Origin of the sequence: Pedobacter ginsenosidimutans, assembly GCF_001442625.1 — a bacterium.
GTDB lineage: Bacteria > Bacteroidota > Bacteroidia > Sphingobacteriales > Sphingobacteriaceae > Pedobacter > Pedobacter ginsenosidimutans.
Map to the genome: position 1 here is coordinate 403,700 of NZ_LMZQ01000003.1, position 230,686 is coordinate 634,385.

General features: G+C 38.1%; 209 protein-coding genes, 4 tRNA genes, 1 pseudogene and 2 riboswitches (1 of these 216 only partly in view). Of the genes and pseudogenes, 99 read left to right on the top strand and 115 right to left on the bottom strand.

Features of this window, described 5'->3' with window-relative positions; genetic code table 11:
* The 16 genes from ASU31_RS05800 to ASU31_RS27155 form a co-directional block, all read right to left on the bottom strand.
* Positions 1 to 47 carry the start of an ORF6N domain-containing protein gene (locus ASU31_RS05800; protein WP_057931422.1) on the bottom strand. 493 nt of this gene lie to the left of the window's left edge, so 47 of the gene's 540 nt are visible here — the first part of the coding sequence; it begins with the start codon at positions 45 to 47; the stop codon falls past the left edge of the window.
* A 91-nt stretch (positions 48 to 138) separates the two neighbouring features.
* Positions 139 to 1,506 carry an NADH-quinone oxidoreductase subunit NuoF gene (nuoF, locus tag ASU31_RS05805; protein WP_057931423.1) on the bottom strand — a complete coding sequence of 456 codons (1,368 nt, stop codon included), beginning with the start codon at positions 1,504 to 1,506 and terminating at the stop codon, positions 139 to 141.
* Between the two features lie 76 nt (positions 1,507 to 1,582).
* Complete coding sequence (locus ASU31_RS05810) at positions 1,583 to 2,098, bottom strand: NADH-quinone oxidoreductase subunit NuoE family protein (protein ID WP_057931424.1); 516 nt, start codon at positions 2,096 to 2,098, stop codon at positions 1,583 to 1,585.
* Complete coding sequence (locus ASU31_RS05815) at positions 2,091 to 3,305, bottom strand: NADH-quinone oxidoreductase subunit D (RefSeq protein WP_057931425.1); 1,215 nt, start codon at positions 3,303 to 3,305, stop codon at positions 2,091 to 2,093. The genes ASU31_RS05810 and ASU31_RS05815 overlap by 8 nt, the downstream gene beginning before the upstream one ends.
* Before the next feature lie 3 nt (positions 3,306 to 3,308).
* Entirely contained in the window at positions 3,309 to 3,809 is a 501-nt protein-coding gene (locus ASU31_RS05820; RefSeq protein ID WP_057931426.1) for an NADH-quinone oxidoreductase subunit C, read from the bottom strand.
* Complete coding sequence (locus tag ASU31_RS05825) at positions 3,809 to 4,351, bottom strand: NADH-quinone oxidoreductase subunit B (protein ID WP_057931427.1); 543 nt, start codon at positions 4,349 to 4,351, stop codon at positions 3,809 to 3,811. The genes ASU31_RS05820 and ASU31_RS05825 overlap by 1 nt, the downstream gene beginning before the upstream one ends.
* Before the next feature lie 213 nt (positions 4,352 to 4,564).
* Positions 4,565 to 4,936 (bottom strand): NADH-quinone oxidoreductase subunit A, encoded by a 372-nt coding sequence (locus ASU31_RS05830; protein WP_057931428.1) that lies wholly within the window; start codon positions 4,934 to 4,936, stop codon positions 4,565 to 4,567.
* A gap of 82 nt (positions 4,937 to 5,018) precedes the next feature.
* The gene (locus tag ASU31_RS05835) at positions 5,019 to 6,740 is read right to left on the bottom strand and encodes a tetratricopeptide repeat protein (protein WP_057931429.1); all 1,722 of its coding nucleotides are present in this window, start codon (positions 6,738 to 6,740) and stop codon (positions 5,019 to 5,021) included.
* Between the two features lie 78 nt (positions 6,741 to 6,818).
* A complete protein-coding gene (locus tag ASU31_RS05840) occupies positions 6,819 to 7,724 on the bottom strand; it encodes a PstS family phosphate ABC transporter substrate-binding protein (protein ID WP_057931430.1) in 906 nt (301 codons plus the stop codon).
* An 8-nt stretch (positions 7,725 to 7,732) separates the two neighbouring features.
* Complete coding sequence (locus ASU31_RS05845; RefSeq protein WP_029274767.1) at positions 7,733 to 7,960, bottom strand: hypothetical protein; 228 nt, start codon at positions 7,958 to 7,960, stop codon at positions 7,733 to 7,735.
* A 6-nt stretch (positions 7,961 to 7,966) separates the two neighbouring features.
* The gene (locus tag ASU31_RS05850; protein ID WP_057931431.1) at positions 7,967 to 8,785 is read right to left on the bottom strand and encodes an energy transducer TonB; all 819 of its coding nucleotides are present in this window, start codon (positions 8,783 to 8,785) and stop codon (positions 7,967 to 7,969) included.
* An 18-nt stretch (positions 8,786 to 8,803) separates the two neighbouring features.
* Entirely contained in the window at positions 8,804 to 9,310 is a 507-nt protein-coding gene (locus ASU31_RS05855; protein ID WP_029274770.1) for an ExbD/TolR family protein, read from the bottom strand.
* A 3-nt stretch (positions 9,311 to 9,313) separates the two neighbouring features.
* Entirely contained in the window at positions 9,314 to 9,928 is a 615-nt protein-coding gene (locus ASU31_RS05860; protein WP_057931432.1) for a biopolymer transporter ExbD, read from the bottom strand.
* 79 nt (positions 9,929 to 10,007) lie between these two features.
* Positions 10,008 to 10,838: a MotA/TolQ/ExbB proton channel family protein gene (locus ASU31_RS05865; protein ID WP_057931433.1), complete on the bottom strand. Its 831-nt coding sequence runs from the start codon at positions 10,836 to 10,838 to the stop codon at positions 10,008 to 10,010.
* Between the two features lie 298 nt (positions 10,839 to 11,136).
* Positions 11,137 to 12,732 carry a phosphoenolpyruvate carboxykinase (ATP) gene (pckA, locus tag ASU31_RS05870; RefSeq protein WP_057931434.1) on the bottom strand — a complete coding sequence of 532 codons (1,596 nt, stop codon included), beginning with the start codon at positions 12,730 to 12,732 and terminating at the stop codon, positions 11,137 to 11,139.
* 212 nt (positions 12,733 to 12,944) lie between these two features.
* Entirely contained in the window at positions 12,945 to 13,109 is a 165-nt protein-coding gene (locus ASU31_RS27155) for a hypothetical protein (protein ID WP_083505278.1), read from the bottom strand.
* Positions 13,110 to 13,993: 884 nt separating this feature from the next.
* On the opposite strand from ASU31_RS27155, the gene thrA reads away from it, so the two are divergent.
* The 3 genes from thrA to thrC all read left to right on the top strand — a co-directional run bounded on the left by thrA (position 13,994) and on the right by thrC (position 18,795).
* Positions 13,994 to 16,447, top strand: a complete 2,454-nt coding sequence (thrA, locus tag ASU31_RS05880) for a bifunctional aspartate kinase/homoserine dehydrogenase I (RefSeq protein ID WP_057931436.1) — start codon at positions 13,994 to 13,996, stop codon at positions 16,445 to 16,447.
* A 15-nt stretch (positions 16,448 to 16,462) separates the two neighbouring features.
* Positions 16,463 to 17,395 carry a homoserine kinase gene (locus ASU31_RS05885; protein WP_057931437.1) on the top strand — a complete coding sequence of 311 codons (933 nt, stop codon included), beginning with the start codon at positions 16,463 to 16,465 and terminating at the stop codon, positions 17,393 to 17,395.
* 92 nt (positions 17,396 to 17,487) lie between these two features.
* Positions 17,488 to 18,795 carry a threonine synthase gene (gene thrC, locus ASU31_RS05890; protein ID WP_057931438.1) on the top strand — a complete coding sequence of 436 codons (1,308 nt, stop codon included), beginning with the start codon at positions 17,488 to 17,490 and terminating at the stop codon, positions 18,793 to 18,795.
* 326 nt (positions 18,796 to 19,121) lie between these two features.
* Here the strand turns inward: thrC and ASU31_RS05895 are convergent, their stop codons facing one another.
* The 9 genes from ASU31_RS05895 to murQ all read right to left on the bottom strand — a co-directional run bounded on the left by ASU31_RS05895 (position 19,122) and on the right by murQ (position 29,304).
* Complete coding sequence (locus ASU31_RS05895; RefSeq protein WP_057931439.1) at positions 19,122 to 19,481, bottom strand: hypothetical protein; 360 nt, start codon at positions 19,479 to 19,481, stop codon at positions 19,122 to 19,124.
* 142 nt (positions 19,482 to 19,623) lie between these two features.
* Entirely contained in the window at positions 19,624 to 20,037 is a 414-nt protein-coding gene (locus ASU31_RS05900) for a tail fiber domain-containing protein (protein ID WP_167346160.1), read from the bottom strand.
* Positions 20,038 to 20,115: 78 nt separating this feature from the next.
* Positions 20,116 to 20,418 (bottom strand): hypothetical protein, encoded by a 303-nt coding sequence (locus tag ASU31_RS05905; protein WP_057931441.1) that lies wholly within the window; start codon positions 20,416 to 20,418, stop codon positions 20,116 to 20,118.
* 45 nt (positions 20,419 to 20,463) lie between these two features.
* The gene (locus tag ASU31_RS05910) at positions 20,464 to 21,855 is read right to left on the bottom strand and encodes a pyridoxal phosphate-dependent decarboxylase family protein (protein WP_057931442.1); all 1,392 of its coding nucleotides are present in this window, start codon (positions 21,853 to 21,855) and stop codon (positions 20,464 to 20,466) included.
* Positions 21,856 to 21,969: 114 nt separating this feature from the next.
* Positions 21,970 to 22,923, bottom strand: coding sequence for a methylenetetrahydrofolate reductase [NAD(P)H] (metF, locus tag ASU31_RS05915; protein ID WP_057931443.1), 954 nt, complete (start codon positions 22,921 to 22,923; stop codon positions 21,970 to 21,972).
* Positions 22,924 to 22,995: 72 nt separating this feature from the next.
* Positions 22,996 to 26,697, bottom strand: coding sequence for a methionine synthase (metH, locus tag ASU31_RS05920; protein ID WP_057931444.1), 3,702 nt, complete (start codon positions 26,695 to 26,697; stop codon positions 22,996 to 22,998).
* A 137-nt stretch (positions 26,698 to 26,834) separates the two neighbouring features.
* Positions 26,835 to 26,939, bottom strand: a riboswitch (SAM riboswitch).
* A 113-nt stretch (positions 26,940 to 27,052) separates the two neighbouring features.
* Positions 27,053 to 27,808 carry a Bax inhibitor-1/YccA family protein gene (locus ASU31_RS05925; RefSeq protein ID WP_057931445.1) on the bottom strand — a complete coding sequence of 252 codons (756 nt, stop codon included), beginning with the start codon at positions 27,806 to 27,808 and terminating at the stop codon, positions 27,053 to 27,055.
* 38 nt (positions 27,809 to 27,846) lie between these two features.
* Positions 27,847 to 28,413, bottom strand: a complete 567-nt coding sequence (locus ASU31_RS05930) for a hypothetical protein (protein ID WP_057931446.1) — start codon at positions 28,411 to 28,413, stop codon at positions 27,847 to 27,849.
* Between the two features lie 87 nt (positions 28,414 to 28,500).
* Positions 28,501 to 29,304: an N-acetylmuramic acid 6-phosphate etherase gene (gene murQ, locus ASU31_RS05935; RefSeq protein WP_057931447.1), complete on the bottom strand. Its 804-nt coding sequence runs from the start codon at positions 29,302 to 29,304 to the stop codon at positions 28,501 to 28,503.
* A gap of 190 nt (positions 29,305 to 29,494) precedes the next feature.
* Here murQ and ASU31_RS05940 point away from each other — a divergent pair, with 190 nt between their 5' ends.
* From ASU31_RS05940 to ASU31_RS05955, 4 genes are all read left to right on the top strand, one after another.
* A complete protein-coding gene (locus ASU31_RS05940) occupies positions 29,495 to 31,102 on the top strand; it encodes a S41 family peptidase (protein WP_057931448.1) in 1,608 nt (535 codons plus the stop codon).
* Positions 31,103 to 31,253: 151 nt separating this feature from the next.
* Positions 31,254 to 32,387 carry a histidine decarboxylase gene (locus ASU31_RS05945; protein WP_057931449.1) on the top strand — a complete coding sequence of 378 codons (1,134 nt, stop codon included), beginning with the start codon at positions 31,254 to 31,256 and terminating at the stop codon, positions 32,385 to 32,387.
* 74 nt (positions 32,388 to 32,461) lie between these two features.
* Positions 32,462 to 33,058, top strand: coding sequence for a short chain dehydrogenase (locus ASU31_RS05950; protein ID WP_057931450.1), 597 nt, complete (start codon positions 32,462 to 32,464; stop codon positions 33,056 to 33,058).
* Positions 33,059 to 33,163: 105 nt separating this feature from the next.
* Positions 33,164 to 33,670: a GNAT family N-acetyltransferase gene (locus ASU31_RS05955; RefSeq protein WP_057931451.1), complete on the top strand. Its 507-nt coding sequence runs from the start codon at positions 33,164 to 33,166 to the stop codon at positions 33,668 to 33,670.
* A gap of 215 nt (positions 33,671 to 33,885) precedes the next feature.
* Here ASU31_RS05955 and ASU31_RS05960 read toward each other — a convergent pair whose 3' ends face one another.
* The 4 genes from ASU31_RS05960 to era all read right to left on the bottom strand — a co-directional run bounded on the left by ASU31_RS05960 (position 33,886) and on the right by era (position 37,558).
* Positions 33,886 to 34,395 carry a GNAT family N-acetyltransferase gene (locus ASU31_RS05960; protein WP_057931452.1) on the bottom strand — a complete coding sequence of 170 codons (510 nt, stop codon included), beginning with the start codon at positions 34,393 to 34,395 and terminating at the stop codon, positions 33,886 to 33,888.
* A 287-nt stretch (positions 34,396 to 34,682) separates the two neighbouring features.
* Positions 34,683 to 35,984 (bottom strand): ribosome biogenesis GTPase Der, encoded by a 1,302-nt coding sequence (gene der, locus ASU31_RS05965; protein ID WP_057931453.1) that lies wholly within the window; start codon positions 35,982 to 35,984, stop codon positions 34,683 to 34,685.
* 154 nt (positions 35,985 to 36,138) lie between these two features.
* The gene (locus ASU31_RS05970; protein ID WP_057931454.1) at positions 36,139 to 36,645 is read right to left on the bottom strand and encodes a TlpA family protein disulfide reductase; all 507 of its coding nucleotides are present in this window, start codon (positions 36,643 to 36,645) and stop codon (positions 36,139 to 36,141) included.
* Positions 36,646 to 36,661: 16 nt separating this feature from the next.
* The gene (gene era / locus ASU31_RS05975; RefSeq protein WP_057931455.1) at positions 36,662 to 37,558 is read right to left on the bottom strand and encodes a GTPase Era; all 897 of its coding nucleotides are present in this window, start codon (positions 37,556 to 37,558) and stop codon (positions 36,662 to 36,664) included.
* Between the two features lie 113 nt (positions 37,559 to 37,671).
* On the opposite strand from era, the gene ASU31_RS05980 reads away from it, so the two are divergent.
* From ASU31_RS05980 to ASU31_RS05990, 3 genes are all read left to right on the top strand, one after another.
* Positions 37,672 to 37,747: transfer RNA gene (locus tag ASU31_RS05980), tRNA-Met, on the top strand.
* A gap of 70 nt (positions 37,748 to 37,817) precedes the next feature.
* Positions 37,818 to 37,889: transfer RNA gene (locus ASU31_RS05985), tRNA-Glu, on the top strand.
* A 150-nt stretch (positions 37,890 to 38,039) separates the two neighbouring features.
* A complete protein-coding gene (locus ASU31_RS05990) occupies positions 38,040 to 38,924 on the top strand; it encodes an IPT/TIG domain-containing protein (RefSeq protein ID WP_057931456.1) in 885 nt (294 codons plus the stop codon).
* 99 nt (positions 38,925 to 39,023) lie between these two features.
* Here ASU31_RS05990 and ASU31_RS05995 read toward each other — a convergent pair whose 3' ends face one another.
* Positions 39,024 to 39,485 carry a hypothetical protein gene (locus ASU31_RS05995; RefSeq protein ID WP_057931457.1) on the bottom strand — a complete coding sequence of 154 codons (462 nt, stop codon included), beginning with the start codon at positions 39,483 to 39,485 and terminating at the stop codon, positions 39,024 to 39,026.
* Between the two features lie 405 nt (positions 39,486 to 39,890).
* Here ASU31_RS05995 and ASU31_RS06000 point away from each other — a divergent pair.
* Positions 39,891 to 39,966, top strand: a tRNA-Met gene (locus tag ASU31_RS06000).
* A gap of 29 nt (positions 39,967 to 39,995) precedes the next feature.
* A tRNA-Glu gene (locus ASU31_RS06005) sits at positions 39,996 to 40,067 on the top strand.
* A 65-nt stretch (positions 40,068 to 40,132) separates the two neighbouring features.
* Here the strand turns inward: ASU31_RS06005 and ASU31_RS06010 are convergent.
* From ASU31_RS06010 to ASU31_RS06035, 7 genes and pseudogenes are all read right to left on the bottom strand, one after another.
* The gene (locus tag ASU31_RS06010; RefSeq protein WP_057931458.1) at positions 40,133 to 41,272 is read right to left on the bottom strand and encodes a trypsin-like serine peptidase; all 1,140 of its coding nucleotides are present in this window, start codon (positions 41,270 to 41,272) and stop codon (positions 40,133 to 40,135) included.
* Between the two features lie 3 nt (positions 41,273 to 41,275).
* Entirely contained in the window at positions 41,276 to 44,179 is a 2,904-nt protein-coding gene (locus ASU31_RS06015) for a hypothetical protein (protein WP_057931459.1), read from the bottom strand.
* Between the two features lie 132 nt (positions 44,180 to 44,311).
* A pseudogene (locus ASU31_RS28100) lies at positions 44,312 to 44,380 on the bottom strand (hypothetical protein); the annotation flags it as partial.
* Positions 44,381 to 44,900: 520 nt separating this feature from the next.
* Positions 44,901 to 45,986, bottom strand: a complete 1,086-nt coding sequence (locus ASU31_RS06020) for a Gfo/Idh/MocA family protein (protein ID WP_057931460.1) — start codon at positions 45,984 to 45,986, stop codon at positions 44,901 to 44,903.
* 121 nt (positions 45,987 to 46,107) lie between these two features.
* Positions 46,108 to 47,562: a Gfo/Idh/MocA family protein gene (locus tag ASU31_RS06025; RefSeq protein WP_057931461.1), complete on the bottom strand. Its 1,455-nt coding sequence runs from the start codon at positions 47,560 to 47,562 to the stop codon at positions 46,108 to 46,110.
* 29 nt (positions 47,563 to 47,591) lie between these two features.
* Positions 47,592 to 51,065: a DUF1080 domain-containing protein gene (locus ASU31_RS06030; RefSeq protein ID WP_057931462.1), complete on the bottom strand. Its 3,474-nt coding sequence runs from the start codon at positions 51,063 to 51,065 to the stop codon at positions 47,592 to 47,594.
* A 24-nt stretch (positions 51,066 to 51,089) separates the two neighbouring features.
* The gene (locus tag ASU31_RS06035) at positions 51,090 to 52,376 is read right to left on the bottom strand and encodes a Gfo/Idh/MocA family oxidoreductase (protein ID WP_057931463.1); all 1,287 of its coding nucleotides are present in this window, start codon (positions 52,374 to 52,376) and stop codon (positions 51,090 to 51,092) included.
* A gap of 225 nt (positions 52,377 to 52,601) precedes the next feature.
* Between ASU31_RS06035 and ASU31_RS06040 the strand changes: the two genes are divergently transcribed.
* The 5 genes from ASU31_RS06040 (at position 52,602) to ASU31_RS06060 (ending at position 56,112) form a co-directional block, all read left to right on the top strand.
* Positions 52,602 to 53,855, top strand: a complete 1,254-nt coding sequence (locus tag ASU31_RS06040) for an ROK family protein (protein WP_057931464.1) — start codon at positions 52,602 to 52,604, stop codon at positions 53,853 to 53,855.
* A gap of 101 nt (positions 53,856 to 53,956) precedes the next feature.
* Positions 53,957 to 54,739 (top strand): alpha/beta fold hydrolase, encoded by a 783-nt coding sequence (locus tag ASU31_RS06045; protein WP_057931465.1) that lies wholly within the window; start codon positions 53,957 to 53,959, stop codon positions 54,737 to 54,739.
* A 39-nt stretch (positions 54,740 to 54,778) separates the two neighbouring features.
* Positions 54,779 to 55,030: a MafI family immunity protein gene (locus tag ASU31_RS06050; protein ID WP_057931466.1), complete on the top strand. Its 252-nt coding sequence runs from the start codon at positions 54,779 to 54,781 to the stop codon at positions 55,028 to 55,030.
* Positions 55,031 to 55,119: 89 nt separating this feature from the next.
* On the top strand, positions 55,120 to 55,803 hold the full coding sequence (locus ASU31_RS06055; protein WP_057931467.1) for a GNAT family N-acetyltransferase: 684 nt from the start codon (positions 55,120 to 55,122) through the stop codon (positions 55,801 to 55,803).
* 84 nt (positions 55,804 to 55,887) lie between these two features.
* Positions 55,888 to 56,112 carry a CDGSH iron-sulfur domain-containing protein gene (locus tag ASU31_RS06060; RefSeq protein ID WP_057931468.1) on the top strand — a complete coding sequence of 75 codons (225 nt, stop codon included), beginning with the start codon at positions 55,888 to 55,890 and terminating at the stop codon, positions 56,110 to 56,112.
* A 196-nt stretch (positions 56,113 to 56,308) separates the two neighbouring features.
* Here ASU31_RS06060 and ASU31_RS06065 read toward each other — a convergent pair whose 3' ends face one another.
* From ASU31_RS06065 to ASU31_RS06075, 3 genes are all read right to left on the bottom strand, one after another.
* Positions 56,309 to 57,112, bottom strand: coding sequence for a helix-turn-helix domain-containing protein (locus ASU31_RS06065; RefSeq protein WP_057931469.1), 804 nt, complete (start codon positions 57,110 to 57,112; stop codon positions 56,309 to 56,311).
* Positions 57,113 to 57,319: 207 nt separating this feature from the next.
* A complete protein-coding gene (locus ASU31_RS06070) occupies positions 57,320 to 58,198 on the bottom strand; it encodes an oxidoreductase (RefSeq protein ID WP_057931674.1) in 879 nt (292 codons plus the stop codon).
* A gap of 181 nt (positions 58,199 to 58,379) precedes the next feature.
* Positions 58,380 to 58,754, bottom strand: coding sequence for a DoxX family protein (locus ASU31_RS06075; RefSeq protein WP_057931470.1), 375 nt, complete (start codon positions 58,752 to 58,754; stop codon positions 58,380 to 58,382).
* Positions 58,755 to 58,854: 100 nt separating this feature from the next.
* Between ASU31_RS06075 and ASU31_RS06080 the strand changes: the two genes are divergently transcribed.
* From ASU31_RS06080 to ASU31_RS06105, 6 genes are all read left to right on the top strand, one after another.
* Entirely contained in the window at positions 58,855 to 59,253 is a 399-nt protein-coding gene (locus tag ASU31_RS06080) for a winged helix-turn-helix transcriptional regulator (RefSeq protein WP_057931471.1), read from the top strand.
* Between the two features lie 77 nt (positions 59,254 to 59,330).
* Positions 59,331 to 59,882, top strand: coding sequence for a hypothetical protein (locus ASU31_RS27830; RefSeq protein WP_209434960.1), 552 nt, complete (start codon positions 59,331 to 59,333; stop codon positions 59,880 to 59,882).
* Between the two features lie 476 nt (positions 59,883 to 60,358).
* Complete coding sequence (locus tag ASU31_RS06090; protein WP_029276735.1) at positions 60,359 to 60,661, top strand: ArsR/SmtB family transcription factor; 303 nt, start codon at positions 60,359 to 60,361, stop codon at positions 60,659 to 60,661.
* An 11-nt stretch (positions 60,662 to 60,672) separates the two neighbouring features.
* A complete protein-coding gene (locus tag ASU31_RS06095) occupies positions 60,673 to 61,773 on the top strand; it encodes an NADH:flavin oxidoreductase (protein ID WP_057931472.1) in 1,101 nt (366 codons plus the stop codon).
* A 674-nt stretch (positions 61,774 to 62,447) separates the two neighbouring features.
* Positions 62,448 to 63,338, top strand: a complete 891-nt coding sequence (locus ASU31_RS06100) for a pirin family protein (protein ID WP_057931473.1) — start codon at positions 62,448 to 62,450, stop codon at positions 63,336 to 63,338.
* A 6-nt stretch (positions 63,339 to 63,344) separates the two neighbouring features.
* Entirely contained in the window at positions 63,345 to 63,626 is a 282-nt protein-coding gene (locus tag ASU31_RS06105) for a GNAT family N-acetyltransferase (protein WP_057931474.1), read from the top strand.
* A gap of 18 nt (positions 63,627 to 63,644) precedes the next feature.
* Here ASU31_RS06105 and ASU31_RS06110 read toward each other — a convergent pair whose 3' ends face one another.
* A complete protein-coding gene (locus tag ASU31_RS06110) occupies positions 63,645 to 64,838 on the bottom strand; it encodes a porin family protein (protein WP_057931475.1) in 1,194 nt (397 codons plus the stop codon).
* On the bottom strand, positions 64,835 to 65,473 hold the full coding sequence (locus ASU31_RS06115) for an RNA polymerase sigma factor (RefSeq protein ID WP_245224491.1): 639 nt from the start codon (positions 65,471 to 65,473) through the stop codon (positions 64,835 to 64,837). Before ASU31_RS06115 ends, ASU31_RS06110 begins: the two co-directional genes overlap by 4 nt.
* 173 nt (positions 65,474 to 65,646) lie before the next feature.
* Here ASU31_RS06115 and ASU31_RS06120 point away from each other — a divergent pair, with 173 nt between their 5' ends.
* Entirely contained in the window at positions 65,647 to 66,513 is an 867-nt protein-coding gene (locus ASU31_RS06120) for a hypothetical protein (RefSeq protein ID WP_083505295.1), read from the top strand.
* 58 nt (positions 66,514 to 66,571) lie between these two features.
* Here the strand turns inward: ASU31_RS06120 and ASU31_RS06125 are convergent, their stop codons facing one another.
* Both ASU31_RS06125 and greA read right to left on the bottom strand, forming a co-directional pair.
* A complete protein-coding gene (locus tag ASU31_RS06125) occupies positions 66,572 to 66,970 on the bottom strand; it encodes an HIT family protein (protein ID WP_057931477.1) in 399 nt (132 codons plus the stop codon).
* An 89-nt stretch (positions 66,971 to 67,059) separates the two neighbouring features.
* Entirely contained in the window at positions 67,060 to 67,533 is a 474-nt protein-coding gene (gene greA, locus ASU31_RS06130) for a transcription elongation factor GreA (RefSeq protein ID WP_029276724.1), read from the bottom strand.
* Positions 67,534 to 67,852: 319 nt separating this feature from the next.
* Here greA and ASU31_RS06135 point away from each other — a divergent pair, with 319 nt between their 5' ends.
* A complete protein-coding gene (locus ASU31_RS06135; protein ID WP_057931478.1) occupies positions 67,853 to 69,733 on the top strand; it encodes a M1 family metallopeptidase in 1,881 nt (626 codons plus the stop codon).
* A gap of 59 nt (positions 69,734 to 69,792) precedes the next feature.
* On the opposite strand, the gene ASU31_RS06140 is transcribed toward ASU31_RS06135, so the two are convergent.
* From ASU31_RS06140 to ASU31_RS06150, 3 genes are all read right to left on the bottom strand, one after another.
* On the bottom strand, positions 69,793 to 70,260 hold the full coding sequence (locus ASU31_RS06140) for an OsmC family protein (protein ID WP_057931479.1): 468 nt from the start codon (positions 70,258 to 70,260) through the stop codon (positions 69,793 to 69,795).
* A gap of 139 nt (positions 70,261 to 70,399) precedes the next feature.
* Positions 70,400 to 70,858, bottom strand: a complete 459-nt coding sequence (locus ASU31_RS06145) for a hypothetical protein (protein WP_057931480.1) — start codon at positions 70,856 to 70,858, stop codon at positions 70,400 to 70,402.
* 180 nt (positions 70,859 to 71,038) lie between these two features.
* Positions 71,039 to 71,965, bottom strand: coding sequence for an NAD(P)-dependent oxidoreductase (locus ASU31_RS06150; RefSeq protein WP_057931481.1), 927 nt, complete (start codon positions 71,963 to 71,965; stop codon positions 71,039 to 71,041).
* Between the two features lie 217 nt (positions 71,966 to 72,182).
* Here ASU31_RS06150 and ASU31_RS06155 point away from each other — a divergent pair, with 217 nt between their 5' ends.
* The 3 genes from ASU31_RS06155 (at position 72,183) to ASU31_RS06165 (ending at position 76,320) form a co-directional block, all read left to right on the top strand.
* Complete coding sequence (locus tag ASU31_RS06155) at positions 72,183 to 74,672, top strand: TonB-dependent receptor (protein WP_057931482.1); 2,490 nt, start codon at positions 72,183 to 72,185, stop codon at positions 74,670 to 74,672.
* 105 nt (positions 74,673 to 74,777) lie between these two features.
* Positions 74,778 to 75,332, top strand: coding sequence for an NUDIX domain-containing protein (locus tag ASU31_RS06160; protein WP_057931483.1), 555 nt, complete (start codon positions 74,778 to 74,780; stop codon positions 75,330 to 75,332).
* Between the two features lie 229 nt (positions 75,333 to 75,561).
* Positions 75,562 to 76,320: a lysophospholipid acyltransferase family protein gene (locus ASU31_RS06165; RefSeq protein ID WP_057931484.1), complete on the top strand. Its 759-nt coding sequence runs from the start codon at positions 75,562 to 75,564 to the stop codon at positions 76,318 to 76,320.
* A gap of 323 nt (positions 76,321 to 76,643) precedes the next feature.
* On the opposite strand, the gene ASU31_RS06170 is transcribed toward ASU31_RS06165, so the two are convergent.
* Entirely contained in the window at positions 76,644 to 77,393 is a 750-nt protein-coding gene (locus ASU31_RS06170; RefSeq protein ID WP_057931485.1) for a LytR/AlgR family response regulator transcription factor, read from the bottom strand.
* Between the two features lie 55 nt (positions 77,394 to 77,448).
* Entirely contained in the window at positions 77,449 to 78,474 is a 1,026-nt protein-coding gene (locus ASU31_RS06175) for a sensor histidine kinase (protein ID WP_057931486.1), read from the bottom strand.
* Positions 78,475 to 78,736: 262 nt separating this feature from the next.
* Here ASU31_RS06175 and ASU31_RS06180 point away from each other — a divergent pair, with 262 nt between their 5' ends.
* The 4 genes from ASU31_RS06180 (at position 78,737) to ASU31_RS06195 (ending at position 82,395) form a co-directional block, all read left to right on the top strand.
* Positions 78,737 to 78,994: a hypothetical protein gene (locus ASU31_RS06180; RefSeq protein ID WP_057931487.1), complete on the top strand. Its 258-nt coding sequence runs from the start codon at positions 78,737 to 78,739 to the stop codon at positions 78,992 to 78,994.
* Between the two features lie 5 nt (positions 78,995 to 78,999).
* Positions 79,000 to 79,908, top strand: a complete 909-nt coding sequence (locus ASU31_RS06185; protein ID WP_057931488.1) for an ABC transporter ATP-binding protein — start codon at positions 79,000 to 79,002, stop codon at positions 79,906 to 79,908.
* 1 nt (position 79,909) lies between these two features.
* Positions 79,910 to 80,707, top strand: coding sequence for an ABC transporter permease (locus ASU31_RS06190; RefSeq protein ID WP_057931489.1), 798 nt, complete (start codon positions 79,910 to 79,912; stop codon positions 80,705 to 80,707).
* Positions 80,708 to 80,826: 119 nt separating this feature from the next.
* Positions 80,827 to 82,395, top strand: a complete 1,569-nt coding sequence (locus ASU31_RS06195) for a M28 family metallopeptidase (RefSeq protein WP_057931490.1) — start codon at positions 80,827 to 80,829, stop codon at positions 82,393 to 82,395.
* A gap of 99 nt (positions 82,396 to 82,494) precedes the next feature.
* On the opposite strand, the gene ASU31_RS06200 is transcribed toward ASU31_RS06195, so the two are convergent.
* On the bottom strand, positions 82,495 to 82,725 hold the full coding sequence (locus ASU31_RS06200) for a response regulator transcription factor (protein WP_057931491.1): 231 nt from the start codon (positions 82,723 to 82,725) through the stop codon (positions 82,495 to 82,497).
* 292 nt (positions 82,726 to 83,017) lie between these two features.
* On the opposite strand from ASU31_RS06200, the gene ASU31_RS06205 reads away from it, so the two are divergent.
* The 8 genes from ASU31_RS06205 to ASU31_RS06240 all read left to right on the top strand — a co-directional run bounded on the left by ASU31_RS06205 (position 83,018) and on the right by ASU31_RS06240 (position 89,088).
* Entirely contained in the window at positions 83,018 to 83,386 is a 369-nt protein-coding gene (locus ASU31_RS06205) for a hypothetical protein (protein ID WP_057931492.1), read from the top strand.
* A gap of 3 nt (positions 83,387 to 83,389) precedes the next feature.
* A complete protein-coding gene (locus ASU31_RS06210) occupies positions 83,390 to 84,037 on the top strand; it encodes a hypothetical protein (protein WP_057931493.1) in 648 nt (215 codons plus the stop codon).
* Positions 84,038 to 84,141: 104 nt separating this feature from the next.
* Positions 84,142 to 84,795: a sensor histidine kinase gene (locus tag ASU31_RS06215; protein ID WP_167346161.1), complete on the top strand. Its 654-nt coding sequence runs from the start codon at positions 84,142 to 84,144 to the stop codon at positions 84,793 to 84,795.
* 4 nt (positions 84,796 to 84,799) lie between these two features.
* The gene (locus ASU31_RS06220) at positions 84,800 to 85,441 is read left to right on the top strand and encodes a response regulator transcription factor (RefSeq protein ID WP_057931495.1); all 642 of its coding nucleotides are present in this window, start codon (positions 84,800 to 84,802) and stop codon (positions 85,439 to 85,441) included.
* Between the two features lie 220 nt (positions 85,442 to 85,661).
* Positions 85,662 to 86,039, top strand: a complete 378-nt coding sequence (locus ASU31_RS06225) for a BlaI/MecI/CopY family transcriptional regulator (RefSeq protein WP_029280636.1) — start codon at positions 85,662 to 85,664, stop codon at positions 86,037 to 86,039.
* Positions 86,036 to 88,024, top strand: coding sequence for a M56 family metallopeptidase (locus tag ASU31_RS06230; protein WP_057931496.1), 1,989 nt, complete (start codon positions 86,036 to 86,038; stop codon positions 88,022 to 88,024). Before ASU31_RS06225 ends, ASU31_RS06230 begins: the two co-directional genes overlap by 4 nt.
* A gap of 5 nt (positions 88,025 to 88,029) precedes the next feature.
* On the top strand, positions 88,030 to 88,662 hold the full coding sequence (locus tag ASU31_RS06235) for a TonB-dependent receptor plug domain-containing protein (protein WP_057931497.1): 633 nt from the start codon (positions 88,030 to 88,032) through the stop codon (positions 88,660 to 88,662).
* A gap of 27 nt (positions 88,663 to 88,689) precedes the next feature.
* Positions 88,690 to 89,088, top strand: a complete 399-nt coding sequence (locus ASU31_RS06240; protein ID WP_083505279.1) for an energy transducer TonB — start codon at positions 88,690 to 88,692, stop codon at positions 89,086 to 89,088.
* Positions 89,089 to 89,581: 493 nt separating this feature from the next.
* Here the strand turns inward: ASU31_RS06240 and ASU31_RS06245 are convergent, their stop codons facing one another.
* The 3 genes from ASU31_RS06245 to ASU31_RS06255 all read right to left on the bottom strand — a co-directional run bounded on the left by ASU31_RS06245 (position 89,582) and on the right by ASU31_RS06255 (position 93,124).
* A complete protein-coding gene (locus ASU31_RS06245; RefSeq protein ID WP_029278232.1) occupies positions 89,582 to 90,352 on the bottom strand; it encodes a succinate dehydrogenase/fumarate reductase iron-sulfur subunit in 771 nt (256 codons plus the stop codon).
* A gap of 94 nt (positions 90,353 to 90,446) precedes the next feature.
* Entirely contained in the window at positions 90,447 to 92,426 is a 1,980-nt protein-coding gene (locus tag ASU31_RS06250; protein WP_057931499.1) for a fumarate reductase/succinate dehydrogenase flavoprotein subunit, read from the bottom strand.
* A gap of 17 nt (positions 92,427 to 92,443) precedes the next feature.
* A complete protein-coding gene (locus ASU31_RS06255; protein WP_057931500.1) occupies positions 92,444 to 93,124 on the bottom strand; it encodes a succinate dehydrogenase cytochrome b subunit in 681 nt (226 codons plus the stop codon).
* A 491-nt stretch (positions 93,125 to 93,615) separates the two neighbouring features.
* Between ASU31_RS06255 and ASU31_RS06260 the strand changes: the two genes are divergently transcribed.
* Positions 93,616 to 94,578, top strand: a complete 963-nt coding sequence (locus tag ASU31_RS06260; RefSeq protein ID WP_167346162.1) for a TlpA family protein disulfide reductase — start codon at positions 93,616 to 93,618, stop codon at positions 94,576 to 94,578.
* Positions 94,579 to 94,652: 74 nt separating this feature from the next.
* On the opposite strand, the gene ASU31_RS06265 is transcribed toward ASU31_RS06260, so the two are convergent.
* Both ASU31_RS06265 and ASU31_RS06270 read right to left on the bottom strand, forming a co-directional pair.
* Complete coding sequence (locus ASU31_RS06265) at positions 94,653 to 94,844, bottom strand: cold-shock protein (RefSeq protein WP_010599638.1); 192 nt, start codon at positions 94,842 to 94,844, stop codon at positions 94,653 to 94,655.
* 279 nt (positions 94,845 to 95,123) lie between these two features.
* Positions 95,124 to 95,627, bottom strand: a complete 504-nt coding sequence (locus ASU31_RS06270) for a hypothetical protein (protein WP_057931502.1) — start codon at positions 95,625 to 95,627, stop codon at positions 95,124 to 95,126.
* A 291-nt stretch (positions 95,628 to 95,918) separates the two neighbouring features.
* Between ASU31_RS06270 and ASU31_RS27160 the strand changes: the two genes are divergently transcribed.
* Positions 95,919 to 96,263: a four-helix bundle copper-binding protein gene (locus ASU31_RS27160; protein ID WP_083505280.1), complete on the top strand. Its 345-nt coding sequence runs from the start codon at positions 95,919 to 95,921 to the stop codon at positions 96,261 to 96,263.
* Positions 96,264 to 96,319: 56 nt separating this feature from the next.
* On the opposite strand, the gene ASU31_RS06275 is transcribed toward ASU31_RS27160, so the two are convergent.
* The gene (locus tag ASU31_RS06275; protein WP_057931503.1) at positions 96,320 to 97,870 is read right to left on the bottom strand and encodes a trypsin-like peptidase domain-containing protein; all 1,551 of its coding nucleotides are present in this window, start codon (positions 97,868 to 97,870) and stop codon (positions 96,320 to 96,322) included.
* 317 nt (positions 97,871 to 98,187) lie between these two features.
* Here ASU31_RS06275 and dapF point away from each other — a divergent pair, with 317 nt between their 5' ends.
* The 8 genes from dapF to ASU31_RS06315 all read left to right on the top strand — a co-directional run bounded on the left by dapF (position 98,188) and on the right by ASU31_RS06315 (position 110,610).
* Positions 98,188 to 98,970 carry a diaminopimelate epimerase gene (dapF, locus tag ASU31_RS06280; protein ID WP_057931504.1) on the top strand — a complete coding sequence of 261 codons (783 nt, stop codon included), beginning with the start codon at positions 98,188 to 98,190 and terminating at the stop codon, positions 98,968 to 98,970.
* A 622-nt stretch (positions 98,971 to 99,592) separates the two neighbouring features.
* Positions 99,593 to 100,759, top strand: coding sequence for an efflux RND transporter periplasmic adaptor subunit (locus ASU31_RS06285; RefSeq protein WP_057931505.1), 1,167 nt, complete (start codon positions 99,593 to 99,595; stop codon positions 100,757 to 100,759).
* Positions 100,760 to 100,807: 48 nt separating this feature from the next.
* A complete protein-coding gene (locus ASU31_RS06290; RefSeq protein ID WP_057931506.1) occupies positions 100,808 to 103,984 on the top strand; it encodes an efflux RND transporter permease subunit in 3,177 nt (1,058 codons plus the stop codon).
* 10 nt (positions 103,985 to 103,994) lie between these two features.
* Positions 103,995 to 105,395, top strand: coding sequence for an efflux transporter outer membrane subunit (locus tag ASU31_RS06295; protein ID WP_057931507.1), 1,401 nt, complete (start codon positions 103,995 to 103,997; stop codon positions 105,393 to 105,395).
* Between the two features lie 220 nt (positions 105,396 to 105,615).
* Entirely contained in the window at positions 105,616 to 108,507 is a 2,892-nt protein-coding gene (locus ASU31_RS06300) for a DEAD/DEAH box helicase (RefSeq protein ID WP_057931508.1), read from the top strand.
* A 227-nt stretch (positions 108,508 to 108,734) separates the two neighbouring features.
* The gene (locus tag ASU31_RS06305; RefSeq protein WP_057931509.1) at positions 108,735 to 109,052 is read left to right on the top strand and encodes a YgaP family membrane protein; all 318 of its coding nucleotides are present in this window, start codon (positions 108,735 to 108,737) and stop codon (positions 109,050 to 109,052) included.
* 65 nt (positions 109,053 to 109,117) lie between these two features.
* Positions 109,118 to 109,900, top strand: a complete 783-nt coding sequence (locus tag ASU31_RS06310) for a 3-keto-disaccharide hydrolase (protein WP_057931510.1) — start codon at positions 109,118 to 109,120, stop codon at positions 109,898 to 109,900.
* A gap of 107 nt (positions 109,901 to 110,007) precedes the next feature.
* Entirely contained in the window at positions 110,008 to 110,610 is a 603-nt protein-coding gene (locus tag ASU31_RS06315; RefSeq protein ID WP_057931511.1) for a TMEM175 family protein, read from the top strand.
* Between the two features lie 2 nt (positions 110,611 to 110,612).
* Here ASU31_RS06315 and aat read toward each other — a convergent pair whose 3' ends face one another.
* Positions 110,613 to 111,245, bottom strand: coding sequence for a leucyl/phenylalanyl-tRNA--protein transferase (gene aat, locus ASU31_RS06320; protein WP_057931512.1), 633 nt, complete (start codon positions 111,243 to 111,245; stop codon positions 110,613 to 110,615).
* Between the two features lie 73 nt (positions 111,246 to 111,318).
* Here aat and ASU31_RS06325 point away from each other — a divergent pair, with 73 nt between their 5' ends.
* Together ASU31_RS06325 and ASU31_RS06330 are read left to right on the top strand one after the other, a co-directional pair.
* Positions 111,319 to 112,761, top strand: coding sequence for a DUF1800 domain-containing protein (locus ASU31_RS06325; protein ID WP_057931513.1), 1,443 nt, complete (start codon positions 111,319 to 111,321; stop codon positions 112,759 to 112,761).
* 96 nt (positions 112,762 to 112,857) lie between these two features.
* A complete protein-coding gene (locus ASU31_RS06330; RefSeq protein ID WP_057931514.1) occupies positions 112,858 to 114,057 on the top strand; it encodes a DUF1501 domain-containing protein in 1,200 nt (399 codons plus the stop codon).
* 60 nt (positions 114,058 to 114,117) lie between these two features.
* On the opposite strand, the gene ASU31_RS06335 is transcribed toward ASU31_RS06330, so the two are convergent.
* Entirely contained in the window at positions 114,118 to 114,471 is a 354-nt protein-coding gene (locus ASU31_RS06335) for a hypothetical protein (protein WP_057931515.1), read from the bottom strand.
* 106 nt (positions 114,472 to 114,577) lie between these two features.
* Between ASU31_RS06335 and ASU31_RS06340 the strand changes: the two genes are divergently transcribed.
* Positions 114,578 to 114,946: a YccF domain-containing protein gene (locus tag ASU31_RS06340; RefSeq protein ID WP_057931516.1), complete on the top strand. Its 369-nt coding sequence runs from the start codon at positions 114,578 to 114,580 to the stop codon at positions 114,944 to 114,946.
* Positions 114,947 to 115,277: 331 nt separating this feature from the next.
* On the opposite strand, the gene ASU31_RS06345 is transcribed toward ASU31_RS06340, so the two are convergent.
* Positions 115,278 to 116,252, bottom strand: a complete 975-nt coding sequence (locus ASU31_RS06345; RefSeq protein ID WP_057931517.1) for an App1 family protein phosphatidate phosphatase — start codon at positions 116,250 to 116,252, stop codon at positions 115,278 to 115,280.
* A 57-nt stretch (positions 116,253 to 116,309) separates the two neighbouring features.
* Here ASU31_RS06345 and ASU31_RS06350 point away from each other — a divergent pair, with 57 nt between their 5' ends.
* Positions 116,310 to 117,182: a diacylglycerol/lipid kinase family protein gene (locus ASU31_RS06350; protein WP_057931518.1), complete on the top strand. Its 873-nt coding sequence runs from the start codon at positions 116,310 to 116,312 to the stop codon at positions 117,180 to 117,182.
* On the opposite strand, the gene ASU31_RS06355 is transcribed toward ASU31_RS06350, so the two are convergent.
* The 10 genes from ASU31_RS06355 to ASU31_RS06400 form a co-directional block, all read right to left on the bottom strand.
* Entirely contained in the window at positions 117,171 to 117,560 is a 390-nt protein-coding gene (locus ASU31_RS06355; protein ID WP_057931519.1) for a hypothetical protein, read from the bottom strand. The genes ASU31_RS06350 and ASU31_RS06355 overlap by 12 nt on opposite strands.
* Positions 117,561 to 118,214 carry a TonB family protein gene (locus ASU31_RS06360; protein WP_057931520.1) on the bottom strand — a complete coding sequence of 218 codons (654 nt, stop codon included), beginning with the start codon at positions 118,212 to 118,214 and terminating at the stop codon, positions 117,561 to 117,563. It lies immediately after the preceding gene.
* A 203-nt stretch (positions 118,215 to 118,417) separates the two neighbouring features.
* Positions 118,418 to 119,104 (bottom strand): peptidoglycan DD-metalloendopeptidase family protein, encoded by a 687-nt coding sequence (locus ASU31_RS06365; RefSeq protein ID WP_057931521.1) that lies wholly within the window; start codon positions 119,102 to 119,104, stop codon positions 118,418 to 118,420.
* 7 nt (positions 119,105 to 119,111) lie between these two features.
* On the bottom strand, positions 119,112 to 119,741 hold the full coding sequence (gene trhA / locus ASU31_RS06370; RefSeq protein WP_167346163.1) for a PAQR family membrane homeostasis protein TrhA: 630 nt from the start codon (positions 119,739 to 119,741) through the stop codon (positions 119,112 to 119,114).
* A 5-nt stretch (positions 119,742 to 119,746) separates the two neighbouring features.
* Positions 119,747 to 120,124: a 30S ribosome-binding factor RbfA gene (gene rbfA / locus ASU31_RS06375; RefSeq protein ID WP_029274533.1), complete on the bottom strand. Its 378-nt coding sequence runs from the start codon at positions 120,122 to 120,124 to the stop codon at positions 119,747 to 119,749.
* 89 nt (positions 120,125 to 120,213) lie between these two features.
* Positions 120,214 to 121,404 (bottom strand): GTPase HflX, encoded by a 1,191-nt coding sequence (gene hflX, locus ASU31_RS06380; protein ID WP_057931523.1) that lies wholly within the window; start codon positions 121,402 to 121,404, stop codon positions 120,214 to 120,216.
* A gap of 89 nt (positions 121,405 to 121,493) precedes the next feature.
* Positions 121,494 to 122,276 carry an indole-3-glycerol phosphate synthase TrpC gene (gene trpC, locus ASU31_RS06385; RefSeq protein WP_057931675.1) on the bottom strand — a complete coding sequence of 261 codons (783 nt, stop codon included), beginning with the start codon at positions 122,274 to 122,276 and terminating at the stop codon, positions 121,494 to 121,496.
* A 102-nt stretch (positions 122,277 to 122,378) separates the two neighbouring features.
* Entirely contained in the window at positions 122,379 to 122,969 is a 591-nt protein-coding gene (locus tag ASU31_RS06390; RefSeq protein ID WP_057931524.1) for an anthranilate synthase component II, read from the bottom strand.
* Positions 122,970 to 123,020: 51 nt separating this feature from the next.
* On the bottom strand, positions 123,021 to 124,418 hold the full coding sequence (locus ASU31_RS06395; RefSeq protein WP_209434961.1) for an anthranilate synthase component I family protein: 1,398 nt from the start codon (positions 124,416 to 124,418) through the stop codon (positions 123,021 to 123,023).
* Between the two features lie 374 nt (positions 124,419 to 124,792).
* On the bottom strand, positions 124,793 to 125,236 hold the full coding sequence (locus tag ASU31_RS06400; protein WP_057931526.1) for a hypothetical protein: 444 nt from the start codon (positions 125,234 to 125,236) through the stop codon (positions 124,793 to 124,795).
* Between the two features lie 112 nt (positions 125,237 to 125,348).
* Between ASU31_RS06400 and ASU31_RS06405 the strand changes: the two genes are divergently transcribed.
* The 5 genes from ASU31_RS06405 to ASU31_RS06425 all read left to right on the top strand — a co-directional run bounded on the left by ASU31_RS06405 (position 125,349) and on the right by ASU31_RS06425 (position 135,206).
* Complete coding sequence (locus ASU31_RS06405; protein WP_057931527.1) at positions 125,349 to 128,369, top strand: amidohydrolase family protein; 3,021 nt, start codon at positions 125,349 to 125,351, stop codon at positions 128,367 to 128,369.
* Complete coding sequence (locus tag ASU31_RS06410) at positions 128,359 to 129,675, top strand: amidohydrolase family protein (protein ID WP_057931528.1); 1,317 nt, start codon at positions 128,359 to 128,361, stop codon at positions 129,673 to 129,675. The genes ASU31_RS06405 and ASU31_RS06410 overlap by 11 nt, the downstream gene beginning before the upstream one ends.
* Before the next feature lie 242 nt (positions 129,676 to 129,917).
* A complete protein-coding gene (locus tag ASU31_RS06415; RefSeq protein WP_245224493.1) occupies positions 129,918 to 133,118 on the top strand; it encodes a TonB-dependent receptor in 3,201 nt (1,066 codons plus the stop codon).
* A 102-nt stretch (positions 133,119 to 133,220) separates the two neighbouring features.
* Positions 133,221 to 134,972 carry an ABC transporter ATP-binding protein gene (locus tag ASU31_RS06420; protein ID WP_057931530.1) on the top strand — a complete coding sequence of 584 codons (1,752 nt, stop codon included), beginning with the start codon at positions 133,221 to 133,223 and terminating at the stop codon, positions 134,970 to 134,972.
* Between the two features lie 18 nt (positions 134,973 to 134,990).
* Positions 134,991 to 135,206, top strand: a complete 216-nt coding sequence (locus ASU31_RS06425; RefSeq protein WP_057931531.1) for a PLDc N-terminal domain-containing protein — start codon at positions 134,991 to 134,993, stop codon at positions 135,204 to 135,206.
* A gap of 196 nt (positions 135,207 to 135,402) precedes the next feature.
* On the opposite strand, the gene ASU31_RS27400 is transcribed toward ASU31_RS06425, so the two are convergent.
* The 9 genes from ASU31_RS27400 to ASU31_RS06465 all read right to left on the bottom strand — a co-directional run bounded on the left by ASU31_RS27400 (position 135,403) and on the right by ASU31_RS06465 (position 147,998).
* Positions 135,403 to 135,594: a hypothetical protein gene (locus ASU31_RS27400; protein ID WP_157257933.1), complete on the bottom strand. Its 192-nt coding sequence runs from the start codon at positions 135,592 to 135,594 to the stop codon at positions 135,403 to 135,405.
* A 277-nt stretch (positions 135,595 to 135,871) separates the two neighbouring features.
* A complete protein-coding gene (locus tag ASU31_RS06435; protein ID WP_057931533.1) occupies positions 135,872 to 137,158 on the bottom strand; it encodes an MFS transporter in 1,287 nt (428 codons plus the stop codon).
* A 177-nt stretch (positions 137,159 to 137,335) separates the two neighbouring features.
* Positions 137,336 to 139,225 carry a RagB/SusD family nutrient uptake outer membrane protein gene (locus ASU31_RS06440; RefSeq protein ID WP_057931534.1) on the bottom strand — a complete coding sequence of 630 codons (1,890 nt, stop codon included), beginning with the start codon at positions 139,223 to 139,225 and terminating at the stop codon, positions 137,336 to 137,338.
* 35 nt (positions 139,226 to 139,260) lie between these two features.
* Positions 139,261 to 142,536 (bottom strand): SusC/RagA family TonB-linked outer membrane protein, encoded by a 3,276-nt coding sequence (locus ASU31_RS06445; protein WP_209434962.1) that lies wholly within the window; start codon positions 142,534 to 142,536, stop codon positions 139,261 to 139,263.
* Between the two features lie 473 nt (positions 142,537 to 143,009).
* The gene (recG, locus tag ASU31_RS06450) at positions 143,010 to 145,115 is read right to left on the bottom strand and encodes an ATP-dependent DNA helicase RecG (RefSeq protein ID WP_057931535.1); all 2,106 of its coding nucleotides are present in this window, start codon (positions 145,113 to 145,115) and stop codon (positions 143,010 to 143,012) included.
* Positions 145,116 to 145,121: 6 nt separating this feature from the next.
* Positions 145,122 to 146,024, bottom strand: coding sequence for an EamA family transporter (locus ASU31_RS06455; protein ID WP_057931536.1), 903 nt, complete (start codon positions 146,022 to 146,024; stop codon positions 145,122 to 145,124).
* Positions 146,025 to 146,026: 2 nt separating this feature from the next.
* Positions 146,027 to 146,407 (bottom strand): RidA family protein, encoded by a 381-nt coding sequence (locus ASU31_RS06460; protein ID WP_029274517.1) that lies wholly within the window; start codon positions 146,405 to 146,407, stop codon positions 146,027 to 146,029.
* Positions 146,408 to 146,418: 11 nt separating this feature from the next.
* Positions 146,419 to 146,556, bottom strand: coding sequence for a DUF6728 family protein (locus ASU31_RS28045; RefSeq protein WP_317039670.1), 138 nt, complete (start codon positions 146,554 to 146,556; stop codon positions 146,419 to 146,421).
* A 98-nt stretch (positions 146,557 to 146,654) separates the two neighbouring features.
* Positions 146,655 to 147,998, bottom strand: a complete 1,344-nt coding sequence (locus tag ASU31_RS06465; RefSeq protein ID WP_057931537.1) for an OmpA family protein — start codon at positions 147,996 to 147,998, stop codon at positions 146,655 to 146,657.
* A 171-nt stretch (positions 147,999 to 148,169) separates the two neighbouring features.
* On the opposite strand from ASU31_RS06465, the gene ASU31_RS06470 reads away from it, so the two are divergent.
* A complete protein-coding gene (locus tag ASU31_RS06470; RefSeq protein ID WP_057931538.1) occupies positions 148,170 to 149,459 on the top strand; it encodes an aminopeptidase P family protein in 1,290 nt (429 codons plus the stop codon).
* A gap of 48 nt (positions 149,460 to 149,507) precedes the next feature.
* On the opposite strand, the gene meaB is transcribed toward ASU31_RS06470, so the two are convergent.
* A complete protein-coding gene (gene meaB / locus ASU31_RS06475) occupies positions 149,508 to 150,407 on the bottom strand; it encodes a methylmalonyl Co-A mutase-associated GTPase MeaB (RefSeq protein ID WP_057931539.1) in 900 nt (299 codons plus the stop codon).
* Between the two features lie 58 nt (positions 150,408 to 150,465).
* Between meaB and ASU31_RS06480 the strand changes: the two genes are divergently transcribed.
* From ASU31_RS06480 to ASU31_RS06500, 5 genes are all read left to right on the top strand, one after another.
* Complete coding sequence (locus ASU31_RS06480; protein WP_057931540.1) at positions 150,466 to 151,341, top strand: hypothetical protein; 876 nt, start codon at positions 150,466 to 150,468, stop codon at positions 151,339 to 151,341.
* 62 nt (positions 151,342 to 151,403) lie between these two features.
* Positions 151,404 to 152,462 (top strand): glycosyltransferase family 4 protein, encoded by a 1,059-nt coding sequence (locus tag ASU31_RS06485; RefSeq protein ID WP_057931541.1) that lies wholly within the window; start codon positions 151,404 to 151,406, stop codon positions 152,460 to 152,462.
* 302 nt (positions 152,463 to 152,764) lie between these two features.
* Positions 152,765 to 154,585, top strand: coding sequence for an ABC transporter ATP-binding protein (locus tag ASU31_RS06490; protein WP_057931542.1), 1,821 nt, complete (start codon positions 152,765 to 152,767; stop codon positions 154,583 to 154,585).
* 8 nt (positions 154,586 to 154,593) lie between these two features.
* The gene (locus ASU31_RS06495) at positions 154,594 to 155,757 is read left to right on the top strand and encodes a glycosyltransferase (RefSeq protein ID WP_083505283.1); all 1,164 of its coding nucleotides are present in this window, start codon (positions 154,594 to 154,596) and stop codon (positions 155,755 to 155,757) included.
* Positions 155,754 to 156,704, top strand: a complete 951-nt coding sequence (locus tag ASU31_RS06500) for a glycosyltransferase (protein WP_057931544.1) — start codon at positions 155,754 to 155,756, stop codon at positions 156,702 to 156,704. The genes ASU31_RS06495 and ASU31_RS06500 overlap by 4 nt, the downstream gene beginning before the upstream one ends.
* A gap of 42 nt (positions 156,705 to 156,746) precedes the next feature.
* Here ASU31_RS06500 and ASU31_RS06505 read toward each other — a convergent pair whose 3' ends face one another.
* Positions 156,747 to 157,856 carry a glycosyltransferase family 4 protein gene (locus ASU31_RS06505; protein WP_057931545.1) on the bottom strand — a complete coding sequence of 370 codons (1,110 nt, stop codon included), beginning with the start codon at positions 157,854 to 157,856 and terminating at the stop codon, positions 156,747 to 156,749.
* A 204-nt stretch (positions 157,857 to 158,060) separates the two neighbouring features.
* On the opposite strand from ASU31_RS06505, the gene ASU31_RS06510 reads away from it, so the two are divergent.
* Positions 158,061 to 158,915, top strand: a complete 855-nt coding sequence (locus tag ASU31_RS06510) for an alpha-1,2-fucosyltransferase (protein ID WP_057931546.1) — start codon at positions 158,061 to 158,063, stop codon at positions 158,913 to 158,915.
* On the top strand, positions 158,912 to 159,919 hold the full coding sequence (locus ASU31_RS06515) for a glycosyltransferase family 2 protein (protein ID WP_057931547.1): 1,008 nt from the start codon (positions 158,912 to 158,914) through the stop codon (positions 159,917 to 159,919). The genes ASU31_RS06510 and ASU31_RS06515 overlap by 4 nt, the downstream gene beginning before the upstream one ends.
* Here ASU31_RS06515 and ASU31_RS06520 read toward each other — a convergent pair.
* Positions 159,916 to 161,007 (bottom strand): acyltransferase family protein, encoded by a 1,092-nt coding sequence (locus ASU31_RS06520; protein WP_057931548.1) that lies wholly within the window; start codon positions 161,005 to 161,007, stop codon positions 159,916 to 159,918. The genes ASU31_RS06515 and ASU31_RS06520 overlap by 4 nt on opposite strands.
* A 225-nt stretch (positions 161,008 to 161,232) precedes the next feature.
* Between ASU31_RS06520 and ASU31_RS06525 the strand changes: the two genes are divergently transcribed.
* Complete coding sequence (locus ASU31_RS06525) at positions 161,233 to 161,979, top strand: DUF268 domain-containing protein (protein ID WP_057931549.1); 747 nt, start codon at positions 161,233 to 161,235, stop codon at positions 161,977 to 161,979.
* A 169-nt stretch (positions 161,980 to 162,148) separates the two neighbouring features.
* Here ASU31_RS06525 and ASU31_RS06535 read toward each other — a convergent pair whose 3' ends face one another.
* The 5 genes from ASU31_RS06535 to ASU31_RS06555 all read right to left on the bottom strand — a co-directional run bounded on the left by ASU31_RS06535 (position 162,149) and on the right by ASU31_RS06555 (position 168,994).
* Positions 162,149 to 163,381, bottom strand: a complete 1,233-nt coding sequence (locus ASU31_RS06535) for an ATP-binding protein (RefSeq protein ID WP_057931551.1) — start codon at positions 163,379 to 163,381, stop codon at positions 162,149 to 162,151.
* Positions 163,382 to 163,556: 175 nt separating this feature from the next.
* Positions 163,557 to 166,667 carry a translation initiation factor IF-2 gene (gene infB, locus ASU31_RS06540; protein ID WP_057931552.1) on the bottom strand — a complete coding sequence of 1,037 codons (3,111 nt, stop codon included), beginning with the start codon at positions 166,665 to 166,667 and terminating at the stop codon, positions 163,557 to 163,559.
* Positions 166,668 to 166,729: 62 nt separating this feature from the next.
* The gene (gene nusA / locus ASU31_RS06545) at positions 166,730 to 167,974 is read right to left on the bottom strand and encodes a transcription termination factor NusA (RefSeq protein WP_057931553.1); all 1,245 of its coding nucleotides are present in this window, start codon (positions 167,972 to 167,974) and stop codon (positions 166,730 to 166,732) included.
* 2 nt (positions 167,975 to 167,976) lie between these two features.
* Positions 167,977 to 168,441 (bottom strand): ribosome assembly cofactor RimP, encoded by a 465-nt coding sequence (rimP, locus tag ASU31_RS06550; RefSeq protein ID WP_057931554.1) that lies wholly within the window; start codon positions 168,439 to 168,441, stop codon positions 167,977 to 167,979.
* A 121-nt stretch (positions 168,442 to 168,562) separates the two neighbouring features.
* Entirely contained in the window at positions 168,563 to 168,994 is a 432-nt protein-coding gene (locus tag ASU31_RS06555; protein WP_057931555.1) for a hypothetical protein, read from the bottom strand.
* 18 nt (positions 168,995 to 169,012) lie between these two features.
* Between ASU31_RS06555 and ASU31_RS06560 the strand changes: the two genes are divergently transcribed.
* Positions 169,013 to 169,357 carry a phage holin family protein gene (locus ASU31_RS06560; protein ID WP_057931556.1) on the top strand — a complete coding sequence of 115 codons (345 nt, stop codon included), beginning with the start codon at positions 169,013 to 169,015 and terminating at the stop codon, positions 169,355 to 169,357.
* Between the two features lie 60 nt (positions 169,358 to 169,417).
* On the opposite strand, the gene ASU31_RS06565 is transcribed toward ASU31_RS06560, so the two are convergent.
* A complete protein-coding gene (locus tag ASU31_RS06565) occupies positions 169,418 to 170,557 on the bottom strand; it encodes an acyl-CoA dehydrogenase (RefSeq protein ID WP_057931557.1) in 1,140 nt (379 codons plus the stop codon).
* Between the two features lie 195 nt (positions 170,558 to 170,752).
* Between ASU31_RS06565 and ASU31_RS06570 the strand changes: the two genes are divergently transcribed.
* Together ASU31_RS06570 and ASU31_RS06575 are read left to right on the top strand one after the other, a co-directional pair.
* Positions 170,753 to 171,829 (top strand): helix-turn-helix domain-containing protein, encoded by a 1,077-nt coding sequence (locus ASU31_RS06570; protein WP_057931558.1) that lies wholly within the window; start codon positions 170,753 to 170,755, stop codon positions 171,827 to 171,829.
* A 108-nt stretch (positions 171,830 to 171,937) separates the two neighbouring features.
* A complete protein-coding gene (locus ASU31_RS06575; RefSeq protein ID WP_057931559.1) occupies positions 171,938 to 174,316 on the top strand; it encodes a TonB-dependent receptor in 2,379 nt (792 codons plus the stop codon).
* A gap of 10 nt (positions 174,317 to 174,326) precedes the next feature.
* Here the strand turns inward: ASU31_RS06575 and ASU31_RS06580 are convergent, their stop codons facing one another.
* From ASU31_RS06580 to panC, 3 genes are all read right to left on the bottom strand, one after another.
* Positions 174,327 to 175,307, bottom strand: coding sequence for a lysylphosphatidylglycerol synthase transmembrane domain-containing protein (locus ASU31_RS06580; RefSeq protein ID WP_057931560.1), 981 nt, complete (start codon positions 175,305 to 175,307; stop codon positions 174,327 to 174,329).
* Between the two features lie 4 nt (positions 175,308 to 175,311).
* Positions 175,312 to 175,662, bottom strand: a complete 351-nt coding sequence (gene panD, locus ASU31_RS06585) for an aspartate 1-decarboxylase (protein WP_055909206.1) — start codon at positions 175,660 to 175,662, stop codon at positions 175,312 to 175,314.
* A gap of 102 nt (positions 175,663 to 175,764) precedes the next feature.
* Positions 175,765 to 176,610, bottom strand: coding sequence for a pantoate--beta-alanine ligase (panC, locus tag ASU31_RS06590; RefSeq protein ID WP_057931561.1), 846 nt, complete (start codon positions 176,608 to 176,610; stop codon positions 175,765 to 175,767).
* Positions 176,611 to 176,759: 149 nt separating this feature from the next.
* Here panC and ASU31_RS06595 point away from each other — a divergent pair, with 149 nt between their 5' ends.
* Together ASU31_RS06595 and ASU31_RS06600 are read left to right on the top strand one after the other, a co-directional pair.
* A complete protein-coding gene (locus ASU31_RS06595) occupies positions 176,760 to 177,584 on the top strand; it encodes a glycogen/starch synthase (RefSeq protein ID WP_057931677.1) in 825 nt (274 codons plus the stop codon).
* Between the two features lie 22 nt (positions 177,585 to 177,606).
* Positions 177,607 to 179,037, top strand: a complete 1,431-nt coding sequence (locus ASU31_RS06600; RefSeq protein ID WP_057931562.1) for a DUF4270 domain-containing protein — start codon at positions 177,607 to 177,609, stop codon at positions 179,035 to 179,037.
* 141 nt (positions 179,038 to 179,178) lie between these two features.
* Here ASU31_RS06600 and ASU31_RS06605 read toward each other — a convergent pair whose 3' ends face one another.
* Complete coding sequence (locus tag ASU31_RS06605; protein WP_057931563.1) at positions 179,179 to 179,616, bottom strand: single-stranded DNA-binding protein; 438 nt, start codon at positions 179,614 to 179,616, stop codon at positions 179,179 to 179,181.
* A gap of 56 nt (positions 179,617 to 179,672) precedes the next feature.
* Entirely contained in the window at positions 179,673 to 180,734 is a 1,062-nt protein-coding gene (gene mutY, locus ASU31_RS06610) for an A/G-specific adenine glycosylase (RefSeq protein WP_057931564.1), read from the bottom strand.
* A gap of 170 nt (positions 180,735 to 180,904) precedes the next feature.
* On the opposite strand from mutY, the gene ASU31_RS06615 reads away from it, so the two are divergent.
* The 5 genes from ASU31_RS06615 to ASU31_RS06635 all read left to right on the top strand — a co-directional run bounded on the left by ASU31_RS06615 (position 180,905) and on the right by ASU31_RS06635 (position 186,489).
* Entirely contained in the window at positions 180,905 to 181,207 is a 303-nt protein-coding gene (locus ASU31_RS06615; protein WP_025143406.1) for an HU family DNA-binding protein, read from the top strand.
* Between the two features lie 9 nt (positions 181,208 to 181,216).
* Positions 181,217 to 182,095, top strand: coding sequence for a tetratricopeptide repeat protein (locus ASU31_RS06620; protein WP_057931565.1), 879 nt, complete (start codon positions 181,217 to 181,219; stop codon positions 182,093 to 182,095).
* A 279-nt stretch (positions 182,096 to 182,374) separates the two neighbouring features.
* On the top strand, positions 182,375 to 183,925 hold the full coding sequence (locus ASU31_RS06625; protein ID WP_029274483.1) for an Rne/Rng family ribonuclease: 1,551 nt from the start codon (positions 182,375 to 182,377) through the stop codon (positions 183,923 to 183,925).
* Between the two features lie 400 nt (positions 183,926 to 184,325).
* Positions 184,326 to 185,702, top strand: a complete 1,377-nt coding sequence (radA, locus tag ASU31_RS06630; RefSeq protein ID WP_057931566.1) for a DNA repair protein RadA — start codon at positions 184,326 to 184,328, stop codon at positions 185,700 to 185,702.
* 322 nt (positions 185,703 to 186,024) lie between these two features.
* Positions 186,025 to 186,489: a DUF4920 domain-containing protein gene (locus ASU31_RS06635; RefSeq protein ID WP_057931567.1), complete on the top strand. Its 465-nt coding sequence runs from the start codon at positions 186,025 to 186,027 to the stop codon at positions 186,487 to 186,489.
* 143 nt (positions 186,490 to 186,632) lie between these two features.
* On the opposite strand, the gene ASU31_RS06640 is transcribed toward ASU31_RS06635, so the two are convergent.
* Both ASU31_RS06640 and ASU31_RS06645 read right to left on the bottom strand, forming a co-directional pair.
* Positions 186,633 to 187,697: a branched-chain amino acid aminotransferase gene (locus tag ASU31_RS06640; protein WP_057931568.1), complete on the bottom strand. Its 1,065-nt coding sequence runs from the start codon at positions 187,695 to 187,697 to the stop codon at positions 186,633 to 186,635.
* Between the two features lie 145 nt (positions 187,698 to 187,842).
* The gene (locus ASU31_RS06645; protein ID WP_057931569.1) at positions 187,843 to 188,808 is read right to left on the bottom strand and encodes a tryptophan 2,3-dioxygenase family protein; all 966 of its coding nucleotides are present in this window, start codon (positions 188,806 to 188,808) and stop codon (positions 187,843 to 187,845) included.
* Positions 188,809 to 188,872: 64 nt separating this feature from the next.
* A riboswitch (Fluoride riboswitch) is annotated at positions 188,873 to 188,935 on the top strand.
* Between the two features lie 19 nt (positions 188,936 to 188,954).
* Between ASU31_RS06645 and ASU31_RS06650 the strand changes: the two genes are divergently transcribed.
* Complete coding sequence (locus ASU31_RS06650; protein WP_057931570.1) at positions 188,955 to 190,244, top strand: voltage-gated chloride channel family protein; 1,290 nt, start codon at positions 188,955 to 188,957, stop codon at positions 190,242 to 190,244.
* Between the two features lie 102 nt (positions 190,245 to 190,346).
* Here ASU31_RS06650 and ASU31_RS06655 read toward each other — a convergent pair whose 3' ends face one another.
* The 3 genes from ASU31_RS06655 to ASU31_RS06665 all read right to left on the bottom strand — a co-directional run bounded on the left by ASU31_RS06655 (position 190,347) and on the right by ASU31_RS06665 (position 193,483).
* Positions 190,347 to 190,937 (bottom strand): hypothetical protein, encoded by a 591-nt coding sequence (locus ASU31_RS06655; RefSeq protein ID WP_057931571.1) that lies wholly within the window; start codon positions 190,935 to 190,937, stop codon positions 190,347 to 190,349.
* Positions 190,938 to 191,219: 282 nt separating this feature from the next.
* The gene (locus ASU31_RS06660; RefSeq protein WP_057931572.1) at positions 191,220 to 192,521 is read right to left on the bottom strand and encodes an HAD-IB family phosphatase; all 1,302 of its coding nucleotides are present in this window, start codon (positions 192,519 to 192,521) and stop codon (positions 191,220 to 191,222) included.
* Positions 192,521 to 193,483, bottom strand: coding sequence for an NAD-dependent epimerase/dehydratase family protein (locus ASU31_RS06665; protein ID WP_057931573.1), 963 nt, complete (start codon positions 193,481 to 193,483; stop codon positions 192,521 to 192,523). Before ASU31_RS06665 ends, ASU31_RS06660 begins: the two co-directional genes overlap by 1 nt.
* 71 nt (positions 193,484 to 193,554) lie before the next feature.
* Here ASU31_RS06665 and ASU31_RS06670 point away from each other — a divergent pair, with 71 nt between their 5' ends.
* Together ASU31_RS06670 and ASU31_RS06675 are read left to right on the top strand one after the other, a co-directional pair.
* On the top strand, positions 193,555 to 194,736 hold the full coding sequence (locus ASU31_RS06670; RefSeq protein ID WP_057931574.1) for a formimidoylglutamase: 1,182 nt from the start codon (positions 193,555 to 193,557) through the stop codon (positions 194,734 to 194,736).
* Positions 194,737 to 194,913: 177 nt separating this feature from the next.
* On the top strand, positions 194,914 to 196,068 hold the full coding sequence (locus ASU31_RS06675) for a TlpA disulfide reductase family protein (protein WP_057931575.1): 1,155 nt from the start codon (positions 194,914 to 194,916) through the stop codon (positions 196,066 to 196,068).
* A 64-nt stretch (positions 196,069 to 196,132) separates the two neighbouring features.
* Here ASU31_RS06675 and ASU31_RS06680 read toward each other — a convergent pair whose 3' ends face one another.
* The 9 genes from ASU31_RS06680 to dcd all read right to left on the bottom strand — a co-directional run bounded on the left by ASU31_RS06680 (position 196,133) and on the right by dcd (position 205,846).
* A complete protein-coding gene (locus ASU31_RS06680; protein ID WP_057931576.1) occupies positions 196,133 to 196,639 on the bottom strand; it encodes an SMI1/KNR4 family protein in 507 nt (168 codons plus the stop codon).
* An 11-nt stretch (positions 196,640 to 196,650) separates the two neighbouring features.
* Positions 196,651 to 197,922 carry a phosphoribosylamine--glycine ligase gene (gene purD, locus ASU31_RS06685; RefSeq protein WP_057931577.1) on the bottom strand — a complete coding sequence of 424 codons (1,272 nt, stop codon included), beginning with the start codon at positions 197,920 to 197,922 and terminating at the stop codon, positions 196,651 to 196,653.
* A gap of 488 nt (positions 197,923 to 198,410) precedes the next feature.
* Positions 198,411 to 198,989, bottom strand: a complete 579-nt coding sequence (locus ASU31_RS06695; protein ID WP_209434963.1) for a class I SAM-dependent methyltransferase — start codon at positions 198,987 to 198,989, stop codon at positions 198,411 to 198,413.
* Between the two features lie 164 nt (positions 198,990 to 199,153).
* The gene (locus tag ASU31_RS06700; RefSeq protein WP_057931580.1) at positions 199,154 to 199,891 is read right to left on the bottom strand and encodes a DUF2071 domain-containing protein; all 738 of its coding nucleotides are present in this window, start codon (positions 199,889 to 199,891) and stop codon (positions 199,154 to 199,156) included.
* Complete coding sequence (locus ASU31_RS06705) at positions 199,876 to 200,301, bottom strand: DoxX-like family protein (protein WP_057931581.1); 426 nt, start codon at positions 200,299 to 200,301, stop codon at positions 199,876 to 199,878. The genes ASU31_RS06700 and ASU31_RS06705 overlap by 16 nt, the downstream gene beginning before the upstream one ends.
* 6 nt (positions 200,302 to 200,307) lie before the next feature.
* On the bottom strand, positions 200,308 to 201,183 hold the full coding sequence (locus ASU31_RS06710) for an SDR family oxidoreductase (RefSeq protein ID WP_057931582.1): 876 nt from the start codon (positions 201,181 to 201,183) through the stop codon (positions 200,308 to 200,310).
* 87 nt (positions 201,184 to 201,270) lie between these two features.
* The gene (locus ASU31_RS06715) at positions 201,271 to 202,032 is read right to left on the bottom strand and encodes an enoyl-CoA hydratase/isomerase family protein (RefSeq protein WP_057931583.1); all 762 of its coding nucleotides are present in this window, start codon (positions 202,030 to 202,032) and stop codon (positions 201,271 to 201,273) included.
* A 98-nt stretch (positions 202,033 to 202,130) separates the two neighbouring features.
* Entirely contained in the window at positions 202,131 to 204,821 is a 2,691-nt protein-coding gene (locus tag ASU31_RS06720; RefSeq protein ID WP_057931584.1) for a carboxypeptidase-like regulatory domain-containing protein, read from the bottom strand.
* A gap of 488 nt (positions 204,822 to 205,309) precedes the next feature.
* Complete coding sequence (dcd, locus tag ASU31_RS06730; protein ID WP_057931586.1) at positions 205,310 to 205,846, bottom strand: dCTP deaminase; 537 nt, start codon at positions 205,844 to 205,846, stop codon at positions 205,310 to 205,312.
* A gap of 71 nt (positions 205,847 to 205,917) precedes the next feature.
* Here dcd and ASU31_RS06735 point away from each other — a divergent pair, with 71 nt between their 5' ends.
* The 6 genes from ASU31_RS06735 (at position 205,918) to ASU31_RS06760 (ending at position 209,949) form a co-directional block, all read left to right on the top strand.
* Complete coding sequence (locus tag ASU31_RS06735; protein WP_057931587.1) at positions 205,918 to 206,565, top strand: 4'-phosphopantetheinyl transferase family protein; 648 nt, start codon at positions 205,918 to 205,920, stop codon at positions 206,563 to 206,565.
* Between the two features lie 11 nt (positions 206,566 to 206,576).
* A complete protein-coding gene (gene lipB, locus ASU31_RS06740) occupies positions 206,577 to 207,305 on the top strand; it encodes a lipoyl(octanoyl) transferase LipB (protein ID WP_057931588.1) in 729 nt (242 codons plus the stop codon).
* Positions 207,305 to 208,174 (top strand): serine hydrolase, encoded by an 870-nt coding sequence (locus ASU31_RS06745; protein WP_057931589.1) that lies wholly within the window; start codon positions 207,305 to 207,307, stop codon positions 208,172 to 208,174. Before lipB ends, ASU31_RS06745 begins: the two co-directional genes overlap by 1 nt.
* Before the next feature lie 119 nt (positions 208,175 to 208,293).
* Entirely contained in the window at positions 208,294 to 209,019 is a 726-nt protein-coding gene (locus ASU31_RS06750; RefSeq protein WP_083505285.1) for an SGNH/GDSL hydrolase family protein, read from the top strand.
* A gap of 86 nt (positions 209,020 to 209,105) precedes the next feature.
* Positions 209,106 to 209,615, top strand: coding sequence for a DUF5684 domain-containing protein (locus ASU31_RS06755; RefSeq protein WP_057931590.1), 510 nt, complete (start codon positions 209,106 to 209,108; stop codon positions 209,613 to 209,615).
* A gap of 7 nt (positions 209,616 to 209,622) precedes the next feature.
* Positions 209,623 to 209,949 carry a DUF2752 domain-containing protein gene (locus ASU31_RS06760; protein WP_057931591.1) on the top strand — a complete coding sequence of 109 codons (327 nt, stop codon included), beginning with the start codon at positions 209,623 to 209,625 and terminating at the stop codon, positions 209,947 to 209,949.
* Here ASU31_RS06760 and ASU31_RS06765 read toward each other — a convergent pair.
* Entirely contained in the window at positions 209,946 to 210,689 is a 744-nt protein-coding gene (locus tag ASU31_RS06765; RefSeq protein ID WP_057931592.1) for an RDD family protein, read from the bottom strand. The two genes, ASU31_RS06760 and ASU31_RS06765, sit on opposite strands and share 4 nt — an antisense overlap.
* A 198-nt stretch (positions 210,690 to 210,887) precedes the next feature.
* Here ASU31_RS06765 and ASU31_RS06770 point away from each other — a divergent pair, with 198 nt between their 5' ends.
* The 6 genes from ASU31_RS06770 to ASU31_RS06795 all read left to right on the top strand — a co-directional run bounded on the left by ASU31_RS06770 (position 210,888) and on the right by ASU31_RS06795 (position 217,031).
* Entirely contained in the window at positions 210,888 to 211,841 is a 954-nt protein-coding gene (locus ASU31_RS06770) for a stage II sporulation protein M (RefSeq protein ID WP_057931593.1), read from the top strand.
* A 1-nt stretch (position 211,842) separates the two neighbouring features.
* The gene (locus tag ASU31_RS06775) at positions 211,843 to 212,727 is read left to right on the top strand and encodes a hypothetical protein (protein ID WP_057931594.1); all 885 of its coding nucleotides are present in this window, start codon (positions 211,843 to 211,845) and stop codon (positions 212,725 to 212,727) included.
* 1 nt (position 212,728) lies between these two features.
* Positions 212,729 to 213,457, top strand: coding sequence for a DUF4129 domain-containing protein (locus ASU31_RS06780; protein ID WP_057931595.1), 729 nt, complete (start codon positions 212,729 to 212,731; stop codon positions 213,455 to 213,457).
* Positions 213,454 to 214,644, top strand: coding sequence for a DUF4350 domain-containing protein (locus tag ASU31_RS06785; protein ID WP_057931596.1), 1,191 nt, complete (start codon positions 213,454 to 213,456; stop codon positions 214,642 to 214,644). Before ASU31_RS06780 ends, ASU31_RS06785 begins: the two co-directional genes overlap by 4 nt.
* Positions 214,625 to 215,602 carry an AAA family ATPase gene (locus ASU31_RS06790; RefSeq protein ID WP_057931597.1) on the top strand — a complete coding sequence of 326 codons (978 nt, stop codon included), beginning with the start codon at positions 214,625 to 214,627 and terminating at the stop codon, positions 215,600 to 215,602. The genes ASU31_RS06785 and ASU31_RS06790 overlap by 20 nt, the downstream gene beginning before the upstream one ends.
* 82 nt (positions 215,603 to 215,684) lie before the next feature.
* Entirely contained in the window at positions 215,685 to 217,031 is a 1,347-nt protein-coding gene (locus ASU31_RS06795; protein ID WP_057931598.1) for a DUF58 domain-containing protein, read from the top strand.
* Between the two features lie 94 nt (positions 217,032 to 217,125).
* Here ASU31_RS06795 and ASU31_RS06800 read toward each other — a convergent pair whose 3' ends face one another.
* The 5 genes from ASU31_RS06800 to ASU31_RS06820 form a co-directional block, all read right to left on the bottom strand.
* Positions 217,126 to 217,686: an REP-associated tyrosine transposase gene (locus tag ASU31_RS06800; protein WP_209434964.1), complete on the bottom strand. Its 561-nt coding sequence runs from the start codon at positions 217,684 to 217,686 to the stop codon at positions 217,126 to 217,128.
* 145 nt (positions 217,687 to 217,831) lie between these two features.
* The gene (locus tag ASU31_RS06805; RefSeq protein WP_057931599.1) at positions 217,832 to 218,890 is read right to left on the bottom strand and encodes a nucleoid-associated protein; all 1,059 of its coding nucleotides are present in this window, start codon (positions 218,888 to 218,890) and stop codon (positions 217,832 to 217,834) included.
* 87 nt (positions 218,891 to 218,977) lie between these two features.
* Entirely contained in the window at positions 218,978 to 219,460 is a 483-nt protein-coding gene (locus ASU31_RS06810) for a MarR family winged helix-turn-helix transcriptional regulator (RefSeq protein WP_057931600.1), read from the bottom strand.
* Positions 219,460 to 219,963 carry a GNAT family N-acetyltransferase gene (locus ASU31_RS06815; RefSeq protein ID WP_057931601.1) on the bottom strand — a complete coding sequence of 168 codons (504 nt, stop codon included), beginning with the start codon at positions 219,961 to 219,963 and terminating at the stop codon, positions 219,460 to 219,462. Before ASU31_RS06815 ends, ASU31_RS06810 begins: the two co-directional genes overlap by 1 nt.
* Before the next feature lie 114 nt (positions 219,964 to 220,077).
* Positions 220,078 to 220,650 carry a TlpA family protein disulfide reductase gene (locus tag ASU31_RS06820; protein ID WP_057931602.1) on the bottom strand — a complete coding sequence of 191 codons (573 nt, stop codon included), beginning with the start codon at positions 220,648 to 220,650 and terminating at the stop codon, positions 220,078 to 220,080.
* Positions 220,651 to 221,283: 633 nt separating this feature from the next.
* On the opposite strand from ASU31_RS06820, the gene ASU31_RS06830 reads away from it, so the two are divergent.
* Positions 221,284 to 223,596: a TonB-dependent receptor gene (locus tag ASU31_RS06830; RefSeq protein ID WP_057931604.1), complete on the top strand. Its 2,313-nt coding sequence runs from the start codon at positions 221,284 to 221,286 to the stop codon at positions 223,594 to 223,596.
* Between the two features lie 278 nt (positions 223,597 to 223,874).
* Here the strand turns inward: ASU31_RS06830 and ASU31_RS06835 are convergent, their stop codons facing one another.
* The 3 genes from ASU31_RS06835 to ASU31_RS06845 all read right to left on the bottom strand — a co-directional run bounded on the left by ASU31_RS06835 (position 223,875) and on the right by ASU31_RS06845 (position 226,448).
* Positions 223,875 to 224,954: an NADH:flavin oxidoreductase/NADH oxidase gene (locus ASU31_RS06835; protein ID WP_057931605.1), complete on the bottom strand. Its 1,080-nt coding sequence runs from the start codon at positions 224,952 to 224,954 to the stop codon at positions 223,875 to 223,877.
* A gap of 106 nt (positions 224,955 to 225,060) precedes the next feature.
* Entirely contained in the window at positions 225,061 to 226,050 is a 990-nt protein-coding gene (locus tag ASU31_RS06840) for an aldo/keto reductase (protein WP_057931606.1), read from the bottom strand.
* 2 nt (positions 226,051 to 226,052) lie between these two features.
* Positions 226,053 to 226,448: a DoxX family protein gene (locus ASU31_RS06845; protein ID WP_057931607.1), complete on the bottom strand. Its 396-nt coding sequence runs from the start codon at positions 226,446 to 226,448 to the stop codon at positions 226,053 to 226,055.
* A 231-nt stretch (positions 226,449 to 226,679) separates the two neighbouring features.
* Here ASU31_RS06845 and ASU31_RS06850 point away from each other — a divergent pair, with 231 nt between their 5' ends.
* The 5 genes from ASU31_RS06850 to ASU31_RS06870 all read left to right on the top strand — a co-directional run bounded on the left by ASU31_RS06850 (position 226,680) and on the right by ASU31_RS06870 (position 230,674).
* Positions 226,680 to 227,507 carry an ABC transporter ATP-binding protein gene (locus ASU31_RS06850; protein WP_057931680.1) on the top strand — a complete coding sequence of 276 codons (828 nt, stop codon included), beginning with the start codon at positions 226,680 to 226,682 and terminating at the stop codon, positions 227,505 to 227,507.
* Between the two features lie 3 nt (positions 227,508 to 227,510).
* On the top strand, positions 227,511 to 228,308 hold the full coding sequence (locus tag ASU31_RS06855; RefSeq protein WP_057931608.1) for a hypothetical protein: 798 nt from the start codon (positions 227,511 to 227,513) through the stop codon (positions 228,306 to 228,308).
* A 1-nt stretch (position 228,309) separates the two neighbouring features.
* Positions 228,310 to 228,684 (top strand): GntR family transcriptional regulator, encoded by a 375-nt coding sequence (locus ASU31_RS06860; protein ID WP_057931609.1) that lies wholly within the window; start codon positions 228,310 to 228,312, stop codon positions 228,682 to 228,684.
* Between the two features lie 3 nt (positions 228,685 to 228,687).
* The gene (locus tag ASU31_RS06865) at positions 228,688 to 229,545 is read left to right on the top strand and encodes a DUF4097 family beta strand repeat-containing protein (protein ID WP_057931610.1); all 858 of its coding nucleotides are present in this window, start codon (positions 228,688 to 228,690) and stop codon (positions 229,543 to 229,545) included.
* Positions 229,546 to 229,687: 142 nt separating this feature from the next.
* Entirely contained in the window at positions 229,688 to 230,674 is a 987-nt protein-coding gene (locus ASU31_RS06870) for an alpha/beta fold hydrolase (RefSeq protein WP_083505286.1), read from the top strand.
* Positions 230,675 to 230,686: the final 12 nt, after the last annotated feature.

A 230,686-nucleotide genomic window follows, 5' to 3' on the forward strand; every position in this document is an offset into this window, starting at 1 on the left:
ACTATTACTTCGTTGGGGATGATTGCTGGTGATATCGGTTCTTTCATTTACATATACTCGTTGTGTTAAGTTATTTTTCTAAGGTCGCATTTTGCGGCCTTAGAATTTAGTATCACAATCTGTGATACCTTAAATATTTTATTTCTCTTCCGTTACCGGAGCTTTTTCAATCGGTGTTGCATAATTTGCGATACCGTAATTTTGGCTCTGGCTTTTAACCGGTTCTTTAATGTGCCATTCAAATTCATCTCTGAAGTGACGGATTGCACTGGCTACTGGCCAGGCTGCTGCATCACCCAACGGACAGATTGTATTTCCTTCAATTTTACGCTGAATATCCCACAATAAATCAACATCTTCCATTTTACCATGGCCGTGTTCGATTTTGTGCAACACTTTTTCCATCCATCCGGTACCCTCACGACAAGGTGAACATTGTCCACAGCTTTCGTGGTGATAAAAACGGGCAAAATTCCAGGTATTACGAACAATACACTGATCTTCATCAAAAGCGATAAAACCGCCTGACCCCATCATGGTTCCTGTAGCAAATCCACCCTCAGATAAAGATTCGTAACTCATTAAACGAGGTTCGCCGTTAGCATATTTTAAAGTTAAATTAGCAGGCAAAATAGGCACAGATGATCCACCTGCTACTGTCGCTTTTAAACGTTTACCATTCGCAATACCGCCACAATACTCGTCAGAATAAATAAATTCTTCTACTGGTAAACCCAATTCGATTTCGTAAACACCTGGTTTTACTAGATTACCTGATGCGGATATTAATTTTGTACCTGTACTTCTACCGATACCAATTTTTGCATATTCATCGCCACCATCGTTGATAATCGGCACCACTGCAGCAATCGATTCAACATTGTTAACCACTGTAGGGCAACCATACAAACCTGCAATTGCCGGAAATGGTGGTTTAATACGTGGATTACCTCTTTTACCTTCAAGCGATTCTAACAAAGCAGTTTCTTCACCACAAATGTAAGCGCCGCCGCCTGGCTGAACATATAATTCTAAATCGTAACCTGTTCCTAAAATGTTTTTACCCAACCATCCGGCTGCTTTAGCTTCAGCAATTGCTTTTTCTAAAATGCGGATCTGAGGCATCATCTCGCCACGTACATAGATGTAAGAAACCTTAGCGCCTAATGCGAAACTCGATACAATCATTCCCTCAATTAATGCATGGGGAATATAAGTCATCAAATAACGGTCTTTAAAAGTTCCTGGCTCTGATTCATCAGCATTACACACCAAATAACGTGCAACACCTTCTGGTTTAGCCAAAAAGCTCCATTTCATCCCGGTTGGGAAACCCGCACCTCCGCGACCGCGTAAGCCCGATTTCTTAACTTCTTCAACAATCTCTTCGGGTGTTAAAGTTTTAAGGGCTTTTTCCACAGCACGGTACCCGCCTTTTTGGCGATAGACTTCAAGTGTATTGATGCCCGGTACGTTTATATGCTCAAGTAACAGTTTTCGAGACATTTTAATTAGTCTATAGTCTGCAGTCCATAGTCCGTAGTCTTAAGTCACAACGACTCTCGACTTAAGACTCTAGACTTTAGGACTTATTTTTCAAATCTTCAATCAATTTATCTACACTTGCTTCGGTAAGGTTTTCGTAGAAAGTATATTCTGGGCTAATTTGTAACACCGGACCAAAACCACATGCGGCTAAACATTCAACTCCTCTAAAGCTGAATAAACCATCGGCAGTAACTTCACCTTCTTTAACACCTAACTTGTTTTCCAAGTGGCTTAATATTTTTTCGGCACCAACCAGGCAACAAGGACCGGTACGACAAACCTCCAAAGCATACTTGCCTTGTGGCTTTAAAAAGTACATGGTATAAAATGTTGCCACTTCATAAACTTCAATGGGCTGAATATTTAAATATTCGGCAACCTTATCCATCGCTGGTGTACTCACCCAAAGGTATTCGGCCTGTACCAAATGCAATAATGGCAACAAAGCTGATTTGTGCTTACCTTCAGGATAACGGCTTTTTACATCATCAAATTTGGCCAGCAATTCTGATGAAAACACTACAGGTGTTTGTTCTTCTACTTTAAGCATCTAATTCTCCTGCAATAATATTCATACTACTCATGTTGATAATGGCATCAGACAATAACATGCCCTCGCTCATTGGTGCAAACATCTGGTAGTTTATAAAACTTGGTCTGCGGAAGTGTAAACGGTACGGCGTACGGCCCCCATCATTAATCAGATAGAATCCTAATTCACCATTTCCGCCTTCCACAGCGTGATAAACTTCTGCTTTTGGCGCATCAATTTCACCCATCACAATTTTGAAGTGATAAATCAATGCTTCCATATTGTTGTAAACTTCTTGTTTTGGAGGAAGGTAAAATTCAGGAACATCGGCATGGAAAATACCTTTTGGCTCTGTTTTTAATTTCACAAGTGCCTGTTCGATGATGCGGACACTTTGCCACATCTCTTCATTACGCACTAAATACCTGTCGTAAATATCGCCGCTTGTACCTACCGGAACTTCAAAGTCGAAATCCTGATATGAAGAATATGGATCGCTTACACGCACATCGTAATCTACACCGGTAGCACGCAAAAGCGGCCCAGTCCAACTGTATTCTAAAGCAGTTTCTTTAGTAACCTCTGCAACACCTGCCGTTCTATCAATAAAAATACGGTTACGTGTTAACAGATTCTCGAACTCTTTTAACGCTTTAGGGAATTCTTTTAAAAACTTATCGATTTTAGCAAAGGCGATATCATTGAAATCTCTTTCAAACCCACCAATACGGCCAATATTTGTGGTTAAACGTGCACCGCAAACTTCTTCGAAGATTTCGTAAATATGCTCACGGAACTGAAATAGGTATAAGAAAGTGGTTGTTGCGCCGGTATCCTGACCAATAATCGTGTTACAGATGATGTGATCGGCAATACGCGAAAGCTCCATAATGATTACCCGAAGATAATCTACACGTTTCGGCATCTGAATATTTAACAACTTCTCAACCGTCATGTGCCAACCCATATTGTTAATAGGTGACGAGCAGTAGTTTAAACGGTCGGTAAGTGGTGTAATTTGATAAAATGGGCGATGCTCCGCAATCTTTTCGAAAGCACGGTGGATATACCCAATGGTAGAAACGCCGCTTACAATACGTTCGCCATCTAATTGCAAAACGTTTTGAAAAACGCCGTGTGTTGCAGGGTGTGTTGGACCTAAGTTTAGGGTTACCAGCTCACTTTGCGGGTCGTTATCTGTAAATACCGGATGGTTATGATTCATAGTTTACCTTCCAAAAAATTCGTCTTTTTTATCTACTCTGTTCGGATCTTCCAATGGATATTGTTTCAACATCGGGTGAACACCTAAATCGTCCATATTTAAAATACGGCGCAAATCAGGGTGACCTTCAAATTTAACCCCAAAAAAATCATAAGTTTCACGTTCCATCCAGTTGGCACCTTTCCAAACGGTTGTTGCTGTAGGAATAGTTGGATTTTGTTCTGAAATGAAAACCTTAATCCTAATCCTAACTTTCTCTACCATGTTGTGCAAATGGTAAACCACTGCAATACCATGATCTTTGCCAGGATAATGAACCGCTGTAATATCGGTTAAGAAATTAAAACTTAAATCGTTTTTAAGGAACGATAATACATTGATGATAACATCTTTGGTGGTTGCAAAAGTTAACAAACCATAAGGTTCAGAAACTCCTGTTACCTTTTCGCCAAACTTATCGCTAAGTTTTGCCAGAATATTATTATTTAGCGTCGTTTCTTCCATTATTTAATGCCGTATTGACCTAAAAGTTCTTTGTAATAATCAGAATTTCTTCTCCTACCCGATTCGCTTTTCACTAAATCCTGAATACGCTGAAAACCATCTAAAATGGCTTCAGGTCTTGGCGGACAACCCGGAACGTAAACATCAACCGGAATAACCTCATCAATACCTTGCAATACGGAATAAGTATCGAAAATACCACCACTACTTGCGCAGGCACCAACAGCCATTACCCAACGTGGCTCTGCCATTTGGATATAAACCTGTTTTAATACCGGAGCCATCTTTTTAGCGATAGTACCCATAACCATTAAAACATCAGCCTGACGGGGAGAAAAGCTTAAGCGTTCGGCACCGAAACGACCAAGATCGTAGTGAGAACCCATGGTTGCCATAAACTCGATTCCACAACAAGAAGTTGCAAAAGGTAAAGGCCATAATGAATTTGAGCGGGCCAAACCAATCACTTTATCAAGAGAAGTGGCAAAAAAGCCAGATCCTTCTATTCCTGGAGGCGCATCAACTATATTAATTTCACTCATGTTTATAAACAAAAAATGCTCATCCCTTTGCAGAATGAGCAACAAATTTACAATATTTTAAAGGCAAACAAACTAGCTTTACTCGATTTAGAACCTTTCTAAATAACCAAAACAGCTATGAGTTAGTGTAAGTGGTACACATTCAGTTTCAGTTGGCATTTTTCAGTTTACAGTTTATAAACCGAGAACTATTAACGGCCAATTGATAACTGCCTAATTCCAGTCTAAGACTTTTTTCTTGATTACGTAGATAAAGCCTAACAACAATGTACCCATGAAAATGAACATTTCGATCATTCCGTCCATCCGTAATGTACGGAAATTAACCGCCCAAGGATACATAAAGATAACCTCTACATCAAACAGTACAAATAAGATGGCTACTACAAAATATTTGATAGAGAAAGGCTGACGTGCATTACCTACTGATTTAATACCGGCCTCAAAAGTTTCTAACTTATCGCTTGTTTTACGTTTTGGACCTAAAAAGTGGGTAGCAACTAATGTGGTCACCACAAAACCTAAAGCAACAATTACTTGAAATATAATTGGTAAAAAATCTATAGAGGAACTTTGCGCTTGCATAATTTTTATTTTGTGATGCAAAAGTAAAAGAAAAAGGCAGAGTAACCAAACTCTGCCTTTTCTAAATTATTTAACTTTTTAATTATTTGCCTTTACCTTTTGTTTTTGGAGCAGCTGCAGGTGACTGCAATTCTTTAAGCTTGGCTGCTGCAAAAGGACCCTGCGGGTCTAACGCTATACTTTTATTCAAATAATCTATAGCTTTTGCTTTATCTTTATCAGCATAATAAGCACCTAGATAATCGTAAGATTCTACAAGGTTTGTTTTATTGGTTGCTTGTTCTTCAGGTTTAACTAGGCTAATGTATTTTTCAAAATATGGAATAGACGCATATTTTGGGTTCGCCTTATCTTCTAAAAGATTAGCAATCCTCGCCCTTGTAAAATAACCCAAAGCAAACTCTGGAGAAACTTTATTTAAGTGACTCAATGCTGAATCGGCCTCAATCAATGCTGCTGTATTTAAAGGTTTTTTATCTTTTTGAGCAAAGTACCCTTCCAAGAATCTTGTTTGTCCTACATAGTAATAGTTAGTTAATGAGCCTTTACCATTTGGATTGTACTTAATTGCTAATGTATAAATCTCTGCAGCCTTACCATATTTTTTGGCTTTATACAAAGCTAAACCAGCTTCAGCTAAAGCATCAGCGTTAGTAGAATCCATTTTAGCCGCCTCTATAATATTAAGAACACCTAAGCTATCTTGGCCAGCTTTCAATTGTGCTTTACCTAAATAAAGATAATCGTTACCTAAAATCTTTGTTTTGTCCTTTTCCTTTGCAAAAAAATCAGTTAAGCTCGTTAATGCCTGAGGATAGTTTCCATTTTCATAAGCTGCCCACCCTTTCATCCTTGAAACGATAGTACCTTTAGGATCGTTCGCAGGAACTTGTAAAGAAGTAGCCACTTGCTCTAATGTTTTATAATCTTTAGCATAAAATAAGAATTGAGCATAACGCAATTGAGACTCTAAAGATTTATCCGTTAAATCCATGTATTTTTTATAATTCTCAATCGCTTTTGCTGCTTTTTCTTTATCAACACCAAAGCTACTCCATTGTAAGTATAACTCACCTAACTCGCGGTAAGCAGGGCCATAGTTTGCATCAGCAGCAATTACATCTTGCAACTCTTTTTCACCTTCAGGAAAGGCCCTAGATTCTTTGTACATTTTACCAATCTGCGTTTTAGCTCTTCTGTTATTTGGATCTACATCACCAACACGCATATAAGGGCCTAATGCCTCTGAATTTTTTTTCTGTAATGCATAGGCATCACCTTGTGCCAAGAAAACTTCTGCATCCTTATCTTTAGAATCTAATTCATCAGCTTTGGTAATGTTAGCCAAAGCATTAGTAAAATCTGGTTTAGATACATCATCACTAGGCTTATCCTGAGCTAAATACGCTTTACCGATATACAAATAAGTTTTGTAATCTTTTGGCGCCAAAGCTACAGCTTTGTCGAAGTTTGTTTTAGCAGAAGTTGGGTTATTAGATAACATATCTGCTTCACCTAAACCAATTAAGTTTAAGTTGTTTTTTGGATCAGCGGTAATACCTTTGGTAAATACAGCTCTGGCCGAGTCAATATAACCGGTTTTTAAGTAAACCAAACCAAGATTGTAATAGTTATTACCATCTGATGCTTTTGAGCTCACCAATGACTTAAGCATTGATGATGCTTTCTGATACTGCTCCGCGTCGATGGCTTTTTTCGCGTCATTTAAATCTTGAGCAAAAACTGCAGAACCCATCAACACCAAACCTACATTTAAGGTTATTGCTTTCTTTAAAATTTTCATCGGATATTCTGTTTTTTATTTAATAAAAATGAAGTGTCTCTTTAGATTTACTTCGTGGTTCAATTTATAATTTTTAATTTAATTTCCTTTAGTCAGGTTAATTTGTCTTGGCATTAATTTATGCGGGCCAAGTCCAGATTTAAGTACAATCAATTGTCCCCTCTGACTTCTTAACCATGTTGCAAATCCTGTGCCTAAACCATCTCTTCCCTCGCAATCTATAATATTTATATTTCTTAAGAAAGGATAAACACCGTTGATTAAGTTCTCTTGAGTTGGTTTATAGAACTGATCGTCTCCTACCTTGCCTTTTACATTCTTTACGCCCAGCACTTTTATCTGAGATAAGTATTCACTCATCTCTGTATCTTTGTTAGCGATCCAATTCACGCCCAAAATACCAATAAAATTTTTATCTTCTGCAATAAGTTTAATTACTTCTTTGCTAGAATTTTTAGAGTAAACACCTGTAGCTGGAAATTGGCTGATATGGGCCAACTCTTTAAAATATTGAAAGGTACTTGAATAAGCGTTATCAAAGACCAATTTTTTATCTGATTTCTTCCCCTGTAATATATCAATCACCTCTTTAACGTTAATTGTACTATCGATATTGCCCTGATTGGTAATTAAAGCAATACCATCAATGGCAAAACGAGAAGAGTTGATTTTAATATTACGCTGGTTATAATACTTTTCTTCTGCTTTGGTTAATAACCTTGGTAAAACAATTACCCTTACACTATCATTAAGAAAGGCAGGCAATAATTTTTCTTCAGGTTTTACTGTTGTCTGAAATTTTGCGTCCGGATAATCCAAACTAAAAATATCGATCTGATCTTGAACAATCGGTCCAACACTTTCATCAACCAATATTTTTAAGGTACCGCTTGTTCTGGTTTCTTTAACTGCATCGGCTTTATTTTTACGTTTGCAGGATACAAGTAAAGCTAATACACAAAATATTAAAAGGAAATTTTTCATTGAGCTGATTAGTCGCGCCTCCCAAGGCTTAAAAGTCTTACAAATGCATAAATAATTAAGAAAATACCGATTGCGATGCGGCCCCATTGTGGAATAGTGCTTAAACGCAGGGCAATTGGTTCGTAAAATATAAATGCAAAGCCCAATACCACATAAAAAACGAACATGACAAGGCCTAAAATGAGCAAAAACCGCTGTTTAGGCGATTTTTGCTTAAAAATATCAAAATTTAACATCTACTATTAGTTCAATGTAAAGTTAACGTTGATGTTATATTTTACCCTTACCGGCTTACCATTTTGGATACCTGGGTTCCAACGTGGACTAGCTTTCAATACACGGATGGCTTCTTCATCAGTTCCGCTACCCAAACCGCGGGTAACAGTGATATCTGTTAATTTACCATCTTTTTCAACAACGAAAGATAAAAATACTTTACCCTGAACGTTGTTCTCTTGTGCCATTGGCGGGTACTTTATTGCTTTACTTAAGTATCCATAAAACTTAGAGATACCTCCAGGGAATTCTGGTTGTTTTTCGATACTAACAAAGTCGTAAACTTTATTATCATCAACCGCAACAGCAGCTTCTCTTTTTGGTCCCTCACCAACTGGTTCAGCAATGTTAATCTCTGCAGTTGGATCACCTTTAATATCTCTCTGCCCTGGATCTGCTTCCTTCAACTTTTCAACCGTAGGTGGTTCATCACGAACCTCAATATCTGGTTTTACAATTGGAGGTGGCATTTTCACCTGGTCAACTTTTGGTGGAGGTGGCTCTACCGGTGGTGGTGGCGGTGTTTTAGGGTCTACTGGTGGTGGTGGCGCTAAAATTACTTCTTGTGCTTTTAATTGCTCATCTTCATGATCCATTGAGCCTTGAATCAGGCTATAGATTTTAGGAGAGAAAAATAACACAATAAATATAATAGAGCCGATAATTAATGCTTTTGAGGTGTTGGCACCATTGCTTTTACGCAATTGATATGCACCATAGGTTTTGTTTTTATCTGCAAAAACCACTTCAAGCCATTCTTTTCTGAATATATCTAACTTCGACATAACTATTGGTTTTACTGATTATAAAATTCCTTTTTCTTTCATGAACTGCTTCTCATTGTCAAGGATGTTATCATCATCGATCTGACGAACCTTAACTTTAAGAATTTCCAACTCATCCATCATATCTACAAAGTTTTGGAATGTAGAACCTGATGTTGGTTTTACCAGTACAACAAAGTCTCCAGCAACGCCTGAGGCATCAGCTGCTTTTCTATTTTTAACAATAGCATCTTCGATTTGTGAACCAGATTCTATCGTTGGTGCGCTTTCGCCAGCTACTCCCATGTACCATGCTACCTTATTGCTTTTACCCAACAAAATAGTCATTGTTTTACTTGCTTTCAGCTCCAATCTGTTCTCAGGTAACTTTTCGTTTTTATCTGGCTTTGCAATATCCATCGCTTGAGGCGTAGAGATTACTGTTGTTAAGATAAAGAATGTTACCAAAAGAAACATTAGATCCACCATCGGAGTCATATCAACCCTTGGGGTGGCTTTCTTCCCGCCTGTGTTTAATTCTGCCATTTCTTATTTCTTTTTAGCTTCAGAGTTGGTAACCAATAAAAACTTGTTTACACTTTGTTTCTGAAGTACATCAATAATCTTTTTAACTACCGGATATTCTTCTTTTGCATCGCCTTTAATACTGATACGCATATCCTGATTATTAATCTCTTTAGTTGCTTTACGGGCATTTAATACCCATGAATTTAACTGATTGTCAGTCGAATCTGAAGGTATGCCAGGTTGTACCCCTGGTTTCATACGGTCAGCCCCATTTAAGGCAATAAGAGATTTTAAACTCTGGATCGGAACACCGAAACTTCCTATCGCTGAAAAGCGTTGTATTTCTACTGGAGTGAACGATATTTTGTACTGTTCGCCCATTAGCTCTAATGTTTTCGCTCTTACTTTGACCCCTGCTACTTCGAAGAAAACTTTACCCTGCCCAATGGTTAATATCGCATTGTTTTCTACCGGTACCTTAAACTCATACGTAGATGAAGGTGTAGAAACGGCTAGTGGTTCTGGTTGCCTTGCTGTAGCAGTTAAGATGAAGAAAGTAAGTAACAACGATGCCACATCACACATGGCGGTCATATCTGTTACTGTACTTGTTCTTTTAACTTTAATTCTAGGCATAATATTTTTTTACTAGTTTTAATAATGATGATCTTTTTTCCGGTTTTCCATAAAGCCGGTAAAAATTTTTTCAAAATTCTTATTTATGCGAACTAGCGTATGTTTGAACGATGCTGAAACCAGCCTCATCGATAGCGTAAGTTAACTTGTCGATTTTAGAAGTTAATACGTTATACATGATAATTGCCACAGTAGAAACCAAGATACCTGTTGCAGTGTTGATCAATGCCTCAGAGATACCTACAGCTAATGCTGACTGATCTGGTGCTCCAGAGTTTGCTAAACCGGCGAATGCACGGATCATACCTGTTACTGTACCCAATAAACCTACCAATGTACCAATTGATACCAAAGTTGCAATTACCGTTAAGTTTTGCTCTAACATTGGCATTTCCAAAGCTGTAGCTTCTTCAACCTCTTTTTGGATTGCAACGATTGATTGCTCAACATCCATATTGGTATCTGCTTCAACTTCACTGTATTTTTTCAAGCCAGATTTAATTACGTTAGCAACTGAACCTTCTTGTTTATCACACTCAGCTTTTGCAGCTTCGATGTTACCTGCGCTTAATAAACCTTGTACTTTGCGAATGAAAGTATCTAAGCTAGATTTTCCACTTGCTTTACCAATAACGATGAAACGTTCGATAGAGAATACAATTACTACTAATAGTAATCCAACTAAGATCGCTACGATAGGACCTCCTTTGTAAGCTGTTCCAAGATAGTTACCAGGTAATGGTAATTTCTCTCTGTCACCATCGATAAAGTTACTTCCTTCTCCGAATACGAATCTCCAAACACAGAATCCAATGATAATACAAATTGGAATAACGAATGTTGCAAATACATTTGAAGCACTAGAAGAGCTCTCTTTTTTAACAGTTGTTGGTTTTGGTGCGTTTGCCATTTTTTTTGAAATTTTAGTTTTAGTTCTTGTTTTTAATTTTTAGCTGTTTTTTTCTTTTGTACTACACTCAACGTTTCATATCCGAAATTGTTGCGAAAAACAAATTTATAAATTGATTTTAAATTACAAATTAATAAATCAATAAGCAATTAAATCGTTACTTAGAATTTAGTTTCGGTAAATCACCAAGGGTGTATAACAAAAAAATTGCCCCAGCCGAGGCAATTCTTTCACAATAAAAACTAAAAAAAAATCGAATTGCAAATTTTTCGATCAAAAAATGCATTTTAAAGTGCATTTAACATAATTTTAACGCTTCGTGTCTGCTTTTTGGTACTTTTGTCAGTTCGAACTGCTTGAAATTCTCGGTAAAGGCATCCGACAGTTCGTAGGCTTTCAAAAAGTATTCTTCCTGGTTGCTCCATGTTTTAGAGGGGTCTAAAATTTCGTCCGGTACCCCAGGACAATTTAATGGCATCATCAATTTAAATACGTGGTGTTGCTTATATTTATTATGATCTAAATCTCCATTTAAGGCTGCAGTAATCATCGCCCTGGTATAACTTAATTTCATCCTTTTACCTACACCATAAGCTCCACCGCTCCAACCCGTATTTACCAACCATACGTTTACCTGGTGTTTTTCCATCTTCTCGCCCAATAGTTCGGCATATCTAGATGGATGCAATGGCAAGAAGGCTTTACCAAAGCAAGCCGAAAATGTTAACTGAGGCTCTGTCACCCCTGTTTCTGTTCCTGCAACCTTGGCTGTATATCCGCTCATAAAGTGGAACATGGCCTGCTCTACATTTAATTTTGAAATTGGGGGCAATACTCCAAACGCATCTGCAGTTAAGAAAAAGATATTTTTCGGAACAGCTGCGATTGATGGTAAAATGGCATTGTCAATATAATCTATAGGATAAGCCACGCGGGTATTTTCCGTTTTAGCAATATTGCTATAATCAACCTCCTTCGTACCTGGAAAAAAATTAATATTCTCTAACAATGAGCCAAATTTGATGGCCTTAAAGATCTGAGGCTCTTTCTCTTCGGTTAAATCTACACATTTTGCATAGCAACCGCCTTCGAAGTTAAATACAGAATCTTTACCCCATCCATGCTCATCGTCACCTATCAGTCCTCTTTCCGGATCGGCAGATAAGGTGGTTTTTCCCGTCCCCGACAAACCGAAAAATATAGCGGTATCGCCATTTTTACCCACATTGGCCGAACAGTGCATGGATAGCGTATTCTTATATACTGGCAGGATAAAGTTTAAAACAGAAAAAATTCCTTTTTTAATTTCGCCGGTATAGCCAGTTCCCCCGATCAAAATCATTTTCCTGGTAAAATTGATAATGGAGAAATTTTCCTGTCTGGTTCCGTCAATAGCCGGATCGGCCAAGAAACCTGGTGCAGCAATGATGGTCCATTCTGGTGTGATACCCAAACGATCTTCTTCCGGGCGGATAAACAAGTGATGAGCAAAAAGATTCTGATAAGCAGTTTCTGTAATTACCCGAATGGATATATCGTAATCCGGATTGGCACAGGCCGAAGAATCGCGCACATAGATTTTCTTATCTTCAAGGTAATTTGTTAGCTTATAAAACAGCTGATCGAATTTCTCTGGAGAAATTTTAATGTTTACATCGCCCCACCAAACCTGATCTTCAGTTACCTCGTCGCATACAATAAAACGGTCTTTAGGAGAACGCCCGGTAAACTTTCCGGTATCAACCGCCAGCGCTCCTGAAGCAGCCAGCGTACCTTCTTTATTTAATAAGGCATCATCAATTAATTCCGTTGGAGATAATTGGTACTTTACAGCAATGTTTCCACCTAGATTTAAATAGCTTAAATCTGGCGTTTGCAGTTTCTTTTTGCTCATAACAATAAGTTAGTTAGTACAGCAAAGGTAAATACTTATCTTCTACAAAAACTAGTTTTGAAGCGTAATTTTTTACATATTGTAGCAAATACACTATTATGTAAACATTTTATTTACAGATATTTACACTCATTTTTACAAGGTAAAAAAAATTAAAAAATTACACTAAGTATAAAAATGAAACCAGCGTTTATACTGTCCATATACTTTCCCTAAATTTTTGTGAGATAGGGTTTTAGCCGTTTAATTTCTACTTTGGCATATCGTTTCTTGAGTGATATAATAATAACTCCTGCAGCCCCTCTTAAGCCATACACTGCTGTTGCCCCCGCATCCTTTAAAACCTGAACATTTTCTATGTAATCGGGATTAAGGATGCCATGTTTTGCCTATATGCTATCTAAAGTATAGGTTGTCTTCTTATAGTGTATTAACCAGAGCGGTGAAGTTGGCACAATTGGCCCTCGACATACCCATCGTATATTATTAGCATTCTGTGAAAATGCTTGACCACAAAAAATGGTTAAAAGTGTGAGAAGCAAAAGCGTTCTTAAATTCGACATGGCTTTTGATGATAGGATTCATGAATGACCAGGAATCCATAAGGTGTTGAGGGAAATAAAATTAAATAGTAATAACCACCCCGCCCTGTGGGCACCCCTCCAAAGGAGGGGAATGATTTACGCTGGAAAGGTAACTAACTTAAATAGTAGTATAAGCCCGAGTTAACTAAACCTGATAAAAGCGGCAGCTCCTGATCTCACCAACAACAAAACAGCACTACCATCGGGACTATAGCGGTTAGCGGGGCTGCCGTAGCCGAAGGATTACTGAAGCATCTTTTCTAATGATTACATATTACTAATTAACCACCCCGCCCCAAGCATATTCTTCTTTATAGGAATGATTTGGTTTCGGGTTCAAAAAATACAGCTATTTCATTCACTTAAACGTTTTAATAGAAATTTCGAAATAAAAATCAAAAAACATTTGCATTTTAAAAAAATAATCTCCTACTTTACGGTGTACAAAGTACACAAAGACAATATGAATTTTAACACTTCGATTATTACAACGATTATTATTACCACCGGTATAAACCAGCGGGGCTAATTTGTTGTAAATTGAAAAAACATAAAACACAGAAAGCGTCCCGATGAAAGTCGGGACGCTTTTTTTTTAAACCCATGCTGAATGAAACCTGTACGAGCAACCATGAATTATCCGCACAGCATCAAACAGTTAAAACCAATATAGACTAATGAAAGTACTCAAATTCGGCGGCACATCCGTAGGTTCGGCCGAGAACATTAAAACCCTCTTGCGCCTGGTTGGCGAAGAAAAACAGAAGAACAGCCCGGTAGTTGTATTATCGGCAATGAGTGGTGTAACCAATTTACTTACCGATATGGCCGAAATGGCTGAGCGTGGAGAAGATTACGATGCCCACTTAAAAGAAATCGAAGCAAAACACTTTGCTGTAATCCGCTCGCTTTTACCTGCGGCTGCACAAAACCCCGTGTTTACACGCTTAAAGATCTTTTTTAACGAATTGGAAGATCTGTTACAGGCTGTGGCCAATCTGCGCGAACTGAGCTTGCAGACCAAAGATCAGATTTTGAGTTATGGCGAACGCTGCTCTACTTTTATGATCAGTCATATTGCTTCTCAAAATTTTGGCGATGCGCTTTATGTTAACGGTTCTGACCTGATTAAAACCGACAGCAACTTCGGTCAGGCGAAAGTAGATACCGAATTGACTGAAATGCTGATCAATAATTTCTACCAGGAAAATAAAGGCAAAGTACTTTTTGTTACTGGTTTTATAGCGAGCAATGCAGCAGGCAGGGTAACAACTTTAGGCCGTGGCGGCTCTGATTATACCGCAGCGGTATGGGGCGCAGCCTTAAATGCTGAAGAGATAGAAATATGGACCGATGTAAACGGCATGATGACCGCTGATCCACGTATTGTGAAAAAGGCTTTCTCTTTACCTGAGCTTAGCTATACCGAGGCTATGGAGCTGAGTTATTTTGGGGCGAAAGTGATCTATCCACCAACAATGATTCCTGCATTTATGAAGAAAATCCCGATTGTGATTAAAAACACTTTCGAACCTGATTTCGCAGGAACTTATATCAAAAGCGATGTTAAAACATCAAGTTTACCCATAAAAGGAATTTCCTCTATCGATCATATCAGCATTATAAACCTAACTGGTAGTGGTATGGTAGGTAAGGCAGGCTTTAGCGGAAGATTATTCTCATTGCTTTCGCGCGAACAGATCAATGTAGTATTGATTACCCAGTCTTCATCAGAACATAGCATTACTTTCGCTGTTAAACCAACGGATGCTTCACAGGCCATTTCTTTAATCAAAAAAGAGTTTGAACTGGAGTTAGATGCTAAAAAACTAGAGCTGCCAGAAGTTGAAAATAACCTTTCAGTTTTGGCCATTGTTGGCGAAAACATGAAACGTACACCAGGTATGAGCGGACGTTTGTTCAGCGCTTTAGGCCGCAACGGTATTAATGTAAGAGCTATTGCTCAGGGATCTTCAGAATATAACATTTCAGTAATCATCAGCAAAGACGATTTATCGAAAGCAGTAAATGCAGTGCACGATGCTTTCTTTACTGATCTGAAAAGAACATTGAACGTTTTCTGCCTGGGCACAGGAAACATTGGCAAAACCTTGTTTAACCAACTGAAAGAACAGATGCCTTTCTTAGCGGCCAATAACGATCTGCAGGTTAAGGTAACGGGCATCAGCAATACACGAAAAATGATTTTCAGCGCTGATGGCCTTTCGTTAGAAAATTGGGAAACGGAATTGAATACAAATGGTGAACAGGCAAATTTAGCGGGTTTTGTTGCCAAAATGAAAGCGCTAAACTTACCAAACTGCGTTTTTGTGGATAACACAGCTGCAGAATCGCCAATAGAATTTTATCAGGGCATATTCGAAAGCAGCATTTCGGTAGTAACCTGCAATAAAAAAGGAAACTCGGCAGATTATGCCCAGTATAAATCATTTAAAGATACTGCCCGTAAATTTGGTGTTGATTTCTATTATGAAACCAATGTAGGTGCAGGTTTGCCGATTATCCGCACATTACGAGAGCTGATGATGAGCGGCGATAAGGTAGCGCGGATTGAAGCGATTTTATCAGGAACCATTTCTTACATCTTCAATAATTTTAAAGGTGACGCCGGTTTTTATGAAACAGTAAAGGAAGCCCAGGAACTTGGTTATACCGAGCCAGATCCACGGGATGATTTAAATGGAAAAGATTTTATGCGTAAAATGCTGATCCTTGCCCGTGATGCTGGTTATCCGTTAGAAGCCAGTGATGTAAAAATCGACAACATTTTGCCGGAAGCCTGCTTAAATGCTACATCTGTTGAAGATTTCTATTCTGAATTACAGGCTAATGCGGCTTACTTCGAAAATTTAAAGAATACCGCAGCCAACGATGGAAAAGTTTTGCGTTACATCGGTAAGCTTGAAAATGGAAATGTAGAAATCAGTCTGCAAATGGTCGATGACAGTCATCCTTTTTATATGTTATCGGGAAGTGATAATATTATCTCTTTTACAACCGATCGTTACAAAACCCGACCACTGGTGGTAAAAGGCCCAGGCGCAGGTGCAGAAGTTACCGCTGCCGGAGTTTTTGCGGATATCATTAACGTGGGTACTTTAAATAAATAGTTAAGGCAATTAATAATGAAAAATAGTATAAAAGTTTTCGCTCCGGCAACCGTTGCAAACGTAGTTTGCGGTTTCGATGTACTGGGTTTCGCTGTAAACGAACCTGGCGATGAAGTTGAAATGCGATTTACCGATACACCTGGTGTGGTGATCAAAAGAATTACTGGTGATGATGGTCGTTTGCCTTTAGATGCAGCCAAAAATACCGTAAGTGCCAGTGTTCAACATTATTTAAAGCATATAAACCGTTTGGATGTTGGTGTAGAAATTGAACTGCACAAGAAAATGCCCATTGGTAGTGGATTGGGCTCAAGCTCGGCCAGTACAGTAGCTGGTTTGTTTGCCATTAACAAATTAATGGGTGATTTATTAACGACTAAAGAGCTGGTTCCTTTTGCCATGAAAGGTGAAGAACTTGCCTGTGGTTATGGCCATGCCGATAACGTTGCCCCTGCTCTATTGGGTGGCTTTGTACTGGTGAGAAGTTACGATCCGCTTGATGTGATTTCTTTACCTACGCCAGCTGGCATGTATGCGGCAATTGTTTATCCAGAAGTAGATGTGCCTACCAAAGATGCACGCCAAATGATCCGCAGTAAAGTAGCATTAAAAGATGCGGTTACCCAGTGGGGAAATGTTGCAGGTTTGGTAAGCGGATTGTTCATGAATGATTTTGATTTAATTGGAAGGAGCATGAAAGACGTTCTGGTAGAACCAACACGTTCGATTTTGATTCCTGGTTTTGAAGAAATGAGAAAATTAGCGATGGAAAATGGGGCAATCGGTTTCGGAATTTCAGGTTCGGGCCCATCTGTTTTTGCATTAACTCAAGATGAAGAAACAGCCAGAAAAATAACCAAATCACAACAACAACATTTACATAAAATAAATATTAACAGCAAAGCTTTTGTATCTCCGGTTAACGCCGAAGGACCTAGGGTACTTTAAGTAAGGCTGGAAGGTAGAGGGTTTAAAGGTGGAGGACTAAGCATCCAAAACCTTCCAACCTTCAACCTTTCAACCCTCCAACCTCATTAAAAATGAAACTATATTCAACCAACAATAAAGATTTACGTGTTTCTTTCAAAGAAGCCGTTTTTAACAGCATGCCGCAGGATAAAGGCTTATATATGCCTGTTGAAATCCCACAGCTTGACTCCGAATTCATACAGAATATCGAAAAATATTCCTTGCCTGAAATTGCTTACAAGGTAGCTTCTACTTTATTAAGAGATGAGATCCCTGCCGAGGATTTAAAAGCTTTAATTGATGATGCCATTAATTTTGAAGCACCAGCGGCAAAACTAGATGACAAAACCTTTGTTTTAGAACTTTTCCATGGCCCATCTTTGGCCTTTAAAGATTTTGGCGCCCGTTTTATGAGCCGTGTGATGGCTTATTTCTTAAAAGACGGCGAACAACTTTTAGATGTTCTGGTCGCTACTTCAGGTGATACCGGCGGTGCAGTAGCTTTAGGTTTCTTAGGCGTACCGAACACCAGGGTAACTATTCTTTACCCAGAAGGAAAAGTGAGCCCAATACAAGAACTACAGTTAACCACCAATGGCGAAAATATTAGAGCCGTTGAAGTTAAAGGTACTTTTGATGACTGCCAGGCTTTGGTGAAACAGGCCTTTGCTGATGATGAACTGAATGCTAAATTTAGATTGACTTCAGCCAATTCGATTAACATTTCGAGATTAATTCCGCAAACATTTTATTATTTCAATACTTACGCCCAACTGAAAAAGCAAGGTTTTAAAGATGTGGTATTTGCTGTACCAAGCGGAAATTTCGGAAATATTGGCGCAGGTTTATTGGCCTATAAATTAGGGCTGCCTGTTAAACAATTTATAGCAGCTACCAATGTTAACGATACCGTTCCACGCTTTTTAGAAAGTGGTGTATATGAAACGAAACCATCTACACAAACCTACTCGAACGCGATGGATGTAGGGGCACCAAGCAATTGGGTACGCATTATGGATCTGTTTAATCAGGATGTAGAAGCCATAAAAAAAGTGGTTACTTCTTATCGTTTTACTGATGATGAAACATTAGAAGGCATCAAAGAAATTGACAGCAAGTTAAATTATGTAGCCTGTCCGCATACTGCGATTGCCTATTTAGCGGTTGAAAAATACAGGAACGAAAATCCTGCAGACGAAAGTGCTGCTGTTTTCTTATCTACCGCACATGCCTGTAAATTCCCTGATATTTTCCCTGCAGATATCGCAGCTAAAATCGAAATCCCTGAACAGGTAAAAGCTTTAGAAAGCAAACCAAAACATGCTGATCAGTTAGGTGTGGATTTTGAAGGGTTTAAAAGTTATTTGCTTAGAGGGTAATAAGTAAAATATATTTCTATTTCGAAAGTTCGTCATGAGGCTGTATCCTAATAGAGATGTCATCCTGAGCTTGTCGAAGGACCTTTTTTAAATGTCTTACAAGGCATTTCGACAGGCTCAACGTGACAAATTCGAAGTGAATTACTAATTATGAAATACCCTCATCCTAATGCAATTAATAAGCATTAAGATTCCCGTCTGCGCGAGAATGACGGGTCTATAAGATTAATACCTGAAGTTAGTCGGGATTTGTAATCCTTAACCAAAAAAAGTCAAACAACACAAAGGTCCGGACTATAAATCCGGACCAACCTGAAAATATTTATTTAATTAACAGAAGCGAAAGCTGTAGAAGTAATGCTAACATTATTAAATGTCGCGCTCCCAGTGCTGGTGGTAATCGCTTGTCCATTAAATCTAAAAGTGCGTGAACCTGGGGCTGCAGTATAAATATTAATAGTATAGGTGCCGGCCGTCAACGGACCATATGAACCTCCACTTGGGCCAAAATAAGCACTAACAGGAGTAGGTCCATATAGGTAAATAGATCCGTTATCACCAGTTCCATTACTTAAATTTAAACCAATGCTAAAAAATTTACTAGCATTATTTTCAGCCTTAGTATTTTGCAAAGGTAATACAGCCAGCACTGTACAAAACAGGAATAATTGAATAAGCTTTTTCATAATAATTGTTTTTAATTGTAGATTTATATTTGGTTAATTATATAAAAATAAAAATTTAAGCGTTGCGTAGGATCATTTTATTTATAAAAATAAAAAAGGCCGGAATATTACTCCGACCTGAATCAACTATAAAACTAAAAAACTACTTTGTATTTCTGGATTTTAAACTGTTTACTTCTGCCCTTAATTGTTCTATTTGCTCTTGTTGCTCTTTTATACTGGCGACCAAAAGCGGGACTAAACTCTCGTAATCTACCTTGGTAATAGTAGCATTTTTAAATGCGTTTTTACCTGATGCATAATTTTTTGCCTGTACAGAAATTATTTCAGGAAAAGCAGTTTTAGCATCAGTTCCTACAAAGCCATACTGTGGTTTTGTCGATAATTTCAGTTTTTCGGCCCAGGTTTTATCATAATTAAAACTTACGGGCTGCAACTTAGTAACCTGATTTAGTGCATTTTCTACTGGTTTAACATTGTTCTGTACAACTTCTTGTGCACTGATTTTTAAAGAGGCAGCGATTAACAGCACTGCAAATGAAATTGCTCGTTTCATATATATTATTTTGTAATTATTAAAATAGGGAATTGGTTCCGTCTTTGCGAAACGGGGTTTAAACATAAAATGATATGCTTATACGGAAGGTGGAGGTGTTAAAACCTCTGGAAAGTAAGCCAGCTGAAGAGAATGATCAGGAATGAGCACCTTTTTTGAAGTTTGAAGTGGAAAATATAACGCTCCATGAAACACGATCTGCTGCACCGCATATTCGGTTTCTACTTTCTTTTCTTCCTTCTCTGTTGCGTCATCATTTGTAGATAAAACTTCAACATTATCAGTAGGATAACTTAAATATGAAACCGCATGGCTCACTTTTAAAAAAAGAGCAATTGCAATGCAGGCAATCAATACATATTTAAGGCCATCGAATTTCATCGTCACAAAGATAAACGCTATAACATTAAAACAATAATTTTAAGGTTAAAGTTCTGTAAGAATTTCTAACATAACTGCCGTAGCCAGCTCAATATCAGCGGCTGAGGTCCGCCAGTTTACAAAAGCAGCTCGTATCCCTTTCCTCCCGTTATAAAATGTGGGAGTCATAAAAACTTTTCCGCCCGCGTTTAACTTATTCAGGAATGTTGCAACTAAACTCTCATCTGTCAAGGAAAAACAAACGGTATTTAAACGTACTGGTGCCAACAACTCGAAATTTGGATTTTCATTAATGAAACCGGCAAACTGTAAAGCCACTTCAACGTTACTTTCTACAATTTCCTGATAACCTTGTTTTCCATAGCTAGTTAAGGTAAACCAAGCAGGCAAAGCCTTTAAACGGCGGGAATTTTCTGGCAAGAAATTTAAATAACTGAAATTTTCCATAGGATTGCCCAAATAAGCCGCATTAGAATTTTGAAAAGTTTCTACCTGCAACAATTGATGTTTTTCTTTCACCAAAAACACCGCGCTCTCGTAAGGTACGTTTAGCCATTTGTGGCAATCTACCGTAATGCTATCGGCATGCTCCCATCCTTTAACCAAATGATTATATTTTGGCGAACAAGCGGCAAAGCCACCAAAGGCTGCATCGATATGCCACCAGAAATTATATTTTTCTTTTAAGGTACTAATGGATTCAAAATCATCAAAATCAACCGTATTTACTGTTCCGGCGCTGGAAATCAGAATGAAAGGTTCGCCATTTAAGGCTTGTATTTTCAGTTCGAGGTCGGCAATATCCAATGCTTCGCGATTACCCTGCATTACGTTTACCTGAATAAAATTGCCACTTCCCAAGCCTAACATCGATAAGGATTTGATGGCTGATGAATGTGGCGTAGCCGACAGCACTTTTACAGTACCTGATATACCTTCTCTGGCGAAATCTTTACCAGATTGTTTGCCAATCCATTGCCTGGCAACAGCTAGGCAAGTAAAATTAGATAAGGTTGCTCCAGTTACAAAACCACCGAAAAAATCTTCGGGCAGATTAAGCAACGAAAGCAATAACTGGATGGTTTCGAGTTCGATGATGGCCGAAACGTCGCCGTTACCTTTTGCACTTTGCGTGTTTTGATCGTAGATAGTCGATAGCCAATCCCCTGCAATAGCAGCCGGTGTGGTACCACCGGTTACAAAGCCCCAGTACCTTGGCCCAGATGAAGCCACCATAATAGGTTCGAAACGTTGATTAAATTGCTTTAAGGCTTCAATGGAGCCAGATCCTTGCCCGCTTAAATCACGAATGAGTTTTACCTCTCTGTTACTGGCTGTTGGCCGTTCATGAATATGATTTAAATAATCTATTCCCTGTTGTTTAACCTCGGTTAAGATGGCATCAAGGTTTTGTTGGTCGGTATTTAAATTATTCATGATTATTTTCAATTTAGCGTCATGCTGAATTTATTTTAAATGCCTAATAGCTACTTCGTGGTCAGCATCTTTAAATTAAGACTCTGAAATAAATTCAGAGTGACGGCTCTTTCTTTAAAATATAGCTTTCGCAATCTTTTTGGTCTGTTCTGGGCGGCCCATGGTGTAAAAGTGTAATACAGGGGCGCCAAAATCAATCAGTTCTTTACATTGTTTAATCATGGCTTCAGTACCAATTTCTTTTGCCTCGTTATTATTTTTAGCGTGCGATAGCGCATCCGTTAACTCATCTGGCAAATCGATGTGAAATATTTTAGGCAGCACATTTAACTGCGATAAGGTACTTATAGGTTTCAAACCTGGTATAATTGGAATATTAATATCGTTTTCCCTGCATTTCTTTACAAAGTCGAAATACTTCTGGTTATCGAAAAACATCTGCGTAACAATAAACTCTGCCCCTGCTTCAACCTTCTTTTTCAGGTATTTGAAATCGGTATTCATGTTAGGCGCTTCGAAGTGTTTTTCCGGATAGCCAGCCACGCCGATACAGAAATCACTTTTAAAGGTTTCTACATCTTCGTGGAGAAATTTACCTTCGTTATGGTTCTTGATGTGCTCGATTAAATCTGTAGCATAACAGTGGCCGCCAGGAGTTGGCACGAAATTCCCATCTGCCTTACGGGCATCGCCACGCAAAGCTAAAACGTTATCGATACCCAAAAACTGTAAATCGATCAATGCATTTTCGGTTTCTTCTTTGGTGAATCCACCGCAAATGAGATGCGGAACGGCATCAACCTTATATTTATGGATAATGGCCGCACAAATGGCAATGGTTCCCGGACGCTTGCGATAAGATACCTTTTGTAGCAAACCATTGGCCTGTTCTTTATAAATATAATCCTCGCGGAGCGAAGTTACATCAATAAAAGGCGGATTAAACTCTAGCAATGGCTCTATTGCATCATAAATCCATTGTATACTTTGCCCTTTAATAGGCGGCAATAATTCAAAAGAGAACAAGGTTTTACCCTTCGCGTTTTTTATATGGTCTGTAATCTTCATACGCCTAATCCCTAATAATCGGGACTTTAAATTTTAATTTGTATACAATTCCCTGCCCTGTAGAAGCTGGGGTTAATAAGCTAAATTTGGACTTAGCCACCGCTCTACTTCTTCAATCGGCATATTCTTTCTGATGGCATAATCTTCAATCTGATCTTTGGTAATTTTTCCTAATCCAAAATACCTCGAATCGGGATGCGCGAAATAAAAGCCGCTTACTGCTGCTGTTGGGTACATGGCATAACTTTCAGTTAAGTGCAATCCTATTTTATTCTCCGCATCAAGTAATTGGAATAAAGTTCCTTTTTCGGTATGTTCCGGACAGGCAGGATAACCTGGCGCTGGACGGATACCTGCGTATTCTTCCTTAATCAATTCCTGGTTGCTCAAGTTTTCATCCTGTGCATAACCCCAGTATTCTTTACGCACACGTTCGTGCATGCGCTCGGCAAAGGCTTCAGCTAAACGATCGGCCAGTGCTTTGGCCATGATGCTGTTGTAATCATCGTAATTGGATTCGAACTCATTCACCAGCTCATCAATCCCTATACCTGCGGTTACGGCAAAACCACCAAAATAATCCTGAATACCACTTTCTTTCGGCGCAATGAAATCAGACAAAGCATAATAAGGCTGCCCATCTACTTTTTCGGCCTGCTGGCGGAGGGTGTGAATAGTTACCAGTTTGGAGTTCTCAGTTTTCAGTTCGGAGTCATTTGACAACTGATCACTGGTAACTGTCAACTGAATATCGTCTCCTACGGCATTTGCTGGCCAGAAACCGATTACGGCCCTTGCTGTTAACAGTTTTTCATCGAGGATGCGTTTTAATAAAGTCTGTGCATCATCAAAAAGTTTTTTCGCCTCGTCGCCTACATTTTTATCATCGAAAATTTTAGGATAACTGCCACGGAGCTCCCAGGTATGGAAAAACGGCGTCCAATCGATATAGGGAACCAATTCTTCTAAGGGATAATTATCGAAAACCCTTGTACCTGTAAATTCAGGAACAGGCAGGTTAGGTTGAAAATCGATCTTAAATTTATTTGCACGGGCTTCCTCTAAAGTTTTAAACCGTTTATCCGATCGTTTGTTTAAATGCGCTTCGCGGGCTTTGTCATATTCTGCCCTGATGCCTGCTATATATTCGTCTCTCGTATCCGGATTCATTAAAGTACTGCAAACCGTAACACTTCTGGAAGCATCTAACACGTGGATAGCAGGCCCAGAATAATTTGGTGCTACTTTTACTGCCGCATGGATTCTTGAAGTAGTAGCCCCACCAATAATTAAGGGAATGGTAAAACCTTCGCGTTCCATTTCTTTGGCAAAGTGGACCATTTCATCCAATGATGGCGTAATCAATCCACTTAAACCAATAATATCGGCTTTTATTTCTTTGGCTTTTTTGATGATTTCCTGCGCAGGAACCATCACGCCCATATCAACAATTTCGAAGTTATTACAAGCCAATACTACGCCCACAATATTTTTTCCAATATCATGTACGTCGCCTTTTACGGTGGCCATTAAAACTCTTCCGGCAGATGAATTTTGATCCTGATCGGGATTATCCAGCTTCTCCTGTTCGATAAATGGCAATAAATAGGCTACAGCTTTTTTCATTACCCTTGCTGATTTAACCACCTGGGGCAGGAACATTTTTCCGGCACCGAATAAATCACCCACAATGTTCATCCCGTCCATCAATGGACCTTCGATTACCTGAATCGGGCGGGCATATTTTTGTCTGGCTTCTTCCACATCATCATCCAGGTACTCTACAATTCCCTTTACTAAAGAATGCGATAACCGCTCTTCAACAGAACCTTTTCTCCACTCTTCATCTTTAACCACCTCTTTACCTTTCGATTTTACGGTATCGGCATATTCTACCAAACGCTCCGTAGCATCGTCTCTTCGGTTTAAAAGTACATCTTCTACCCTTTCTAACAATTCGGGTGGAATTTCCTGATAAACCTCTAACATCCCTGCATTTACGATCCCCATGTCTAAACCTGCCTGAATGGCATGATAAAGAAATGCAGAGTGCATCGCCTCGCGAACCGTATTATTCCCCCTGAAAGAGAAAGAAATGTTAGAAACCCCTCCGCTTACTTTGGCATGAGGTAAGTTTTCTTTGATCCAACGGGTGGCATTTATAAAATCGACAGCATAATTATTATGTTCTTCTAATCCGGTTGCAACAGTTAAAATGTTCGGATCGAAAATAATATCCTCTGGCGGGAAACCAATTTCGTGTACCAGAATATCGTAACTTCTTTTACAGATTTCTTTCCTGCGTTCGTAATTATCGGCCTGTCCCTGCTCATCAAAAGCCATTACTACTACCGCAGCACCGTATTGCATAATTTTGCGTGCACTTTCGCGGAACTTCTCCTCCCCTTCTTTTAAAGAAATAGAGTTTACGATTCCTTTTCCCTGCAAACATTTTAAGCCATTTTCAATAACCGACCATTTAGATGAATCGACCATGATTGGCAATTTGGCAATATCCGGTTCAGAGGCAATGAGGTTTAAGAATTTGGTCATCGCCGCTTCCGAATCCAACATCCCTTCATCCATGTTCACATCAATTACCTGCGCACCGCCTTCAACCTGTTGCAGGGCAACGGCCAGTGCAGCTTCATAATCGCCACCCAAAATCAATTTAGAGAATTTAGGGGATCCGGTGATATTCGTCCTTTCACCAATATTTACAAAAATACTTTCCGGAGTGATGGTTACGGGTTCCAGCCCGCTTAAACGCATGTAAGGTTCAAGAACCGGTATTTTCCGGGGTTCAGCTTTTCTCGCATTTTTGGCAATACAACCAATATGCTCTGGCGTGGTACCACAACAGCCGCCCACAATATTCACAAAACCAGAGGCAATAAAATCGTCAACCAAATGTGCGGTTTCATGTGGCTGTTCATCGTAAGCACCAAACTCGTTTGGTAAACCTGCATTCGGATAAGCCGAAACATAACAACCTGCTTTTGCGGCGAGTTCCTCAATATGCGGACGCATTTCTTTAGCACCCAAAGCACAGTTAAAACCGATACTTAATGGTTTTGCATGCATTACGGAATTCAAGAAAGCTTCGGCAGTTTGACCTGAAAGTGTTCTTCCGGAGGCATCGGTAATGGTACCGGAAATCATGATCTCCAGTTTACGGCCAATTACCTCTTCGTATTTTTTAATGGCCACAATAGCCACTTTAGCATTTAAAGTATCGAAAATGGTTTCGATTAATAACACATCAGAACCACCATCAACCAAACCACGTACCTGCTCATAATAAGCCGCTTCCAGTTCATCAAAATAAACCGCCCTAAAACCAGGATCGTTTACATTCGGCGACATGGAAAGGGTACGGTTGGTTGGGCCAATAGCACCGGCAACAAAACATTTACGGTCTGGATTTGCGGCCATGAACTCGTTTACAGCTTCTTTTGCCACCCGTGCACCTTCAAAACTCATTTCGTAAGAAAGGTCTTCCATCTGGTAATCGGCCATGGAAATGCGCTGTGTACTGAACGTGTTGGTTTCGATAATATCGGCACCAGACGCCAGGTACTCCAGGTGTATTGTTTTTATAATATCCGGACGTGTGATGTTGAGCAAATCATTATTGCCTTTTACATCACAGGGATGGTTTTTAAATCGCTCCCCTCTAAAATCTTCTTCGGTTAAGGTATATCGCTGAATCATGGTACCCATTGCACCATCAATCACCAAAATACGTTTTTCTAATTCTTCTCTTATGCTCATTCTTGTTGTTAGATATGAGAACTGAGATATGTGATATGAGAATTATTAAGCACAACTTATCGCTCAAATCTCATGTCTCCCATCTCAAATCTCAAAAAAAGCTTATTTAAAAAGTTGGTACGTGAATCGTAATCCTAAACTTATCTGTTTCTGCTATTTGCAGAATAGAATTTAGCACCTTGTATGGTTACAGGTTGCTAAGACTTCGTTGGGTCTAATCCCTCCGTCTTTCTTAATAAGCATACAAAAATGCAACAAAGCTACATCAATTCCAAAATTTATCGCTTCGCAACCAAATAAAATTACAAAGGCCATGCAATTCTGCACGGCCTTAAGAATATTGTTCTGTTAATGACTACTTTCTGCTTCCGAAAATACGAAGTAAGAAAAGGAAGATATTTAAGAAATCCAGGTATAAAGACAATGCTGCTACAATAGCCATTTTTTTAGATTCAATCTGAAGAACCTGTTCGCCGCTAGCTTCGATCCCTTCGCCAATTCTTTTAATTTTTTGTACATCATAAGCTGTTAATGCTGTAAATATGGCAATACCAATAAATGCCATAAACAAACTGAACTGTTCACTTTGAACAAACATATTAATTACACTGGCAATCACTAAACCAATTACCCCAACCATTAAAATCGGTCCAAATTTACTTAGATCGATATTGGTTGTGTAGCCCATAAATGCCATAATTCCAAATATTCCGGCAGCTCCTGCAAAACAGCTCACTACTGAACCAGCAGTATAGGCAAGTAAAATAAAGCTTAAGCTTATACCAGTTAAAACTGAATATAGAACAAAAACACCAACTAAAGCACTATATGACAATCTACTTAATCCGAATCCCATTAATAAAACTAAGCCAAGTGGCGCAAACATTGCAATGTATCCAAAAATAGTATTGCTTACTTTTCCTGTTTCAGGATTTATAACGCGGAGATATTGCATTAATTCAGTATTGGTGCCAAATAAAAAAGCAGCCACTGTTGATAAACTCAATGCCACGAACATCCATAAGAAAACGTTTGCAAAGAATTTTTTAGAAACAGTTTTTTCCTGTACAAAAACACTGTTGTCCTGATATTGATAATTTTGTTGTTCCATTTTAAATTTCGTGTATTTAACTATATAAAAATAAATATTTAGTTTAATCTTTTTGTCAGCAGTTCTTCAACTTTTTTAAAGAACTGTAAAGGTTTTAAGGTACGCCATGGCAAATTGTCAAAAGCACCACCAAAGTTAATGTAATAATCGATGTTATTATCGCGAAACTCGGTGATTACGTGTTCCTGAAAATTAACTCCAACAATCCAGCCATCTTCTACTTCCTGAAACCACTCTTCGTAATAACTGTCATCAGAGGCATGAAAATTCAGTATATTTTCACCGATCAGGATAAATTTATTAATGCCTTCATCCATCATCAGTTCTAAAATATCACGTTTCAGCAGCATAATGTCGTTGTTAATGGCATCGTTCCACTCGCCTATAAATTCTATAACGGCATAACTGCGATCATAATCGGCGTATAACACCTTCATGTATAAGGTATTCGAACCAAACTCGTCCCATTGCGGGTGCAGTAAAAAATTGTAAATCTGCTTATCGAAGTAAAGTTCTGAATATTCGGTATTGTAAAACGGCGAACGCTCATCTTCTGCCGAAATATAATCATCTCTCCACTGGTAATAAGGCTCAATTTCGTGCATATACTTTAATTATTGAATGAGTGAATTTTGAATGAGTGAATGTTAAGGTCATTTCTACATTACATCATTCTATCCTTCTCTCATTTCTTAGTGTCCTGCTTCAACTGCTTTACGTACACTTCCATAACGGGTTAACAACTCAGCTGCTTCATCGTAACCTATATTTAGTTCATCGGCCACCATTTGTGTACCGCGGTCTACAAGTTTATGATTGGTTAACTGCATATCGACCATTTTATTGCCAACTACACGCCCCAACTGAACCATAACTGTGGTGCTTAACATATTTAACACCATTTTTTGCGCCGTACCAGATTTCATGCGGGTAGAGCCGGTTACAAACTCAGGGCCAACCACCACTTCAACCGGAAAATCCGATTCTGCAGCAATAGGTCCGCCGGTATTACAAACGATGCAACCTGTTAAAATACCATGCTTACGTGCCGTGTTTAATCCGCCGATTACATATGGCGTAGTACCTGACGCTGCCAGGCCAACCAAACAATCTTTCTCGTTAATTTCAAATTCCTGAAGATCTTTCCAGGCTTGTTCGGCGTCATCTTCAGCAAATTCTACCGCTCTTCTAATGGCCGTATCTCCGCCGGCAATAATTCCAACAACCCAATCAAAAGGAACACCGTAGGTAGGCGGGCATTCTGATGCGTCTACTACACCTAAACGACCACTTGTACCTGCACCTATATAAAAAAGACGACCACCTTTTTTCATTCGATCGGCCACTGCCGATGTTAATTTTTCGATCTGAGGCAAACATTTTTCAACTGCAAATGCTACAGTTTTATCTTCGTTATTAATGCCCTGCAAAACTTCTAACACCGACATCTGATCGATGTGGTTATAGTTAGATTCTTGCTCGGTAACTCTATTCATAAATTTAATTTTGATAAAATTCGGTAAATTCTTTCTAAAAACTACCCTAAAAACCCAAAAATATCTGTCATAAATTTCAACCTATCGCTCCATTGCATTAATTAATGTTAAATATTATAAACAAAAGACATGAAAATGCAGTTAAAAAATATATCAACTCGCTAATTTTCATAAATTTGCAGTAACGCTGATGAAAAAAAACACTCGAAATAACGTACTGATCGCTGCAAGCTATTCTGTAATTTTAATAGTGGGTATGTTTTTGGGCATAAAATTCATTAAAGATCAAGGCTTTGGCGTTAAAAAGAGTCCTCAACTCGCCAACAACAGCGATGAGAAATTAAATGAGATCTTACACATCATCAATGGTAATTATGTTGATGACATCAATACCGATTCGCTTCAAAACTTACCCATAGATAGCGTTTTACACCAACTTGATCCACATAGTGTTTACCTGCCGCCAACCGATGCACAGGATATGACCGATAACCTGGAAGGGAACTTTGAGGGTGTGGGCATAGAATATTATATGCTTAACGATACCATGATGGTTACCGGCGTGGTTAAAGACGGCCCTGCTTACCAGGCCGGGATAAAACTGGGCGATAAAATCCTAAGTATCGATACGGCAGTTGTAAGTGGAAGAAACTTACCAAAAGACCAACTTACCGGCCGATTTAAAGGTAGATCAGGAACGGGTGTTAGCGTGGTACTTTTACATCCAGGAGCACCGCAAAGTAACCGCATTATGGTTACGCGAGGCAAAGTAAATATCAGCAGTATTGATGCCGCTTATATGATCAATAACGAAACCGGTTATGTGCGGATCAGTAAATTTGGTGCCAATACCGATAACGACTTCTCTGCTGCAGCCAATAACCTGAAAGCAAGAGGCATGAAAAAACTGATTCTTGATTTGCGCGACAATGGAGGCGGCTATTTTACTGCTGCTACAGGACTGGCCGATCAGTTTTTGGGCGAGAACAAACTTATAGTATATACGCAGGGTAAACATGAACCACGCACCGATTATTTTTCTACGGGCACTGGTGCTTTTCAAAATGGCAAACTGGCTGTCCTGATTAATGAAAATACCGCTTCGGCCAGCGAAATTGTAGCTGGAGCCATCCAGGATCTGGGGCGCGGAATTATTGTTGGCCGCCGTTCTTTTGGCAAAGGCTTGGTACAAGAGCAATTTGCTTTTGGCGACGGCTCTGCATTGAACTTAACCATCGCGAGATATTACACACCATCTGGTCGTAGTATCCAAAAATCGTATAAAAAAGGTTACGACGCTTACAAACACGAATTAGACGAACGCATGATGGATGGAGAGCTCACCGGAGACCGGACCTCATTTCAGGATTCTATTGAGAAAACAGAAGGTGTAAATATCCAACCAACAAAAAAAAATAAACCTTTGGGCGGTATCCAGCCCGATGTATTTGTAAAATTAGATACGAGTGGCTACAATAAGTTTTACAGCAATTTAGTGAGCAAAAAAGTGCTTTCTGATTATGTATTTAATGTACTTACCAATAAGTATAGCGCGAGTTTTGTAGAGCAGAATATCAATATCTTTACCATAAATGATAACGACTTTAAAGACTTTATCGGTTATCTTCAACGCAAAAATGTAACGATAGATCGTTTTCAATTGTATAATTCGAAAAATGTGATCTTGAATGATTTAAAAGCTTTGCTTTGCCGTTATTATCTGGGCGATGTAGGCTATTATAAGGCAGCAAACCAAACCGACAATGCTGTAAGACAAGCGCTACTTAACCTTCAATAGCCATATTTTATATTTCATGGGCGATAAATGCACAGCTTTAATTGAATTTTAATTTCGAGTAATTACACAAATACAAAATAATACTCTTAATCAAGAACAAAACATAATACTATATTTTGTTTTATTAATTTTGTCCGCAAATCATATCTTTATGGAAGCGGGCAAATTACATGAAAAAGATCAACAGGTATTAAATGATCTATTAGAGAACGTTAAGAAACAGACCGATTTATTTTTAGGTTACCCCGTTTCAAAAGACTTCGATTATCAGGCACTTTCTGATTTTTTAAAATACCCGATGAACAACCTGGGTGATCCTTTCGTTACTTCGACCTATGCCGTAGGCTCGCGTGAACTCGAAAAAGAAGTAGTTCAGTTTTTTGCTGAACTATTCCGTGCGCCTGCAGATAACTGGTGGGGTTATGTAACCAATGGTGGCTCAGAAGGAAATCTTTATGGTTTATACCTTGCCCGCGAATTACATCCAAAAGGAATGGTTTATTACTCTGAAGCTACACATTATAGTGTGCAAAAAAACCTGCACTTACTCAATATGTCGAATATCGTTATCCGCACCCAGGAAAATGGAGAAATCGATTACGAAGACCTTGAACACACCATTAGGATGAACCGTCACATGCCTGTTATCATTATGGCTAATATTGGCACCACCATGACCGAGGCCCGTGACGATGTGGCCAAAATTAAAAGCATCTTAAAAAAACTGGCTATCCAACATTATTATATCCATGCCGATGCTGCACTTTCTGGCACCTACAGTGCATTGATTGAACCCAGACCAGCATTCGACTTTGAAGATGGCGCAGACAGCATCGCCATTAGCGGTCACAAGTTTTTTGGCTCGCCGATGCCTTGCGGTGTGGTGATTGCCAAAAAATCGAACCGTGATCGGATTGCCCGTTCGGTGGCTTACATCGGAAGTGTTGATACCACCATTACCGGATCTAGAAATGGCCATAGCCCCTTATTTTTATGGTACACCATTAAACGTTTGGGTATAACAGGTTTAAAAACCAGGGCCATGCACAGTTTAGCAACCGCAGCTTATACCGAACAAAAACTTAAAGCGCTGGGTATTGCTGCATGGCGAAACATGAATGCTATAACCGTAAACTTCCCTACCCCATCTGCAACAATCTGTAAAAAATGGCAGCTGGCTGCAGAGCAGGGAAATTCGCATATCATCTGCATGCCCAACGTAACGCAAGCGCATATCGATCTTTTGATTACCGACCTAAAAGCAGAAATTGTGTTGCAGGATTGACGCGATACAAACATTTTAATGACCCCGATGTTTAATAACGACACTAATCTGGTATCCACGTTAAACATATTTATATGAAAATAATAATTGTAGGCGCGACAGGCACATTGGGCAAAAAAGTGGCTGAAGCTTTTGCGCAAAAACATGAGATCATCCGCGTAGGAAATACCAAAGGTGATGTTCAGGTAGATATTACCAATGAAGCATCGATTAAAGCCATGTTTAAGCAGATTGGGCCGTTCGATGCTCTGATCAGTACCAGCGGAAAAGGCCCTTTTGCGCCTGTAAGTCAGATGACGGGTGAAGTATTTAAGAGCGGCTTACTAGACAAACTATTGGGTCAGGTTAACCTCGTGCTTATCGGTCAGCATTACATTAATAAAGGTGGGTCATTTACCTTAACTTCGGGTATATTGGCTGATCATCCTGTAGCTGCTGGTGCCGCACTAAGCACAGTAAACGGAGGTTTAAATTCTTTTGTTCTCGCTGCTGCTCCAGAACTCGAAAATGGGGTTCGTATAAACGCCATCAGCCCCAACGTGGTTGAAGATTCGCCTGCTTATTTCGATTCTTTTCCTGGCGAAATTCCGGTTACCATGGAGAAAGTAGTTAAAGCTTACGAGAAAAGTGTGCTGGGCATTGTAACAGGACAGGTAATAAAGGTTTATTAATTGCGCTCGACATTTTTAAGACATTTTTTTTAACAAAAGCTTGTTCTAAAATTTTGATTATTCAAAACCCAAAGCTTTATATTAGCCTATCTAACAAACTCAAGCATGATAGAAACAGAACGCCTCATTTTAAAACCATTAACACACGATCAGCTTTTAAAATACATTAAAGATGATCATTCTTTAGAACAAGAGTTTGGCCTTTTACCAACCAAAAAAAACATTTCTCTTTCGCTTCACGACGCTTTGGAACAAACGATTTTACCTAACGTTTTCGATAAGGATAAAGATTACCTGTACCATACCTTATGGACAATCATATCTAAACCCGATCATAAAATGGTAGGCGATATCTGTTTTGTTGGTGAGCCTGATCCAAATGGCGAAATCGAAATCGGTTATGGTACTTACGAGGAATTTAGAGGTAAGGGCTTTATGACGGAAGCCGTTGGCCGCTTAATAGAATGGGCTAAGGAACAGCCAAAAGTGAGATCTGTTTTTGCCGCGACCACAAAAGACAATGTCGCCTCGTATTCAATTTTAGAAAAAAACAACTTTATCCATATTGGAGAAGTTGATGATATGTTAAGCTGGAAAATTGAATTGAAATGATTTAATCCATCGTCCTCGTTTGCAACGAGGACGTACGAGTATGCCGATTGCATCGGCTTAAGTGATTTAAACACATTACAAATGTGTATTTCATTCATCCTCGTTGCAAACGAGGACGATACTAAAAAAATGCTGACCACGAAGTAGCTATTAGGCCTTTAAAAACCATAAATACTACCAATAAAACGAGTTCAACATGACGACCGTTTTATAATTTACAATACGATCTCAAACAAACTTAAACTGATTCCTTCATAGTGTTTCGGTAGCCCGTCAGTTTTTTCCATACTTACTACCCCAACATAGTCAAAGCCACAGCCTGTATAATATTCGAGTAATTTTTCATTATCTGCCCAGGTGTCCATTCTGATAAATTTAATGTCGTTCTTTGCACCGTAATCCTTAGCCCATTTGATAATTTCCTTCACAAAAGAATAGCCTCTAAATTCGGGATGGGTTACAATCCTGTGGATATAAATCGCATCATGATCCCGTTCTCCCCAAATTAACTGATCGTTAAACGTAACGGCAAATACACAGGCCACCACGCCATCTACAAGAATTTTATATTGGCGGTTTTCATCAATTTCGGTTTGCACCATTTCTCTGCTAAAGCCTTGCCAATGTTTATTAAATACTTTCTTTTGGTGGGCAATAGCCATATCATAAAATTCGAAAATGGTATCGATGTCAGCTGCCAGGCTATTTTGTACTTGTAATTGCATGAAGCAAAGGTAAGGGTATTTTCTGACCACTGACAAGGAGGATCGTCATTTCGACCGTAGCGTTCCAAAGGAACTCCTTTGGAGGAGAAATCTTTAAAATGTCCAATAAACATAGTTTTAAGATTTCTCTCCCGAAGGTTCGGGACTGTGCTCCAGTCGAAATGACGCTGGAGCAAAACAAAAACAGGGCTGCTTTCTCTTTGGAATGCAAGCCCTGTTTTAAATAAGATTGGTTTTTTAGGCATATCGACCTTACGCCCTCCACCTTTAAACCTTCAAACTCAAACCTATTTCTGTCTGAAATAAATCTGGATCGGTGCACCAGAAAAATCGAAGTTTTCTCTCAATTTATTCTCGATGAAACGTTTATATGGATCTTTAATGTATTGTGGCAAGTTGCAGAAAAAGGCAAACATTGGCGAAGTAGCATTAATCTGTGTGATGTATTTAATCTTAATGTGTTTTCCTTTTAATGCCGGTGGTGGGAATTTCTCAATCAGCGGCAACATCACATCGTTTAATTTAGATGTAGGGATTTTCTTGCTACGGTTTTTATAAACTTCTAAAGCTGCTTCAATTGCTTTAAAAATACGTTGCTTGTTTAATACCGAAGTAAATACAATTGGCACATCGGTAAACGGGCGGATACGCTCATGAATCTGCTCTTCGAAAGCTTTCATCGTTTGTGTATTCTTTTCGATCAGATCCCATTTGTTAACCAAAATTACGATCCCTTTTTTGTTCTTCTCGGCCAGGTGGAAGATATTGATATCCTGACTTTCGATTCCTTCTACGGCATCGATCATTAATACCACAACATCAGCTTCTTCTAAAGCTTTAATGGTACGCATTACCGAATAAAACTCTAGGTTTTCTTTAACCTTGGTTTTTTTACGTAATCCGGCAGTATCGATCAGCATAAACTCATGACCGAACTGGTTATAATGAATTTTGATCGAATCGCGGGTTGTACCTGCATTTGCAGTAACAATATTACGTTCTTTACCAATTAATGCATTAACCAGAGAAGACTTGCCCACATTCGGGCGACCTGCAATGGTAATTTTAGGCAATTGATTTTCTTCTTCCGGAATATCTTCGAAATTTTTAACAATCTCATCCAACAACTCTCCTGTTCCAGAACCCGTCATTGATGACAATGCATATACCTCACCTAATCCGAAACCATAAAAAGTATGGATTTCGTTATATAAAGCGGTATTGTCTACTTTATTCGCACAAACATAAACGGGCTTATTACTTCTGCGCAGTACCTGGGCAATATCATCATCTAAATCGGTGATGCCCGTGGTTACATCCACCATAAAGATTAATACACTGGCTTCTTCGATGGCGATCATTACCTGTTCGCGGATGGCGGCTTCGTAAACATCTTCTGAGTTGGCCACATAACCACCAGTATCAATTACTGTAAATTGTCTGTCTGTCCACTCACCCACTCCATAGTGCCTATCGCGGGTTACCCCGCTGATGTCATCTACAATCGCCTTACGGCTTTCTGTTAGTCTATTAAAAAGGGTGCTCTTGCCTACGTTTGGCCTGCCTACGATGGCTATAATATTACTCATGGTGTTCTTTTGATAGTTAATGGCTTATAGTTAATGGTCGTGATGTTTAGGCAAGCTGCTCAAACTATTTGGCTATCAGCCATTGACTATCAACTACTAACCGATTTATTTCGGGCTGCAAAGGTAAGGTTAATTTTCGTAACCTCCATTAATATTAATTTTTATACTTTTCTAAAAGTCCTTTTATTACCTCTTCTGTTAATTGATTTCCCTGCAATAAAGGAAAGCCCTCCCACCTAACAATTCCTTTCGGATCGATGAGAATAGCATGTGGAATACCTTTAACCTGAAGTGAGTCTTTTACCGTTCCTTTAGTATCTATGGCTTCAAAATAGTTGATTTTAGGATTATTAAAAGCTTCTACTTTTTCAGCTGTTTCATCAGAGACACCAATAATTACAATTTTATCGGCAAATTTCTTCTGGATATCGTTTAATGTTGGGATATATGCCCTGCATGGTCCGCACCAGGTTGCCCAAAAATCGATCAACACAAATTTCCCTTTGGTATCGGGCTGTTTTGAAATCCATTTTTCAACAACCAGGTCTGGTGCTTTTTCGTTCAGGATAGATTTTGCCCACAATTTTTTACCATTGTTTGATTCCTGAGCAAAAACCGCTGTACTGATCAGCAGCAAGAGAAACGTTAAATTTTTCTTCATATCCTAAAAATCGAAATTAATTATCGTAACCGAAGCTTTTTAAATAATTCTTTTTACTTCTCCAGTCGGGGATTACCTTCACAAACATCTCTAAGAAAACCTTGCTGTCTAAAAATTTCTCGATCTCTAAACGTGCTTCGGTACCCACCTTTTTCAACATGCTTCCACCTGTACCAATTAAAATGTTTTTTTGCGAATCGCGTTCGACTACAATTTCTGCAGTAATCCTGATCAATGCACCTTTACCGTTTTTCATTTCCTCTTCTTTAAAACTCTTCACAATTACCTCGGTGCTGTAAGGAATTTCTTTCTGATAATTAAGGAAAATTTTTTCGCGGATAATCTCCGAAACAAAGAAACGTTCCGAGCGATCGGTTAAATCTTCTTTGTCGTAATATGGCGGATGCTCTGGCAACATTTCGAGCACGCGGTCCAATAATCCGTCGACATTGTGTTTATGCAAAGCCGAAATTGCATAAATAGCAACCGGATTTAGCTTCTCCTGCCAGTAGGCAATCTTCTCATCAACCTGCTCCTGTAATGCTTTGTCTATCTTATTAATGAGTACAATTGTAGGGATATTACGGTTCAGAATTTTCTCCAGAACGTCTTCCTCATCATGCTCTTCGTTGATGTCGGTTACGAATAAAAGTACGTCGGCATCGGTCAAAGATCCGTTAACAAAGCTCATCATACTCTCCTGTAAACTGTATTTTGGCTTAATTATACCCGGCGTATCAGAGAAAACGATCTGATATTCTTCTTCATTTACGATCCCTAAAATGCGGTGTCTTGTGGTTTGTGCCTTAGGAGTTATAATGCTAAGTCGCTCGCCTACAAGCACATTCATGAGGGTAGATTTACCTACATTTGGTTTACCTATTATACTAACAAAACCTGCTTTATGCGCCATTAAAATATTTTTAAAAAAAAATTTGCAGCACAAAGAAACGAATTATATCTTTGCATTCCAATTCGGAAACAGAGTTAAGGATTTAATTCAAAGAAAAAACGAGTTGTATAGAGTGCGGGGTGGAGCAGTTGGTAGCTCGTCGGGCTCATAACCCGAAGGTCGCACGTTCGAGTCGTGTCCCCGCTACCAATTCAGTTGGTAGTTCACAATTGGCAGTTTTAATTGCAAATTGTAAACTGGAAATTAAAATACTGAAAATGGCCCGTTCGTCTAGGGGTGAGGACGCCAGATTTTCATTCTGGAAACAGGGGTTCGATTCCCCTACGGGCTACGATCCCGCTTTACGATAAGTAGAGCGGGATTTTTGCTTTTATGTACTTTTAAATACAATTATTCATTACAAATCAGCAGCTTTTTTTTTGGAGCAATTCCATTTTCCATATAGCAAAATAATTATCTTAGCCAACAGTTAAACTCTTTTATGAAAACCAAACGCTCTTATTTCTTCAATTGTATTACTTTCATTATATTTTTATTCGGCAGTTCATGTTCTAACAAAGACAATGATCTTACACCTAAATCACCTGTAATTAATAGTTTTGCTCCGACTGAGGCAACGATAGGCCAAACGATAACCATCACAGGAAATAATTTTGGAACCGACCCTAGCCAGGTTACTATTACGTTCGAAAATGGCATCAGCCTAAAGCCAAAAACCGTAACAACAACAATGATAGTTTTTGATGTTCCACCAGGTATGACAACCAGTAATTTTAACATCAGTATAATCAGTAATGGCGGTATCCTAACCGTAAAAAGCAGTAATGCATTGACAATAAAATACCTCTTAACCATTATTGGATTATCAACCGAGGCGGGCAGTTCAATTGTTAGCAGCGATAAATCGACATTACTTTCTACAGACATCAACAGTGCCACATCAAGGATTATGACGAATAAAGATGCTGCCGGGGAAAGCTATCAAACAGAATTAGTGCACGCAGAAAAGGCTAGCCTAAGCTTCCTCGACAATAAACATATTACAGCAACTTTTCCTCCAATGAATCCTGCTGATACAACCACTATTCCCTACATCAGATATACGCATAAAGATGATGCAACAAAAACCATTAAAGAATACCGCGCATACATCAGAAATAATAAAGTAGCTATACCAACTTTGACCAGGTTTGCCAGCAAGGATAAAATTACCGGCGACCGAGTTTCTGTAACTGTGATAGGCTATGATGTTGGTATGTTGTTGCTCTCTTCAGATACAGACTTCAATCCAAACATTACGGTTAGTGATTTTATCAACACATTCAAGGCTAGCAATCAGAAAATTTATCAACTTAAAGAAAATTAGTCCTGTCAAGGTCTTTAAATCATTTAAAGTGAAATTTAGAGATAACGTAATCCTTATTGAAAAGCCAAGCAGGGCTCTTACCTCCTTCAAACCTACTCGCTAGGGATAATCGGGCTTTAATTTTAAATCACTGATAAATTCCCTTCCTATTACGTTTTTATAAAACAAGAAACTGAAGCGCGATACACCGGTAATTAGCAATATGGGCAATACAAAACCTAGCCATCCAAAATTATACACACATAAGATTACGAAAATAGCAGGGGATAAAAAACCAAAAAGAGAATTCTTATCAATGTAGCTAAATTCGAAATCTCCCGATAGATGATCGTATACAATTGAGCCTTCCCTGATTCTATTTTTATATCTACTCGAATATGCTGATGATGGTAAAACAAAGCAAATCTCTGAGGTCGTCTCCTTTGTTATATTATATTTTTCTTTTTTCAGTATGGAAATAATTTCGTCACGATCCTTTAATTCGGGGATTTTGCCAACAAGGCGATGTGTTGATATAAATTCTTCGGTAATACTCATAAAACTAATACCTGTAACGGTCATTAAATATCGATAAATCTTTAGATAATTGATATGATTTAACAGAACATAGCGACGATTTACCTACACCTAATAGATATGTATAAAAATAGATTTCAAAATAAATTAACGTCATATATTGAAATCAAGCTAGCACAGGGCAAGAAATAATTCTTATTGGCTTATAATAGGAAAAGAAGCAAAATTTAATTACCCAAACTTACTATATAAAACAACGCTAGAGCCTTACTTAATTCACGCAACCCTCTCATTATCAAATCAAAATTTGCTAACGCCAACAAGTAATGGTTTTAAGGCTAAATGATCAATCAAAAATATTATCAAAAAATCTGCAAATGGTTTTGCAGGTATCAAAAAAACTCTTACCTTTGCACTCCTTCAAACGGATAAATATTTGAAGATATAGAGTGCGGGGTGGAGCAGTTGGTAGCTCGTCGGGCTCATAACCCGAAGGTCGCACGTTCGAGTCGTGTCCCCGCTACCAAAGAGTTGAAAGACACTCTGATATTTAATGGCCCGTTCGTCTAGGGGTGAGGACGCCAGATTTTCATTCTGGAAACAGGGGTTCGATTCCCCTACGGGCTACGATCCCGCTTTACATTGGGTAGAGCGGGATTTTTGCTTTTAGGGAGTTTAATCTATTAGCACATTCAAGGATTTATATAATCTGCCAACGCTGAAATTTTCATCACTTTTTCGCCCTTACAATAAGGGAATTGGCATAGAGAGGACTTATTACATGTACCATTCCAGATGTAATCGACCTCTCCAGAAACCAGTACGCCGATTACATCGTTGGTTGCCATATTGAATACCGGCGAACCTGAGTTGCCTTGAAAGGCATCCAATGAAGTATAAAAAAATTGAGGATGGCTATTCTCCTGTATTTCGGCATTTAAAGCTACTTTTGCGGGCAAACCTGATGGGTACCCAATCATATAAATTTCGGTATCTATCGCATGGTTTACAATGGGAGAAATGGATAGTGCTGATCTGGTAATCTCTTCTGTTACTTCAAAAACCATGAGATCGAGATCTCCGTCTTTATGACTAATCTTTTTAGGGTAATAAATATTGTTCTTAGCGATAATTGTATTAAATTTTCCTTTTTCCTTTAACATCTCGAAACCAAAAACTATTATATAATTTTCAAGCGGTTCTGTAAAAACATGCCCTGCTGTTACCATAGTACGCTTACCTATAATAAATGCAGTGCCAACACCAATAACAGGCTGATCTGCGAAAGGCTCATCTACACACAATTTGTATCTGGATTGAAGTGTTATGCCAGCTTCTATTTGAAAACTTGTATCGGAAATTGCATGTATTTTATCTTTTTCTATAACTATACCAATGGATAAAACATTATCATGAATTTTTTTCTGCCATGGAATTTTGACATTTAAAATGCTAGGTTCAATCCTGCTATCAAATTGTGACGGGCCAGAGAGTAGTGGTTTTTTGAGCTCAAGATTGCTTTTTATATTACTAAACATCATGGATTTCTGGTTGACAGCTTTTTTCTGCTTCACTTGTTTTTGACCTTGTTGCTTTACAACTTTTTGTTTTAACACAAGCTGATTGGTCACAACTTCCATTGGAGCGATCGCAATATTGTTGGCCAGCTCTACGGGTACAACTTTAAGGGCAGACACTGTTGCTTCAGGTAAAAGCACTATGGCCTTGTCTGCTATAGGCTCAAGCTCACGAAACGTTACAGACCGTGGTACCTTTCTGGCAAAACATGAGGACAAAAACAATATCAATAAACAAAGACCCCAAAATCTCATGGCTTACAATCTTGATTTGGTGTGGAAGTTGAGTAGTGGAATATCCAATACCAGCCCTATTCCCATCCTTACCGATTCATAGTTTTTTGTCACCTCAATATTCTGGCTATCGGCAGTTACCTCTTTCATATCAGGGCCATACTGCCCACCTATGTAAAGCGTTAGCGGACTTTTTCTGAATCCGTGAACAAAATAGATCCCTGGAGAAAAGATATTATTGAACTTGAAATCGGGCAATGATTTGGTGGTACTTTTATCGTCGAGTCTTAACCTTGTTAATGCGCCTATATCAATTATTGGTATAAAAAATCCGTTTGAACTTTCCTTTTCCTTGTATCCCCAGGTAAAACTCAATCCTACTGGTGCAGTAAACCCAAGAGAAGGAGCGCCATAAGCAACTTTATTTTTCCAGGTTACCTCAAGCGCAGGCAATATGCCCGGATAACTATTTAAAGAAAGATTAAATTGAGATTTACGTTTGATGGAATAGCTCCCTGTAGGCAGAGCGAAGGCTTTTATTGCCTTTTCAACCCCTACCGCATCCTCGGCAGTTGCCATACCATTAACGAAATTAATCATCGAAATCACTTTTGGATTAATGGTTACATCTGTTCTTTGTGGTAATTTCTGCACTAAATCGGCTATGAGTATATGTAACTCTCCTTTTAGATCAAGTAGTGTTTTATCTTTCTCCTCCTGGTTTCCATCCGCTACGTAATTGGTGTAAATCTGAATTGTATACTTTGAAATTAGCGTTCTAAAACGAGCCGTATCAAAGTCTTTAAAGATGATGTTACCATTGATTTCATACCTCACAATTTCTTTGCTCAGCTCTTCCGCAGCCAAATCAATTGCTGTATTTGAGTAATAAGAGATCAGCAGCTTCTTAAAATCTTCATCATTAATGACATTAAGTGTTTTCTGATCGATGGTTTGAGCGTTTAAAAGCAAGTTTCTTAATGCTTCAAGTTTGTTGTTTAAATTAGCATTTACTTTGTTTTTGTAATTTGCCAGATAAAAATATCTCATATCACTTACTTCTGCAGCGAGGTGAGTCGCAGATTTTCCAATTTTAGATTTAACATCTCCATTTTTATCCATGCTTAGGGTTTTAAACAAAATATGCCAGCTTTTGATATTTTCGTTGGGCTTAATAGAGGCTAAACGGGTGAGTGTTAAGGGAATGGTAGATAGCTGAGTTGAAGGTGCAATTTCAGCAGTCATTTGCAACGATTTCGTTAATGCCGTAGCATATTGTTTTTTCTGAAGATTGTAAATAATGTCATTTGCCGAGCTGGCCATAATCAGGTATGTTTTTGCATCTTTAAGAGACAACATTATACTGCCAGCAAGACCAGAATTTTGAGCCATCAGGCTTTTTGCAAAATCAGAACCTGATGTTAGTACCTGATCGGATAGGCTGATAATGCTGTTTACAAAATGGAAAACCGTATCTGCTCCGATTTTTTTACCCATTTTTTTTGCTTGCCTAATTTCCAGGGCTGTGGTATATACTTTATCTCCCCTTGTGGCAATTTCGGATAACATGGATTGAATTTGCTCCTTATAGTTTTGAGCTGTAACTACCTTGTTTACGATGTTCTGCATGCATTCAGACAGATAGTAACTTGTAGCATCTTTGTCTTTTTTAAAGGAAATATTGTAATACTTGAGGTCTTGCTGATATAAAAAACCAGTATACAACTGATAAAAGCTGGTTTCACTGGCATAACTTTCGAGGAAACTACTACCCGCAAACTTCGGTTCATCATTTTCAATCACAATCATGCTATAAGCGAGCATATTTGTCATTTCGATAGCATTCACAAGATTATGTTTCCAATAAGGCTCTTCTTTTTTCCATTTTTTCAAGGTTTCGCTGCTTTCCAATAGTTTGAAATAGTCTATTGGATATTTAATGTTAGATAGTTCAGGAATGATTTTTAACGCATCGAAAGCAAATTCTAAATTTGGGTAATCATTTATTAGCCTGGCAGTTCTCGGTGTATATTTAAGGTTTACAGCATTGGCCAGGATATGATTCAGATCATCTTCTATATATTGCTTAATTTCGTTAGGAAAACTGGTTAAACGGTCGGCACTAAAATTTTTAATAAAAGCAGTTGTTCTTGGTAAAATCACTTTGAATTCGGCAAGCGGGTCATTCGCACTGGGGTTTTCCATCCAGGTTTTAATATTTTCCATTGCGTACACCGTTAATTCATCTTTAATCCGCTCAGCCAAGAAACGGGCCAGCCCGTCAATATAGGTTTCAAAGCCCATGCTCCCACCAAGAAAAGGAATGCTTTTTTGTAAGGATGAATTGTAATTGCTTACTGCGTAAACATCAGGGGCACCGTTTACCGCATTATTATATTTTGTTATAAATAAAGCTATGTTATCACTCAAGAAAACATTCGGAGTTTGATAGATGTCGCAAAGGGCCCATAATTCTGCACAATCAATTGAGTCTTTTAATTTATAATATTTTTTTTGATGCTTTTCAATAGAGAGAGATGTTGTTACAATTGGAAAGACAGGCTCTTTAATACCATTTTTTTCTATGGTTATTGAGGTAGCAGCAACAAACGATGCTAACTGTTTCTTTTCGCCATTGAGGGTATCTTTAATCTTTACTACATTCTTCGTGCTCGTAGAATATTCGTCCGAAGAAATTTTGTGAATAAAACTACTTCTTTGATCATCCGTGAGATAAGATTTAAATATAGAAATAACTAAACTTCTATCTCTAACAATTTCTTCCTGTTTGGTTTCCGGATCTAACGCGTTGTAATTTTTTTTAAGTAAGTCAACCAGAAGCGCGGCATTGCCAACTACAGGAGAGTTTTTTTGACTAAACGCAGGAATAGTCAAAAAAATCAGAGAGAGATAAATTAGAATTTTCATTTCGAGAATTTGTGAGGGTTAAGAACGTAGTATCTGATAGACTTGTGACGTCTTATTAAAGATAAATACTTTAATTTGGATTTCGCATACCCAATAGTAGGTATTTTAGAAGGAATAAAATTGTTTTGTTCGCTAATTATGAAACCACTGAAAACTCAGCGCATCTCCATCAGGGTCATGGGATTCACTGCCGTCAAGACTAAATGTCTCGCTGGATTACCGTGAGCTGTTCAGGCGTATTGAGCTTTACAATCGGTGGGTGATTGACGGCTTTATAATCCGTATTGCACCAAGCCATTCTTGCTGCAAAATCATTCTGGATTTCTTCTCTCCATCTCCAAATCGTTGCGTGGTTATCTTTGTATGCACCTGTATCCCAACAACTAAACGATTATGAATACACAACCCCATGGCGCTAAGGTTTGTTAGTGCATTTTTACTATTCTGCTCCTGTTTTTTTGATTCCCCGGCCCTTGGGATTGATAGTCGTTCTTGGGTAAAACCTACGGTCTATTAAGTAGGCTAGCAAAACTCCAAAAAATGCGGACACACGATAGGCCGAAAGGACAGGTATTTCACTGCGTTCCAGTCGAAATGACGAAAAAAAATATCATTTGTGCCCAAATGATATTTTTTTCAGATTCGTGGTCTTTTAATAGCAGGAAAGATGCTGAAACAAGTTCAGCAGGACGATCGCAGAAGTAGAAATAGTGCAAGAATTTTATTCCAGGCGGATCATTTCACCAGTTTTTACCGATTTATCGCAGGCAAAAGCAATCCTTAAGCTATTTACAGCATCTTCAGTGGCATCGGTTAAATCGATATCTTCTGTAATGGCTTTTAAGAAATAACGTTGCTCACGGTTGCACAATCCTTGATGATCGGGCTCATCAGTAAGGTCTACCCACTCATCGGCTTTGCTGAATTCATCATTGGCGTCTAAATCGGCATGATGTATTTTAATCGATTCGGTTTTGGTATGCGCATCAATGTTATCAGAGTTTCCGGCTGCACCTGCTTTTTTGGCCGTGATAGATACTGATCCCCTTGGGCCAAAAACATCTTTAATAAAAAAAGCATTATCGCTCACCATCGGACCCCATCCAGCTTCGTACCAACCGATAGAACCATCTTCGAAACGGATCTGCAATTGTCCGTAATTATAATTCCATTCGGGGATATCATCAGTAAGCCTGGCGCCAATGGCACTCACCTGTACAGGCTTAGATCGGGTCATTTGGCACATAATATCAATATAATGCACAGCGCAATCTACAATAGGGCTTAAACTTTTCATCAGGTTACGGTGCACTGTCCATTTAGGTCCATGGCTCTGTTGGTTCAGGTTCATGCGCATCACCAAAGGTTTTCCCATTTCCTGGGCCAGCACTGTAAATTTTTCCCATGAAGGATGATAGCGGAGGATATAACCCACCAATAACTTTTTATTGGCTTTTTTTGCGGCTTCGGCTACCTTTATTGCGCCTTCTACGCTATCGGCCAATGGTTTTTCGATAAACACATGGCAACCATTTTCGAAAGATTTTATGGCATAAGCTTCGTGTGTATCGGGATAAGTAGAAATGCAAACGGCATCTGGTTTGGTTATTTCGAGTGCCTCATAAAAATCAGTATACAAATCATATTGTCCACCTAATTTTTCATTAAGTTTTTCTTTGCTTTTACCCGTAGAAACCAATCCGCATATTTCAAAACCGGGTAAGGTGTGATAAGCTGTGGCATGGGAAGCACCCATATTGCCACAACCTACCACTAATACTTTTAAATTCTTATTTTCTGTCGACATACAATTATGGTTGTCAAAGTTGAAAGGTTTGAAGGTTGAAAAGTTAAAAGCAACAGCACTTATTAAGGCTCTTCAAAAACCTGTTCAACACAATAACCGCTTTTCACCTAAACAATAAATATTAAACGCCCAACGTCCAGCCTTTGCGGTATTCGCGTTTCACAAATTGGTTTACTTCATCAAAATTGGTCACCTTCATGTTTACTTTGTCCCAAAGCATTTTGATATCTCTGCCCGGATAACTGATTTTACCTGCTGCATCTCTGCGTTGTACATCTGTTCCCCTAATGGCCAGATTGGCAATCAATAAAGTTTCGGTAAGTGGCCCGGCAATTTCAAATGGCGAACTCAGTTCCATTTTTCCATAACCGGCAATGGCGGCTTCGGCAAACTGCGTATAATGACCTTCTTCCTGATTAACGATACGTGGAATAGTGATTTTTGTTCTATCTGATTCGTTGCGCGACAGTGGCAATAATTTTGGATTTTTGCCATAGGTTTCACAGATCATTTTGCCTTTCGTGCCAATAAAAAGCACGCCATTATCGCCGAAACTTTCATTAGGTCCCAATTCTTCCGGACGTTCCGGCTTAATGCCCCCATCCATCCAATGCACCTGAACCTCGTGTTTGGTTTTTTGCGTTTTAGCGAAAGTCAAAATTACATGGCTTGATGGCGGACAGCTTTCAGGTAAATAAGCACGCTTAAATTCATCAACATATACACTGCCTACGCTGCATTCTACGCTTATTGGAGTATCAAGACCTAACACTCTAAAAGGAGGTTCTACCAAGTGGCAGCCCATATCGCCAATGGCACCAGTACCATAATCCCACCATCCCCTCCAGTTAAAGGGAACCAGTTTATTTACATATTCTTTGTATGGAGCACTGCCTAACCACAAATCCCAATCGAGTTCTTTCGGTATTTCGGCTTTTCCGCTTGGCCACGAAATTCCTTGTGGCCAAACTGGTCTGTTAGTCCAACAGTAAACCGTATGAACTTTACCTATCCTGCCTGCATCGTACCATTCCTGAAGTCTTCTTACACCATCGCCCGAAGCACCTTGATTACCCATCTGCGTAACCACTTTATAGCGGTTTGCTGCTTCGGTTAACATCCTGGCTTCGTAAATATCGTGCGTTAAAGGTTTTTGCACATATACATGTTTGCCCAATTGCATGGCTGCCATGGCAATTTGCGCGTGGGTATGATCGGGTGTAGATACCGTTACCGCATCAATGTTTTTGCCTTCTTTATCCAATAACTCACGATAATCTTTGTAATATTTTGCCTTTGGGAAATTTTTTAAAGAATTTGCCGCTCTTCTATCATCTACATCGCATAAAAAGGCAACATCTGTTTTTCCTCCCCTAACAATACTGGCAATATCACCCTCTCCTTTTCCACCTGCACCTATTCCGGCCAATTGCAAACGATCGCTTGGCGCCAGAAATCCTGGCCCACCCAACACATGGCGGGGTACAATCATAAATCCAGCGGCAGCAAGCGCTGTTGTTTTAATAAAGTTTCTTCTCGAATTTTCAGTTTTCGAATTTGCCTTATCTTCTATCATTATTAATCTGTTATAATGCTAAATTTAACTTATTTCTTTTTACCTGTGGCTTTTGTGTCAGTTTCTTTTTGAGCTGGCGCTTTCTTGCTCAGATCTTTAATCCTGATGTTGCGGAACTGAACAGGAGAACCATGACCTAAGAAACCGATATGTCCACTTTCACGTAATAAACCCGGGTGTTCTTTATGATCTGGTGTACCGTTTTTCTTAAATGGTTCGATATCGCCATCTAAAATTACGGTGCCGTTTAAAATTACTTTGATCTTCGATCCATTGGCAATTACTTCTTCATAGTTCCACTCTCCGGTAGGCTTTAAAAACCCTCTTTTGGCCGGGATAGTACCATAAACCGAACCATGGTACTGGTACACTTTCAGGTCTTTATAAATTGGCGCGTCGTTATCCAGTATCTGTAATTCCATACCCGCATAAGCGGCATCACCTTCTAAAGGAGCCCTGATTCCTAAACCATTGTTTGCGCCTGGGGTTAACTGAAATTCGAAACGGTAAACAAAATCGCTGAATTCTTCTTTGGTGAATAAGTTACCGCCTGACCCTTTACCTGGTTTTGGCCGGATCGCGATGTTTCCATCTTCGATAATATAATCGGTAGTATTACCTGTCCAGCTATGCATATTGGTTCCATCGAACAATACTTTGTAACCTTCTTTTTTCTCTTGTGCACTTAGCTCAAAAGGTTTTGGGCGAGGAATTTCTTTGATGTAGATATCGCGGTAGGCTACCGGCGATCCATGTGCCTGCAATTCGATCTGCTCTTCTGCAAAGATCGGCAAACTTCTGTTCCAATAATTTTCCAAAATCACATTATCGGTTACCAACTGTCCGTTCAGATAAACGGTAACACGGTCGCCTTTCATTAAGATTCTGAATGTATTCCACTCATCTAACTTGTTATCGGCTACTTTAAGCGGCTTACTTTCGTTAGTCTGATTATTATACAAACCACCAGAACCTACCTGAGCACCAACTTTTGTGCGGGCAAGATCCCAGATCTGCACCTGTGGCGTACCGCGCAGGTAAATACCCGCGTCGCCTTCTCCTTTTTTATCGTCGATGATTTTCCAATCTACCAGCATTTCAAAATCGCCATATTTTTTAACAGTAGCAAGGTTATTGCCATGACTTTGAAACTGTAGTTCGCCGTTGATTACTTTCCAGCTTTCCTTTGCTTCGGCATCAGCTTTTGTTTGCGCTTCAGTTAAGGTTTTTTCATCCATTTTTGATCTTTTGATCGGATCGGCCACAAGCCCTTTCCAACCAGATAAATCTTTGCCGTTAAAAACCTGAACAAAACCTTCACCAGCTTTCATCTCAGAAATATACTTCCGCATACCTTCTTTCTGATAACCGGCATCGCCTCCAGTTATTACGGCAATGGTTTTATTTAACAAGCCTTTTACAATGTCGCCATTGTACGTTCCAGCCATGGTAATATTCATCACCGCGTTTGCCGCAGCCTGTTGTAAAGTAGCATTATCTAAATACTGACCAGCAAATACAATCGCATTAAAACATTTGGCCTGTTCGGTATCTTTAAGAATCTGCTGTTGTTGTGCTGGTGTTTTAGCCACTGCCATCGCATTGCGCAACAATAGTAAGCGTTGCTCAGCTGGGTACTTTGTATTTCTTACTAAAGTTAAGTAACCCACAATCGCCTGGTTCAAAAAGTCTGGATTGGCGGTGGTACGCGCAATGCTGATCAGTGCATCCGTTGAGCCCGCATCCGACCATGAAGAAAGTGCTTCAATTGCGGCTTTTTTGGTGGCATCATCACCTGTGGCATACGCTTCTGACACCGATTTTAACGATTGCTGGCCACCTAAACTGCCCAGCACCTTATAAAACAACAATTTCTTATCAGCCGGGGTATTGCTCATTTGCTGAAGAATGGCATTGGTTTGTGCCGCTTTATCTGTTGATCCTTTTACCGAAGCAATAATGGCATCCTGTACAGCTGTAAGTTCGCCGGCATCGGTGGTTTTATTTAAAAGATCAAATAATTGTGCTTTATTTTCTGCTACGGCAATATGTTGCAATGAAAGGTATGCTGCTTTTCGTACTTCAGGTTTTTTACTGTTTAATGCAGCATAAATAACTTCTGTTTGGCTTGTTGCTGCGCGGGCAGCTAAAATATTAATTAACGCAACCTGTACTTCTGGTTTGGCTTTTGGAAGATAAGCACCAACTTTAGTGGCTACATTTTCACCTTTTATTCTTAAAATACCATTAGAAATACCCGCAATATCTGCTGTATCTCCTTTGCCCATTAACTTCAACAGATCGTCTATAATCTCTTCCTGTCCAAGTTTTACAGCGGTGTTAATTGCAGCCAGTTTTACCTGCTCATCGTCGCTTTTAATTAGTTTGAGTACGGCCGGTAGTGCAGATTTTGCTTTACTATTGCCCAGCATGTCTAAAATAGAAACCTGAGTTGGGGCATCAACCTTTTTTAACTGGCTTACCCAGGCTGCACTGTTGTTTTCATTTACGCCATCAGCAGCGAATTTAACCGCGGCTGCACGAAATTCGAACTGTTTATCGGTCATGGCAGCTAACAAGGCCTGTTGATCGGTTTGTATTGCCGAAAGTAATTTTAAGGCTGCAATACGTTCATTTACCTGATCATCAGCCGTTGCTTTTTCTAATATTGTTTTGGCTATCGTTTCTACTCCGGTTTTATCTGTTGCTATGTTTTTCTGGGCATAAACCAATAAAGCTGCAACCGCATTGGTTTCGTCGTATTTATAACCTGCCTGTTCAGCAGCTTTTACCAAAATTTCTTTAGCAGATGCATCGCCTATATTCGCCAGGGCATACAAACTTACTTTGGTCAATGCTTTATCCGTTCCGGTAGCCAATGGCGCAATAGCTGTTGCTGCTGTTTTAGCATCAGTATGGCCCAATGCTTCAACAATGGCAATTTTTGCTTTGCCATTTGCTTTACTCAAACCACTAACCAATGCATTTGTAGCAGAGGAAGTACCAATTTTGGCCAGTGCTCTCGATGCTTCATCAGCCAATTGTTCGTCAGCAAGGTAATCTGTTAAACAGGCTACCGCAGCATCATTCCCTACTAAATCGAACTGACTGATGATAAATGCTTTATTCTGTTTATCAGATAATTTAGCCAATGCTTTGCAATAGGCACTGATGGCCATACTTCTTAAGTTCTGTTGACCGGTTTTGGTAGCATAAGCAGTAAAACCACCTACTGCATACTCAATAAGGGCGTTATTTCCTTTTTCAGAAGCGGTTAAACCACTAATTAAGGCTACGTAACCTTCTTCACCTAAATCGGCCACTTCTTTCATGTTACGTTCCAGTTGCGCAGCGTTTCTAGCAGGTAGCTGCGCCAATAAATCTGCAATACGTGTGGTGGTTGTTCTCTCGTCTTTTTTATCTTGAGCCAGGGCCCTTACCATAAATAATGCATTTGTAAGCATTACAATGGTCAACAGCACCAATAATATTTTTTTGTTCATGATGGTTTGTATTTTTGGAATGTTTTATATAGAAAATGGTGCACGCATTACCGGATTAATCAATCTGTTAGCAGCCTCATCATCTACGAATTCTTGCTTAACCGGGTCGAACTTTAACGATCTTCCCAATCTTAAGGCAGCCAAACCAATATTTACAATGTTGCATGAACGGTGTCCGTTCTCTTCATTTAAAGCGAATTTTTTCCTTGTTCTTACCGATTCTGAAAATTCTACAATCTCAGGATCAGGATCAGGGAATTGTGCCAGTTTACGTTCCAGATCAGGAATATCAGATTTAAAACCCGGATACAATTTACCTTTTGGCCCTTCTATATAAGGTACATTGGTATCTTTACCTTCACCATCTAAAATAATCTGGCAGCCATCGGCGTAAGTATAAGTAATCCGGCGCCAAATGCCTACTGCATCGGTATGTTGTTGTGGTGCATCAACCTCTACAGAAATTGGGTTGGTATCATCCTTACCTAAAAAGTATTGAATCGGGTCGATATAATGTTGCCCCATATCACTTAATCCACCACCATCATAATCCCAATAACCTCTAAAAGTTTGGTGAACACGGTGTGCATTGTAAGGCTTATATGGTGCAGGGCCTAACCATGCATTATAATCTAATTCTGGCGGTACGGGCTGAGGTTCTAAATGATCTTTGCCCACCCAATAAAATTTCCAGTCGTAGCCGGTATGTTTACTTACGGTTACTTTTAATGGCCAGCCCAGCATACCACTATCTACCAATTTTTTGATCGGTTTTACAGTAGTGCCCATTCCGTAAAAAGTATCTTTAAATCTAAACCAGGTATTTAACCTAAACATTCTACCATGCTGTTTTACTGCTTCTACCACCCTTTTGCCTTCGCCTATGGTATGGGTCATTGGTTTTTCGCACCAAATATCTTTACCTGCATTTGCGGCATCTACAGCCATGATACCATGCCAGTGTGGAGGGGTAGCAATATGTACAATATCTACTTCAGGTAATTGTATCAGTTCTCTATAATCACTAAATGTTTTTACACCTTTATCTAACATTGATGCTGCTTGTTTAAGGTGGTTCTGATCAACATCACATATGGCCACTACCTGGGTACCTTCGTAGCCAAAATGGCCTCTACCCATCCCGCCAACACCTATTACGGCTTTGGTTAATTTATCGCTTGGGGCAAGATATCCTTGTCCGCCCAATACATACCTCGGCACAATAGTAAATGCTGCCAGGCCAATTGCAGATTTTTTGATAAAATCGCGTCTGGTGTTTTGTTCATTGTGTGGTTCTTCTTTAGTTTTCATTTGTTTCTTGATGTTGTAAAAACTTATATGATAGTTTGGTTCCAAAAGCATTAGAATGCTTGAGCATAGGATTTATCGATCTGGTTAGAATAAAATTACTAGGTTAATGTTAATAAGAAATTATTATAAAGACAAAACATCGTTGATTTCTTTACGTATTAAAAAAACTTTAATAAATTTTTAATAGAAGTTACTTATATTTATCGAAATAGTGCAATTAACAACATGAATCTTAATCTATTAAATAACTTAACGTCAGACACCAACGATAAGCAGTCGATCCAAAAGCACAAGCTCATAAAATACCTTTTTAATTTAGGGCCATCTTCAGTTTCTACTTTATGTGAAATTATGGAAATGAGTACGCCGAGTATTCTGAAGCTTCTGCTTGGCCTGATTGATGAAGGCTGGATAGAAAAGAAGGGCTATGGTTTATCCATTGGGGGGCGAAAACCCGATCTTTATCGTTTAAAGGATAAAAAGATTTTGATTCTCTGTATAGACATTGAATTATTTCATACCAAAATAGCCATTATTGACAACAATTATAATTTTGTACTGGATGTTAAAACCATTTCGGTGCCTATTTCAAAAAGCAGGACTGATTTTTTTAATATTTTACATACACACCTTGAAGATATTTTAAAATCGGCAGGCATTCAGCATAGGCAGTTTATTGGCTGTAGTGTTGGTATGCCTGGCTTAATTGATGCAGAAAAGGGAGAAAATTACAGTTATTTCCTAAGCGATGATGAAAATATCCCTTTAACAGCCGCATTTGAAAAAATGCTAAACATACCTGTAGTGATCCAAAATGATGTGAATGGCTCTTCAATGGCAGAATTTACGCATGGAATGGCTAAGGGTAAAAAGAATGTACTCGTATTGTTGATGGATTGGGGTGTGGGTTTAGGCATTATAATGGACGGGAAATTGAGGCAAGGCACCTGCGGTTTCTCAGGCGAACTGGGCCATATGCCTTTTGTAGAGAATGGCGCACTCTGTTACTGCGGAAAACACGGCTGCCTCGAAACCGTTGCATCTGGAAACGCACTGTCGGAAATGGCAAAAGAAGGTATTTTATTGGGCAAAAATTCTATGCTTACTAACCTCTCGAACGAAGAACTGGAAAGAATTGAGCCTGCCCTGATTATTAAGGCAGCAAATAAAGGTGATCAATACGCTATTCAGCTGCTCTCTAATGTTGGCACTCATATGGGCAAAGGAATAGCTGTTCTGATCCAGTTATTCAATCCTGAACTGATTATTTTAAGCGGCAAAATCGCCGGGGCCAAACAATATATCACATTACCCATGCAACAGGCAATAAACACTTATTGCATGACTCAAATTAGAGAAAAAACAACGATAGTTTCTTCAGAGCTGGGCGAAAACTCGAGGTTATTAGGATATGCAGCAACAGGTATCGATCAATTTCTGGGCGCCTATATCAAAAAGATAAAAAAGCTTAAAAAGTAATATTCCGGATGGCTCAAACCACCCTAAATTTGTCTGTTATCGGCACCTTATTTTCCGATAGCTTATTTAGATTTGTATAGCAAAATTTTAAACCGAGACCGATGGAAACATATAAAAAAGCAGGCCATGAAAAGGTAAATGGCATTAACATGTATTATGAAATTTACGGGGATGGAGAAATTCCGCTAGTATTGATACATGGCGGCGGTTCTACCATTCAATCTACATTCGGTAAATTTATTCCGCTTTTGGCAAAATCAGGTCGGATTATAGCTCTTGAGCTTCAGGCTCATGGACGTACCAGCGACCGTGACCAGGCAGAATCTTTTGAGCAGGATGCAAAGGATGTAACTACTTTATTAAATCAGCTAAAAATAACAAAAGCCAATTTTCTAGGATTCAGCAATGGCGGAACAACAACCTTGCATATTGCAGCACACCATCCGGCTGTGGTGAATAAAATCATTGTCATTTCGGCCAATTACCAACGGGAAGGCTTAATTGATGGCTTTTATAATGGCTTTGGCGATGCAACCATCGACCATATGCCGGAGCCACTGAAAACAGCTTTTTTAGCCGTAAACTCAGATCAAAACGCATTGCAGACGATGTTCGAAAAGGACAAACAGCGCATGCTCGATTTTACCGACCTAAGCGATGATGATCTGAAAGGAATTACTTCCGATACGCTTTTAATGGTAGCAGATAAAGATGTGATCAAGCCAGAACATGTGGTTAAAATGTCGAGATTGATTGCAAATGCGCAACTGGTTATTTTACCTGGTGTACATGGTGCTATGATCGGCGAAAACCTTAATCCGGCTGTAAGCGACAAAACAATTGAAATTACCGCACATCTGGTAGAAACTTTTTTAAATAAATAGTGTCTTAAGCTAATCTGCATAAAAATTAACTGTAGGTATATGAAAAAGAAATTAGCGGCATTAATTGAGGGGGCTAAAATACTGGGTTTACCTCAGCGTGATCTAGACAGTACAAATGATTTTTTAATTAACCATGAATATGGCCTCTGTTACGACACAGTTATAACACAGTTGTATGAGTATGATATAGAAATTGACAATAAGATATATAGTCTAATTTCGAAAATCGCGAAAGACCTCAGCCTTTCCGAAGATGATTATTTGTTTATGAAAGATTTAGTTCGAGTATAGACTGAATTTTCTAAGAAATTATGAGGCAAGATTTAACTCCTTTAGATAAAATTACCTCCTCCTGATTTAGCATTTAATATCTTTGCCGGATGGAACACGTATTGGATAATCCAATTTATTATGCCTTAACATCCGGACATAGCCATATTGCAAAAGGCCTTGATGAAGTAAGATATTATATCGAAGATATCACCGCATTTGCAGGCTTAAAAGATAATTCGCAGGAGAATCTAAACACTCTTTATCAGATCAGTCCTACAGAGAGCCTTTTCGTATTTTTCTCAAAAACACCTGTCGAAATACCTGCACAGTGGAAGTTGCTAACCCATATCGATATGTTTCAATTTATTTTTCGCGGCAAGGAAATGCCAACAGTAGATGCAACTGGGATAACAGACCTTGATCTGGAACATGTTGCAGAAATGATCGATCTTGTGGAGTTAACTAAACCAGGGCCTTTTCTAGCAAAAACCATCAATCTGAGTAATTACACAGGCATATTTGTTGATGGGAAATTGGCAGCTATGGCCGGACACCGATTCTATCCCAGCCCTTACCGTGAAGTAAGTGCGGTTTGTACGCATCCTGATCACTTAGGCAAAGGTTATGCTTTTAAGATTTTACAAGAACAGATTAAACGAATATTGCTCCGTTCGGAAATACCCTTTCTGCACGTTCGAAATGATAATGAAGGGGCCATTAAACTTTATCATAAATTGGGTTTCGAGATCAGGACAGACATGATTGCCTACGTCATCAAAAAAGAGGCTTAGACCAAGAAGAGAATGTTTCTAAATAGAAAACCGTTCAGAAATTACCATTTCAATGCTTTAGTTTTGCACTAAACTAACACATACATGTCTAAAACAAAACTTACCATTAACAATAACGGCTCTGTTAAAATTGAGGGCGATTTCGAAATTGTAGATAGAAACGGGAATATTTATGGCTTACAGGGCAGAGAAGTACTTTCGATCTGCCGTTGTGGTTTATCAAAAAACAAGCCTTTTTGCGATGGTGCACATAACGGCCATTTTGAGCATGAGGCAATAGCCTTTGATCTTCCTCCAAAAAAGGTGTAATAACGAAATTGAAATTTTAAAGAGGTTGTATCATAAATATAGATTTGTCATCCTGAGCCTGTCGAAGGACCTTTGAAATTACTCCTTAAGGGTGTTTCGACAAGCTCTCCGTAGGAGTCCTTTGGACAACATGACAGCATCTGAAGTGAAATCACCTTTAGATACAACCTCTTTTATATTTTGAAAGCAGCATCAATTAAATACCTATCCTTGATGGCGCCATGCCGTAAGCTTTTTTAAAGGCGAAAGAGAAATGTGACAGGTCTTTAAAACCAACTTCGAGGTACACATCCGATGATTTCCAGCCTTTTTCGGTTAAGAGATAATAGGCATCATCCAAGCGCTTTTTCTGCAGCCAGCGGTTGGGAGAAAGGTTAAAAATCTTCTCAAAATCCCTTTTAAATGTGGCCAAGCTCCTGCCCGTTAAATAAGCAAAACGGTTAATATCTACATTGAACTTATAATTGGCATTCATGTAGGCTTCCAGATCAATTTTTCCAGGTTCCGAAAAATCGAAAAGCACATCTTTTAATACCGGGTTAGTCTGCAATAAAATCATTACCGCTTCTTTAACTTTTAAATCGATTAAAGCCTGATTAAACGCATTATTTCCGTCTAAATATGGCCATATCGAATCGATATAATTCTTCAAAAGGCCATTGGCTTCTAACGCCAGACCTTTAATATCTTGATTTGGCTTTTGCATATGCAGATCATATTCATTGCTGATGCTATGCAGAATATCCTGGTCGATGTTAATGCTAATCGATTTAAACTCTCCTCCTGCCGGTGGGTATTTGGTATAACGGGCCAATTGATTCCGCCTGAAAAAACGAAAATCGCCATCCGAAAAAACAAATTTCTCTCCTCCGATAAAAATTTCAGAAGTTCCGGCAATAACCAGCCCCACAGAATGATTGGGAATAAACTGTTCGCCCTCACTACTTTTTTGCGCATAGCAGGAATATAGGATCTTAGGACGTTTCTCTTGATTTGACATCTTAATCAAATTTATGGATTTATGGCGAGACATCGTCATCCCCGTGCAGACGGGGATCTTAATGCAAATAAGCTTTGGTAATGGCATTAAGATTCCCAATCAACCCGATAGCTATCGGGTTGGGAATGACGTACCGCCAAATATGGATGGATCTTTAATAAATTTCTCGATTGCACTGCACTCCGCTAGAAATGACGATGCAACCAATTATTTCTTTGTAAAAGATTTACCAAGATCAGTTGCCAAAAAATTCTCTGCCTCATCATGATCTGTTGATAAACTTACATCCATCCATTTCTCCATTTCGGCAGTTCTGGCAGCATCAGCATGTTTAAGCATTCCAATGGCTTCACTTCCAAATACCAGGTGTACTGGTGGTTCAGGATTTTCTACCAGTGCCAACATGGCTTTCGCTGCTTTTTGCGGGTCGCCCATCGGTATAAAGTTACCACTTTGGAAAAAATCTGAGCGCTTTTCTACGGTAGATTCATACCCTTCAACGTGAGGTGCATATGACATTGAGGCACCAGCCCAATCGGTACGAAAACCACCGGGTTCTACACAGGTTACAAAAATCCCTAAATCCACTACTTCTTTTGCGAGGGCTTCACTAAAACCGCTCAACCCAAACTTTGCAGCCTGGTAAATGCTTATCCCGGCATTACCTACCCGCCCGCCTATCGAGCTGATCTGAAGGATTCTACCCGAACGTTGCTTGCGCATAAATGGCAATACAGCTCTCGTAATTTCGATCGGTGCATATAAATTTGTTTCCAACTGATCGCGCACCTGTTCTTCAGTAAAAGCTTCGGCAGCACCAACAATTCCAAAACCGGCATTGTTAACCAAAACATCTATTTTACCAAAATGGGCTACAGCCGATTCTACTGCCAAATACACCTGGTCGTAATCTGTAACGTCTAAAGTGATCGGAAAAATCTGATCAGGATATTGTCCTACAAGATCTTTTAAAGCTGCTGTATTTCTTGCTGTTGCCGCAACTAAATCGCCTTTTACCAATACTTGTGCTGTTAGGTCACGTCCCAATCCACGGGAGCTACCTGTTATAAACCATACTTTTTTCATTTTTCTAAATTTTATAGAATCAAAGGTAGGTTGATAATCAAGGTAAAGTTTTGCTTCAAGGCTCAATTTACTTTGTTAAAAAGCTCATCATGCATTATCTTTTTTGCCGCAAAAAGAAAAGAATAGTACCTCTTTAAAACTAAATCGTTTCATAAACGATGAAATTTATGAGCGTTTCAATTTAATTAGATTCTACCTTCGCTTTGTGATAACTAAAATACGATAGCAATAACACGATTAAAAATACAACCGGACCAACGCGATTATTGATCGGATCGCCTGAAGCCGTATGTGCAATAAATGCCGAAACAAATGTAAATGCGAAACCAGCGTATGCCCATTCTTTCCATTGTCCTTTTATTGGTAATAGTAATAGAACAGCGCCTAAAATTTTGGCAATGGCTAATTCTACCCTGAAATAATCAGGAAAGCCAAGATGATGAAAAGCCTGTTTAATGGTTTCATTAGTAAGATACGAATAGGCTGAGAAAGTCATCATTAACGAAACTAAAGCGGTTGATACCCAGTAAATAATTTTGATTGTTTTTGTTTTCATATTATTTTTTTGATGCAAACTTATGTAGTTTTACTATCCAAAAGATACTAGTATCCCAAAGGATAGTGGTATCCTTTATGAAAGCTTATACCTTTGTATTATGGGACCAAGAAAAGAACACCGTAATCTAGAAACCTGTACAGCAAGTTTAAATGCGGTAAAGGATGCGCTCTATGTGTTAAATGGTAAGTGGAAACTTCCGCTGATTATTTCTTTGCAAGAAGGACCACTGCGTTTTAATGAGATCCAAAAATCACTTGGAGAAATTACGCCCAAAATATTATCGAAAGAACTTAAAGATTTAGAATTAAATGAATTTGTAGTCAGGAGGGTATTTTCTACCACTCCGGTTACCGTAACTTACGAGCTTACCCCTTATAGTGAATCGCTTGAAAGAGTAATTGATGAATTAAGGGATTGGGGATTAAAACATCGCGAACGCCTGGTTAAAAACAGAAGAAGTGAATCGGTTGAAGCAGCAATGGCGACCCCAATTTAGACCGCCAAATTTGATCTGCCAGGTCATCCATTTGCCAAAAAAAGCAAAAAACTGATAATGATAAAATTCGGCTATCTTTGTACAAAATAAAATCGATGGCGGTATTACATAAAAAAGAAGAAAAAATTCAGGCAGTGCTGGGTAGGTTGCCTAAAAAATATACAGACGAACAATTTGTAGAGATGTTTATCAGACTTTACTCTAAAGATTGGGGCAAAATTAAATCGGCTTACATTAAACAATCTCAGGATAAAGAACCCGGAACCATCATAAATATGCCTAAACCAGAGGTATATTTACGACAGATCCTGGCAAACTATCTACAACAAGACCATGCTCCGAAAGCAGTAGCGCTTAAAGAAGAGCCTGTTGTTGAAGCACCGGTTACCGAAGTTAAAAAAGCGAAGGCTCCGGCTAAGAAGAAAGAAGTTGTAGCTGAAGAAGTGCATGCCGAGGTTAAAAAAGCAAAAGCACCTGCTAAAAAGAAAGCTGAAGCAATTGAAGAAACTCCCGTAGAAGTTAAAAAAACCAAAGCACCTGCAAAGAAAAAGGTGGAAGCGATTGAAGAGACTCCAGTAGCTGAAAAGAAAGCAAAAGCAGCAGTAAAAAAGCCTTCAGCAAAAAAATAAAAAAATATTTTACATCAAATATAATAAATCACCTTTTTGGTTGTTTATATATATGAGAGCGTTAATTTAGATGACGGGGATAGGTCGGTATGATTTATCCCCGTTCTTTTTTGGTCGTTTTTTCCCTTGAATATATCTTTGTCATTCTGAGCAAAGCGAAGAATCTTAGAATTAGTCGTTCACAAATAACAACTTCGAAATTCTCACCAGATCTTCATTTCAACCGCAGTGTTCCAAAGGAACTCCTTCGGAGGAGAAATCTTTTAAATTTTATTTAAATAATTTGCTTCAAAGATCTCTCTCCCGAAAGTTCGGGATTGCACTCCAGTCGAGATGACGCAACTATGTAATATGTAACAAAGACTCTTTCAGCTTGTACCTTAATTCATTTTTTACCCATCTCCCAGTTTTACACACAATTGTAAACTTTGTTTTTTTAATTGGCATATCGGGAAAAGTCGATATACATTTGTGCCATGGATCAGGTAGAAATATTCAAAGCTCTTTCGAACAAAACACGTTTACAGATTTTAGGCTGGTTAAAAGCGCCTGAGCTACATTTTCCGGAACAGCCCAATGCCGATTTTGAAAATGTTGGCGTTTGCGTTGGGCAGATTCAGCTTAAAAGTGGTTTATCACAAAGTACCATCTCCGAATACCTCTCTATTTTACAGCGTGCCGATTTAATCAGTTCAACGCGCTTAGGCCAATGGACTTATTACAAACGCAATAAAGAAGGCTTAGAAAAATTAAGCGAAATCATCAATACCGAATTATAATTTAGAAACATATGAACACAGATAGTTTATTTAGGCCCTTTAGCCTTAAAACATTAAATATCAAAAACAGAATAGTAATGGCCCCAATGACGCGGTCATTTTCTCCAGGTGGCGTGCCAACAGCCGATGTTGCCAGCTATTACGCAAAAAGAGCAGCTGGTGAAGTGGGTTTAATTTTATCAGAAGGAACCGTAATTAACCGTCCGTCTTCTTCGGCCGATCCTAACATTCCACATTTTTACGGTGCCGAAGCTTTAGCAGGCTGGGAGAACGTAATTAAAAGTGTGCACCAGGCCGGGGGTAAAATGGGACCACAGATCTGGCACCAGGGCATTATGGATAACCACACTTCGGGCTGGTTACCAAGCGCACCTTTCGAAGGTCCATCAAGCTTAAACAAACCAGGTTTCGAAAACGGCGTACCGATGACTGATGCAGCCATTGCAGATACCATTGCTGCTTTTGGTCAAGCTGCCGCAGATGCAAAAGCGCTGGGTTTCGATACCGTTGAAATACATGGTGCACACCAATATTTGATCGATCAGTTTTTTTGGGACGGTACAAATAACCGTACCGATATCTATGGCGGTAAAACCTTAGCTGAACGTACCCGCTTTGGTGTTGAAGTAATTAAAGAAGTGCGTAAAAGAGTTGGCGAAGATTTTGCATTGATTATCCGCTTATCACAATTTAAACCTGCTGCCTACGATTTTAAACTGGCCCAAAATGAGCAGGAAATGGAACAGTGGTTAACGCCATTGGCCGAAGCCGGAATTGATATTTTTCATTGTTCGCAACGTCGATTCTGGGAGCCTGAATTTGAAGGTTCTGACTTAAATTTTGCAGGTTGGGCTAAAAAAGTAACCGGAAAAGCTACAATCTCAGTAGGCTCAGTTGGTTTGGACGGCGATTTCTTTGGTGCTTTCGCAGGTCAAAGTTCACAGCCTAGCTCGCTAGACGAACTGGTACGCAGAATGGACCGCGGCGACTTCGATTTAGTAGCAGTTGGCCGTCCGCTTTTAGCAGATCCGAACTGGGTAGAAAAAATTAAAAACAACCGTACAGAAGAATTGAAAGGTTTTAGCAAAGAAGCCTTAATGGAATTGGTATAAAAACCATATTTTTTCTTTTTAAGTTTAGAAAGGCATCTCGAAAGGGATGCTTTTTTGATAAGGAGGCATCGTCACCTCAATCCGATAGCTATCGGATGAAACGCAGTGAAATGGAGAGATCTACCCGCACCGTCAGCTGTTAACATAATGAGTTTAGAAATAATTTTTCTGCCACGGAAGCACAAAGGGCACGGAAATTTTCTTGATAATTTGAAAAGCGGTACCCGTATTACTTCGGTTGCACCAGCCCCGCCCTTTGCTTAATCCGACTGAAAAAGTCGGGATAACGCTGTCGATCGGGTTTATTTTACCTCCGACAGTAGCAATGCCCTAGCCGCCTAAACCCGATCAAAGCGAGATGATCCCGATTTAAGCACTTATTTTTGTTGTTTTATGGTGTGCTTGCTTGTTTCACAGGTTTCATCGGGAGCGGGACTACAACAACCTAAAAGCTTCTGTTATTGCTTTCCAAAAAACCTAACCAGGGCCTTTTCTTGATAAGGAGGCATCGTCATCTCGATCCGATAGCTATCGGATGAAGCGAAGTAAAGAGATCTATTGAGACAGATTTCTCGACTCCGTTGCACTTCGCTCGAAATGACGTGAAGAATAGAATTTCAATCTAAATCCCACCCTTTTTCCTTAAATTCACCTCATCAAAAATTGATTGTACCATGTCGAACATTAAACTCATTATCGAAGAAAGACCAGCAAATATTGGCAATTTTATGGTTGGCAGGTTGCTGCCTTTCAGAGAGAAACGTATGGTTGGCCCTTTTTCTTTTATCGACCACATGGGCCCCGCCGCTATGAGCGATCACGAAAATCTCGACGTTCCACCTCATCCACATATTGGTTTATCTACCTTAACTTTTTTATTTGAAGGTGAAATTACACATAAAGACAGTTTGGGTTCGGATATTGTAATTAAACCCGGACAGGTAAACTGGATGACTTCGGGCAGCGGCATTGTACATTCGGAAAGAACCCCCGAATATCTTCGCCATACCGATAAAATGCTCCATGGCTTACAAATCTGGGTGGCCTTGCCTAAAGATTTGGAACAAATGGAACCTGAGTTTTGCCATGTAGAAGGGGCAGACATTCCAAGCTGGACAGAAGATGGTGTAAGTTTTAAATTAATCGCAGGAGAAGCTTTTGGTTATAAATCTCCGGTTCCGGTGTATAGTCCCTTGTATTTTCTAGAGTTAAAAAGTACTAAACAGCAAAAGCTAAACATTGGCGATTACCTGTTTGGAGAAAGTGCACTTTATATTTTAGAGGGTGCAATTGAAAGTGACGGAAATATTTTTGAGCCACGCTTAATTTTAATCGCCAACGATGCCAAACTGTGCGAATTTACCATGCACGAAAACACCACGGTTTATATTTTTGGAGGGGAACCCTTTCCTGAAGAGCGTTTCATTTACTGGAACTTTGTTGCATCTGATAGGGAACTGATTGAAAAAGCCAAAACTAAATGGCTGGAACAAAGCTTTAAACCCGTTCCTGGTGAAACAGGGTTTGTGCCTTTGCCCGATCAAAATCCACACATTAAGAAATAAACCCTAATGGAAATACAACAGATTAACAACGAAAAGAAAGGGCAGTTCGAAGCCTTAGAGAATGGCTTACAGGCAGGCGTTATGGCATATGTTTGGGCCGGCCCAGGAAAATTCATTATTGACCATACTGAAGTAAATCAAGATTTTGCTGGCAAAGGTGTAGGAAAAAAATTAGTGTTTGCCGCCGTAAATTATGCCAGAGAAAACAAGATGAAAATTCTCCCGCTTTGTCCATTTGCAAAAAGTGTTTTCGATAAAACGCCGGAAATTCAAGACGTATTATTTTAATATTTGGTTAAAACTCGATTAATTCTTCCTGCCAAATAAATTCATATTTACTGAAACGGCTACACCTGTTGATGATAGTTTAGAATTTCCATAACCAATATCCGTTAACGGAATTTTCATAAATGGCTTAGCGCTAATGCTTAAATTATTATTTATTTTGTGCTGAAACTCCACGCCAACATTGGCAATACCTAAATAATGTTGGTTTTGCCCCTTAACTTCGAAACTTTGAGGGCCCTGATAAGCTCCATTATAAGAATAGCTGTATTTCTCTTTCAACATTAAATAACTAGATAAGCCTGTACTTACTGAAATCGAATTTCTACGTCCATCAAAAACCTTATAGTTCACGTTGATCGGAATATCGATTACATCGCAATTGGCATGAATATTTGCTGGATTTACCTTAAAAATGTAACTGCTGTTGGGATTGTATTGGTTAAAATCTGAGTCGTAGATTTTTTTAGCGTAAGCTGCCCCGGTAGTAACACTAAGTTTCTTGGTTAAGAAAAGTGTAGCTTCTACCCCAAACCCGCCACTTAAGCTACTTTTACCTGAATTCTGCACACTGGTTAAATCAGGCGCAGCCAGAATACTTAAAACAAACCTCGATTTTTTCTTAAAAACCGGAGGCTGAATTTTCTCTGTTTTTCTTGAGGCAAGTGTAGCAACATAATCTGGTTGTTCAAACGCTACAAGTTTAGGTTTAGCACTTATTTGTGGATTAGACAGTACATTAGTTAAAAGGTTGTGATTAATATAATCGCCCTCTAAAACTTTAGGGAAATCTTCATTAAATGAGTTTGTTTTAGCCGCTTTATAATCATTTGTGGCTTTACTATTCTCGTTATTCTCAACCAGTAAACTTTTTTCACTATTCTCGGTCGAAGTATTGTGGTCTGTCGGCTTTTCGATTAAATCTGCTTTATTATCTAAAGGTTTGTTGTTCTCTTTTTTGTGCGTATTTGAATCTGTTTTCACCAGTGAATTGTTTTTTGATTGATCACCATCAGGTTTAACCAATAAAAACACAACCAATAACATTGCGGCTACTGCAGCTGCTGCAGTAAGCCAAATTATAGGCACAACCCTCCTTTTAGGTGTTGGATGCAATCTCTCCTCCAGATTATCCCAATCTAAATCATTAAAAGGAAGATCGGGATTTTCCAATCCATCCTTAAATAATTTATCTATATCTTTTCCCTCTCTCATTGCATGTTTGTATTTAACCTCACCTGTAAAAGGTTTCTATCTACCTCCGAACTCCTTACCTGGTAAGTTTTCGCATCTGTAGCTTTTAGCATTTCCTGTAATTTCTGTCGTGCCTTAAACAGGTTAGACTTTGATGTTCCTATCGATATTCCCAGCATTTCAGCAATTTCCTCATGGCTATAGCCATCAATAGCAAAAAGGTTAAAAACCGTTCGATAGGCCGGACTTAGGTTTTGAACCAATGCTAACAAATCATGATAGGCCAATTTATCGTACACAGAGTTTGTGTGTGCAATATTTTCGTGATCCTGAATATCTACATGATCGGCAAATTTTAAATTGGCACGATAATAATCAATGGCGGTATTGGTTATTATCCGACCGAGCCAAGGCAAAAAGGCCTTCGAAGTTTCATATTTGGTTATATTTTTAAAGGCTTTAAAAAAGCCGTCGTTCAGTATTCCTGCAGCATCTAGCCGATCGTTTGCATAACGCAAACAAATCCCCATAGCAAAGCTATAGAAATGTTTGTATAGTGCTTTTTGACTATCCCTTTCATTTCTAACGCACCCTTGAATATACTTTTGTATAATATCTTCACTATCGCGGCTAGCGGTCACAGGTTCTCCTTTCAAAATACATTACGTTAAGAAATTACAGAAGGTTGCCTCAAAAAATATTTTTTTGATAATTATTTTATTTTGTTCGTTTTAGCTAAAAATCTCATTTCCATAAGCAACCATTTACAATCCGACGGCGTAATAGCAGCATATTAATGATTAAAGTTAAAACTAAAAACAAAAATCTTATGCTAATCTACTTAAAAAGAAATCTATTGGCTATCGTTTGCATAGCAATGGTATTTACAGCCTGCAAGAAAAACAGTTCAGACGAACCTACAACGCCACCCAATAACAATAAGGGAATTCAATTGGCAACTGATGCCAAATTCGGGTCGGTGCTAACCGATAAAGATGGTAAAACTTTATACTTTTTTGCTAACGATGCTGCCGGAATATCTACTTGTACAGGTGGCTGCGAAATTGCTTGGCCATTATATTATAGTGCTGATGCGAGTACGGATCTTAAACTGAACAAAGCCGAAGTTGGCGAAATTACCCGTACTGATGGCCGTAAACAAAGTACATACCGAGGTTATCCATTGTATTACTTTGCGAGTGATACTAAAGCCGGAGATATTAAAGGTGACGGTTCAGGTGGTATTTGGTTTGTAGCCAAGCCTGATTATTCGTTAATGTTAGCCAATGCACAATTGTTTGGGAACAACACCAATTATACCAGTACTTATGCCGTAGGCACCGGCAACACCATTTACCTAACTGATAACAAAGGCCGTACTTTGTATGCTTTTGCGCCAGATAAAAACGGCGTAAATACTTATACAAAGGGTGCTACACAAGAAGGTATTTGGCCGGTGTATGAATCTGAAGTGCTTAATGTGCCCTCGGCTATTGCAAAAGCTGATGTTGGCGTAATTACCGTAGCCACCATTAACAAAAAACAATTAACCTATAAGGGATGGCCTTTGTACTACTGGGTATCAGATGTAAAAAGAGGCGATAACAATGGTATTACCATAAAGCCAGCAAATGCCGCAGTTGGCTCAGTTTGGCCAGTGCTGCAGTTAAACGCAACTGTTGCTCCGGCACCATAAAAATATTTGGGTTAGGCGGGTAGAATGGTCGGCTGGTGTTTTCACAGCCGGCCTTTTTTTATACTTCTAGTAAGGCCTGCTTAATTTTTTCGGCAGCCTCAGCCAACTCTTCGCTGGTTGGCTTTAATTTTTCTTTACTAAAGTTCATGTCGCTTACATTATTCATAGGTATTAAATGAATATGAGCATGCGGAACTTCAAGTCCAATTACCGAAACGCCTACTTTTTTGCATGGGAAAGCTATTTTCACACCTTTAGCTACAATTTTGGCAAACATCCACAAACCAACGTACAGATCTTCATCCATATCGAAGATATAATCGGTTTCAATTTTCGGAATAACCAAAACATGCCCTGCCGTTAAAGGCTGAACATCTAAAAACGCTAAATATTCTACGGTTTCAGCAACAACATGTGCACTGATTTCGCCGGCAACAATTTTTGAAAAGATAGTCATAAGGTGGAAGGTTAAAAGGTGTAGGGTGTAAGGTTTAGGGATTTATGGCGGAGAACAGACCTTAAGCCTTAAACCCTCCGCCTTCTACCTTATCTCGATATTTCTAGCACTTCGAACTGCATTTTACCTGCGGGCACCTCAATTTCGGCGAATTCGCCTACCGATTTACCTAACAAACCTTGTGCAATTGGCGATTTAACAGAAATTTTTCCTGTTTTTAAATCTGCTTCTGTTTCAGCTACCAACTGGTAAGTCATGGTAGCACCGTTTTTAACATTCTTTATTTTAACAATCGATAAAGCAAGTACTTTCGATAAATCTAATTTAGACTCATCAATTAAACGTGCGTTTGCCAACGTATTCTTTAATTTTGAAATTTTTGCTTCATGCAAACCTTGCGCTTCCTTAGCAGCATCGTATTCTGCATTCTCCGATAAATCACCTTTATCCCTTGCTTCTGCAATTGCTTTAGATATTAGCTGACGACCGGTGGTTGTTAAATAATGAACTTCCTCTTTTAATTTATCTAACCCCTCTTGGGTGTAGTATGTTACCTCTGTCATTGCTCTATTAATTTTATTCAAACGCTATAAAAAACAAACAAGACTATATAGTTGGTTTGCTACATAGTCTTGCTTCAATTATAACGAAGATAAAATGTGGAAATTACAAAAGCAAATAAAAAATTAAGAAGTCACCAATATTTTAACCTTTTGTGATGCGCAAGGTCAATTTGAAGCATTAATTACGCCTTAAAATAAAGACAAACACATTCGTTCCTTATTATAATTATATGCCAGAATCACCACAATGGTAACATTCATTTATACACTTATTCAAAATTCAATCATTAGTTCTATTTTTAGCTAAAATTATTCATAAATGAAAAAGTTATTATCTATTGCCCTACTTATTTGTTTGGGTGGTTATACTGTTTCCGCCCAAGAACTTTATATGCCTAGAAATATTAAAGCAGCATACGCTAAGGGCACCCGTGCTATGAACGGAAAACCTGGCCCTAACTATTGGCAAAACCATGGTAAATACAACATGGATATTAAGGTAGATGCCGAAACCAAAATAGTGAGCGGTAAAGAAGAAATTTCATATAGTAACAACAGTTCTGATACCTTAAAAACCCTGGCAATTCGCTTTGTAAACAACCTGCACAAACCAACTTCCCCTAGAGGCGGTGCAGTTAGCGAAGATTTTCTAACTACGGGTTTAAACATCATCTCCTTTTCTGTTGATGGTGAAACGTATAAAGTCGATAGCAAAGACTGGGGAACAGTTGGCAATGTAAAACTAAACAAACCATTGTTACCAAAATCGAAAATTGCGGTTAAAATAGAGTGGGATTATCCATTATCAAAAGAAAGCGGTCGCGAGGGACAGATTGATCCAAACTCTTTTTTTGTGGCCTACAGTTATCCGCGTATATCAGTATATGATGATTATAACGGCTGGGACCGCATTCCTCACACGGATAGAGCCGAGTTTTACAACGACTTCAATGATTACGAATTCTCGATCAAAGCACCTAAAAACTATGTGGTTTATGCAACCGGCGATTTCTTAAATCCGGATGAGGTATTACAACCTGAAATTTCTGCCCGTTTAAAAAAGTCATATAATGGTGATGAGCTCATCCACATCGCTACCGAGCAGGAAATGAAAGATGGCAAAGTAACCCAGCAAAAAGACTGGAACACCTGGAAATTTGCAGTAAAGCACATTACGGATGTTACTTTTGCTTTGAGCAACCATTATGTTTGGGATGGCGCAAGCGTAATTGTAGATAAAAAAACCAATCGCCGTGCAAGTGCCCAGGCTGCCTACAACCCAACTACCGGAACAGATTTTACCAACTCGGTTAAATACAACCTTAATGCTTTAGATTGGTTCTCCAACAATTGGCCTGGAATCCCCTATCCCTATGTTAAAACAATTGCTTTTCAAGGTTTTGCTGACATGGAATATCCGATGATGGTTAACGATTCTCAATTTGGCGATCCTGTTTTTGCACAATTGGTTCAGGACCATGAAGTAGCACATACTTACTTCCCCTTTTACATGGGCATTAACGAAACCCGTTATGCCTATATGGACGAAGGCTGGGCCACAACGTTTGAATATTTAATCGGCATTGCAGAACACGGTAAAGAAGCTGCTGATAAGTTTTACAAAAACTTCAGGGTAAATAAATATATCAATGATAAATCGACAGAAGAAGATCAGCCGGTAATTTCCATGTCCGATCAGGTTTCAGGTTCGGGTTATGGGAATAACTCCTACGGAAAGGCTTCATTATCTTATCTGGCCTTAAAAGATATGCTGGGTGATGAGCTATTTAAAAAAGCATTGCATACCTATATGAGCAACTGGAATGGCAAACACCCTATTCCATGGGATTATTTTAACTCGATGAATGCAGGATCCGGACAAAATTTAAACTGGTTTTTCCAGAATTGGTTTTTCACCAACAACTATCTTGATTTAGCCGTTGCCAAAGTAACGCCTGCAAAAGGAAAATCGACCGTGACCATTAAAAATATTGGTGGCTTTGTTATTCCTTTTGATATAGTGGTTACTTATACCGACGGAAAAACTGAAACGATTCATAAAACGCCAGCGGTTTGGAGAGCAAACCAAAAAGAGGTGAATGTAACACTTAATACAGCTAAAAAAATAAAGTCAATTGGTTTAGATAATGGCATCTACGTAGATGCTACTCCAGCGGATAATATTTGGTCAGCTAAATAATTGACAGTTCGAAATTTTCAGTTGGCAGTCCGATATGACTACCAACTGAAAACTGTTAACTAATAACTGAGAACCGGCTCGTGTTTAACCGGAAAATTTAATGAATTAGCAATAAAACACATTTTATTTGCCTCATGATGCAGCGAAGCTGCAAGCTCATAATGAGCCTTATCGGCTATTAAAACCTGGGGATGAAGGGTAACCTCTCTAAAACGGCCACTTCCATCGGCCAATTCTTCCATAGTGCCCACAGCCTCGTCCTTATAATCGATTACCACGATTTCGTTTTTAGAGCATAAATGTAAATACCAGAGCATATGACAGCTGGATATTGAGGCCAACAACAGATCTTCTGGGTTATATTTAGATTTATCACCCAAAAAAGCAGAATCAGACGATCCGGAAATATCGGCTTTGCCTTTTACTGAAATTACATAATCGCGATCGTACGAACGGTAATCCATTGTACCCGAGCCTTTATTGCCCGTCCAGGTAACTGTAGTTGAATATAAATGATCTTTCGGCATGATAAAATTGGTTAGATTGTATAGCCAATTTAAGAAAATATTATCAAGATTAATCTACTTTTTAACCCTTTTGACTAAGAATAATTTAAATATCTAACCTCAAGCAATAACTTTAGCTCAAGAAATAGTTCAGAAAAAATTATGATCTAATTTTATGTCCTTTTGAGGTTAAGAAGGACTTTAGCAAGCCGTAAGTAGACTCATCTGCATTAATATTAATCCCTTTATCATTCTCCATGTATGAGCATTCGAAACATACATTAAGCGCAGAAACAATTTCTCCATTCTTACTATAAAATATGATTGCATCCCTGTAAATAGGTAGACACATCCAAGAAGGTAAGTTTGCAACCTCGGTTTCTAAAATGTGATTTAATTTAATCATATCCTGACTATTACGCTGGAAGGAACTAATCTTTTCCGAAGAGCTATCAAGGTTACCATTCAGATCAGTTATGCGGTTATCATACCAAGATATTTCCACAGTATTTCTAGTGGCATCCGAATAGTAGGCCTGCTGTTGAAAAGAGTATGTTTCAACATATTCGAAATCGATATTTTTAATATAATCTTTAGATTGAATAGCTGTATGCGTCATAAAATATTACTTTTTAGCCCCGGGAGCCTGCATCCATAAGTTGTGATATCATTCGAACTTGTCACATTGAGCTTGTCGAAACGCTTAGCGAGGAATTTAAACAGGTCCTTCGACAGGCTCTCCGTAGGAGTCTTTTGGACAGGATGACAATTCTATATTTATGATACAGCCTCCTTTAAATTAAAAACTAAGCCCGCTTAACTTCTCAGCCAAAACCTCCGAAATTTTACGGTACGAATCGAATGTCCAACCACCAACATGTGGCGTTAAAATCACTTTTTCGTTATTTTTTAGTTCATCATACCAAACCTGTTCGCCCAATGCAGGGAATTTTTCTGTTTGCAGTACATCCAATCCAGCACCTAAAATCTTTCCGCTTTTAATCGCATTCAGCACTGCTGGCGTATTTACAATTTCACCCCTGGCGGTATTAATAAAGAAAATGGGCTTTTTAAAATGAAAGAAATACTCATCATCAACCATCTGTTTGGTTTCGGCGGTTAAGGGAATATGCAAACTCAGCACATCGCTGTGTTTCACGATTTCTTCCATGCTTACCTCCCGTGCAAAAGCATCAGAAAAGCCGGTTTTATACTTATCATAGGCCATTACATCGACCTCGAAACCAGCTAGCTTCTTCGCAAAACTTTGCCCCATAAATCCATAACCAATAATCCCCACCTTTTTGCCTTTCAATTCGTAACCACGGTTACCTTCCCTATCCCATACCCCGTTTCTAATCTCCATATCGGCCCTGCGGAAGTTGTTCATCAAAGATAAAAGCAGACCTGTAGCATGTTCGCCAACAGCATCACAATTGCCTTCAGGTGCATTAATCAGTTCGATATTTCTTTCAAAAGCGATTTTATCATCGATATTATCCAGGCCTGCTCCTGCCCTGGCCACAAATTTTAAATTTGGGGCAGCAGCAAAAATTTCGGCATCAATCCTAAATTTTGTCCGGACAGCAATACCGGTATAATCTTTAATTTTATCTAATGTTTGTTGACGGGTGATCTGTGGTTCATCATCAACCTCGTAGCCCATGGCAATAGCCTGCTCTTTAAACGCAGGGTGTAAATCATCAACAATTAATATCTTATTCATAATGAACAAAAGTAACATTTTGCAGATTGTTCAATTGTAATATTCTTTTATTGTTTCCGCAAAACTGAAAACCGCAAATTGTTAGCTGTCAACTGTGCATTACCCACAAAAATATTACTATAAAATGGCTGTAATAAAATAGTTACGCCTCCTTAATTAAACTTAGTTGCCGTTACTTTGTCTCCCTTTACAAAAACACACGCAATTTTATTTTTTAATGAGAATTTTACAATCGAGAACAATACAGATCACCCTTTTACTTTTAAGCTTATCTTTTAGTCTTTTCGCCCAAACAGGTGGAAAAGCAAAAATTACCGGAGTACTTAAAGATGCAAAAACACAAGAAACCATTCCCTTTGCTACCGCTGTTTTAATTGATAAAGCAACAAGCAAAAATGCAAAAATTGCCCAAACAGATGTAAATGGTGCATTTGTGATGGCAGACATTCCTGCTGGCACTTTCACCTTTAAAATAAGCTTTGTAGGCTACCAAACCATGGTTAGAGATAACGTGGCAATTACTGCTGCTACGGGTACATTAAACTTTGGCGAGATTAAAATGAATGCGGCTAAAGGCAATGTGCTGAGCGAAATTACCGTAACAGGCCAAAAACAAGGCATGCAAATGGGGATCGACAAAAAGATTTTCGCTGTAGATCAGAGCGTAATCAGCGAGGGCGGTTCAGCAGGCGATTTATTGCAGAATGTTCCTTCTGTTTCTACCGATATGGATGGCAATGTGAGCTTACGTGGCTCTACAGGTGTTAAAGTGTTAATTGATGGAAAACCGTCTTTAATTGCCGGCGGTAATGTAGCGCAGATTCTTCAGTCTATTCCGGCCAGCTCTATCGAAAGCGTTGAGGTAATTACCAACCCATCGGCTAAATATGATGCAGAAGGCCAATCAGGTATCATCAACATCGTACTGAAGAAAAATACGAAACTTGGCTTTAACGGTTCAGTTGCACTAACCGCAGGTAACCGCGATAACTATAATGCTAACACTAATTTAAGTTTTCAGAATAGCAAAGTAAATCTTTATGGAAACTATGGCTATCGCTATGGCAACCGTTTGGGTGGTGGTTTCCAGGATATTACCTACAAAACACCAACCAGTTCAACAGCCTTCGCAAATCAGAATACCGTTTCTAATTCTTCTGATAGAGGACACAATGCTAAAGCTGGTTTAGATTATTATTTGGCGCCAAAAAGCGTAATCAGCTTATCGGGTGGTTTTAACTCAAGAGAAAATGAGCGGAACGAGCTGCTCGATATTAGACAATTAAGTGCAAGCCAGTCGCCTGTTTTATTAAGCAACAGAACCAATAATAATGACGGTTATGGAAAAAGTTATGACCTGAATTTAGATTACGTACAGAAGTTTAAAAAACCGAAAGAAGAGTTAACCTTCAACTTTGGTTATTCGTATGGAACAAACAACAACGACCAAACTTACAGCACCAATACGACTAACCGAAATGGTGTGCCGATTGATGAAACGTTAAGTTTACAGCGTGTTTTTAACACAGGCAATAACACCAATTACAACATCCAGACTGATTATGCATTACCTGTTGGTAAAGCCGGTAAAATTGAAGTTGGTTACCGTAGCCAGATCCGCTTAGGAAACAATGATCAATATGCAGATTCGATCCCTACAAATACGAATATTTATGTCAGTAACAATAAGTTAATTAACGGTTTCGATAGTAAAGATCAGGTGCACGCACTTTATTTCAATTATCAGAACCAGATTAAAGATTTTGGTTACCAAATTGGATTAAGAGGAGAGGATGCGCGTTTAGATACGCATTTAGAAGGCTATACAAACAATGTGTTAACTACAGCAGAAGGAAATATCCACTACAAAAGGATTTATCCTAGTGTTTTCTTAACGCAAAAATTTAAAGGCGACAACCAGCTTCAATTGAGTTATACACGCCGTGTAAACCGCCCTCGCCCTTGGGATACCAATCCATTTTTGGATGTTTCGGATCCTTTAAACTATAGAGGTGGTAACCCGAATTTATTGCCAGAGGATGTACACTCTTTCGAATTGGGACATAGTAAATACTGGAAAAAAGTAACCTTAACTTCTAGTTTGTATTTCCGCCAAACCAATGATGTAATTCAACGGGTAAGAAGTACACCAGTTAATGGGATCATTACTTCAACGCCTCAAAATTTAACGAATCAAATCAATAGTGGTTTAGAGTTAATTGGCCGTTTCGATCTTATTAAGGCTTTAAACTTTACCACTAACGTAAACTTATATCAAGCTAAGTTTGCCGGAGATGCGAGATTTGATATTGCATCGAGCAGTGGATTTAGCTGGAATGCCAACCTAACCGGAAATTTAATTGTTGCAAAAAATGTATCACTACAGGTACGCGGCGATTACAGAGCACCGGAAGTGATGGCACAGGGAAAACGCAATGCAATGTATGGAATTGATGGAGGGGCCAAATATGATTTCCCAAACAAAAAAGCATCTTTAAGTTTCAATGTTAGAGATGTATTTAACACCAGAAGATGGAGCATGACAACCGAAGATAAGGCTACAATTGTTGATTTTGAACGTCAGATGCAGGGAACAATGGGCAACTTAACTTTCTCATACCGATTTGGAAAAACAACTTTTGCCGGTACGAATAAAAAGAAAAAAGACGATCAGCAGGACAACCGTCCTGATGAGGGGTCATTCTAATTTTAACCAAGGGTGCTTAGAAAAAATCTAAGCACTTTTTTGCCCTAAATTTTCTTTAATACAATTCCTTCCTTATAAAACTATAACAAGTTGTTATCTTGCACCATGGAAGAGATCAACCCCTGGAAAACACTAGAGAGCGAGGTAAAGTACGATAACAACTGGATCCGCTTAACCGAACATCAGGTGATTAACCCCTCTGGCGGAAAAGGAATTTATGGTACCGTTCATTTTAAAAACCTCGCGATCGGAATCCTCCCCTTAGATGAAGATTATGATACCTGGCTTGTTGGCCAATACCGATATGCGATTAATGCCTACAGCTGGGAAATTCCCGAAGGTGGTGGTCCTTTTCACGAAGCATCGTTAGAAAGCGCCAGAAGGGAGTTATTAGAAGAAACGGGCATGAGCGCCAGAAATTGGAAAGAGATCCAAAGAATGCACCTGTCTAACTCTGTGAGCGATGAACTGAGCATAATCTATGTTGCTACGGATCTAATTCAAGGTATTGCGATGCCTGAAGAAACGGAACAACTCGTGGTAAAAAAATTGCCATTTGGTGAGGCTTATCAAATGGTTTTGAATGGAGAGATTACCGACTCGATAAGCGTAGCTGCAATCTTAAAAGCCAAACTGATGATGTTGAATGGCGAATTGTAGAATCATATATTAAGATTCCGTCATTTCGAGCGCAGTGCAGCGTAGTCCAGAAATCTTTCAGTGCGTATAATTAAATCAGTTTTAAAAATTCCTCCGCTACGGTCGGAATGACGCTCAGCAAATATATTCTAGTTTAAGATTTATTCAATCTACCTTACGCCTAATTATAATCACGGTAATTAAACCAGAATAATTTATTATTATCTTTGCCACCTATTAAATCAACCAGATGAGCAAGCTTTTTGGATATATTTTAAGCCCTATTTTTTATATCTTCTTTGGATTAACACTTTGTATCTTCCATCCTATACAATGGATTTGCTATAAGCTTTTTGGCTATAAAGCACATAAGGTTTCGGTAGATATCCTTAATTTTTTTCTCACCTATTGCCAGATCTTTCTATTCAACTCGATCAGCTTTAAAAACGAATATGATTTGCCAACCGATAGACCAATCATTTTTGCAGCAAACCACCAGAGTATGTACGATATCCCTTCGTTAATTTGGTTTTTAAGGAAACATAGTGCAAAATTTATCTCTAAAATTGAGCTTACCAAAGGTATTCCATCCATATCCATTAACCTGCGTTTAGGCGGTGGGGCAAACATTAACCGAAAAGATAACAAACAGGCCATTTCCGAAATCATCAAACTTGGTCGTAGGATGAAAGAAAACAATTGGAGCACTGTTATTTTCCCGGAGGGAACCCGGGCGAAAGACGGTCAGTTGAAAACATTCCAATTTGGAGGTATCGCTACCATATTAAAAGTAGTACCCAATGCTTTGGTCGTTCCGGTGGCGATAGAAAATTCGTGGAAAATTGTTCGCTTTGGCATGTTTCCACTAACTACTGGCAATGCGCTAAAATGGACGGTTTTAAAACCGATAGAACCAGGGGTAAAAACGCCAAATGATATCACGCTAGAAGTAGAAAACGAAATCAGGAAAGTTTTAGGTCAACCAATGGCTCAGGCTGCTGTTTTATAGTTCTACATTTTATTATCTCCAAGCCCTTAGACTACTTCTATCCACAAGCCTTTAATTATAAACCCGATAGAAGTGGGTGCCGATTCTTCATCGGCCGGAACGAATAGCGGGGCTGCAATATCCGATGAAATACTGACATTCATTTCCAAAACCAAAAAACCCTGCAAACATCGTTAATATTGATTTTTATCCATTAAATTAACCATCAAAACAACAAATCAAGGAGATATTCCGCGATCCTTGTGTTCCTAGCTTGAATGGGGTATGGCAAAAAAGATTAATCGTTTGAACAGGTAAGTACTAAACGTGAGCCACCAGCCGCCCTAAATGTTCTTATTTCCGATCACCCTGAAAAATTCATCACGGTAGGTATCGCCAACAGGGATAATCTTCTGATTGATGGTAATGCGGCTACGCTCGATACTTTCAATTTTATCAACAGCCACAATATAAGATTTGTGCACCCTGATAAACTGACCTTGAGGTAAAGCTTCTTCCATCTTCTTCATACTCTGTAGCGTAATTACACGCTCATCTTTCGTAAAGATCGAGATGTAATCTTTTAAACCTTCGATGAATAAAATATTGTGCAGATAGATTTTTTGGATCTTATGTTCCGTTTTTACAAAAATATAATCCTGAACAGGATTTGGCGAACCAGAAAATGGTGCAGGCGTAACGATGGGCTGAGCCACACTTGCAGGAGCTTCAACCGGTTTTACCTGATTATGTACTTTTTCTACCGCTTTATAAAAACGGTCGAATGCAATTGGCTTTAACAGGTAATCCGAAACATTTAGGTCGTAACTTTCTAAAGCATACTGTGGGTAAGCGGTAGTTAATATGTAGTGACATTTATTGCCGGCAATTTTTAAAAACTGGATTCCGGTTAGCTCAGGCATCTGGATATCTAGAAATACAAGATCAATCCCTCCGCCCTGAACAATCTGCAAGGCTTCAATAGGGTTTTCGCATCTTTTAACCATGGTTAAAAAAGGCACTTTCGAAATATAATCCTGTAAAATATCAAGCGCTAAAGGCTCATCATCAACAACAATACAGTTTAAGTTCATTTTTGGTTATTATTTTAATTAATGATTTTTATCCGGTTTATGTTTGGTTGTCGGATTATATGTCAATCATCAGTTCACAGGTATAATGAGTAGCCGAATTTACAACATTTAATTTATATCTATCAGGGTAAACCAATTGTAACCGTCGTTCTACATTGGTTAAACCAACGCCTCCCTGCGCATCTTTATTCTGTTGGTTCTTTTTATTGACTACACTAAAATGCAAAATTTTCTGGTTGGCAATGATATTAATTTTTACAGGTTCGGCCGGATCGGTTACTACACCATGCTTAAATGCATTTTCTACAAATGAAATCAACATTAAAGGAACGATTTTCTGATTATCAATTTCGCCGTTTAAAGTAAGCTCTATATAGGCGCCATCTTTAAACCTTATTTTTTGTAATTCGATATAACTGGTTAAATAGTCTACTTCCTTGCTTAGTGCAACAGTTGGCGTATTACTCTCGTAAATCATGTAGCGCATAATCTCCGAAAGTTTCATAATGGCATCAGCTGTTTTGTCCGATTTCTGATAGGCCAGTGAATAGATGTTATTAAGCGAATTAAAAAGAAAATGAGGGTTTAACTGCGATTTTAAAAACTGGAGTTCCATTTCACGGCGTTCACTTTCTAAATTCCGCTGGATCCTTTCACTTCCAAACCAGTCAATTGTAAATTTAATGATGCAGCTACTAATCATGAAAAAGCCGCCAATAAAAGCCTTACCTGCAAAATATTCATTTACATTATATTCTGCTTTTTCGCCTCTTACCATCATCATATCTGCTGGATTTAAAACGGCAATAACTGTTTTAATTAAAGCTGCAACTGCAATCATCAGAAAAAAAGCGAGAACATAAAGCCAATACTTTTTTCTTCTCTTAATAAGTTCAGGGATTAAAAAAATGTAGTTTATATAGAAAAGGGAAACATTCAGGATTCCAAATAGCCCAAATGAAATTAATTCTCGTTTTACCGTTATTTGCGAACCAGTTGTTACTACAATAACAACAGCTGCTACCAATATTATTGCCCAGAAAATGCTGTGCAATATTAAAGCTCCCTTACCTTCTTTCATTTACAAGTTGTTTAACAATAAAAAGCAGTTAACCAGCATATTTTAGTACTGCTATTTTCATGCATCCAAAATAAATAAAGTTTTATCGATTTACTTACACAATCTACCAACGGGCATTTTTTTTCTACCAACGGCCCAATAGGCAAATTTTATCGACAAACGCCAAAAATGTCTGTTGATCTAGAATCTTGAACACTTGGTATAATAGATTTTAGCAGGTTGTTTTTCTTGAGTTTCTTTGAATCATCAAAACGAAAACAAAATGAAAACATCATCAGCAATCAACTTAAAAAATCAAACAGTAATTACTGATGGTATTTTCGCAACCGCTCAAATAAAACTATCGATCATGAAAAAGTTATCAAACACATCACCATTTTTACTTTTATTATTACCTGTATTTATGATGATTATTTTAACACTTACGGTTAACACCAATCAGAATGATGCAGAAATAGTTGTAAAACCTACAAAAACATCTGGTTCTATTGTGAAACAGGCAACTGCTATTTTCAAATAGAAACAATGGGTAATTACGCTATCGAAACAGTAGGTTTAAACTTTAACTTCGGCAACCAGGCTATTGTAAAAGATCTCTCATTACAAGTACCAAAAGGCAGCATTTATGGTTTCTTAGGCCCAAATGGAGCTGGAAAAACAACCACCATAAAAATCTTGCTTAACCTGCTCAAATCACCGTCCGACCAGGTTTTTATATTCGGTAAAGAAATAAACAGTAATCGCATTGCTACCCTTAAACGCATAGGCGCTCTAGTAGAACAGCCAGCCATTTATGGGCATTTAACAGGAAAAGAAAACCTCGTTAACCGCTGTATTCTGTTAGGCATAAAAAAATCAAAAGCTGATGAAATGCTGTCGCTGGTAGGTTTGGCAGAAGCAGCAAACAAAAAAGCCAATAAATATTCATTAGGCATGAAACAACGGCTAGGCATTGCGCAGGCACTAATTTCAGACCCGGAATTACTCCTGCTGGATGAGCCTACAAATGGCTTAGATCCAAATGGCATTATTGAGGTGCGGAACCTTATGATCGATTTAGCCACAAAACACCAAAAAACAATATTGGTTTCAAGCCACTTATTGGCAGAAATAGAAAGAACAGCAACCCATGTTGGCATTATAAACAAAGGTCAATTATTATTTCAGGGCACTATTAACGAACTTCATTTACTGAGCAAACCTGTTCTCGAAATTGAAGTCGACAAGATCGAAAGCGCAAGTTCTCTTTTAACAAAGTCGGGTTATGAAATTATGGCAAAAACCGATAGGATAATTACCATACCCTTTACTTCCTCACAAAAAAGTGGAGAATTAAATACATTACTTATCCAAAATGGTTTTACGGTGAGCAGTCTTTATCAGCAACGAAAAGACCTCGAAAATTTATTCCTTGATATTACCAAAACAAACTAACATGCACGCTCTTTATATTTCTTTAATATCAGAATTTTATAAATCCAGAAAAACCTTAGCTTTCTGGGCGGCCATATTATTACCAGTTATTATTTGCGGATTAATCAGCTTTGGTTTTTATTCCGACGCTGAGAAAATCATCGCCAACCATTATCCTCCAATGATATTATGGGCACATTACAGTGGTGCAGCGCTCGGCGTAATGGGATTTTTGATAATGCCCTTCTATGTTATATTCATGGCCTTTTCGGTCAATAATATCGAACATAAAAACGATACCTGGAAAATGTTATTTGCCCAGCCTTTAAATAAATTCTCAATTTATGCGGCAAAATACCTGTATGCTGTGTTGTTAATATTTATCTGCTTATTCTTATTTGCTACACTTACCTACGCCTTTGGTCACTTGTTACAGGCATTGGTGCCTAAGTTTAATTTTAATCAATACAATCCTTTAAATATTCTAGTTAACTCTTACGCCAAATTATTCTTATCATCTTTAGGCATTTTATCGCTACAGTTTATATTAAGCTTGCTATGGAGCGATTTTCTTAAGCCAATGGGCATTGGCTTTGTTGGCACCATTATGGGCATCATTACGGCAAATGTGGGTTGGAAATATGCTTACCTGATCCCCTATTCATTACCTGCTTTGTCTTTAAAATTGACCAGGATAAAAAAAGGAGGCGATCCGCTGGATTTCCCGGTTTTTACCCAGGAAATATGGATAAGTTTGATCTATGCTGTTATTCTTTTTATTATCGGCTATTTTATTGTCACCAAAAAGAGTATAAAATAGTTTCAATCTGTAAATTTTAGGCCCTAAGAATGTGCTCATGTAAAAATCTCATTGGATAATAATTTAAAGTGGTTTAAAGTGTATTTTAGACTAAAATCAACCACCAAATTATTCATAAAATGATCAAAAAATTTACAATCACAGCATTGGCCTTTGGCTTGTGCTTTTCAGCTTTTGCACAAGATTCTCCTGATGCAGCTGTAGTACAAAAAATAAGAAAGGAAGGTTTGGAAAATTCGAAGGCGATGGATATTGCTTTTAATTTAACAGATGTAAGCGGTCCACGTTTATCAAACTCTCCGGGATTAAAAAAAGCACAGGATTGGGCTGTGAAGCAACTAACCGATTGGGGATTAAAAAATGTACACCTTGAAGCCTGGGGAACTTTCGGTAAAGGCTGGCAGATTGATAAATACTATGCCGCCACCACAATCCCTTATTATCATGCCATTATTGCCTCTCCTAAAGCATGGACACCTGGTACAAATGGCCCGATCAAATCGGAGGTCATTTTAATCAAGGCTGATAGTGTTTCCGATTTAGCAAAATATAAAGGCAAATTGGCCGGAAAAATCATTATGATGGATCAGGGTACCCCATTAACAAGTGGCATTAAGCCTGATTTTTTACGCTATGCCGATACTACCCTGGCACAGATGGCCGCGGCAAAACCACAGGCCGCAGGCCCAAGGCGGCGCCCAACCGGCGGACCAATTGCTGATAGAATGGCTCAGATGATGAAAATGCGTGAAATCCGTGCGGCAATGAATGCCATGTTGGTAGAAGAAAAAGTAGGTTTAATTTTAACTTATGCCCGCGGCGGACAAGGGACATTTTTCACCAGTAACGGCGCTTCGTATGCTTTAGATGCAAAACCCGTATCGCCTGAACTTGAAGTTGCAGCAGAAGATTTCTTGCATATACTGCGTCTTTTACGTGCTGGCAAGCCTGTAGAAGTTGAGGCTGACATCAAAACCTCTTTTTACGACCAGGATCCACAAGGATATAATGTAATTGCCGAAATACCTGGGACGGATAAAAAACTAAAAGACGAAGTGGTAATGATTGGCGGACACTTCGATTCGTGGCATGCGGCAACGGGCGCTACAGATAATGCAGCAGGTTCTACCGTAATGATGGAAGCCATGCGTATTTTAAAAGCAATAGATTTTAAACCAAAACGCACCATTCGTATTGCACTTTGGAGCTCAGAAGAGCAAGGTTTATTTGGATCAAGAGGTTATGTGGCAAAACATTTTGGCGACCCGAAAACTATGGTATTAACACCAGATCAAAAAAAAATATCAGCTTATTACAACCTCGATAATGGAACAGGGAAAATCCGCGGTGTTTATTTACAGGGCAATGCAGCGGCTGGTCCTATTTTTCAAAGTTGGTTAACACCTTTTAACGATCTTGGCGCAACCACCATCACCATCAATAACACAGGTGGTACCGACCACCAGGCCTTTGATGCTGTAGGCATCCCAGGTTTCCAGTTTATTCAGGATCCTGCCGATTACAATACCCGTACCCACCATAGCAATATGGATACTTATGATAGGCTTGTTGAGGATGATTTAAAACAGGCGGCAACCATCATCGCTTCTTTTGTTTACAATACTTCGCAGCGTGAGGCACAGATCCCAAGAAAAGAACTACCTGCTCCACAACCCGCGAGACCTTAAACTAAAATATAATGTATAAACAAAAGCCTGCTGATTTGACTTTAGTATCAAATAGCAGGCTTTGCTGTTTAGAATGAGAGGTTATGCGTATTTTAACCCTTATAAGGATAATATTCTTTCTTTAAAGGCCCAAACAATTAATTGATAAGAATTTTTAAGATCGAGCTTTCTTACCATATTTCTTCGGTGCGTATTAACGGTATGCTCGCTGATAAAAAGCATTTCGCCAATTTCTTTACTGTTGTACCCCATCGATAACAGGTGTACAATTTCAACTTCCCTTTCGCTGATCGAACTGTGATTTTCCCGTAGCAGGATATTGTTTATCATTTTTGAAAGAATTAAATGGTTTAACGTTTCTATAATTAAGCTTTATTAAAAAATTAGACTTATTTTAAAATAAGTTCAAAATATTTGTTTTAATAGGGCCCACGGCATTCATCGTTTACAATCACAAATTATTCAACTGTTATTGTATACCAAAAGTAGTGGTACGTCGCAATTCGGCGTTAGCGCAAAACGCCTTAAATGAAAGGGTATTTTTACGGTATTTTAATTGCAAATACCTCTTGCCGGAACCCTTATTATTATCGATTTTTAGAGAAAATCAAACAATAAATTTATGAGTCAAAAATTAAATTCGGAACCTATCGATAAGAAGGTTGCGCAGGCCATGGTTAATGCCTATGCTGTAGAAGCAAGAAAATTTCCACAATCCTTCACCAAAGCGGTATGGTTTCCGGCAGAACAGATCCTGGAAATCGCAAAATTAATGAGCGAAGGAAAATATGATGGGTTAAGACTTTATTTTGCGCAATATACCGACGTTTTACCTGAAGGCGTAAAAAATGGATATGCAGGTAAAAATACTTTATTACTGGTTCCTACAACTGCATGCGAAAGCAATGATGACGAACATCAGGATAATCTTGACGATATTGGAAACAGAGGCCAAGGCTGTCCAGATTTTTGTAACGGAACGAGTTTATAAACAATGAGGTACTTATCTCCCATATTTATAGCAGAGGTTATCTGCTTAATAGCGGCCATCACCATAATATGGAAAGATAAATATGCTTTTGGAAAAGTAATTACCTGCTATCTAACCATTGCACTTGTTACTGAAGAAGCCGCTGCTTATCTGGCAATAAGGGGCATACACAATTTATGGCTTTTTAACATTTTCATATTTTTTGAAATCGGTGCGATATTGTATGGCCTTTACCATTGCTTAAAAGAGTATATCAATCCCAAACCTATATTTATTATAGGTGCGGGTATTGTGTACCCGATATACTTTAGCTTTTTCATCAACCATCCCTTTGCCGATTTAAACACGATTACAATTACTGTAATGTCAGTCGTTTTCACACTTTATTGCCTGTATTATTATTATTTGCTGTTAAAAGATGAAAACTTTATCGAGATTAAAACTCATCCCCAGTTTTGGTGGGTAACAGGCGTTCTATTTTATTACTTCGGTAGCACCATGTCGAACATCTTTGATGGATTGTTTACCGTTAAGATTATAGGTCATGTTACTTTAAGATACTGTATTTATATCGTATTAAACCTTATTTTATATAGCTTTTGGCTATATTCCTTTATATGCAGAATGAAACAACAAAAATTGCAATCTTAGTTGCCATCTCAACATTGGTATTCCTACTTGTACCCATGTTTTTGATTTTATACATTAGGTCTTACAACCGGCACAAAAAGAATCATGTACTAGAAAAGCAGAATATGCAGCAAAAATTTGAATCCGAAATGCTTCAAACCCGCGTTGAAGTACAAGATCAAACGATGCAAAGTATAGCAACAGAATTACATGATAATGTTGGCCAGTTGCTCAGCCTTACCACACTCACCTTAAACTCTGTAAATTTAAACGATGGAGAAAAGGCCAGGAAGAAAATCGACAATTCGTTAGCCCTTGTTAACAAATCCATTAAAGAATTAAGGGAGTTGGCAAAACTATTACACGGCGAACAACTGGTAGAAAATGGCATTGGCCACGCAATTGATCAGGAAATTAACTGGTTGAACAAGGCTGGGGCTTACGAATTAAAAATCGATAACCGGTTAACCGATCTGCAAATTACATCTCCGAATAAAGATTTAATCCTTCTTCGTTTATTGCAGGAAATCATCAATAATATTATAAAGCATGCCCAGGCAACCTGTATTCAAATCGATTCGCATCTGACAAACAATATTTTACATTTAAGGGTTGCAGAAAATGGGATTGGTTTTAACCCTGAAGAAATTAAATCAAAAAAATCGGGAATGGGACTAAATTCTATTTATAAAAGAATTGAGATGATCAATGGAAAATTAATATTAAATTCGACTCCAGGCGAAGGCACTTCCATTTCAATAGAAGTTCCATACCCTTAATTGTATGCAAGACCAAAGTATCTCTATCGCTATTGTTGATGACCACACGCTTTTCCGTTCCGGATTGGCCAGCCTATTGGAAGAATTTGACGAAATAAATGTCACGTTTGAGGCTGTGAACGGATTAGATCTCCAGTCTAAAATAAACAATCACAAACATGTTCAACTGGTATTAATGGACATTAATATGCCGGTAATGGACGGCTTTGCAGCAACTAAATGGGTTAAAACTAATCATCCGAATGTACATGTGCTGGCATTAAGTATGCTCGAAGATGAAAAAGCGATTATTGGCATGCTTAAAGCTGGTGCCGGCGGCTACATGCTTAAAGAATCAACCCCATCTGATCTGCTAACTGCAATTAAAGTAATAGTAGACAAGGGTTTTTATGTAAATGAACTGGTATCGGGCAGATTGTTGGTGGCGCTGAAAGACAGCGATCAAAAACCAGTATTCTCTGCAAGAGAACTTACGTTTTTACAATATTGCAGTACCGAACTTACTTATAAAGAAATTGCAGACCTTATGAATGTTAGTCCACGCACAGTGGATAACTACCGGGAATCTCTTTTTGCGAAATTAAATATTAAATCGCGCACCGGATTAGTGGTATATGGCATAAAAAACAACCTGATTACGATATAGCCCTCACCTTCGCAACCCACACACAAATACCTGACTTACAATAGAATAAGCATTTAAATCTAATTACTTTTCTTAAAGTAAAACCTTAAAAGACAGCAAAAACGCATTTTCATTAATTTTTCTAATAATTTATTCAATAAAATTTGGATAACTAATTAATTAGTTTTAACTTTAGTTAAGGCAAAGTAATTTGCTATCATCCTTATTATTATTAACTATTATGGAAATTAAAGATTTAACCAAAGCCGAAGAACAGATTATGCAGGTTTTATGGCAACTGGAAAAAGCATTCGTCAAAGAAGTTATTGATGAGCTACCCCTCCCTAAACCTGCGTACAATACCGTATCAACCATTATTAGAATTTTAGAAACCAAAGGTTTTATTGGTCACGAGGCCTTCGGTAAGGCCCACCAATACCATCCTCTAATCAGCAGAGAAGAATATAAACGCCATGCAACAGAAAAACTGTTAGGCAATTACTTCGAAAATTCGGTAGAGAGTATGTTCTCTTTCTTCGTTAAAGAAGAAAAACTGGATTTAAGTGATGTTGATGAAATTTTAAAAATGATTAATAAAATTAAACATAAGCCAAAATGAGTTTTGCCCACTACCTGTTACAGGTGAACTTATACTTAATTGTTTTTTTCGGTTTTTACAAATTACTGTTAGATAAGGAGACCTATTTCACTTTAAACCGCGTTTATTTAGTATCTGCGGGCGTTTTGTCGTTATGTATACCATTTATCCGTTTAGAATGGCTAACGGAGCAAAGGGCTGCACAACAGGTTTATACTTCAGTTAATTGGGAAGCTGTATTAGCACAGGCAACGATTGTAACGGAGCATAATACCGGTTTTAACTGGGGGAATGCATTCGTTTACATCTATTGCGCAGGTATTTTGTTCTTCTTAGGTAGATTGGTATTTAACCTATTAGCGGTTAAAAAACTCATCTCAATAAGCAAAGCTGGCTCGGCTTTCTCTTTTTTTGGTAAAAAAGTAATTGATCAGGAATTGCCACAAATGGATGTGATTGATATTCATGAAGAAGCACACATCAAACAATGGCATACAGTAGATGTTTTATTTTTCGAAATTATAGGGGTTATTACCTGGTTAAACCCGGTGATTTATCTTTATAAAAAGGCTATTAAAAATATCCACGAGTTTTTAGCTGATGAACTTGCTGCCGAATTTCAGGGTGATAAAGCCGAGTATGCCATGTTATTGCTAAGTAAGTCGTTTGGTATTTCACCAAATGCCTTAACAAATGGCTTTTTGGAAAAATCATTGATCAAAAAAAGAATTTTCATGCTTCATAAAGAGCGGTCTAAAAAGATCGCTATTATGAAGTATGGAATTTTTATTCCACTGTTTGCCCTTCTGATTGTGTTTTCTTCGGCTACTGTCCGCAAAAATGAGAAGTTGTTATCCATTACCGATCAAATCCCTTTAGAGAAGCCGATTGAGATTGTAGAAAACATGGTTACAACGCCTGAGAAGATAACTGTAGCACCTAAAATTTCAGTTGATGGCAAAACAGATGCAAACTGGAAAGGATTTTATCAGTTTTTATTAAGAAATATTAAATACCCAGGCGCTGCCAACAGCGATGAGGTACAAGGTAACGCCCAGATAAAGTTTAATCTAAAAGGTGGTAGGGTTACCAATATTACATCGAATGTAGAACTAGGGGCAGGTTGCGATGAAGAAGTGATGAAAACGATTTTATCCTATAAAGGATTTAAAACTGTGGCAGATGGCAAATATGCCTTAACGGTAAGTTTTAAAATCCCAGAATCATCGGAAGAGTTTAGGAATAAGTTATTACCTAAATCGGATGGATATGTAAATCTGAACAAGATTAATATCATATCTTTTCTTCCTAAAACCGCTGAAACAGAAACCAGCTCTATTAAATCTGAAAATACAGATAAAGTATATGATTTCGTTTCAATCGAGAAACAACCAGAATTTCCAGGCGGTATAAGCAAGTTTTATAAATACCTGGGTGGCAGCATCAGGTATCCAAAAATGGCACAGGAGAATAATGTTCAGGGTAAAGTTTTTCTCAGTTTTGTTGTTGAAAAAGATGGCTCTTTAACAGATATCCAAATCACACGGGGTTTAGGAAGTGGTACCGATGAAGAAGCAATAAGGGTTTTAAAGGAATCGCCAAAATGGCATCCAGGTATCCAGAATGGCTTAGCCGTGCGGGTAAAATATAATATCAATGTTAATTTCACACTTAATACTGATCCTCCTAAACCGCTTAAAACATTATCACAAACTCCTACCAACATAAGACTTAAAAACGGCATCAATTTTAACGGTCTTATTATATTAGATGGCGTTAAACTAGCAGAAAACAGTCAGATAAATTCGATAAACCCAAATAGCATTGAATCTGTTGAGGTTTTAAAAGATCAAACTGCAGTAAGCCTATATGGAACAAGGGCCAAAGATGGAGCAATTTTAATTACCACTAAAGAAGCAAAAAACAGTGCTTTCAGGCAGCCAGATCCAAAGGAGCTTACTATAGACAAAACTTCTAATTTTTTCGAACTTAAAAGAAAATTCTAACCAAAATGAAAAATATAATCGCCTTTACCATAATGATGAGTTTTAGTTTCGTTGGTTTTGCTCAAAAGGCAGATACTACAAAAACAACCAAGATTACGCTTAGAGGCGTCCGCGCCCCTGGCACTGAACCCTTAATTGTAATAGATGGCAATAAACAGTATATAAGGGGTTCATCATCACTTAACGAAGTTAATCCCAATAACATCGAATCTGTAAGCATCCTAAAAGATAGTTTAGCAACGGCGCGATATGGCGCTGATGGTTTTGCGGGGGTAATAGAAGTTAAAACCAAAAATGGTTCTTTAAGCAATGACGAATTTAAAACTGCTCCAATAAAAATTGTCGATCCCAAGTTAAAAGGGAAGGTATCAGGATTTAGCGTTCGCCCATCAATACCTAATATTGATTCGCCCAAAGAAGTAAGATACTTATTGAACAGAGATTTTGACCCCAAGGCAAAACTGCTTTATATCATTGACGGAAAAGAAGTTTCAGAGATAAAAAGTTTGAACAAGGAATCTATTGAATCAATAGAAGTGCTTAAAGATTCATCTGCAAGAACCTATGGTGATAAGGGCAAAAATGGAGTGGTGATTATTACCACAAAAAAACCAAAAGCAACGCCTAAGAAAAACTAAATAATCAACATTTTAATAAAAAAACAAATGAGAAAGCTAATCTTTTTAGCCCTAATGGGCATCGCTATGTCCTTAAATCAGGCAAAAGCACAAGACAATCCAAACAAAGTTTATGATTTTACCTCCCTGGAAAAGACACCCGATTACCCTGGAGGAATTAAGAAATTTTATGAATTCTTAGGTCGTGAGATTAAGTACCCTGAAGTAGCTAAGAGAAACAGCACACAGGGAAAAGTATTTGCCTCTTTTGTAGTAGAGAAAAATGGCGCTTTAAGCGATGTTCAGATCACTAGAAGCCTAACACCAGAAACGGATAAAGAAGCCCTTAGGGTATTGAACAAATCGCCAAGATGGAATCCTGGATTGTTAAATGGAAGACCTGTTCGTGTAAAATACAACATCAATGTTAACTTCAGTATGAAGTAAATCCGAAATTGGCAATTGGCTAAACACACAAAACCCCAGCAAAATTGCCGGGGTTTTATGTTTTCTCTCCTGTCTCGGAAGACTAAATTTAGAAAAATTTTAATGTATATGCAAATATTACAGAATAAAATTTCTAAATATGCAAAATTTTAATATGCAAACATAAGATTATTACAACTTTCGCAAACTTTTATTTTGAGCCCACTTTGTTGTGCAAGCTTTCGATTTTAAATTATAAAGTTTCATATGTTTTCACAACAGCGGGCAAATGTTAAATGTGTATCTGTTTTAATCGCTAGCTTGCTAACAAATCATTAAAATTTAATTTATTATTTATTCTTGGTCTATTAATCGGCATTAGACCAAGAATGTGTCTTCAACAGCTATTTTTATCTATTTTATGATTAGTTTGTAGTTCCCGTTAAAACTAAAAAGCCTCCACAACGTGGAGGCTCAAGAACCCAGCGGTTAAGCTGGGTGCACAGTATATCTTTTAAACGGTTTCTTCTGAAATAAATTTTGCAGATGCAAAATCACGGTTCATACGAGCGATGTTTTCTAAAGAGATTCCTTTAGGGCATTCGGCTTCGCAAGCACCAGTATTGGTACAGTTACCAAAACCTTCAGCATCCATTTGCGCAACCATGCTCTGCACCCTGCGGTAACGCTCTGGCTGACCTTGTGGTAATAATGCCAACTGAGAGATCTTAGCTGATACGAATAACATTGCTGAAGCATTTTTACAGGTTGCCACACAAGCACCACAACCAATGCAAGCTGCGGCTTCGAAAGCAGCATCTGCCTGCATTTTAGGGATTGGCAGATTGTTCGCATCTTGCGCATTACCTGTGTTTACCGAAATAAAGCCGCCAGCAGCAATAACCCTATCGAATGCAGAACGATCTACGGTTAAATCTTTTACTACCGGAAAAGCAGCTGCCCTCCAAGGCTCAACAACAATGGTATCGCCATCTTTGAAAGAACGCATGTGCAACTGACAGGTAGTAACCAAGTCTTTTGGTCCGTGCGGACGGCCGTTGATAAACATCGAACACATTCCGCAGATCCCTTCGCGGCAATCGTGATCGAATACCACCGGCTCTTCGCCTTTGTTAATTAATTGTTCGTTTAATACATCGAACATCTCTAAGAAAGACATATCCGGTGAAATATCGGCCAATTTATAATCTACCAAAGCACCTTTGGCATTGTTATTTTTTTGACGCCAAACTTTTAGCGTTAAGTTCATATTTCCTGTACTCATGATATTGAGATTTTGGATATTAGACTCGAGATGTTAGACACTAGATTTGAGACTACTTGCCTCTTCTCCTATCTCACATCTCAATTCTCACATCTTATTTATAACTTCTTTGTGCTACTTTAATATTTTCAAACTTCAGCTCTTCTTTGTGAAGCTCGAAGTTTACACCTTCTTTAAATTCCCAAGCGGCTACGTAAGCATAATTCTCATCATCACGTAGTGCTTCTCCTTCTTCTGTCTGATACTCTTCACGGAAGTGACCACCACAACTTTCGTTACGGTTTAACGCATCAATACACATCAACTCGCCCAGCTCGATAAAATCAGCAACACGGCCAGCTTTTTCCAATTCGGTGTTTAACTCATCAGCTGTTCCAGGTACACGAACATCGCTCCAGAATTCAGCACGTAAAGCTCTGATTTCCTGAATTGCTTCATTTAAACCTTTTTCGTTACGGGCCATACCACATTTCTCCCACATAATGTGACCTAAACGTTTGTGGAAATGATCTACCGACTTAGTTCCTTTAATATTGATCAGTGTATTCAAAATACCAACTGCTCTTTCTTCAGCCTCTACAAAGGCAGGGTGATCAGTAGGAATTGCTTTTACCGAAATCTCTTTTGATAAGTAAGCACCAATAGTGTAAGGAAGAACGAAATAACCATCAGCTAAACCTTGCATCAAAGCAGATGCACCTAAACGGTTGGCACCGTGATCGGAGAAATTAGCCTCGCCAGTACAGTATAAACCAGGTACCGATGTCATTAAGTTATAATCAACCCATAAACCACCCATGGTATAGTGAACCGCAGGGTAGATACGCATTGGTGTTTCGTAAGGATTTTCACCGGTAATCTGCGCATACATATCGAATAAGTTACCATATTTTTCCTTAATTACTGCAGTACCTAAGCGCATACAGGTTTCTTTGTCAGGATTGTGGTTACCTGCTTTAGAAGCTTCGATTTTTCCGTAACGTTCTGTGTTGGCTTTAAAATCCAAGTATACTGCCAGCTTAGAAGCACCTACTCCATAACCTGCATCGCAACGCTCTTTCGCAGCACGGGAGGCCACATCACGAGGAACTAAGTTACCGAAAGCAGGGTAACGGCGCTCTAAATAATAATCTCTTTCATCTTCGGGAATTTCTGAAGCTTTACGGTTATCATCTTTCTTTTTAGGAACCCAGATACGTCCATCGTTACGTAACGACTCAGACATTAGGGTTAATTTAGATTGGTGATCACCAGAAACCGGAATACAGGTTGGGTGGATCTGCGTGTAACATGGGTTTGCAAAATAAGCACCTTGTTTATGTGCTTTCCAGGCTGCAGTAACATTACTACCCATTGCGTTGGTAGAAAGATAGAATACGTTACCGTAACCACCTGTTCCTAGTACTACCGCATGGCCGAAATGACGCTCAATTTCTCCTGTAATTAAGTTACGGGCAATAATACCCCGTGCTTTACCATCGATTTTAACAACCTCAAGCATTTCATGGCGGGTATACATTTCTACTTTACCCATACCAATCTGGCGTTCCAAAGCAGAATATGCACCTAATAATAACTGTTGACCCGTTTGGCCAGCTGCATAAAAAGTACGTTGTACTTGTGTACCACCGAATGAGCGGTTATCTAACAAGCCACCGTATTCACGTGCCAAAGGCACACCCTGAGCCACACACTGATCTATAATGTTGGCACTAACTTCGGCCAAACGATGCACATTGGCTTCGCGGGCACGATAATCGCCACCTTTAATTGTATCGTAAAAAAGGCGATAAACGCTATCACCATCATTCTGATAGTTTTTTGCTGCATTGATACCACCCTGAGCAGCGATTGAGTGTGCCCTACGTGGCGAATCCTGGAAGCAGAAACATTTTACTTTGTAACCCATCTCGGCCAAAGTAGCCGCTGCCGAAGCACCTGCTAAACCCGAACCTACTATGATTACCTCAATAGTTCTTTTGTTCGATGGGTTAACCAAAGGCACAGAAGACTTATATTTTGTCCATTTGCTGGTTAATTCGCCTTCTGGAATATTTGAATTAATATCTGACATATCTTTTGTGCTAAAAATTATTGAATAAGACCAAAATAAACTGCAATCGGCATGGCTGCGAAAAGGATCGAAATAATAACCGAATACCAAACGCCAGCTCCTTTAATTATACCGTTATATTTTGAGTGGTTCCATCCTAATGTTTGGAATGCCGAAGCAAAACCATGCAATAAGTGGTAGCATAAAGAAAACATAGCCAAAATATATACAGCAACCCTTACCGGATCCTGAAATTTTTCTTTCATTACCGCATAAAGATCTTCATGTCCGTTGGCATCAACCGTTGGGATTCCTGTAAAACGGGAAACTACCCAAAAATCTTTCAGGTGAACTACCAGGAAGATCAGCAAAAGCGTACCCAGCAAGCCCATAGAACGGCTATACCATTTACTGTTTGCCTTACCATCGTTTACGGCGTATTTAACCGGGCGTGCTTTTTGGTTTTGTAATGTTAAACGTAACGCCTGAAAAATGTGCGCAAGCAAACCAATAAACAACACAATCTCGCCAGCCCGGATAATCCAGTTAGTGGCCATAAAATGTGCGCCTACGTTAAATGTTAAACCACCGTCGCTAATAAAAATTAAAGCATTAATACCGCAGTGTACAATTAAAAAAAGTATCAGGAACAAACCTGTAATACCCATGATGAATTTCTTCCCTATTGAAGAAGAAAATGCATTTCCGAAACCACTCATTTGATTAGGATTTATATCTAAATTTCTTGCAAAAGTATCTAATTATGAGTTTAATTTATAAACGAATATGACAAAACAACGATAAAACATTTATTTAGAAACATTCTAAAGCATATTCGGAATTAATTGAAAGAATATAGGATTATTTAAGGTTTTACTTACAGAATATCCGTCATTGCGAGGCACGAAGCAATTTCACAAGAGAAGCTGTAGTGACCAAAACTTTAGGGTTGCTTCACTATTCCTCCTCACAATGACGATTTTTTTTAAAAAAATTTATTTTATTTATTCAAACCTGCATAACTAATCTTTTCGTTATATTGCATAATCAAACTATTTATATGAAAATATTGCTCTATTTTTCTGCTTTTCTGATTTTGATTCTGCCTGGATGCAAGCCCTCAACAGCACGATTCCTCGTAAGTACTAAAAACTTTAAACCAAACTCTGTTATTAGTATTTACAGCACGATAACAGGGGAAACTTACAAGGTGGAAAATATAACCAACAGTTATCAAAAATTCACAATAAATTTTCCGAAGGAAGGTTATGCTACATTTCGAGTGGAGACCCCTAACAGGTATACTGAACACTGGTTTTACTTAAATAATGGAGATTTTGAATTGAATCTTGATGGAGATGATATGGAGTATTTCCCATTTGAATCATCACCATCAGAAAACGGACAAGAATTTATTGAATATTACAAAATCAAAGAGGCAATGAGCAAAAGTGTGATGGATAGTTTAAATCTTGCTCAAAGAGAATTTGACAATTCTACTCGAGAAAATGTAGAAGATAAAGCAAAAAACCTAAATAAATGGATGGAAAAAAATGAAAAGCTGCAGTTCAGCATTATCAAAACCTACCATGATAAATTCCCAAACTCACCAAATACGATATTCATACTCGACCAGCTTGGCTTAGTTAATACTTATACTGAAGCTTATGTAAACATATTTAATTCATTAAACAATGAGTTGAAAGAAAGCAAAGCTGGAATAAAGCTATTAGAGCAGATTACAAGATCAAGCAGAATGATGGCTGGAAGCCAAATGCCAAATATTGAAGGCCAAAACCCAAACGATGATTTGTTTGATAAAAAAATATTAAAAAAGGTAAATCTTGTAATTATATGGACCTCCTATAATACAAAAAGCAGAGAAAATAATAAAATGTTATCCGAACTGTATAAAAAGTATAAAAACCAAGATGTAGAGTTTATTGGTGTTTCTTTAGATACAAAAAGAAATTGGTGGGTTAATGTAATTAGGGATGATAAACTAGATTGGCCGCAGTACTCGGACTTAAAAGGTGCAAAATCGCCAAATGCTAAAAACTTAAGCGATTATAACATCCCTTATTTCTTTTTAATTAATAAAGAAGGTAAGGTATTAATGAATAACGACTTAACAACTAGTTTCATTAATGATGAAATTAGAAAAAGACTTTAATTTCTAAAATCTAACGCACAAAAAAAGTCCCGATTTGCATCGGGACTTTTTACGATTTATGTGTTCGAGTTTTCTTAAGCTACTTTAACATTTACCGCGTTTAGGCCTTTTCTACCTTCTTCTACATCGTAGTTTACGGTATCATTCTCGCGAATGTTATCGATTAAGCCTGAAGCATGAACAAAAATTTCGGCATCGCCATTAGATGGAGTGATAAATCCGAAACCTTTAGTTTCATTAAAAAATTTTACTGTTCCTTGTTGCATTATATTGTATTTTAATTTGTTTCAAAGATAGAGTTAAATCCCTATAAATCAATTTTTTATTTTTTATTATGTAAATAATTGCTAAATATATTGATAATTTGCCCTTTAAGCCCCATTTTGCTGCCCGATTTAATCCATCATTACTCGATATATTGCCCGATTTTATCAATAAGGCACATTCAAAACAGGCCTTTGCCTTCGCTTTTCTACCTGAAAAGCAAAGATCAACCCAATGTATAAATTGCTATCATAATCGATACTGGCTATCGGGATTTAAATTTAGCTGTAAACCAGGCTTTTGCGCTGCTCATAATTTACCATTAGATTTTCGGTAATTTTCACTACTAATGTTTCGTGTTCTTTACCATCATAGCTTAAGATTAACAGGTCACCAATGATTTCGTGTAAAATTAATTTCGGGCTGGTATAGGTGATCGATACCACATGCGCTGCTTTATTTAACAGATCTGAAGCGTAAATATGTAGTTCGGCCCAATCGAAAAGAATCGGATGACCTTCTAAATCGTTCAACACAGGTATTTTATGTTCTAAGGCAGCAATGCTGTTTATTACGGAGTACTGAAGTTTTTGGTGTAACGCATTTGCCTTTTCGCTGGCTTGCTGCATCTGAGCAAAAGTATGCAAGTGCTGGTTTAAGCTATATATTTTTGATCTCTTTTGAAATTCTTTGTAAGTATCGTGAAATATCCGCCTTTCAAAATCCGTTCTGCACATGAAATTGAAATATTGTTTTACGCTGAGGTTAATGCTAGCTAAAGCCATAATATTCGGTTTTTGTTGCTGATTCAAATATGGAACAATAAAAAAAATTATTTTATAGCGTATCGGTAAACGCTGATTATCAATCGGTAAATAGCGAAACTAAATCTTGATTATGAAAAACGGATGAATATTGATTTGAGTACGAAGATTTGGACGAACAGCCCGTTATTTAAGATATTTTAACATTTCGAGATTTCCTAGAACCAGTCGGCAATTTCAATTTTTCTAAAACAGTTTAATTTCCAACAGGTTATTAATATACAAAATAGGTATAACCAAAACTTTTACAATATGGAAACGAGAAACAACCATGGTTTAATCCAGGCTCTACTAGATTGCGCGCTAGCTTGCGAGCATTGTGCATCGTCATGCTTAAAAGAAGAAGACATCAACATGATGATTGACTGCATTAAACTAGATAGGGATTGCGCAGATATCTGTACCCAAGCAGCCAGGTTATTGCAAAGAGATTCAATTATCGGGCATCAATATTTATTGCTCTGTGAAGAAATATGCAGGCTTTGTGCAGCCGAATGCAGCAAGCACGATCATGAACATTGCAGACAATGTGCTGTTGCCTGCGAGGAATGTGCAGATGCCTGCCACGCCAATCACGAACCGATCCATCAGGATTAAAAAAAAGCGTCCCGATAAAATCGGGACGCTTTTAAAACTATTTTTTATCAGATCAATTACTGCGCCGGGAAGCTATAGTTATAAGAACCTTGCTCGCCAACACCAGAAATACTCACCATGTTGTTTCTACCTAAAGGCAATGCTTTTTGAACATCAGCTACAGAATTTACAGGTTGTCCATTTACTTTGGTAATGATTAAACCTTTTTCAACACCAATATTATCAAATGCTTTTCCTGTGGTTACGGAGGTTACTACAACACCACTGTTAATGCCATACTTCGATTTCTGTGCTTGAGTAGCAGGAGCAAAAGTTGCACCTAATTTAGAAACTTCAGCGCCTTTGCTTGTTGCATTTTTAGCAGTTAAACCAACACTGGCTTCGCCTTTTAAAGTTACACTATAATCTTTCAGTGTACCATCACGTAATACCGTTAATTTAACTTTATCGCCTGGATTTAAACGACCAACTCTTTCCTGAAGGTCAGGAGAATCATTAATCACTACGCCATCAACTTTTTTGATTACATCACCTGATTTAATGCCTGCTGCTGCAGCACCGCCACCAGCAACTACATCATTCACATATAAACCGCTTATTTCGTTGGTTTTAATGCCTTCAGGTTTCTCTTCACCGCTTAACGGCACAAAGTTAACGCCAATATAACCACGTTTAACCGAGCCATATTTCATAAAATCATCAACTATTTTACGGGCAAGATTAACCGGAATTGCAAATCCGTAACCTTGGTTGTATCCGCTTTGCGATGCGATTGCTGAATTAATTCCTACCAATTCGCCATTTGCGTTTACAAGCGCACCACCGCTGTTACCTGGGTTAATGGCAGCATCGGTTTGGATAAACGACTCGATACTGGTATTTGCCGGACGATCTGGTCTTTTACCGGTACGTTGATACTCGCGATATTCCTCTTCTGTAATTTCATTTCCTTGTTGCTCGCGACCAATAATACCGATGCTACGGTTTTTCGCACTTACAATACCAGCTGTTACCGTAGTATTTAAATCTAACGGGAAACCAACGGCTAAAACCCATTCGCCAACCTGCACATTATCTGAATTACCCATTTTTACTACAGGTAAACCAGTTGCATTTACTTTAATTAAAGCTAAATCGGTATTTGGATCACGACCAATTACCTTTGCCTCAACTTTACGCCTGTCTGTTAAAACCACCTCAACCTTCTCTGCATTTTCTACTACGTGGTTATTGGTTACGATATAACCATCCTGACTGATAATTACACCAGAACCCGATGCCGCTCTAGGCTGACGTTGCATCTGACGGCCACCGCCGCCAAAGAAATCTTCCATCATATCAAATGGAGAAGAACTTCTGCCACCGCCACTTTGTGCCGCATACGTTGTTTTAATGTGGACTACACCAGGTGCAACTACTGCTGCTGCCTGCGTAAAATCTGTTGTTCCAGCTGATGATACTTTAAGTGGATTGTTTGCGAAGTACAAGTTCTGTTTTTCAGTGATTGTACTGCCTGTTTGGTTACGCTCAAATAGTTTGTAACCCCCAATTGCTGCTGCCCCACCTATAAAAGCAGCCAACACGGTAATTCCTAATATTTTTTTCATGTGTTTCTATATTGTGTTTTTTAAAGCCATGATTTATTATAAGCCAATTTGCTAGCTAATTGTTTGGTTAGCTTATAATATTCATTTGTTAAATGTTATTACTTGCAAGAGCATTTACACTTTGATTTAAGCAGAATGCTCAGGCAGTTTTTATCTGCTCAAATTTTCTTTCGTAAGTTTATTCAAATTTAATACCATATAAACGATATTTGTATCCTCAAAGCACTTAGTTTTGTGTTAAAAAATGTTAAATTAAAAAACACAAACCGCTTATTACCTTTTGCAACTCAAATATTGCATTAAAAAATGAAGCTTTCATGAAAATTAATTTCTTTAAATACCAGGGCGCAGGAAACGATTTTATTTTAATAGACCACACCATGAGTCCGTTAAAAAATATTGATAATCAATTAGTTGAACAACTATGCCATAGAAGATTTGGCATTGGTGCCGATGGATTAATGTTTATTACCAAACATGAGGATTATGATTTTGAGATGCATTATTTTAACGCTGATGGTAAGCTGGGCAGCATGTGCGGAAATGGTGGCAGATGCATTGTTGCCTTTGCCAAACAGCTCGGAATCATCGATCGCGAAACAAACTTTTTGGCAGTAGACGGGCCACATTATGCCAGAATTTCAGAAAATGGCGAATGGGTTGATTTGCAAATGATTGATGTAGATACCATTACCAAAGATGGTGAGGCTTATGTATTGAATACTGGCTCACCGCATTATGTTGCTTTACAAAACGATTTAAAAGACTTTGATGTTTTTACTGAAGGGAAAAACATTCGCTATAACTCAACTTATGCAGAAAAGGGTATAAATGTAAACTTTGTAGAAGATAAAGGCGATCATTTATTTGTGCGTACCTACGAACGTGGCGTGGAAGATGAAACTTATGCCTGTGGCACCGGAGTAACCGCTGTAGCCATGGCTATAGCGAAACATAAAAATCAGACCGGCCATATTAAAACGGCCATTAAAGTTTTGGGTGGCGATATTAAAATAGAATTTGATTACGATGGTAAGGAATTTACCAATGTATTTTTATGTGGCCCGGCCAAACTGGTTTTTGAAGGAGAAGTAGAGTAGTTTTCATAGAGAGTTATTTTGCTTTAAGATCATTTATCGTCCTCGTTTATAACGAGGATGTATGGGATTAGCGATTTCATCGCCTTCTTTTAAATCTCGCTTTTCATAAGAACTTGGGAGATTTATAATCCAATTAGATTATAGATAAATATTACGCCGCATTACAAATGCGGTTTTCATTAATCCTCGTTACAAACGAGGACTATTGTCAGAAAATGGAATAATCTTCTTTTCAAGCCTCATAGACTTAACGCTACCTGATCATCTCGTGTAAAACAGACACCATCTATGTATTTTGTTGGCTAAAATACGCAACATTTATTCTAAAAAAATCGTATATTTCCTTTGAATTTAACAGCTTTTAACATCTGTCGCAAGATATTTACACACTGTTTTTCATGCCAAAAATTACGACAACACAATATATAACAGCACTTTAAAGGAAATCTGATAGGTTTTCAATCGCAAAATAAATCAATCGATTGATTAAATGACAGAATTCGGACAGATTTATTTTTTTTTAGGCTCTATTTTTGGGCAAAATCGGCGAAAATCGAAGTCCTATATTTTTTGACAACGCCCTTAATTCCGGAAATTTAAATTTAAACACACAGAAATACCCATGAGAAAAGTAACAACTCTCTTTTTTAGCGTAAGCATTGGTATGCTTTTAGCGTCCTGCGGAAATAACGATGCAGCTAAAAAAGCTGCCGCTGCAGCAGCAGGCCCACAAGCTTACCCTGTTTTTACAGTAAACACACAAAATACAACACTAGATTCTGATTATCCAGCAACAATTGAAGGCATTCAAAACATCGATATCCGTCCGAAAGTTGATGGTTTCATCGAAAAAATATTGGTTGATGAGGGTGCTGTAGTTAAGAAAGGGCAATTGCTTTTCACCATTAATGCACCACAATACGAGCAACAGGTTAGAACAGCACGGGCAGCAATTAGTAGTGCTGAAGCTGATGTAAATGCTGCTCAGCTAACGGTAAACAAAACCAAACCCCTGGTAGAAAAAGATATCATCAGCAAGTACGATCTGGATGCAGCACAGCTAACGCTTCAAAGCAGGAAAGCTGCTTTGGCACAAGCAAAAGCAGAATTGGTAAATGCACAGGTTAATTTAGGTTATACTTCGATTACCAGCCCTGTTGATGGCGTAGTTGGCAGTATCCCTTTCAGAAATGGAAGTTTAGTGAGCAGCAGCAGCACACAGCCACTAACTACTGTGTCTAATACTTCTAAGGTTTACGCCTATTTTTCATTAAACGAGAAACAGCTTTTAGATTTTTCAAACACCTATAAAGGCAACACACTTGCACAGCAAATGAAAAACATCCCTGCGGTGAGCTTGGTCCTTGCCGATGGAACAATCTATGCACAGAACGGCAAAATCGAATCCATCAATGGACAGATTAACACCAGTACTGGTTCTGCGAGCCTAAGGGCAACATTCCCTAATCCGGTTTTCTTATTAAAAAATGGAGCAAGTGCCTCGGTTAGAATTCCTCAGCATGTTGAAAATGCAATTTTAGTCCCTCAAAAATCAACTATCGATTTACAGGGAAAGAAATTTGTTTACATTTTAGGCGATTCGGCTAAGGTAATCAATACCCAAATTGAAGTGATGGAATTAGCGAAAGGCAATTTCTATGTGGTTACCAAAGGACTTAAAGCAGGTGATAAAGTTATTTTAGAAGGCTTTCAATCGTTAAAAGACGGGACTAAAATTAAACCCGAGGTAAAAAACACAGATTCAGTTTATGCTGAAATAAAAAATTAACAATATAGTCAGTGCAATCACACTATAGCAGTGTAATCCATATTAATTATGTTTAAGAAATTTATAGATAGGCCCGTTTTATCGACAGTTATATCCATTATAATTGTAATATTAGGTGTATTAGGCCTCGTAACTTTACCCATCTCGCAATACCCCGAAATTGCGCCGCCAACCGTTCAGGTATCGGCTTCGTACCAGGGAGCAAATGCCGATGTGGTAATGAGTAGTGTTGTTGTTCCACTGGAAGAGCAAATAAATGGTGTGGAAGACATGACTTACATGACTTCTAGCGCCAGTAATGATGGTACTGCAACCATTACCGTTAACTTTAAATTGGGTACGAATGCCGATTTAGCAGCAGTTAACGTACAGAACCGTGTAGCCAGGGCAACCAGTTTATTACCTGCAGAGGTAACCAGATCGGGTGTAATTACAGCAAAAAGACAGGCGAGTAACTTACTTATTTTTGCCATTTACAGTGATGATCCATCATACGATCAGAAGTTTTTACAGAATTATGCCAACATCAACATCATCCCCGAAATTAAAAGGATTAGTGGTGTGGGTGATGCCAGTGCATTTGGTACTTTAGATTACACCATGCGTATCTGGCTTAAGCCAGAAGTAATGGCCGTTTATGGTCTGGTACCGAACGATGTAAGTGTAGCCTTGGCAGAGCAGAACATCGAAGCTGCACCAGGTCAGTTTGGTGAGCAGGGAAATCAGGCTTTTCAATACACGTTAAAATATAGCGGCCGTTTAAAAACGGAAACTGAGTTTAGCAACATCATTATTAAGGCGGATGCAAACGGACAGATTCTTCGCCTAAAAGATGTGGCCAGAATAGAACTTGGTGCACAAAGTTATGCCAGTTATGTAAAGTTTAATGGCAAACCTGCTTTAGGTATTGCCATTAGTCAAACAGCGGGCTCGAATGCGAAAGAAGTAATTGAAAATTCGATCAAAACTCTAGATAAAGCAGCAACTTCTTTCCCTAAAGGTGTTCATTACGAAACCGTTGTTAACGTAAATAACTTCCTGGATGCCTCAATCGAAAAGGTAATCCACACCTTGATCGAAGCATTTATTTTGGTGTTCTTAGTGGTATTTATCTTCTTACAGGATTTCCGATCAACTTTAATTCCGGCAATCAGTGTTCCGGTGGCTATTATCGGTACTTTCTTCTTCCTGAGTTTGTTCGGTTTTACCATTAACCTGTTAACCTTATTTGCATTGGTACTCGCCATCGGTATTGTGGTAGATGATGCCATTGTGGTGGTTGAGGCTGTACATGCCAAGCTCGATGCTGGTTACAAAGATCCTAAAAAGGCAACGAAAGATGCGATGGATGACATTAGTGGTGCGATTATTTCGATTACACTGGTAATGGCAGCGGTATTTATCCCGGTAAGTTTTATCCAGGGTTCGTCGGGTGTATTTTATAAACAATTCGGTTTAACACTGGCTATCGCAATTATTTTATCAGCGATCAATGCCTTAACATTAAGTCCGGCACTGTGTGCGATGTTCTTAAAACCACACGCAGAAGATCACGAAAAAAGCAAAAACTTCTTACAGCGTTTTTATACCGCTTTCAATACTTCGTTTGATGCCGTAACACAAAAATATAAACGCTCTGTTGGTTTCCTGGGTAAGAAAAGATGGCTTGCAGGTTTAGGAATTGCTGTTTTCGCAGTGGTGTTAGTGTGGATTATGAATACTACGCCTAAAGGTTTCGTACCAAACGAAGATTTAGGAACAGTTTTCTCTGATATTTCATTGCCACCTTCTACTTCACAGGAAGAAACCGATAAAATTATTGTAAAAATTAATGATATTGTAAGCAAGGTGCCAGAGGTAGAAGCTACATTTAGGGTTGTTGGCCGAAGTTTGATCAGTGGTTCGGGTAGTTCTTACGGTATGGTTATCGCGAGGCTTAAACCGTGGGATCAACGTAAGCGTGATGTTAAAGCCATTATTGGTGAATTATTTGCAAAAGCATCCAGCATTAAAGGTGCGAAGGTAATTTTCTTTGCTCCACCAACCATTCAGGGTTTTGGTACCGGTGGTGGTTTCGAGTTCCAGTTGCAGGACAAAACAGGTGGCGACATTAAAAAATTCAACGAAGTGGGTAATGCATTTTTAGCTGCATTGAGTAAACGTCCTGAAATTCAATACGCATCAACCTCTTTCAACCCCAACTTTCCTCAATATCAGATTGATGTAAATGTGGCGAAAGTTAAACAGGCTGGCTTAACAGTTAGCGATGTGTTGGGTGTTTTGCAAGGTTATTATGGTGGGGTTTATGCCTCAAACTTTAATAAATTTGGTAAACAGTACAGGGTAATGTACCAGGCAGATGCCAAATACCGTGCTAATCAGCAAAGTTTAACCAGTATTTATGTACGCAATTCGAGTGGTACAATGGCCCCTATTTCTGAGTTTATCACTTTAGAAAAAGTTTACGGGCCACAGGCTATTTCACGTTTTAACTTGTATACCTCAATTGCGGTTACGGGTAACCCGAATGCAGGATTTAGTTCTGGTGATGCCATTAAGGCCATTCAGGAAGAAGCGGCAATCCACCTTCCAACAGGTTATGGATATGAGTTTTCTGGTTTATCGCGTGAAGAAGTAAGCAGCGGCAGTCAGACAATTTTTATCTTCCTGCTTTGCGTAATCTTTGTGTACTTCCTGCTTTCGGCACAGTACGAAAGTTATATCTTACCATTGGCGGTATTGTTTTCACTACCGATCGGTTTAGCCGGGGTATTCATCTTCGATAAAATCTTTGGCGTAGATAATAATATTTATACACAGATTACCTTGATCATGCTTGTGGGGTTGCTGGCAAAGAATGCCATTTTAATTGTAGAGTATGCGGTAGACAGGCGACGAAAGGGAATGAGTATTATCAACGCGGCTATTGATGGCGCAACTGCCCGTTTACGTCCGATCTTAATGACCTCTTTTGCTTTTATCCTGGGTTTATTGCCTTTAATGTTATCATCAGGTGTTGGTGCAGCAGGTAATACATCTATTGGTACCGGTGCTGTAGGCGGTATGTTAATCGGTACGATATTCGGTGTGTTTGTAATCCCGGCTTTGTTCATTGTTTTCCAAACCTTACAGGAAAAAATAAGTAACAGTTCTCCTTTTGAGGAAGGCATTGATCGCGAACAAACAGAAGAAGAGTATGAGTTAGCGGTTAACCGTCCACATTAATTTTAAAACCATGAAATTTAGATATAAGCATTCCATTTTAATCGGTGTAGCCATCCTCAGCCTAAGCGCCTGCGTAACTAAAAAATACGAGCATCCACAGCTTAAGAGCGAAGGGTTATACCGTGATAACAATACAACAGACACCACTACTATTGCTGATCTGCAATGGAAAACGTTGTTTTCAGATACCACTTTACAGTCGCTGATCCAGCAGGGGATAAATGAAAATTTAGACCTGAAACAAGCGATTGAGCGCATTAAAATTGCAGAAGCCACTTTAATTCAAAGCCGTGGGGCATTATTGCCAAGCTTACAGGCAGATGTAAACGTAACGGATAATAAACAATCGCAGGCCTCCTTAAACTTTCCTCCTGGGATTAACATTAATTTAGAAACCCAAACCTATAAAGCACAGCTGAGCACCAGTTGGGAAGCTGACATTTGGGGGAAATTAAGCAGTGCAAAACGTGGTGCTTACGCTACTTTATTACAAAGCGATGCGGCAAAACGTGCTGTTCAAACGCAGTTGATTGCAACCATTGCCAACAATTATTATACTTTGCTGGCGCTTGACAAACAATTGGCCATTACCGAGGAAACCATTAAAGTGAGGACCAAGGATGTGGAGACTATGAAAGAGCTTAAACAAGGTGCTGTAGTTAATGGCGCAGCAGTTGTACAAAGTGAGGCCAATTTATATGCTGCACAAGTTACTTTACCTGATTTAAAAAGAAGCATTAAAGAGGCTGAAAATGCACTAAGTGTTTTGGTTGCTAAAGCACCAAATGCGATTAACCGCACTACCTTAGATCAACAGACCCCTTATGCTAATTTACAAACCGGCGTTTCTGCACAATTATTAAAAAACCGTCCGGATGTGATCGCTGCTGAATTTGGTTTCAGATCGGCTTTCGAAAACACCAACGTAGCTAAAGCTTATTTTTATCCTGCTTTAACCATTACCGCAACAGGTGGCTTATCAAGTTTACAATTACAGGATTTCTTCAGCAAATCTATCTTCTATAATTTGGTAGGCGGTTTAACGCAGCCAATTTTTGCAAAAGGCGCAAATAAAGCACGCTTAAAAACTGCAGAAGCAAATCAACAGATTGCTTTTTACAACTTTCAACAAACGCTGTTAACCGGCGGACAGGAAGTCTCGAATGCTTTGTACGCTTATCAAACAGCTTCAGAAAAAGAAGCAACAAGGGCAAAACAAATCGCCTCGTTAACCAAAGCGGTAGATTTTACCAAAGAATTATTGCGCTACAGTTCTGCAACAAACTATACTGACGTTTTAACTTCAGAACAAAGTTTGTTAACAGCTCAATTAAGTGGCATTAACGATCGATTACAAAAACTACAATCGGTGGTAAACCTATACCGCGCATTAGGCGGTGGCTGGAAATAACGATAATTAACAAATTTTTAAGGCATTCTGATTTTCAGGATGCCTTTTTTGTTTTTAGGCAGATACATTCTCACTCATACAATCAACCGTTCTTCTAAATTCCAACAAAAACTGATAATTTTTATCTCAAAACCGCTACTTCTTTTTGATGTAACCTCAAAATATTGTAAGTTTAAAGTTTTTTAAGCGCTTAGCTTAGAAAAAATTTTTATCTCCATCAATGTTACGTGTCGATAGTTCTAAAACCTGTAAAGTGGTGTACTCTTTGTGCAAACATGAGTACTTGGGCTATTTAATTGAACCTCATGTTGTTCAGCTCAATCCACAAGGAGATTTTTCGTTTACTTACCAACGGATTTTTACACATACCGCAGAAGAATTTAATGCCTGTTTAAGTGATATTGATTATAAACTGATTAAGATTTTAGATGACATTGAGCAAGACTCGCTGATTAAAAAATATTATAAAAAGCTGATCAGGCCAACCGAATTTTTCACTAAAATTTTCGACAATAAATTTTATGAAAATGTTCGCCCTAAAATCGAAAAGAAACTTGCCGAAGCATTAGAGCTTTTAAAGGTCAAAAACGAGCTGTATGTAATGGACAAAGATGGCTGGCCGGTAGAACGCAAAATCGAACTGGCTGATGAGCCTGCATCGATTCTTTTCCATTTCCGAAGGAACGAAACTGAAACACGTTATTTTCCGACCATCAAATATCAGAATCTGCGCATCGAATTTATGTTTAAAGAAGCGCAGATCATCAGCAACAAACCTGCGTGGTTATTGCTTAACGATGTATTGTACTTTTTTGATCAGGATATTGAAGGGAAAAAACTGCAACCCTTTTTAAATAAACGTTTTATTGCCATACCCAAAACAACCGAAGCCACTTATTTTGAAAAGTTTGTAGCCCCTTTAATCGAAAAACACCATGTGTATGCCGAAGGCTTCGAAATCAGAACCGAACAGTTTGAAGCCACACCTGTAATTAAAGTTTTGTATGTGGATGGTGGTCTTTCTCAAATTCAGCTATATTTTAAATACGGAGAATATACCTTCCCGGTAGAGAATGCGCACAGAGTAACTGTACGTTTAGAAAAAACTGCCGATAATTATATTTTCCACCGCATCAAACGTTCGGCAGAATGGGAAAAAAAGCAGTTTAATTTGCTGTTATCGTTAGGACTAAAAAAAACGAGTTCTTTATTCAGCAACCTGGAAGTAGCTTCTGCCGACGAAAATCCAAGTTACGGGGCTATAAATTGGGTAAACGAGCATATCGAAATCTTACAGGCATCGGGTTTTGAAATTGAACAGGCCACAGGGCAGAAAAAATTTGTTTTCGGCGCCAGCAAAATAGATCTTGAAGTTAAAGAAGGAAACGATTGGTTCGATATCCATGCCGTGGTATGGTTCGGAAAATACCAGATTCCTTTTCTTTCACTAAAGCAACATATTCTACACAAAAAACGTGAATTTTTATTGCCCGATGGTGAAGTGGCTATTATTCCAGATAAATGGTTTACGCAATACGGTAGTTTGTTCAGTTTGGCCGAGGCCGGAAAAACGCTAAAATTAAAGAAACACCATATCGGCCTCATCAATGATTTGGCTGAAGATAGCCTGGCTAATGTTACGCTTGAACGCAAATTACAGCGATTATCAGACTTTGAGGATATTGCCGATACGCAAATGCCTGTTCATTTTAAAGGCAGTTTACGCGATTACCAGAAAGCTGGTTATAACTGGTTCAGCTTTTTACGCGAATACAATTTCGGCGGGTGCTTGGCCGATGATATGGGTTTGGGTAAAACCATCCAAACACTGGCCATGCTGCAAAAAGTGAAGGAAGATGACCAATTGCTTGAAACGCAGACGACCTCGCTCATCATTATGCCTACCTCTTTAATTTACAACTGGTTAACGGAGGCTAAAAAGTTTACGCCAAAGCTTAAAATATTGGCACATACAGGCACGAACCGAAATAAAGATGTTGCCAATTTTGCCAATTACGATATTATCATTACCACTTACGGGGTAACCAGAGTGGATGTAGATGAACTGAAAAACTTTTATTTCAACTACATTATTCTCGATGAAAGTCAGAACATTAAAAACCCGGCCTCAAAATCGTTCAAAGCCGTTAGAAGCCTAAAATCAAAACATAAACTGATTTTGAGCGGTACGCCTGTAGAAAATTCAGTAAGCGATTTATGGTCGCAGTTAACTTTTTTAAACCCCGGTTTATTGGGTACACAGGCATTCTTCTACGAAGAATATGTGCAGGCGATAGAAAAGAAAAAGGACGAAGAAAAAGCGCGCAAACTGCAATCGATTATCAAGCCTTTTGTACTTCGCAGAACGAAAGAGCAAGTGGCTGCAGAATTACCACCTAAAACGGAACAGGTAATTTATTGCGACATGAGCGAAGATCAGGCCGCTTATTACGAAAAAACAAAATCGGCATACCGCAATGATTTATTGCAAAGTATGGACGATGGAACCTTCGCGCAGAAACAGGTACAGCTTTTACAAGGATTAACCGCCCTGCGTCAACTGGCCAACCACCCTGTAATGATTGATGGTGCCTATGTTTCAGATTCTGGAAAATTCGAAAACGTGATCCACACATTGGATAACGTACTTAAGGGCGGGCATAAGGTTTTGGTATTTTCTCAGTTTGTAAAACACCTGGATATCTTCAAAAAACATTTTGAAGCGGAGCATATTCCATTTGCTTATTTAGATGGCGCAACCCGTAACCGTGGCGAAATTGTTTCCGAATTTCAGCAGAATACCGAACTGAAGGTCTTCTTAATCTCTATAAAAGCAGGTGGTGTAGGTTTAAACTTAACACAAGCTGATTATGTTTTTATCCTCGATCCATGGTGGAACCCGGCAGTAGAACAACAAGCCATCGACAGAACGCACCGTATCGGTCAGGATAAAAAGGTTTTCATTTACAAATTCATTGCAAAAGACACCGTTGAAGAGAAAATATTGGCTTTGCAGAACCGCAAAAAATCATTGGCAAACTCTTTAATTACAACTGAAGAAAGTTTCTTTAAATCGCTGAGCAAGGAAGATATCCGCGATATATTGAATTAGGCATTCAATATTAACTCGTCATCTCGACTGAAACGCAGTGGAATGGAAAGATCTATCTTAATAGATTTAGCTGCGCTGAGCACTTCGTGGTTCTCGACTGCGTTGCGCCCGATAGCTATCGGGTCCGCTCGAAATGACGATAACTCTTATGGGCCACACATTTAAAATTCTTTTCAAAACTCATTCCCACTTAACTTGTTATACTATAGAACATAAATTTAACCATCATGACAAATCAAGATTTTAATACCGCTGTAAACAACGTTAAAGAAGCCTGGAAGTACCCAGAATTGTTCGAAAACGTTTCAAAATCTGAGCGTTGGTTATCTGGCGCAGCAGGAACATATTTACTCTTTAAAGGTATCACCAGCATTTTTTCGCATCCGGTAATTGGTTTAACTGGTGCAGCAATTGGTGCTGGATTACTGTATCGCGGCATCACGGGTTATTGCCCAATGCGCGATTTGGCCGAGCAACGAAAAGAAGACCTGGCGCCTGATGAAGTGATTATAAGTGAAACCTATGTTGTTGACGATTTGGGGTAAAATTTTAAATACGAAATTTCCATTTCTTAATAAACTGGTTAACTTTAAAAAGTTAAACCACAATTATGAACAAGTATACACTATTATTTATTCCTGTTTTTTTCGCAGGGCAAGCTATGGCACAAGATAAAAAACCAGATCCTGCCAAAGACCCAAAAACAACCGAGGTTTGGGAACCCATTCCTAAAATTGTTACGCCAGGCAAATTGCCCCAGGATGCACCATCTGATGCTACAATTCTTTTCAACGGCAGAAACTTAGATGCATGGCATTCTGTTAAAGATCCATCTAAACCAGCTGCCTGGACAATCGACGATGGTTTTTTCACGGTAAAAAAAGGCACTGGGAATATCGAAACCAATAAAAAGTTTACCGATTATCAATTACACATGGAATGGAAAATTCCAGAAAACATAACTGGTGAAGGTCAGGCACGTGGGAACAGTGGCGTGTTTTTAGCATCAACAGGTGGCGGTGATGATGGTTACGAAATCCAGATTATGGATGCTTATAACAACAAAACCTATGTTAACGGACAAACGGGCAGTGTTTACAAACAAGCTGTTCCATTGGCAAATGCTAACAAGAAACCAGGCGAATGGCAATACTACGATATCATTTGGAACGCACCACGTTTTAATGAAGATGGAACAGTACAAAAACCAGCAAGTGTTACCGTATTTTTAAATGGGGTACTTTTACAGAACGGATTTGTATTAAAAGGGGAAACCAGGTATATCGGTGCACCAGAATATAAAAAACATGGTCCTTCTTCAATCAAATTACAAGATCACGGCGATCCAAGTCCTGCGATCAGTTACAGGAATATCTGGGTAAGAGAATTATAATTTCAACAAAACAACAATAAGGAACCCGCAGGACAAAAGCTTGCGGGTTTTGTTTTATAAGATAATTTGACTGATAATTGTACCAAATTTAGCGTCGATTTTTTTTTATGAACAAAGGCAGATTAGAAGCATTTAGTGATGGGGTAATTGCAATTATCATTACCATTATGGTTTTAGAAATTAAAGTCCCGGAGCACGGCGAAACTTTAGCAAGCTTAAAACCGCTTATTCCAAAATTCATCAGCTATGTTTTAAGTTTTATCTACGTAGGTATTTACTGGAACAATCACCACCATTTACTGCATGCGGTTAAAAAAGTAAACGGATCAATGCTTTGGGCAAATCTTAATTTTTTATTCTGGCTCTCGTTATTCCCGGTAGCAGCCGGATGGATGGGTGAACATCATTTTGCCTTATGGCCGGTTGTAGTTTACGGTGCCGTGCTCCTGCTTGCTGCTGTTTCTTATACCCTGCTGGTAATCGTAATCAAAAGAACAGAAGGTCAGCATTCGCTTGTGGTACATGCCATTGGGAATGATGCAAAAGGGAAATTCTCATTACTTTTTTATATCGGAGGCATTGCACTAAGTTTTATAAACCCATGGATTGGCGTTGCACTCTATTTCATTGTAGCCTGCATCTGGTTTATTCCAGATAAACGGATAGAAAATGCAATGCGCGAGCAGGGTTTAATTGATAATGAACGCTAGTATTAAGGGGCCTGAAGCAGTTCCATATACAATTCCCGATCGATCATTTCAGCGCCTAAGCTCATTAAATGATCGTTTGGCAGCTGACAGTCAATTAAATCAATATTCATTTTACTTAAAAAAATCAATGCAGCTTTTGAAGCATTGCTTACATGGCTAAACATACTTTCGCCACAAAAAACATGGTTTACTTTTAGACCATATAAGCCACCCACTAGCCGATCAGCCAACCAAACATCTACACTGTGGGCATAGCCCTGCTGATGAAGGTTAATGTAAGCATCTTGCATTTCGTTGGTAATCCAGGTGCCGACCTGCCCTTTCCTTTCGGTAGTTGCGCAATTGCGGATCACTTCAGCAAAAGCCTGATTAAAGGTGATTTTGAAAACTTCCTGATTTAAAATTTTCTGCATGCTTTTACTGATCTTAATTTTATCGGGATAAATCACACAGCGTTTGTGTGGTGAATACCAGAGGATGGGTTCGCCTTCACTAAACCATGGAAAAATTCCATTCGAATAGGCGATTAACAACCGCTCTGTACTTAAATCGCCCCCAATGGCCAATAAGCCATCCTCTTCTGCCAAAGCCGGATCTGGAAAGCCTGGGTCATCATCTGGTAACTGAAAAAACATCAACAAAAATAAGAAAGAAAACAAAGATTAAACCCTGGCGTTTTAAATAAGTCATACTGTAAAACAGTCCATTATGAGCGCAAAAGATAATTTCTTAAAAGTAAAACATCTTTACAACCGGGCAGGTTTCGGGGTTTCTTATACCGACTTACAAAAATTAAGCAAAAAAAATCTCGATAAAGTGGTAGATAACTTGCTTAAAGATTCCCAAAAAGACGATCCAATCAATTTAGTGAATGACTTTGAATCAAAACGACAGCTTTTGGTACAGGCAGGTTTATATGCTAAAAAAGATCTGAATGATGATGAAAAAAAAATGCGTCAGCAGATTATACGCGAGCAAAACGAAGTAAGCCGCGATCTGAATATTGCCTTCATTACCAGGATGATTAACACAGATGCGCCGTTGAGGGAAAAGATGACGCTTTTTTGGCATGGCCATTTTGCCTGCCGCAGCAACAACCCGTTTTTTGCGCAACAGTTAAATAACATCCAAAGAACAAATGCCCTTGGCAGCTTTAAAACCTTATTGGTTGAAGTTTCCAAGTCGCCTGCAATGCTGCAATACCTGAATAACCAGCAGAACAGAAAAGGCAAACCAAATGAGAACTTCGCCCGCGAACTCATGGAACTTTTCACCTTGGGAAGAGGAAATTATACTGAGCAGGACATTAAAGAATCTGCCCGCTCATTTACCGGCTGGATGTACGACAAAGATGGCTCGTTCATTTTCAGACAAAACCTACACGATCCTGGAACAAAAACTTTTTTTGGTAAAATCGGGAATTTTGAAGGAGAAAACATCATAGATATTATTCTAGAAAAACCAGAAACTTCACAATTTATCGCCAGGAAAGTATATAAATTCTTCGTAAACGATAACCCGAGCGAGGATCATATTAAAGAACTTGCCACACATTTTTACAACTCGAAATACGACATTGCCTCGATGATGAAAAAAATGTTTACATCTGATTGGTTCTATAGCCCTGAAAATGTAGGCACAAAAATTAAATCGCCCGCTGAATTTTTGGTAGGCTTAAGTCGCGAGTTTTATGTAACCTATAACAAACCACAGGTTTTAATTCAGCTACAAAGCAGTTTAGGGCAATATTTATTTAACCCACCTAATGTTGCAGGTTGGCCCGGCGGACAAAGTTGGATTGATAGTTCATCGTTAATGTTAAGGATGCGGATTCCTTCGCTTGTTTTAAATGATGGTGAAATCGATTTCAGTGGCAAAGCCGACCCAGAAGATGAGGCCGTAATTGCGTTAAGCAGAACAGCTACCACCAATGCAAATGCCAACATGAAACCAAAATCGTACGTAAATGCAAATGCAGACTGGCCTAAATTTTTAGATACTTTACCAAAAGGATTAACACCTTTGGAACTTACCGAGTTTTTATTACAGCCGAAATTAAATGCTAAAATAACAACAATGGTAAGTGATAATAAAGGATTGCGAAGTACTGCAGTCGAAATTACCAGCATGCCCGAGTATCAGTTGTGCTAGAGAACAGTTAATAGTTGATGGTCAATAGCCGATTAGCTAAGCACCCAAGCCATAAACCATCGACCATAAAAACATTGACCATCAAAGACTAACAAGATGAACAGAAGAAATTTTTTAAGAAATACAGGATTTGTTGCAGCAGGTTCACTATTTGTTCCGGCTTTTATGAAACCCCTTGAGGCCATGGCGCTTGATGAGCTGAGCCTATACAAAAACTTAGTTGTGGTACAGCTTTCTGGTGGAAATGACGGTTTAAACACCGTTATTCCCTTCGGAAACGATATTTATTACCAAAAAAGAAAAAGTATAGCCATTAAGCCTGAAGAGGTAATTAAACTGAACGACATGCAAGGGCTAAACCCGAACATGGCCGCCTTACAAGAAATTTATGATCAAGGCTGGATGACTATCATTAACGACGTGGGCTACCCTAACCCCGACCGCTCGCATTTCCGTTCGATGGATATCTGGCAAACGGGTAGCGATAGCAATCAATTCTTATCAACCGGATGGATTGGCCGTTATTTAGATAGCAATTGCCAAACCTGCAAATTCCCCTACACAGCAATAGAAGTAGACGACTCACTTTCTCTGGCTATGAAAGGGCAAACCAAAAAAGGAATTGCATTAAAAGATCCTGTGGCTCTGTTCCGCAATACAAATGATCCCTTTTTTAAGGCCATGTTGCAGAATGATAAGGAACATTTAGACGAAGATAATTTAGGTTATTTATATAAAACGATGATCGAAACTTCATCCTCTGCCAGTTATATCCAGAATACTTCCAAAATTTATCAGTCGAAATCTACTTACCCTACTTCGGGTTTTGCAAACCAATTGAAAACGGTTTCTAAATTTATTTCTTCGGGATTAAAAACAAGGGTTTATTATGTATCGTTAAGTGGTTTTGATACCCACGTAAATCAAATTGGTCAACAAGGTAATCTGCTTAAACAATATAGCGAGGGTATGGCTGCTTTTTTGAAAGATCTAAAATCGAACAATAAGCTTGAGGATACATTGGTGATTACCTTCTCTGAATTTGGCCGCAGGGTAGAACAAAACGCCAGTAACGGCACCGACCACGGAACGGCAAATAATATGTTTGTTTTTGGTGGAAAATTAAAGAAACAAGGAATTTTTAATCCTGCACCTAATTTAAGTGATCTGGATACCGGCGATTTAAAATATCAACTGGATTTCAGACAGGTTTATGGTACCATTTTAGATAAATGGCTGGATGTAAATAATGCTGATATCCTGAATAAAAAGTTTAATACACTCGATTTTATATAGATATTACAAAGAAGTCAAGTTTAATAAGCAGCTTGCTATGAAACTTGACTTCTTTATAATTTACTTCCTTTTTAACACATATACTGGCCGGTTTGATGATTGGTCTACCTGCTCTGTATAAACACTAAACAACTCGTAGCCATAGGCTTTCATTTTGTTCAAGGCATCAATTGCTGAATTAAATTCGATTTTTTTATCATTATCATCTCTGATGTACAGTTCGCTATAATCGCCTATCTTTTGGCCATGCTCCAGCGCAATCCATTGTTTATCGGCCAAAAAACTTTTTACTGCACGGATCTGAATATAATCCACATGGATATCGGTCAATTTCACGCCATTTACATTTTGGGCTTTGGCATGCGACAACCCAAAGCAGGCGACAAGTGCCGCCGCAAGGATTAGTTTTTTCATATTGTGTTTCTTTTGTGTGTGATTCTAAATTACGAAGAATATAAGCACAATGCATTAGCGAACTGTAACAAAATACCCATTATTAAATCTTAAACTAAAAAACATAATGAACTTTTTAGGCAATATTATCTGGATTATTTTTGGCGGTATCTTTATTTTCTTCGAATATATTATTGGAGGCCTAATCCTTTGTCTAACCATTGTGGGGATTCCTTTTGGTATCCAATGTTTTAAATTTGCCATTGTGGGCCTCGCTCCTTTTGGCGCTAAAATAACCGACACTTCGTCAAACACTGGCTGCCTTTCTACCATCATGAACCTGATCTGGATTTTATGTGGCGGTTTCTGGATTGCTTTAACCCATTTGTTTTTTGGTATCCTGCTTTGCATTACCATTGTAGGTATCCCATTTGGGCGCCAGCATTTTAAGTTGATGAATTTAGCCTTTACACCGTTCGGGAAATCGATTTCTTGATTTGGATAAATCTATATAGTTCTGTCATTTCGACCGCAGTGCTCCAAAGGAGCTCCTTTGGAGGAGAAATCTGTAGACATTTTTTTTGAAAAGCAGGGTTCTGTATTTATCGGATCCGAAAGTCCCGTCATTCGCTGTAGCCCTCATGATCCCGATGAAAAATCGGGACGGGGCTGTCGCTACTGTCGGGTTTATTGAACAGCAGTCAGTTCTCATGGCAAAAAACTTTGTACTTAGCCCCGATTGAATCGATGCCCACGATACTTCATCGGGGCAGGAAGAAAAAGCGGGACTACCGAGACCGATGAGCACACCCTTTGCGCTCCAAAAGCTACTGGATCAATCCTGTTGATTTAGAATGTTCAATCGCTTCCTTACTTTCACTAAATAAACAAGTCCTTACATTTTTATCTTCTATTTTTTTAAGCAACAGCTTTGTTTCTACTTCTTTATCTGGACGAATATTGCGAATATATACCGCTTCTATATTTTTTGGATACTTCTCTACTATTGTAGCATAAATTTTCGGGTCCTGCTGCGAGTTATCACCAAAAAACACAAACTTCTGATTGGGAAAGGCATCCAAAATCCGCATTAACCTTAATAATTTACCTTCATGCCCTGTTTTACCTGTTCTGACTAAATCTTTCCACCGTTTTAATGTATTTAAAAGAAAAGCACCATCAGGCAACTTGTTAAACCTAAAAGTCTCGACCAAATAATCATAAAGGTTCCATTCGCTGCTGCTTACATAAAAAAAAGGATTGGGCTGATCTGATTCAGTATGTGACATGGCCAATTGCTGATAATGACTGGCTGCATCAGGAAAGGTTTTACGCGTACGCGGATTCTTGATAAACAGCTCTCTCAACCGCCGCCCAATAGTTGCCGAATGAGAAATCATCACGGTATCATCCACATCCGAAATAAAAGCATATTGCGTAATGTGCGGCACATATACCTTACCCTCACCCGCACTTAAAACTTTCCCGTTCTTATCAACAGCTTCTACTTTAACAAAGTGCCAGCCTGCAGGCACATCATGTTCGGCTTTCCATTCGAACTTAAAAAAGCCGTCTCCTTCGGTTTTATTATAAATTGTTTGATCAAAAAACTGTAAACGCACCTCAACAAAAGCAAAAGGTTTTAGGATGAAGAGCTTTAGAAGATGTGCAATATTAACAAACAAATTATTGCTGTAAACCTGCCGTGTTTTTGCCTTGCGTTTAAAAACATGGCCATAAACAACCAAATTGTGCGCGTGGCCATAGCCATGATATACTTTAACACTAACAGATTTATTCATCTGTATTAAAACAGAGTTTATTAAAAGTTGTTTGTGATGTAAACCATAAGGTAACACATGAAATTATTATTCATCATCAACCCAGGCTCAGGTAGCCATGACATTAACCTAAAGGAAGTAATTTCTACCCATTTCAATACAAAAAAAACGGAGATCGATCTATTCGAATTACCGGAAGACTGCTCTTTGGAGAAGATAAAAGAAAGGATTAAAGCTGCGAAGGCAGATCGTGTGGTGGCGGTTGGTGGCGATGGTACATTAAAACTGGTTGCCGAATGTCTATTGCATACCGAAACCCCGATTGGCATAATCCCTGCGGGTTCTGCAAATGGGATGGCGAAAGAATTGGGCATCCCGACTGATATTGAACTGGCTTTAGCTATACTGGATAAAGGTAAGCTCCAGAAGATCCATGTAGTCAAACTTAATGATGAAATCTGCATCCATTTATCCGATCTGGGTTTTAATGCCTATCTGGTAAAGAAATTTGATACCCTGCCCCAGCGGGGGATGTGGGGTTATGCAAAGGCTACCTGGCATGCCTTATGGAACCACAGCAGAATGGACGTACAGTTGAAACTTAAAGATGAAACAATCACTTCTAAAGCGGCAATGGTGGCTATTGCGAACGCAACCATGTACGGTTCTGGGCTAAAGATAAATCCAGATGGAAAATTAGATGACGATCTGTTCGAAGTGGTTTTGGTAAAAGATTACTCTTATCTCGAGATCTTAAAAATATGGATCACCAAACTGCCTTTCAACCCTAAAAAGATAGAAGTGTTCCAAACTGCCGAAGTAAAGATTTCTTCGAAACATAAAGCACACTTTCAGGTTGATGGAGAATACATTGGCAGGGTGAATACCGTTGAAGCAAAAATTCTGCCTGCTGCCATAACGGTGGTTTTACCTAGTGAATCAGAAAGATGAGCGGTGAATTTTAATGGTAAAATATAATCTGAAAAATTCGGCGATAAAACAGATGCGGAATAAAATATCAAACCACCGTTCGCCAAGGTTTAATACTTCTGGTAAATAGGTAATAAAGCCAATAGAAAATATCCAAACCACCAAACGAAAAGGGAACTGAATGTAGTAGGTAATAAAACCGAATTTCTTAAATAAGATTAAACCCGCCGCTGATACAAAAAGCGACACGAATAAGGGCAACAATAAAACAACCTTGGCCTGCGAAAGTATCTGATCGGGGATTTCGTTCAGGTGTGTTAAAATCTGCCAAAACTGTTTAGCCAATAATGCAATGCTAATGATATCCAATAAGGCAAAAAATCTGGTGGTGTTCTTCATTTACTTACAATACTTTGCTAAATAATCATCAGCCATTTTACTCCCCATATATTTAACAAATAAAAAATCCTCACAAGCACCTTGTTTATCGCCCTGTTTTATTTTTTTTAGGGCCATTTTTATCCGGTCATCCAAATATTCATCATCAATGCCCAACTGATTTTTAATGGCAATAATCTGAACCTCTTGTCCAGGTTTTGCCTGGTCGATGTTTTTATAGAAATTAATTACAGAGTTGGTTAAACCTTCTTCAGCCAGATAAGTACGGATTGCTTCTTGAATGGCTTCGCTTGATTTCCCTTCACAATTATAGCCTGAAAGTACGAAATTAACCGGAGCAACAATCGAAACCGTTGTATCGTATCCTGCCGGAATTTGCCATTTACCGCTGCTTAAACGCACCAGGCGCAGGGCTTCTTCATCGAGATCAGATAATATTCCTTTACTTACTTTCGAAAAATAAACCTTCCCTTGTGCATCAAGCTTAAAGCTCACATTTACCGTACCCTGAATACAATTATCTTTAGAGAACTGCGGATAAATGGTATTCTCTCTCAGGAAATTTACAAAACCGCTTTTACCGGATTTAAACTGAACCTGGGCCATGGCCAATGAACAGCAGAAAAGTAAAGAAAGGGTGAGCAGGTTTTTCATTATACTAATTTACGGTTTATTCAGGTTTAACCGCAGAGAACACAAAGTTTTTCTCCGTATACATTAATATTTTACCACAGAGATCATGGAGTTTCTCACAGAGGAGAAAGAGTTTTTTTGTCATAACACAGAAACTATTCCGTGTTTCCGTGGCTAACCAAATAAAAACCTCTGTGTAAACTCTGTGCCCTCAGTGGTTAGAGCTAAGAAAACGTAGCCTTTAAAATCAAATTTGGGTCGGGGCAGTTTGCCAGATATTTTTCTCGTTCACTAAACCGGCAAACCCCAGGATAATCGCCTTTTAATCCTTCCATATTTTCGATCAATTGGAGATGAAGGTGTGGCGGCCAGTAACCATTCTCTTCCTTTGCTCCTAATACTGCGATTTTAGCCCCAGCAGGGATGAATTTACCTTCCTTAAGATCATTTAACGAAGCCAGACTTAAATGCCCATATAAAGCATTAAATTTAAGTCCATCTATTTCATAAGCGAGGATAATGGTTGCACCGTAATCACCAAAGTTGTTGTTATTGGCAAAGCTTTGCACAGTGGCATCATAAAAATTGTAGATTGGTGTTCCTACCGCCCCCCAGATATCTACACCTAAATGTAACCTGCGGGCTTCTTCTCCGGCATCAAAATGCGCACTTCGCGAATATATGGTACGATGTTCACCATAGCCACCAATTCCATAACGCGCATTATTATGGGTCAATTTTCCATTTACCCATGCAGAAAACAAATCAGTATTATCCAGAATTTCATCCGTTAACTCAGTATTTGCTGCGGTAAAGTCTAAAGATATAAGTTGATCGTGTTTTACATCAAAATCAACCACCTTATGAATCAATGACGCATTCGTTTGAATAATCTGCTCAAAAGTTTGCATCTATAATCTATTTAAAAATATAAATGAAGTTATAAATATAGTGAGATAAGGCTCCTCCGATTACGAACAGGTGCCAAAGTTCATGACTGTGCATCCACCTGAACATTTGTTTATCCTTTGCATAATAATAGGTTCCGGCAATGTAAAAAACGCCACCAAACAGTAACCAGAAAATTGCACCAAAAGGTAATGTACCTAGCATTTTCTGCAGCAAAGGCACAATTAAGCAGCCCATTAAAATATAAATAGACAGTGAAATAGCTGTACTTTTTAATCGGTTAAAAATTTTAAGCAGGCAACCTACAATAGCGATAATCCATACGACGGCAAACAAACTCCAGCGTAACCAACCATCAAAAACCAGTAAAGCAGTTGGTGTATAAGAACCTGCTATCATCAGGTAAATGCAGCAATGATCGAATTTTTGCCAAAAACGCACACCATAATCAGTAGCCGGATAACCATGGTACATGGCACTTACGCCAAAAAGGATAAAAGTGCCAATGCTATAAATCCAGGCAGCAGTATATTCTATGGGTGTATTGCACTTTTGAAGCAATATATAACCAGCCGGAATTGCAATTAATGCCGGTATAAAATGAGTGAAGAAATTAACGGGTTCCCTTAGCTTCCTCACAAAGATTATTCGCTGTCTTCGTCTTTTTGCCTAGGCTCTTTTGCAATCTTATCGAAAAGATGGTCCATACGCTCTACATACTCGTTGGTATCATCTACAAAGAAAGTAAGCTCTGGCACAACCCTAACCTGATGGCGGATTCTGCTTCCCAGTTTATACCTGATTTCGCCCGAATGTGCGTTTACCGTATTGATAGAAAGCGTGGTGTTATTGGTATTAAAAAAGCTCAGGTAAACTTTAGCCACTGCCAAATCTGGTGAAACCCGAACACGGGTAATGGTTACCAATGTATTAGGCAAAAATGCAGCACCTTCACGCTGAAAAACCTGTGCTAACTCCTCTTGTAATACTCCTGCAAATTTCTGCTGACGTTTACTTTCCATAATGTATTTATCTATCGCCTTTATGATGAAACCTTATAGGTTTTAAAACCTATAAGGTTTATTTTCGCACCGCAATGACGGAATTTAATCTAATATAACAAATTACTATCATACGGGTATCTTGCCACGTGCGCAGCTTTAACCTTATCGTACAATAATGTTTTAAACTCTTCTAAGTTTTCTTTTTCTGTAGCCGATATAAACAATACAGGTACTTTATCGTGGCTCATCCAGCTTTTCTTAAAGTCTTCTAGAGTCAGCTTCCCATCATCCTCTTCATCGTCAACTTCAGGCGAAACATAAGCGTCAATTTTATTAAAAACTAAAATCATGTCCTTATCAATCGCGCCAATATCCTTCAACGTTTCGTTAACCGTATTAATCTGATCTTCGAAGTTAGGATGCGAAACATCAACCACATGGATCAACAAATCTGCTTCACGCACTTCATCCAGGGTCGATTTAAAACATTCTACCAAATGGTGAGGCAGTTTGCGGATAAACCCAACGGTATCGGAAAGCAAAAAAGGTAAATTTTCGATCACCACTTTACGAACTGTCGTATCTAAGGTTGCAAACAATTTATTTTCTGCAAATACTTCCGATTTCGACAGCATATTCATGATGGTCGATTTACCAACATTGGTATAGCCTACCAAAGCTACCCGAATTAACTGTCCGCGGTTTTTACGCTGCGTTTCGTTCTGACGGTCTATATTTCTTAAACGCTCTTTTAGCAAAGAGATTTTATTTAAAATAATACGCCTGTCACTTTCAATTTGCGTTTCACCCGGACCACGCATCCCGATACCACCTTTCTGGCGCTCTAAGTGAGTCCACATACCGGTTAGCCTTGGCAAAACATATTGCAATTGTGCCAGTTCTACCTGTGTTTTTGCCTGTGCAGTTTGGGCCCTGTTGGCAAAAATATCGAGGATCAGATTGCTTCGATCTAAAACCTTAACGCCAAGTTCACGATCGATATTACGCAGTTGCGACGGCGACAATTCATCGTCGAAAACCACCACATCAATTTCTTCCGATTTCACATACGCCTTTATCTCTTCCAGTTTTCCCGTACCCACAAATGTAGCACGTTCTGGTTTAAGCATCTTCTGTGTAAAAACCTTCTCTACCTTTCCTCCAGCTGTATCGACCAAAAAAGCCAGCTCATCTAAATATTCTTTTGTTTGGGCTTCTTTTTCGCCAGGTGTAACCACTCCAACTAAAATTGCCCTTTCCTGCACTACGGCAGTATCATATGTTTTTTGTTTTCCCATGTAATTGAGGCAAATATACGAAATTTGCGAACGTGTAAATCTTTTGTTCAAACCTTATAGGTCTTAAAGACCTATAAGGTTTATAGAGACTATATCTGCTCTACAAATTCCTTTATCGCAACACCTGGATTGTCAGTCTTCATAAAATTCTCGCCAATTAAAAACCCGTTAAAGCCTGCGTCTTTTAGATCTTTTATCGTTTGTGGATTACTGATCGCACTTTCTGAGATCTTCAAAAATTCATTTGGGATTTTATTTACTAAATCGAACGAAGTCTGGATATCTACCGTAAAATCGCCCAGGTTTCTATTGTTTACACCAATAGCATCCAGATTGGGGCAGATGCTTCGCTCCAACTCTTCCTGGTTATGCACTTCTAACAACACATTTAAACCTAGGTCTTTTGCAAACTTTCCGAAATCGTTGATCTGCTGAGGGGTTAATATTGAGGCAATCAACAAAATAATATCAGCACCCCAGGCTTTCGCTTCCAGGATCTGATACTCATCGATCATAAAATCTTTTCTTAAGATCGGAATATGGTTTGCCGCTCTTGCTGCCAGAATATCATCGGTTTTACCACCAAAGAAATCTACATCCGTTAATACCGAAAGTGCGGATGCGCCCGCTGCACTATAAGCCTGCGTTACATCAGCAACATCAGCAACACCATTAATTAAACCTTTGGATGGTGAGCGGCGCTTAAACTCGGCAATAATGCCTGTGCGGTCTTCGGCCAATAAAAATTCTTTAAAAGAATATGGTGTTCTTTTAAAATGCACCGAATTTTCTAAATCCTGTACAGAAACCAAAGCTTTGGCAGCCGCAACTTCTTCTTTTTTACGTAATACTATTTTATCTAATATGTTCATTTTTACTAATCCGTCATGCTGAACTTGTTTCAGCATCTAAAAGTTAACTAATCCCAGTAAGATCCTGAATCAAGTTCAGGATGACGACCGGATGAATAAGCACTAGGGGGTCGACGTTAACCAGTTTTCCATCATCTGCTTTCCGTACTCCGTTAATACACTTTCTGGGTGAAACTGTACCCCGCGAACATCTAACGTTTCATGTCTTAACGCCATGATCTCATTCTTATGATCTCTTGCTGTAATTTTTAAACACGAAGGGAAGTTATCTTTACTCACAACCCAACTGTGGTAACGGCCAACATTTATAGTTTGCGGGCATTCCCAGAACAAAGGCTCATCGCCATCTACAACAGTTACCGGTGTAGCAATTCCGTGCATTGGTCTGCCCAGGTTCAATAAAGTGCCACCAAAAACTTCGGCTATGGCTTGCTGACCTAAACATACCCCAAAAATACTCTTCGTTGGCGCATAGGTTTTAATAACATCCAATAACAAACCTGCCTCTTCCGGAATACCCGGACCTGGGGAAAGTAATATTTTATCATACTTTTCTACATCAGCCAGATCGAATTTATCATTTCTCCAAACTTCTGCTTCATAACCAACTTCGTTAATTAAATGCACGAGATTGTAGGTAAAACTATCATAGTTATCGATTACTAAGACGGTTTTTTTATCTATATTTTCCATTTTATTTCCTGTTAACGGATTTCACTCCAAGCTAAAAATTCCTCAGTCCAACTATATTCCCTCTGCCATTTGCACCGCTTTACGCAAAGCCGCAATTTTATTGTTCACTTCCTGCATCTCAGTTTCGGGAACAGAATCGGCCACAATACCTGCACCTGCACGGTAATGCAGTTCGTTATTCTTGCTCATAAAGGTCCTGATCATGATGGCATGGTTAAAATCTTCATTGAAACCCATAAAACCGATTGCACCGGCATAAAAATTCCTGCCCAGCTTTTCGTTTTCGTCAATCAACTGCATAGCTTTATATTTTGGCGCACCACTTAAGGTACCTGCCGGATAGGTATCGGCAACTACTTTAAAAGCACTTACGTTTTCCTGCAAATGACCGCTCACTTTACTTACCAGGTGGATCAGGTGCGAATAGTATTGTACCTCTTTAAAAGATTTTACCTCAACACGGTTACAGTGCCTGCTTAAATCGTTTCTGGCCAAATCAACCAGCATTACATGTTCTGCACTTTCCTTCGGGTCTTGTTCTAATTTACGGGCCTGTTCAGCATCTTCGATGTCGTTTCCGCTACGTTTAAAAGTCCCTGCGATTGGGAAAATGTTGGCCGAATTGTTTTTGATGGTAATCTGCGCTTCGGGTGAAGAACCGAACAATTTAAAATTCCCGTAATCAAAATAAAACAGGTAAGGCGATGGGTTTATGGAACGCAGGCAGCGGTAGACATTAAATTCATCACCAGAAAATGCCTGCTTAAATGCCCTTGAAGGTACAATCTGAAAAACATCTCCACGGTAAATATGCTTTTGTAGTTTCTCCACCAAATCCATAAAACCCTGATCGGTTAGGTTCGAACTTTCCTCACCACGAAGTTGAAACTTATATTCAGGGTAATTTTTATTCTGGATCAGGTATTCCATTTTTTCAAGTCCACCCTCCTCTTCTCCTTCGAAAGTATTTTTGAAAAGGGTAATTTCATTTTTGAAGTGATCGATGGCAATGATATAGCGATACAAATGGTACTGCATTTCCGGAATCTCTTCGCCCTCAGGGGTTTCGGAGCTAAACTTTATATCTTCAAAATGTTGTACGGCATTCCAGGTAAAATAGCCAAACAGACCGCTCGAAATAAATTTGATTTCCGGTAATTCCGTTTCTCTGAATTTATCTTTAAAATCGGTAATTTCTTCGATCAGGTTTTTACTTTCGGTAATCTCTACAGCGCCATCAGGGAAATAAGTCTCCAATCGCGATCCTTTTAAAATAATTCCCGCTACCGGATCGGCACAAACAAAACTCATCGAGTTTTCTCTACTGTGGTAATCAGAACTTTCTAACAGGATACTGTTAGGATACACATCACGTAAGCGTAAATAAATGCTCACTGGCGTTGTGGTATCGGCAAGCATTTTTTTGTAAGTGGTATTAATTTTATACATGATAAAGGTAAATGGTGTAAGCTATAGGGCTTAAGGTTTGCATTTCGTATTTTTTAACAATAAAAAGCCCGGCGTGTGGTTCTACGCCGGGCTTTAATGGTTCTTTAATAAGGTTTAGGTTGATAAACTATATTTTGTTCATACGCAGCCAGCGCAATTCATTTGAATTACTTTGCCAAAGCCATGTATGTATATTGTTGATCATGAGCAACAAAAATATAAAGAATTTCCAAAAATGGAAATAATTATGAAAATAAATATCCGTTAACCGCAAAGTACACAGAGTGAAAGCACAAAGTACACAAAGATTAATATCCGAATAAACGCTTCTGCGCCTCTTTGCGAAAAACTTAGTGTGCTGTGTGGTTAACCACTTAAGACACCCCGAAAAACGATCTTCCAGGCACAGCTTTAACCATCAGCAGAATGGCAACAATGATCAGGATCAATGCCAATCCAAAGAATACGGCAATGGTACGGTGTTTTGCTACAGCTTCTGTTACCTTTTTCGATTTTGCATTACCAATGGTAATCAGAATAATCGCAATAAGCATCATTGAAGTATGCTCAGCCTTAAAGTAACGGCCTATCGCATCGCTCATCGGCAATTTTGTTAATGGACTTAAGAAAAAAAGCACCAAACCCATCAGGAATTGAATGTGTGCACTGATCAGCGTAAATACATTCAGCTTACGGTTACCTTCCGTGTAAGTTTTATTACCAAACCAGCCCGACAAAGCATTGATTACAGCAATAACCAATAGAATTAATACGATGTAGCGCCATCCAGAGTGCGCAGATTTTAAGATGTTGTACATTTTTATCAAATATGTTTAGTCAAAAATAGACATTAATTGTAAAAAATAGGATATTGAAGAGAATGAACGCTTATTTATATTAGTTTTAAACAAATTAAACACTAAACTTATTATGAAGAAAATTTTACTCGCCATTGGGCTGGTAATTTCTACTACATTTCTGTTTGCGCAGCAAACCTCCTTCCCTGTTAACGGTTCTTTTGATACCAGACCTGGAATGTTTGCTTTTACAAACGCAACAATAGTAGTTAATGCCAATCAAACCCTAACAAATGCCACACTTTTAGTTAAAGGACAAACCATACAGGGTGTAGGTGCTGGTTTAGCCGTACCTAAAGGCTATGTGGTAATCGACCTTAAAGGAAAGTTTGTTTATCCATCCTTAATTGATGCCTTTACCAGTTATGGTCTTAGCGAAACACCTGCACAACAGCGCGGTTTCGGCGGTCAGCGTCAGTCTATTTTCGTATCTACCAAAAAAGGTGCTTACGGCTGGAACGAATCAATCAGACCAGAAACTTATGTAAAAAGCATTTTTTCTACCGACAGTAAAAAAGCCGACGAACTGCGTAAGGTAGGCTTTGGCAGTGTAAACGTAATTAACCGCGATGGTATAGCGCGTGGTGTTTCTGCTGCTGTAACTTTAAATGAAGGCGCAGATAACAGCGTATTCTTAAAAGATCAAACCGCAGCCAACTATTCATTTAACAAAGGAACATCATCAAACGATTACCCTACTTCGTTAATGGGTTCTATTGCTTTATTGCGCCAAACCTATTACGATGCGCAATGGTATGGCAAACAAAAAGATGAGTACAACATCTCGCTTGACGAATTTGGCAAACAACAAACCATTCCGCAAATTTTTGAGGTAGATGGGTGGCAGAACATTCTGCGTGCTGATAAAATCGGAAAAGAATTTGGCAAGAAATACATCATTAAATCTACCGGCGATGAATACCAGCGCATAAATGAGGTTAAAGCTACCGGAGCAAGTTTAATCATTCCACTAACTTTCCCTAAAGCTTATGATGTTGAAGATCCGGCTGAAGCCAGAAATGTAACTTTATCACAAATGAAAGGCTGGGAACTGGCACCAACTAACCCTGCTAGTTTAGAGAAAGCAGGAATTAAATTTGCACTTACCGCTTTCGGATTAGAAAATAGTCGCGATTTTTGGGCAAACATCCGCACAGCGATAGAAAATGGCTTAACTGAAAAACAGGCTTTACAATCGGTTACCGAAATCCCTGCTTCACTTTTGGGTATCAGCGATAAAGTAGGCTCATTGGAAAAGGGAAAAGTAGCCAACTTTTTGATCTCATCAGATAATCTGTTCAAAAACGGGAACATTATTTTCGAAAACTGGGTACAGGGTAAACGTTTTATTGTAAACAAAATGGATGTGAGCGATGTACGTGGCACTTACAACTTAAATGTTGATGGTATTGGTGCTTTAACCCTAAAAATTACCGGAACGGGTGGCGGATCGACAGCTGCTATTGAAAGAACTGGTGTAGATAGCGTTAAAACCACAGCAACCTTTACCAGAAATGGCGATTGGATAAGCATCAATTTCAACTTAAAGAAAAACCCTAAGGGTGATGTCCGTTTAAGCGGTTACATTACTTCGGCAAATCCCGTAACTATAAAAGGCGAATCGGCGCTGGCTGATGGTACTACGGGAAAGTTTACAGCAACTTATAAAGAAGCAGCGAAAGAAACGCCTAAAAAAGAAGAACCAAAAACTACTTTGGCTTTAGGTCCTGTGATTTATCCTTTCTCAGCCTTCGGAAGTACTGAACTACCAAAGCAAGAAACGGTTTTAATTAAAAACGGTACCGTTTGGACGAATGAAAAAGACGGAATCCTTCAAAATGCCGATGTACTTTTAGAAAACGGAAAAATTAAAGCGGTTGGCAAAAACCTTTCGGCAAGCGGCGCTAAAGTGATCGATGCTACTGGCAAACATGTAACCGCTGGCATTATTGATGAGCACTCGCATATTGCAGGTGCAGGCGGTATTAACGAAGGTGCACAATCGGTTTCTGCTGAAGTACGCGTTGCCGACATCCTCAACTCCGAAGACGTAAATATTTACCGTCAGCTGGCCGGTGGTGTAACTACTTCACAAATACTACACGGGTCGGCCAATCCGATCGGTGGCCAATCGCAATTGATTAAACTGCGCTGGGGCAAATCGCCAGAGGAATTGAAATTTGCAGGTGCGGATGGTTTCATCAAATTTGCTTTGGGCGAAAACGTGAAACAAAGTAATTTCGGTACAGGTGCCCGTTTCCCGGTTACACGTATGGGTGTTGAGCAAACTTTTGTGGATGAGTTTACCCGTGCAAAAGAATATGAAAAAGCTTTATCGGTAAAAGGGAACAGTGTACGTAAAGATTTAGAATTAGATGCCATTGTGGAGATTCTGAACAACAAACGTTTTATTACCTGCCACTCTTATGTGCAGAGTGAAATTAACATGTTAATTCATGTAGCTGATAGCTTAGGCTTCAAGATCAACACCTTTACGCACATTTTAGAAGGTTACAAAGTGGCCGATAAAATGAAAGCGCACGGCATTGCAGGCTCAACCTTCTCCGATTGGTGGGCTTATAAAAACGAAGTGGCCGAGGCGATTCCTTACAATGGAAAAATCATGCATAATGTTGGCGTAACTACTGCTTTCAACTCTGATGATGCCGAAATGGCCCGTCACTTAAACCAGGAAGCAGGAAAATCAGTTTTATACGGCAATGTTCCTGAAGAAGATGCCTTTAAGTTTGTAACCTTAAATCCGGCCAAAATGCTTCACATAGACGATAAAGTGGGCAGTTTAAAAGCAGGTAAAGATGCCGACGTGGTAATCTGGACCGCCAATCCACTTTCTATCTATGCCAGGGCAGAGAAAACTTTTGTAGATGGCATTGCATATTGGGATATCGAGAAAGATGCTCAGGTAATCAAAACCCAGCAGGCAGAAAAAGCACGTCTGATCCAAAAGATGTTAGAGAGTAAAAGCAAAGGTGGCCGTACACAACGCCCATTGGGTGATGCACCACGCCTTTACAATTGCGAAACATTAGAAAACTATTCAGCAGAATTAACCGAGAAAGAACATGCACACTAAAACATATTTATTCAGTCTGGCTTTATCGGCAACAAGCCTGATGTGTTTTGCACAGGCAAACATTTCGCCAGCGAAAAAGCAAAGTAAAACCATCGCCATTACGGGCGCAACCATACACGTGGGCAACGGAACAGTGATCGAAAACGGCACCATCCTTTTTGGCAACGGGAAAATTATTTCGGTCACCGCTAACGGGCAGGTACCACAGGATGATGTAATGCGCATTGTAGCTACAGGCAAACACATTTACCCTGGCTTTATTGCCGCAACTACCAATTTAGGCTTAACTGAAATTGAAGCCGTAAAAGCAACTTTAGATTTTCAGGAAATCGGCGATTTTAATTCGCACATCCGCTCTATTGTAGCTTACAATACCGACTCGAAAGTTCCGGCAACATTACGCAGCAATGGTGTACTAATGGCACAACCAACACCCCAGGGGGGCACGGTTTCGGGCAGTTCATCCGTTGTTCAGCTTGATGCCTGGAACTGGGAAGATGCAGCACTTAAAACCGACGATGCCATGCACATGACCTGGCCGGTTACCCCACGGTTTAGGGGTGGCTTTGGCGGTTTCGGCAGGCCTCAGCAATCGCCAGAAAGCTTAGCCGAACGTACACAAGCAGCCATTGCACAGTTAACTTCTTTCTTTGCTGAGGCAAAAGCCTATTCGGAAATGGGCAAACCAGAAGTAATTAATACCCGTTTCGAAGCGATGAAAAAAGTATTCGCCGGTAACGAAAAATTATTCATCGCGGCCGAAAGTCAGAAAGATATAGTTGCAGCTGTTAACTTCGCCAAAAAATTCGGAATTACCCCGGTAATCACAGGGGCCGATGAAGCGTACCTGATCATCGATTTCTTAAAAGAAAACAACATTACCCTAGTGGTGAAACAGCCCCATGCTTTACCCAACAATAATGATGACGATGTAAATATGCCTTACAAAAATGCTGCAATATTGGCCAATGCAGGCTTAAATGTAGTATTGAGTATTGATGGTTACTGGCAACAGCGCAACCTGCCTTTTATGGCGGGTACGGTTACAGCCTGGGGTTTGGATAAGGAAAAGGCATTATCAACCATCACCTTAAATGCGGCCAAAGCGATGGGCGTTGATAAAACGACGGGTAGTATAGAGACTGGAAAAGATGCTACTTTCTTTATCTCTGCTGGTGATGCTTTAGATATGCGCACCAACAAAGTGGAGCAGGCATTTATTCAGGGGAGAGATATTAATCTTGATAATCTACACAAACAATTGGATAAAAAATTCAGCGATAAATATACTGCTGAGAAGAAATAAGTTAACACCAGTTTAACACAAACGGCCGATATTGATTTATCGGTCGTTTTTTATTTTAACATCAGGCTTAAAAACTATCAAGGACTAAACTTATTATTAATATTAAATCAGAATTCAGTTAACAGCACATTAACATCTTTGTCATCATAAAAAATCAGAAACTAATTATGATGAAACCTTCCTGAACGGCCAAAATAACACGTTCAGGAAAGCTTCCATAGTCGCTAAAAAAACAAATGATGATGAAAAATTTACTTATTGCAGTGTTGCTCCTGTTTTGCCTTGTCCAGAACCGGGCATTTGCACAAACAACCCAGGCATCAATTTCAGGTGTAATCACCGATCAGCAAAAGAAACCTATTCCTGGGGTTTCGGTGCAGATCAGAAACAATTCAACAGGTTTCACTACTAAAACATCTACCAACGCTCAGGGCGAGTATACTTTTAAAGAGCTTCCATTGGGTGGCCCTTATTCGGTCAAAGCTCTTTATGTAGGCTTTGGCGAGCAGACTAGAAATGGTTATATGTTAAACCTTGGCGATGTAGTTAGGGTAAACGTTGCCATGCAGGAAGCTTCGCAGGATTTAGACGCGGTACAGGTTGTGGCTTCGGGTTTGAGGAACAAAGTTCAAAACTTTGGTGCTTCTACAGAAATTTCTGCCAAAACAATGAACCAATTACCTGTAAACGGGCGTAATTTTTCTAACTTAATGGATTTATCTCCTTTAAGCCGTGGCGGAAATATTTCGGGGCAGTTAGGTTCTTCTACAAATTATACCATTGATGGAATGAATGCTAAAAACCCAACATCAGCTGGTAGTACTACGAGTCGTAGTGGTGCGCCATATTCTATTTCCATTGAGGCCGTTCGCGAGTTTAAGGTAGTAACCAATCAATATGATGTTACTTTAGGCAGAGCCGGAGGCGGTACAGTAACCGCTGTAACTAAATCTGGTACAAACACAGTAAGTGGAAGCGCCTTTGGTTATGGCCGTGCAGATTGGTTAGCCAGCCGTTACGATATCAGAGGTGTAAAGCGTGACAATGATTTCTCTACGTATCAATATGGTTTTACTTTAGGTGGCCCGATCATCAAGGATAAATTACATTATTTCGTTGGTTTAGATCATCAGAAAGATGCTCGCCCATTAATTATTGCCGATGTTAACGGCCCCGCTGATGAAGCACGTTTCAGAATCACGAATAGCACTTTAGCACAGTTTTTGGATGTTGCCCGCACTAAATATGGAGTAGCAAATACACCTCAATATGGTTCTTTTGATAAAAAGCGTGGTTCGGATGCTGCATTTGCCCGTTTAGATTGGCAAATTAATGATAGAAATTTATTAACCATTCGTGATAATTACACAAACGATAGAAATCCATTAGGTTTAGCAGATAACACCGCGATAAATTTCTACGAAAGTTATGGTAACGATAAAAATGTTGACAATAATTTATTGGCAACTTTACGTTCAACCATAAGCAGCAAAATCACTAACGAATTAAAAATACAACATTTATATACTTTCCAGGCGAGTACGCAAAATGATGAATTAACAGGTGCCATTCCAAGAGCAATTGTAGGAAATATAAAATCTGACCTTGCTGATGGTACCAAGGGTATCTCTACCGCAATACAAATTGGTGGCCACCGTTTCGGACAAGAAGGTTTTACCAATAATGTTTTTCAATTGGTAGATAATTTTTACTATAATACCGATAAAGTTAAATATACATTTGGTGTTGACGTGATGTATACGAATGCAAAATCTCTTTATGGCAGTGAAGTTAATGGCCGTTTCGAATATTCAACTTCTCAGATTCAGGACCCTGCTTTTCCAAATGACCCTACAAAAAAGATCGAAGTTCCTGCAATTACAAACTTTAATAACCTTGCTCCGAACAGATTTTATCGTGAAGTACCTTTGGTTGCAGACCCAACTGTTAAAGCAGGCATTTGGAACGCCGCTATTTATGGCCAAATGCAGACTAAATTAGCAAAAGGTTTAGATTTTATAGGTGGTTTGCGTATTGATTACAGCTCTTATCCAAAATCGCCGCTTAATCAGCAACTATTTGATGCTATTGGTGTGAGAACAGATCATGAGTTAAAACAATTTTTAGTTCAGCCAAGAATTCAATTTAACTGGGATATTAATGAAAACCGAACCGACTTTGTTCGTTTCGGAGCAGGTATTTTTGGCTCGGATGTGAACAATTATGTAACCATTAATAACTTAACCTTTGATGGTAAACATTTAGCAACAGTTGATGTTTTTGGCGCAGATGTACCAAAACCAGACTTTATAGGTTATAGAAATGGTACTGTTGCTACACCTTCATTAAGTGCTTTACAGGTACCAACTATCAATACTTATGCAGAAGATGCAAAAATCCCAGTGGTTTATAAAGCCAACTTATCATACAGTAAATTAATTACCGATAAATTTAAGGTTGGGATTACGGGTTACGCAACATTAGGACGTAACAACTACATGTATGTTGACAAAAATATGGCGGCAAATCCATTCTTTACCCTATCTAATGAAGGTAACCGTGGTGTATTTGTGCCAACTTTGAGTATCACAGCAAGTAATGGTGTTGCCGATTGGAAAGGCGGTCGTTTAACCAATCAATTCGGTCGTGTGTTGGAATTAAATAGCAAAGGTAAAGTAAATCAATTCGCTGTAGTTTTAGATGCAACCTGGAATTATTTTAAAGATGGAGAGATCTCTGCAAGTTATACTTATAACGACACGAAAGATAATACCTCGTATAATGGCAACGTGGCAAACTCTGCTACTTTATCCCTACCTGTTAAAGATGATCCAAGAGATTTGAGCAAAATGTCTTATTCAGATAATCAATTCCGTAATAAGGTTGTTATTTATGGAACGTCGCCAAGTTTTTATGGCTTTAGATTAGGTGTTCGTTATTCTGGAATTGGCGGTACACGATATAGCTTATTGGCTGGCGGCAATATTAATGGAGATTTTGTGGCTACAAATGATTTAGCTTTTGTATTCGATAGAAACAATCAAAATATTCCTGCAAATATTCGAACAGGCTTACAGACATTATTGGATAATCCAAGCGCAAGCCAAAGTTTAAAAGATTATATTAATAAATATTCTGGTCAGATAGCAGAGCGAAATGGCGGAGTAAATGACTTTTTTGGTATTGTTGATTTAAAATTAAGCTATCAACTACAATTAAATAAAAAGCATAGTATTGAATTCTCCGGAGATGTGTTTAATTTTGCAAACCTACTTAACAAAAAATGGGGTGTAAATGAAACTTTGGGCAACCAGGCCTTATATGCCGTTAGCGCATTCGATGCTACAAACAAAGCTTATACTTACCGCGTAAATAACACCGGCATTGTTACGCCATCGGGTAACCCCTGGCAGATACAAATCGGTTTACGTTACGGATTTTAACAAACGTTTAGCTAAGTTTCTTAGCTTAAAGTCATAAAAAAAGGGAATGGATTTTTATCCGTTCCCTTTTTTTATGTTTGCATTAACAAACAACAAAACTTAATGGGATTATTACTTAACTACCTGAAAAACCACAAGTGGATTGTGGCCTTAGCGTTATTGCTGGCAGGCATAAATATTGGTTTTTCACTTTTAGATCCATATATCACCGGTCGGATTTTAGACCGTTTTATCAATAAAAAAGATACACTCACCTATGCCCAATACCTTTGGGGTTCGCTGGGTTTAATCGGGTTGGCTATTGGTGCAGCCATGGTTTCGCGTATCGCTAAAAACTTTCAGGATTATTTCACCAGTGTGATTGTTCAAAAAGTTGGCGCAAAAATGTATGCTGATGGTTTGCAACATTCTTTAAAACTACCTTATCAGGTTTTCGAAGATCAACGTAGCGGAGAAACCCTGGGTATTTTACAAAAAGTACGTCTGGATTCGGAGAAGTTTATCACCGCATTTATCAGCATCCTTTTTGTGAGTTTAATTGGAATGATTTTCGTTATCGTATATTCGGTTTCGGTAAGCTACAAAGTTACCTTAGTTTATTTTTCGGCTATTCCGATTATCAGTTTCGTAAGCTGGTTTTTAAGTCGCAAAATTAAAACCATCCAACGTTCTATCGTTGGCGAAACCACTGCTTTGGCAGGATCTACTACAGAATCGTTAAGAAACATCGAACTGGTTAAGAGTTTAGGTTTGGCCGATCAGGAAATTGATCGACTTAATAAAACCACATACAAAATTTTGGGCTTGGAACTTAAAAAAGTGAAATATGTGCGCAGTATGAGTTTTGTTCAAGGCACTACCGTTAACCTGGTCCGCAGTACAATGGTACTCGTTTTACTGCTCCTTATTTTCGACAATACGATTTCTGCCGGGCAGTATTTTTCATTTCTTTTTTACTCGTTCTTCCTTTTCGGACCGCTCCAGGAGCTGGGCAATGTGATTTTAACCTGGCGTGAGGCAGAAGTTTCATTAGGTAACTTTAAAAAGATTTTAAGTACACCAATTGATAAAAAACCTGAGAATCCAACTTCTATTGCAAAAATTAAGGATTTAACCTTTAGCAATGTGGGCTTCAAACACCTAACAGCCAATAGAAATGCTTTAGACAATATTTCGTTTAAAACTCATCACGGGCAAACCATTGCATTTGTTGGTCCATCGGGTTCTGGAAAAAGCACACTGGTAAAATTATTAGTGGGTTTATATCCGGCAAAAGATGGTGAGATTTTATACAATGGTATTCCAAGCAACGATATCGATCTTGACGCTTTACGCGAGAAAATCGGTTTCGTAACGCAAGACACACAATTATTCTCTGGTACAATAAGAGAAAACCTGCTGTTTGTTAACCCTAATGCTACGGATGAAGAATGTTATAAAGTTTTAAACCAGGCGGCCTGTCAAACTTTGCTGGCCCGTGCCGATAAAGGTTTAGATTCGTTAATTGGTGAGGGTGGGGTTAAGGTTTCTGGTGGCGAGAAACAACGTTTATCTATTGCAAGAGCACTGCTCCGTCAGCCAGATATTTTGGTTTTTGATGAGGCCACTTCTTCGTTGGATTCGATTACAGAAGAAGAAATAACCAAAACCATCCGTTCGGTATCAGATTTAACTGATCACATTACCATTTTGATTGCACACCGTTTATCAACGATAAAACATGCTGATAAAATTTATGTTTTAGAGAAAGGCCATATCATTGAAGAAGGAAGACACGAAGAGCTAATTGCGCAAAATGGTTTATATCAGGCCATGTGGCGCCAACAAATTGGCGAAAGAGTTGTTGAAGCTTAAAGGAACAATATCTTTATTATGTTACTAGCACAAGTAGAAAGCAATCAGATCGCAATTATCGTTATTATTGCAGCCATATTATGGCTAGCCCTAATATTAACCGCATTGTACCATATATCGAGAAACAACAGCATCGGTTTCTCGGTAAAGGTACTTTGGTTTATCATTATCCTGCTTGCCCCCTTTCTAGGCTCCATTATTTATCTAATCTGGGGTAAGAATAAGAAGTTTTAATTTACAATGGTCCGTATCCTCACGGACCATTTTTTTGTTTTCACCACCAAGACGCAAAGTCACAATAAATAGTTAATTACCATTGAATTCCAGAGTTATCAACTTTTTAGCAAATCGGCCATTAAAGTTGACAACTCTACACTGGAAAACGTCATTCTGACTGTAGCACAGCGAAAAGCTACACAGTAAATTTATTTCAGCCCCCATTTAGCATGAAATCCTTATACCGTATAGCGTAGTTTTTTTGGAAAGCAATGTTTGTAGTTCTTCGGTTTGGTTCTGCCCCGCTGTTCCTCCTGCCGATAGCTATTGATGAAAAAAATAACAACTCTTTATCGGCATCTGTGCCATCGGGTTTAGGTGGCCAGGGCAAAAGTATAACTGACATTTTTTTTACGGCTATGGGTTTTGCATGAGGGATAGCAGTGGAAATCCTTTTTTGATTTTTCTTCAAAAAAGATTGTAACGAATAGCCCGACCCTTGCGTAGCTTGGGGCATGCCCAAATTATTGCAACAAACTGGGCCTAATGATGTTATAGCCTTGGTTCGTGTCCCCACGGACCATTCTTGTCTTTCACCACAATAATACTTAATTTATTGTTGAATTCCAGAGTTGTAAACCTTCTGGCAAACTGCTTATTAAAGTTGTCAGCTCTTTTAGTAACTAAGCAGCCTTTGTTGTTTGCTCATTAATATCCTGCAAACTCAACTTGGTTAAAGATCGTGTTTTAAACCAGGTAATACCCGCTATAGCTATCGTCATACTTCCGCCAAATACAACTGCCGGGACAAGATTCATCAGCTTAGCTGTTAAACCTGATTCAAATTCGCCGATTTCATTTGATGAGCCAATGAACATACTGTTTACTGCCGAAACCCGTCCCCGCATATCATCAGGGGTAAGTAGTTGCATAATCGTTTGTCTGATGATTACGCTTACGCTATCAAACGATCCCTCCAGAAATAAAAAGAATAATGTTAAATAGAAGTTTTTAGATAAACCGTAGCAAATAATGCTGAGACCAAATCCAGTTACTGCGATTAACAAGTTGCGCCAGGGCTTTCCCATGGGCGAAAAGCGGGTCATGGCCAACATGGTGATTACAGCGCCTGAAGATGCTGCACCACGCATCATTCCCAATCCAAAAGAGCCTAAGTGAAAAACATCTTTGGCAAACATAGGCAACAGGGCTACAGCCCCACCAAAAAAGACAGAAAACAGATCTAAGCTCATGGCCCAAACCATCATTTTGGTTTTAAAAACAAACTGGATACCTTCTTTTAAACTATGGAATATATTCTGTGTGGGCACATAGGTAGCCGGGTGCTTTTTGAAGGTAAATATGCAGATCAATGATATGGTAACAAGACCTACAATTACACTGTATGCTGCTGTAATTCCCCACAACCAATTTACCAATCCCCCAACTAATGGGCCAATAATAGTAGCCAGTTGCCAGCTGCTACTGTTCCAAGTACTCGAGTTTGGATACAATTCTTTCGGTACAATTTTGGCCATTAAAGAAAATGTTGTCGGGCCAAAAAAACCTCTGGCTAAGCCAATGCAGAAAACCAGGCCATACATAATGAGTACAATGAGGTCTTCCTTGAGGTGAAGGTATTTACTGGTAATAATCAGCATTAAAACAGAGGCTAGCCAAACACCTGAGAAAATCTTGATTAGCAACCCACGTTTTTCGCTTTTATCAGCAATGTAACCACCGTACAATGCAATCCCAATGGCAGGAATAGCTTCGCATAAACCAACTAAACCGAGTTTTAGCGGATCGTGTGTTAAATCGTAAATATGATAACCAATAACAACGGCCTGCATTTGGTAAGCAAGTGTAAAAAAGAACCGCATGCCCAAAAATGATCTAAATTCTTTATATCGCAGGGCTGCGAATGGATCTGGTTTTACAATAACGGAGTTGGGGTCTGAATCTGCCACAGAAAAAAGTTTATTTGCAAAACTACGTTTTGAAAATTAAATACGGGAATGACCAAAGGCTTAAGGTTATTTCTTTTTCTATTTAAAAGTAAAAATACCCGCTTGGCAAGTTCAGATATTATTACATAAAAAACCCGATGAATAATACTATCCATCGGGTATCTAGAAATGGTTAGCTTAGTAACCAGGGTTTTGTTCTAGTAAATTATTTTTGTTTACTTCATCGCGGCTAAATGGCCTGAAATAAAGTTTATTGTCCCAACTTCTGTTCTCTTGCGAATTTTCCTCTACCGGACTATAGGTATAATCGTAAATGGTATTGTCGTAATGATAAGGGGCAGACATCGTTTTGCCTGGTTTAAACTTACCAGTAACCTTAATATAAGTGGTTTTTCTGCCCAATGTTTCACCAGCGATTAACCACCTGCGGGTATCATGATAACGTTGTTCTTCGTAAGCCATTTCTATGCGGCGTTCATGGCGGTACACTTCTCTGAGGCCGTCCTGGCCTGTGGCCGTTACAGCAGGCATACCTGCCCTGAAACGGATTTTATTTAGCCAGTTTGTAGCGTTACCCAATTCACCAAGCTCAATACTCGCTTCGATATAATTAAACACTGCTTCGGTATACCTAAAGAAAGGCCAAGGCACATTTTGCGACATCGAGGCATCTACAATACTTGGATCAGGATCGATGAATTTATGATAGTAATAGCCTGTCCAGCTGCCGTTCCAGTTTTCGATAGAACTTGCCCTTGTATCCAGACCTTTAAAATCAAACTTATTGTTTTTATCATCCAATAAATCATATACTCCAGTTTGGATTTGACTGGCTGGATCAACGTTACCTGAAGCTTTATCGCGGGGTTTCCAACCAGCACCATCATATAAAACAGTGGCGTAAAAGCGTGGATCACGATTTTGATAAGGCTCAGCTTTTTGTGCCGGGTTGGTCCAACTAAACTTACTGCCGTCTTTCATTTCATAGTCATCAACCAATAAGCCAATTGGGGTATTACCCGCCCAGTTGTGGTAACCATTAGGGCCATTTTGCTGTGCATGCTTAATATTATTCTGAACTATGAAATAACGTGCAAAAATTAATTCTGAAGCCGCTGCGGCATCTATGTTAGGTGCTTTACTGCCACCACCCATCGCTATACTTTTATAATTCTTGCTTCCTTCTGTTGCAGATACTGGCGAAGATAAATCTAGCATATAACCTCTTGTGGCATCCATTACAGCCTTTGCAGCCGTTTGAGCCAATTTATAACGAGCGATACGATCTTCACTTGCATAACTTAAAAAGTCTAATGTTTGAGCTGGAATGACCGTGTTCTTTTCGGCAAATTTTGCGATAAGTTTTGTCCTGATATGCAAATCGCTTGCAGCATAAATCAACACCCTTGATTTAAGGGCCAAAGCAGCGGTAGCGGTGGTACGCCCCTTTTCCATCGTTTTACCAGTTAACAGTCTATTCGCCTCATCGCAATCTTTTATAATGAAGTTTACACATTCTTCATAAGTATTACGCTTTACACTATAGTTATCGTTGAGTACGTAAGTTTTTGTGATAATAGGCACTCCTCCATAAAAGCGTAATAACTGCTGATAAAAATAAGCCCGTAAAAAATATGCCTCGCCCAACAGCTGATCTTTTAACGTTTGGCTGGTTAGTGAATTATCTCCACTAGTAATTTTCTCGATGGTAATGTTGCAGGCCCTGATGCGGTTATACATTTGTTTATAAGCCCAGGTATCATCAACCCAGCCTAATGTAGATGGGTTAATGGTAGCACTATTAACCAGATCGATACCACGGGTAGGGTGCGTAAACAAGGCTTCGTCAGAAACTGATGCTAACATCTGTTCAGAAAAGCCGCCGTTACCCAATCCGTTATAGATATCGTTCACAAATGCCTGCGCAGTTGCAGGATCTTTCCATACCGATTCGGCAGGCACCTGGCCAGGTGATTCTACGTCCAAAAAATCCTTTTTACACGCAAATGCAAAAAAGGTGATAAGAACCAATAGATATAAATTTCTATTTTGAATTATTGTTTTCATATTCTTCCTTGTAATTGATAAACAGCTATACATTGTTAAAAAGTGGCTTTAATACCCATATTAATTACCCTAGCTTGTGGATAGTATTGTCCACTTGTATTGGTAGATTCAGGATCCCATATCTTGATTTTATCAAGCGTAGCCAAATTGAGTCCATTTGCATACACCCTTACACTATTTAACCCAACCTTTTCAACCAACGTAGTTGGCAATGTATAACCTAGCTCTACATTCTTAAGTCTGATGTAGTTATTGCTCCTTAACCAATAGGTATTGTTTAATGCATTGTTGCTATCGGTATAATAGGTAGCACCCCTGTTTGATAAGCGCGGGTTTACCGAACTTGGATTATCGATACTCCAGCGGTTCAGGTACGACCACTCCAGGAAGTTACCAATATCTCCCGATTCTGTTAAACCAACAATCTGCATCCCGCCGGTTGCCCCTTGAATAAGTACCGATAAGTCAAATCCTTTGTACTGAACATTAAAATTTACACCGCCGGTAAAAGTTGGAGTTCCATTTTTATCCAAACGGACCTTATCATCTGCATTAATTTTGCCATCGCCGTTAATATCTTTAAATTTCATGTCGCCTGCGCGAAGGTTACTCGTTAATGCACTATATTTTTGTTTATTGGCATCACTAATCTCACTTTGATCTTTAAAAACACCATCATACTCGTACACCAACCATGAATTAGTTACCCTGCCAGTAGAACGCTGCCATTCTGGAGCACCAGGGGTTTCATCCCAAAAAACGATCTTGTTTTTAGCATAACCACCATTTACACTCACCCCAAAATTTAAATCACCAACCTGGTCATTGTAGCTTAATTTAAATTCGAAACCTTTGTTGTTTACCTTTCCGAGATTTACAGGTGGTAAACGATCGGTAATGCCCGAACTTTCAGGTACTGAGCTACCTCTACTGATCAGAATATTTGTACGCTTATTATAGAAGTAATCGAACTCTAACGACAATTTATTATTTAAAAAGGATGCATCTAAACCAATATTGGCATTATTTGCTACTTCCCATCCAAAATCAAAATTGGGGACCTTACCTTCAGTTAAGGTTTTGGTTACCAAATCATTAAAGGTATAAGTACCAAAGTTCATCAAACTGAGGTATTGATATTCTTGCAAAGCATCGCCAAAATAGGCTTCAGCTCCCATTTGTCCCCATGAGGCCCTTAGCTTCAAATTGTTGACGAATTTAACATTGTCTTTGAAAAACGGCTCTTCAGATAAGCGCCAACCTACTGATACCCCCGGGAAGAAACCGAAACGCCTATCTTTTGGAAAGATATAAGATCCATCTACCCGCCACAAAAATTCTGCAAGGTATTTTTCTTTATAATTATAACCCACCCTGCCAAAATAGCTTAACCGTGCTCTTTTAAATAAATTATTCGGATCACCAGGATTATTGCCTAATGATTGCTCTCTTTCATCACCTGCAAGTAATTCTTGAACAGATGATGATATAAAGTATCTTCTAAACGCAGTAAAACCATCGTTGTTAACTGTTTCGCGTGTTACACCGGCCATTAAACCAATAGTATGATCGCTAATCTTTTTATCATAGTTAACCATTCCGGTTAAGTTTATGGCCAATTGTCCACCTGCGGTTTCCCTAAGCCTTGGATCGGTGTATTGAGAGCGCACCGTACCTGCCAGCACTGGCGTTACACCATCGGCTGCAAACGTTTTCTTGTCCCAATCGTAAAGTGTCCAGGGCAATTGCCAGTTTTTTTGCCTGCCAGAATATTTATCTATTGCAGCTGTACCGGTTACCTTTAATCCATCAACACCAGGAATTTTAATTTCTACTTTACCTGTAGTTTGAAAGTAATCTCTAACATCTTTATTAGTTCCCGTTAAGTCTGTAGTAGAAACCACCGGATTATAACCATATTCAATATCCCTACCAGGCAATCCGTTAGGCCATATGGCTATCTCGTTAGGCCTTCCACGCATTAAAAATCTAAAGATATCACCTGCTGAAACCGTTGGAAAATTACGATCTTCCTCTCTCGCACTTACCCCTAATGTTGTAGTAATGTACTTACTTAATTTTGCTTCAAGGTTAAAACGCATATCATACTGCTGATAACCTGTTGCAGAGTTTTTATAATAGCCGTCCTGACTGAGATAGCCTAGTGAAAGCAAATATTTAACATTTTCGCTACCTCCATTAATCTGAACGTTATGTCTTTGCTGAGGCGACCAATTTTGGAAAGTAGTTTTAAACCAATCAGTATTGGGATACCTTAAAGGATCTGATCCGTCGCCGAATTTCCGGATTTCATCTGGTTTGTAAGCTGCATTAATCGTTTTACCGCCAGTAGATAAATAAGTACCTGTTGTTTTGAAACTATTCCACGCTGCCGACCATTCATTCGGATTAAGATCAGAGCCGAAAATATTCAGTTCATTTAAAATCTCAGCATATTGAGTGGAATTAGCCATTTTAGGTATACGTGTAGGCTGTTGTAGGCCATAACTAAAATCATAAGAAAATTGTGGTTTCCCCGATTTCCCTAATTTAGTAGTGATGAGGATTACTCCATTTGCAGCCTGCGAGCCATAAATAGCTGCAGATGCATCCTTTAGCACCGATACACTTTCTATATCGTTCGGATTTAGCCGCTCGATCCCACCTGCCCGGTTAGGTATTCCATCGATTACAATTAAGGCATTATTATTACCAAGCGAATTTATACCGCGAATCCGGATCGTTGAGCCATCATATCCCGGCTCCCCGCTTCCTTGCAGTGCCGTAACGCCTGGCAAACGACCAGCCAGTGAATTGGTTAAGTTTACTGAAGATGATTTGGCCAGCTCTGTACCTTTAACCGATGCTACAGCACCGGATACAACTGCCTTTTTTTGGGTTCCATACCCTACTACTACTACTTCAGATAAGTTTTGGTTGTTCTCTAATAAACGGACATTAATATTGGTTTGGTTTTTTACCTGAATCTCTTGATCTACATAACCTACATAGGTAAATACTAAAGTAGCATCTTCAGGTACTTTTATGCTAAATTTTCCGGAAGCATCTGTTACAGTAGTTGCAGCACCTCCTTTTAATTTGACACTTACTCCAGGAATCGGTCCTTTAGCATCGGTAACCTGTCCCTTCACAATAATATCCTCAAGCGGAGGTCTGTAAAAATCAAAGGGTTCTTTTTCGTGCAATGATGCTTCAGCAGACATGCTGGTAAACGGGGAAAAAACGAGACAACCACCGCAAACAAGAAACATGCTACTTCTGGCAAAAGTCTTCCATAGATTTTTTTTCATAGTTTTCAATTTATTTTGGTTAGATAATAATTGTATTATAATTTAATACTCATAAGTAATATCGAACTGTCATTACACAAATCAATTAAATATGACTTATCGACATAATTGCTTACACCACTTAACATCAAAAAAAATTAAGGCTCCCTTCTAATTACGCCAATAAATCATTGTTAACCATGTCTAATCGGCTTTAATTAATTCCAAATTCATTTTTTGAATTGAAAATTGCAAGGTACGATGTACCTAATTTTGGACTTGCCGACGCTACAGTTCACATTTGGTTACACGCAAGATAGAAATATTAGGAGTTAAAAAAAAGGGGGTATAATAATAATTATAAGGAGCTGACTCGTAAAAAAATAATTACAAACGACACAAAGTAGCACTAATAATACAGCACTAAATATTATTGCAGAGTATGAGGAGAAGGGAGTTAAAATGATTAGAAACAAATTAAACTCAATACAAGATTAGCTTATCTTGTCGAAAGAAATGCCTCTTTCTAATTTTTGCAGGTAAGCTTTCAAGATTGAATTTTCGGGCTTTGCCAGCTGCGGATCGTCTTCAAAAATTGCGATTACTGTATTACGTGCTTCAGACAAAATAATCTGGTCTTTGGCCAGGTCTGCAAGTTTCAGATCTAAAACACCGCTTTGCTGAGTTCCTGTAATATCGCCAGGGCCGCGTAACTGTAAATCTATTTCTGATATTTCGAAGCCGTTGTTGGTTCTTACCATTGTTTCTAAACGAATCTTACCTTCTTTACTCAGTTTATTCCCACTCATTAATATACAGAAAGACTGTTCTGCACCACGGCCTACCCTACCACGCAACTGATGGAGTTGTGAAAGCCCAAACCGTTCGGCATTTTCAATTACCATTACCGAAGCGTTAGGTACGTTTACGCCCACCTCTATTACAGTAGTGGCTACCATAATTTGGCTTTTACCATCAATAAACTGCTGCATTTCGAACTGTTTATCGGCATTGGGCATTTGCCCGTGTACAATACTCATTTGGTAATCTGGCCTTGGAAACTGGTAACTCAGTTGTTCAATTCCAGCTTCGAGATGCAAAAGATCTAATTTCTCGCTTTCTTTAATTAAAGGATAAACAATATAAACCTGCCTGCCTTTAGCAATTTCCTGCTTCATAAAACCGAACATCCTGAGGCGTTGGCCTTCAAAAAGATGTTTGGTTTCTATAGGTTTTCTGCCGGCAGGTAATTCGTCAATAACCGAAACATCTAGATCGCCGTATAAGGTCATGGCCAAAGTACGCGGAATTGGCGTAGCGGTCATCACGAGAATATGTGGAGGAATGATGTTTTTCCGCCAAAGCTTGGCGCGTTGCTCTACACCAAAACGATGCTGTTCATCAATCACAACCAACCCCAAATTTTTAAATTGAACCTTATCTTCAATCAGGGCATGTGTTCCGATCAGAATATCGATTTCTCCATTCTCCAATTGCTCATGTAAAGCTGTACGCTCCTTCTTTTTGGTATTTCCTGTAAGGATAGCAACACGCACCAGGTCGTTGGTTACAAGTTCTGTAATAGAGGCATAGTGTTGACGGGCCAAAATTTCCGTTGGAGCCATCATACAGGCCTGGTAGCCGTTATCATTTGCCAAAAGCATACTCATCAATGCAACCGCAGTTTTACCGCTTCCTACGTCACCCTGAACAAGCCGGTTCATTTGTACACCACGTTGTGTATCAATTCTAATTTCCTTAACTACTCTTTTTTGGGCATTGGTTAATTCGAAAGGCAAAAACTCACTATAAAAGCGGTTTACTTTTTCGCCAACCTTTTCAAAAGTTACACCTTTAAATTTTAACTGGCGCAGATGTTTATTGTGCAAAAGCTGTAACTGGATGAAGAATAATTCTTCAAACTTAAGACGTCTTTCTGCAGCGTTTAAATCCTTCTGATTTTTAGGAAAATGAATATTCAGCAAGGCTAACCTTTTATCTGGCAACTGATACTTATCAATGATGTATTGTGGTAAATTCTCAGGAACCTGGGGAATAATCTGATCCAACAAGCCGGCAATTAAACGTTGTAGGCCTTTTGAATCGAGATTAAACTTTTTAAGCTTCTCTGTTGAGTTATAAACCGGCTGTAAGGTTAAATTCCCACGCCCCACCTGTTTACGCTGGTACAGCTCCATTTCCGGATGCGAGATACTAAATGTTCCGTTAAAGATGGTTGGTTTCCCAAAGGCTACGTAAGCAGTGCCAACAGTGATATTATCATCAACCCATTTTAGGCTCTGGAACCAAACCAATTCCATCATTCCGGTTTCATCTTTAAAAACAGCAACAATACGTTTTGCTCTTTTATCGCCAATTACTTTTTTGCTGATCACACGCCCAATAATCTGGATATACTGCGAATCAGGATTGATCTGGTTAATCTTGAAATATTTTGTACGGTCGATATACCTGAAGGGATAGTGCGCCAGCATATCCTGATAAGTGAACAGGCCGAGGTCCTTTTTCAAAACATCAGCACGGCTTGGCCCAACGCCCTTTAAAAACTCAACAGGTGTATCTAATACCGAATTAAACAAAATATTTTACTGTTTCTTGTAAACAACACTCTTTAGCAACTGTGCATTAAAAATAACGATCGATAGCAGCAAAAGCAAATAGGCGAAAAGTTGGTGCAGATCTATTTTCTCCTTAAAGTAAAAAAATGCAACGGTAAAAGCAACAATAGGATTGAGATAGATCAAAATACCTAAGGCCGACGAAGGCATGCCCAACAATGCATACGAATTTAAAAAGAGTGGGATAATGGTAAATACAATGGCAATCAAAAATATATGCGACCAAAAGAAGGTTTCGGTAGGAAAAGGTGCAGCATTAAGAAAATACAACGGCAGCATCATTAATCCTGATAAAATTAACTGAACGCCCAAAAAGTTAAACTTATCTACATCTTTAATTACTTTCAGCACAATAACATATAGGGCATAAAAAGATGCAACGATAATGGCCCACATTACTTCGTGTAACGAGCCTGTTGCCAATAAGATGATGCTTATAAATGCAATGATCAGGGCAATAATTTTAGCCTTGGTTAACTGCTCTTTTAAAATGATAAATCCACAGAGTGCAGTTAACAGTGGGCACACCATATAGGCAAAGGCCGCTGCTTTTAAACTTACACTATTTACGGCATAAATATAGGTAAACCAGTTTCCCGTAATCAGAAATGACGACACTACAGTAAGCAGCAATAGTCTGGTTTTCTTGCGCGCGCTTAATGATTTTAAGAAATTCAAATCATTTTTTAATGCTTCTCTTCTGAATAAAAGAATGGTTGCCCAAACTACAATAATGGAAATAAATATCCTGTAGTATAAAATTTCGTGTGGCGGAAAACCCTTTATGTTACGCAAAGGTATAGACATTGTTCCCCAGATAATGTAAGGAACAATGCCCGCTATAAAATATTTGCTTTTACTATCTGCCAAAATTAGCCTACAATGGCAATTACAGAAATTTCTACATTAACATTTTTAGGCAATACCGAAACCTGAACCGTTTCGCGCGCAGGGAAATCAGCAGTAAAATACTGCCCATAAACTTCGTTTACCTGAGCAAAGGTACCCATATCGCTTAAGAAGATGGTAGACTTTACTACGTTATCGAAAGTTAAACCTGCTTCAAGCAAAACAGCTTTAAGGTTACGCATTACCTGGTGCGTCTCTTCTTCAATATTACCAATATTTAATTCTCCATTTTCGGGATTAATAGCTACCTGGCCTGATACGAATAAAAAGTTTCCAGCTTGTACAGCTTGGCTATATGGTCCAATTGGAGCTGGAGCATTGGTTGTTTTAATAATTTGTTTCATATAATTTGGGGTTATTTAGCAAGCCATTGAATTAGCTTGTAGATGATACCTGCAAGAAAAATTAAGATGGCCAATGCATTGATAAAATGCATAATTCTCAGATTGATATTATTTGGCCTGTTCGGATCCTTTTTTCTAAAGAAGTACATAACACAAACTTAGCTAAAAAGCTTAACACAGAAAATTAAAAGGCACAAAAAAAGTCCTGACTTTCATCAGGACTTTTTTTAAATCTTATATTGAAATACTAGTTTCTAGCAGTTTCAACACGACGGTTTTGGATACGACCTTCTTCAGTATCGTTAGAAGCAATTGGGTTAGCTTCGCCATTACCTTTAGTAGCAACTTGACTAGCGTTAACGCCAGAGTTTACTAAGTAAGTTTTAACAGAGTTAGCTCTGTCTTTAGATAATTTCAAGTTATATGCAGCAGTACCTTCGCTTGAAGCGTAACCGTTTACAGTTACTTTACCACCGTTTTCACGTAACACTGAAGATAATTTATCTAAAGTAGGATAAGACTCAGTTTTTAAAACTGAAGAGTTGAAATCGAAACCGATTTTTTCGAAACCAGTTACATTGCTAGTAGCAGTAGAATCAACTTGTGGTTTTGGAAGAGGACAACCTGAACCATCAACAGCAGTACCAGCAGGAGTTCCTGGGCATTTATCGAATTGATCAGCAACACCGTCACCGTCAGTATCTTTTTTCAAATCTTCAACTGATTTTTCAACAGCAGAAACACGGTTTTTCAATGCTTCAACTTCTTGACGTAAAGTTGGATCTTTTAACTCATCGTACATAGTAGCTAATGGGTTAGTCCACTCTAAACTTGGTTTAGCAGAAGAACCTAAAGAGAATTCTAAACCAGCATAACCGTAAGAGAATTTATCTTTAGTTTGACCTTTTGCATAAACTCCATCTAAGTTATCAGCATCAACAAAGTTCATGGTGTAACCTAAGTTAAAGTTAACACGCTCAGAAACTTTGAATTTAACGCCAGCACCAACTGGAATGTAGAAACCTTTTACGTAATCTTTAGCATCATGTCTGTCATCAGCAGGACCAACAGCTTTACCTTTCCAATCAATAACACCAGTTTGTGTTGTAATTTTTGGAGCATAAGCCATATAACCAGCACCAGCAGTTAAGAAGAAACCTACTGAGTTCTCACGACGTAAGAAATCGATAGAACCTACATTTACAACACCACGTAAATCTACAGCATATTGTAATTCAGTTTCGAAGTCTTTTACAGCTGGGTTAGAAATACCTTCGTTAGTACCTGAAAGTTTACCACGAGTTCCGTTTAATTCTAAACCGAATGAGTGACCTAATTGTTTACGGATGTTTAAACCGTAACCTAAGTTAGCATCCCATTTGTTAAAATCATTAGTACCACCGATAGCAACAACTGGCATTAAAACACCACCGTGAACACCGATAGACCAAGTTCTGTACTGACCTCTACCGCCAAATACCTTGACAGCAGAAGTTGTTGCAGGTGCATCCTGAGCGACAGCAAGAGAAGCAACTCCTGTTAATGCCACTAAAGAAAGCGCAACACTTTTCTTTAAAGTAGAATAATTCATAATCTTTTTTCTTTTTTAAGGGTTAAACAATTTAATTGATTAATTTTTTAGTAATGCCAAAATTAAACAAAATTTTAAATTTTCAAACTTTTATACAAACTCCGTTCCAAACTTCACAGTAATTAATCATTTTATTACATTTGGCCATTGCCATATAAAAATACCATTTTCATGAAATATCCTACTATTGATCAGTCATTATTTATACTAAACAGAAAAAAATTCTCTAATCACCTAAAAAACAATTCATTAGCTATATTCAACTCAAGTGATGAATTTCCTAGAAGTGGCGATCAGAGCTTTATTTTTAAGCAAAACCCTGATTTATTTTATTTATCTGGAATTGATCAAGAACAAACAATATTGCTATTATTTCCTGATTGTCCTAATCCATTGTACAGAGAAGTCCTGTTTTTAAGACAGACTAACGATTACATTAAAGTTTGGGAAGGATACAAATATACTAAAGAGCAAGCTAAAGCTGCATCGGGTATTCAAGCGGTATATTGGTTGGAGGATTTCGACAACATATTGCATAGCATTGTGAACTATGCTGAACATATTTATTTAAATACAAATGAAAATGACAGGTATGCCCATGAGGTTCCTTATCGTGATATCCGTTTCATTGAGAAAATGCGGGCGAAATATCCATTGCATCATTATGAACGTTCGGCACCAATTATGCGAAATTTACGTGCAATTAAATCAGATGTTGAAGTTGAGCTAACTAAAAAGGCATCAGCAATAACACGCGATGCCTTTATCAGGGTATTAAAATTTACCAAGCCTGGTGTTAAAGAATATGAAATTGAAGCAGAGATTATCCACGAATTTATCCGACAAGGCGGAACAGGCCATGCCTACTCTCCTATTATTGCTTCCGGCCATAATGCAAACATCCTCCACTACAATGATAATAATCAAGAATGTAAAGATGGCGACGTAATACTTTTTGATTTCGGTGCCGAATACGCAAATTACAATGCAGATATGAGCCGCTCCATCCCTGTTAACGGTCGGTTCACCCAAAGACAAAAGCATGTATACAATGCGGTATTGCATGTAATGAAAGAATCGATTAAATTGATTGGCGAAGGAACCATATGGAACACTTACCACGAACAGGTTGGCGAAATTATGACTGAACAACTGATTAATCTCGGACTTATTTCTACAACAGACGTGAAGAACCAAACAGCAGCGTGGCCAGCTTATAAAAAATACTTTATGCATGGCAATTCTCACCATTTAGGCATTGATGTACACGACTTTGCAGGAAGATACACGCCATTTGCAGCAGGCAATATTTTAACTGTTGAACCAGGAATCTATATTCCAGAAGAAGGTTTGGGTATCCGCTTAGAAAATAATATTCTTATCACCGCAAACGGAAATGTAGATTTAATGGCCGATATCCCACTAGAAGCTGAAGAAATTGAAGATATCATGAACAGTTAGTTCAATTGCAGTTGGCCGTTTTCAGTTAACCAGTTTCAAATTTATAGGTTAACCATTGCTGATAAATTCATCAGCAAAACGATAAATATTAAAATCATCTTGCTTTAAGGCTGCCTGAACTTTTTCTAGCAGCCTTTTTTTATCTACCCCCCTCATCCTCTCATGTTGAATGAGTCTCCAGGCTTTCTCTGCAAACAGAAAAGCCCTTCGGTTATGATCAGAAGTAAGCGGGTTGATTATCCAAGCACATAATTCATCAATACCTATATTTTTATCGGCCACAGTTTTTAATATTGGGATAGTCTTCGTGCCCTGATGAACAATTTTCTTTAAATTATTGGCAAAAATAGCTGCACCTTCTCTATCAGCCTTGTTTATCACAAAGCAATCGGCAATCTCCATCAAACCAGATTTGATATTCTGCACCTCATCACCCGATTCGGGAACCAGCACCACGATGGTTTTATCTGCTAATCCGGCAATTTCTACCTCCGATTGCCCAACACCAACAGTTTCTACAATAATCAGATCAAAATTAGCTGCTTTTAAAACATCGACCATTTCGATGGTTTTCGCCGAAATACCCCCCAGAGCGCCCCGGGTAGCTAACGAACGGATAAAAACATTTGGATTGTTAAACTGGCCAGCCATACGGATACGATCACCCAGCAAAGAACCAAAATTAAATGGAGAGGTAGGATCTATCGCCAATATAGCAATGCGCATTCCTTTCGTAACAAGATGACCAGCTATTGCATTTACCAAGGTGCTTTTACCGGCACCTGGAGGTCCGGTAATGCCTAAAACCGGCACATTAACCTGACTATCTAAATCTCTTAAAATCGAATCGGCGGGTGTAATGTTGTTTTCGACAAGGGTTAATGTTCTTGCCAAAACCTTGTAATTCCCGGCTTTTACTTCGCTTAAAATGGATAGATGCGTATTCATCAATAAAACTATCTTTGTACAAATAAACAAAAATTATCAGCTACAAAGCATCCCCATAATGAAAGTTACCGGTTTTACCTTTTTAAGAAATGCAATTGTAAACGATTATCCAGCAAAAGAAGCCATACTTTCAGTATTACCTTTGTGTGATGATTTTATAGTTGCACTGGGCAACTCATCTGATGAGACTTCTGAAATGGTTAAAAGTATCGATCCTAAAATCAGGACCATCGATACCGTTTGGGATGACAACATAAGGGAAGGCGGTCGTGTTTTTGCTGATGAAACCAACAAAGCTTTAGCAGAAATAAGTGAAGATACCGATTGGATGATCTATATTCAAGGTGATGAAGCCATACATGAAGATTACCTCCCCTTGATCAAAAAAGAAATGGAGTTAGCGCTTAACAACAGCAATGTAGAGGCCTTACTTTTAAAATACAAACATTTTTATGCTTCTTATGATTATCTGGCTGAATCCAGACGGTGGTATAGAAGAGAGGTTCGGATTATAAAAAATTTACCAGGGGTAAAATCTTACCGCGACGCGCAAGGCTTCAGAATTAACGACAGAAAGCTTAGGGTTAAGCTAATTGATGCTTACATTTATCATTATGGCTGGGTTAAACCACCAAAAGGATTACAAGGTAAAGTGCGGAACTTTAATCAGTTTTATCAAACAGAAGAATGGATTGAAGAGAATTATCCCGTGCAGGAAACCTATGATATGCACAATGCCGATCGTTTAGTTCATTTTAAAGGCAGCCATCCAAAAGTAATGCAGGAAAGAATTGCTGCTGCAAACTGGAAATTTGAGAAAGATTTAACCAAGGAAACTCCAAAAATGAATTTCCGCAGGAGAGTTCTACAAAAAATTGAAGATTTAACAGGAATGCGTTTGTTCGAATACCGGAATTATAAAATTGTAAAGTAGTCTACAATTTAAATCTGTCTATATTTGCATAATTTTTTTCTTCTAAATACACGATTTAATTAATGGAAAAGCCTAAGGTCTTAGTAACTTTTGATTCGATGAAAGATGCCAATTGTGGCTATTTTTCATTTGGAAAAGGATTAGGCGACGCATTAATCCAGGAAAACAAAGAAAGGTTTGAATTAAAATTTTATCTTTTCAAACAGACAAAATATCTTTTTAACGGCTTGGTTGATATCATTTATCTTTCGAGATTAGATCGGTTATTTTTTAAGAAAAAAAATGATTTCGAAGTTGTTCATCTCTCTGATCAGACCTGCAGATTACGACCTAGCAAAGTAAACGCAAAAAAAATAATGACCATTCATGACATGAATAAGGTTCATTTAAAGTTTAGCAAGCCGCACAGAATCCAGGTATATCTAAAAAAACTAGGCAAGCTAATATCACAGTGTGACAAAATTGTATGTATATCGCAGTTTGTTGCAAATGATGTGAAACACTATTTTCCTGAGTCAGCAAATAAAATCAATGTAATTTATAACGGGGCCGATAAATTAGTTTCAGATGAAAATCATCAGCCAGCTTTTAAACCCAGAAAAAAATTTCTATTTACCATTGGTTTGCTTTCGGTACAAAAAGGTTTTCACTTATTACCTGCATTATTAAAAGATAACGATTTTGAACTGGTAATTTCTGGAAGGGAAACATCCCACAAACAGCGGATTTTAGAGGAAGCAGAAAAACATAATTGTCTGGATAGGGTACACATTACCGGGCCAATTAGCGATGAAGATAAAGCCTGGTACTACAAAAATTGCGATGCTTTTTTATTCCCTTCAGTTGCCGAAGGTTTTGGTCTTCCTGTAATAGAGGCCATGTACTTTGGAAAACCTGTTTTCCTCTCAAAATTCACCTCACTCCCAGAGGTTGGCGGCAACGTGGCTTATTACTTCGATAATTTTGAACCTGAACACATGCAGGAGGTATTTAAAAAAGGAATGAGTGATTTCGCGCAAAATAATCGTGTTAAAGAAGCAATTGCCCAAGCAGAAAAATTTTCGTGGGAAATTGCAGCCAACCAGTATCTGAATTTATATCAGGAATGTTTGGAAAAATAATAAAAAGTAAGTTTTAATGGCAAAATTAACAGGTTTAAAAATATAAGTAAGTTATAATAACAGTTCCTAAACCTGTATTTCATGATAAGGATCAAATAATTAGCGCCCAACGGTTAACGCGATACATCCCCGTAAAACAGCATCTCAATCCATTCTAAAACCCAAGAATTGTAATTTTAATTATGTTGGGTTTCACGATCTTATTCATATGTACGAAAAACCGTACATTTGCCTGAATCTTATTATATTTTTTCTTTACGGCTAAGGTACTTCCCTAAGTTCCGTTATATATACAATACCTAATGAAAACTTATTTTCGTTTATTATCATTTGCCAAGCCCATAGAAAAGTTTGCAATACCCTATCTGATAACTACATTATTTGGTATTTTTTTTAATACTTTTCTTTTTACGCTACTTGGTCCTTTAATGCAAGCACTGTTTTTAGGAAAATGTGATGATCCGACCAAAATTGCAGAAAGTAAAAGTTCATGGGATTTATTAGGCCGCTTTAACAACTACATTGATGGTATTATTGCTGACGATAAAATCCTGGCGCTAAAAGTAATTTGTGTTATTATTATTGCAACAGTATTTCTTGCTAATTTTTTTCGCTATTTCTCTCAGCGTTTTATGGAAGATTTACGTGTGCATACGCTACTTAACATACGTAAAACGGTTTTTAACAACGTAATGAATTTACATGTTGGCTACTTTAATAACGAACGCAAAGGCGATATTATATCAAAAGTAGCATCTGATGTGCAGGTAGTTCAGTTTACAGTTACCAACACACTGCAGGTTGTTTTTAAAGAACCGTTACAATTACTGTTTTTTATTGGGGTATTGGTTTCCATCTCTGCCAAATTAACTTTATTCTCTTTATTGGTTATTCCGATTTCAGGCTTTATCATCAGCAAAATTGTAAAAAGATTAAAACAACAAGCCACACAATCACATGAATCTTTTGCAAAAATGATTGGTTTTTTAGATGAGTCGTTAAGCGGCATTAAGATTATTAAAGCTTTTAACGCAACAGAACGTGCAAAGGAAAGATTTGATACCGAAAATAAGTTTTACTCTTTTTTAAACAGAAAAATGGCTAGAAGGCAACAATTGGCCTCTCCAGTTTCACAAACCTTGGGTGTTTTAGTTGTTGTATTTATTCTTTTATATGGTGGTACGTTAATATTAAGTGGAAAAGGCGATTTGAAAGCGGCAGAATTTGTAGTTTATTTGGCTACTTTTTCTCAAGTATTGCAACCCGTAAAAGCGATCGCCGATTCCTTTAGTGGCATTCACTCAGGTATTGCTGCCGGCGAACGTGTTTTAGACCTTATTGATACCAAACCAGCTCTAGTAAATAAAAGTGATGCAGAAGTATTAGCTAATTTCAGCAATGCACTAACCTTCGAAAATGTTTCATTCTTTTATGGCGATAAGCAAGTATTAAATAACATTAATATTAATATAGAAAAAGGGCAAACAGTAGCGCTTGTAGGGCCTTCTGGAGGCGGGAAAAGTACATTAATGGATTTAATCCCTCGTTTTCATGATCCAAAATCAGGAACGATTAAAATTGATGGCCACGATTACAGAGAACTTACTGTTGAAAGCATCAGGGCACAAATGGGAACTGTTAATCAAGAATCTTTTCTATTTAACGATACCATTTTTAATAACATTGCGTTTGCCAAACCAGATGCCACAATGGAAGAAGTTGTTGCCGCAGCGAAAATTGCAAATGCGCACGATTTTATCGAGAATACAGAAGATGGTTATCAATCTTTTGTCGGCGACAGAGGAAATAAACTCTCAGGAGGCCAGAAACAGCGTGTTTGTATTGCAAGGGCTGTATTGGCTAACCCACCAATCATGTTGTTGGATGAGGCCACTTCAGCCTTAGATACAGAATCTGAAAAATTAGTGCAGGATGCCTTAAATAACCTGATGAAAAACCGCACCTCAATTGTAATTGCTCACCGTTTAAGTACGATACAACATGCCGATAAAATTGTGGTGATAGATAAAGGCTGTGTAGTAGAAACTGGAAGCCACAATGAGCTAATGAACAAAAATGGTTTATATAGGCGCTTAATCGACATGCAGGCCTTTAACGACTAAATATTTAGATGAGGAGAGTATTATTTTTTATGCCTGATAATCCGCTAAAAAAAAATGCGGGTAACAGAACCAGGGCTTTAAGTATGTTAAGCTATTTTAAATCAAGAAATTTTGAAATTGATTTTGTAAGCGAGTATTTCACCGGAAAATGGAACGAAACAGATATTAAAGCATTTGAGCAAGCAGGCTTGGCCAGTAATACTTATGTAATTAAAAAAAAACCATCTAAAAAAAACATATTCTATTATCTGCTTTTTTATAAACTGCCGAATTTTTTCTATCAAAATAAAGCTTGGTTCTTTCCGCTTCACTTTCCTGAATTGGTCACCTTAAGGTTTAAGAGGGCTTTCAAAAAAATTCTAAAAAACAACGATTACGATTATATCTTTATTAATTATGCCAGTTGGGCTACATTGGTAGAGGATAACCACTTTACAAAAAAATCGACAAAAGTAATTGATACACACGATTTTATAACGGCTCAACTTCAAAAAAAAGTTAATATTGGCCAATCTTTTAAAGAAGAAATCAGAAGAATTTCCCTATTTGATATTGCTTTAGCGATTTCTGTCGAGGAACAGTATATCTTTAGTCAATTTTGTAAAAACAAGGTCGTGTTAGCGCCAATGATGCTTGATAAACCACAAAATCTTCGTGATATTAATGAAAAATCATTTGATCTGATATATGTAGCTAGCGATAATGTACATAATCAAAAAGCTGCTCATTGGTTTTTTAACGAGGTATACCCATTATTACCAAATAACATACAGATATGCGTCATTGGGCAGATAAACGAGCATCTTTCAATAAAGGCCCCGAATGTTGTTTCCGTAAACTTTGCCGAAGATTTATCAATTTATTACCAAAATGCTAAAGTAGCGCTATGCCCTATGCTTACGGGTACTGGAACCAAGATAAAAGTAGTAGAAGCATTATCTTATGGCCTGCCCGTGGTATGTAACACAAGGGGAATTGATGGATTGATCAATAAAACCAATAATGGCTGTTTGGTTAGTGATGACCCCATTGAATTCGGAAATAATATCATACTACTATTAACAGACGAGTCGGAATATAAAAAACAGGCAGAAAATGCTTTAGATGCTTTTAGCATCAATTATGAAAAGGAACACTGCTATAAAAATCTTGATAAATTATTTTTGAAATGACCTTATTTTTTACTGTAGCAACCACAAATTATCTCCCTTTTGCTGTATCATTATTAGATTCGGTTAAAAAGTATCATCCAGATTTTGAATTCTGTATATGTCTTGCCGATTACATTACGGATGATGAAATAGAGCGTAATAACCTGATGAATAAATATCCGATTGTTCAACTTCATGAACTAGGTGTAGATGAATTTGATTTTATAACTCAAAATTATAACCCGATGCAATTGGCCAATTGTTCAAAGGTACTTTTTGCCAAATATTTTTTAGACCAAGTTCATATTAATCAAGTTATTTTTTGCGATTCTGATACGTTCTTTTTCGGACCTTTACCCAAAAGCACAGTTAATGATCACGAAATAATACTAAGCCCACATTTTACACAGCCGCCCAGCATTGATATGAAACGTCAAGAGTTGGAGGTTTTAAATGCTGGTTTGTATAACGGAGGTTTTTTTAAACTAAGAAAATCACCCCAAACGTTTAAATACCTTGCATGGTTACGCGAGCGTTCGGTTAAAGAATGTATATACGATTTTAAAAGGGGATATTATGGTGAGCAATTGTGGCTGAATCTTGTTCCTTTATACTTTAAAGAAACTTTTATAGAAAGAAATGAAGGCGTAAATGTAGCATATTGGAATTTACACGAACGAGAAATTTCAGAAGTAGACGGTTCTTTCTTTGTCAACAATATTACTCCACTTAGCTTTTTTCATTATAGTGGTTGGGATTACTTCGCACCTGAAGAAATTTCTAAATGGGCTTTATTTACATCAGAAATGCGCCCAGAGATTAAGCCTTTACTACTAAAATATCATGAAGCGCTTCAAGCCAACGAATACGAACACTACATTAACAAGCCCAACTATTATACAAGTAAAAATAACTTAAATAAAAAATCGTTTTTTAGTACTTTAAAAAAGAAGTATTTTAAACGCTAAAAGATTTTAATTAGGCTATAAAGTTTTTTGAATCGTATTTTTTTAAGTCATTTCATCTAAGATATCCTCTAAAATTGCAACTTGTTTTTTTACTTCGTACCCAAGTGCCTGTCTTTTAATTTCTTCTTTATTAAAAGCTAAAGGATTACTTTCAATCTCCTTCATTGCATAAGCCAAATCCTCAATTCTCCAAGAGTTAATAACTCTACCAGTATGTGGATATACAAATTCACTAATCCCTCCAGAGTTAAATCCTACAATTGGTTTGCCTAAAGCAGCGGCCTCTAGCATTACCAATGGGAACGAATCTTCTCTTGACAGCAACAGGAAAGCATCAGCCGAGTTAAGATAATTATAATATTCCTCTCGCTGAACACCTAAAAACTTAACCCTACCGGGGAAATTAATATGTAAAGCTTTCTCTGTGTAATAATATAAGCCAGTATATTCATCGCCTCCAATCCAAATAAACTTAAAATTTTGAGGGACTACTTTAAGCAAAGTAACTAAAAAATCAATCCCTTTTATTAAAGATGTTTTTCCTGAAATTGCCCATACAAAATCATCACTGCTAAAACCAATAGCTGCTTTTACTTCTGGAGCTAATTTAGTGTAGGTTATTTTATCAGTATCAATAAAACCATATAATAGTTTCACATCTGTTCTCCCCATATCCCTTATCTTATTACACACAGCTTCAGAACAACCAATAAGGATTGATGAATAGTTGATAATTCTCTTTAAATCATTATATGTAATGAAATTATAAGCTATTGTTAGTTCATGCACATGTGTTATAATTTTAACCCCTAGTTTTTGTGCTATTTCGTAAACCTCAGGGATTATTATAGTATTAACATACCAAAAATCAACATTATTCTTTTTATGAATTTGTTTTAACTGATATTCTAGTGGATTAACCTTGAAGGCCTTTAAAATTGCTCTGAATGCCTTTCGAAATAAATTTTTACTCTTTTTGTATGGTAAAAAGTATTTAATATGCGTGGGCAAAACATCTATAAAATCTCCTCTTTCTTTACAGAATATTAAAGGGGTAAACTTATTTTTATTTAGATGATTTAAGGAATACCACAAAAGCATTTCTGAACCTCCCCTACCTAAATTTTGTGTTATAAATAATATTCTTTTCATAACAGAATAATCAATTGAATAAAAAAACCTATTAATTTGTGTAATTCTACTCAAGACGCAAAATAAAGAATAAATAGTTTAAAAAATTTTATTTTGTCTTATTTAGATTATTTTATTTCTCTTTCGTGGTATCTTCGCGATTTAATAAATTCATCTTTCAGACTAAAAAATGTTATTTTATTCGAAAACAATTAATGCTTATTAATGAAAATTGTAAAATTATTGGGTGGCTTAGGCAATCAAATGTTTCAATATGCTTTCTACAGGTCGTTACAAAATAAGGGCATCAGTGTTTATGCAGATTTATCTGATTTTGATGAGTATCCTTTACATAATGGTTATGAATTGGAAAGAATTTTTAACTTAAAAGTAAAAAAACCAAGTAAATTTCTTTTAAACCTATTTAGGCCCAATCAAACCAAATGGATATTTAGAAAACTGAAAAGAATTTTAAACTTAAAAAACACATACAGGGTAGAAGAAAATGAATTTATGTTCGATGCCTCTTTTTTCAACAATGCCAATAAGTATTATTTTGGGTACTGGCAAAATGAAGAATATTTTCACGATATAGCAGAGAAAATAAAACATGATTTTAAATTTCCTAAAATTGCAGGTACAGAAAACCAAACCGTTCTGCAACAAATTGTAGATACGGAAAGTGTAGCTATCCACGTAAGAAGAGGTGATTATTTAAAGGATCCTTTATTCGGCGGTATTTGCACCCTGGATTATTATGAACAAGCCATATTGAGCTTAAATTCAAAGATTAAAGATGCTCAATTCTTTGTTTTTTCGGATGATATGGCTTGGTGCAGACAAAACCTTAACCTTAAGAAAGCAACATACATCGATTGGAACAAAGGGAATAATAGCTATATAGACATGCAACTGATGAGTAACTGTAAACATAATATCATTGCAAACAGCAGCTTTAGCTGGTGGGGCGCATGGCTAAATAACAATAACAACAAGGTAATTATTGCTCCAAAAAAATGGATAGCTAACCTAACACCTAATGATTGCAATATCTGCCCTAAAACTTGGATTAAGATATGAAAAAGCCTAAGATAACGGTATTTATGGCGGCATATAATACTTCTGGTTTCATAGAAGAATCCATCTTAAGTATTTTAAACCAAACATTTATAGATTTTGAACTTCTTATTATAGACGATGGATCAACAGATAACACAGCATTGATAGTCAAAACATTTAACGATACCAGGATTCGCTTTATACAAAATAATGGTAATAAAGGACTACCATTTACAAGAAATAGGCTCCTCGAACTAGCGAGGGGTGAGTACATTGCAATTCTGGATAGTGATGATATTGCTTATCCCGAAAGACTGGGGCTACAGTTAAACTTTTTTTCTTCAAATCCGGAAGTTGCGCTATGCGGAGGACATGGTAAAATTATTGATAAAAATGGAGTCGAATCAGAAAAAAAAATAATTGTACCCACGGGCGATTCGATAGGCATGCAGATGTTATTTGGGAATCCTTTCATAAATTCGAGTACGATGTTTAAAACTGAAATTTTTCGAGAACTTAATGGCTATAGAGATTTTGCATTAGCAGAAGATTATGATCTTTTTACCCGGATTTCAGAAAGACATAAAGTAGCAAATATTGATGCCTTTTTGGTTAAGTATCGGATACATGGCGAAAATATAACATTAAAAAGATCGGAGGATCAGAAAAAAAACGAACTGAAAATTCTTAAAAATATGCAAGGTAACTTGGGAATGTCGTTTAACATAAACAATTTAAATCGACACGAGGAATTATTTACTAATAATTTAAATGAAGCCCATTTTCAGGGATACTTCGAATTATTAGTCTCGATGAAAATTGCAAACACAAAATCAAAGAGATTTGATATCATTAAAATGAACCAATTTTTATTTAATAAGTGGTATGAAATACTACGATTAAAAAAATCCAATACTAAGGCATTAAATTGGTTTTTCAAAAAAGAATTATACGACAGGGAGTTTTTTAACTTTAAGCAATTCAGGAAAATATTTAAAATTAGTCTTAGAGGATTGATTAATTAATTCCCTACCATCCACTTCATTTTTGTTTTACCGATAGCTTTAGTCAAGAAAAAACTTATACTATAGACAACTAAAAATCTAAACAGCAGTATTCCGGTATTTTGCCACACGTTAAACTCAAGAAAATTCAACTCTAAAGGTTGAAAAATTAAGGGGAGCCCTCTGCCAATAATGATCACATGTATTAGATAAATACCGAATGTGGTTTCTCTCGGTCGTAAATTTCGCTGTAACCAGTTTAAGCTGCCAACTTTCAACAATAGCACAAACATAATTAAAGAATATATGATATTACTCAAACGCAAGGTATTGTATGCATCTTTGATCCCAATGCTATTAAGGTAGGTAGATTCTCCAACAGCTAAGCAAAAGGAAACAAGCGCTAAAGTTATGATTATAAACCACGAAGCGGCTTTAATCATACCCATTACCTTATCATAGTATTCGTTAAAATAAACGCCAAGCCATAAATAAAATATAAAACCAAAAATAGCTGTAGTATGCGTAGTAGCAATCCAGCCCTCATAGATATTTAAGCTATAAAATAACGAAAACAAAGCTAAAGCTACACCAAACCAAACATTATACAAATATTTTTTAAACAGTAATAAAACCGTAATACAGATTAGAAAATTAAGAATGAACCAATACGGGCTGATGAGTACAAGCTGTGTAAAGGTTTCATAAAGATATAGGAAAAAATTACTCCCTACCAGGCCCATAGCGCTTCCTCTGCTGTGAGCAATGAAACGATCTAAAATCCCTAACATAATTAAAATAAATATCCAAAATAACCACGGCCCGATGGTTTTCTTAAATCTGTTTTTCAAATATTGAAAAGGTGTATATTCATCAAACTTATGGTTAATTAAAAAACCACCAATTAGAAAAAAAGCTATTGTACTAAATTTAAAAGATTGTATAATACAACTCTCAATAATGTTTTCGAACTGCCTGCTATAGTGATTTGGAGAAACAACCCCGCAATGCTCAATAATAATACCGATCATAGAAATGCATCTGATTGAATCGACAAAAGAAAAATTCTTTGTTTTAGGTTTTGTTACTTTTATTGACTCGGCGTTCATTGAATTCTTTTAAATTGTTTGCGAATATCCACAAAAAATGATCTTATATAAAAAATCAATTGTGTTTTAACATCTGTGTATAAAGAATATTACGCGTATATTAAATCATTATCAAACCGGCAAGATCACGAAAACATGCCATAATCTTACAGAAACTAACTAGGCGCTGTTAAAAGATTTCGTTAAATAATTATCTTATCTTAGTTACTCTAATAATTAAACTTTGTGATTAAAAAAATAAGAAAAATATTTTCGCGGGAAAATTCCAATATTATAAAATTCAAAACAGAATTTAAGCAACTGCTTGATCTGGAAAAGCGTTCAACAAAACGTTTTTCTTTGGAGGAAGAAAATCTTTATCCATGTTTATCAGATAGTACAGCACAAACAGGCTTCGACAGGCACTATGTTTATCACCCTGCCTGGGCAACAAGAATCATCATAAATAATGCACCTGCCAATCATATAGATATCTCGTCTACGCTGCATTTCTGTTCTATGCTCTCCGCAATTTTACCTGTTGAGTTTTATGATTACCGCCCAGCAAAATTAGAATTACCAAATTTGAAATCGTTGCCTGGCGATTTGATGAATCTTCCTTTCGAATCAAATTCAATAGAATCATTATCATGTATGCATACAGTAGAGCATGTAGGGTTAGGTAGATATGGTGATCCGTTGGATTACGATGCGGATATTAAAGCCGTAAAAGAATTGACTCGGGTATTAGCAATTGGTGGCAATTTGTTATTCGTTGTTCCTCTAGGGGCAAAAGATGTCATCTGTTTTAATGCGCATCGCATTTATTCAAAGGATCAGGTTTTAAATTTGTTTTCAGATCTGGAACTTAAAGAATTCACATTAATACCTGAAGATGAAGCAGACGGCGGGTTAGTGGTTAATCCATCAAACGAATTACTTAAAAAACAGTTTTATGGCTGTGGCTGCTTTTGGTTTACTAAAGTTAAATAACCTCCCATTATGTAAAAAAGAGCCTCAATTTATTATTGAAGCTCTTTTAATATTTATATATGTAAACATTACAGTTTATGAAGCTGAGACATACCAAAATAGTTTCTCTCTAACAAAAGGCATCGATATTTTTAATGCCGATAAGTTGGTTTATCTTCTCATCAACAAGCTATAACCTGATAGCCTCTATTGAATCATTTTTTGTAAGTATCTTACAAACACATTCTAAATCAAAATCAGGATATGCCTCTACAAATTTTTTATACTTGGTTGGCTTAAACTGAACATCATTATATTTCACCTCGTAAGCAATTCCTTTGTTTAAGTGTTTTTCTACAATAAAATCTACCTCATTACCATCAGCAGTTCGCCAAAAGTGCAGATTATCTATATCAAATAACTGCCTTAACCTACAATAGACATAATTTTCTAACAATTCTCCTTTGTCTGCCCTATCGTTCAGTTTAGAAAAGTTATTTAACAATACATTACGCAGACCATTATCATTAAAATAGATCTTTGGCATTTTGGTTAATTCTTTGCGTACATTGCCATAAAATGGAGACAGTAATTGTACAATAAAGGTTTTCTGCATTAAATAAATGTAGTTTTCTACCGTGGCACTGGCCATTTGCAAGGTATTTCCCAGCTCATGATTATTCAGCAGATTGCCTGTTTGATCGGCCAATAATCTTGCTAGCTGAAAAAACTTTAATTCTTCTTTAATGCCCGCTTCTAAAGCATCCTTTTTCATGTAGCTATTTACAAGTTCTTTAAGCATTTCCTGCTTTTCCTGTTCAGTATCAGCCAAAACTACAGCAGGATAACCGCCATAAACTAAATATTCGTCAAAAAGTGAATTTATACGGTTACGTTGAAGCCCCTGATATGTAACCCTTTTCTTCATCTGCTCCCAATCTGCAATTAAATTATCCTCCCCTTTAAAGTGCAGGAACTCATCGAAAGCCAAAGGAAAAAATTCAAATACCTTTTTTCTTCCCGCTAAACTATCCTTAAAGCTTTTATCAATGTAAAATGCACTACTCCCTGTTGCAATAATTTTTAATTTTGGGGCATACTTATCATACAAAAGTTTTAAAAAATTACTGGGATCTTTTGCATATTGAACTTCGTCAATAATAATATATAATCTTTTATCTGCAGGAACATCAGCTGGTAATAATGTATAATTAAAGATATTTTCAGCATGATGATTTACAGCTTCTAAAATAGCAGGATCTTCAAAAGTCAGAAAATAAACCAATTCATTAGCTTGATTTAACTGTTCAGCCAATTGTTTAACCAGTGTGGTTTTACCGATCTGTCTTGGACCTATCACGATAGTATGCTGAGGCTTACCCAAATGGTCTTTTAAAGATTTTAGCGCTCCTGATCTTTCCATAATCATCAATATCAAAAGACAAATATATGATATTTTCAAGATTGAAACTCAAAATTATCCGATAATTTTAAGATTGAAACTCAAAATTATCCGATAATTTTAAGGTTAAAATATTACAGACACAAAAAAAGTGGCCTTTTTAGGAGGCCACTTAATTTTATAACGTTCTGTATACTTACAGTTTTCTAGCTACTTCTACTTGTTCGTAAGCTTCTACGATATCGCCAACTTCGATGTTGTTAAAGTTCTGAATGTTTAAACCACACTCGTAACCTTTATTCACTTCTTTCACATCATCTTTAAAGCGTTTTAACGATGCCAATTCACCTGTGTATACTACAACACCATCCCTAACGATACGGATCTTGCTGTTACGGGTAATCTTACCATCCAATACCATACAACCTGCAATGGTACCCACTTTAGTAATTTTGAAAGTCTCGCGAATCTCAACATTAGCCACAATTTTCTCTTCAAATTCTGGATCCAACATACCTTCCATCGCTGATTTAATCTCATTGATTGCATCGTAGATGATAGAATATAAACGGATATCGATCTGTTCAGCTTCTGCAAGTTTACGTGCACCTGTTGATGGACGAACCTGGAAACCAATAATAATCGCATCTGAAGCCGAAGCTAACAATACATCAGATTCTGAAATCTGACCAACACCTTTACTGATGATATTGATCTGGATCTGCTCAGTTGATAGTTTCAACAATGAATCGGCCAATGCCTCGATTGAACCATCCACATCACCTTTAACAATGATGTTAAGCTCTTTAAAGTTACCGATAGCCAAACGACGACCGATCTCATCCAATGTAATGTGTTTCTGTGTACGTAATCCCTGCTCACGTTGTAACTGCATACGTTTGTTTGCAATATCACGTGCTTCGGTTTCACTTTCTAAAGCATTAAATCTATCACCAGCTGTAGGCGCACCTTGCATACCCAAAACCTGTACCGGTTGTGATGGGCCCGCTGATTCTACTTTAGCACCACGCTCATTGGTTAATGCTTTTACACGTCCGCTATAACTACCCGCTAAGATTGGATCTCCCACTCTTAACGTACCGGCCTGAACCAATACCGTAGTTACAATACCACGTCCTTTATCTAATGCCGATTCAATTACAGTACCTGTAGCTCTCTTATTCGGATTTGCTTTAAGCTCTAATAATTCAGCTTCTAATAATACTTTATCTAAAAGTAAATCAACATTTAAACCGCTTTTGCTTGAGATTTCCTGTGATTGATATTTACCACCCCAATCTTCAACCAAGATATTCATAACTGATAACTGCTCACGTACCTTATCTGCATTTGCACCTGGTTTATCTACTTTAGTGAAAGCAAATACCAATGGTACGCCTGCCGCCTGTGCGTGGTTAATCGCCTCTTTAGTTTGAGGCATCACCGCATCATCAGCCGCGATAACAATAATGGCAATATCAGCAGCCTTAGCACCACGTGCACGCATTGCTGTAAAGGCTTCGTGACCTGGAGTATCTAAGAAGGTTACTTTTTTACCAGTTGGCGTAGTTACCATGTAAGCACCAATGTGCTGGGTAATACCACCTGCCTCACCAGCTACCACATTTGCTTTACGGATATAATCCAGCAATGAGGTTTTACCGTGATCGACGTGACCCATAATCGTAACAACCGGAGCTCTTTCGATTAAATCAGCCTCGTTATCTTCTTCCTCAATTACATTTTCTTCATCCTCATCTGGTTTAACGAATTGAATTTCGTAACCAAACTCATCCGCAACAATGGTTAAAGTTTCAGCATCTAAACGCTGGTTAATGGAAACGAACATACCCAGGCTCATACAGGTACCAATAATTTTGGTAACCGGCACATCCATCATGCTCGCTAACTCATTAGCCGTAACAAATTCAGTTACTTTTAATATTTTCGATTGCGATTCAAGCTCATTTGCAGCCTCTTCTGCGTTCGACGCTACATCATCACGTTTCTGACGACGTAATTTAGCACGTTGTGCAAATTTACCCGATTTACCAGCACCACTTAAACGAGCAAGTGTTGCTTTAATCTGATCTTGAATTTCTTTCTCAGTAGGCTCTTCTTTAGGTCCGCTTGGTGTAGCATTTCTATTTTGGAAACCCGGTCTGTTATTGTTGTTATTTCTATTTCCTTGATATGGAGTTCCACCTTGTCCCGCTGGTCTGTTGCCCTGGTATGGAGTTCCACCGCCTGGCCTGTTACCTTGATAAGGTGTACGAGGTTGCCCTGGTGTACCACTTTGACCTTGGCCCTGACCTTGACCTGCAGGATTATTTTGTCCTTGCTGGCCTTGACCACCATGTTGACCTGGTTGGCCAGGTGCTCCCGGAGTTTTTTTGCGTTTACGCTTACGTTTAGCGGCTTCACTATCGCTAGATGATGCTACTGGACCGTTTCTTCTATCCGGTGTTGTTGGTAAAACAATTTTACCAATAATATTCGGGCCGGTTAATTTAACGGTACGTGCTTTAATTACCTCAGGCTCGTTGTTTACCGGTTTTGCTTCAGCTGGTTTTTCTTCCACTTTAGGTTGTTCAACTGGTTTTACAGGCTCCGGTGCTTTAACCACTGGCGGTTCTACAACAGGTGCTGGTGCAGCAGGTGTTTCTTCCTTTTTAACCTCAACCGGTTTTTCTTCCACTTTAGGTTGTTCAACTGGTTTTACAGGTTCTGGTGCTTTAACCACAGGCGGTTCTACAACCGGTGCTGGTGCAGCAGGTGTTTCTTCTTTCTTAACCGGGCGTGTTTTTGAGTTAAGATCATTTAAATCGATCTTTCCTACAATTTTAACCCCTGGCAATCCAGTTTCTTCAACCTTATCTTCTGCCTTAGTTTCTTTTACTGGCTCTACTGCTGCCGCAGATACTGGTGTTGGCGCTGGCGCTTCTACCTTAGGGGTTTCTACAACCTTTGGTTTCTCTACCGGAGGTGTAAATGATTGAGCATTTTTAATTAAAATCTCTTCATTTTTCTCAAAATCGGTATTCTTCTTCGGCGCTTCTACTGGCTTTTCAGTCTCAGGCTCGTCACGACGTATTTTACCAATCACTATTTGTTTGGCTTCTTCTCTTACGATCTTATCTCCCTGATACTCTTTCAATAAGGCATTATACATGTCTCCCGTAAGTTTAAACATAGGGCTCTTCTCGGCAGAGAATCCCTTTTTGTTTAAAAACTCAACGGCCGTACCCATGCCTATATTAAGTTCTTTAATAGCTTTAATTAAAATGATTGGTTTGTCGTCTGACATTTAGCTCCTGTTATTGTTTTTTATTTAATACAAAAGTAGTGTTTATTTGGCAATTACACCACTTATTCAAATTCTGACTTCAAAATTTGAACCACTTCTTTAATGGTTTCCTCTTCAAGGTCGGTGCGTTTTACCAAATCTTCTACTGTAAGTGCTAATACACTCTTAGCAGTATCGCAACCGATAGCCTTTAATTCATCAATGATCCAGCTATCAATCTCATCTGAGAATTCTTCTAAATCAACATCCTCGTCGTTTTCTTCTCCGGCTTCGCGATACACATCAATTTCGTAGCCAGTTAATTTACCAGCCAGTTTAATATTGTGTCCGCCACGTCCAATTGCCAATGAAACCTGATCTGGTTTTAAGTAAACCGATGCATGTTTAGTTTCATCATCCAATTTAATAGAGGTGATTTTTGCCGGGCTTAACGCACGGGTAATGTATAATGAAATATTATTGGTGAAGTTAATCACATCAATGTTTTCGTTTTTCAATTCGCGAACGATACCGTGAATACGTGATCCTTTCATACCCACACAAGCACCTACCGGATCGATACGATCATCATATGATTCAACAGCCACTTTAGCACGTTCTCCCGGTTCGCGAACAATTTTCTTAACCGTAATTAAACCATCGAAAATTTCTGGGACTTCCTGTTCGAACAGGCGTTGCAAAAATTCTGGTGCTGTTCTCGAAATGATAATTTTCGGGTTAGCGTTGATCATTTCTACTTTAGAGATTACCGCTCTCACAGAATCTCCTTTTTTGAAATAATCTGCTGGAATCTGCTCTGTTTTAGGCATTAAAAGTTCATTACCCTCATCATCTAAAACCAAAGTTTCTTTTTTCCAAACCTGGTAAACTTCACCTGTTACGATTTCGCCAACTCTATCTTTATATTTTTTGAAGATCTCGTCTTTCTCTAATTCCAATACTTTAGATACCAAAGTTTGACGGGCAGCTAAAATTGCTCTACGGCCAAAACTTTCTAAAGTAATCTGCTCGATATAATCATCGCCAACTTCTAAAGTATTGTCTAATTTAGAAACTTCAGCAAGCTCGATCTCTAAATCATCATCCTCAGAAAATCCATCCTCCATTACTTTTCTCGTTCTCCAGATCTCCAAATCCCCATTATCCGGATTCACAATAACATCACAGTTTTCGTCTGTTCCGTATTTTTTACGCAACATGCTACGAAAAACTTCTTCCAGCACACTGATCACCGTTGGGCGATCTATATTTTTGAAATCTTTAAACTCTTGAAAAGAGTCGATCAAATTAATTGTTGTAGTACTCATTTTTACTTAAATGAAATTAACACACTTGTTTCTAATATATCATTAAACGGAACAGCTGTTTGAATTGCTACCGCTTTTTTCCCTTTTTCTTTAACCGATTCTTCAATCAGCAGATTATTTTCTGTAACCGCTAGCAGTTTCCCTTCTTTTTTTAATCCTTCTTTCAGCTTTATGCTTACCGTACGGCCAATATTTTTACTGTATTGACGGATTAATTTTAAAGGCTCACCAACACCCGGTGAAGAAACTTCTAAATTATAAGCCTGTTCTATTGCGTTTTCTTCTTCGAGATGAAAACCAACATGCCTGCTTATGGCCACACAATCCTGTATGCTAATACCTTCGTCGCCATCAACATGGATAATCAATTTATTGTTTGGCAACATTTTTACTTCAACCAGAAAGAGTTCTGGCCGATCTGCTATTTTTTCCTCAACGAGGGCTGCAACTCTCTTTTCTACCTGCATATTTTAACCTGATTTCATAGAAAAAGGGGACATTGTCCCCTTCTCTTTTCTTCGATTACGATGCAAATGTAGTAATTTTTTAGAAAAAATCAAACACTTGCGCTAATTATTATGCTGATTATTACCGTTTAAGTGTTTGTCGCTGCGCTTTTAAATTCTGCTTACCCTTCCCCATAATCAGATCGCCCACCGTTGCAAATTTTATTCCGATGTAACTTTCAACCAAATATTCTTTACCCTTAAGAAATGGCTGATCGGGATTAAATACGAGTGAATCACCAAGTATCTTAACCTTGCCAGGCACTTCAAGCTCATCCTGGATACTGTCCAGATCGCCCGGTTTTATTAAAACAGAAACCAAATTAAGTGCATCTGCATTAGCCTGATAGGCATTTTTAACCTGAAAGAGACTCGCCTCATCAATATTTTTAATTATTATTGATGAACTATCCTCAGAAAACTTAATTATTGGCCTGTTGTTTGTGTTCGAACATGAAAGTGCAAATAGGACAACAGCAATTACGGCCTGGTATTTAAAAAAGCATTTAAACATTTACAAAAATAAACAATTATGAGATTTATTATCGAAATCCTTTTGATGGGATTAGCCTTTTTTATCGGCGCAAGAATAGTACCTGGCGTACATGTTGATAGTTATGCAACATCCATTATTGCCGCAGTACTGGTTGCACTTGCAAACTCAACCATTGGGTTCATTTTAAGATTATTAACATTCCCAGTTAATTTTTTAACGCTCGGACTGGTATCATTTATCATTACTGTTTTAATGATTTTATTGGTTGATAACATGATGACCTCTTTTAACACTTCAGGTTTTATCGCTGCTGCATTTTTGGCTATAGTTGTAGCCTTAATTAAAGCAGTGTTTAGCGCTGTAGTTGGGGAGAAGGAATAATCCAGTTTTCAGTTGGCGGTTTTCAATTCGAACTGCCAACTGAAAATTGATAACTGGCTATTAACGGATCACTTCTCTCGATATCACCATTTTCTGGATCTCAGATGTACCTTCGTAAATCTGGGTAATTTTAGCATCACGCATTAAACGTTCCACGTGGTATTCTTTTACAAAACCATAACCACCGTGAACCTGCACTGCTTCGATGGTTACATCCATCGCCACTTTCGAAGCAAACAGCTTAGCCATAGAACCAGCCTGTGTGTAAGGCAATCCCTGATCCTTTAACCACGCAGCTTTATAAACCAATAACCTGGCGGCTTCGATCTGTGTCGCCATATCGGCCAGTTTAAAAGCAATAGCCTGATGTTCAGCAATTGGTTTGCCGAATGATTTACGCTCTTTGGCATACTGTGTGGCCAACTCAAAAGCACCTTGTGCAATACCTAGCGCCTGGGCAGCAATACCGATCCTCCCGCCTTCTAAAGTTTTCATGGCAAACTTAAAACCGAAGCCATCTTCACCTATTCTATTTTCTTTTGGCACCTTCACATCGTTAAACATTAAAGAATGTGTATCAGATCCGCGGATGCCTAGTTTATTTTCTTTTGGTCCAACGGTAAAACCTTCCGTTCCTTTCTCCACAATAAAAGCGTTGATGCCTTTATGCCTTAACTCAGGATGGGTTTGTGCAATAACCAGATAGGTTGATGCGGTACTTCCGTTGGTGATCCAGTTTTTTGTACCATTTAACAGATAATAATCGCCTTTATCTTCGGCAGTGGTACGTTGCGAGGTGGCATCAGATCCCGCTTCAGGCTCTGATAAACAAAAAGCACCAATTTTTTCTCCAGCCGCCAATGGCTTTAAATATTTTTCTTTTTGAGCTTCGCTACCGTAGGCTTCTAATCCGTAGCAAACCAATGAATTGTTTACCGAAACCACTACCGATGCAGAGGCATCTATTTTAGAAAGCTCTTCCATTACCAAAACGTAAGAAATGGCATCGAGTCCGCTTCCGTTATATTTTTCGCTCACCATCATACCCAAAAAACCAAGTTCTCCAAGTTTTTTTACCTGCTCGGTCGGAAATTTCTGATGTTCGTCTCGTTCGATTACACCAGGCTTTAATTCTTGCTGGGCGAAATCGCGGGCAGCCTGCTGAATCATTAATTGCTCTTCACTTAATTCAAAATGCATAACATTTATGTATAAAAGGTTAGTAAATCAAATGTAGCATTTCTGATCGAAATTACTATGGCTGCATAGTAATTTATTTTAATTCATGATACTTTTATAATTTATTAAACAATCCTAAAAAATATTATCACATTTAAAATGAAAGTATTAGCTAGAATAGGCTTTGTGTTAATGTAAGATTATTATTTTTGCTAAATGAACCTAGGGCAGCAAATATTATTTTTCTTTAGTGCCCTGGGCGCATTTAATGGCTTTATCATTAGTGCGTATTTGTTATTCTTCAAAAAACCAAAATCCACATTTTCTTTTTTTCTTGGGCTTTTGCTTGTTTCTCTTTGCTTAAAGATCAGCAAGTCGCTTCTTTTTTATTTCTATCCGGCCTTACCTGGCATTTATATTCAAATTGGCATTTTAGGAAGTTCATTGGTTGGCCCATCGCTTTTTTATTTTATTCAATCGGCTTTGGGGCAAGGTTCAAAGCATAATGTCATACAGAAAGGAACATATCTCTTTTGGATTTTTGCAATTGTAATTGCCAGTATCATTGCGCCCTACGACAGTAAGCCTGATGTATGGGAAAATTATATCGGTAGAATAATTTCAATACAATTTACCGCTTATATTGTACTATCTGCCTGGTTGCTCAGAAATGTTTTTGGCAAAATTTTCAGCAAAGGGGGCAAGATTTCTACAACAGAGGCACTATTGCTATCTGTATTTATTGGCAATATAATAGTTCCTGTGGCATTTAAGTTACCTATCTTCTCATTTTTTAATGGCCATTGCATAAGTGGGGCTTTATTTTTCTCAGCTGTTCTTTACTTAAACACTTTCTTATTTATTAGCAGAAGAAAAAAGAGCAATCTTTTTTCAGGCAGCCAGGATTTGGTTCGCTATGCCAACAAGAAGATAACCGACGAACATGCCGTGACACTAACAGAAAGACTGCAGAAGATTATTTTGGAAGACGAACTTTACAAGAACCCAGACCTAAAATTAAATGATTTAGCCAAAAAAATTAACATTTCGGGTCACCAGCTTTCGCAATTGCTCAACGACAATTTAGGCAAAAGCTTTGCGGCTTACATTAACGAATTTAGAATAAACGAAGCCTGTGAACTGATTGTTAACGACAGGGGCATTAAGCTCGAAGCCATTGGATATGAGGTGGGCTTTAACTCCAAATCTACATTTTACACTGCTTTTAAAAAACACAAACAAACAACCCCGATGCATTATAAGGAACAACTATTAGTTGTTTCATCAAACTAAATTTGGTCTCGTTTTATAATTCCGAACGCCTAAATCTGAGATTCAGAACCCCTTATCTATCCTTCTCTTCTAGTTTTGGAACATTATGCAAAATCCAAATACACGAAGATGAAACCGACATTGTTATTCTGCCTATTCTTATTTATACCTCTATTTCTAAATGCACAAACGATTAAAGGAAAACTGATTGATCACAGAACCAAACAAGCTATACCTTTAGCCAATTTGGCTTTGGCCGATAAAGACCATCCAACAGTGATCAAACATACCAATAGCGATACCACCGGTTTCTTCGAATTTATAGACCTGCCAAACGGAAAATACATTTTATCGGTTACTTTAGTCGGTTACCAAAAAACACAAAAAGAGTTATGGATTAATGAGAACAGCCTGAAAACAATTGATGTGGGCGACATTTTAATGGAGGAAGACACTAACCTACTCCAAGAAGTAACCATAACAGGGGGAGCACCAAATTTTAGCACAAAAAATGGTCAGATTAAAATCGGCATTGCCAATAATGTGTTTTTCAAGTCTGCTTCTAATTTGTTAGATGTGTTTAAGAAACTACCGGGCTTGCAGGTTAACGAGGATGGAACAATATTAATGGCAAGCAGGGCAACTCCAACCTTATTTGTTGATGGCAAGCCAGCAAACATGAACAACGATGAAATCATCTCCTACCTCAGTAGCTTGTCGCCAGATATGGTCGAATCGATTGAAATGATTAACCAGCCTTCATCAAAATATGATGGAGAATATCAGGGAATTATCGATGTAAAACTGAAGCGAAATCAGTCTTTAGGTTTAAGAGGCACCTATAATGTCCGTTTTCAGCGAAATAATTACAGTTTATTGGATAATAATCTATCCCTGGTTCTTAAAACAAACCGGTTTGTTTACGACTTAAGGTTAGGCAATACCAGCGGGAGCACTTTTTATAAGTATTATTCCCTGCAGTATTTAGCCAATACAAACGCCATGACTACCGATACCAGAACCATTACCTCTAACCAAAACTTTAATGTGCAGGCAAGGGTAACCTATGAGGTAAAAAAAAGGCAAAACCTTGAAGCTTTTGTACGCACGTACCAAATGGATAGAAATGCGGTGTCTGGCAATCAATTGCTTACCCAAACCGCTAGTTTAGATCAGACCACTGCGCTTGTTAAAAGCGATAATTATGCCTTGCCCAAACAATATAATTATTCTGGAGGCTTAAATTATGATGCTCAATTTAAGAATAGCGAACTTCATATAATTACCTCTTTAACCCAAATTGACAATCGACAAACCGAAGATATTCAGAATCGTAATGTACTTAACAATCAATTGTTAAACTACTGGAAAACAGACTCTAGAAATAGTATAATGATCCATGTTGCACAAGCAGACTACTCGCAAAAAATAGGTAAAGGAAAACTAGAATACGGAGGAAAATTTGCACATACAAAAACTCAGAACGACCTCCGCTATGATACACTAGCCAATAATGTTTTTGATTTAGATCCCAAGCGGAGTAACCAGTTCCGTTACCAAGAGTATATTGGTGCAGGCTACCTTTCTTATATTGGACAATCGAGCAAGTTTAATTACAGCTTAAGTTTAAGAGCAGAACACACACACACGATAGCCAATTCGATTACTACCGGCAGCATTACAGAAAAAAAGTATATAAAATGGCTCCCAAGTTTAAACATTACTTATGCCATTAATGAAAGCGAACAGCTCAGTTTCAGTTATACCAGACGATTAACAAGGCCAACCTTTGCCCTGTTAAATCCTTTTCGTTTTTATTACAGTCCACGGCATTATTGGATCGGCAATCCTTACCTACAGCCCTCTACAACTAGTCTTTTCGCTCTGTCTTATAGTAGAAAAAGCCTTAATATTTCGCTAAATGCAGGAAAGGAAACAGATCCAATGGGCCGTTATCCCGAATACAATCCAGTAACCAATGAACTGATTTTTCTGGGTAGAAACCTACCTCATAGAAAATTTGCAAATCTACAGGTAGGCACCCCCATAACAATAAACAAATGGTGGCGAATGAGCAACAACGTTACCGTTTATTATACCAAAGAGCTAACACCTTACTTTGGAGCTACCTACGAAATACCCATATATAATTATATGGTGAATGGCAGTCAGGTTTTTACCTTAAAAAATTGGATATTGGATGTAAGTTATACCTATGAGTCGAAAAGTGGTAATGGACTTTATATTATGGCTCCAGTTTATGGAATTGATTTTGGTGTGCAAAAAGCCTGGTTAAAAAACAGGCTCAATACTAAGCTTACGCTTTACGATGCGTTTGATAACATTAAAAGAAGGCTTATTTTCAGAGAGAAAAGCATTATCAATAACGATTTCTACCACTACTTTGCTTCGCAAAGATTGGTTTTTAGTTTAACCTTTAATTTTGGAAGTTCGACTTACAAAGCCAGGGAAAACAAAAAAAGCGAAGAAGAGAACAGGGCCAATTAAAAGAAATCGACTATCCGCTTTGTTTTTTAAACAAAATTAGCATGAGGCTCAAACAGCCCAATATCAATATAAGCAAAACCTGTGAAGAATGAATAATGGTTGAGTATGCTAAACCATCTTTAAAAGAAATAGAATAAAGCACCAGTGACTGGGCAACCATCCAGTGGAAAACACCAATACCACCCTGAACAGGGGCCGCCATGGCAAAACCAGAAAATACAATTGCTGTAAATGCGGCATTAAAATGTAATCCTGAAGTAGCTTGAATAGAAGAAAAGGCGAAATACATAGAAAGTGAGTAGAAAAGCCATATCCCTAGTGTATAAGTTAAAAATAATCCTTTTCGTTTTAACTTACTGTACGAGCCAAATCCCTGGCGCAGACTTACAAAAATGCGTAAGAATTTTTTACTGAATTTTTGACGGAGAAAATATATTGCAATAGCAATGAGCAGCAGAATAATGATACCCAAACCAACCAACCACAAATAGTTAATCGTACTTAATTTTTTAACAAGATTGAGATATATGGTTTGATAAAGAAAATCGGCCACAATATCATACTGAAAAATCAGCATTGCCAAACTGGTGAGAAAAAGCATCAGCACATCAAATAGCCGTTCGGTAATTACGGTACCTATAGAAGCAAACATGGGTACTTTTTCGGCTTTGTGGATCACTGAGCAACGGCCAATTTCTCCGAAGCGCGGCAAAGCAAGGTTAGCCAGATAGCCGATCATTACGGCATGGTAAGCATTCCAGAAACTTACTTTGTAATGGATAGATTGATAGAGCATCTGCCATCGCAAAGCCCTTAACACATGGGCAATTAAAACGGTGATAGCAGAAACGACTACCCAAAAGTAATTGGCAGTTTTAATTTCATGCCAAATCTTTTCTAAATCCTGACCTCTAAAAGCTAAATATAAAATCCCTATCCCGATTAAAAACAGGATGATATATTTTAGCGCTGTTTTGAGGTCGAATATCACAAGGTTATTTTAGCAAGTGGTTGTTATCGTCAGGAAAAACCAATATTGGATTGTATTTTTTGGCTTCTTCTATTGGTAATGAGCCGTAAGACATAATGATGAGAATGTCGCCAAGCTGAGCCAAACGGGCTGTTGCGCCATTTAAACAGATGGTTCCGGTACCGCGTTCGCCTTTAATTACATAAGTTTCGAAACGTGCACCATTATTATTATTTACAATCTGCACCTTTTCATTAGCGATAATGTTAGCTGCATCCATCAAATCTTCATCTATCGTAATACTGCCTACATAGTTCAATTCGGCTTGCGTTACCTTAACACGGTGTATTTTCGATTTTAATATTGTGATAACCATTCGGCAAAGTTAGTAATCAGTTTGGAGTTTCACTAACTCAAAGATGTAATATGGAAAATGGATGATGGTCGACTGCATATATCTTGCCCCGCCCATCTTCCATCACTTAATAATCATATTATCAATCAGCCTCGTCGAACCTACTTTAGCGGCAACTAGCGCAATCAGGTTATTTTCATGTTTTGATTTGGCTGGTTCCAGTGTATCGCCATTGGCAATCGTAAAATAATCCAGTTCAACACCATCAATATTATGGTAAAATGCTTTGGCCTTATCTTCTAATTCAGACAGTGAATATTCGTTAAAATGATCGATAACGAACTGCAGCGATTTACTCAGCACGAGCGAATGTTTGCGATCATCGGCCGATAAATGGATATTTCGGCTGCTCATGGCTAAACCATCGGCTTCGCGGATAATCGGACAGGTAATAATGGTGATGGGCAGCTTAAAATAAGCCAGCATATTTTTGATCATTAATACCTGCTGGAAATCTTTTTGTCCGAACATGGCTACATCTGGCTCAACGGCATCAAACAATTTTTTTACAATCTGCGTTACACCTTGATAGTGGCCCTTTCTAAATTCGCCTTCCAACAGAAATTCGGCATTACCCAAATCAATGTGCCAAGCCTCGTCGGCCCCGGCAGGATACATTTCATCTACATTAGGCATAAATACACCGTTACAACCAGCATCGGCCAGCATGGCTAAATCGTGTTCTATAGGGCGCGGGTATTTCTCTAAATCTTTAGGATCTGTAAACTGTGTTGGATTTACAAATATGCTACAGATAATGATATCGGCATTCTGCTGCGCCAGTTTTATCAACGATATATGGCCATTATGCAAGGCACCCATGGTAGGCACAAGTGCTATTTTTTTACCTGATGCTTTTAAGGGTTTTAAAAAAGCCTTAAGTGCTGCTTTGGTTTTAAATATTTCCAATTTGGACAAACTAAATTAAAGCCGTAAAGGTGTAAATTAATCTAAACGAAACCAAACAAATGCTTGCTATATTGATAAATAGTATTATTATGCTTACCTTTGCAGCTCATTATCTTTTATTTAACTTAATATTTTCTTAGAATATGGAGATGGCAAAAACGAAGCTGCTGATTGTTACACACGAGATGTCGCCTTTCCTCGAGCTTACTAAAATTTCTGAAATCACGCGCCAATTACCACAAGCAATGCAAGAAAAAGGATTCGAAATCCGCATCTTAATGCCTAAATTTGGTAACATCAACGAAAGAAGAAATCGTTTACACGAAGTAATCCGCTTATCAGGAATGAACATCATTATTGATGACAACGATAATCCTTTAATCATTAAAGTAGCCTCCATCCCAGCTGCACGCATGCAGGTTTATTTCTTAGACAACGAAGAATATTTCCAACGCAAACAAGTATTTAGAGATGCAAGCGGGAAATTCTTCGACGACAATGATGAACGCACAATTTTCTTTTGCAAAGGCGCATTGGAAACCGTTAAAAAATTAGGCTGGGCGCCAGATATTGTTCACTGTCATGGCTGGATGAGTGCATTAGTTCCTGTCTATATCAAAACAACTTATAAAAATGATCCTACTTTTAAAAATTCTAAAGTAGTATATTCTGTTTATGAGGATGGCTTTACAGAGAAATTAAATACTAATTTCGCGAATAAAGCAGTAATGGCAAATATGACGGAGGATGACACTAAAGCATTCTTACCATCTGATTGCGACAGCATGCACATTGGCGCGATAACACACTCTGATGCAGTAGTTTTAGCAGATGAAAACCTAAATAAAGATGTGTTAAAATTTGTTAAAGATTCCAATAAGCCAACATTAGCTTTTAACTTAACCGAGAATTTCGAAAACTTCTATACTTTTTATGAAGAAATTTCGAATGACGAACTGGTTTCACTTGCTTAATTAAGGTATTATTATTTTAAATATGAAATTTACAAAACAAGACTTATTAACCCTGTTGATAGGTCTTTTTCTTTTTGCATCGTGCAAAAACCCTGATGGTGTTGGTTTAGATGTTGATCCGAACGCTGCAATTACCGGAACGCTGGTGGTATCGCAAGTTAAGTCTCAACTTGTTAAAGAAGACGCTGCCAACACCGCCGGATTAAACCGTTATCCATTGGGATACATGGTAGACCCTACCTTTGGAAAGACGGAGGCCGCCCTTGCATTAACGGTTTACCCAGTGAGTGCAAGTTATGATTTCGGTACTGCTCCAGTATTAGACTCTGCAGTTTTGGTATTAAAATTAGATACAACATCTACACTAACCAAATTTTATGGCGATACCACCAATTCTAAATACAGTATTGATGTTTATCAGTTAGCCAATAAGGTTACAACTTATAAAAGTTCTGATGTACAAGCGATTAACAACACACTTCTAGGAAACTTTACAGGCAAACTTGCACCAAATACGAAAAGAAAGATATTTGATATTGTTCCAGGCAAAGCTGATACTTTAAAAACCGTACCTGCACAGATCAGAATTCCTTTAAACAAGGCATTTATACAAAACGCTATACTTAATTTGGGTACTGCAGGAACAGCAACAGATGCTAAGTTTATAGAATCGTTTAAAGGTTTGTATGCACAGATCAATAAAACATCTTCTACAGGTGTTGGAGGGATTGCATTCTTTAACTTTTCGGGAACTGATTCTTACTTACAGCTGGTTTGGAAAAAAACGAACTCCTCAAACGGAGTAGATACTACCAGTGTAAATTTCCCTGTCGGAAAGATGGCTTTGAATGCTGCTCAAACTGCAAATGTAATTTCTGGTGTAGCAGCCAATATTAAACACGATTACACAGGTACAGAAGTGCAAACACAAATTAGTACTCCTAATCCTACTACCCCATACAATGTTACTTATTTACAAGGCTTAGCTGGTGTAAAAACAAAGTTAACCTTCCCGGAACTGACAACTTTTACTGGTACTTACGGGAAAGCAATTATAAATAAGGCAGAGCTAGTTGTAGAGATTGGTGAGAATGCACCAGCATACCCTTTTAATGCCGCTCAACGACTTTCTTTATATCGTTGGGACATTGCACAACAACCAGCCGATATACCTGATTATACAACATTCTCTAGTAGCGCTTCTGGTGGTGCAGCACTTTTTGGCGGTTATTTCGATTCGTTAAAGAAACGTTATATTTTTATCGTAACCAGTTACGTTCAGAGCTTGATTGATAAAAACATCGAAGATGAGGGCACATTCCTGGCCCCCACATCTTATACCGATTTCCAGAGAACATCTACTGCTACATCTGCAGAAAGATCGATTATAGGCGCTAGCAGCTCAACTGCCAATAAGATAAAGTTAAATATTTACTACACTAAAATTAATTAACCATTTTAGTGTTACATAAGAAACTCCTGCTAGCAAAACTGGCAGGAGTTTTTTTGTATCATTATTCAGAATTAATGAAATAAGCGCATAAAAAAAGCTACCTCTCATCAGGTAGCTTTTTTTATGTATTTTAACCCTTAATTAAAATGGAAGATCTCCATTTTCATCTGATGGGCCAATTGTAAATTCATCTTCAATTTTAGTTTCAGAACTTTGATGTGTCGGTGCAGTTGGACTTTGCTCGAAATCGCTTTTTCTGCCTAACATGGTAAAGTTTTCGGCCACAATTTCTGTTACATATTTTTTAACCTTTTCTTTATCTTCAAAGGATCTTGTTCTTAATTTGCCCTCTATGTAAACCAGTTTGCCTTTCTGAAGGTATTTGGAAGCAACTTCTGCTAAACCACGCCATAACACGATATTGTGCCATTCCGTTTGTTCTACTCTTTTACCGTCTTTGTTGTATGTTTCTGATGTAGCTAATGGAAAACTGGCTACTGTTACGCCACCGTCTAAATGTCGCACTTCAGGGTCTTTGCCTAAATGGCCTACTAAAATAACTTTGTTAATCCCAGACATAAATATTTTTGGTTAGTTGTTTCGTTTTCTAAGTGCGCGCCGAATAAGATGGTTAGTTACTCCATTTTGTCCTTATAAAAATATTCCAGAACAAAATCATGGATTACTTTTGGTTGCGGTAACTCATCTAATTTACTTAAAGAAACCCAATTAAGTTCCTTTTGTTTATTAAAGTTAAATATATAATTTTTTAATGCAAAAAATTGTACATGGATTATTTGGTGAGTTAATATGTGCTTTTTAGCGCTTATAAATGTAAAATCGGCCTTACTTCCGAATACAGATTTTACCCGATCGATGAATGATGAATCGCTCCACTCGTATTCTTCTGTAGTTTCCACGCTAGGGAAATCATACAAATGCTGCCATATATCTCCTGCTTGTCTTTCCCTGATCAATACTTTTTCATCTTCAAAACAAACAAAATAATTAATATGCCGGTGTTTTTGTTCGGCTTTGCGAATTTTAACCGGTAACACATTTACCTGGCCATGGTTAAAAGCATAACACTCCTGACTAAGCGGGCAAACGCTGCAATTGGGCGATTTTGGCTTACACTGCATGGCCCCAAACTCCATAATAGCCTGGTTATATAGGGCAGGGTCTTGTTTATAGAGCAAATCATTTGCTAACGCATAAAACTCTTTTTTGCCACCTGGGCTATTTATTGGCGTAGTTAAACCATAGAACCTGGAGAGCACCCGAAATACGTTTCCATCTACCACAGCCCGTGCTTCTCCAGACGAAAATGAGGAAATGGCAGCAGCTGTATATTCACCAATTCCCTTTAATTTTATGAGCTCATCATGCAGGTTTGGGAAGATTCCATGATAATCTTTCACCACAATTTGAGCGGTTGCATGCATATTCCTGCCCCTCGAGTAATAACCCAGTCCTTGCCAAAGCTTCAAAACTTTGGCTTCGGTAGCATTGGCAAAATCGGCAACTGTAGGAAAATTCTCCAAAAACCTATTAAAGTACGGAAGCCCTTGTTCTACTCGTGTTTGTTGTAATATAACCTCTGATAACCAGATGGTATAGGCATCTTTGGTATGCCTCCAGGGCAAATCTCTCTTGTTTATCAGGTACCAATTGATGAGTTCATTTTGAAATGTCATTACTGCAAATTACGGTCTATTTATCCGATTAAAAAAAAACTTGCAATTGCCTGATAAGTCTAGTGATAAAAAAATCATCTTTTATTTCCCTATCTCATTAAAAAGCAATACTTTTGCAACCCCAAAACAGTAGTAATATTAAAACATAATAATATAATAAATAATAAAATATGACTAAGGCAGATATTATTTCAGAAATATCAACAAAAACCGGAATTGAGAAGGTTGATGTACAGGAAACAGTTGAGGCATTTTTCAAGGTTATCAAAACCAGCATGATTGGCGGTGAAAATGTATACGTTAGAGGCTTCGGAAGCTTTGTTGTTAAAAAGAGAGCGCAAAAAACTGCGAGAAATATCTCAAAAAACACTGCAATAATTATCCCAGAACACTTCGTTCCTAGCTTTAAACCAGCAAAAGTATTTGTTGATAAAGTGAAAAGTAATTCAAAAAAAATTAACGTAGAAGCCTAAGTCTTATATATGAATAGCAACATCAGATCAAAACAAACCATTGTTATTGGAGCGATTGTATTGCTTGTTGCATTCTTATTTACAAGAGACATTAAGGGTTTGGTTAAACCAACGGAAGAAAATGGAAAAATGCCTTCAAGTGGCCCAGTGGCCGGAGCAGCTTCTCCATCAACTACATCGGTACTAAACCTCGAAACTTCGTCTACTGCTGCAAAAAATGTAATCAACAAGAATTTGGCTACAGATATTACAGCTTTGGAAAACAGCTACAAGGGCGCAAATGGTACAGAGAAGATTGAACTTGCTAAACAACTGGCTCAGAAATGGGACGATGTTGAACAAATTACACCATCTGCACTGTATTTAGAAGTTGTGGCCGAAGGCGAACCATCAACAAAATCGTGGCTAGCTGCAGGTAATCAATTTATAAAAGCTTTTGAAAGCACACAAGATAGCATAGCGCAACCTGCTTTATTGCAGAAAGCCAATGCATCTTACAAAAATGCGTTAGAGAAAGACTCTACAAACATTGAAGCTAAAACGGGCTTAGGTGTAACGATAGTAAACGGCCTGGGGGCACCAATGCAAGGTATTGCAATGTTGCTAGAAGTTGTTGCTAAAGAACCTAAAAACGTAAAGGCGAATATGAATTTAGGATTGTTCTCCATAAAATCAGGTCAGTTTGATAAAGCAATTCCTCGTTTTAACACAGTAATTGCCGCTGCTCCGACCCCTGAAGCCTATTTTTATTTAGGAACAGCTTTAGAAAATTTAGGCAGAAATAAAGAAGCAGTAAATGCTTACCTATCAAGCAAAAAATTAGCGGCTAACCCAACCTTATCTTCATTCATTGATAAGAAGGTGGCTGAACTAAAGAATAAAAATTAATTAACAGATTAATAAAAACATTTAAAACTTAAAACTATGCCAAGCGGTAAAAAAAGAAAGAGACATAAAATGGCTACCCACAAACGTAAAAAACGTTTAAGAAAAAACAGACATAAGAAAAAATAGTTTCTTATTTGATAAGGCCAGTTAAACCTCATAGTAAACACTATGAGGTTTAAACAATTTATATGATTTTTTATTGTATATCTTTTTTGGCTACATCATTGTTTTTATTTACTATCCATTTGTTAATAGGCGAAAGCCTTAAATCTGTAGCTGTTGGTAAAAGAATTAATTATCAATTCGACTCCTGCCGGAGTTACCATAGCGTTGATTGAAGACAAACAACTTGTTGAGCTTCACAAAGAACAAATCAATATTAACTACGCTGTAGGCGATATTTATTTAGGCCGCATTAAAAAAATTATGCCTGGTCTGAATGCTGCTTTCGTGGATGTTGGTTATGAAAAAGATGCTTTTTTGCATTACTTTGATTTGGGCCCTCAGGTGCAATCTTTAATTAAGCTAACGAAGATCAAGCGTAATGGCTCGGTTACAGGCACATTATTAGATAATTTAAAGCTAGAAGCCGATATTAACAAGGCGGGCAAAATTTCTGATGTGCTCAGTAAAAACATGCTCCTACCTGTACAAATTGCCAAAGAGCCAATTTCTACAAAAGGACCACGTTTAAGTTCCGACATTTCGATTGCCGGCAGGTATGTGGTACTGGTGCCATTCTCCAATACCATATCTGTATCAAAAAAAATTAAAAGTAATACCGAGCGTAATCGTTTAAAAAAGATTATTGAAAGTATTAAACCTCAAAATTTTGGGGTCATTATCAGAACCGTTTCTGAAGGCAGAGGAGTTGCCGAAATGCAAAAAGATCTTTTAGATTTAATTGCTAAGTGGGAAAACTTCATTAAAAAAATGCCCTCTACCGAACCTTCAAAAAGAGTTTGGGGAGAAATGGACAGATCATCAACGTTAATCCGCGATATTCTGAACCCTGATTTTACAAACGTTTACGTAAGTACACCAGAGCTGTACGATGATATCCGTTCTTATGTTCACGACATCTCTCCTGAAATGGAAAAGATCGTTAAACTATACAAACAGAAAGAACCTATCTTCGATCATTTCGGTGTAGAAAAGCAGATTAAAAATGCTTTCGGAAAAACAGTAAACTTACCAGGTGGTGCTTACCTTGTTGTAGAGCACACTGAAGCACTCCACGTTATAGACGTGAACAGTGGAAACCGTACTGCCAGTAAAGAAAACCAAGAAGAGAATGCTTTACAGGTAAACAAAGAGGCGGCCAAAGAAATTGCCCGTCAATTGCGCTTGCGCGATATGGGTGGTATTGTGGTAATCGATTTTATCGATATGCACAAACCAACAAACCGTAAAATGCTATTCGATTATTTGCGTGAGCTGATGTTATTGGATAGAGCCAAACACACTATTCTGCCTCCAAGCAAATTTGGTTTGGTACAAATTACCAGACAACGTGTTCGTCCTGAAATGAATATTGTTACGGTAGAAAAATGTCCGGCCTGCGATGGGACTGGAGAAATTAAAGCGAGTATCGTTTTAATGGATGATATTGAAAATAACCTTAATTATATTTTAAGAGAGCAGAATGAAAAAGGTGTAACCCTTTGTGTACACCCATACATCGAAGCTTATATTACAAAAGGCATTTTCAACCTTCAACGCCGCTGGTTCTTTAAATACGGCCAATGGATTAAAGTTAAGGCACAGTCATCGTATCACTTAACCGAGTTTCACTTCATCTCCGCAAAAGATGAAGAGATTAAATTATAACTCAAAACACATTTAACAGAAAGCCCGGATTTTTTAAATCCGGGCTTTTCTTGTTTAAGTATATTTCAAACCTACAATATTAATTAAGCGACTCACTAAGTTGCACTCGGATGGTTAAGACAGTGACTATTTTTTTGGAAAAGCGGGGTTCGGCACATTTTGGTTACAACAGTCCTGCTATCCCTCCAAGTCCTCACTCATTCTTCGCTCCGGGCTTTCCGTTCTATCAGGTTTATCAACAATGGCTCTGCATTTCATAGTGATGTTTCAAACCTCGCAGGTTTTGAAAACCTGCGAGGTTTGATGTAAAATGCAATTCGGGCAAAGGATTAATTGTTCAAAAAAATAAAAACACTTTCAATCCTGAAAGGTTAAATTCGTAATCTAAAATTTTAATCAATTGGCAAAATCAAAAAGTGCATTTTTCTGTCAGAGCTGTGGCTACGAATCGGCAAAATGGTTAGGTAAATGTCCATCATGTAACCAATGGAATACCTTTGTAGAAGAAATTGTAGAAAAAAGCTCAGCCTCTGTTCCAACCTGGAAAAGCGATACGGCTAGCCGTAAGTTAAGCAAACCAAGCAAGGTGGATGAAATACAATCGTCAACTGAGCGTAGAATATTAACTGGAGATAAAGAATTAGATCGCGTTTTAGGTGGTGGATTGGTAGAAGGATCGTTAGTGCTCATCGGCGGTGAACCGGGTATCGGAAAATCGACCTTGATGTTGCAACTGGCTTTAAATTTAAAGGGCAAAAAACTACTCTATATCTCCGGTGAAGAAAGCGAACAACAGATTAAAATGCGGGCAGAAAGGATTCAGGAAAGCCCCTCATCCAACTGTTACATTTTAACAGAGACTTCTACGCAGAATATATTTAAACAGATCGAGATTCTGGAACCTGAAATTTTAGTTGTAGATTCTATCCAGACTTTGCACTCTGCGCATATCGACTCAACACCGGGCAGCGTATCGCAGGTAAGGGAATGTACTGCCGAACTATTGCGTTTTGCAAAAGAAACCGGCGTACCTGTTTTCCTTATCGGCCACATCACCAAAGATGGCGCCATTGCAGGGCCTAAAATACTCGAGCACATGGTTGATACGGTTTTGCAGTTCGAAGGCGACAGGCACCACGTTTATCGCATACTAAGATCCATCAAAAACCGATTTGGTGCAGCAGCAGAACTCGGTATCTACGAAATGCAAGGTAGTGGTTTAAGAGAGGTTTCCAATCCTTCAGAGATTTTGTTGTCGCAGCGAGACGAAGAGCTAAGCGGAATAGCTATAGCTGCAACCTTAGAAGGCGCCAGGCCAATGTTGATTGAAACACAGGCCTTAGTGAGTTCGGCAGCATATGGAACCCCTCAACGTTCAGCAACGGGCTTCGATACCAAGAGGATGAATATGCTCCTAGCCGTTTTAGAAAAGCGCTGTGGTTTTAGGTTAAGTACACAGGATGTTTTCTTAAATATTGCCGGTGGAATTAGAGTCGAAGACCCTGCAATTGACCTGGCTGTATTAATTGCCATTATATCATCACATCAGGATATTACAGTTTCTTCAAAAAACTGCTTCGCCGCAGAAGTAGGCCTGTCAGGAGAAATTAGGGCGGTAAACAGAATCGAACAACGTATTGCCGAAGCAGACAAATTGGGTTTCGAAACGATTTACATCTCTAAATACAATTTGAAAGGAATTGCCACAGACAAATACAACCTTGAGATTAAAGCAGTAAGTAAAATAGAAGAAGTGTTCAGTCTTGTTTTTGGATAGATAAAAGGTGGGGAAACCGCTCAACAACATTCCTCACAAAGAAGATAATATTCTACATTTCTACAATATCATTAAACATTATAAACCTGCTTAAAAAACAATAATTACCTGAATACAAGAATATTAACTACAACCAAAATAAAAATTAAACTTTTGGATTCTAGTTTGCCTATAACAACTTAATGTACATCATAAAACGTGATTTACAATTATAGGGATGATTTTCCCCGTTAATGGATGTTAACGGGGATTTTTTGTTTTCATTATTTAGAAAAATTTTAAATAACTTTGATTAGATCATTAACCGGATAATTATAAAATCATGAAAAAAATCATTCTAAGCTTAAGCTTTTGCCTATTTACGGCAGTTTCATTTGCTCAAAGCGCGTATACTGGTCAAAAATTTGGAGAAGAAGTTAAACCAGGCGATGTAAAACCAGCTGCAAAGATGGAAGCTGCCATGGGGGATAAAAAAATCGTCGATATGAAAATCGAAGGCAAGGTGGTAGATGTGTGCAAGAAAAAGGGCTGCTGGATGACTTTAGAGATGCCTAATGGCGATCCAATGCGGGTAACTTTTAAAGATTATGCGTTCTTTATGCCGATGGACATTGTTGGCAAAAAAGTAGTTCTGGATGGATTAGCAAAGAAACAAACCATCTCGGTAGAAACTTTACGCCACTACGCAGAAGATGCTAAAAAATCTCCTGAAGAAGTAGCCAAAATTACAGATCCTAAAAAAGAATTGGCTTTCGAAGCTAAAGGCGTAGTGATTTTGGATAAATAATTAATCTCCAATAATTAGTCGTCACCCTGAATTTATTTCAGGGTCTTAAAGATGCTGAAATAAATTCAGCATGACGATATTATAAAAATATAAACCCCGATGCATATTCTGCATCGGGGTTTATATTTTTATGGACGGTGATCTTAGATCACCCAGTTCCAACCAAATTCATCAGGTGCTAAACCGTAACGGATATCGTTTAATTTTTTAGCAATGCCATTAGAAATATGTCTTGTAGATGGATCAGTCAATTTATAGATCTGACCATTATAGCCCATTTCGCCTACATGCGTTACTGTAGCTGCAGTTCCTGCGGCAAAAGCCTCTGTTAAGCTACCGTTTTCAATTCCTTCGATCACTTCTTTAACAGAAACCCTGCGTTCTTCAACTTCTACTCCGGCATCTTTAGCCAGTTTAATAATAGTATCACGCGTTACACCATCTAAAACGGTACTGCGTACTGATGGGGTAACCAATTTACCATTAATTACAAAAAGTAAGTTGGCAGTTCCAGCTTCTTCAATAAACTCATGCGTTACCGAATCAGTCCAGATCAATTGATCGTAACCTTCTTTTTTAGCTTGCTCGAAAGGGTATAATGAACGTGCATAATTTCCAGCAGTTTTGGCAAAGCCCACACCACCTTCATCTGCACGTGTAAATTCAGTTTCGATTTTAACCTTTAATGCACTGCTATAATATGGACCAGTTGGGGTGGTTAACAAAGCAAATTTATAGGTATCAGATGCCTTAACGCCCAAATAAGGATCCATTGCAAACATTACCGGACGGATGTATAAAGCATAATCTTCTTGATTAGGCACCCATTTCTCATCAACGTTGATCAATGCGGCCAAACCTTGCATAAAAATTTCTTCAGGAATACCTGGCATCGACATTCTTGCCGCCGATTTGTTAAAACGTTCGAAGTTTTTATCCGCACGGAAAACACTAATTTTACCATCTGGCTGGCGGTAAGCTTTTAATCCTTCGAAAATTGCCTGTCCATAATGAAGTGCAGAAATTGCCGGGCTCATCGGAATTGGGCCATATGGAAGAATCTGTAAATTTTTCCATTCGCCATCTTCATAGTCGGCAGTAAACATGTGATCGGTAAAAACCTTACCGAACGGTAATTGCGAAAAATCAGTAACAGCCAAACGTGTTTGGTCTGCTTTGGTGATTTTTATATCTAATGTCTCGGTCATTGTATTTGAATTTTGAAGGGGTGAATGATCGAATGATTGAGTGTTTTACCCGCTCATTCTCTAATTCAATAATTCACTCATTCTGTCATTAATTATTTCGCGCAAATTAAGAAAAAACAGGCTTTTTTAATAGCTTTTTTCAATATTAATCTTTGTTTTTGAGTGTTTTAAGTACACTAAGCACCCAGCCTTTACCCCATTCTTCCATTTGCCCATTGGTCCATAAGAACGGATAAAAGATTCTCTTCTGAAAACGCGGAGGCAGATACTTTTGCCAGTTGGTTCCACCTGTTGCAGCAATATCAACCGGATCTTTCTCCAAATAGCGTACAGCCGATTTGTAGTGCGATAAAGGCCATTCTACATTTACATATAAATCCAACTTACGCAACTCCTCTGCAAGGACAGAAACATCGGCTCCATTCGTTTGCAATTGATGGTATAAAGCTGAAAAGTTGGTTAAAGTGCGATCTTTGGCCAATTGCAGAAACTGAGCCGCATACTTTTTAATAAATTGCTTTAAAGTTAAAGTCTGTTTACCCGAAGCCAGTTCTGTTGCACCGAATTTCCAGTAAATATTTTCGAATTGTTCTTCTATTGTTGCGGTACTTAGTTCTTCTCGTTTGCTTTTATCCACCAATCGGATAAAATCTGTAGCACAGATCTCAATCATCCGGTACTGGCCCGATTGGAATCCACTGGCAGGTAGTAACGACATGCGGAATTTTAGAAACTGCTCTTTCTCCATACCATCCACCATCACCTCGAAAGAAGTAGTTAAGGCATTGAAATAAGCGTTGATCCGTTTTACACGTGCAGTAAAAAATTCGACGGTTATATTTTCATGCTCAGCAATCTGCCTGCATTCGTGCAGTGCAAGCTTAAAATAAAGTTCCGTGATCTGGTGGTACATGATGAAAATCTCTTCATCAGGAATTGGTGTTTTAGGATTCTGTAAGCTCAGCAAAGTATCCAAATGAATGTAGTCCCAATAGGTTAAGAAATCGGCATATAAAAGCCCATCGAGGTACGATGCCATATCTTGCCCCATTGCCGTATACTTTTCCTGCAGTTGATGTAGTTTGTCTTTTATTTCGGGTGTGAAATCCATGGTTTAAAGTTAGCTGCACAAAGGTGATAAAGATTTTGCAACAAATAACTAAATTTTATACATTTGGAACAATGGCGATGGAGTACCGCCAAAACCGCCCAAACAGGCTGATGACTCCTACGATTTTTATTTAAAATTGAATTCAAATGCCTGTTAAAAAACTAACAGAAGGATTTCTTCTGTCTTTCAAACACTTTATTAACCTCGACTTCGGATTACTCTTCATTAGCACTTTAAAGTGGCTATTGATTTCTGCAATATTGGGCGGGATTATTGGCTCTGCCTCTGCCCTGTTTTTAGAAACTTTGAACTGGGCAACAAATTACCGTGAACAGCACCTCTGGATTATCGTCTTTTTACCAATCGCGGGTATAATTATTGGCCTGGCTTACCATTACTGGGGTGCAAGCGTTGTAAAAGGCAACAACCTCTTGATTGAAGAATTGCAATCGCCCAAAAATGTGATTCCGCTGATCATGGCGCCACTCATTTTTGCAGGCACTATTATTACCCATTTATTTGGCGGATCGGCTGGAAGGGAGGGTACGGCTGTGCAAATTGGAGGAGCCTTTGCCGACCAGTTCACCAAACTGTTTAAACTTAAAGCCAGAGATCGAAAAGTGATCCTCATTTGCGGGATCAGTGCTGGTTTTGCCTCTGTTTTCGGGACTCCTTTGGCAGGCGCTGTATTTGGTTTGGAAGTTTTCGTTATTGGAAGTTTAACCTACAGTTCAATTCTTCCTTCATTTATTACAGCAATTGTTGCCGATTATGCCTGCAAGGCCTGGGGTGTTGGGCATATCCATTATTCTATTTCTCTGGTACCGGAAATGAATTCGATCAATTTATTGTTATCCTTAGGTGCTGGAATATTATTTGGACTCGTGGCGAGATCTTTTTCGGCCTTAAACCATGGCTTATCAAGCCTTTTCAGTAAAATTAAATACCCACCATTTAGGCCATTTATTGGTGGACTAGTTTTAATTGGCATTGTTTACCTGATCGGAAATACACGGTACATCGGCTTGGGCATTCCGGTTATTTCAGAATCTTTTATAAAACAAGAAGCGTATTATACATTTGCGATCAAATTATTTTTAACTGCATTTACCTTGAGTGCAGGCTTTAAGGGCGGCGAGGTTACTCCACTTTTCTTTATTGGGGCCACACTCGGTAGTTTTTTGAGTTTCTTTATCCCCTTACCTCTTGGTCTGCTGGCAGGAATGGGCTTTGTAGCTGTTTTTGCAGGGGCAGCGAACACCCCTTTAGCTTGTATTTTTATGGGCGTAGAGTTATTTGGCACATCATCCGGAATCTATATTGCCTTAGCTTGTGTTACTGCTTACTTATTTTCAGGCCATACGGGAATTTACCGGTCACAAACGATAGGTGCCCCCAAACATTTGTTGTTGAAGAGGCATCAATTTTTGAGGTAGGGAACTTTGACAACCTTCTCAGCAAAATGCCCGAAGGTTGTCAAAGTTTATCGAATTGGTTTTGACACCCATCTAGTGCTATGCAAAAGAAGGTTGTCAAAGCTACTCAATCAACATAACCGCCTGAATATCAGAGTGAAATTTTAAATATTCTGCTTTCCCGCCAAACCAGTCCAATACTTCTTGTTTCTTTAGTTTGGTATCGGTCTCCAGTAAAATCCGATTGTATGAACTCCATTTCCACTCTCTGAAATCATAAATAAGGTTATGCTTTTGAGGATTTGCATGAATATAATAAATGAGTCTGCTTAAATAGAACTCATCATTTATCTTGGCGCGCTTAAATGGTGTCTGAAATAATGTGCCGATTCTTTTATGCTGAATATTAAATGCTAGCGCATAGGATTGAAAAAATATTCTGAATTGCTTACTTACAATATCATGAATGGATAAATTATTGGCATTCGGATCTTTTAAATCTTCTTTAACACGAATTAGTAAATGAAAATGATTTCCTAATAAACAATATGCATATACATCTAAAACACCAGAAAGGTGTTGGTCAAATTTCTTGAGAAAAAACTTATAATTAGCATCCGACTTGAAAAGTGGTTGACTATCGATAGATCGGTTATAAATATGATAGAATTTTCCTTCTTCAAATTTAGTATAGTAATGTTCGGTTTTTGCCATAAGAATATTGCATAAGCCAATATACCGAAAAAACAGAAACCTTTACAGAAATAGCTTTGACAACCTTTTCGTAAAACGCATATAAAGGTTGTCAAAGCCTTTGATCGACTACTATTAAACAACACCCTAACTTTATTGCATGCCCGATCTTTTTAAGCGATTTAACAGTTGCTTATACAATATACCGAAAGACAGAAATCTTTATAGATAGCTTTGACAACCTAATGGACATATAGCCTATTAAGGTTGTCAAAGCGTTCGATAAGCATGACGATACTATTATTAATACAATACCCTAAACTTTATCGTTTGCTCGATCTTTTTAAGTGATTTAAACAATTGTTTATCATACTGCGCATTGATGTCGGTAATGGCATAGCCAATCTCAGGATTGGTCATTAAAAACTGGCTCACAATGTTGATGTCGTGCTTGGCAAAAACAGTGTTGATTTTCGCCATAATACCCGGAACGTTTTTGTGGATGTGAATTAAGCGGTGCGATTTCTCAATTTTTGGCAATTGTAAGTTAGGGAAATTGCTGCTCAGATAAGTTGCTCCGGTATTCATAAAATCGGCAACCCGTTTCGGGATAAAATCGATATTACGTGGATTATTTTTAGGGTCATCGAAAACAACAATACCTTGTTTGGTACATAAATCGAGGTCTATTTTATTTTTCGCATTACCTAAATAACCTATAGTTTTTAGCTTAGCCGCGTTTTTTAACTGTTCCGCATTTATTTTTTCACCATTACCTAAAAGAATAATCCCCACATCCTTTACGTATTTATCTTCAAAAGAAGTTTTATGCCTAATTGATAAACCATCATTTTTAAGGATAGAAATTGTTAAGGGATCAACTTCACCAATTACCAGGCAAAGGATTCTGTTTTTAGGATAAGAAATTGCACGCGGCAGATCGTTTACATACAAAAACTCGTCGAAGCTTGGGGTTACATGGTCAGCTTTCGAAACAATGCTTTCGCGGGCTATATTCTCGGTAAATGCAAAAAACTTATTGATGATACCGCTTTCGCGCAACTGGAAATCAGAATATCCATCACCAATACCGAATAGCTCGCCTTCGAGCTTTAAATGCTGAAGTAATTTCACTTTACCACCTTCTTCACTTAAAGGATTGGCATGGTCGTAATCTATAATTTTACCATCACCAGTGGTTACAAAGGTATTGGCATAAATATTTTCCTTTTTAATGTGGTACTGACTTACTACAGGGGTAATAAACTCTTTAAATCCTCCAGATACAATTAAAACTTCATCTGCATGTTTCTTAAAAAACTCGGCATTACGCGAAAAGGAAGTAGATACTTTCTTTTTTAAATGTTTGATGAGTTGTTTTAAATGATCTTCATTGGCTTCAAGAAGTTTAACACGTTGGGCTAAACTTTCGGAGAAGGAGAGTTTTCCCTCCATCGCAAAATTGGTATAATCTTCAATTTTTTGGAAAATCGCCTCTTTATCTGGGTGGTTCTTTAGCGAAATTCGGGCAAGTTCATCAAGTGCTTCTACCTGTGTAAAGGTACTATCAAAATCGATGATGTAATAGGCTTTCTGTTTGGGCATTATCTTAAATGTTGGGTAATTTCTTTTATGCTTTCGGCAACTGGCTTAAAGGTAATACCTGTTTCCGCTTTTATTTTACTGTTATTGTAATAACTTAAGGTTAAACTACTCTTTGCAGCATCTTTAGTGATGGAAGGCTGTTTACCAGTAAATACGGATGCAAATTTTAGCGCCCTCCAGGCTATTCCGAGCATCCATGGTTTTGCTTCTCTTTTTGGTGCTTTAACGCCAAAACCTTGTGCAATTTCGCTGAACAGATCTTTATAATGATAATCATCGGCAGAAATGATATACCGTTCTCCCGAAACTTCCGCATCCATTAACAGAATCATCGCTTTGGCTACATCTTCAACATCTACAAAGCCAGAAGCACCATCGGTATAAAATGGGAATCCACCTTTTACCAATTTAAAAATTGCTCCACTTCCTTCAAAGCCAGCATTTTTACCGATGATTACCGATGGGTTGACAATAATAGCGTTTAAACCTTCAGTAATGCCCCTCCAAACTTCCATCTCACCCTCATATTTCGATAAACCATAGGCATGTGCTTTGGCATCATATTCCCAAAAGTCTTTTTCAGTAATTTTATTGCCCTTTTTAGCATTTCCTAATGCAGCAACTGAGCTTACATGCAATAAGCGACAATTATTTTCGGCACAAAGATTTACAATGTTTGAGGTTCCTTCTATGTTTACGTGAAAAAGTTGTTTTTTATCTTTGGGGTTGAAGGACACAAATGCCGCACAATGGTAAACTTTGGTAATCCCGATAAAGGAATCTTCCAATGCAGAAGGCTCGTTAATATCAGCCTCAAACCATTCGATGAGCGGGATATTTTGAATTAGCAAAGGGATTTTAGATTTCTCCCGCCTCAAGGCCCGAACCGCTAAACCTCTATCGGTTAACTGCTTAATTAATTCAGATCCTAAAAATCCAGTTCCTCCGGTTACCAGTATCATTTTATTTTTTTCGAGCTATATGTGGAAATACGCATTCAAAAATAGATATTTGAGCCGAGAGTTTTAAATATATGTCATTAACGGATTTCTTTTCCCCTATAAACCCCGATAGTTTTACACCCAAGCAAGGATTTTTCACAAGTCAGCTGGGGTTAAAAGCGCAGATTTACATCGAGTCATTTCCCGATTTTGAGGAGCACACCTACGATTTGGCAATTTTCGGAGTACTTGATGGAAGAGGTGCCGTTAATAATGAAGGTTCTGCCCTGGCACCGGATTATTTTAGAGAGAAATTTTATAAACTCAACGAAGGTGCTTTTAATAGCAGGATTGTAGATTTAGGCAATATTAAACACGGCGCAACCATTGCCGATACTTACATTGCCATCAAAATGGTGGTTTCGGAATTGATTAAAAAAGACATTATTCCGATCATTATCGGCGGTGGGCAAGATTTAACCTATGGCCAATACCTGGGTTACGAAGATTTAGAGCAAAAAGTAGATCTGGTAATTATTGATAACCAATTTGATATTGGCGATGATGACCATGAAGGTATTGCTACCCGATCTGACTGTTACCTGAACAAAATTTTCCTGCACCAGCCCAATTACCTTTTTAATTTTAGCAATGTGGGTTATCAAACTTATTTTGTAAACCAGGAGAGTTTGAGCGTGATGGATAAATTATATTTTGATGTACACCGTTTGGGTGAATTTGCTCAGGATATTACCTTAACAGAGCCCATTATTCGCAATGCGAACATGATTAGCTTTGATATGGGCGCTATCCGCTCTGCCGATGCTGCTGCAAATGCAAACACCACTCCAAACGGCTTTGATGGCGAAGAAGCCTGTCGCATTGCCCGTTATGCTGGCATGAATGATAAGTTGACCTCTATTGGTTTTTACGAGTTTAATCCAGCCTACGATAATAACGGACAAACTGCTTTCTTACTTGCTCAAATGGTATGGTATTTTGTAGATGGATTTTATGCCCGCAAAAAGGATTTCCCGCTTACACCGAAATCACAGTTTATGATCTATAGAACCAGTTTAAAAGACGGTTCAGGGGAAATGATGTTTGTAAAAAGCAAAAAATCAGACCGCTGGTGGATGCAGGTTCCTTACCCATCGGGCCAATCTAAAAACGAACGTTACCATCTGGTGCCTTGCAGGTATGATGATTACCAAACTGCTGTTAATGGTGAAATGCCTGATTTATGGTGGAGAACCTACCAAAAGTTAAATTAAAAACTGCGCCAATAAATAGTATTATAATTTTACACAGGTATTTACGTTTTAGCGGTACAGATTTCTATATTTGGACGGAATTAAACTAACCTCATGAAACCATCATGATTTTCAAAATCACAAAGTAAAATCAATAAATCATGATAGCTTCATCACCAATGAAAAAATATTATACAGATGAAAAAAATATTATTATCTGCAATGGCACTATTGCCCCTTGCAGCTTTGGCACAAAAGCCATTTACAGTAAGCGCTGACATAAAAGGATTGAAAACCGGAGATAAGGTTTATCTGATCTATCAAGGTGACGGCAAAAATGTCACCGATTCTACAACTGTAACAAATGGCACTTTTGCATTTAAAGGAACATTGTTAAATCCTGCACAGGGAAGTCTTTTCTTAAACAAAAACCCTTACGTAAACCGCCCGGCACAGGGTGAGAAATTAGATGCTTTATCGCTATATTTGGAGCCAGGAAATATAAAGCTAGCTGCAGCAGATTCTTTAAAGAAAGCAACAATTACTGGCTCACCAGTTAATGATGATGCAAAGAAATTAAAAGCATTAACTAAACCTGTAGCAGATAAACTTGCTGCAATTAATGCTGAGTATGCAGCTTATACACCAGAGCAAAAACAAGATAAGGCCGTAATGGGCGCCTTAGGTGCCCGCTATGAAAAAGAGGCTGCAGGAATGGCTCCATTGTTATTACAGTACGCAAACAGCAATCCCAAATCATTTATCAGCCTAAGCGCAATTAGTCAGTTGGCCGCAGATCCTGATCAGGCCGTGGCTGCAGAAAAAGCTTTTGTTGGATTGTCGCCAGACTTGAAGGCAACTACGACAGGTAAAAAAATTGCTCAAATATTTGATGCAGGAAGAAAAACCGCTGTAGGTGCCATGGCTATGGACTTTACGCAAGTTGATACTGCAGGTAAACCTGTTAAATTATCTGATTTTAAAGGCAAATATGTACTGGTAGATTTTTGGGCTTCATGGTGTGGCCCATGCCGTCAGGAAAACCCAAATGTGGTAACAGCTTACAACAAATTTAAAGATAAAGGCTTTACTGTTTTAGGCGTTTCTTTAGATGGAGGAAATACCAGAACAACTAAAGCGGCCTGGCAAAAAGCCATTGAGGCCGACAAGTTAACCTGGACACATGTATCAGACTTAAAAGGCTGGAGCAATGAAGTGGCTCAAATGTATGGCATCCAATCAATCCCGGCTAACTTCTTAATTGATCCAACAGGTAAAATTATTGCTAAGGGCTTAAGAGAACAAGCTTTACAAGATAAACTTCAAGAATTATTAGGAAGCAAATCGAAATAAAAAAGCATTCAAACAAAGAAAGCCCCAATCGATTTGGGGCTTTCTTTGTTTATACGAAAACGTATTATGCAGATTTTAAGAAATCCAATACGTTAATGAAATAATTTTCGAGTCCTTCGTAAGGATCTTCTCCTGGAATCCATGATGCAAACTTCCAGTATTCCCATTCTCCATTTTCAATTATAGGCGGAACTAAAAGAAAGTATTGCTCCTCTCCTAAACCAGCAATAATAATGCTTCTGGCCAGCTTAATGGCTACCTCTAGCAACTCATGATTTTCTGTCCAAATTTCGATCAGCTGTGGATCAACATCCTTTAGAAATGCGATATCGCTTGCTTTTGAAAACGATGGATCAACGTGTTCATTTGGCGTAGTAAATCCATTGGTAATCAACAGAAATTCTTTATAATCCGTTGGAAGCGTTACGCCCAATCTTACTTCAGCTTCTTGTATTTCGGCTAAGGTGGCAGGTTGATTACCTAGCCATTTTGTTTCAGTCTGTTCGGTTGTAAAACTAAACTCTCCTTGTTTAATTGCGGTTTCGGAAATCTTCTTAAGTATTTTTTTCAACTTATATTCTTTTAAATTAAGTCAAAACCGATATCTTCTCTGAAATATTTCCCATCGAAATAAATTCTGCCAGCATCAGCAGTTGCTGATTGTAAGGCAGTAAACAAATCTTTTTGCAAACTGGTAATCGCAATTACCCTTCCGCCATTTGTTTTTACCACATCATTTTCTAACAATGTTCCGGCATGGAATGCATTAGAATGACGTAGGTTTTCAATTCCGGTAATGGCTTTACCCTTCAGGTAATCGCCGGGGTAACCACCTGCTACAATCATTACAGTAGCAGCTGTTTGCTCTGAAATAACCAAACTAACCTGGTTTAATTGTTTGTTGGCAGTAGCTAAAAACAACTCTACCAAGTCGTTTTCAACTCTAGGAATCACACTCTCTGTTTCAGGATCGCCCATACGCGCATTGTACTCGATTACAAATGGCTCTTCTCCTACTTTTATCAATCCGAAGAAGATGAAACCTGTATAATCGATATTATCTTTCTTTAAACCGTCAACTGTTGGCTTAATAATGCGTTCTTCTACTTTAGCCAAAAATTCTGGTGTGGCAAAAGGAACCGGCGAAACCGAGCCCATACCACCAGTATTTAAACCTGTATCGCCTTGACCAATCCGTTTATAATCTTTAGCCGAAGGCAGTGTGATATAATTTTCACCATCAGTTAAAATAAATACCGAAAGTTCTATTCCGCTTAAAAATTCTTCAATTACTACAGTTGCCCCAGCTGCACCAAATTTACCGCCAAGCATCAGTTTTAATTCTTCCTGAGCCTCAATGGTTTCGGTACAGATTAATACACCTTTACCTGCCGCCAAACCATCGGCCTTTAAAACAACCGGCAACGCATGGTTTTGCAGATAAGCTAAGCCATCTTCTAAAGTTTCGGGCGTGAAAGATTTTGAAGCTGCAGTAGGAATACCATGGCGCTCCATAAACTGTTTAGAGAAATCTTTACTTCCTTCTAAAATAGCGCCTTCTTTTTTAGGTCCGATAACCGGAATGTGCGCAATGGCTTTGTCGGCAAGGAAAAAATCGTGAATACCATTTACCAAAGGTTCTTCCGGACCTACTACAACGAGTTCGATGTTTTCGGTAAGCACTACTTTTTTAATGGCATCAAAATCGTTTACATTGATGTTGATGTTTGTACCATAAGCTCCTGTACCACCATTACCTGGAGCAATAATTAGTTTATCGCAGTGCGAAGACTGGCTCATTTTCCAAGCGAATGTGCTTTCTCTGCCGCCTGACCCTAAAAGTAAGATATTCATATCGGCAAAGATAATATTTTACCATCAAGTAGCCCAGTATGAAGTGGTAAGACTTTATGATAAAGTGCTTTTGCACTAAACTAGTCAGTATTTAAAAAATATAAAGAGGAATACGGAGCTAAAATATGCCCAAAGAATAGAAAACATAGCATGGACGGTAGTTTCGAATAGCTTACCTTTCCACAAATCCCTGGAGTAAACAAAAAACTGAATAAAGAATCTGGTAGTCCAAAATAGGCCCAAACCGAGCGAGATCTTTCTTCCAAGATCAGTCTGTATTAATTCATTTGATGAAGTTAAACAGAGTAAGCCCATTAGAAGTACGGTAAACGCAATAAAAAAGGCATGTACCAACATCATTTGTCTGTTTATTAAACTCAGCAATTTAAGTTCACTTTCCCAATTAAAGTATCTTGGAAAAATGATGTGAATAAGTGCCAATACGACCAGAAGAGCACCAATTATTAATAAGTGTATTTGCATTTAAATCAAGGGCAACAGTTAAAAACAGACATAAATGGCGTGAATTTCGTTTCAGACAAAGAAGAAAAACCTGCTGTTTTAAATGCTTTTCGCCAAACTCTCCGTGAGAAAAAATGTGTAAAACCAATAGAAAAAGCTATAAAATTGGGCAAATCTCGTAAATGTTCTACCATAATTACCTGACCTGTTGGTTTACATAACCGATAACATTCCTTTAAAAAAACAATCTTCTCTTGCTGCGATCTTATTTCGTGGGCAGCCGACAACAGGAATATCATATCAACAGATTTATCGTGCAAAGGAATAAAATCTGTGGCTATCTGTGCTGTATCAGGAAAGATCAAACTTACTTTTCTTGCCCTGACTATTGCCTGTTCAGTATGTTTTTCAGGATTGTAAAAATCGAAAACCTTTAAAGTTGCTTGCGGAAAATGACTTTCAAGAATGAAGCTTGTTTCATCAAAACCTGCATTAATATTTAGGATTAAGTCTGGATTTGAATTTGAAATACCAGTTTTTTTTAACCAATCGAAATGATAATAGCCAGAAAAATCGTAAACATATGCAGATACGATTAGGGGCATTAAAAGACCATATAGAAATGCTAAAATAATTATCCAAAACAAGACAATAGGCCATTGCAATACTATTTGGGAAACTATCACTAACAATAAAGCTATAAGGCCAAATATGTAAAAATGCCTGTTAAAACTTAAAATATTTAATACGCCCTGAAATTTTCTTCTTTTTACTTCCATTTTTCAATTTTTCCTCTTTTCCAATAATAAGGGATGTTTTGAATGTCAAAGGCATTTGCTAAAATCGGTCCATTTAGATTTAATGAATTTAAAAATCCAAAGCTGTAACTGGCAATTTTTATGGGAGTTGGCTGCCAGTTTTGCCTCACACCTTCAATAATTAAAACTTCCTTGTTTTTTTTGTTGTAAGTAAATGTAAAGGGCAAAGGCCCTGCAAATCTTCTGGCTTCCTTCCAATCGGCAAATGGCGAATCTTCGGGCAAGGCAACCTCATGATCTGTTTTATCGATTACGATTTTAAAATTAGAATTGGTTGAAGTAATTTCTTTAGTATTTTCTCTGTCAATTAGCGATATATCTGTTGTGGTATAATTGTAATGGGTAAAAATATTGCCCATAAATTCCATTTTCTTTTTATTCGTTTCTGATTTTAAAATATACAGACCACGAAGACTTTTCCCTGCTTTGTTCGTATAACTCACAAATACACGATAACCAATAAGAAAAAAATCGTTACCCATAAATTTAGGAAAGCCTTTTGGTCGCAAATTTTTCGTCTGAACCATAGCGATAGCAATGAAAGCCCATTTATCTTTAAAGAGATCCAGCGCTAAACATTCCGGAATAAGGTGTTCTAATTCTGCTTTTGGAACAGCAAACGTTAATACGAGTGAGTTTTCAAAAAATGCATCGACTGCAAATGGGTGGTTTTTCAGAAATGAGAACATGATGCCTGTTGCGTTGTTTTTTTATTAAAATAAAACCCATTGATAAACACAACTATAATAAATATACATGCAAAGAGCGAATTGAATTTCCCCCAAAGCAATAGATCTGGCACAAGTATAAATTCTATGGTATTCATTGTAGCAACTATTACAATCTGAACAACAGCATTTAGCTTAGTTTTGAAACTACTCAAAATCCAGATTGCCATCACAATCTCTGATATGCCTATAAAAACTGTAAAGTAATGACTATGGGTGGGTGTTAAGATTCTGGCAACGATCTGTTCGTGGCGGGGTACAAGACCTAACACTTTGCAAAACAATCCGTTTGCAAGCCAAACCAATGCAATAAACCAGGTAAGTATTCTTTGTGGTAATACTTGATTGTTGCGATTGATCACATTTATCATATCGCTTTATTTCGCGCTTCTTGTCATTTGTTCGAGCATATCCCACATTTCATTCGGGATCGCTTCCAAACCATTCATCTGGCCTGCTCCCTGCAACCATTCACCTCCATCAATGGTAATTACTTCGCCATTAATGTATCCGGAGAAATCGCTCACCAGAAATGCAGCTAAATTGGCGAGTTCCTGATGATCACCAACTCTTTTCAAAGGTACACGGTTTTTGAAATCGAATTTTTTGGCTAAATCGCCAGGCAGTAAACGCTCCCATGCACCTTTGGTTGGGAATGGGCCAGGGGCAATCGCATTGGTCCGGATACCATATTTACCCCATTCTACAGCTAGAGATCTTGTTAGTGCTAAAACACCTCCTTTTGCACAGGCCGAAGGCACAACATAGGCTGAGCCTGTAAAAGCGTAAGTGGTAATTATATTTAAAACTGTTGCCGCTTGTTTTTCCTTAATCCAGTGTTTACCAAAGGTAAGAGTACAGTTAACCGTTCCTTTTAAAACAATATCGATAATAGATGAAAATGCATTGGCCGATAACCGTTCGGTTGGAGAGATGAAATTACCTGCAGCATTGTTCAATAATACATCAACCGAACCAAATCTTTCTAAAGTTCTGGCCAATACGTTTTCTACCTGTGCTACTTCCCTAACATCACAGGCAACTGCCAATACTTTGCCGCCTGTTTTTTCTTCCATTTCATCGGCAGTTTTTTGCAATACATCCTGTTTTCTGCTTGTGATTACGAGGTTGGCTCCTAATTTCAAGAAATATACGCCCATTGCTTTCCCCAATCCTGTTCCACCGCCTGTAATTACAATGGTTTTTCCTTTTAAAGCGTCTTCTCTGAGCATTGGTGCATTATAACTGAACATAGTATATTGGTTAACTGGTTAATTGTTGTAATTGGCTAACTGTAGCGTTGGTTAATTCCTAGCTGAAAACCAACAACTATAAACTGATTACTTTCTCTGTAGGTTAGCTAAAATTGTTTTTAAAATATGACGTGTTGCCGGCGACCACCACTGTGCTAACATTTTTTCTAAAGTAGCCGATTGATCTGCGGTTACTGCAGCAATTAATTCCTCGCGGATATTTAATTTGCTTTGCGACCAGGTATTACTTTCGAGCTCCATGTATTTCTTAATCTTACGCTCAGCAGCCGTTAACAAACTTTCATTTTTCACCAGTTCATCAACCAAGCCGACTTTTAAAGCTTCTTCGGGACTGTAAAGTTTACCCGAAAGTAAACTACGGCTTGCTTCAGCCTTACCTAACCAAAACGCATACAATTGAAAAATACTATTTGGCACAATAATACCTACCGGAACCTCATTAAGTCCAATAATGTATTGTCCTTCTGCCATTACCCGATAATCGCAGGCCAATGCCATTACACAGCCACCGGCCGGACTATGGCCACTAATTGCGGCTACCATCGGTTTTTTAAACGAAACCATATTGGCGGTGAAGCCCAAAAATAACTGCCAGAAAGATTTAGCCTCTTCTTCGTTGTAGTTATAAAGTTCTACCAAATCCAGTCCCGCAGAAAAGAAAGGTGCTGTACCAGTTAAAATTACACCGCCAATGTTATCATCAGCGGTAATATTTTTAAGCATATCGTCAAGCTCGGTAATCAACTCGCGGTTTAAGGCATTCGATTTTCCTCTATCTAACGTAATGGTTGCCAGGCGATCTTTAACACTTACTTTTATTGTATTCATATTTTAAATAGTATCAAGATTTAAGAATCTAGTATCAAGGTAAATATACCGCAGCATAAACTATGCATGCATACTAATTCAAATTTATCTATTTTTATCTATTTAACATCATAAGTATAAACTTTTCTTGCCAAGTGCCCTATAGCGTCTATTCCTTCTATTACTACACGGTAGGTTCCGGGTTCGTCTGCATTATAAAATTCGAACTGTGCTTTTCCATCTTTATCTGTAACAACCTGTGGGTTCCAATAAATAGTTGTTCTGAAATCAGTCCTGCTGCTTGAACTTGCCGCATCATATTTTGGCGAATAAAATTCTCTTGAAATCGTAAATCCTTTTGGATTAAAGGTTACAATTCCAGGTGCATAACGAGCAGTACTTCTTCCCCCATCACCACGTTTAGTAGTGATAATAATTACACCACCTCCTCCTCGCGAACCATAAATAGCTGTATTTCCTATACTTTTTAAAAGCTCGATAGATTCTACATCGCTTGGAACAACATTATCCAGAAAATCAGCTTCCATCTGCATACCATCAACAATAATTTGTATAGGAGTATCCTGGCTACGCATAAGGTAAGGTATATTGCCCCTAAATATTACACCTGGCAAACGGCCCTGCAAACATTGAGATAAGGTAATACAAGTGGATAACTGATCGGCTGTCATTATGAAATCGGCCCTACCGGCACCGTTTAGGTTGGATGAGTTCTTCGCCGGGTTTTTCTTTTCGGTAATGGTTACTTCTTCGAGTTTAATGGTCCGCTCTAGCAAGCCTAAACGGGTCATCTCATTAAAATAGTTATCGCTTTCTTTAATATACTTCATCAAAGTATTGTTCACATTGATATCAATATCAGCTCCATTTTTATTCTTGGTTACAATCTGCCCAGGAACGATATCAAGATTAATATCTACAAACTTCCTTTCTGTTTTAGTTCTTGCCTGAACAACAAATTTTGTACTATCGCCAAAACTTAAATTATCGAAAACAAATTTTCCTTCGGCATTGGTTACCGTATCCAAAATGTACACCGTTCCTTTTGTAGCCATTAGCATTACCTTACCACCAGGTACAGGTTTATTGCCCTTCATTACCGTTCCACTAATGGTAATGGACTGCTCGGGTTTATAGGTAATATTCGGACCAACATTATTGATGATGTTTTTCCAAAGAAATCTTCTCCAGCCCTGGGTAAGCATTAAGTTATCGAGTTCCTTTTGTGTTTGAAGATCATCCTTTAAAAAATAATGGTTGGGTTTCTCTACATACCCGCTCAAATCAGAGGTAAGTAATAACGAGGTGAGGATATTCGACTCATTATTTTCATCAGGTGTTACTTTTGCTGCGTTGGTTACAGCAACCGAAAAACTACCTAAAACGGGTTTATTATCATTATTAGCATCGAAAGTAAAGGCCGCTTTCCCTCTTTTTGAACTAGAAACTCCTGATGCATTAACCGATACGTCAATTAACTCGGCCTTGTTATTAATAAAAACCAACCGCTCTGCCAAAGGTTGATTGCTGCTTGAAAATAAAGTAAACTGCACAATGCCGATTGGCAGGTTCTTTTTTGGAATATTGGCCACTAGTACTTGCTTATCCATTTTAGCTTTCGAGCCATAGTATACATTGCCACCATGCTGTGCCACAACTTTTAGTTCATCACCATTCACAAGATCGGCGCTGGCCATAATTTTAACCACTACTTTACCTGTATCTAAAGCATTTACAGAAAGTGCATAACCACTTTTAACGGCTACAGGTAATTTCAACGTTTTTTCTGATCCATCCTTAAATTTAACCTTTGCCGAATATGACTTACCAGCCTGATTGTTAAACACAAAGTTACCCATACCTAAATAATTGGTGGCAAAACTGGTTACTTCATTTCCCCCTTCGTCTATTACAGTTCCCTCCACATCTTCGCCGCGGCCATCGGCATTAACCGCTTTAATGGCAACTTTTTGGGGCAATTCTTCAACAAGCGTTCCCCCCTCCGGCATAAACTGTACATCGACATTGTTAGACGTCGAAGTGATCGGGATAGATTTGATTACTTTTTGTTTATTATCCAGCGCGATGGTAGCAATAATTTTCCCTGATTTATTTTGGAATGATTGATTGTTTGTGAAGCTAATTACCGCATCACCTGTTAAACTTGTTTTAACTTTACCCTTTGTAACGGTACGGTAATCTAACTGAACTTCATAACTTACTTCATTTTCACTATAAGCCACACCATTTTTATCTTCAAAATGAACTGTTGCGGTTACTTTATCTGCATTGTTCTCTTTGGTAAAACTGTAAGAAGTTTTTGTAAAAACTTTGTTAGCCCAGCTATTTCCGATCTTAATTGTCTTATCGTAAAAGAATTCGGTGCCAAAATTCCGCATGTAATTGGTATAGGCCCTAATTCTATAATTGCCCTCGACAAGTGAATCTGTTAGCTTAAAATCGCCCCAGGTAATTCCGCCCATAATAGGTAACTTAACCAGTTTTTTTAGCGAATCTTTTTCATTTATCAGCTCCACATACAGGATCTTACTAATGCCCGAAGGGGCTGAAGTCTTGGTATTTACAACATAGGCTTTGAACCAAATATCATCGCCAATGGCATAATAAGGCTTATCTAAGTGAAGGTGAACTTTTTCTTGCGGATATTTACTGGTGTAATCTTCGAGTTTTTGCAAGAGCTGACTAAATGGATCATCATCCATTTTAAATGCGGCAAAAACAATAAGTAGAGATAGAAAACTGATTGCGAGAGTAATTTTGAGTTTCATGTGGTTGGGTAACAAATAAATATGTGTCAAGGTACAAAACCTAAGGCATATTTTCATGAAGATACCATGAAATTTAGTTTCACTTCTAAATTTTTAGTTCACAACTACAGAAACACATTAATTTATCAATATGGCTTTGAAAATGAAGGATTCAGTGTGCCTGGCATTATCCTTATGTTGTTAATAAATGCAGCAGCCACAGCACACTAGCTTTCATTTCCAAATAAAATATTCCTTTAAGCTATTGATTTGAAAATGAGGGGCTTCTGAGCATTTGGCAGCCACAGTCCCGCTTTACGCTTTATCCCGATGAAAAATCGGGATGTTCGCTTTAATCGGGTTTAGGAACGACGTTTAGTGCCAAGAGAACAAAACCGCCAATCATAAACCCGACAGCAGCAGCCACAGCGTACTGACTTCCATTTCCAAAAAAGAAAAAGACGTCAGCTCTCAATTGGCTGTCGGCTAATAACCAATTAAGCAACTTGTTAAAACTTATTCTTCCACATCATGCTTTCTACCGGCCTGGTGGTTTTGTTGTTGTACTTGGCATTACCTTTTGTATTGTACATCGTTTCTATCTTACCTTCAACAACAAAATAAATCAATTGGCCAATAGGCATTCCGGCATAAATTTTTACAGGTTGTGCTACTGATATTTCTAATGTCCAGGTATTACAGAAACCAACATCACCTTTACCTGCTGTTGCATGGATATCGATACCTAAACGGCCGGTACTACTTTTACCTTCTAAAAAAGGCACATGGCCGTGTGTTTCAGTATATTCTACCGTAACACCAAGATACAGCGTACCTGGGTAGAGCACATAACCATCTTTAGGAATTTCGAAATGTTCGATTTCATTGTGCGCCTTCGCATCAAGCACACGGCTTTTATAAGTAGCCAGGTATTTTCCTAAATGTACATCATACGAGTTGGTTCCTAAACATTCGCGTTTAAAAGGCTCAATGATGATTGTTCCCTTCTCAATTTCTTCTAATATCCTGCTATCAGATAATATCATTTTTATACGTATTTTTGGCCTAAATTATCATTTATTTAAGATAATTTTGCATGTAATCTCCAATTTAATCAATGCCAATAATTTACAATAAAGATATTGATCAGCATTCTGTTTTAGCAATTTGGAAAATTGAGGAAACGGAGGAAGAATTGTTGGCCGGACTGCAGCTTAAGCAACATGAACGTGATATTATTTCGTCGCTAAATAGCGGTAAGCGATTACTGCACTGGTTAAGCACGAGATTGCTATTGAGAACAATGCTTAATACAACAGAGTACATCGACTGTCAGTTTGATGAACACGGCAAACCCTATCTGGTTAATTTCGACTATCATATTTCATTAAGCCATTCTTATGATTATGCTGCCGTAATGATCAGTAAAGATCATGCTGTAGGTGTTGATATCGAACTGATTAAGCACAAGATAAAAAGCATTAAGCACAAGTTTTTAAGCGATGTAGAGCTTGCCCAGAAACAGATTGGAGATAATACTGATGGTTTGTATGTTGCATGGTGCGCTAAAGAAGCTATTTACAAGTGGCATGGCAAAAAGGGTTTAGAGTTTAAACAGCATATCCATATTAAACCTTTTAAGCTAAAAAACGAAGGCTCACTAAACGCAATTGTAGAATTACCAACAGGTACAAGGGAGCTGACCGTTAATTACTTTAAAACAAAAGATAGTTACATGTTAGGCTATGTGGCCAGCAATTCTTAAAATAAATAGAGATGAACGAGACAGCGGAAAAAGCAATTGCAACAGATTTAAAGCCAACTATTTTTACAGACTGGGGCTTAACAGATTATCAGGAAGCCTGGGATAAACAGGAAGATCTGCTAAATAAAACGGTGGCCATTAAAACAGAAAACCGCATAAACAACAGCAATAAGCCTACCCCGAACCATCTTGTATTTTGCGAGCACCCCCATGTTTACACCTTAGGTAAAAGCGGGCATCCTGAAAATTTATTGTTGGATGAGCAGGGATTAAAAGACAAACAGGCAACCTATTATAAAATAAACCGCGGTGGCGATATTACTTATCATGGCCCGGGGCAGCTAGTGGGCTATCCTATTCTTGATCTTGATAATTTCTTTACAGATATCCATTTATATCTGCGCACGCTGGAAGAAGCCGTTATCCTCACCTTAAAAGATTATGGGATAGAAGCTGGCCGTTATCCTGGTTTTACAGGGGTGTGGTTAGATGCCGATAATGAAAAGGCCCGCAAAATATGCGCCATGGGCGTTCGTTGCAGCCGTTGGGTTACCATGCATGGTTTTGCCTTTAATGTAAATGTAGATTTAGATTATTTTAAAAATATTGTGCCCTGCGGCATTGATGATAAAGCCGTAACTTCTTTAGCAAAAGAACTCGGTTATAAACTTGACATGGAAGAGGTAAAAGGAAAATTAAAGAATCATATTGCCGAACTCTTTAAAATGCAGCTCGTTTAATGATCAGGCTTATTTTTATTTTAGCGCTGGTTACCACACATGTTTCTGCACAAAACCTGGATGGGATAATTAAATTTATAAAGGATAATCCTAAAAAAGCTTCGATTGTACTTATTGAGAACAGCAAGGAAGTACTCAATTTTAAAGGCAATCAATTGATGCCATTGGCCAGTGCAGCCAAAACCATTATTGCCATCGAATTTTCCAATCAGGTTGTCGCCAAAAAAATTGACGCAAACCAAAGCATAGCAATAAGCGATCTAAGCAAATACTATATTCCTTTTACCGATGGCGGTGCACATTCTGCATGGCTTAAATCCTTACAAAAGAAAAAGGCTGACAGTGTTTCTTTGCTACAGATTGCTCAAGGCATGATTAGATTTAGCTCAAATGCCAATACTGAATATCTTGAGGATTTATTAGGCTTGGCAAACATTAGCCGGAACATCAGAACACTAAAACTTCAGCAGCATAGTCCCTACTATTACTTCACTGCAGGAGCATTAATGACTTGCCTCAAACCTGATAACCTCGCTGAAAGTATATGGGCAAAACAATTGGAAGCAATGCCAATAAATGAATATATAAAACGATGCGAAACCAATCACATCAAATTAAAAACAGATTCTACATTTATCAAAACTTTCAGCACAGTGAACTTGCCACTCGCAGTACAAAAAATATGGTCTGATAGATTAGTCGCTTCAAATGCTACTGATTACGCAAACATTATGCACAAAATTAACAGTAGAAGCTACTTTAAGCCCGCAATCCAAAATATCATAGATCAGATTATGGAATGGCCGATGGTGTACCCAGGCAACCAGGTAGCTTTTAAACATTTAGGGCAACTGAAAAAGAAAAGCTGATGATTCAAAGCAATTTTGCGAATTTTGAGGCAGGTATTATCACTGATGCCGCTTTTAGACAAAAACTCATTGCTGCCCTAAAACAAAACTAAACCGAGCGCTTATTCGTAGATTAAGCTATGAAGATTTTATTAAGCGCCATTTTATTTTCTTTCTTAACTTCGGGCTGTACAAAACAAGCGCCCATGATTAACGAGCCAGCAATCAATCAAGCTACAAATACATCAAATGGAAAAGGTAATTTCACTTATTTAGCCCTTGGCGATTCTTATACGATTGGTGAAGCCGTTAAACAAACAGAATCTTTTCCTTATCAGCTTCAAAGTTTATTAAAAACTCAAGGCATTAACGTAACAGATCCAAAAATTATTGCAGTTACCGGTTGGACTACAGATGAGCTACAGGCCGCGATAAAAAAGGAGAATTTAACGGCAACATATAGTTTTGTTACGCTTTTGATTGGTGTAAATAACCAATACCGCGGTTATCCGATAAATACTTACAAAAAGGAGTTCACAGAATTGTTACAAACAGCAATCGCTTTTGCAGGAGGCAACAAGAATAAGGTTTTTGTAGTTTCTATTCCAGATTGGGGCGCTACGCCTTTTGGCCAAAACTCGGGGCGCAACCCACAAACGATTGCGAGTGAAATCGACAGCTTTAACACTGCAAACCAAGAAATCACGCTTTCAGCTGGCGTAAACTATACCAACATTACCCCCGTATCTCGAAATGCTGCAGTAGATTTATCGTTAGTGGCGAGCGATGGATTACACCCAAGTGCTAAAATGTATACCCAATGGGCAACCGCTTTATTACCAAAAGTGGCCAATGTATTGAAATAATTAAACGTTTGTTTATGCTGTTTTTAAATTAAAAAATTTATTTTAGTTCAACTATTTAAATTAATCACCTTTAAAAACAGTAAATTATGAATGAGTATGAATCAAGCGGAATAGCCGCTGGTATTGGTCTGGTAGGCGGAATTATTTACCTGGCGATAATTGTTTTGTTGATTGTCGGCATGTGGAAAGTATTCGAAAAAGCAGGCAAACCAGGCTGGGCCGCAATTATTCCTATCTACAATTTGATCATTTTATTAGAAATTGTTGGCAAACCAATGATCTGGATTTTATGGCTAATTATCCCTTGCGTAAACATTGTATTTGCAATTTGGCTTTACAATTTAGTAAGTAAAAGTTTTGGCAAATCAGAAGGTTTTACAGTAGGTCTGGTTATCTTTCCATACATTTTCTGGCCAATTTTAGGTTTTGGCGATGCTAAATATTTAGGTCCATCGGCAGCAGAAGCACAAAATGGCGGTTTTGGGAACAATCCTTTCAACAATCCAAATAATCCATTTAACAGCCCAAACAATCCTTTTAACAAACCATCTGGAAATCAAGATACTCCAAACGATACTCCTCCACCGGTAGTTTAATTCAAGGATGTTTATCATATTTATATTTTGCAGCTTAATCAACCTGGTTGATTGGCTGCAAAATCATTTAATCACCTGTCCATTTAAAGCTTTAACAGGTATCGATTGTCCGGGTTGTGGCTTTCAAAGATCTTTTATTGCCCTTCTTCAAGGCGATTTATCAAAAAGCTGGTCGCTTTATCCACCCACCATCCCCTTGTTGTTTTTATTTATCTCAGCTGGCCTATTGTATAAGTTCCAGATCAAACAAGGTTCCTTTATTTTTAGAGTGCTGGTTATCGTGATCGGTAATTTTGTAATGATCAACTATGTACACAAAATGTTTTTTAGCTAAACACTCATATTAGCGGTAAGGTGATTATAATCTTTTAATACTGCCTCTAAAAACTGTAACTCGTTCATTCCACCCGGAATGGTTACAAAAATGTGTTCCTTGGTTTTGGCTGCCATGGCATAAATTAAATCGGCATTCCCTGTTTGGTAATAACCGGTTAATACTTCATGAATAAGTTCTATGTCTCTATCGTTTAAATGCAGAACTTCCTTAAACTGCGGTTCATATTCTTCAGGCAAATTAAAACTGAATGCCACGTTAGAAAATTCGGTTCTTGGTTTAGTTTTAATCAGCGTTGTTTTAGCCAGTATATCACCCAATCGTTGATGATTTTTTGTTACCGCTACCGAAACCAGTGCAACGACGCCCCAGCCAAATGGGAAGCCGAAATCAATCATCCGAAATAACCACCTAAAAATATACTGCCCAATGGTTGGCTGTGTGCCATCAATGCTAATCACCTTTATCTTTAACACCTTCTTTCCCAAAGTTTGGCCGTCCATAGTGATTTCGCAAACCAGGTCGTAGAAAGCAAAAATTGCCAGAAAAATAAAGAAAACAACTATTGCAGCACTTCCCGACATCGCCATTTGCGCAGCGCCCATTACAACTAGGGTAATTACAGCGAGAATTAAAAATCCAGCCAGATCAATACACCTTGCAGCTATACGCTCTCCGAGGCCAGCAATTTCGTAATCAATATCAATATTTTGAGCAGTGCTAATTCTGATGCTATCCATATTCAAACATAATTTTTTTTAAAGATAATAGCTGTAGGCCTATCTTTATTTTTTTAAACTAAAGTTTTCTTATATTTTCATATTTAGATTGTTCAGCTATGTATATTTGTTCAGTTTGTTAATTGATTTGAAAATAATGTTGGTTTCATTTCCACAAAAAATTAGCTATTTTAAGCCGAGATTTGATAAAGCGTTTAAATGAGAGAAGCATTATTTGTTAAACAGAATTCGAAGAAGTGGCAACATTATGATTCCATGCAACAGGCAAATCCTGATGAAGTGGCCAATCAGTTTATCGAAATTACTAACGATCTGGCTTACTCAAAAACGTTTTATCCAAATTCGAAAACAACAGCTTATCTCAATGGCTTAGCCTCTAAATTACATCAATCCGTTTACAAAAACAAAAAGGAAAAATCAAACCGGTTTATCCATTTCTGGAAAACAGAACTCCCCTTAATATTTCTTCAACACAGAAAACAGGTGTTTTATGCATTGGCATTTTTCTTGATTTCTTGTGCGATTGGTGCTTTATCGGCAAAATACGATGATACCTTTGTGCGATTGATTATGGGCGATGGTTATGTAAACATGACAAATGAAAACATTGCCAAAGGTGATCCGTTTGGGGTTTATAAGCAGAGTAATGAGTTTATGATGTTTATGCAGATTGGGGTTAATAATATTTATGTTGCACTATATACCTTTGTTTTGGGTATTATATTTTCATTTGGTTCTATCGTTTCACTATTTAGAAATGGAGTAATATTGGGCTCCTTCCAGTATTTCTTTTTTAGCAAGGGTTTAGGCTTTCAATCGGTTCTGGTTATCTGGATTCACGGCACATTAGAGATATCCGCAATTGTTTTGGCAGGTGCGGCTGGTTTAATTTTGGGCAATAGCCTTTTATTTCCCAAAACCTATACACGTATGGCTTCAGTTTTAAAAGGAGCTAAAGATGGGCTAAAAATTGTAATTGGCCTGATACCAATTTTTATAGTTGCGGCTTTTTTTGAAAGTTTTGTTACACGACATACTGAAATGCCTGTGTGGTTAAGTATGTTCATTTTATTATCTTCTGCGGCTTTCATTATTTGGTATGTATTTATATATCCCATAAAAATCTACAATAAACAAGCAATACTAAATTAACATGCTAGGGAAAATTGAATTTAAGAAAAGAAGAGATTTCGGGCAGGTGATCAACGACACCTTTACCTTCATGCGTCAAAATTTTAAGCCCCTCATTAAAATATATTTCACATTTTGTGGCCTATTTGTACTGGCTAGTATGTTAACCATGTTATTACAACAATACAAAATGGTTAATATCATCAATACCATCGGTAATGGAAGAAATACCAAAGGTTTAGGTTTTTCTGCTTTATATGGATTAGAGTATTTCCTATCTATTTTATTCTCTTTAGCAACATATGCCAGTATGAGTGTCGCCATACTTTCTTATATCGCCATATATGTGCAGAAAGGGAACCAAACGCCAACCACCGATGAGGTATGGGGATACTTTAAATATTATTTTTTCAGGATTTTTGGTAGTTCTATCCTATTAATTATCCTTTTATGTATTGCCTTTATGTTTTGCCTTGTACCTGGCTTCTGGCTATTCCCCTATGTTGCCATGATGTTCCCGATAATGGTAATCGAAAATGGTTCATTAGGTTATTCATTTAACAGGAGTTTCAAAATTATTAAAGATAATTTCTGGATTACTTTCGGTACGCTGATCGTAGTATGGATTATTGTTTATGCCTGTATGAGCATGATTGTTTTACCTACAAGTTTATTTAATATGATTGGTATGTTTACGCATAAAACCCCACACATGTCTTTAACACTTACCATGATTACAACTGTTTTGCAGTCGTTATGCCAGGTATTTACCATTATCCCCATCATTACCATTTCATTGGCCTATTTCAGTTTGGTTGAACAAAAAGAAAGCACTGGTTTAATGGAAAGGATTTCTAATTTTGGCAATACCGAAAAACCTATAGATACCAGACCTGAAGAATATTAAAATGCAGCGTGCACTATTCCGATATCTTCTTGTTTCTCTTTTGTTTTTTATTCCGGTAATCAACAAAGCACAGACGGCTAAACCCAAGCCTGTTACTACTATAATTAAAACAGATAGCAGTAAGATTGTGGCTTCAAAATTTGATAAAGAGGCCATAAGCAATTATAAAGAACAAAAAGAGTTTCAATACGACGAAATAGGTCAACAACAATTATCGTTATGGGACAAATTTTGGTTATGGTTTTGGGATATAATCGGCCAACTGTTTCAGGGAGCAGCATCCAACATTTTTTCCAGGTATATTTTTATCGGACTTGGGGTAGCGCTGATCATATTTATTGTGGTTAAAGTTATTGGTGCAGAAAAAATCTTCACTAAAAAATCGAAAGAAACAATCCCTCCATACGATGTAATTACCGAAAACATCCATGAGATAGATTATGAACAGGAATTACAAAGATTAGTTGCCGAAAGAAAATTCCGCTTGGCAGTTAGGCTTTTGTACCTGAGGGCACTAAAAAAACTGAGCGATGCCGAAATCATCCAATGGCAGCCCGATAAAACCAATTATAATTACTTAATGGAAATCAATAAACCAGAGCTGAGAAGCGATTTTAGCCAGCTTACCCTACAGTTCGATTATATCTGGTATGGCGATTTTCCTATTGATGAGGTGAAATTCGACCCTATTAAGCAATCGTTTAACCAGTTTAACAACCAGATTAAATGAAAGGCTACAAATTATACCTGATTATTGGTTCCATTCTAATTTTGGGTTATTTAATTGCGCAGTATAATAAGCCTACACCAACAAACTGGGCGCCAACATATGCTACTAAAGATAAAATCCCTTACGGAACATATATTTTATACAATAGAATCAAAGATATTCTGCCATCGGCAAGTATTCAACAGTCAAAAGCTGCGGTTTACACTACGTTAAAATCTAAAAAATTCAATAAAACCGCTTACATAATCGTTGCGCAAAAGACAGACATTAGTAAAACTGATCTTGAACAGCTGATAAAATATATGCGAGCTGGAAATGATGTATTTATAGCCACTTATGATTTAGGAAAAATAAGGAAGGAACTTAAAATACAAACTTCTACTGCAATGTCTTCCGAAGGAAGTACCTTAAATTTCACCAATCCAGAACTAAAAACTGATGCAAACTATGGTTTTGAAAGAGGTATCGGAAGCCAGTATTTTAGTAAGGTAGACAGCAGCAAAACGACAATACTTGGGGTAAATGGGAAAGGCCAGCCTAATTTTATCCGTTATGCTTACGGAAAAGGCAATCTCTACCTTATCGCCGAACCCGGTTTTTACACCAATTTCAATCTCCTCGATAAATATGGCGCAGAATATGCCGCTAAAACCTTGAGTTATTTACACGGAAATAAGCAGCTCATTTTTGATGAATATTTTTCTACCCAAAAGAACACTGCTACCGATATGCTCAGGGTATTTTTTAAACATCCTGAACTGAAGTTTGCATACTATCTGGCAATACTTAGTCTGATAATTTTTGTCTTGTATGACATTAAGCGCAGGCAAAGAATTATCCCAATCGCAGATCCGCTTACTAATTCCTCATTGGCCTTTGTTAATGTGGTGGGCAGCGTTTATTACCACGAGCGGAACAACCTCGATATAGCCTTAAAAAAGATCAATTACTTTATGGAGTACTTGAGGACCAGGTATTATATAAAGACCAACGATATCGACAGCAAATTTGCTCAGGTGCTCATAGAGAAAACAGGCATTAACGAAGCACTGGCCAAAACCCTGACCAAACATTTTATCCAAACGCCAACAATGGGCGATTTAAGCGATACCCAATTGATTAATTTAAACGAAAGCATAGAACAGTTTTATAAAAATACGCAAAGCAATGGAACAAGAACAGTTTAACCCACGTACCGATTTAAGTGCCTTAAATGAAGCTGTAAATCAAATCAGAAATGTACTTGGAAATATCATTATCGGCCAAAAACAGGTTATTGATTTCTTAATTGTTGGTTTGCTTGCCGACGGGCACATCTTAATTGAGGGCGTACCTGGTGTAGCCAAAACGCTGAGCGCTAAATTGCTAGCAAAATCTATTGATGCACAATTTTCGAGGGTTCAGTTTACACCCGATTTAATGCCATCTGATGTTTTAGGAACCCCGATTTTTAATACCAAAACAGGAGATTTCGAATTTAGGAAAGGCCCTATTTTTGGTAATATTATTCTGGTTGATGAGATTAACCGTGCACCGGCAAAAACCCAATCAGCCTTGTTCGAGGTGATGGAAGAACGCCAGGTAACCATAGATGGTCATACCTATATTATGGATGAGCCTTTTATGGTATTGGCCACACAGAACCCGATTGAGCAGGAAGGCACATATCGCCTGCCTGAAGCACAATTGGATAGATTTTTATTCAAAATAGAGGTTAAATACCCTTCTCTAGAGGAGGAAACTGCGATTTTAATGGCTCAGCATACCTTAGTTAATAAAACATTATTAAACGAAGTAAAACCAGTATTGTCTGTTAAACAGATACAAGAGGCTAGGGCAATCATCCGCAACTTGTTTGTAGAGCCAAAATTATTGGAGTTTATCGCCAAAATCGTAAATGAAACCCGCAACAATTCATCACTTTATCTCGGCGCTTCGCCAAGGGCATCTTTAGCAATTGTACATAGTGCAAAAGCTTTCGCTGCTATTCAAAACCGCGATTTTGTTACACCTGAAGATATTATTGCCGTTGCAGGACCAGTATTAGCGCACAGGATATTGTTATCACCTGAAAAAGAAATGGAAGGATTAACTACAAGCGACATTGTTAGCCAGATTATCAAAAAAATTGAAGTACCGCGGTAGGTCAGTTATCAGTCGCCAATTTTCAGTTTACAGTTGGCTACTTACAGTTAACCAGTTTAAACACTTAACCGATTAAACAACATTGAAAAAATTCTTTCAGCAATATTATAACAATCTATTCCTAAGCGATCGCTTATTTGCAGCTTTAGGCCTCTGCATTGTGCTTTTTTTGTTGAAGTTCTTTTTTGCGTGGCTGGGCGATATCCCTGAAATTGCCACCGGTGCTGTATTTGTTTTATTTTTTATCGATATTTTTATTCTATACCGAAATACCCAAGGGATTGATGCCAAAAGAATTACCTCAAAACGTTTGAGTAATGGCGATGAAAATCCGATACAAATCGAAATCAAGAATAGGTATGGTTTTGGGGTAAATGCGAGGGTGATTGATGAAGTACCTTTTCAGTTTCAACTCCGGGATAAAGATTTTAAGCTTCACCTAAAATCTGCTGAAGTAAAATCGATCCACTACAACCTACGGCCAACGAAACGTGGCGAGTACGATTTTGGCTTTATTAGAGCGTATATCAGTTCACCTCTGGGCTTAATCAACCGCCGTTATAACTTTGATGGCGCCAGGATCCTGCCTGTTTTTCCTTCTTTTATTAATCTTGGTCAATACGAATTGATGGCCGCCTCGCGCTATTTAACAGAATTCGGGATTAAAAAAATCAGGAAAGTTGGACAAAGCAGCGAATTCGACCAGATTAAAAATTATGTAGGTGGCGACGATATCCGTACCATTAACTGGAAAGCTACCGCCAGAAAAGGTGGCTTAATGGTGAATACCTATACAGACGAGAAATCGCAGAATATTTATTGCGTTATTGATAAATCGCGTGTAATGCGCATGCCTTTCGAAGGATTAAGCCTGCTCGATTATGCTATAAATGCAACCGTTGCACTTTCGAAAGTGGCCATGCTTAAAGAAGATAAGGCAGGTTTAATTACGATATCTGAAAATATCGGCGCTGTTGTACCAGCTGATCGTAAAGCTTCTCAGCTTGGCAGCATTATGAATGTGCTTTACAAAGAAAAAACAAGATACCTTGAAAGTAATCTCGAGGCTCTATATTCCGCGGTACGATCAGTAGTGAAACAAAGGGGGCTTTTGGTTTTCTTTACCAATTTCGAAAGTTTATCGGCACTACAAAGACAGTTACCTTACTTAAAAAGAATAGCAAAATATCACTTATTGGTTGTGGTATTTTTCGAAAATACAGAACTAAAAGAATTAAGTACAGCACCTGCAAAAGATGTAGAAGGCATTTACCACAAAACCATCGCCGAGAAATTTATCTACGAGAAAAAACTAATGGTTAAGGAACTCAACAAACATGGTATATTAGCTATCCTTACCCCTCCCCAAAAACTTACTGTTAATGTAATTAACCAGTATTTGGCGTTAAAGGCACAACAGCGAATTTAGTCACGAGTCCTTAGTCTGTAGTCCAAAGTCGGACTCATGACTGAAGACTACTGACTTTAATCCTCGGTCTGTGTCCTCACAGACCGAAATAAAATTAAAGGAGATTCCTATAATCAGTTAAAAATCCAAAATTGTCTATACCAGTTTCGTAAAATCTGGCAGAAGACCATTCATAATCTTCTGGTTGTTCACTTAGTTGCCATTGCACTTGTAAAGGATTATAATGTATATAATCTATTTTTTGCTCAAGTTTATCCTGCGTATCCAAAAGAATAGCTAAGGGATCACGCTGCCATAAACGAAAATTTCTTTCGCCATCAGATACTTTAAAATATGGCAATGCATCTGGATGATTAAGTTTTAAATCCTGAAAAATTTGATGAGAAGTGTACTTGTTAAAACTTGCATGAGGCATTTCTTTTCCATTAGTTTCAATCATTTGCCATATTAAATGTAAATGATTTGGCATAATCACAAAAGCATAAACGATAATTTTCTTTCTCTTTACAAGCACCCTTAAGGTATCTATTAATATGGTTTTGTACCTGGTTTGAGAAAATATCTTTTTCCAGTCTTTAACCGTATCCGTCCAAAAATATACTTCACCCAAAAGCATTTTTGAGTTGCGATCTTGTTTGAAAATATTATTGTCCATTATTTAAAAATAGAAAATAAAATTTAGTTCCGGTCTGTGGGGACACAGACCGGGGAATTGGCACAACAAAGGATTTAGTCCTCAGTCTTGAGTCCGTAGTCTAAAATCGACTCATGACTGAAGACTACTGACTTTAGACTAAAACCTACTCCTCTTCCCTAAAATACACTTTGTAAAAGTTCATCGATTTATCATCGTCGTAACCTTTTTCGATCATATCTTTATTGCCATGAATATAGATGTGGAAGTTCTTATCCAGCTTTAATACGCTTTTATAGGCACGGGCCTGTTTTTTAACAGCAGATTCGGCGATTTCAAAATTATCGGCAATCGGACTTTCGTACTCTTGCTCGTAATTCTTCTTATAATTTTTGAACGATTCAATCCCTTCGGCATTACCAATTACTTCATTACCGAATTCCTCAATATCGAAGGTTTCTTTTTCTTTGAAATACTTCATCGAGCGGTTTAAGAGATCGATTTTATCTGCTTTGCTGATTTCGTAATCATCATCCAGTTTCTGCGTAACAAAGTTTTTGTAAACCCCTAAAACATTACTGGTTTGGTTATAGCTGTCGTTCCTGATTTTCAGCTTCAAGAATTCATCTTTCCAGTAAACAGCAGAATCGTTACTACTTTTCGATTGATCCAACACCACAACTTTGTAACCTTCTTCTTTATCAACGTTAAAAATCAGGCAGCCTTTATCCAATTTATTAATGCTGATGGCTTCTTGCTCGTAACTTACATTAAAGCCATCCTGTTCAGGATAAACTTTTAGGTAAGTATCTTTTGTTTCGGATTTAAAAACGCCAACCACATCCAATTGCTCGCCTTCTATCTGCACCTTTTCGAAATAAGCGACATAAAGCTCGCCAGATTTAATTTTTGGGTGGTTGGCCACATCGTATAAATGTTTGGCCAGTTGTTGCGAATCTTCGTGAAAAAGTTCGTTGTTTTCGAAAATTTCATGAACGAAATGGAATACTTCGTTCAACTCCAGATTATCGTTGGGATGATAAAAACGGTAGACTTCATTTACCTTTTCGAAAGGTTTTAAGAAATACTGCATCAACAGGTTTCCCAATACTTCATCATCAATTTTTAGAGGCGCATCAGATAATTTATAATACTCCTCAAGCAATTTATTGCCTGTATGGTGGATAGAAAGTTGCTTAAGTGAAGCCTCGAAAAATGAAATCATGGGGGCAAAAATAGTAAAATCATTGGTTAACCCTCTCCGTCAATCAATCATTTTCCCAATCCATCATCCAATCATTCTATCCTTCACTCATTTATTAATATAAGCCTCTGCCCTTTCTAAAAAGCTTTTTTCCTTTAACGATGCCTCAACCTCATTTATAGCCTTCATTAAGTTGTTTTGAGTGTTCGTAATTTCTGCTGTAGCTTTAATAATCACATCCCAAACAGGCTCCATGGTAGAAAGAAGTGCTGTACCCTTTTCTGTGAGTTCAACCAAACGTTTACGGGTATCTGCTTTATCTTTTTTAGACCGGATCAGTTTCTCCTTCTCCAATTCCTTTAACAAACTGATGGTGGAAGGATGTGCATAACCAATTTCATCTGACAGCGAAACCACATTCATGGTCGATTTTTTATATAAAGTATAAAGCACAGGGAACCATTTGGGTTGAAAATCAATTCCGAATGCTTTATAAATCAACAAGCCATCTTTACGGATCTGGTCGCTGAGCCTTTGCAAGCGGGTAGAAATGGCCAATAAACCAGAAGCATCAATTACATTTTGTTCCATCAAACAGATTTTAAATCCAGGCTATAAAAAACATTGTCTACAGCCATCCGAGGGAAGTAAACCGGTAAATCTCCCATTGCAACCGGTTTAAATCCATTACGTTCATAAAAACGGCAGGCGGCCTGCAATATGTCTTTTGTACCCAAATATACCTCATTCAGGTTATTATCCTTACAGTAGGCTAGAAGTGTTTTTAATAAAGCTTGCGCAACACCTAAATCTTTCCCTCGGAATTCCTTTTTAACAAACATTTTTCTGATTGCCCCCGATTGATGCTCAGGTACAGCAATTAAAGCAATAGTACCAATCAATTCGCCATTTAGTATCGCACCCCAAAAAGCACCGCCGGAGCCATCGTAATTTTTTTCTATATCCAATAAATCTGGCTGTGCTGCCAAATCGATATCTACATTAAATTCTATTTGTTGGATGGGTAGAATTAACCCAATAATCGCTTCACAGAATTGATTATCTAACCGTTCAATTTTAAAATCGTTTTGCATCGCTAAATATTATTCAACAAATATATGTAGTTAACTACATATATTGCAAATGCAAATATCATTTGGACCTCAAATTTTAGGAAGGATCAGGAATGTTTGGGTTATTGGAGAAAGTTATTTTGTGTTCTTTAACTTATTGAGAAAGTCTACAATTTTTTTATCCGCATAATTGGCCACGCCTTCATGCCTGAAAGACAATCTGCCCTGTTTATCAAAAATAACTGTTGTTGGTAAAGCGCCAGCAAATACTTTTTCAGGAATTTCGCTTTCTACTTTACAAACCGGCATTGCATATTTATGGTCGGCCATGAACTTGCCCGATTTGGCAAAATCGCCATCTGCATCTGCAAAAATGAAGACAATATGTTTATCATCTTTAAACTGAGTATATAATTTATTGATCGATGGCATTTCTGCTCTACATGGCGGACACCAGGTTGCCCAAAAATTAAGAAAAATAACTTTTCCTTTTAAATCGCCAAGATCAATCACATTTCCATTTATATCCTTAAACTGGATTCCGTTGAGGCTCGTTACGATTTCCTTTGGGTTTTCAACTTTTGGCGAATAAAAACCGATTTCCATTAAGCCTTTAATTAAAAATGCTTTTGCATCAGGTACCAAAACAATTACCAAAAGGATAATGATAAATAATGCGTTGAATATATTTTTCCTGATAAACTTCATTAATTGTTCGTTTTACTTATTGTAAATAATAACGAAATGGGCTTCCAATTGGTACTTCAATAATTTATTAGAAGATTTAGCCCCTTCTTACGTTAAACTATTGATTAAATCACCAGTCAAAACAGCGCAAATACAATGTTACTTTGTAAATATATATAATTGCTTAGGAATTACTATTTTTGCCCTGTTGAAAAAGCATAGACAAAACATTAAAAAATATTTATCGGCATTTATGCTGATCGTATTTGCTATTGCTTTAACTCCCTGGAGTGTTCTTCACCACCATAATCCTCTTCCGGTTGTGCAGAAAGAGGTCAACTGTAAACATGTTAGCCACGTGCAGGCCCATGGCGATACCTGTTTAGTCTGTAATGCGAGTTTTGAAAAAAACTACGTACAAACGCACCACATTTACAGAATCTTCTTATCGGCCAAAATTTTTAGCCGAACCGAACCTACCTTAAAAAATGCCTTTACCGAAATAAAGCGCACTTGCTTACGAGGTCCTCCTTTAGCATAATTTTTTCTTTTCAAGCGCATCCGCGCTTAATCAAATTATTTATATGAGAAACTAAAACTAGCTTCATTACGCTATTGCTTTGGTTTTTCTATCATTTTTATTTACTACAACACATGAAAAAATTACAGCTTATTGGCTTAGTAATTCTATATACATTATTAAGCAGCACCGTTTTTGCTGCCGCTTTAAAGAATATAAAAGGTAAGGTTATTGATGCCAGCACCAAACAAACGTTGCCAGGTGCAACCATTTTTATCCCTGATTTAAAAGTTTCGGCCGTAACCAACAATGACGGAGAATTTACATTGAATAACCTTCCTTCAAAAGGAAGTTATCTGATTGAGGTACACTATGTAGGCTATAAAACCGCTACGCAGGTGGTAAACTTTGCCAGCGCAGATGGATTAGAATTTTCTTTACAACCTACCGCAATTGAAACAAAAGAGATTGTAATTACCGGAAGTTTGATCAGCAGTACCAGCAAAAGAAATAGTGCTTCTTCTGCAGTAATTGGCAAGGATCAGCTTTTACAGCCTTCAACCAATTTAATTGATGCGTTAACTAAAATACCCGGTGTATCGCAGATTACTACTGGTCCATCTATTTCTAAGCCTGTAATCAGAGGCTTGGGCTACAACAGAATTGTAACTTTAGATGATGGGATAAAACAACAGGGCCAGCAATGGGGCGATGAGCACGGTATTGAAATCGATCAGTTTAAATCAGACCGCGTTGAAGTTTTACGCGGCGCAGCATCGTTAATGTACGGTTCTGATGCACTCGGCGGTGTAATTAACCTATTAGAGCCAAGTACCGCACCAGAAGGGCAGATTAAAGGTGAATTTATTACCAATTATTCTACAAATAATGGCCTTACCGCTAACTCGTTAATGTTAAATGGTAATGAAAATGGGTTTGTTTGGAGAGCCCGTGGAACATATAAAAATGCTTACTCTTTTAAAACACCAACAGGTTACTTCCCTAATTCGGGCTTTAACGAAACCGATTTAAGTGGTATGGTAGGTTTAAATAAAAGCTGGGGTTATACCCACTTAAATGTTTCGAACTTTCATAACAATATTGGCTTTTATGAGCCAACTTTAGATGACAATGGAAATTTTGTAAAAGAAGATGGAAGTGCTTTTACCAACGATGATTACAAAAACCGTACTTTAGAATACCCTCGCCAGGATATCAGGCATTTTAAAATTGCTTTGAACAACAATTTCATTATCGGTAATGGCAACTTGAAAGCCGATTTTGGCTATCAACAAAACCAACGCCGTGAGTTAGATGGACCAGACCCGGCCCTATTCTTCGATCTTAAAACCTACAATGCAGACCTGAAATACTATATACACGAAACCAATGGATGGCAGCCCGTTTTTGGTGTAAGTGTAGATGATGCACATAGCCAAAATAAAGGAACAGAATTTTTAATTCCAGCTTACGATACTTTTGGTTTAGGCGCTTTTGCTTATGCGAAGAAAAACTGGGAAAATAGTACCTTTAGTATTGGTGCCCGCTACGATTTTAGAAAAAATAACGGAAAACAATTATTTGATGACGGAGAAGAGCTTTTTGCACCTTTCAAAAATAAGTTTTCCAATGTAAGTGGCGCATTGGGTTTTACCCATCAGTTTAATGATGAGCTGAATTTTAAAGCCAATGCAGGTTCTGCATTCCGTGCGCCAAACCCAGCAGAGTTAGGCTCAAACGGTGTGCACGAAGGTACATTTAGATATGAAATCGGTAACTCCGGCTTAAGTCCTGAGCGCAGTTACCAGATAGATGCAGCTTTAGAATACGAAGGAAAAATTGTAAGTGCAAGTGCAAGTATTTATAACAACTACATCCATAATTATATTTATGCTTCCAACAATGGCGAACAAAGAGTAGCTGACGGTACCCTTTATGATGTTTACCGTTACGGACAGGTAAATGCCAACCTTTATGGCGCAGAAGCCAGTTTAACCATCCACCCGGTTCCGTTTATCCACTTCGAAAATACCTTTGGATACGTTCATGCACAGAATAACACTTTAAACAGACCGCTTTCATTTATTCCTGCAGGAACTTTGAGAAACGAGTTGCGTTTCGAGCCTAAGCTTAAAGGAACAAATGATGCATACCTTTCTGTTGGTATCAACTCGGCATTTAAACAAACACGTGTAGATGATGTTTTCGAAACGCCAACCAGCGGTTATACGCTATTAAACGCGGGTATTGGTGCTACATTTAATTTAGGTAAACAGCCAATCAAACTATCTGTTTCGGCCAACAACTTGTTAGATCAGAAATATTATGATGCTTTAAGTAGATTTAAACCAGGCCGTTTTGATCAGGAGAATCCTGATTTAGGTGTTTACAATACCGGTAGAAATATCACTTTCGGATTGTATGTTCCTTTTACGCTGGTAAAATAAACTCACTAAATACCATTTACAGACAAAAAGCGGGGTTGATCAATAAGATCACTCCGCTTTTTGTTTAATACAGTACAGTCGTCATTTCGAGCGGACCCGATAGCTATCGGGTGAAACGAAGTCGAGAACCACGAAGTGCTCAGCGAAGCTAAATCTATCGAGATAGATCTCTCCATTCCGCTACGCTTCATCCGATAGCTATCGGATCGAGATGACGACTCTTTTATTGAAGTCTGGTTGAATACCCTGAAATGAATTCAGGGTAACGACACATGCAATTATTTCTTAAACGTCTCCCTTTTGGCTCTAACATACTGATTTGGCCATTCGGTATTATCACCAAGCACTTGTGCTGCATGTGTAGGGAAATAAGCATCACGTAACGATTCGCGGGCAATAAAAATCAAATCAGCTTTGCCTTGTTCTAAAATTTCTTCCGCCTGCTGCGCCTCTACAATCACGCCTACTGCACCTGTATAAATGCCAATTTCATTTCTGATCTTATCAGCAAAAGGAACCTGGTAATTTGGTCCTGCAGGGATAAAGGCATCAGGAACATTACCACCCGATGAGGTATCGATTAAATCTACACCGCGATCTTTTAACACCGCTGCCAATTGTAACGAGTCGTTCTCGTTCCAGCCACCTTCCGTCCAGTCCGTTGCAGAAATGCGAACAAATAAAGGCAAGTTTTCTGGCCATACCGATTGTACGGCTTCAACCACATCGATCACCAAACGAATACGGTTTTCGAAACTTCCACCGTAAACATCTGTACGTTTATTGCTCAATGGACTAAAAAACTGATGCAACAAATAACCATGTGCAGCATGTATTTCTACTACTTTATAGCCTGCAGCCAATGCACGTTTAGCAGCCGCCCTGAAAGCAAAAACAATATCCTGAATTTCTGAAATCGTTAATTCATGTGGTTCAACCTGTCCTGGCTTAAAAGAAATTGGAGATGGTGCAACTGGTTTCCAGCTGTTTTCACCTGCAGTTAGCTGCTCACCGCCATTCCAAGGCACTTCACAGCTGGCTTTTCTACCGGCATGCGCCAATTGGATACCTGCAATTGCTCCATTATCATGGATAAACGAAACAATCTGTTTTAATTTAGCTACATGTTCATCTTTCCAGATGCCCAAATCGGCATAGGTAATTCTTCCATCGGCAGTTACTGCGGAAGCTTCCTGGATAATTAAACCTGCACCACCAACGGCACGGCTTCCTAAATGCACCAAGTGCCAATCGGTTGCAAAACCATCAATAGCCGAATACTGGCACATTGGGGAAATGACAATTCTATTTTTTAAGGTTACATCCTTTATGGTAAAAGGTGAAAATAATTTAGACATATCTTGTTTGTTTAACCGCAAAGGACGCAAAGTTTTTTCGCAAAGAAATCGAGGACCTTAACCTCTGTGTTCTTTGTGTATTCCTTCTTTTCTTTGCAGTTGAGGTTTAAAAACCTGCGTTCTCTAATTCACTATTAATAAACTGAATTTCTTCAGCGTTTAATTTTACATTTATAGCTTCAGCATTTTGTACAGCTTGTTTTTCATTCCTTGCGCCAACCAAAGCAATGGTAATGCCCGGGCGTTCAACCGTCCAACGCAAAACCAATTGAGATAGGGTAGCATTTTTCTCATCGGCCAACGGTTTTATTTTAGCCAAAAATGCATTTGTTTTTTCGATACTTTCTGGTGTGAAAAATTTATTCCCTTGACGGTGATCACCTTCTTCGAATTTATAATCGGCGGTCATTTTTCCAGTTAACAAACCGCGCTCCATCGGACTATAAGCCAAAACCGATTTATTTTTTTCGATGCAATATGGAACAGTTTCCTCCTCAACACCGCGGTTTACCATGCTAAATGGAATCTGATTGGAAATAATTTCTAGCGTTTGATCTGCCTCTTTTAATTGTGCTATATTATAATTGCATACGCCTGCATAACGCACTTTACCCTGCTCAATCAACTTGTTCACCGCTTCGAAAGTTTCGCTTATCGGTGTGGTTATATCTGGCCAGTGGATCTGGTAAAGATCAATATAATCGGTGCCCAGGCGTTTCAAAGATTGTTCGCATTCATAAATTACACTTTCTTTTCCAGCATATTTATAAATATCGATCTCTTTTCCGTCGTTGTTTTTACTCTTAAAGCCGAAATCGCCTTTGGCCAGATCCCAACGCATCCCGAATTTGGTTACCAGTTGTAATTTATCGCGCGAGATGCCTTTTATCGCATCGCCCACAATTTCTTCACTATCGCCCTGGCCGTAAATTGGAGCGGTATCGATTGATGTAACCCCTAAATCGTAACCAGCTTTAATTGCATTAATCGCATCGTTTCTATCTGTACTTCCCCACATCCATCCGCCGGTTGCCCAGGCACCAAAAGTGATTACTGAAAGTTCCAAATCTGAATTTCCAATTTTTCTGTATTCCATAATTATTTTTTAATGATTTTATCAACCGCATAACTGTTATGCGGCAAGTAAGCGAGTAGTACCGACAAAAATGCCACATGGACGAGTTGAGAAGGCAGTGCCTCCCAATTCTCAATTATTGTTGTTCCGAAAATAAGCGCTAAAGAAATTACTCCCGCAAATAATAATCCTTGCCTTGTAAATAATCCTAATATAATCATTAGCCCCGCTATAAATTCAGCAAACGGCAAAATATAACTGAAGGGAATGACCAATGCATCCGGTAAATACGATTTAGAAAATTGCCCTACCATCCAATGGCTAAAACCTGAAAGTTTTGGTAAACGTACCAAACCATGTCCGAAAAAACTTAAACCAATTGCCAAGCGGCTAAGTAAATATGCCCATTTTGTATCCATACTATATCGATATACTACAAACATACAATCTCCACATTAAGGATGTTTTAATGCAACAATTATTAAACTGATATTTTACCTTTCCGTGGCGTAGACGAGGGCGGAATGCGCGGAATGATGGGCATGAAAACGCTAACCCATATTCGTTTACCGCTAAACTTTTTTCAAAATAATTTGGAGATCATCAAACAACATCATACATTAGTGTATTATTTAACTAATACAGTAGATATGATCAACATTAACAATCTTAATTTTGGCTACAGCAAGCATAAGCCATTATTTAAAAATATGAGCATGCGGTTAAGCAATGGTCATATTTACGGTTTGCTTGGGAAAAATGGAGCAGGTAAATCCACCCTGCTAAAAAATCTTGCCGGTTTGGTATATGCACAGAGTGGCACATTGGATGTGATGGGCTTTAACCCCGCTAAAAGACAGCCTGCACTTTTAGAGCAGATTTGTTTTATTCCAGAAGAATTTTATTTGCCTTCAGTAAAAATAGATGCCTATTTAAAAGCAAACGCTCCGTTTTACAAAAAATTCGATCATGATTATTTTACAGATCTGATTAAGGAATTTGATATTCCTGTTGAACAGAAGCTCATTAACATGAGTTACGGCCAGAAGAAAAAAGTAATTATCGCCTTCGGCCTGGCTACACAGGCGAAACTGGTGATTATGGATGAGCCTACTAACGGTTTAGACATTCCATCAAAGGCACAGTTCAGAAAAATTATGGCTTCTGCTATGACAGATGAACGTTGTATCATCATCTCTACGCACCAGGTTAGGGATTTGGACAATTTGATCGACACGGTGATTATGCTTGACGAAAACGACGTTGCGCTTAAAGCTTCAGTAGAAGAAATTACAGCAAAGCTAACCTTCAAGAAAGTCAAAGAAATCGATGATAGCATCATTTATGCGGAGGCATCACTCTCTGGTTATAATGCTGTTATGCCAAACTATCACCAGGAAGAAAGCAAATTAGATATGGAGCTTCTTTTCAATGCCATACTTGCAGAAAAAATCAAATTTAAACCTTTATTCAGTTAAGCGATGAACAACACATTTAATATCAATCGATTTGGCTTATTGCTTAAAAGACAATGGTTAGATTTTGGAAAAATCTATTTAATCAGTTTTGGCGTATTAGTTGGGGTTTTGACCTTATTTTATGCCATAAACTTAACTGAAGACAATCTAAAATACTTTTCGTCTAACACTTTAAATTTTAGATATCCCCTATTCCTAATCACTGGCTTTCTATTTGTAAGCATTATAGCAAGCAGCTATTTTATACATTTAGGGCAAAAACCTAAAGCCATTATCAACATCCTCATCCCAGCATCAGGTATTGAAAAATTTTTAAGTGCCATATTTTATACCTTAATTATTGCAGTTCCCACTTATCTGTTATGCTTCTACCTAATCGATCTTACTTTTGTTTCATCTATTAGAGCAACGCATACACTAACATCAAGTTATACTGATTATCAAGGCAAAAAAGTAATTATAGATAATGTAGCCTATTTTTTCTCAACCAAAACGGTTAAAGAATTTTATCAGTTTTATTATGTGCCATTCCTGATCAATGCTGTTTTCTTATTGGGTTCTATCTTTTTCCAGAACTTCCATTACATTAAAACGGCTATATCCTTAATGGCATTTGTGACGCTATGGATGACCTCTATAATATTCATAATGAATAAGTTAACCAACAACACCGTTTGGATTGGGGGGCCATATTGGCAAGATGATAACCATGTCTTCTTTGTGATGAGCCTTATGGGCATATTTTTAACATTGGCATTCTGGCTCATCTCATTTATACGTTTAAAAGAAAAGGAGGCTTAAAATGGAATTTAATAATAACAAGGCCATTTACCTGCAGATAGCTGAATACGTTTGTGAGCAGATATTATTGGGCAAATGGAAAACTGAAGATAAAATACCCTCTGTAAGGGAAATGGCAGTAGAACTGGAAGTAAACCCAAATACAGTAATGCGTACCTACGAATTGTTACAGGGCAAAAACATCCTAAACAATAAAAGAGGGATTGGTTTTTTCCTGGCTGATAATACTATCGATCAGGTAAAACAATACCGAAAAACCTGTTTCATCGAAGATGAACTGCCAAACTTATTTAGAAATCTCTATCTATTGGAAATTGATTTCGACGAGTTAAAATCCCGTTATCAAACTTTCGTATCACAAAACTTTAACGCCTAAAAGATGAAAACAAGCAATAAATTATTAATAGGATTGGCAATTGCACTACTTATCATTCCACTAACAGTTATGATCTTGATTGCCAAAGTAAACCGGATCGACAATAAAACCTATAACAAAATGTTGATGGGAGCCGAGACAACAGATGGTGCAGCAGGTCGGTATATCAAAAAATATCCTGTCCAGGCATTTCAAAATGTGGTAATTAATGGCTCAGAATCATCTTATCTTAATATAAAAATAATTGCCAATGATAAGTTTTTGTTTAAAGCAACAAACGATCTTGCTCCTTATATTGAATATAAGGTAGATAAAGATGGGAAACTTCATATATCCTTAAAGGCAGAACGCAATTACCAGCATGGAACATTGCTGATTTTTTCCCCAAACTTAAAAGGAATTACTTTTAACAATGTATCGATTGATGCATTATCGGCTAATACTGATAGCTTAAATGTAGAGATCACAAGAGGTATAAACTTCAAATTTGGTGAGGGTATGAAAATCAAAAATTTGAGCTTGACCAAGAAAACTACATATGATCCAAAATATGTAGTGATACCTGACATAACCATCGAAGATGCAAAAATTGAAAACCTTCGCGTCGACATCAATTCAGGATACTTAACCATAAATAACACGCCGCTCCGAAACGTTGATCTAAAAGTGAAGGATGCAAAAGCTGAATTTAAAAATGAAGAAAATAAGAATATAGGCCCAATAGAAACACTCTCGCTAAATAGCATCGGTAAGAATGATGTGAATTTTCAGCATATCAAGATTAATGCTGCGAAAGGAAATCTTTCCGATGAAACTACCATTCAGATCCCTACTGTTAATTTAAAACAATTGATCAAATAGCATTTTAATGCAGTCAAAACCATACCTATAATTTCTCTCAATATTGTAGATTATACAAAAAGGGCATGATTTTTAAGCTAACTAATTGGCAAAAGTTTAACTTGGGCCAATTAGCTTTTTAGTTTTTACATCAATACCAATTATGAAGAGATATTTTCTTTTATTTGCCCTCAGCCTGTTCGTTTTTAGCCATGTACATGCACAAAAAATAGACACCCTATCTATCACCCTTGATAACGTTAAATACCCATATCCGGTTAAATATTTCCCTATCAATACCGAAGGGCAAGATATTAAAATGGCATATATGGATGTTGCACCAACCGCAGCCGCCAATGGAAAAACAGCAATCCTTTTCCATGGGAAAAATTTTGGAGGTTATTACTGGGGCAATGTAATTAAAGCTTTAACCAACATTGGTTACCGGGTTATTGTACCTGATCAAATTGGTTTTGGCAAATCATCTAAAGCATTTATCCATTACAGTTTCCACCAAATGGCTACCTGGAATAAAAGACTTCTAGATACCTTAGGCGTTCAAAAAACTGTGGTTTTAGGTCATAGTATGGGCGGTATGCTGGCTACTCGTTTTGCTTTGATGTACCCGGAAACAACTGAAAAACTTTTGCTAGAAAATCCAATCGGACTGGAAGATTATAAAACTTTCATACCTTATATCACCACTGCACAACAACACCAAACTGAACTCAAAACCACTGCAGAAAGCGTACGAAAGTATTACCAGGGCTCCTACTTTACCTATTGGAAACCTGAATACGAATACCTGGTGAGTATTGCCGGAGGGGTAACCAATAGTTCCGACTACCCGCGCTGGGCGAAGGTTGCCGCACTAACTTATACCATGATTTATGAACAGCCTGTGGTATACGAATTTCAGAACTTAAAGGTACCCACTGTTTTGTTTATTGGTAAAGAAGACAAAACCATTGTGGGCAAAGGGATGCTTACACCTGATCAACAGGCTTTACATGGTCAATACAAACTTTTAGGAAAGCAAACTGCAGCCAAAATTATCGGCGCTAAAATTATCGAATTTGATGCCTGCGGACATATTCCACACATCGAAATCCCGACGGAATTTCTAGTGGCGTTAACAGGTAGTTTGTAATTTTCTATCAGA

What these genes read in the sequence shown, in the direction of transcription:
- ASU31_RS06775 (WP_057931594.1), top strand. Translation starts at nt 211,843, where the DNA reads ATGCTAGGGAAAATTGAATTTAAGAAAAGAAGAGATTTCGGGCAGGTG.
- ASU31_RS06200 (WP_057931491.1), bottom strand. Translation starts at nt 82,725, where the DNA reads ATGATAAACAATATCCTGCTACGGGAAAATCACAGTTCGATCAGCGAA.
- ASU31_RS06135 (WP_057931478.1), top strand. Translation starts at nt 67,853, where the DNA reads ATGAAAAAGTTATTATCTATTGCCCTACTTATTTGTTTGGGTGGTTAT.
- ASU31_RS06350 (WP_057931518.1), top strand. Translation starts at nt 116,310, where the DNA reads ATGAAATTATTATTCATCATCAACCCAGGCTCAGGTAGCCATGACATT.
- ASU31_RS05865 (WP_057931433.1), bottom strand. Translation starts at nt 10,838, where the DNA reads ATGGCAAACGCACCAAAACCAACAACTGTTAAAAAAGAGAGCTCTTCT.
- ASU31_RS06020 (WP_057931460.1), bottom strand. Translation starts at nt 45,986, where the DNA reads ATGTCGACAGAAAATAAGAATTTAAAAGTATTAGTGGTAGGTTGTGGC.
- ASU31_RS06160 (WP_057931483.1), top strand. Translation starts at nt 74,778, where the DNA reads ATGGAAGAGATCAACCCCTGGAAAACACTAGAGAGCGAGGTAAAGTAC.
- ASU31_RS06660 (WP_057931572.1), bottom strand. Translation starts at nt 192,521, where the DNA reads ATGCCCAAACAGAAAGCCTATTACATCATCGATTTTGATAGTACCTTT.
- ASU31_RS06050 (WP_057931466.1), top strand. Translation starts at nt 54,779, where the DNA reads ATGAAAAAGAAATTAGCGGCATTAATTGAGGGGGCTAAAATACTGGGT.
- ASU31_RS06440 (WP_057931534.1), bottom strand. Translation starts at nt 139,225, where the DNA reads ATGAAAACAATAATTCAAAATAGAAATTTATATCTATTGGTTCTTATC.
- ASU31_RS06205 (WP_057931492.1), top strand. Translation starts at nt 83,018, where the DNA reads ATGAGTCAAAAATTAAATTCGGAACCTATCGATAAGAAGGTTGCGCAG.
- ASU31_RS06710 (WP_057931582.1), bottom strand. Translation starts at nt 201,183, where the DNA reads ATGTTCAGTTATAATGCACCAATGCTCAGAGAAGACGCTTTAAAAGGA.
- ASU31_RS06480 (WP_057931540.1), top strand. Translation starts at nt 150,466, where the DNA reads ATGAAAGTTACCGGTTTTACCTTTTTAAGAAATGCAATTGTAAACGAT.
- ASU31_RS05905 (WP_057931441.1), bottom strand. Translation starts at nt 20,418, where the DNA reads ATGAAATTCGATGGCCTTAAATATGTATTGATTGCCTGCATTGCAATT.
- ASU31_RS05835 (WP_057931429.1), bottom strand. Translation starts at nt 6,740, where the DNA reads ATGAAAATTTTAAAGAAAGCAATAACCTTAAATGTAGGTTTGGTGTTG.
- ASU31_RS05855 (WP_029274770.1), bottom strand. Translation starts at nt 9,310, where the DNA reads ATGGCAGAATTAAACACAGGCGGGAAGAAAGCCACCCCAAGGGTTGAT.
- ASU31_RS06335 (WP_057931515.1), bottom strand. Translation starts at nt 114,471, where the DNA reads ATGAAAAAACTAATCCTTGCGGCGGCACTTGTCGCCTGCTTTGGGTTG.
- ASU31_RS06785 (WP_057931596.1), top strand. Translation starts at nt 213,454, where the DNA reads ATGAAAGGCTACAAATTATACCTGATTATTGGTTCCATTCTAATTTTG.
- ASU31_RS05860 (WP_057931432.1), bottom strand. Translation starts at nt 9,928, where the DNA reads ATGCCTAGAATTAAAGTTAAAAGAACAAGTACAGTAACAGATATGACC.
- thrA (WP_057931436.1), top strand. Translation starts at nt 13,994, where the DNA reads ATGAAAGTACTCAAATTCGGCGGCACATCCGTAGGTTCGGCCGAGAAC.
- ASU31_RS06715 (WP_057931583.1), bottom strand. Translation starts at nt 202,032, where the DNA reads ATGAATACAATAAAAGTAAGTGTTAAAGATCGCCTGGCAACCATTACG.
- ASU31_RS06345 (WP_057931517.1), bottom strand. Translation starts at nt 116,252, where the DNA reads ATGAATAAATCTGTTAGTGTTAAAGTATATCATGGCTATGGCCACGCG.
- ASU31_RS06860 (WP_057931609.1), top strand. Translation starts at nt 228,310, where the DNA reads ATGGAATTTAATAATAACAAGGCCATTTACCTGCAGATAGCTGAATAC.
- nuoF (WP_057931423.1), bottom strand. Translation starts at nt 1,506, where the DNA reads ATGTCTCGAAAACTGTTACTTGAGCATATAAACGTACCGGGCATCAAT.
- thrC (WP_057931438.1), top strand. Translation starts at nt 17,488, where the DNA reads ATGAAACTATATTCAACCAACAATAAAGATTTACGTGTTTCTTTCAAA.
- ASU31_RS06600 (WP_057931562.1), top strand. Translation starts at nt 177,607, where the DNA reads ATGAAATTTACAAAACAAGACTTATTAACCCTGTTGATAGGTCTTTTT.
- ASU31_RS06420 (WP_057931530.1), top strand. Translation starts at nt 133,221, where the DNA reads ATGGGATTATTACTTAACTACCTGAAAAACCACAAGTGGATTGTGGCC.
- ASU31_RS06515 (WP_057931547.1), top strand. Translation starts at nt 158,912, where the DNA reads ATGAAAAAGCCTAAGATAACGGTATTTATGGCGGCATATAATACTTCT.
- ASU31_RS06040 (WP_057931464.1), top strand. Translation starts at nt 52,602, where the DNA reads ATGAATCTTAATCTATTAAATAACTTAACGTCAGACACCAACGATAAG.
- ASU31_RS06170 (WP_057931485.1), bottom strand. Translation starts at nt 77,393, where the DNA reads ATGAACTTAAACTGTATTGTTGTTGATGATGAGCCTTTAGCGCTTGAT.
- ASU31_RS06535 (WP_057931551.1), bottom strand. Translation starts at nt 163,381, where the DNA reads ATGGAAAGATCAGGAGCGCTAAAATCTTTAAAAGACCATTTGGGTAAG.
- lipB (WP_057931588.1), top strand. Translation starts at nt 206,577, where the DNA reads ATGAACGAGACAGCGGAAAAAGCAATTGCAACAGATTTAAAGCCAACT.
- ASU31_RS06620 (WP_057931565.1), top strand. Translation starts at nt 181,217, where the DNA reads ATGAATAGCAACATCAGATCAAAACAAACCATTGTTATTGGAGCGATT.
- meaB (WP_057931539.1), bottom strand. Translation starts at nt 150,407, where the DNA reads ATGAATACGCATCTATCCATTTTAAGCGAAGTAAAAGCCGGGAATTAC.
- ASU31_RS06060 (WP_057931468.1), top strand. Translation starts at nt 55,888, where the DNA reads ATGTCTAAAACAAAACTTACCATTAACAATAACGGCTCTGTTAAAATT.
- ASU31_RS06075 (WP_057931470.1), bottom strand. Translation starts at nt 58,754, where the DNA reads ATGAAAACAAAAACAATCAAAATTATTTACTGGGTATCAACCGCTTTA.
- ASU31_RS05995 (WP_057931457.1), bottom strand. Translation starts at nt 39,485, where the DNA reads ATGACCGTTACAGGTATTAGTTTTATGAGTATTACCGAAGAATTTATA.
- ASU31_RS06735 (WP_057931587.1), top strand. Translation starts at nt 205,918, where the DNA reads ATGCCAATAATTTACAATAAAGATATTGATCAGCATTCTGTTTTAGCA.
- ASU31_RS06560 (WP_057931556.1), top strand. Translation starts at nt 169,013, where the DNA reads ATGAGATTTATTATCGAAATCCTTTTGATGGGATTAGCCTTTTTTATC.
- ASU31_RS06770 (WP_057931593.1), top strand. Translation starts at nt 210,888, where the DNA reads ATGAGAGAAGCATTATTTGTTAAACAGAATTCGAAGAAGTGGCAACAT.
- ASU31_RS06065 (WP_057931469.1), bottom strand. Translation starts at nt 57,112, where the DNA reads ATGTCAAATCAAGAGAAACGTCCTAAGATCCTATATTCCTGCTATGCG.
- ASU31_RS06185 (WP_057931488.1), top strand. Translation starts at nt 79,000, where the DNA reads ATGGGTAATTACGCTATCGAAACAGTAGGTTTAAACTTTAACTTCGGC.
- ASU31_RS06330 (WP_057931514.1), top strand. Translation starts at nt 112,858, where the DNA reads ATGAACAGAAGAAATTTTTTAAGAAATACAGGATTTGTTGCAGCAGGT.
- ASU31_RS06505 (WP_057931545.1), bottom strand. Translation starts at nt 157,856, where the DNA reads ATGAAAAGAATATTATTTATAACACAAAATTTAGGTAGGGGAGGTTCA.
- ASU31_RS06835 (WP_057931605.1), bottom strand. Translation starts at nt 224,954, where the DNA reads ATGTCTAAATTATTTTCACCTTTTACCATAAAGGATGTAACCTTAAAA.
- ASU31_RS05830 (WP_057931428.1), bottom strand. Translation starts at nt 4,936, where the DNA reads ATGCAAGCGCAAAGTTCCTCTATAGATTTTTTACCAATTATATTTCAA.
- pckA (WP_057931434.1), bottom strand. Translation starts at nt 12,732, where the DNA reads ATGAGCAAAAAGAAACTGCAAACGCCAGATTTAAGCTATTTAAATCTA.
- ASU31_RS06695 (WP_209434963.1), bottom strand. Translation starts at nt 198,989, where the DNA reads ATGCCCCTAATCGTATCTGCATATGTTTACGATTTTTCTGGCTATTAT.
- ASU31_RS06665 (WP_057931573.1), bottom strand. Translation starts at nt 193,483, where the DNA reads ATGATACTGGTAACCGGAGGAACTGGATTTTTAGGATCTGAATTAATT.
- ASU31_RS06465 (WP_057931537.1), bottom strand. Translation starts at nt 147,998, where the DNA reads ATGAATTATTCTACTTTAAAGAAAAGTGTTGCGCTTTCTTTAGTGGCA.
- ASU31_RS06595 (WP_057931677.1), top strand. Translation starts at nt 176,760, where the DNA reads ATGGCAAAAACGAAGCTGCTGATTGTTACACACGAGATGTCGCCTTTC.
- ASU31_RS06845 (WP_057931607.1), bottom strand. Translation starts at nt 226,448, where the DNA reads ATGGATACAAAATGGGCATATTTACTTAGCCGCTTGGCAATTGGTTTA.
- ASU31_RS06355 (WP_057931519.1), bottom strand. Translation starts at nt 117,560, where the DNA reads ATGAAGAACACCACCAGATTTTTTGCCTTATTGGATATCATTAGCATT.
- ASU31_RS06640 (WP_057931568.1), bottom strand. Translation starts at nt 187,697, where the DNA reads ATGACCGAGACATTAGATATAAAAATCACCAAAGCAGACCAAACACGT.
- ASU31_RS06390 (WP_057931524.1), bottom strand. Translation starts at nt 122,969, where the DNA reads ATGGAAAATATAGATAAAAAAACCGTCTTAGTAATCGATAACTATGAT.
- ASU31_RS06235 (WP_057931497.1), top strand. Translation starts at nt 88,030, where the DNA reads ATGAAAAATATAATCGCCTTTACCATAATGATGAGTTTTAGTTTCGTT.
- ASU31_RS06015 (WP_057931459.1), bottom strand. Translation starts at nt 44,179, where the DNA reads ATGAAAATTCTAATTTATCTCTCTCTGATTTTTTTGACTATTCCTGCG.
- ASU31_RS06445 (WP_209434962.1), bottom strand. Translation starts at nt 142,536, where the DNA reads ATGAAAAAAAATCTATGGAAGACTTTTGCCAGAAGTAGCATGTTTCTT.
- ASU31_RS06360 (WP_057931520.1), bottom strand. Translation starts at nt 118,214, where the DNA reads ATGAAAAACCTGCTCACCCTTTCTTTACTTTTCTGCTGTTCATTGGCC.
- ASU31_RS06470 (WP_057931538.1), top strand. Translation starts at nt 148,170, where the DNA reads ATGAAATATCCTACTATTGATCAGTCATTATTTATACTAAACAGAAAA.
- ASU31_RS06830 (WP_057931604.1), top strand. Translation starts at nt 221,284, where the DNA reads ATGAAAAAATTACAGCTTATTGGCTTAGTAATTCTATATACATTATTA.
- ASU31_RS06750 (WP_083505285.1), top strand. Translation starts at nt 208,294, where the DNA reads ATGAAGATTTTATTAAGCGCCATTTTATTTTCTTTCTTAACTTCGGGC.
- ASU31_RS06500 (WP_057931544.1), top strand. Translation starts at nt 155,754, where the DNA reads ATGACCTTATTTTTTACTGTAGCAACCACAAATTATCTCCCTTTTGCT.
- ASU31_RS27400 (WP_157257933.1), bottom strand. Translation starts at nt 135,594, where the DNA reads ATGTCAGTTATACTTTTGCCCTGGCCACCTAAACCCGATGGCACAGAT.
- ASU31_RS05820 (WP_057931426.1), bottom strand. Translation starts at nt 3,809, where the DNA reads ATGGAAGAAACGACGCTAAATAATAATATTCTGGCAAAACTTAGCGAT.
- ASU31_RS06575 (WP_057931559.1), top strand. Translation starts at nt 171,938, where the DNA reads ATGAAACCGACATTGTTATTCTGCCTATTCTTATTTATACCTCTATTT.
- ASU31_RS06555 (WP_057931555.1), bottom strand. Translation starts at nt 168,994, where the DNA reads ATGTTTAAATGCTTTTTTAAATACCAGGCCGTAATTGCTGTTGTCCTA.
- ASU31_RS05895 (WP_057931439.1), bottom strand. Translation starts at nt 19,481, where the DNA reads ATGAAAAAGCTTATTCAATTATTCCTGTTTTGTACAGTGCTGGCTGTA.
- ASU31_RS06245 (WP_029278232.1), bottom strand. Translation starts at nt 90,352, where the DNA reads ATGAGTACAGGAAATATGAACTTAACGCTAAAAGTTTGGCGTCAAAAA.
- ASU31_RS06755 (WP_057931590.1), top strand. Translation starts at nt 209,106, where the DNA reads ATGAATGAGTATGAATCAAGCGGAATAGCCGCTGGTATTGGTCTGGTA.
- hflX (WP_057931523.1), bottom strand. Translation starts at nt 121,404, where the DNA reads ATGGGAAAACAAAAAACATATGATACTGCCGTAGTGCAGGAAAGGGCA.
- ASU31_RS06265 (WP_010599638.1), bottom strand. Translation starts at nt 94,844, where the DNA reads ATGCAACAAGGAACAGTAAAATTTTTTAATGAAACTAAAGGTTTCGGA.
- greA (WP_029276724.1), bottom strand. Translation starts at nt 67,533, where the DNA reads ATGACAGAGGTAACATACTACACCCAAGAGGGGTTAGATAAATTAAAA.
- ASU31_RS05815 (WP_057931425.1), bottom strand. Translation starts at nt 3,305, where the DNA reads ATGAATCATAACCATCCGGTATTTACAGATAACGACCCGCAAAGTGAG.
- ASU31_RS06250 (WP_057931499.1), bottom strand. Translation starts at nt 92,426, where the DNA reads ATGTCAGATATTAATTCAAATATTCCAGAAGGCGAATTAACCAGCAAA.
- ASU31_RS06415 (WP_245224493.1), top strand. Translation starts at nt 129,918, where the DNA reads ATGAAAAATTTACTTATTGCAGTGTTGCTCCTGTTTTGCCTTGTCCAG.
- ASU31_RS06365 (WP_057931521.1), bottom strand. Translation starts at nt 119,104, where the DNA reads ATGCAAACTTTTGAGCAGATTATTCAAACGAATGCGTCATTGATTCAT.
- ASU31_RS05940 (WP_057931448.1), top strand. Translation starts at nt 29,495, where the DNA reads ATGAAAAAAAACACTCGAAATAACGTACTGATCGCTGCAAGCTATTCT.
- ASU31_RS28045 (WP_317039670.1), bottom strand. Translation starts at nt 146,556, where the DNA reads ATGTACTTCTTTAGAAAAAAGGATCCGAACAGGCCAAATAATATCAAT.
- ASU31_RS06645 (WP_057931569.1), bottom strand. Translation starts at nt 188,808, where the DNA reads ATGGATTTCACACCCGAAATAAAAGACAAACTACATCAACTGCAGGAA.
- ASU31_RS05845 (WP_029274767.1), bottom strand. Translation starts at nt 7,960, where the DNA reads ATGTTAAATTTTGATATTTTTAAGCAAAAATCGCCTAAACAGCGGTTT.
- ASU31_RS06070 (WP_057931674.1), bottom strand. Translation starts at nt 58,198, where the DNA reads ATGAAAAAAGTATGGTTTATAACAGGTAGCTCCCGTGGATTGGGACGT.
- ASU31_RS05950 (WP_057931450.1), top strand. Translation starts at nt 32,462, where the DNA reads ATGAAAATAATAATTGTAGGCGCGACAGGCACATTGGGCAAAAAAGTG.
- ASU31_RS06760 (WP_057931591.1), top strand. Translation starts at nt 209,623, where the DNA reads ATGTTTATCATATTTATATTTTGCAGCTTAATCAACCTGGTTGATTGG.
- ASU31_RS06745 (WP_057931589.1), top strand. Translation starts at nt 207,305, where the DNA reads ATGATCAGGCTTATTTTTATTTTAGCGCTGGTTACCACACATGTTTCT.
- ASU31_RS06120 (WP_083505295.1), top strand. Translation starts at nt 65,647, where the DNA reads ATGCTAATCTACTTAAAAAGAAATCTATTGGCTATCGTTTGCATAGCA.
- ASU31_RS06295 (WP_057931507.1), top strand. Translation starts at nt 103,995, where the DNA reads ATGAAATTTAGATATAAGCATTCCATTTTAATCGGTGTAGCCATCCTC.
- ASU31_RS06175 (WP_057931486.1), bottom strand. Translation starts at nt 78,474, where the DNA reads ATGAAAGAAGGTAAGGGAGCTTTAATATTGCACAGCATTTTCTGGGCA.
- ASU31_RS06570 (WP_057931558.1), top strand. Translation starts at nt 170,753, where the DNA reads ATGAACCTAGGGCAGCAAATATTATTTTTCTTTAGTGCCCTGGGCGCA.
- ASU31_RS06215 (WP_167346161.1), top strand. Translation starts at nt 84,142, where the DNA reads ATGCAGCAAAAATTTGAATCCGAAATGCTTCAAACCCGCGTTGAAGTA.
- ASU31_RS06635 (WP_057931567.1), top strand. Translation starts at nt 186,025, where the DNA reads ATGAAAAAAATCATTCTAAGCTTAAGCTTTTGCCTATTTACGGCAGTT.
- ASU31_RS06180 (WP_057931487.1), top strand. Translation starts at nt 78,737, where the DNA reads ATGAAAACATCATCAGCAATCAACTTAAAAAATCAAACAGTAATTACT.
- ASU31_RS05955 (WP_057931451.1), top strand. Translation starts at nt 33,164, where the DNA reads ATGATAGAAACAGAACGCCTCATTTTAAAACCATTAACACACGATCAG.
- ASU31_RS06010 (WP_057931458.1), bottom strand. Translation starts at nt 41,272, where the DNA reads ATGAGATTTTGGGGTCTTTGTTTATTGATATTGTTTTTGTCCTCATGT.
- ASU31_RS06090 (WP_029276735.1), top strand. Translation starts at nt 60,359, where the DNA reads ATGGATCAGGTAGAAATATTCAAAGCTCTTTCGAACAAAACACGTTTA.
- ASU31_RS06225 (WP_029280636.1), top strand. Translation starts at nt 85,662, where the DNA reads ATGGAAATTAAAGATTTAACCAAAGCCGAAGAACAGATTATGCAGGTT.
- ASU31_RS06240 (WP_083505279.1), top strand. Translation starts at nt 88,690, where the DNA reads ATGAGAAAGCTAATCTTTTTAGCCCTAATGGGCATCGCTATGTCCTTA.
- ASU31_RS06700 (WP_057931580.1), bottom strand. Translation starts at nt 199,891, where the DNA reads ATGTTCTCATTTCTGAAAAACCACCCATTTGCAGTCGATGCATTTTTT.
- ASU31_RS06155 (WP_057931482.1), top strand. Translation starts at nt 72,183, where the DNA reads ATGAGAATTTTACAATCGAGAACAATACAGATCACCCTTTTACTTTTA.
- ASU31_RS05825 (WP_057931427.1), bottom strand. Translation starts at nt 4,351, where the DNA reads ATGAGTGAAATTAATATAGTTGATGCGCCTCCAGGAATAGAAGGATCT.
- ASU31_RS06140 (WP_057931479.1), bottom strand. Translation starts at nt 70,260, where the DNA reads ATGCCGAAAGATCATTTATATTCAACTACAGTTACCTGGACGGGCAAT.
- panD (WP_055909206.1), bottom strand. Translation starts at nt 175,662, where the DNA reads ATGGTTATCACAATATTAAAATCGAAAATACACCGTGTTAAGGTAACG.
- ASU31_RS06675 (WP_057931575.1), top strand. Translation starts at nt 194,914, where the DNA reads ATGAAAAAAATATTATTATCTGCAATGGCACTATTGCCCCTTGCAGCT.
- ASU31_RS05930 (WP_057931446.1), bottom strand. Translation starts at nt 28,413, where the DNA reads ATGCACGAAATTGAGCCTTATTACCAGTGGAGAGATGATTATATTTCG.
- ASU31_RS27160 (WP_083505280.1), top strand. Translation starts at nt 95,919, where the DNA reads ATGGAAACGAGAAACAACCATGGTTTAATCCAGGCTCTACTAGATTGC.
- ASU31_RS06025 (WP_057931461.1), bottom strand. Translation starts at nt 47,562, where the DNA reads ATGATAGAAGATAAGGCAAATTCGAAAACTGAAAATTCGAGAAGAAAC.
- aat (WP_057931512.1), bottom strand. Translation starts at nt 111,245, where the DNA reads ATGTTTTTTCAGTTACCAGATGATGACCCAGGCTTTCCAGATCCGGCT.
- ASU31_RS06615 (WP_025143406.1), top strand. Translation starts at nt 180,905, where the DNA reads ATGACTAAGGCAGATATTATTTCAGAAATATCAACAAAAACCGGAATT.
- ASU31_RS06460 (WP_029274517.1), bottom strand. Translation starts at nt 146,407, where the DNA reads ATGAAACAAATTATTAAAACAACCAATGCTCCAGCTCCAATTGGACCA.
- ASU31_RS06870 (WP_083505286.1), top strand. Translation starts at nt 229,688, where the DNA reads ATGAAGAGATATTTTCTTTTATTTGCCCTCAGCCTGTTCGTTTTTAGC.
- ASU31_RS06485 (WP_057931541.1), top strand. Translation starts at nt 151,404, where the DNA reads ATGGAAAAGCCTAAGGTCTTAGTAACTTTTGATTCGATGAAAGATGCC.
- ASU31_RS06145 (WP_057931480.1), bottom strand. Translation starts at nt 70,858, where the DNA reads ATGACGCATACAGCTATTCAATCTAAAGATTATATTAAAAATATCGAT.
- ASU31_RS05945 (WP_057931449.1), top strand. Translation starts at nt 31,254, where the DNA reads ATGGAAGCGGGCAAATTACATGAAAAAGATCAACAGGTATTAAATGAT.
- ASU31_RS06055 (WP_057931467.1), top strand. Translation starts at nt 55,120, where the DNA reads ATGGAACACGTATTGGATAATCCAATTTATTATGCCTTAACATCCGGA.
- ASU31_RS06800 (WP_209434964.1), bottom strand. Translation starts at nt 217,686, where the DNA reads ATGGACAATAATATTTTCAAACAAGATCGCAACTCAAAAATGCTTTTG.
- ASU31_RS06230 (WP_057931496.1), top strand. Translation starts at nt 86,036, where the DNA reads ATGAGTTTTGCCCACTACCTGTTACAGGTGAACTTATACTTAATTGTT.
- ASU31_RS06310 (WP_057931510.1), top strand. Translation starts at nt 109,118, where the DNA reads ATGAACAAGTATACACTATTATTTATTCCTGTTTTTTTCGCAGGGCAA.
- dapF (WP_057931504.1), top strand. Translation starts at nt 98,188, where the DNA reads ATGAAAATTAATTTCTTTAAATACCAGGGCGCAGGAAACGATTTTATT.
- ASU31_RS05840 (WP_057931430.1), bottom strand. Translation starts at nt 7,724, where the DNA reads ATGAAAAATTTCCTTTTAATATTTTGTGTATTAGCTTTACTTGTATCC.
- ASU31_RS06650 (WP_057931570.1), top strand. Translation starts at nt 188,955, where the DNA reads ATGCCTGTTAAAAAACTAACAGAAGGATTTCTTCTGTCTTTCAAACAC.
- ASU31_RS06220 (WP_057931495.1), top strand. Translation starts at nt 84,800, where the DNA reads ATGCAAGACCAAAGTATCTCTATCGCTATTGTTGATGACCACACGCTT.
- ASU31_RS05910 (WP_057931442.1), bottom strand. Translation starts at nt 21,855, where the DNA reads ATGAATAATTTAAATACCGACCAACAAAACCTTGATGCCATCTTAACC.
- nusA (WP_057931553.1), bottom strand. Translation starts at nt 167,974, where the DNA reads ATGAGTACTACAACAATTAATTTGATCGACTCTTTTCAAGAGTTTAAA.
- ASU31_RS06195 (WP_057931490.1), top strand. Translation starts at nt 80,827, where the DNA reads ATGATCAAAAAATTTACAATCACAGCATTGGCCTTTGGCTTGTGCTTT.
- ASU31_RS06210 (WP_057931493.1), top strand. Translation starts at nt 83,390, where the DNA reads ATGAGGTACTTATCTCCCATATTTATAGCAGAGGTTATCTGCTTAATA.
- metH (WP_057931444.1), bottom strand. Translation starts at nt 26,697, where the DNA reads ATGAGCATAAGAGAAGAATTAGAAAAACGTATTTTGGTGATTGATGGT.
- ASU31_RS05810 (WP_057931424.1), bottom strand. Translation starts at nt 2,098, where the DNA reads ATGCTTAAAGTAGAAGAACAAACACCTGTAGTGTTTTCATCAGAATTG.
- ASU31_RS06510 (WP_057931546.1), top strand. Translation starts at nt 158,061, where the DNA reads ATGAAAATTGTAAAATTATTGGGTGGCTTAGGCAATCAAATGTTTCAA.
- ASU31_RS06300 (WP_057931508.1), top strand. Translation starts at nt 105,616, where the DNA reads ATGTTACGTGTCGATAGTTCTAAAACCTGTAAAGTGGTGTACTCTTTG.
- ASU31_RS05900 (WP_167346160.1), bottom strand. Translation starts at nt 20,037, where the DNA reads ATGAAACGAGCAATTTCATTTGCAGTGCTGTTAATCGCTGCCTCTTTA.
- infB (WP_057931552.1), bottom strand. Translation starts at nt 166,667, where the DNA reads ATGTCAGACGACAAACCAATCATTTTAATTAAAGCTATTAAAGAACTT.
- ASU31_RS06105 (WP_057931474.1), top strand. Translation starts at nt 63,345, where the DNA reads ATGGAAATACAACAGATTAACAACGAAAAGAAAGGGCAGTTCGAAGCC.
- ASU31_RS05990 (WP_057931456.1), top strand. Translation starts at nt 38,040, where the DNA reads ATGAAAACCAAACGCTCTTATTTCTTCAATTGTATTACTTTCATTATA.
- ASU31_RS06790 (WP_057931597.1), top strand. Translation starts at nt 214,625, where the DNA reads ATGGAACAAGAACAGTTTAACCCACGTACCGATTTAAGTGCCTTAAAT.
- ASU31_RS06325 (WP_057931513.1), top strand. Translation starts at nt 111,319, where the DNA reads ATGAGCGCAAAAGATAATTTCTTAAAAGTAAAACATCTTTACAACCGG.
- ASU31_RS06495 (WP_083505283.1), top strand. Translation starts at nt 154,594, where the DNA reads ATGAGGAGAGTATTATTTTTTATGCCTGATAATCCGCTAAAAAAAAAT.
- ASU31_RS06765 (WP_057931592.1), bottom strand. Translation starts at nt 210,689, where the DNA reads ATGGATAGCATCAGAATTAGCACTGCTCAAAATATTGATATTGATTAC.
- metF (WP_057931443.1), bottom strand. Translation starts at nt 22,923, where the DNA reads ATGAAGATTACAGACCATATAAAAAACGCGAAGGGTAAAACCTTGTTC.
- ASU31_RS06720 (WP_057931584.1), bottom strand. Translation starts at nt 204,821, where the DNA reads ATGAAACTCAAAATTACTCTCGCAATCAGTTTTCTATCTCTACTTATT.
- ASU31_RS05925 (WP_057931445.1), bottom strand. Translation starts at nt 27,808, where the DNA reads ATGGAACAACAAAATTATCAATATCAGGACAACAGTGTTTTTGTACAG.
- ASU31_RS06275 (WP_057931503.1), bottom strand. Translation starts at nt 97,870, where the DNA reads ATGAAAAAAATATTAGGAATTACCGTGTTGGCTGCTTTTATAGGTGGG.
- ASU31_RS06565 (WP_057931557.1), bottom strand. Translation starts at nt 170,557, where the DNA reads ATGCATTTTGAATTAAGTGAAGAGCAATTAATGATTCAGCAGGCTGCC.
- mutY (WP_057931564.1), bottom strand. Translation starts at nt 180,734, where the DNA reads ATGACATTTCAAAATGAACTCATCAATTGGTACCTGATAAACAAGAGA.
- ASU31_RS06810 (WP_057931600.1), bottom strand. Translation starts at nt 219,460, where the DNA reads ATGGAACAAAATGTAATTGATGCTTCTGGTTTATTGGCCATTTCTACC.
- ASU31_RS06840 (WP_057931606.1), bottom strand. Translation starts at nt 226,050, where the DNA reads ATGGAATACAGAAAAATTGGAAATTCAGATTTGGAACTTTCAGTAATC.
- ASU31_RS06865 (WP_057931610.1), top strand. Translation starts at nt 228,688, where the DNA reads ATGAAAACAAGCAATAAATTATTAATAGGATTGGCAATTGCACTACTT.
- ASU31_RS06400 (WP_057931526.1), bottom strand. Translation starts at nt 125,236, where the DNA reads ATGTACAACATCTTAAAATCTGCGCACTCTGGATGGCGCTACATCGTA.
- ASU31_RS06035 (WP_057931463.1), bottom strand. Translation starts at nt 52,376, where the DNA reads ATGAAAACTAAAGAAGAACCACACAATGAACAAAACACCAGACGCGAT.
- der (WP_057931453.1), bottom strand. Translation starts at nt 35,984, where the DNA reads ATGAGTAATATTATAGCCATCGTAGGCAGGCCAAACGTAGGCAAGAGC.
- ASU31_RS06190 (WP_057931489.1), top strand. Translation starts at nt 79,910, where the DNA reads ATGCACGCTCTTTATATTTCTTTAATATCAGAATTTTATAAATCCAGA.
- ASU31_RS06705 (WP_057931581.1), bottom strand. Translation starts at nt 200,301, where the DNA reads ATGATAAATGTGATCAATCGCAACAATCAAGTATTACCACAAAGAATA.
- ASU31_RS06285 (WP_057931505.1), top strand. Translation starts at nt 99,593, where the DNA reads ATGAGAAAAGTAACAACTCTCTTTTTTAGCGTAAGCATTGGTATGCTT.
- ASU31_RS06425 (WP_057931531.1), top strand. Translation starts at nt 134,991, where the DNA reads ATGTTACTAGCACAAGTAGAAAGCAATCAGATCGCAATTATCGTTATT.
- ASU31_RS06655 (WP_057931571.1), bottom strand. Translation starts at nt 190,937, where the DNA reads ATGGCAAAAACCGAACATTACTATACTAAATTTGAAGAAGGAAAATTC.
- ASU31_RS06405 (WP_057931527.1), top strand. Translation starts at nt 125,349, where the DNA reads ATGAAGAAAATTTTACTCGCCATTGGGCTGGTAATTTCTACTACATTT.
- ASU31_RS05885 (WP_057931437.1), top strand. Translation starts at nt 16,463, where the DNA reads ATGAAAAATAGTATAAAAGTTTTCGCTCCGGCAACCGTTGCAAACGTA.
- ASU31_RS06150 (WP_057931481.1), bottom strand. Translation starts at nt 71,965, where the DNA reads ATGAATAAGATATTAATTGTTGATGATTTACACCCTGCGTTTAAAGAG.
- ASU31_RS06670 (WP_057931574.1), top strand. Translation starts at nt 193,555, where the DNA reads ATGTCATTAACGGATTTCTTTTCCCCTATAAACCCCGATAGTTTTACA.
- rbfA (WP_029274533.1), bottom strand. Translation starts at nt 120,124, where the DNA reads ATGGAAAGTAAACGTCAGCAGAAATTTGCAGGAGTATTACAAGAGGAG.
- ASU31_RS05850 (WP_057931431.1), bottom strand. Translation starts at nt 8,785, where the DNA reads ATGTCGAAGTTAGATATATTCAGAAAAGAATGGCTTGAAGTGGTTTTT.
- ASU31_RS06095 (WP_057931472.1), top strand. Translation starts at nt 60,673, where the DNA reads ATGAACACAGATAGTTTATTTAGGCCCTTTAGCCTTAAAACATTAAAT.
- rimP (WP_057931554.1), bottom strand. Translation starts at nt 168,441, where the DNA reads ATGCAGGTAGAAAAGAGAGTTGCAGCCCTCGTTGAGGAAAAAATAGCA.
- ASU31_RS06780 (WP_057931595.1), top strand. Translation starts at nt 212,729, where the DNA reads ATGCAGCGTGCACTATTCCGATATCTTCTTGTTTCTCTTTTGTTTTTT.
- ASU31_RS06100 (WP_057931473.1), top strand. Translation starts at nt 62,448, where the DNA reads ATGTCGAACATTAAACTCATTATCGAAGAAAGACCAGCAAATATTGGC.
- ASU31_RS06045 (WP_057931465.1), top strand. Translation starts at nt 53,957, where the DNA reads ATGGAAACATATAAAAAAGCAGGCCATGAAAAGGTAAATGGCATTAAC.
- ASU31_RS05970 (WP_057931454.1), bottom strand. Translation starts at nt 36,645, where the DNA reads ATGAAGAAAAATTTAACGTTTCTCTTGCTGCTGATCAGTACAGCGGTT.
- ASU31_RS06520 (WP_057931548.1), bottom strand. Translation starts at nt 161,007, where the DNA reads ATGAACGCCGAGTCAATAAAAGTAACAAAACCTAAAACAAAGAATTTT.
- ASU31_RS06255 (WP_057931500.1), bottom strand. Translation starts at nt 93,124, where the DNA reads ATGAGTGGTTTCGGAAATGCATTTTCTTCTTCAATAGGGAAGAAATTC.
- ASU31_RS06030 (WP_057931462.1), bottom strand. Translation starts at nt 51,065, where the DNA reads ATGAACAAAAAAATATTATTGGTGCTGTTGACCATTGTAATGCTTACA.
- era (WP_057931455.1), bottom strand. Translation starts at nt 37,558, where the DNA reads ATGGCGCATAAAGCAGGTTTTGTTAGTATAATAGGTAAACCAAATGTA.
- ASU31_RS06340 (WP_057931516.1), top strand. Translation starts at nt 114,578, where the DNA reads ATGAACTTTTTAGGCAATATTATCTGGATTATTTTTGGCGGTATCTTT.
- ASU31_RS06410 (WP_057931528.1), top strand. Translation starts at nt 128,359, where the DNA reads ATGCACACTAAAACATATTTATTCAGTCTGGCTTTATCGGCAACAAGC.
- ASU31_RS06165 (WP_057931484.1), top strand. Translation starts at nt 75,562, where the DNA reads ATGAGCAAGCTTTTTGGATATATTTTAAGCCCTATTTTTTATATCTTC.
- dcd (WP_057931586.1), bottom strand. Translation starts at nt 205,846, where the DNA reads ATGATATTATCTGATAGCAGGATATTAGAAGAAATTGAGAAGGGAACA.
- trpC (WP_057931675.1), bottom strand. Translation starts at nt 122,276, where the DNA reads ATGAACATATTAGATAAAATAGTATTACGTAAAAAAGAAGAAGTTGCG.
- ASU31_RS06605 (WP_057931563.1), bottom strand. Translation starts at nt 179,616, where the DNA reads ATGTCTGGGATTAACAAAGTTATTTTAGTAGGCCATTTAGGCAAAGAC.
- ASU31_RS06850 (WP_057931680.1), top strand. Translation starts at nt 226,680, where the DNA reads ATGATCAACATTAACAATCTTAATTTTGGCTACAGCAAGCATAAGCCA.
- ASU31_RS06110 (WP_057931475.1), bottom strand. Translation starts at nt 64,838, where the DNA reads ATGAGAGAGGGAAAAGATATAGATAAATTATTTAAGGATGGATTGGAA.
- purD (WP_057931577.1), bottom strand. Translation starts at nt 197,922, where the DNA reads ATGAATATCTTACTTTTAGGGTCAGGCGGCAGAGAAAGCACATTCGCT.
- murQ (WP_057931447.1), bottom strand. Translation starts at nt 29,304, where the DNA reads ATGAATAGAGTTACCGAGCAAGAATCTAACTATAACCACATCGATCAG.
- ASU31_RS06815 (WP_057931601.1), bottom strand. Translation starts at nt 219,963, where the DNA reads ATGCAAAACGATTTTAAAATTGAACGGTTAGATAATCAATTCTGTGAA.
- ASU31_RS05960 (WP_057931452.1), bottom strand. Translation starts at nt 34,395, where the DNA reads ATGCAATTACAAGTACAAAATAGCCTGGCAGCTGACATCGATACCATT.
- ASU31_RS06490 (WP_057931542.1), top strand. Translation starts at nt 152,765, where the DNA reads ATGAAAACTTATTTTCGTTTATTATCATTTGCCAAGCCCATAGAAAAG.
- ASU31_RS06855 (WP_057931608.1), top strand. Translation starts at nt 227,511, where the DNA reads ATGAACAACACATTTAATATCAATCGATTTGGCTTATTGCTTAAAAGA.
- ASU31_RS06080 (WP_057931471.1), top strand. Translation starts at nt 58,855, where the DNA reads ATGGGACCAAGAAAAGAACACCGTAATCTAGAAACCTGTACAGCAAGT.
- ASU31_RS06305 (WP_057931509.1), top strand. Translation starts at nt 108,735, where the DNA reads ATGACAAATCAAGATTTTAATACCGCTGTAAACAACGTTAAAGAAGCC.
- ASU31_RS06290 (WP_057931506.1), top strand. Translation starts at nt 100,808, where the DNA reads ATGTTTAAGAAATTTATAGATAGGCCCGTTTTATCGACAGTTATATCC.
- ASU31_RS06395 (WP_209434961.1), bottom strand. Translation starts at nt 124,418, where the DNA reads ATGTATAAAATTAATACCACTTACAAAAAAATGCTTGCCGATACCACA.
- ASU31_RS06805 (WP_057931599.1), bottom strand. Translation starts at nt 218,890, where the DNA reads ATGATTTCATTTTTCGAGGCTTCACTTAAGCAACTTTCTATCCACCAT.
- ASU31_RS06315 (WP_057931511.1), top strand. Translation starts at nt 110,008, where the DNA reads ATGAACAAAGGCAGATTAGAAGCATTTAGTGATGGGGTAATTGCAATT.
- ASU31_RS06125 (WP_057931477.1), bottom strand. Translation starts at nt 66,970, where the DNA reads ATGACTATCTTTTCAAAAATTGTTGCCGGCGAAATCAGTGCACATGTT.
- ASU31_RS06820 (WP_057931602.1), bottom strand. Translation starts at nt 220,650, where the DNA reads ATGAAGTTTATCAGGAAAAATATATTCAACGCATTATTTATCATTATC.
- ASU31_RS06270 (WP_057931502.1), bottom strand. Translation starts at nt 95,627, where the DNA reads ATGGCTTTAGCTAGCATTAACCTCAGCGTAAAACAATATTTCAATTTC.